The sequence below is a fragment of the Halobacillus yeomjeoni genome (genome assembly GCF_020171525.1).
Lineage (GTDB): Bacteria > Bacillota > Bacilli > Bacillales > Halobacillaceae > Halobacillus > Halobacillus yeomjeoni.
The window spans coordinates 1-230,686 of record NZ_JAIVAI010000001.1 but is presented as its reverse complement, the minus strand read 5'-3'; the positions used below and the strand labels follow the sequence as shown (position 1 = coordinate 230,686).

220 protein-coding genes, 2 tRNA genes, 2 rRNA genes and 6 other annotated features (1 of these 230 cut by a window edge) are annotated in these 230,686 nt (G+C 41.3%); of the genes, 29 read left to right on the top strand and 195 right to left on the bottom strand.

All coding sequences use genetic code 11. From position 1 onward, the window contains the following. The 6 genes from LCL89_RS01115 to LCL89_RS01090 form a co-directional block, all read right to left on the bottom strand. Positions 1–1,981, bottom strand: the 5' portion of a protein-coding gene (locus LCL89_RS01115; protein WP_224807231.1) for a RelA/SpoT family protein. The gene continues 224 nt to the left of window position 1, outside the view; 1,981 of the gene's 2,205 nt are visible here — the first part of the coding sequence; its start codon is at positions 1,979–1,981; its stop codon lies off the left edge, out of view. Positions 1,982–2,122: 141 nt separating this feature from the next. Further along, a complete protein-coding gene (locus tag LCL89_RS01110; protein ID WP_197316559.1) occupies positions 2,123–2,635 on the bottom strand; it encodes an adenine phosphoribosyltransferase in 513 nt (170 codons plus the stop codon). Then, positions 2,625–4,949, bottom strand: coding sequence for a single-stranded-DNA-specific exonuclease RecJ (gene recJ / locus LCL89_RS01105; protein ID WP_224807229.1), 2,325 nt, complete (start codon positions 4,947–4,949; stop codon positions 2,625–2,627). The genes LCL89_RS01110 and recJ overlap by 11 nt, the downstream gene beginning before the upstream one ends. Before the next feature lie 56 nt (positions 4,950–5,005). After that, the gene (locus LCL89_RS01100; RefSeq protein WP_197316561.1) at positions 5,006–5,338 is read right to left on the bottom strand and encodes a LapA family protein; all 333 of its coding nucleotides are present in this window, start codon (positions 5,336–5,338) and stop codon (positions 5,006–5,008) included. A 116-nt stretch (positions 5,339–5,454) separates the two neighbouring features. Beyond that, the gene (secDF, locus tag LCL89_RS01095) at positions 5,455–7,731 is read right to left on the bottom strand and encodes a protein translocase subunit SecDF (RefSeq protein WP_224807228.1); all 2,277 of its coding nucleotides are present in this window, start codon (positions 7,729–7,731) and stop codon (positions 5,455–5,457) included. Between the two features lie 185 nt (positions 7,732–7,916). Next, on the bottom strand, positions 7,917–8,213 hold the full coding sequence (locus tag LCL89_RS01090; protein WP_197316563.1) for a post-transcriptional regulator: 297 nt from the start codon (positions 8,211–8,213) through the stop codon (positions 7,917–7,919). Positions 8,214–8,336: 123 nt separating this feature from the next. On the opposite strand from LCL89_RS01090, the gene spoVB reads away from it, so the two are divergent. Further along, positions 8,337–9,893 (top strand): stage V sporulation protein B, encoded by a 1,557-nt coding sequence (spoVB, locus tag LCL89_RS01085; protein WP_224807227.1) that lies wholly within the window; start codon positions 8,337–8,339, stop codon positions 9,891–9,893. 21 nt (positions 9,894–9,914) lie between these two features. Here spoVB and LCL89_RS01080 read toward each other — a convergent pair whose 3' ends face one another. Next, positions 9,915–10,559 (bottom strand): DUF421 domain-containing protein, encoded by a 645-nt coding sequence (locus LCL89_RS01080; protein WP_404813380.1) that lies wholly within the window; start codon positions 10,557–10,559, stop codon positions 9,915–9,917. A gap of 542 nt (positions 10,560–11,101) precedes the next feature. Then, positions 11,102–12,388 carry an ArsB/NhaD family transporter gene (locus tag LCL89_RS01075; RefSeq protein ID WP_197316565.1) on the bottom strand — a complete coding sequence of 429 codons (1,287 nt, stop codon included), beginning with the start codon at positions 12,386–12,388 and terminating at the stop codon, positions 11,102–11,104. Positions 12,389–12,511: 123 nt separating this feature from the next. On the opposite strand from LCL89_RS01075, the gene LCL89_RS01070 reads away from it, so the two are divergent. Then, positions 12,512–12,895 (top strand): TIGR04086 family membrane protein, encoded by a 384-nt coding sequence (locus LCL89_RS01070; protein ID WP_224807226.1) that lies wholly within the window; start codon positions 12,512–12,514, stop codon positions 12,893–12,895. A 109-nt stretch (positions 12,896–13,004) separates the two neighbouring features. On the opposite strand, the gene yajC is transcribed toward LCL89_RS01070, so the two are convergent. The 54 genes from yajC to hemA all read right to left on the bottom strand — a co-directional run bounded on the left by yajC (position 13,005) and on the right by hemA (position 64,780). Beyond that, a complete protein-coding gene (gene yajC / locus LCL89_RS01065; RefSeq protein ID WP_197316567.1) occupies positions 13,005–13,268 on the bottom strand; it encodes a preprotein translocase subunit YajC in 264 nt (87 codons plus the stop codon). Between the two features lie 15 nt (positions 13,269–13,283). Next, on the bottom strand, positions 13,284–14,423 hold the full coding sequence (tgt, locus tag LCL89_RS01060) for a tRNA guanosine(34) transglycosylase Tgt (protein WP_197316841.1): 1,140 nt from the start codon (positions 14,421–14,423) through the stop codon (positions 13,284–13,286). Between the two features lie 34 nt (positions 14,424–14,457). Then, positions 14,458–15,483: a tRNA preQ1(34) S-adenosylmethionine ribosyltransferase-isomerase QueA gene (queA, locus tag LCL89_RS01055; RefSeq protein WP_224807225.1), complete on the bottom strand. Its 1,026-nt coding sequence runs from the start codon at positions 15,481–15,483 to the stop codon at positions 14,458–14,460. A gap of 20 nt (positions 15,484–15,503) precedes the next feature. Next, the gene (locus LCL89_RS01050) at positions 15,504–15,704 is read right to left on the bottom strand and encodes a DUF2905 domain-containing protein (protein ID WP_197316569.1); all 201 of its coding nucleotides are present in this window, start codon (positions 15,702–15,704) and stop codon (positions 15,504–15,506) included. Further along, positions 15,701–16,702: a Holliday junction branch migration DNA helicase RuvB gene (ruvB, locus tag LCL89_RS01045; protein WP_224807224.1), complete on the bottom strand. Its 1,002-nt coding sequence runs from the start codon at positions 16,700–16,702 to the stop codon at positions 15,701–15,703. The genes LCL89_RS01050 and ruvB overlap by 4 nt, the downstream gene beginning before the upstream one ends. Before the next feature lie 20 nt (positions 16,703–16,722). Further along, complete coding sequence (gene ruvA / locus LCL89_RS01040) at positions 16,723–17,340, bottom strand: Holliday junction branch migration protein RuvA (protein WP_197316571.1); 618 nt, start codon at positions 17,338–17,340, stop codon at positions 16,723–16,725. Positions 17,341–17,528: 188 nt separating this feature from the next. Further along, on the bottom strand, positions 17,529–18,095 hold the full coding sequence (locus LCL89_RS01035; protein WP_224807223.1) for a BofC C-terminal domain-containing protein: 567 nt from the start codon (positions 18,093–18,095) through the stop codon (positions 17,529–17,531). 81 nt (positions 18,096–18,176) lie between these two features. Further along, positions 18,177–18,929 carry a YebC/PmpR family DNA-binding transcriptional regulator gene (locus LCL89_RS01030; protein ID WP_224807222.1) on the bottom strand — a complete coding sequence of 251 codons (753 nt, stop codon included), beginning with the start codon at positions 18,927–18,929 and terminating at the stop codon, positions 18,177–18,179. 170 nt (positions 18,930–19,099) lie between these two features. Continuing rightward, positions 19,100–19,669, bottom strand: coding sequence for a YhcN/YlaJ family sporulation lipoprotein (locus LCL89_RS01025; protein ID WP_224807221.1), 570 nt, complete (start codon positions 19,667–19,669; stop codon positions 19,100–19,102). A 69-nt stretch (positions 19,670–19,738) separates the two neighbouring features. Next, complete coding sequence (gene nadE / locus LCL89_RS01020) at positions 19,739–20,476, bottom strand: NAD(+) synthase (RefSeq protein WP_224809514.1); 738 nt, start codon at positions 20,474–20,476, stop codon at positions 19,739–19,741. A 32-nt stretch (positions 20,477–20,508) separates the two neighbouring features. Further along, a complete protein-coding gene (locus LCL89_RS01015) occupies positions 20,509–21,471 on the bottom strand; it encodes a phosphotransferase (RefSeq protein WP_224807220.1) in 963 nt (320 codons plus the stop codon). Next, positions 21,461–22,534 (bottom strand): SafA/ExsA family spore coat assembly protein, encoded by a 1,074-nt coding sequence (safA, locus tag LCL89_RS16810; protein ID WP_318245592.1) that lies wholly within the window; start codon positions 22,532–22,534, stop codon positions 21,461–21,463. The genes LCL89_RS01015 and safA overlap by 11 nt, the downstream gene beginning before the upstream one ends. Positions 22,535–22,700: 166 nt before the next feature. After that, positions 22,701–23,576 (bottom strand): prephenate dehydratase, encoded by an 876-nt coding sequence (gene pheA / locus LCL89_RS01005; RefSeq protein WP_224807219.1) that lies wholly within the window; start codon positions 23,574–23,576, stop codon positions 22,701–22,703. A gap of 14 nt (positions 23,577–23,590) precedes the next feature. Further along, positions 23,591–24,040, bottom strand: a complete 450-nt coding sequence (locus LCL89_RS01000; RefSeq protein ID WP_197316579.1) for an ACT domain-containing protein — start codon at positions 24,038–24,040, stop codon at positions 23,591–23,593. A gap of 18 nt (positions 24,041–24,058) precedes the next feature. Then, complete coding sequence (obgE, locus tag LCL89_RS00995; protein WP_224807218.1) at positions 24,059–25,339, bottom strand: GTPase ObgE; 1,281 nt, start codon at positions 25,337–25,339, stop codon at positions 24,059–24,061. Between the two features lie 13 nt (positions 25,340–25,352). Beyond that, positions 25,353–25,871: a Spo0B domain-containing protein gene (locus tag LCL89_RS00990; RefSeq protein WP_224807216.1), complete on the bottom strand. Its 519-nt coding sequence runs from the start codon at positions 25,869–25,871 to the stop codon at positions 25,353–25,355. A 224-nt stretch (positions 25,872–26,095) separates the two neighbouring features. Further along, positions 26,096–26,386, bottom strand: a complete 291-nt coding sequence (rpmA, locus tag LCL89_RS00985) for a 50S ribosomal protein L27 (protein WP_035509352.1) — start codon at positions 26,384–26,386, stop codon at positions 26,096–26,098. 14 nt (positions 26,387–26,400) lie between these two features. Beyond that, positions 26,401–26,730 (bottom strand): ribosomal-processing cysteine protease Prp, encoded by a 330-nt coding sequence (locus LCL89_RS00980; protein ID WP_224807215.1) that lies wholly within the window; start codon positions 26,728–26,730, stop codon positions 26,401–26,403. Between the two features lie 11 nt (positions 26,731–26,741). Next, the gene (gene rplU / locus LCL89_RS00975) at positions 26,742–27,050 is read right to left on the bottom strand and encodes a 50S ribosomal protein L21 (RefSeq protein WP_197316583.1); all 309 of its coding nucleotides are present in this window, start codon (positions 27,048–27,050) and stop codon (positions 26,742–26,744) included. Between the two features lie 13 nt (positions 27,051–27,063). Beyond that, positions 27,064–27,134 (bottom strand) — a sequence feature (ribosomal protein L21 leader region). A gap of 36 nt (positions 27,135–27,170) precedes the next feature. Beyond that, complete coding sequence (locus LCL89_RS00970) at positions 27,171–28,592, bottom strand: ribonuclease E/G (RefSeq protein WP_224807214.1); 1,422 nt, start codon at positions 28,590–28,592, stop codon at positions 27,171–27,173. 11 nt (positions 28,593–28,603) lie between these two features. Then, positions 28,604–29,461 carry a site-2 protease family protein gene (locus LCL89_RS00965; RefSeq protein ID WP_224807212.1) on the bottom strand — a complete coding sequence of 286 codons (858 nt, stop codon included), beginning with the start codon at positions 29,459–29,461 and terminating at the stop codon, positions 28,604–28,606. Next, positions 29,448–30,212 (bottom strand): peptidoglycan DD-metalloendopeptidase family protein, encoded by a 765-nt coding sequence (locus LCL89_RS00960; RefSeq protein ID WP_224807210.1) that lies wholly within the window; start codon positions 30,210–30,212, stop codon positions 29,448–29,450. Before LCL89_RS00960 ends, LCL89_RS00965 begins: the two co-directional genes overlap by 14 nt. Before the next feature lie 131 nt (positions 30,213–30,343). Beyond that, entirely contained in the window at positions 30,344–31,141 is a 798-nt protein-coding gene (gene minD, locus LCL89_RS00955; RefSeq protein ID WP_197316587.1) for a septum site-determining protein MinD, read from the bottom strand. Continuing rightward, positions 31,134–31,820: a septum site-determining protein MinC gene (gene minC, locus LCL89_RS00950; protein ID WP_224809512.1), complete on the bottom strand. Its 687-nt coding sequence runs from the start codon at positions 31,818–31,820 to the stop codon at positions 31,134–31,136. The genes minD and minC overlap by 8 nt, the downstream gene beginning before the upstream one ends. A 39-nt stretch (positions 31,821–31,859) precedes the next feature. Then, positions 31,860–32,387, bottom strand: coding sequence for a rod shape-determining protein MreD (gene mreD / locus LCL89_RS00945; RefSeq protein ID WP_224807208.1), 528 nt, complete (start codon positions 32,385–32,387; stop codon positions 31,860–31,862). Then, complete coding sequence (mreC, locus tag LCL89_RS00940; protein WP_224807206.1) at positions 32,384–33,265, bottom strand: rod shape-determining protein MreC; 882 nt, start codon at positions 33,263–33,265, stop codon at positions 32,384–32,386. Before mreC ends, mreD begins: the two co-directional genes overlap by 4 nt. An 11-nt stretch (positions 33,266–33,276) precedes the next feature. Continuing rightward, the gene (locus tag LCL89_RS00935) at positions 33,277–34,317 is read right to left on the bottom strand and encodes a rod shape-determining protein (RefSeq protein ID WP_242057494.1); all 1,041 of its coding nucleotides are present in this window, start codon (positions 34,315–34,317) and stop codon (positions 33,277–33,279) included. A 160-nt stretch (positions 34,318–34,477) separates the two neighbouring features. Beyond that, complete coding sequence (gene radC, locus LCL89_RS00930; RefSeq protein WP_263620628.1) at positions 34,478–35,167, bottom strand: RadC family protein; 690 nt, start codon at positions 35,165–35,167, stop codon at positions 34,478–34,480. A gap of 42 nt (positions 35,168–35,209) precedes the next feature. Beyond that, positions 35,210–35,776 (bottom strand): Maf family protein, encoded by a 567-nt coding sequence (locus LCL89_RS00925; protein WP_224807204.1) that lies wholly within the window; start codon positions 35,774–35,776, stop codon positions 35,210–35,212. Positions 35,777–35,937: 161 nt separating this feature from the next. Next, a complete protein-coding gene (locus LCL89_RS00920) occupies positions 35,938–36,789 on the bottom strand; it encodes an SPOR domain-containing protein (RefSeq protein ID WP_224807203.1) in 852 nt (283 codons plus the stop codon). Between the two features lie 103 nt (positions 36,790–36,892). Further along, the gene (locus LCL89_RS00915) at positions 36,893–37,723 is read right to left on the bottom strand and encodes a hypothetical protein (RefSeq protein ID WP_224807202.1); all 831 of its coding nucleotides are present in this window, start codon (positions 37,721–37,723) and stop codon (positions 36,893–36,895) included. After that, positions 37,720–38,301, bottom strand: a complete 582-nt coding sequence (locus LCL89_RS00910; RefSeq protein ID WP_224807201.1) for a PilN domain-containing protein — start codon at positions 38,299–38,301, stop codon at positions 37,720–37,722. Before LCL89_RS00910 ends, LCL89_RS00915 begins: the two co-directional genes overlap by 4 nt. A 28-nt stretch (positions 38,302–38,329) precedes the next feature. Then, positions 38,330–39,295 (bottom strand): type IV pilus biogenesis protein PilM, encoded by a 966-nt coding sequence (pilM, locus tag LCL89_RS00905; RefSeq protein ID WP_224807200.1) that lies wholly within the window; start codon positions 39,293–39,295, stop codon positions 38,330–38,332. Between the two features lie 15 nt (positions 39,296–39,310). Then, positions 39,311–40,066 (bottom strand): prepilin peptidase, encoded by a 756-nt coding sequence (locus LCL89_RS00900; protein ID WP_224807199.1) that lies wholly within the window; start codon positions 40,064–40,066, stop codon positions 39,311–39,313. Positions 40,067–40,138: 72 nt separating this feature from the next. Then, on the bottom strand, positions 40,139–40,561 hold the full coding sequence (locus LCL89_RS16730) for a prepilin-type N-terminal cleavage/methylation domain-containing protein (protein WP_263620627.1): 423 nt from the start codon (positions 40,559–40,561) through the stop codon (positions 40,139–40,141). A 140-nt stretch (positions 40,562–40,701) separates the two neighbouring features. Beyond that, positions 40,702–41,910 carry a type II secretion system F family protein gene (locus LCL89_RS00890; RefSeq protein ID WP_224807198.1) on the bottom strand — a complete coding sequence of 403 codons (1,209 nt, stop codon included), beginning with the start codon at positions 41,908–41,910 and terminating at the stop codon, positions 40,702–40,704. Between the two features lie 3 nt (positions 41,911–41,913). Continuing rightward, the gene (locus LCL89_RS00885; protein WP_224807197.1) at positions 41,914–42,957 is read right to left on the bottom strand and encodes a type IV pilus twitching motility protein PilT; all 1,044 of its coding nucleotides are present in this window, start codon (positions 42,955–42,957) and stop codon (positions 41,914–41,916) included. A gap of 17 nt (positions 42,958–42,974) precedes the next feature. After that, the gene (locus tag LCL89_RS00880) at positions 42,975–44,600 is read right to left on the bottom strand and encodes a GspE/PulE family protein (RefSeq protein ID WP_224807196.1); all 1,626 of its coding nucleotides are present in this window, start codon (positions 44,598–44,600) and stop codon (positions 42,975–42,977) included. Between the two features lie 26 nt (positions 44,601–44,626). After that, complete coding sequence (locus LCL89_RS00875; protein WP_224807194.1) at positions 44,627–45,976, bottom strand: VanW family protein; 1,350 nt, start codon at positions 45,974–45,976, stop codon at positions 44,627–44,629. 29 nt (positions 45,977–46,005) lie between these two features. Next, a complete protein-coding gene (locus tag LCL89_RS00870; RefSeq protein ID WP_197316601.1) occupies positions 46,006–46,746 on the bottom strand; it encodes a PRC-barrel domain-containing protein in 741 nt (246 codons plus the stop codon). Positions 46,747–46,771: 25 nt separating this feature from the next. Continuing rightward, positions 46,772–48,337, bottom strand: coding sequence for a hypothetical protein (locus LCL89_RS00865; protein WP_224807192.1), 1,566 nt, complete (start codon positions 48,335–48,337; stop codon positions 46,772–46,774). 17 nt (positions 48,338–48,354) lie between these two features. Then, positions 48,355–49,953, bottom strand: a complete 1,599-nt coding sequence (locus tag LCL89_RS00860; RefSeq protein WP_224807191.1) for a hypothetical protein — start codon at positions 49,951–49,953, stop codon at positions 48,355–48,357. Positions 49,954–49,956: 3 nt separating this feature from the next. Further along, positions 49,957–50,451 carry a PulJ/GspJ family protein gene (locus LCL89_RS00855; RefSeq protein WP_224807190.1) on the bottom strand — a complete coding sequence of 165 codons (495 nt, stop codon included), beginning with the start codon at positions 50,449–50,451 and terminating at the stop codon, positions 49,957–49,959. Beyond that, positions 50,448–50,864 carry a type IV pilus modification PilV family protein gene (locus tag LCL89_RS00850; protein WP_224807189.1) on the bottom strand — a complete coding sequence of 139 codons (417 nt, stop codon included), beginning with the start codon at positions 50,862–50,864 and terminating at the stop codon, positions 50,448–50,450. Before LCL89_RS00850 ends, LCL89_RS00855 begins: the two co-directional genes overlap by 4 nt. Before the next feature lie 113 nt (positions 50,865–50,977). Then, entirely contained in the window at positions 50,978–52,705 is a 1,728-nt protein-coding gene (locus tag LCL89_RS00845) for a sensor domain-containing diguanylate cyclase (protein ID WP_224807188.1), read from the bottom strand. Between the two features lie 73 nt (positions 52,706–52,778). After that, entirely contained in the window at positions 52,779–54,068 is a 1,290-nt protein-coding gene (locus LCL89_RS00840; RefSeq protein WP_224807187.1) for a bifunctional folylpolyglutamate synthase/dihydrofolate synthase, read from the bottom strand. 55 nt (positions 54,069–54,123) lie between these two features. Continuing rightward, positions 54,124–56,766, bottom strand: coding sequence for a valine--tRNA ligase (locus LCL89_RS00835; protein ID WP_224807186.1), 2,643 nt, complete (start codon positions 56,764–56,766; stop codon positions 54,124–54,126). A gap of 55 nt (positions 56,767–56,821) precedes the next feature. Beyond that, positions 56,822–57,045: a binding site (T-box leader), on the bottom strand. A 313-nt stretch (positions 57,046–57,358) separates the two neighbouring features. After that, a complete protein-coding gene (gene spoVID / locus LCL89_RS00825) occupies positions 57,359–58,339 on the bottom strand; it encodes a stage VI sporulation protein D (RefSeq protein WP_224807181.1) in 981 nt (326 codons plus the stop codon). 228 nt (positions 58,340–58,567) lie between these two features. Beyond that, a complete protein-coding gene (gene hemL, locus LCL89_RS00820) occupies positions 58,568–59,854 on the bottom strand; it encodes a glutamate-1-semialdehyde 2,1-aminomutase (RefSeq protein ID WP_224807180.1) in 1,287 nt (428 codons plus the stop codon). Positions 59,855–59,881: 27 nt separating this feature from the next. Beyond that, on the bottom strand, positions 59,882–60,859 hold the full coding sequence (gene hemB / locus LCL89_RS00815) for a porphobilinogen synthase (RefSeq protein WP_224807178.1): 978 nt from the start codon (positions 60,857–60,859) through the stop codon (positions 59,882–59,884). 1 nt (position 60,860) lies between these two features. Further along, positions 60,861–61,634: a uroporphyrinogen-III synthase gene (locus LCL89_RS00810; RefSeq protein ID WP_224807177.1), complete on the bottom strand. Its 774-nt coding sequence runs from the start codon at positions 61,632–61,634 to the stop codon at positions 60,861–60,863. Beyond that, positions 61,634–62,563: a hydroxymethylbilane synthase gene (gene hemC / locus LCL89_RS00805; RefSeq protein WP_224807176.1), complete on the bottom strand. Its 930-nt coding sequence runs from the start codon at positions 62,561–62,563 to the stop codon at positions 61,634–61,636. Before hemC ends, LCL89_RS00810 begins: the two co-directional genes overlap by 1 nt. 10 nt (positions 62,564–62,573) lie before the next feature. Next, entirely contained in the window at positions 62,574–63,392 is an 819-nt protein-coding gene (locus LCL89_RS00800; protein ID WP_197316614.1) for a cytochrome c biogenesis protein, read from the bottom strand. Between the two features lie 14 nt (positions 63,393–63,406). Next, positions 63,407–64,780 carry a glutamyl-tRNA reductase gene (gene hemA, locus LCL89_RS00795; protein ID WP_224809508.1) on the bottom strand — a complete coding sequence of 458 codons (1,374 nt, stop codon included), beginning with the start codon at positions 64,778–64,780 and terminating at the stop codon, positions 63,407–63,409. A 249-nt stretch (positions 64,781–65,029) separates the two neighbouring features. On the opposite strand from hemA, the gene LCL89_RS00790 reads away from it, so the two are divergent. Beyond that, complete coding sequence (locus LCL89_RS00790; RefSeq protein ID WP_197316616.1) at positions 65,030–65,509, top strand: LiaI-LiaF-like domain-containing protein; 480 nt, start codon at positions 65,030–65,032, stop codon at positions 65,507–65,509. Positions 65,510–65,558: 49 nt separating this feature from the next. Here the strand turns inward: LCL89_RS00790 and LCL89_RS00785 are convergent, their stop codons facing one another. From LCL89_RS00785 to LCL89_RS00750, 8 genes are all read right to left on the bottom strand, one after another. Beyond that, positions 65,559–66,281, bottom strand: coding sequence for an amino acid ABC transporter ATP-binding protein (locus tag LCL89_RS00785; protein ID WP_197316845.1), 723 nt, complete (start codon positions 66,279–66,281; stop codon positions 65,559–65,561). A gap of 27 nt (positions 66,282–66,308) precedes the next feature. After that, positions 66,309–66,989 (bottom strand): amino acid ABC transporter permease, encoded by a 681-nt coding sequence (locus LCL89_RS00780; RefSeq protein ID WP_197316617.1) that lies wholly within the window; start codon positions 66,987–66,989, stop codon positions 66,309–66,311. Between the two features lie 88 nt (positions 66,990–67,077). Then, positions 67,078–67,893, bottom strand: a complete 816-nt coding sequence (locus LCL89_RS00775; RefSeq protein ID WP_197316618.1) for a transporter substrate-binding domain-containing protein — start codon at positions 67,891–67,893, stop codon at positions 67,078–67,080. Between the two features lie 269 nt (positions 67,894–68,162). Next, positions 68,163–68,750 (bottom strand): ribosome biogenesis GTP-binding protein YihA/YsxC, encoded by a 588-nt coding sequence (yihA, locus tag LCL89_RS00770; protein WP_197316619.1) that lies wholly within the window; start codon positions 68,748–68,750, stop codon positions 68,163–68,165. After that, entirely contained in the window at positions 68,740–71,070 is a 2,331-nt protein-coding gene (gene lon / locus LCL89_RS00765) for an endopeptidase La (protein WP_224807175.1), read from the bottom strand. Before lon ends, yihA begins: the two co-directional genes overlap by 11 nt. Before the next feature lie 297 nt (positions 71,071–71,367). Next, complete coding sequence (clpX, locus tag LCL89_RS00760) at positions 71,368–72,645, bottom strand: ATP-dependent protease ATP-binding subunit ClpX (protein WP_197316621.1); 1,278 nt, start codon at positions 72,643–72,645, stop codon at positions 71,368–71,370. Between the two features lie 326 nt (positions 72,646–72,971). Continuing rightward, on the bottom strand, positions 72,972–74,258 hold the full coding sequence (gene tig / locus LCL89_RS00755; RefSeq protein ID WP_224807174.1) for a trigger factor: 1,287 nt from the start codon (positions 74,256–74,258) through the stop codon (positions 72,972–72,974). Between the two features lie 153 nt (positions 74,259–74,411). Next, on the bottom strand, positions 74,412–75,395 hold the full coding sequence (locus LCL89_RS00750; protein WP_224807173.1) for a tetratricopeptide repeat protein: 984 nt from the start codon (positions 75,393–75,395) through the stop codon (positions 74,412–74,414). A 359-nt stretch (positions 75,396–75,754) separates the two neighbouring features. On the opposite strand from LCL89_RS00750, the gene sda reads away from it, so the two are divergent. Then, positions 75,755–75,880, top strand: coding sequence for a sporulation histidine kinase inhibitor Sda (gene sda, locus LCL89_RS00745; RefSeq protein WP_263620626.1), 126 nt, complete (start codon positions 75,755–75,757; stop codon positions 75,878–75,880). A 104-nt stretch (positions 75,881–75,984) separates the two neighbouring features. Here sda and LCL89_RS00740 read toward each other — a convergent pair whose 3' ends face one another. From LCL89_RS00740 to LCL89_RS00715, 6 genes are all read right to left on the bottom strand, one after another. Next, positions 75,985–76,164: a hypothetical protein gene (locus tag LCL89_RS00740; protein ID WP_197316625.1), complete on the bottom strand. Its 180-nt coding sequence runs from the start codon at positions 76,162–76,164 to the stop codon at positions 75,985–75,987. Between the two features lie 94 nt (positions 76,165–76,258). Beyond that, entirely contained in the window at positions 76,259–76,435 is a 177-nt protein-coding gene (locus tag LCL89_RS00735; RefSeq protein WP_197316626.1) for a hypothetical protein, read from the bottom strand. A 1,068-nt stretch (positions 76,436–77,503) separates the two neighbouring features. After that, on the bottom strand, positions 77,504–77,743 hold the full coding sequence (locus tag LCL89_RS00730) for an HU family DNA-binding protein (protein ID WP_224807171.1): 240 nt from the start codon (positions 77,741–77,743) through the stop codon (positions 77,504–77,506). A 17-nt stretch (positions 77,744–77,760) separates the two neighbouring features. After that, positions 77,761–78,651: a phospholipase D-like domain-containing protein gene (locus LCL89_RS00725; RefSeq protein WP_224807169.1), complete on the bottom strand. Its 891-nt coding sequence runs from the start codon at positions 78,649–78,651 to the stop codon at positions 77,761–77,763. A 56-nt stretch (positions 78,652–78,707) separates the two neighbouring features. Then, complete coding sequence (locus LCL89_RS00720; RefSeq protein ID WP_224807168.1) at positions 78,708–80,543, bottom strand: ATP-binding protein; 1,836 nt, start codon at positions 80,541–80,543, stop codon at positions 78,708–78,710. Continuing rightward, on the bottom strand, positions 80,540–82,156 hold the full coding sequence (locus tag LCL89_RS00715) for a DEAD/DEAH box helicase (protein ID WP_224807166.1): 1,617 nt from the start codon (positions 82,154–82,156) through the stop codon (positions 80,540–80,542). The genes LCL89_RS00720 and LCL89_RS00715 overlap by 4 nt, the downstream gene beginning before the upstream one ends. Positions 82,157–83,538: 1,382 nt before the next feature. Here LCL89_RS00715 and LCL89_RS16860 point away from each other — a divergent pair. Further along, positions 83,539–83,880 (top strand): tyrosine-type recombinase/integrase, encoded by a 342-nt coding sequence (locus LCL89_RS16860; RefSeq protein ID WP_404813379.1) that lies wholly within the window; start codon positions 83,539–83,541, stop codon positions 83,878–83,880. 101 nt (positions 83,881–83,981) lie between these two features. Here LCL89_RS16860 and LCL89_RS00705 read toward each other — a convergent pair whose 3' ends face one another. From LCL89_RS00705 to LCL89_RS00635, 15 genes are all read right to left on the bottom strand, one after another. Next, positions 83,982–85,217 (bottom strand): hypothetical protein, encoded by a 1,236-nt coding sequence (locus LCL89_RS00705; protein ID WP_224807162.1) that lies wholly within the window; start codon positions 85,215–85,217, stop codon positions 83,982–83,984. 253 nt (positions 85,218–85,470) lie between these two features. Further along, positions 85,471–85,544: transfer RNA gene (locus tag LCL89_RS00700), tRNA-Arg, on the bottom strand. Positions 85,545–85,559: 15 nt separating this feature from the next. Continuing rightward, positions 85,560–85,633 (bottom strand) — tRNA-Gly (locus LCL89_RS00695). 92 nt (positions 85,634–85,725) lie between these two features. Further along, the gene (locus LCL89_RS00690; RefSeq protein ID WP_404813378.1) at positions 85,726–86,235 is read right to left on the bottom strand and encodes a metallophosphoesterase; all 510 of its coding nucleotides are present in this window, start codon (positions 86,233–86,235) and stop codon (positions 85,726–85,728) included. A gap of 36 nt (positions 86,236–86,271) precedes the next feature. Next, positions 86,272–86,868: an XTP/dITP diphosphatase gene (locus tag LCL89_RS00685; RefSeq protein WP_224807159.1), complete on the bottom strand. Its 597-nt coding sequence runs from the start codon at positions 86,866–86,868 to the stop codon at positions 86,272–86,274. Continuing rightward, a complete protein-coding gene (gene rph, locus LCL89_RS00680; protein WP_197316640.1) occupies positions 86,865–87,635 on the bottom strand; it encodes a ribonuclease PH in 771 nt (256 codons plus the stop codon). Before rph ends, LCL89_RS00685 begins: the two co-directional genes overlap by 4 nt. A 164-nt stretch (positions 87,636–87,799) precedes the next feature. Continuing rightward, positions 87,800–88,882, bottom strand: a complete 1,083-nt coding sequence (locus tag LCL89_RS00675) for a GerMN domain-containing protein (RefSeq protein ID WP_224807158.1) — start codon at positions 88,880–88,882, stop codon at positions 87,800–87,802. 225 nt (positions 88,883–89,107) lie between these two features. After that, positions 89,108–89,929: a glutamate racemase gene (racE, locus tag LCL89_RS00670; RefSeq protein ID WP_197316642.1), complete on the bottom strand. Its 822-nt coding sequence runs from the start codon at positions 89,927–89,929 to the stop codon at positions 89,108–89,110. A 14-nt stretch (positions 89,930–89,943) separates the two neighbouring features. Further along, positions 89,944–90,435, bottom strand: coding sequence for a MarR family winged helix-turn-helix transcriptional regulator (locus LCL89_RS00665; protein ID WP_224807156.1), 492 nt, complete (start codon positions 90,433–90,435; stop codon positions 89,944–89,946). Between the two features lie 150 nt (positions 90,436–90,585). Then, positions 90,586–90,840, bottom strand: a complete 255-nt coding sequence (locus LCL89_RS00660; RefSeq protein WP_206760640.1) for a helix-turn-helix domain-containing protein — start codon at positions 90,838–90,840, stop codon at positions 90,586–90,588. 63 nt (positions 90,841–90,903) lie between these two features. Next, positions 90,904–91,554: a response regulator transcription factor gene (locus LCL89_RS00655; RefSeq protein WP_224807153.1), complete on the bottom strand. Its 651-nt coding sequence runs from the start codon at positions 91,552–91,554 to the stop codon at positions 90,904–90,906. Beyond that, positions 91,551–93,743, bottom strand: coding sequence for a sensor histidine kinase (locus tag LCL89_RS16805; protein ID WP_224807151.1), 2,193 nt, complete (start codon positions 93,741–93,743; stop codon positions 91,551–91,553). The genes LCL89_RS00655 and LCL89_RS16805 overlap by 4 nt, the downstream gene beginning before the upstream one ends. 306 nt (positions 93,744–94,049) lie before the next feature. Then, positions 94,050–94,814: a succinate dehydrogenase iron-sulfur subunit gene (sdhB, locus tag LCL89_RS00645; RefSeq protein WP_224807149.1), complete on the bottom strand. Its 765-nt coding sequence runs from the start codon at positions 94,812–94,814 to the stop codon at positions 94,050–94,052. Positions 94,815–94,829: 15 nt separating this feature from the next. Continuing rightward, positions 94,830–96,581: a succinate dehydrogenase flavoprotein subunit gene (sdhA, locus tag LCL89_RS00640; RefSeq protein ID WP_197316647.1), complete on the bottom strand. Its 1,752-nt coding sequence runs from the start codon at positions 96,579–96,581 to the stop codon at positions 94,830–94,832. A gap of 50 nt (positions 96,582–96,631) precedes the next feature. Further along, positions 96,632–97,252 (bottom strand): succinate dehydrogenase cytochrome b558 subunit, encoded by a 621-nt coding sequence (locus LCL89_RS00635; RefSeq protein ID WP_197316648.1) that lies wholly within the window; start codon positions 97,250–97,252, stop codon positions 96,632–96,634. Positions 97,253–97,533: 281 nt separating this feature from the next. Between LCL89_RS00635 and LCL89_RS00630 the strand changes: the two genes are divergently transcribed. After that, positions 97,534–97,977, top strand: coding sequence for a DUF2507 domain-containing protein (locus LCL89_RS00630; protein ID WP_197316649.1), 444 nt, complete (start codon positions 97,534–97,536; stop codon positions 97,975–97,977). 16 nt (positions 97,978–97,993) lie between these two features. Here LCL89_RS00630 and uvrC read toward each other — a convergent pair whose 3' ends face one another. The 12 genes from uvrC to zapA form a co-directional block, all read right to left on the bottom strand. Beyond that, a complete protein-coding gene (gene uvrC, locus LCL89_RS00625) occupies positions 97,994–99,790 on the bottom strand; it encodes an excinuclease ABC subunit UvrC (protein ID WP_224807147.1) in 1,797 nt (598 codons plus the stop codon). Between the two features lie 117 nt (positions 99,791–99,907). Beyond that, positions 99,908–100,222 (bottom strand): thioredoxin, encoded by a 315-nt coding sequence (gene trxA / locus LCL89_RS00620; protein ID WP_197316651.1) that lies wholly within the window; start codon positions 100,220–100,222, stop codon positions 99,908–99,910. A 180-nt stretch (positions 100,223–100,402) separates the two neighbouring features. Continuing rightward, positions 100,403–101,383, bottom strand: coding sequence for an electron transfer flavoprotein subunit alpha/FixB family protein (locus tag LCL89_RS00615; RefSeq protein ID WP_197316652.1), 981 nt, complete (start codon positions 101,381–101,383; stop codon positions 100,403–100,405). Between the two features lie 26 nt (positions 101,384–101,409). Next, the gene (locus LCL89_RS00610; protein ID WP_197316653.1) at positions 101,410–102,183 is read right to left on the bottom strand and encodes an electron transfer flavoprotein subunit beta/FixA family protein; all 774 of its coding nucleotides are present in this window, start codon (positions 102,181–102,183) and stop codon (positions 101,410–101,412) included. Positions 102,184–102,200: 17 nt separating this feature from the next. Beyond that, a complete protein-coding gene (locus LCL89_RS00605) occupies positions 102,201–102,974 on the bottom strand; it encodes an enoyl-CoA hydratase (RefSeq protein ID WP_224807145.1) in 774 nt (257 codons plus the stop codon). An 18-nt stretch (positions 102,975–102,992) separates the two neighbouring features. Further along, positions 102,993–103,580, bottom strand: coding sequence for a TetR/AcrR family transcriptional regulator (locus tag LCL89_RS00600; protein WP_197316655.1), 588 nt, complete (start codon positions 103,578–103,580; stop codon positions 102,993–102,995). Between the two features lie 102 nt (positions 103,581–103,682). Further along, on the bottom strand, positions 103,683–105,383 hold the full coding sequence (locus LCL89_RS00595) for a long-chain-fatty-acid--CoA ligase (protein ID WP_197316656.1): 1,701 nt from the start codon (positions 105,381–105,383) through the stop codon (positions 103,683–103,685). A 546-nt stretch (positions 105,384–105,929) separates the two neighbouring features. Beyond that, positions 105,930–106,337, bottom strand: a complete 408-nt coding sequence (locus LCL89_RS00590) for a DUF350 domain-containing protein (protein ID WP_197316657.1) — start codon at positions 106,335–106,337, stop codon at positions 105,930–105,932. Positions 106,338–106,363: 26 nt separating this feature from the next. Further along, positions 106,364–108,715, bottom strand: a complete 2,352-nt coding sequence (locus LCL89_RS00585) for an endonuclease MutS2 (RefSeq protein WP_224807143.1) — start codon at positions 108,713–108,715, stop codon at positions 106,364–106,366. Positions 108,716–108,736: 21 nt separating this feature from the next. Continuing rightward, positions 108,737–110,455, bottom strand: a complete 1,719-nt coding sequence (gene polX, locus LCL89_RS00580) for a DNA polymerase/3'-5' exonuclease PolX (RefSeq protein WP_224807141.1) — start codon at positions 110,453–110,455, stop codon at positions 108,737–108,739. Positions 110,456–110,545: 90 nt separating this feature from the next. Continuing rightward, complete coding sequence (locus LCL89_RS00575; RefSeq protein ID WP_197316660.1) at positions 110,546–111,088, bottom strand: CvpA family protein; 543 nt, start codon at positions 111,086–111,088, stop codon at positions 110,546–110,548. A gap of 4 nt (positions 111,089–111,092) precedes the next feature. Then, positions 111,093–111,374 (bottom strand): cell division protein ZapA, encoded by a 282-nt coding sequence (zapA, locus tag LCL89_RS00570; protein ID WP_197316661.1) that lies wholly within the window; start codon positions 111,372–111,374, stop codon positions 111,093–111,095. Positions 111,375–111,521: 147 nt separating this feature from the next. Between zapA and rnhC the strand changes: the two genes are divergently transcribed. After that, positions 111,522–112,454 carry a ribonuclease HIII gene (gene rnhC / locus LCL89_RS00565; RefSeq protein ID WP_224807139.1) on the top strand — a complete coding sequence of 311 codons (933 nt, stop codon included), beginning with the start codon at positions 111,522–111,524 and terminating at the stop codon, positions 112,452–112,454. A 42-nt stretch (positions 112,455–112,496) separates the two neighbouring features. Here rnhC and pheT read toward each other — a convergent pair whose 3' ends face one another. From pheT to LCL89_RS00550, 3 genes are all read right to left on the bottom strand, one after another. Then, entirely contained in the window at positions 112,497–114,920 is a 2,424-nt protein-coding gene (gene pheT, locus LCL89_RS00560; protein ID WP_224807138.1) for a phenylalanine--tRNA ligase subunit beta, read from the bottom strand. A gap of 12 nt (positions 114,921–114,932) precedes the next feature. After that, positions 114,933–115,967, bottom strand: a complete 1,035-nt coding sequence (gene pheS, locus LCL89_RS00555; protein WP_197316664.1) for a phenylalanine--tRNA ligase subunit alpha — start codon at positions 115,965–115,967, stop codon at positions 114,933–114,935. A 44-nt stretch (positions 115,968–116,011) separates the two neighbouring features. Beyond that, positions 116,012–116,236 (bottom strand) — a binding site (T-box leader). Between the two features lie 60 nt (positions 116,237–116,296). Beyond that, the gene (locus LCL89_RS00550) at positions 116,297–117,034 is read right to left on the bottom strand and encodes a TrmH family RNA methyltransferase (protein WP_224807137.1); all 738 of its coding nucleotides are present in this window, start codon (positions 117,032–117,034) and stop codon (positions 116,297–116,299) included. A 116-nt stretch (positions 117,035–117,150) separates the two neighbouring features. Here LCL89_RS00550 and sspI point away from each other — a divergent pair, with 116 nt between their 5' ends. Continuing rightward, positions 117,151–117,375 carry a small acid-soluble spore protein SspI gene (gene sspI, locus LCL89_RS00545; RefSeq protein WP_197316666.1) on the top strand — a complete coding sequence of 75 codons (225 nt, stop codon included), beginning with the start codon at positions 117,151–117,153 and terminating at the stop codon, positions 117,373–117,375. A 46-nt stretch (positions 117,376–117,421) separates the two neighbouring features. On the opposite strand, the gene LCL89_RS00540 is transcribed toward sspI, so the two are convergent. Next, on the bottom strand, positions 117,422–118,507 hold the full coding sequence (locus LCL89_RS00540) for a M42 family metallopeptidase (RefSeq protein ID WP_197316667.1): 1,086 nt from the start codon (positions 118,505–118,507) through the stop codon (positions 117,422–117,424). A 72-nt stretch (positions 118,508–118,579) separates the two neighbouring features. Then, entirely contained in the window at positions 118,580–119,062 is a 483-nt protein-coding gene (locus LCL89_RS00535; protein WP_224807136.1) for a dUTP diphosphatase, read from the bottom strand. A 109-nt stretch (positions 119,063–119,171) separates the two neighbouring features. On the opposite strand from LCL89_RS00535, the gene LCL89_RS00530 reads away from it, so the two are divergent. Beyond that, positions 119,172–119,567 carry a sigma-w pathway protein ysdB gene (locus LCL89_RS00530; RefSeq protein WP_224807134.1) on the top strand — a complete coding sequence of 132 codons (396 nt, stop codon included), beginning with the start codon at positions 119,172–119,174 and terminating at the stop codon, positions 119,565–119,567. A gap of 534 nt (positions 119,568–120,101) precedes the next feature. On the opposite strand, the gene LCL89_RS00525 is transcribed toward LCL89_RS00530, so the two are convergent. From LCL89_RS00525 to citZ, 25 genes are all read right to left on the bottom strand, one after another. Further along, on the bottom strand, positions 120,102–120,674 hold the full coding sequence (locus LCL89_RS00525) for a TVP38/TMEM64 family protein (protein WP_224807132.1): 573 nt from the start codon (positions 120,672–120,674) through the stop codon (positions 120,102–120,104). 37 nt (positions 120,675–120,711) lie between these two features. Beyond that, entirely contained in the window at positions 120,712–120,996 is a 285-nt protein-coding gene (locus LCL89_RS00520; protein ID WP_224807129.1) for a DUF1294 domain-containing protein, read from the bottom strand. 396 nt (positions 120,997–121,392) lie between these two features. Next, positions 121,393–121,749, bottom strand: a complete 357-nt coding sequence (gene rplT, locus LCL89_RS00515) for a 50S ribosomal protein L20 (protein WP_197316672.1) — start codon at positions 121,747–121,749, stop codon at positions 121,393–121,395. Positions 121,750–121,779: 30 nt separating this feature from the next. Further along, complete coding sequence (rpmI, locus tag LCL89_RS00510; RefSeq protein WP_008635267.1) at positions 121,780–121,977, bottom strand: 50S ribosomal protein L35; 198 nt, start codon at positions 121,975–121,977, stop codon at positions 121,780–121,782. A gap of 32 nt (positions 121,978–122,009) precedes the next feature. Then, the gene (infC, locus tag LCL89_RS00505) at positions 122,010–122,513 is read right to left on the bottom strand and encodes a translation initiation factor IF-3 (protein ID WP_197316673.1); all 504 of its coding nucleotides are present in this window, start codon (positions 122,511–122,513) and stop codon (positions 122,010–122,012) included. 79 nt (positions 122,514–122,592) lie between these two features. After that, positions 122,593–122,717 (bottom strand) — a sequence feature (ribosomal protein L20 leader region). A gap of 248 nt (positions 122,718–122,965) precedes the next feature. Beyond that, a complete protein-coding gene (gene thrS, locus LCL89_RS00500) occupies positions 122,966–124,912 on the bottom strand; it encodes a threonine--tRNA ligase (RefSeq protein WP_224807128.1) in 1,947 nt (648 codons plus the stop codon). A gap of 55 nt (positions 124,913–124,967) precedes the next feature. Beyond that, positions 124,968–125,195 (bottom strand) — a binding site (T-box leader). A gap of 40 nt (positions 125,196–125,235) precedes the next feature. Then, positions 125,236–126,054, bottom strand: coding sequence for a putative sporulation protein YtxC (gene ytxC / locus LCL89_RS00495; RefSeq protein WP_224807126.1), 819 nt, complete (start codon positions 126,052–126,054; stop codon positions 125,236–125,238). Between the two features lie 171 nt (positions 126,055–126,225). Continuing rightward, the gene (gene dnaI / locus LCL89_RS00490; RefSeq protein WP_197316676.1) at positions 126,226–127,158 is read right to left on the bottom strand and encodes a primosomal protein DnaI; all 933 of its coding nucleotides are present in this window, start codon (positions 127,156–127,158) and stop codon (positions 126,226–126,228) included. 17 nt (positions 127,159–127,175) lie between these two features. After that, positions 127,176–128,531, bottom strand: coding sequence for a replication initiation and membrane attachment family protein (locus LCL89_RS00485; protein WP_224807123.1), 1,356 nt, complete (start codon positions 128,529–128,531; stop codon positions 127,176–127,178). 243 nt (positions 128,532–128,774) lie between these two features. After that, positions 128,775–129,239, bottom strand: coding sequence for a transcriptional regulator NrdR (nrdR, locus tag LCL89_RS00480; RefSeq protein ID WP_224807121.1), 465 nt, complete (start codon positions 129,237–129,239; stop codon positions 128,775–128,777). A gap of 37 nt (positions 129,240–129,276) precedes the next feature. Beyond that, positions 129,277–129,651 carry a cytosolic protein gene (locus tag LCL89_RS00475; RefSeq protein ID WP_224807119.1) on the bottom strand — a complete coding sequence of 125 codons (375 nt, stop codon included), beginning with the start codon at positions 129,649–129,651 and terminating at the stop codon, positions 129,277–129,279. A 260-nt stretch (positions 129,652–129,911) separates the two neighbouring features. Beyond that, a complete protein-coding gene (gene speD / locus LCL89_RS00470; RefSeq protein WP_206760641.1) occupies positions 129,912–130,289 on the bottom strand; it encodes an adenosylmethionine decarboxylase in 378 nt (125 codons plus the stop codon). A gap of 250 nt (positions 130,290–130,539) precedes the next feature. Beyond that, positions 130,540–131,574, bottom strand: a complete 1,035-nt coding sequence (locus LCL89_RS00465) for a glyceraldehyde-3-phosphate dehydrogenase (RefSeq protein ID WP_197316680.1) — start codon at positions 131,572–131,574, stop codon at positions 130,540–130,542. Positions 131,575–131,707: 133 nt separating this feature from the next. Then, positions 131,708–132,310, bottom strand: a complete 603-nt coding sequence (gene coaE / locus LCL89_RS00460; protein ID WP_224807117.1) for a dephospho-CoA kinase — start codon at positions 132,308–132,310, stop codon at positions 131,708–131,710. A gap of 12 nt (positions 132,311–132,322) precedes the next feature. Then, entirely contained in the window at positions 132,323–132,925 is a 603-nt protein-coding gene (locus LCL89_RS00455; protein ID WP_224807115.1) for a manganese efflux pump, read from the bottom strand. A 57-nt stretch (positions 132,926–132,982) separates the two neighbouring features. Next, the gene (gene mutM, locus LCL89_RS00450; protein ID WP_224807114.1) at positions 132,983–133,810 is read right to left on the bottom strand and encodes a DNA-formamidopyrimidine glycosylase; all 828 of its coding nucleotides are present in this window, start codon (positions 133,808–133,810) and stop codon (positions 132,983–132,985) included. Positions 133,811–133,827: 17 nt separating this feature from the next. Next, positions 133,828–136,470, bottom strand: coding sequence for a DNA polymerase I (gene polA / locus LCL89_RS00445; RefSeq protein WP_224807113.1), 2,643 nt, complete (start codon positions 136,468–136,470; stop codon positions 133,828–133,830). An 89-nt stretch (positions 136,471–136,559) separates the two neighbouring features. Next, positions 136,560–137,486, bottom strand: a complete 927-nt coding sequence (gene hflC / locus LCL89_RS00440; protein WP_224807112.1) for a protease modulator HflC — start codon at positions 137,484–137,486, stop codon at positions 136,560–136,562. Further along, entirely contained in the window at positions 137,483–138,439 is a 957-nt protein-coding gene (gene hflK, locus LCL89_RS00435; RefSeq protein WP_224807111.1) for an FtsH protease activity modulator HflK, read from the bottom strand. Before hflK ends, hflC begins: the two co-directional genes overlap by 4 nt. A gap of 303 nt (positions 138,440–138,742) precedes the next feature. Continuing rightward, positions 138,743–140,497, bottom strand: a complete 1,755-nt coding sequence (gene pnpS, locus LCL89_RS00430) for a two-component system histidine kinase PnpS (protein WP_224807110.1) — start codon at positions 140,495–140,497, stop codon at positions 138,743–138,745. 1 nt (position 140,498) lies between these two features. Then, positions 140,499–141,194, bottom strand: a complete 696-nt coding sequence (locus LCL89_RS00425) for a response regulator transcription factor (protein ID WP_197316688.1) — start codon at positions 141,192–141,194, stop codon at positions 140,499–140,501. A gap of 237 nt (positions 141,195–141,431) precedes the next feature. After that, positions 141,432–141,908 carry a MaoC family dehydratase gene (locus LCL89_RS00420; RefSeq protein ID WP_224807109.1) on the bottom strand — a complete coding sequence of 159 codons (477 nt, stop codon included), beginning with the start codon at positions 141,906–141,908 and terminating at the stop codon, positions 141,432–141,434. Positions 141,909–141,986: 78 nt separating this feature from the next. Continuing rightward, positions 141,987–142,925, bottom strand: coding sequence for a malate dehydrogenase (gene mdh / locus LCL89_RS00415; RefSeq protein WP_224807108.1), 939 nt, complete (start codon positions 142,923–142,925; stop codon positions 141,987–141,989). A gap of 21 nt (positions 142,926–142,946) precedes the next feature. Then, complete coding sequence (gene icd, locus LCL89_RS00410) at positions 142,947–144,221, bottom strand: NADP-dependent isocitrate dehydrogenase (protein WP_224807107.1); 1,275 nt, start codon at positions 144,219–144,221, stop codon at positions 142,947–142,949. Between the two features lie 124 nt (positions 144,222–144,345). After that, positions 144,346–145,461, bottom strand: a complete 1,116-nt coding sequence (citZ, locus tag LCL89_RS00405; protein ID WP_224807105.1) for a citrate synthase — start codon at positions 145,459–145,461, stop codon at positions 144,346–144,348. A gap of 258 nt (positions 145,462–145,719) precedes the next feature. Here citZ and ytvI point away from each other — a divergent pair, with 258 nt between their 5' ends. Beyond that, on the top strand, positions 145,720–146,832 hold the full coding sequence (gene ytvI, locus LCL89_RS00400) for a sporulation integral membrane protein YtvI (protein ID WP_318245591.1): 1,113 nt from the start codon (positions 145,720–145,722) through the stop codon (positions 146,830–146,832). Between the two features lie 35 nt (positions 146,833–146,867). Here ytvI and LCL89_RS00395 read toward each other — a convergent pair whose 3' ends face one another. The 8 genes from LCL89_RS00395 to dnaE form a co-directional block, all read right to left on the bottom strand. Further along, complete coding sequence (locus LCL89_RS00395) at positions 146,868–147,260, bottom strand: FxsA family protein (protein ID WP_224807101.1); 393 nt, start codon at positions 147,258–147,260, stop codon at positions 146,868–146,870. Positions 147,261–147,363: 103 nt separating this feature from the next. Next, positions 147,364–149,127, bottom strand: coding sequence for a pyruvate kinase (gene pyk / locus LCL89_RS00390; RefSeq protein ID WP_224807098.1), 1,764 nt, complete (start codon positions 149,125–149,127; stop codon positions 147,364–147,366). A 30-nt stretch (positions 149,128–149,157) separates the two neighbouring features. Next, entirely contained in the window at positions 149,158–150,117 is a 960-nt protein-coding gene (gene pfkA, locus LCL89_RS00385; RefSeq protein WP_224807096.1) for a 6-phosphofructokinase, read from the bottom strand. A gap of 242 nt (positions 150,118–150,359) precedes the next feature. Then, entirely contained in the window at positions 150,360–151,322 is a 963-nt protein-coding gene (gene accA / locus LCL89_RS00380; RefSeq protein ID WP_197316697.1) for an acetyl-CoA carboxylase carboxyl transferase subunit alpha, read from the bottom strand. Further along, a complete protein-coding gene (gene accD, locus LCL89_RS00375; protein ID WP_197316698.1) occupies positions 151,319–152,179 on the bottom strand; it encodes an acetyl-CoA carboxylase, carboxyltransferase subunit beta in 861 nt (286 codons plus the stop codon). The genes accA and accD overlap by 4 nt, the downstream gene beginning before the upstream one ends. A gap of 90 nt (positions 152,180–152,269) precedes the next feature. Continuing rightward, on the bottom strand, positions 152,270–152,839 hold the full coding sequence (locus LCL89_RS00370; protein WP_224807094.1) for a FadR/GntR family transcriptional regulator: 570 nt from the start codon (positions 152,837–152,839) through the stop codon (positions 152,270–152,272). 120 nt (positions 152,840–152,959) lie between these two features. Continuing rightward, positions 152,960–154,198: an NAD(P)-dependent malic enzyme gene (locus LCL89_RS00365; protein ID WP_197316699.1), complete on the bottom strand. Its 1,239-nt coding sequence runs from the start codon at positions 154,196–154,198 to the stop codon at positions 152,960–152,962. A 125-nt stretch (positions 154,199–154,323) separates the two neighbouring features. After that, on the bottom strand, positions 154,324–157,689 hold the full coding sequence (dnaE, locus tag LCL89_RS00360) for a DNA polymerase III subunit alpha (RefSeq protein WP_224807085.1): 3,366 nt from the start codon (positions 157,687–157,689) through the stop codon (positions 154,324–154,326). A 139-nt stretch (positions 157,690–157,828) separates the two neighbouring features. On the opposite strand from dnaE, the gene LCL89_RS00355 reads away from it, so the two are divergent. Both LCL89_RS00355 and ytrI read left to right on the top strand, forming a co-directional pair. Continuing rightward, positions 157,829–158,161: a YtrH family sporulation protein gene (locus tag LCL89_RS00355; RefSeq protein WP_197316701.1), complete on the top strand. Its 333-nt coding sequence runs from the start codon at positions 157,829–157,831 to the stop codon at positions 158,159–158,161. Beyond that, entirely contained in the window at positions 158,158–158,658 is a 501-nt protein-coding gene (gene ytrI, locus LCL89_RS00350; RefSeq protein WP_224807083.1) for a sporulation membrane protein YtrI, read from the top strand. The genes LCL89_RS00355 and ytrI overlap by 4 nt, the downstream gene beginning before the upstream one ends. Positions 158,659–158,689: 31 nt before the next feature. Here ytrI and LCL89_RS00345 read toward each other — a convergent pair whose 3' ends face one another. Then, the gene (locus tag LCL89_RS00345; RefSeq protein WP_224807080.1) at positions 158,690–159,637 is read right to left on the bottom strand and encodes a DHH family phosphoesterase; all 948 of its coding nucleotides are present in this window, start codon (positions 159,635–159,637) and stop codon (positions 158,690–158,692) included. Between the two features lie 124 nt (positions 159,638–159,761). On the opposite strand from LCL89_RS00345, the gene LCL89_RS00340 reads away from it, so the two are divergent. Continuing rightward, entirely contained in the window at positions 159,762–160,064 is a 303-nt protein-coding gene (locus LCL89_RS00340; RefSeq protein WP_197316703.1) for a YtpI family protein, read from the top strand. Between the two features lie 36 nt (positions 160,065–160,100). On the opposite strand, the gene LCL89_RS00335 is transcribed toward LCL89_RS00340, so the two are convergent. From LCL89_RS00335 to LCL89_RS00295, 9 genes are all read right to left on the bottom strand, one after another. Next, the gene (locus tag LCL89_RS00335) at positions 160,101–161,414 is read right to left on the bottom strand and encodes a DRTGG domain-containing protein (protein ID WP_224807078.1); all 1,314 of its coding nucleotides are present in this window, start codon (positions 161,412–161,414) and stop codon (positions 160,101–160,103) included. 154 nt (positions 161,415–161,568) lie between these two features. Continuing rightward, positions 161,569–162,249, bottom strand: a complete 681-nt coding sequence (locus tag LCL89_RS00330) for a metal-dependent hydrolase (RefSeq protein WP_224807074.1) — start codon at positions 162,247–162,249, stop codon at positions 161,569–161,571. Between the two features lie 31 nt (positions 162,250–162,280). Continuing rightward, a complete protein-coding gene (locus LCL89_RS00325; protein ID WP_224809497.1) occupies positions 162,281–163,831 on the bottom strand; it encodes a polyamine aminopropyltransferase in 1,551 nt (516 codons plus the stop codon). A gap of 431 nt (positions 163,832–164,262) precedes the next feature. Then, positions 164,263–164,658, bottom strand: a complete 396-nt coding sequence (locus LCL89_RS00320) for a DUF350 domain-containing protein (protein WP_197316707.1) — start codon at positions 164,656–164,658, stop codon at positions 164,263–164,265. Positions 164,659–164,676: 18 nt separating this feature from the next. After that, a complete protein-coding gene (locus LCL89_RS00315; protein WP_224807073.1) occupies positions 164,677–165,351 on the bottom strand; it encodes a DUF4247 domain-containing protein in 675 nt (224 codons plus the stop codon). Between the two features lie 72 nt (positions 165,352–165,423). Further along, positions 165,424–166,092: a PspA/IM30 family protein gene (locus LCL89_RS00310; protein ID WP_197316709.1), complete on the bottom strand. Its 669-nt coding sequence runs from the start codon at positions 166,090–166,092 to the stop codon at positions 165,424–165,426. Positions 166,093–166,105: 13 nt separating this feature from the next. Next, positions 166,106–166,600: a DUF4178 domain-containing protein gene (locus LCL89_RS00305; RefSeq protein WP_449768874.1), complete on the bottom strand. Its 495-nt coding sequence runs from the start codon at positions 166,598–166,600 to the stop codon at positions 166,106–166,108. A gap of 211 nt (positions 166,601–166,811) precedes the next feature. Next, complete coding sequence (gene ald / locus LCL89_RS00300; protein WP_224807070.1) at positions 166,812–167,930, bottom strand: alanine dehydrogenase; 1,119 nt, start codon at positions 167,928–167,930, stop codon at positions 166,812–166,814. 141 nt (positions 167,931–168,071) lie between these two features. Then, positions 168,072–168,830, bottom strand: coding sequence for an SDR family oxidoreductase (locus tag LCL89_RS00295; protein WP_224807067.1), 759 nt, complete (start codon positions 168,828–168,830; stop codon positions 168,072–168,074). A gap of 104 nt (positions 168,831–168,934) precedes the next feature. Here LCL89_RS00295 and LCL89_RS00290 point away from each other — a divergent pair, with 104 nt between their 5' ends. Then, the gene (locus LCL89_RS00290; protein ID WP_224807065.1) at positions 168,935–170,266 is read left to right on the top strand and encodes a purine-cytosine permease family protein; all 1,332 of its coding nucleotides are present in this window, start codon (positions 168,935–168,937) and stop codon (positions 170,264–170,266) included. 39 nt (positions 170,267–170,305) lie between these two features. Here the strand turns inward: LCL89_RS00290 and LCL89_RS16720 are convergent, their stop codons facing one another. Continuing rightward, on the bottom strand, positions 170,306–170,431 hold the full coding sequence (locus tag LCL89_RS16720; RefSeq protein ID WP_263620625.1) for a hypothetical protein: 126 nt from the start codon (positions 170,429–170,431) through the stop codon (positions 170,306–170,308). A 119-nt stretch (positions 170,432–170,550) separates the two neighbouring features. On the opposite strand from LCL89_RS16720, the gene LCL89_RS00285 reads away from it, so the two are divergent. After that, positions 170,551–171,009, top strand: coding sequence for a universal stress protein (locus LCL89_RS00285; protein WP_224807063.1), 459 nt, complete (start codon positions 170,551–170,553; stop codon positions 171,007–171,009). Positions 171,010–171,043: 34 nt separating this feature from the next. Here LCL89_RS00285 and LCL89_RS00280 read toward each other — a convergent pair whose 3' ends face one another. The 5 genes from LCL89_RS00280 to LCL89_RS16715 form a co-directional block, all read right to left on the bottom strand. Continuing rightward, positions 171,044–171,556, bottom strand: a complete 513-nt coding sequence (locus tag LCL89_RS00280) for a MogA/MoaB family molybdenum cofactor biosynthesis protein (RefSeq protein ID WP_224807061.1) — start codon at positions 171,554–171,556, stop codon at positions 171,044–171,046. Between the two features lie 2 nt (positions 171,557–171,558). Next, positions 171,559–172,389, bottom strand: a complete 831-nt coding sequence (locus LCL89_RS00275) for an EcsC family protein (protein ID WP_197316716.1) — start codon at positions 172,387–172,389, stop codon at positions 171,559–171,561. A 106-nt stretch (positions 172,390–172,495) separates the two neighbouring features. After that, a complete protein-coding gene (locus LCL89_RS00270) occupies positions 172,496–173,686 on the bottom strand; it encodes an acetate kinase (RefSeq protein WP_224807059.1) in 1,191 nt (396 codons plus the stop codon). Positions 173,687–173,812: 126 nt separating this feature from the next. Then, positions 173,813–174,802, bottom strand: coding sequence for a class I SAM-dependent methyltransferase (locus LCL89_RS00265; RefSeq protein WP_224807058.1), 990 nt, complete (start codon positions 174,800–174,802; stop codon positions 173,813–173,815). Then, positions 174,799–174,921, bottom strand: coding sequence for a hypothetical protein (locus LCL89_RS16715; protein ID WP_263620624.1), 123 nt, complete (start codon positions 174,919–174,921; stop codon positions 174,799–174,801). Before LCL89_RS16715 ends, LCL89_RS00265 begins: the two co-directional genes overlap by 4 nt. 120 nt (positions 174,922–175,041) lie before the next feature. Between LCL89_RS16715 and LCL89_RS00260 the strand changes: the two genes are divergently transcribed. Next, positions 175,042–175,845 (top strand): NAD kinase, encoded by an 804-nt coding sequence (locus LCL89_RS00260; protein WP_197316719.1) that lies wholly within the window; start codon positions 175,042–175,044, stop codon positions 175,843–175,845. Positions 175,846–175,965: 120 nt separating this feature from the next. On the opposite strand, the gene LCL89_RS00255 is transcribed toward LCL89_RS00260, so the two are convergent. The 5 genes from LCL89_RS00255 to ezrA all read right to left on the bottom strand — a co-directional run bounded on the left by LCL89_RS00255 (position 175,966) and on the right by ezrA (position 182,250). Next, a complete protein-coding gene (locus LCL89_RS00255; RefSeq protein WP_224807057.1) occupies positions 175,966–177,558 on the bottom strand; it encodes an amidohydrolase in 1,593 nt (530 codons plus the stop codon). 185 nt (positions 177,559–177,743) lie between these two features. Beyond that, the gene (gene thiI, locus LCL89_RS00250) at positions 177,744–178,949 is read right to left on the bottom strand and encodes a tRNA uracil 4-sulfurtransferase ThiI (protein WP_224807056.1); all 1,206 of its coding nucleotides are present in this window, start codon (positions 178,947–178,949) and stop codon (positions 177,744–177,746) included. After that, positions 178,946–180,094 (bottom strand): cysteine desulfurase family protein, encoded by a 1,149-nt coding sequence (locus LCL89_RS00245; RefSeq protein ID WP_224807055.1) that lies wholly within the window; start codon positions 180,092–180,094, stop codon positions 178,946–178,948. Before LCL89_RS00245 ends, thiI begins: the two co-directional genes overlap by 4 nt. Positions 180,095–180,217: 123 nt before the next feature. Beyond that, on the bottom strand, positions 180,218–180,547 hold the full coding sequence (locus tag LCL89_RS00240; RefSeq protein ID WP_224807054.1) for a hypothetical protein: 330 nt from the start codon (positions 180,545–180,547) through the stop codon (positions 180,218–180,220). 11 nt (positions 180,548–180,558) lie between these two features. Then, positions 180,559–182,250 (bottom strand): septation ring formation regulator EzrA, encoded by a 1,692-nt coding sequence (gene ezrA, locus LCL89_RS00235; RefSeq protein WP_224807053.1) that lies wholly within the window; start codon positions 182,248–182,250, stop codon positions 180,559–180,561. Positions 182,251–182,411: 161 nt separating this feature from the next. Between ezrA and hisJ the strand changes: the two genes are divergently transcribed. Further along, positions 182,412–183,221 (top strand): histidinol-phosphatase HisJ, encoded by an 810-nt coding sequence (gene hisJ, locus LCL89_RS00230; RefSeq protein ID WP_224807052.1) that lies wholly within the window; start codon positions 182,412–182,414, stop codon positions 183,219–183,221. On the opposite strand, the gene refZ is transcribed toward hisJ, so the two are convergent. Further along, positions 183,204–183,806, bottom strand: a complete 603-nt coding sequence (gene refZ / locus LCL89_RS00225; protein WP_224807051.1) for a forespore capture DNA-binding protein RefZ — start codon at positions 183,804–183,806, stop codon at positions 183,204–183,206. The genes hisJ and refZ overlap by 18 nt on opposite strands. Before the next feature lie 119 nt (positions 183,807–183,925). Here refZ and LCL89_RS00220 point away from each other — a divergent pair, with 119 nt between their 5' ends. Then, the gene (locus tag LCL89_RS00220) at positions 183,926–184,405 is read left to right on the top strand and encodes a GAF domain-containing protein (RefSeq protein ID WP_318245590.1); all 480 of its coding nucleotides are present in this window, start codon (positions 183,926–183,928) and stop codon (positions 184,403–184,405) included. Positions 184,406–184,643: 238 nt separating this feature from the next. On the opposite strand, the gene LCL89_RS16800 is transcribed toward LCL89_RS00220, so the two are convergent. After that, entirely contained in the window at positions 184,644–186,245 is a 1,602-nt protein-coding gene (locus LCL89_RS16800) for a sensor domain-containing diguanylate cyclase (RefSeq protein ID WP_224807050.1), read from the bottom strand. Positions 186,246–186,957: 712 nt separating this feature from the next. On the opposite strand from LCL89_RS16800, the gene rpsD reads away from it, so the two are divergent. After that, on the top strand, positions 186,958–187,560 hold the full coding sequence (rpsD, locus tag LCL89_RS00210; protein ID WP_197316729.1) for a 30S ribosomal protein S4: 603 nt from the start codon (positions 186,958–186,960) through the stop codon (positions 187,558–187,560). Between the two features lie 456 nt (positions 187,561–188,016). On the opposite strand, the gene tyrS is transcribed toward rpsD, so the two are convergent. Continuing rightward, positions 188,017–189,285: a tyrosine--tRNA ligase gene (gene tyrS, locus LCL89_RS00205; RefSeq protein WP_224807048.1), complete on the bottom strand. Its 1,269-nt coding sequence runs from the start codon at positions 189,283–189,285 to the stop codon at positions 188,017–188,019. 84 nt (positions 189,286–189,369) lie between these two features. Further along, positions 189,370–189,580 (bottom strand) — a binding site (T-box leader). 259 nt (positions 189,581–189,839) lie between these two features. On the opposite strand from tyrS, the gene LCL89_RS00200 reads away from it, so the two are divergent. The 4 genes from LCL89_RS00200 to LCL89_RS00185 all read left to right on the top strand — a co-directional run bounded on the left by LCL89_RS00200 (position 189,840) and on the right by LCL89_RS00185 (position 195,692). Beyond that, positions 189,840–193,088 carry a transglycosylase domain-containing protein gene (locus LCL89_RS00200; protein WP_224807046.1) on the top strand — a complete coding sequence of 1,083 codons (3,249 nt, stop codon included), beginning with the start codon at positions 189,840–189,842 and terminating at the stop codon, positions 193,086–193,088. 130 nt (positions 193,089–193,218) lie between these two features. After that, positions 193,219–193,869: a GNAT family N-acetyltransferase gene (locus tag LCL89_RS00195; RefSeq protein ID WP_224807044.1), complete on the top strand. Its 651-nt coding sequence runs from the start codon at positions 193,219–193,221 to the stop codon at positions 193,867–193,869. 6 nt (positions 193,870–193,875) lie between these two features. Further along, complete coding sequence (locus LCL89_RS00190; protein ID WP_197316732.1) at positions 193,876–194,523, top strand: acetoin utilization AcuB family protein; 648 nt, start codon at positions 193,876–193,878, stop codon at positions 194,521–194,523. Continuing rightward, positions 194,520–195,692, top strand: a complete 1,173-nt coding sequence (locus tag LCL89_RS00185; protein ID WP_224809493.1) for an acetoin utilization protein AcuC — start codon at positions 194,520–194,522, stop codon at positions 195,690–195,692. Before LCL89_RS00190 ends, LCL89_RS00185 begins: the two co-directional genes overlap by 4 nt. Positions 195,693–195,720: 28 nt before the next feature. On the opposite strand, the gene motS is transcribed toward LCL89_RS00185, so the two are convergent. The 14 genes from motS to LCL89_RS00115 all read right to left on the bottom strand — a co-directional run bounded on the left by motS (position 195,721) and on the right by LCL89_RS00115 (position 210,653). After that, the gene (motS, locus tag LCL89_RS00180) at positions 195,721–196,512 is read right to left on the bottom strand and encodes a flagellar motor protein MotS (protein WP_224807042.1); all 792 of its coding nucleotides are present in this window, start codon (positions 196,510–196,512) and stop codon (positions 195,721–195,723) included. Next, positions 196,502–197,326, bottom strand: a complete 825-nt coding sequence (gene motP, locus LCL89_RS00175) for a flagellar motor protein MotP (protein WP_224807040.1) — start codon at positions 197,324–197,326, stop codon at positions 196,502–196,504. Before motP ends, motS begins: the two co-directional genes overlap by 11 nt. A 51-nt stretch (positions 197,327–197,377) precedes the next feature. Further along, positions 197,378–198,376, bottom strand: a complete 999-nt coding sequence (gene ccpA / locus LCL89_RS00170) for a catabolite control protein A (RefSeq protein WP_224807038.1) — start codon at positions 198,374–198,376, stop codon at positions 197,378–197,380. A gap of 188 nt (positions 198,377–198,564) precedes the next feature. Then, positions 198,565–199,623: a bifunctional 3-deoxy-7-phosphoheptulonate synthase/chorismate mutase gene (locus tag LCL89_RS00165; protein WP_197316737.1), complete on the bottom strand. Its 1,059-nt coding sequence runs from the start codon at positions 199,621–199,623 to the stop codon at positions 198,565–198,567. Between the two features lie 208 nt (positions 199,624–199,831). Further along, a complete protein-coding gene (ytxJ, locus tag LCL89_RS00160; protein ID WP_224807036.1) occupies positions 199,832–200,158 on the bottom strand; it encodes a bacillithiol system redox-active protein YtxJ in 327 nt (108 codons plus the stop codon). Between the two features lie 106 nt (positions 200,159–200,264). Further along, entirely contained in the window at positions 200,265–200,708 is a 444-nt protein-coding gene (locus LCL89_RS00155) for a YtxH domain-containing protein (protein ID WP_197316739.1), read from the bottom strand. 13 nt (positions 200,709–200,721) lie between these two features. Next, positions 200,722–201,144: a DUF948 domain-containing protein gene (locus tag LCL89_RS00150; RefSeq protein ID WP_197316740.1), complete on the bottom strand. Its 423-nt coding sequence runs from the start codon at positions 201,142–201,144 to the stop codon at positions 200,722–200,724. A gap of 215 nt (positions 201,145–201,359) precedes the next feature. Next, a complete protein-coding gene (gene murC / locus LCL89_RS00145) occupies positions 201,360–202,652 on the bottom strand; it encodes a UDP-N-acetylmuramate--L-alanine ligase (RefSeq protein WP_197316741.1) in 1,293 nt (430 codons plus the stop codon). Positions 202,653–202,994: 342 nt separating this feature from the next. Beyond that, positions 202,995–204,104 carry a nicotinate phosphoribosyltransferase gene (locus tag LCL89_RS00140; RefSeq protein WP_197316742.1) on the bottom strand — a complete coding sequence of 370 codons (1,110 nt, stop codon included), beginning with the start codon at positions 204,102–204,104 and terminating at the stop codon, positions 202,995–202,997. A gap of 96 nt (positions 204,105–204,200) precedes the next feature. Further along, complete coding sequence (locus tag LCL89_RS00135; RefSeq protein ID WP_224807034.1) at positions 204,201–207,137, bottom strand: DNA translocase FtsK; 2,937 nt, start codon at positions 207,135–207,137, stop codon at positions 204,201–204,203. Between the two features lie 570 nt (positions 207,138–207,707). Then, complete coding sequence (ytpR, locus tag LCL89_RS00130; protein WP_224807032.1) at positions 207,708–208,313, bottom strand: YtpR family tRNA-binding protein; 606 nt, start codon at positions 208,311–208,313, stop codon at positions 207,708–207,710. A 3-nt stretch (positions 208,314–208,316) separates the two neighbouring features. Beyond that, positions 208,317–209,135 (bottom strand): DUF1444 domain-containing protein, encoded by an 819-nt coding sequence (locus LCL89_RS00125; RefSeq protein WP_224807031.1) that lies wholly within the window; start codon positions 209,133–209,135, stop codon positions 208,317–208,319. A 139-nt stretch (positions 209,136–209,274) separates the two neighbouring features. Continuing rightward, complete coding sequence (locus LCL89_RS00120) at positions 209,275–209,592, bottom strand: thioredoxin family protein (RefSeq protein WP_197316746.1); 318 nt, start codon at positions 209,590–209,592, stop codon at positions 209,275–209,277. Between the two features lie 32 nt (positions 209,593–209,624). After that, the gene (locus tag LCL89_RS00115) at positions 209,625–210,653 is read right to left on the bottom strand and encodes a PTS transporter subunit IIC (RefSeq protein WP_224807030.1); all 1,029 of its coding nucleotides are present in this window, start codon (positions 210,651–210,653) and stop codon (positions 209,625–209,627) included. A 187-nt stretch (positions 210,654–210,840) separates the two neighbouring features. On the opposite strand from LCL89_RS00115, the gene LCL89_RS00110 reads away from it, so the two are divergent. Next, complete coding sequence (locus tag LCL89_RS00110; protein WP_224807029.1) at positions 210,841–212,889, top strand: methyl-accepting chemotaxis protein; 2,049 nt, start codon at positions 210,841–210,843, stop codon at positions 212,887–212,889. 77 nt (positions 212,890–212,966) lie between these two features. Beyond that, positions 212,967–213,407 carry a YtoQ family protein gene (locus tag LCL89_RS00105; RefSeq protein WP_224807028.1) on the top strand — a complete coding sequence of 147 codons (441 nt, stop codon included), beginning with the start codon at positions 212,967–212,969 and terminating at the stop codon, positions 213,405–213,407. 46 nt (positions 213,408–213,453) lie between these two features. Here LCL89_RS00105 and LCL89_RS00100 read toward each other — a convergent pair whose 3' ends face one another. Together LCL89_RS00100 and LCL89_RS00095 are read right to left on the bottom strand one after the other, a co-directional pair. Further along, positions 213,454–213,954, bottom strand: coding sequence for a DUF84 family protein (locus LCL89_RS00100; RefSeq protein ID WP_224809491.1), 501 nt, complete (start codon positions 213,952–213,954; stop codon positions 213,454–213,456). Between the two features lie 91 nt (positions 213,955–214,045). Then, positions 214,046–215,113 carry a M42 family metallopeptidase gene (locus LCL89_RS00095; RefSeq protein ID WP_224807027.1) on the bottom strand — a complete coding sequence of 356 codons (1,068 nt, stop codon included), beginning with the start codon at positions 215,111–215,113 and terminating at the stop codon, positions 214,046–214,048. A 153-nt stretch (positions 215,114–215,266) separates the two neighbouring features. Between LCL89_RS00095 and LCL89_RS00090 the strand changes: the two genes are divergently transcribed. Further along, positions 215,267–215,584 carry a PepSY domain-containing protein gene (locus LCL89_RS00090; RefSeq protein ID WP_197316751.1) on the top strand — a complete coding sequence of 106 codons (318 nt, stop codon included), beginning with the start codon at positions 215,267–215,269 and terminating at the stop codon, positions 215,582–215,584. Between the two features lie 39 nt (positions 215,585–215,623). Here LCL89_RS00090 and LCL89_RS00085 read toward each other — a convergent pair whose 3' ends face one another. Beyond that, positions 215,624–216,484: a YtnP family quorum-quenching lactonase gene (locus LCL89_RS00085; protein WP_224807026.1), complete on the bottom strand. Its 861-nt coding sequence runs from the start codon at positions 216,482–216,484 to the stop codon at positions 215,624–215,626. Positions 216,485–216,552: 68 nt separating this feature from the next. Further along, positions 216,553–217,197 carry a tRNA (guanosine(46)-N7)-methyltransferase TrmB gene (trmB, locus tag LCL89_RS00080; protein ID WP_224807025.1) on the bottom strand — a complete coding sequence of 215 codons (645 nt, stop codon included), beginning with the start codon at positions 217,195–217,197 and terminating at the stop codon, positions 216,553–216,555. 390 nt (positions 217,198–217,587) lie between these two features. On the opposite strand from trmB, the gene LCL89_RS00075 reads away from it, so the two are divergent. Continuing rightward, on the top strand, positions 217,588–217,740 hold the full coding sequence (locus tag LCL89_RS00075) for a hypothetical protein (RefSeq protein WP_197316754.1): 153 nt from the start codon (positions 217,588–217,590) through the stop codon (positions 217,738–217,740). 46 nt (positions 217,741–217,786) lie between these two features. Here LCL89_RS00075 and LCL89_RS00070 read toward each other — a convergent pair whose 3' ends face one another. The 7 genes from LCL89_RS00070 to LCL89_RS00040 all read right to left on the bottom strand — a co-directional run bounded on the left by LCL89_RS00070 (position 217,787) and on the right by LCL89_RS00040 (position 224,969). Then, complete coding sequence (locus LCL89_RS00070; protein WP_318245606.1) at positions 217,787–218,593, bottom strand: phosphotransferase family protein; 807 nt, start codon at positions 218,591–218,593, stop codon at positions 217,787–217,789. 156 nt (positions 218,594–218,749) lie between these two features. Next, positions 218,750–219,679, bottom strand: a complete 930-nt coding sequence (locus LCL89_RS00065; protein ID WP_224807017.1) for a diacylglycerol/lipid kinase family protein — start codon at positions 219,677–219,679, stop codon at positions 218,750–218,752. A gap of 204 nt (positions 219,680–219,883) precedes the next feature. Further along, positions 219,884–220,810: an NERD domain-containing protein gene (locus LCL89_RS00060; RefSeq protein WP_224807016.1), complete on the bottom strand. Its 927-nt coding sequence runs from the start codon at positions 220,808–220,810 to the stop codon at positions 219,884–219,886. A 2-nt stretch (positions 220,811–220,812) separates the two neighbouring features. Further along, positions 220,813–221,370 (bottom strand): RNA 2',3'-cyclic phosphodiesterase, encoded by a 558-nt coding sequence (gene thpR, locus LCL89_RS00055; RefSeq protein WP_224807012.1) that lies wholly within the window; start codon positions 221,368–221,370, stop codon positions 220,813–220,815. Then, positions 221,367–222,548, bottom strand: a complete 1,182-nt coding sequence (locus LCL89_RS00050; protein WP_224807011.1) for an MFS transporter — start codon at positions 222,546–222,548, stop codon at positions 221,367–221,369. Before LCL89_RS00050 ends, thpR begins: the two co-directional genes overlap by 4 nt. Before the next feature lie 13 nt (positions 222,549–222,561). Next, positions 222,562–223,947, bottom strand: coding sequence for a dipeptidase PepV (gene pepV / locus LCL89_RS00045; RefSeq protein WP_224807010.1), 1,386 nt, complete (start codon positions 223,945–223,947; stop codon positions 222,562–222,564). After that, on the bottom strand, positions 223,944–224,969 hold the full coding sequence (locus LCL89_RS00040) for a potassium channel family protein (RefSeq protein WP_197316760.1): 1,026 nt from the start codon (positions 224,967–224,969) through the stop codon (positions 223,944–223,946). Before LCL89_RS00040 ends, pepV begins: the two co-directional genes overlap by 4 nt. Positions 224,970–225,128: 159 nt before the next feature. On the opposite strand from LCL89_RS00040, the gene LCL89_RS00035 reads away from it, so the two are divergent. Next, complete coding sequence (locus LCL89_RS00035; RefSeq protein ID WP_197316761.1) at positions 225,129–225,347, top strand: DeoR family transcriptional regulator; 219 nt, start codon at positions 225,129–225,131, stop codon at positions 225,345–225,347. Positions 225,348–225,392: 45 nt separating this feature from the next. On the opposite strand, the gene LCL89_RS00030 is transcribed toward LCL89_RS00035, so the two are convergent. Next, complete coding sequence (locus LCL89_RS00030; RefSeq protein ID WP_197316762.1) at positions 225,393–226,115, bottom strand: pseudouridine synthase; 723 nt, start codon at positions 226,113–226,115, stop codon at positions 225,393–225,395. Between the two features lie 15 nt (positions 226,116–226,130). Then, positions 226,131–227,744 carry a putative polysaccharide biosynthesis protein gene (locus LCL89_RS00025; protein ID WP_224807009.1) on the bottom strand — a complete coding sequence of 538 codons (1,614 nt, stop codon included), beginning with the start codon at positions 227,742–227,744 and terminating at the stop codon, positions 226,131–226,133. Positions 227,745–227,851: 107 nt separating this feature from the next. Here LCL89_RS00025 and LCL89_RS00020 point away from each other — a divergent pair, with 107 nt between their 5' ends. Then, the gene (locus LCL89_RS00020; RefSeq protein WP_224809489.1) at positions 227,852–229,111 is read left to right on the top strand and encodes a BaiN/RdsA family NAD(P)/FAD-dependent oxidoreductase; all 1,260 of its coding nucleotides are present in this window, start codon (positions 227,852–227,854) and stop codon (positions 229,109–229,111) included. A gap of 917 nt (positions 229,112–230,028) precedes the next feature. Here the strand turns inward: LCL89_RS00020 and LCL89_RS00015 are convergent. From LCL89_RS00015 to LCL89_RS00005, 3 genes are all read right to left on the bottom strand, one after another. Then, positions 230,029–230,178: a GrpB family protein gene (locus LCL89_RS00015; RefSeq protein WP_197316764.1), complete on the bottom strand. Its 150-nt coding sequence runs from the start codon at positions 230,176–230,178 to the stop codon at positions 230,029–230,031. Between the two features lie 207 nt (positions 230,179–230,385). Further along, positions 230,386–230,499: ribosomal RNA gene (gene rrf / locus LCL89_RS00010) — 5S ribosomal RNA — on the bottom strand. A 93-nt stretch (positions 230,500–230,592) separates the two neighbouring features. Next, positions 230,593–230,686, bottom strand: a 23S ribosomal RNA gene (locus LCL89_RS00005); the annotation flags it as partial.

Here is a 230,686-nt window from a genome sequence, read left to right as displayed (position 1 = left end):
GATCGACATGATATTGCTTGGAATCAGTAGCTGAAGTTTCCCACTCTACTGGTAATAAGCGGGTTTGGGCTTCTTCCGTCTGGACGTTGAGGCAATCCGTACGGTGTACAGAAACTCCTCTCCCCTTCGTTATATATCCAATAATATCATCGCCGGGGACAGGGTTGCAGCACTTGGACAAACGGACGAGCAAGTTGTCGACCCCTTCAACCCTTACACCAGAATCTTTTTTGCTCGGTTTTGGTGAGGTCTTTATTTCTGTAGTGCTGACATCAGCAAGTGTCTGCTCCAAATTCTGCTCTTTTTGTTTCTGTTTTCTTATTTTTTCCGTCAGTCTAGTAGCGATTTGAGCTGCTGTAATCCCCTGATATCCTACTGCCGCAAACATATCTTCATCATTCGTGAAATTGAACTTCTCAGCCACCCTCTTCAAGTTATCACTCGTGTACACTTCCTTAGGCTGTATGTTGAAGTTGCGAATCTCCTTATCCACCAATTCTTTCCCTTTGGTGATATTCTCGTCTTTTCTTTGTTTCTTGAAGAATTGACGAATTTTATTTTTAGCTTGAGAGGTTTGTGCAAGGTTGATCCAATCTTTTGAAGGACCGTATGAATGCTTAGAAGTCATCACTTCAATGATGTCCCCCGTTTTCAACTCATAATCCAGGGGTTCCATTTTGCCATTCACCTTAGCCCCGATTGTCTGATTTCCAACTTCCGTATGAATGCGGTAAGCGAAATCAATCGGTACAGAGCCTGATGGAAGCTCTATGACGTCTCCTTTTGGTGTGAAGACATAAACCATATCAGAAAACAAATCGACTTTCAGCGACTCCATGAATTCTTCTGCATCATGCGTCTCACTCTGCCAGTCAAGAATTTCTCTGAACCATGTCAGCTTTTCCTCAAATGACCGTTCGGTTGATACTGGTTTCCCCTCTTTATAAGCCCAATGCGCAGCAATCCCATACTCTGCTATTTCATGCATTTCGTGTGTACGGATTTGAACCTCCAAAGGATCTCCTTTAGGACCGATTACCGTTGTGTGCAATGATTGGTACAAGTTAGGCTTCGGCATAGCAATATAATCTTTAAAGCGGCCCGGCATCGGCTTCCAGCATGTGTGAATGATACCTAGAACAGCATAGCAGTCTTTTATGCTATTGACCGTGATTCGAACAGCCAATAAATCATATATCTCATTGAATTGTTTATTTTGAATGACCATTTTTCTATAGATGCTGTAAAGGTGTTTCGGTCTGCCATGCAGATCCGCATCAATGTTCACATCTTTCAACTGGCTCCGGATTTCATCTATGACTTCTTCTATATAATGCTCACGTTCATTCCGCTTTTGCTTCATGAGATGCACAATTCGGTAATATTGCTGCGGATTCAAATAGCGGAGTGCCGTATCTTCTAGTTCCCATTTGATTGTAGAGATACCTAAACGGTGAGCTAACGGTGCAAAGATTTCCAGCGTTTCATTGGAAATTCTCCGCTGTTTCTCAGCGGGAAGGTGCTTCAACGTACGCATGTTGTGCAGGCGATCAGCAAGCTTGATCAATATGACCCTGATATCCTTAGCCATAGCTACAAACATTTTTCTATGGTTTTCTGCCTGCTGTTCTTCCTTGGATTTGTATTTGATTTTTCCTAATTTCGTAACTCCATCTACAAGCATGGAAACTTCTGTATTAAACGCTTCTTCAATCTCTTCTAGAGTGATATCTGTGTCCTCTACCACATCATGGAGAAAACCACCGGCAACCGTTTCAGGATCCATTTCCAAGTTCACCAGAATTCCTGCCACTTGAATTGGATGAATGATGTAGGGTTCACCGGACTTACGGTATTGCTCACTATGCGCTTTCTCAGCGAACTGATAAGCACGACGGATGAATTCGAGATCGGAACCGCTCAAATATTTACTCGCTTGTTCTATGACTTCTTCAGCAGTTAACACTGTATCTTTCGCCATTCAATCACCCTAGTTTCTTTTAACTTTCTTTCAAATGTCGGTTTGCTTAACATTATCAAAAAAAGTATAAAAAATGTAAAGCAGCACCTATCCTAATCCCTGTAAAACAAAGAGCGCCTCCTTTGAGGCACTCTTTTTCATTTAATATTGCATTAATGTCAAAACGTCGTTGTCGCCTAGTTTCTTACGACCATCTAAATAGGTTAACTCGATCAGGAATGCACAGCCTGCTACTTCGCCTCCGAGCTGTTCAACTAAATCGATCGTAGCCTCTATCGTTCCTCCTGTGGCAAGAAGGTCATCTACGATCAGCACCCTCTGCCCTGGCTTGATGGCATCTTTGTGGAGGGTCAATACGTCTTTGCCGTATTCCAAACCGTAATCAACCTTTATTGTTTCGCGTGGAAGCTTTCCTTCTTTACGTACAGGCGCAAAACCGATTTCCAGAGCGTAGGAAACCGGACACCCTACGATAAATCCGCGCGCTTCAGGTCCGACGATAATATCGACTTCTTTTTCTTTTGCGTATTCAACGATTTCATCAACGGCCGCTTTAAAAGCAGGACCGTTATCCATTAACGGAGTGATATCCTTGAAAGTGATACCCTCCTTGGGCCAGTCTTGTACAATGGCGATATGTTCTTTATAATCCATTAACTACTTCCTCCTTGACGTGCATTGACTCCTTGTCCATAAGTGGATCGATCCAATTCTTCAATTCTTTATATGTCGAGTAATACAACGTTTGTTCAATATATAGCTGCTGTTCCCTTTCTTGATAAAGGACGGATTCTTTCAAGTCCTTTTTTGAAGATTGGGCATTGATGGTGATAAGTCCATCTTTCATTTTAACAAATTCAAGTTCAAAAAACACCTGTGAAATGAAATCGACCATTGATCGATCCCATCCTTTGCGGCGGGCAAGAAGATCACCTTCTTTATGAAGGTCAAAATTGCCGCGCTTCATCAGCATGCTGTAGAACCATTTGAAGTGATCTCTTGAAGGCCAAGTCTTTAAAAATGTGCTGTCTTCAATTCGATAACATGCATACAATTTGCTTACATTGATCTTATTCAATACTTCTTTCAACTGTGAAATGCTCTTTGGCAGATCCAATAATAGAAGTCCATCGACCTCTTTTTTACCATCTATATCCTTAAAGTCAACGATCGGTACATCGTGCGGGGATTCTTCCATGCCTTGGAAGGAGACAGCTATATACTCTTGCCCTTGAGGAATGACCAGGTTTTTCTCCAGATGCTTGGAACCTCTAAGATCAAAAAGCTGCCACTCACTCACACAAAGATCCTGTATCATGATTTGTAAATTCTTTCTGCCATTCCATTCATTGATGCTCAATTCACCAACGATATCCAGTTGATCTGCAGGAGAAATATGTGGATAAAGATCTCCCAAGCCAAAAGCAATCCCATCTACCCGGGTAGAATTCTCTTGAAATTGCATTTTCAAATGATTCTTTTTGCTTCCGATCAGGCGGATTTCTTTCGGGGTATTTTTCAGGTGAAACAGAGGCTTAGGGTTTCCCATTCCGAATGGACGCAACTGATCGATTTCTTGTATTTGTTGAAGCGATATATCCTCTATAGCGACAGACATTTCAATATCCAGCACTTGTTGGTAATCTTCTTCTGATAATTTTCTTTCAGCAATTTCATTCAAGTCTTTTCTTAAAAGGTCGATTTGTTCAAGGTCCAACGTCATCCCTGCCGCCTGAGCATGACCTCCAAAATGAATGAATCGTTTTCTTACTTCCATACAATTTGTGAACATGTCAAATGCATCAATACTACGGGCGGAACCTTTGGCCTCCCCCTTTTCAGTATCTATTCCAAGTACAATAGCCGGGCGGTCATGTTTACGTACTAATTTGGATGCTACGATACCAAGAACTCCAGGATTCCATCCTTCCTTAGCAACGACGATGACATTACCCTTATCATCGCGTTCTAAAAGCATCTCCTCAGCTTCTTTCGCAATATCTGCTACGATTTTTTGCCGTTCCTGATTCAGCTGATTAATATACTTAGCAATTTCTCTCGCTTCTTCCACATCTGGCGAAAGGAGAAGATCCACTGCTGGAGACGCATCTTGTAAACGACCGACGGCATTGATTCTCGGTCCGATGGTGAATCCGATGGTTTCTTCATTCATTTCTCCTTCAATACCGCACACTTCACGAAGGGCCAGTATTCCAGGTCTTTTGGAATTCGTAATGGCTTGCAGTCCAATCGAAGCCAAAACTCGGTTTTCTCCCTGAAGGGGAACTAAATCGGCGATGGTACCGATTACGACCAAATCTAAGAGGTGTTTTGGAAAATATCCGAGGAGAGCTTGAGCAAATTTGAATGCCACTCCAACTCCAGCTAGTTCCTGAAAAGGATAATCGCTCGATGTCTTAGGATGGATGATTCCATAAGCATCTGGAAGCTTTTCCTGTACCTCGTGGTGATCGGTGATAATCAAATCTATACCAAGTTCTTTGGCTATGTCAGCCTCATGAATTGCAGCGATTCCAGTATCGACTGTAATGATGACAGAATAGCCCGTGTCATAAGCAAAGCGAAAAGCTTCTTCGTTCGGGCCGTACCCTTCAGTAAATCGATTAGGAATATAGAAGTCACATTCGGCTCCTGCTTCTCTTAAGGCTTCAATCATAAGTGTCGTAGAGCTGACTCCATCTGCATCATAATCACCAAAAACGAGTATCGACTCACCATTAGAAATCGCATCCTTCACTCTGTTAATGGAACGCCTCATGCCATCCATGAGGAATGGATCGTGTAAATCTTCTGTAGAAGGATTCAAAAATTGACGGATGGCATCTGGATCGAGGATGTTTCTTTTCTCCAATAATCTCTTCGTCAATGAAGTCAAACCATCAGAGCTGCCTCCAGATTCCACTTCTCCTGTATATGTAAAATTCCATTTCATACTGCTTTGTAACATAAGTTCACCCCTGACCCATCTATTATACAAGAGCGGTCCAGGGGTGGCAAACTTCCTTATACGTTTTCAGATGCAGAATTTTCAGCGTCATCCGTTCGTGTATCTTCCTCAATCGATCCGGATTGAAATTCCTTTTGTTCTTGATCTTTTGCAGATAATTGTTGATGAAGCTTTCGGTTCTCTCTTTTCAACTTGAAGTACCGCACGGCTCCTACAGAAGCTGTTGCTAATCCACCTAATAGAACTGATAAAAGGATCACCAGGATAAGAGGAGCTTCACCTGTGCCGAAAAGAAAGTTCACTTGTACAGGATCCACATTGATGACTGCAAAGATAGCAATAATCAAAGCAAATATAAGAGCGAGTATCAAATAAGATTGTCCCTTCATGAATCATTCCCCCTTTCATACTGAACCATTTTACCATACCTTATTACTACTATACCCGCCTCAATTAAGGCTGAACCAAAAAAAGCTGCCACTCCAACGAGTGACAGCTTTTTGTTTTAGACCTGTGGTCCACCTGTATTCTTTTTCTTCACAAACTGAATAGGATTATCTTTAATGTTTCTACCTCTCCAAATCAACCAAAGCTGAGATGCGATAAACAAGGAAGAATACGTACCTGCCATTAGACCGACAACGAGCGCGAATGAGAAGTTGGTAATGGAAGAGGCTCCAAATAACAACAACATAACCGCTGCAAAAATGACGGTAAGTACCGTATTGATACTTCGAGCCAATGTTTGCATTAAACTGTCATTGACGACCTTCGCAAGTTCTCCAAATGATTTCACTTTCTTCTTCATCTTGAGGTTTTCCCTGATACGGTCGAACGTAACAATCGTATCGTTTACAGAATAACCGACGATAGTCAGTATTGCTGCGATAATAGTAATGTCAAACTCCAACCTTGTAATACTGAACAAGGCAATGATGAAGAAAGCATCGTGCAGCAAAGCGATGATCGCTGTAAGAGCAAAGTAAAATTCAAATCGGATCGTTACATAGATGATGATCCCGATAGAAGCATACAAGACTGCAAGTGCAGCGTTTTTTGCAAGTTCCTGACCGACAACAGGAGATACAGTACTGACATTCGGAGTGTTTCCGAATTTTTCTTCATAGTACGTTTGGATCTCCCCGATTTTGTCTTTACTCAATTCTTTTTCAAAACGAGCGACAGCAATTTCATTATCATCTCCGGAAATGACGACTTTTTTAGGGTTTACATCGAATTCTTCTTTTAGTGTTTTTTCCACTTGAGAGACTTCGATACTGTCATTAGCCAATATGGAGACACGAGAGCCGCTTGTAAAGTCGATACCTAAATTAAGTCTGAAAATAGCCAGGGCCAATATCCCGGCACCGATGAGTATGATGGAAATTGTGAAGAACCTCTTCCTGAGGCCTACGAAATCGAATTTACGCCCCAATACCGTCGGCTCAACTTCTTCTCCCTCTTCAATATCATGGATATCCTCCGGCTTCACACCAAACCATTTCGGTCGCTTATTCAAGAACCGGCTCTTCACCCATAATCCCATGAATAAACGCGTACCATAAACAGCGGTGATGAAACTGACTAAAATACTTACAATCAACATCGTCGCAAAGCCTTTTACCGAGCTCGTACCGAAGATGAAAAGAACGGTAGCAGCAATTAAAGTCGTTATGTTCGCATCCATGATTGTGGCCAGTGAACGTCGGTTACCGGCTTTGAATGCAGACATGACTGATTTACCAGCTTTTAATTCTTCTTTGATACGTTCATAAGTAATGATGTTCGCATCGACAGCCATACCTACACCGAGGATGAGGGCTGCGATTCCAGGAAGTGTAAGCACACCGTTCATCAGTTCAAAGACAAGTAAAATCAAATAAATGTATGCTGTAAGAGTAATTGCAGCGATGACACCCGGGAACCGGTAATACGCTATCATGAATAAAAAGATGGTAGCAATCCCTATGATTCCTGCGATGATCGTTTTATTCATCGCCTGCTCACCAAACTGAGCGCCTACAGAAGTAGAATACGTTTCTTCAAGGTTAACCGGCAGAGAACCGGCATTCAAAATCGCTGCAAGCTGTTTCGCAGACTCTACAGTGAAATTACCTGTAATTTGAACCGTATTGCTTCGAATTGGTTCATCGACTGCAGGAGCCGACACATATTTCGGATCCTCTTTACCAAATTCTTCTGCAAACGAGGTCTTTTCAGTATAATCAAGCCAAATGACTAAAGAGTTCTCTAGATAAGGAGTAGTAGGATCATCCGGTTTATTCGCAATTTCTTTCGTAACATCATAAAATTCTGAGGCGCTCTTCACTTCCAATGTTACGATCGGATTGTTATTTTGCGGATTGAAGCTCTGCTGTGCACTACCTTCCTTCAAGTCCTGTCCATTCATATATTCCTTATCATCCACACCACGGAAAGAAAGTTTAGCTGTGGTGGACAATAAATCACGGGCTTCCTTCTGATCCTCAACACCCGCGAGCTGAACACGGATTCGATTTCCGTCTTCAATGGCTATATTGGTTTCACTGATTCCAAGCGTATTGACACGTCGGTTCAGCGCTTCCACTGTAGCCTCCAGCACTTGTCTATTGACTTCCTGCCCTTCATCGAGTGGTTCGACATCATATAAAATTTCAAAGCCACCCTGGAGGTCAAGACCCAACCTTATATCTTTCGTAATCCCTGTCAATGTCGTCCCTATCGTCCCCGCCAGTAATAGCAGGACAATGAAGAAGGCGACGATTCGACCACGTTTCACCATTCCGTTTTCCTCCTTTAAACCGACACACCCCAATAAACCTATGTACATATATGTCCCGTACAACGTCCATTTCATCTAAAGAGGATGTTCATCGCTGTGTTCTATGCCACTCATTTTACTACCTTACGTTCTAATGACGACTCTTGATTGATTATAGAAGTTTCTGTCAAAAGAAGTCAACATGGTTAAGATTGATCTGGTGCAACATTCAATGCTTCCAAAGATGCCATCAAATCCTCATTTTGAAAGGCTGACATCGTCAAATAACTGACATATGTATGGATGTTCAAGTGGAAAATATCCTGGACCACTTCATGAATTCGTTTCTCTGGATTACCCTTCCAGACTTTTTGGACCAGACATTCCCACACTTCATTTTTCGTCGCACGATTATACCCCAGTAAATGGAGTTCATCCAACTTACTCTCAAGGACCGGGGCTACTTCGTCTTTCCATTGGCTGACCGTCTTTACTACCTCCATTGCCGCACACCTCATATCACTAATTTTTGAATCGGGTACAATCCCTTGTCATGCCTTGTCCATCAATGCGCATATACTTCATTGTAGCTGAATTTCAATTCTTTGAGAAGGCGGATCCTCAATATGTCTAAACAAACCTTTCTCCATGGAGCACTCATCCTTGTATTAGCGGGTCTCATCACCCGGCTGCTGGGATTTATAAACCGTATTGTTGTAGCCCGCGTCATGGGAGCCGAAGGTGTTGGACTCTACATGATGGCTTTACCTACCTTGATTCTTGCTATCACCATTACTCAGTTCGGACTTCCAGTAGCGATTTCAAAACGCGTTTCCGAAGCTGAAGCCGTCGGTGATGAAAAGAAAATCAAACGAATTCTTATCGTGTCGCTTGCAGTCACGGGCTCATTAAGTATCTTATTTACGATAGGGTTATTTGTCCTCTCACCAGTGGTCGCTCATTATTTTCTTACTGACTCAAGAGCCATTTATCCTTTGATGGCTGTCACACCCATCATTCCTATCACGGCTGTTTCAGCGGTTGTAAGAGGATACTTTCAAGGACGACAGAATATGAAGCCACAGGCCATCTCCCAAGTCATTGAACAGGTTGTCCGCATCGGTGGTGTCATCGTTCTGACCAAGCTGCTGTTCCCTTATGGAGTCCAATATGCAGCAGCAGGTGCGATGGCTGCTGTAGTGCTTGGTGAATTTGTATCTCTGATCTATATGGTCAAACAATTCAACACCCATAAACGATTCAACATACGAAAATCATGGAGTCAGCACTGGAATAAAGCTAAAACGACATTGAATGAATTGATGACGATTGCCCTGCCGACGACAGGAAGTCGGTTTATCGGTTCACTTACGTATTTTTTTGAACCGATCCTTGTGGCCCAGAGTTTAGCGATTGCCGGCATAGCAGTTGCAGAATCCACCAAACTATATGGAGAGCTGACCGGCTATATCCTTCCACTATTGTTTTTACCGACATTTTTGACCCACGCCTTATCCATAGCACTTGTACCATCGATCAGTGAAGCAGGAGCAAAAGGGAAAAATGACATCATCCATTATCGGATCATGCAGTCGATCCGCTTATCACTGGCATCAGGGGGAGTCATCACCATCGTTTTTATGATTTTCCCTGCATTGATATTAAAAACAATCTATAACACGGATGATGCAGCGTTCATGTTCCAATTCATGGCTCCTTTTTTCCTGCTGCATTACATCCAAACTCCACTTCAGGCAAGTCTGCAGGCTTTGGATCTTGCAAAACCCGCCATGTGGAACACATTGATAGGAGCTATCATTAAATTCATAGTTCTGTTCAGTTTAAGTTCACAACCTGAATTCGGCATTCACGGTGTTGCCATAGCAATGGTAGTAGGAATCGTTGTAGTGACTTTTCTCCATTTAGGAGTGTTGATCAAACAGAAAGTTATCGTGTTTCCGTTCAGCTTGTTCTTCCGTTTCACCATGATCGTATCGATTACAGGGGTGGTGGGCTTTGCTTGGAAACACCATTGGCTGGATCCCGGTAAACCCCTATCCCAATTGCTCGTCATGGGAAGTACTCTGACAGTCTTATACTTCGGACTGTTGTTCGCATTTAAGTTGTTGAACAAAGATGAGTGGAAAATGATCCCTTGGCATAAAATCCTACCAAAAAAATGACCGCCTCCACAGGCGGTTTTTTCACTCTGTCCTCTCATCCATGAAAAGTTGTCCAGAGGGAGAAATGGTACATAAAGAAACTTGATCTATAGAAGAGTACCCTTGTTTTTTTACTTCATTGAGAAGCCAATTTTTATTTTTTTGAATCGTTTGAAGACCACTATACTGAATTTCTCCATCTGCGATCAATACAACAGCATAATCTGATTCTTCGCCTTCTTTCTTTTCAAAAATAGATAGCTTCCCAGTCGGTTCGAGGATAGCATAGTCGACTTGATTTACTTGTTGGATTCCATGCTCTCTCAATTGCATTAGCAAATCATTGAAATTGTAACGCTGGCGTTTCATTTCCCTCTCATCAATTTTTCCATGCCGGATAATAAGAGATGGCTTTCCATCAAACCAATTTCGAAACTTTTGGCTTTTCAATGAAATCCAGGCACTGACGAGTTGAATTGTAAGAAGTACGGACATCGGTACGATAGCAAACCACAATGGATCTTCTGGTTTCTCTATTAAAAATACGGCGATTTCTGCAAGCATGATAAAAACGACGAGGTCCATGACACTTAACTCACCAATCTCTCTTTTCCCCATTAACCTGAAAACAAGTAAGATCGAGAAATAGGTGATGGCCGTTCGAAAGATAAGCGAAAACAAAAGCACAATCCACCACTACCTTCCTTCTAGGGTCTGGCTTTTTTTAACATCACCTAATTTCGCATTTTTATGAGTACCTGCATGTTCAATACTGCCATTATTTTGCACGGGTCACTAAGTAAGTATTTTGAAGCCGCTGTATTTAGCTGATTTATCTTTAAGAAAATTAAGATCTGTTAAAGATTTATTGTCATTTTTCATGTGATCTTCCTTCAGCTCTTTCATTCGCAGAATTCGTGTGAAGCAGCCTTTGGAATATAGGAGGGTCGAAAAGGCAGTATCAAGTGAAGTCGTTACACCAAATACGAACGGGAAGGAACAGCGTACTGCTCCCCCTCCCCCCCATCTTCTGAAATAGAATCACCGAAACGGCAAGCCGGGAGAACTCTTGTAAGAAATCGATAAGAATAGCAACCCCAGACAAAAAAGTGCCAAATTTAAAGGGAAGGAGAATGTATGGATTCTCCTTCCCTTTGTATTTACCGACATAAATCCTTCAATAGAGGAAAGGTTAGCCCTCCCCCTCCCAAACTTTAAATCCACACACGTTATAAAAATGGTAGTAGATAACGTAACAAAACGTAAATGGAGGATACGACTAGGGATAAAATCAAGACAGGGAATCCATACAGCGTGAATTTGATGAAAGAGATAGGTTGATTATGGCTGGCGGCCAGTCCAGCAACAACAACATTGGCTGATGCCCCGACCAGTGTACCATTGCCACCGAGGCAAGCACCTAAAGCCAAGGACCACCAAACTGGATCAACATTCATCATGCCATATCCTTGTAACTCTTGAACCACCGGAATCATAGCGGCTACGAAAGGAATATTATCGACTACCCCTGATAACAAACCTGAACTCCACAGCATGACCATGGAAGTGATCGGCAAATCGCCTCCTGAAATCCACACCATTCCTCTTGCAAGTTCATCAATGACACCAACCGTTTCCAAACCACCGACGAGCATGAACAACCCCATGAAGAAAAACAATGTCACCCATTCCACCTCTTGGAATACATGCTCCACATCCAATTCACGATCTGTTAAGAATAACAACAATAAAGCACCACTGACAGCAATAGTGGTAATATCCATATGGATGAACGGATGCATCATGAAACCGATAATAGTAAGAACTAAAACGGATAATGACTGGAACAATAGCCGGGAGACTTTCAAGTGTTCCATTGCATCCATATTCATCAATTCGCGTGCTAGTTCGGGGTTATAGTTCAATTTACTTCCGAACCTCATGATGATGAATGTTAAGGTCAATAAAAATATGATTACGACTACGGGACCAAGATGATACATGAACGATAGAAAACTGAAGTGCTCCACTGCTTGTCCGATCATGATATTTGGAGGATCTCCTATCAGCGTTGCAGTTCCTCCGATATTGGAACTGAAGATGGTTGTCAATAGGTAGGGAAAAGCAGGGAGCTGCAGACGTTCAATCAAGGAAAGAAGAACAGGAACAAACAATAGAACTGTAGTTACATTATCTAAAAAAGCTGATCCAACAGCAGTGAAAACCGCTGTCACTGCCAACAATGGCACCGGCCGCCCTTTGACCAGCTGGGCAAGTCTAATTGCCATGAAGGTAAAGATTCCGGTTTTTTTCGTAATGGATACCAGTACCATCATTGAAAATAAGAGAGCAACCGTCTCCCAGTCAATAAACCCGAATGCTTCCTCCCATTTATATACTTTGGTCATAAGTAAGAGGACTCCGCCTGCCAGCGCGACAAGCGCCCGGTTCCACTTTTCAGTCATGATTAAGACATAGCTGGCAACAAATATAAGTAAGGCAAGAACAGTAGTCATAGACCTTCCCCTTTTAACGGACTTTATTAATATCTATTCATGTCCAACAGAAAATATCTACTTCTATCTTTACAATCTGCTTGCATATAGTAAGAATGACAAGCTAATCAAGGGGGCGTTTCTATGAAAAAGATGGTCCAAGGTGTGCTTGGATATGGAGTAGGTTCAATTCTTGTATTGATGATCGTTTTTGCAGCTCTCCTTGCCTTACTTCTCCGATTTACTACTATGGATTATGAGACACTCAACCAAATGGCACTGATCGCAGGTATCAGCATCCTTGCTTTCGGTGGGATGATTGCAGCATACAAAGGTGAACAAAAGGGATGGCTGGCCGGAGCTGGGACCGGACTTATATTTGTCAGTTCCATGGTATTATTTCAACTTATTTTCGAAAACAAATGGGTCTCACTGCCTCAACTCAGTTATTTTGGAGGGCTGATCCTCGCAGCATGGTTAGGAGGCATGATCGGAGTCAACCTGCCCAAAAGGTCGGCGAAAAGATAATGAAAAAATCCCGACACACATGTGTGCATCGGGATTTTTCTTTGACTCATTTATCAATTACATACATTATGGACTCTTTTTTTGGTGTCCTATGTCTGTCTTTGACTAATTAGTCTTGATTCAGCTTTTCACGGACGGAAGAACGGTCGAATTTCATTTGTGTTCCGTCTTGGACAGAAAGCACAAGTGTATTTTCGTCAACGGCATGAATGGTACCGTGTAATCCTCCGATTGTTACGATTCTATCACCTTTTTGCAGCTCCGCCTGCATTTGTTGCACTTTTTTCTGTTTCTTTTGTTGAGGACGGATTAATAGGAAATAGAAAATGACAAACATTAGTATAATCGGTAATAATCCGACTAATGTATCCATTTAACTTCCCCCTTTCTAAAAGTTCTTAGCATTAGGTTTGTTGAAACCATATTGCTCAAAGAATTCTTCTCTAAAGTCACCGAGTCGATCTTCTCTTATGGCTTCACGAACTTGCCCCATTAATTTTAACAGAAAATAAAGATTATGATAAGTCGTTAATCTGAAGCCGAAAGTCTCATTCGCTTTAACCAGGTGACGGATGTAAGCTCTACTGTAATTTCGGCACGTGTGACAGTCACAGTTTTCATCAATCGGTCTGAAATCACGTGCGAATTTTGCGTTTCTTACTACCAGGCGTCCATTGGAAGTCATACATGTACCGTTCCGTGCAATCCTTGTAGGCAGGACGCAGTCGAACATGTCGATACCTCGTATACTCCCGTCAATCAGGGAGTCTGGAGACCCGACACCCATCAAGTAACGCGGCTTCTGGGTTGGAAGCAATGGTGTCGTGAAATCTAAGACGCGATTCATCACATCTTTCGGCTCTCCTACAGATAATCCACCGATGGCATATCCAGGAAAGTCCATAGAAGTCAGATCACGGGCACTCTGACGACGCAGGTCTTCATATTCGCCTCCCTGGACGATACCGAACAGACCTTGGTCATGAGGACGTTTGTGCCCTTCTAAACAACGCTCTGCCCAGCGACTCGTGCGCTCCACCGATTTTTTCATATATTCGTGCTCTGCTGGATAAGGAGGGCATTCATCAAAAGCCATCATGATGTCCGCTCCAAGAGAGTTTTGGATCTGCATCGCTTTTTCAGGGGACAAGAAAAGTTTTTCCCCGCTGATGTGATTCCTGAAATGCACCCCTTCTTCTTCTATCTGCCTCAAATCACTGAGGCTGAACACTTGGAAACCACCTGAATCGGTCAGGATGGAGCCGTTCCAATTCATGAAGGAGTGAAGACCACCCGCTTCTTCCACTATATCTTCTCCAGGGCGCAGCCAAAGGTGGTACGTATTGGAGAGGATGATTTGTGCCCCCATCCGTTCCAATTCCTCTGGACTCATCGTTTTGACTGTCGCAAGTGTTCCGACAGGCATGAACATAGGAGTCTCAAAGGACCCATGAGGGGTATGAACTCTCCCTAAACGTGCACCTGTCTGTTTACATGTTTTAATCAATTCATATGTGATAGCCATGATAATTTTCCTTTCATTCTTAAAACTTGTTGACGGTTCAGACGATCAGCATGGCATCTCCGAAACTGAAGAACCTGTACCTTTCTTCTACTGCTTGATGATACGCTTCTAAAATAAAGTCGCGACCAGCAAAAGCACTGACAAGCATGATCAGTGTAGACTTAGGAAGGTGGAAATTCGTAATCAATCCATCAATCGCCTTCAATTGCTGAGGAGGGTAAATGAAAATATCCGTCCACCCGCTGGCCTCAGTGAATGTTCCATAGTCACGAATAATCGTTTCAAGCGTACGCGTGGATGTCGTACCGACTGAAATGATCCGTCCACCGTTTTCTCTTATCCGGTTCAACTGATCTGCCGTCTCCTTAGAGACTTGATAAAATTCTGCATGCATGTCGTGTTCTTCGATGTTGTCTACACTGACAGGCCGGAATGTCCCAAGACCGACATGCAAAGTCAGATAAGCGATTTCTACTCCATAGGCTTGCAGATCCTCTAAAAGCTCATTAGTGAAGTGCAAACCAGCTGTCGGAGCAGCAGCGGATCCTTCTTCTTTTGCGTAAACGGTTTGATAGCGTTCACGATCGGGCAGCTGCTCTTTAATATATGGAGGAAGCGGCATTTCTCCTAATGACTCCAGTACTTCAAGGAAGATTCCTTCGTATGAAAAACGGACTTTCCTCCCTCCATGGTCCTGGAGTTCTGTACATTCAGCGACAAGCTGTCCGTCACCGAATACGATTTTTGTACCGACTTTCACTTTTTTAGCAGGCTTTACTAGTACTTCCCATTCATCATTTTCAGTTTGATGGAGAAGTAACACTTCAACCTTGCCGCCGGTGCCTTCCTTCGCCCCATAAAGACGGGCAGGCAGCACACGTGTATCATTCAATACTAAGCAGTCCCCCGGATTCAAAAACTGTTTTATATCCGAAAACTGTTTATGTTCAATTGCTTTCTCTTCACGATTCAGTACCATCATCCTTGAAGAAGCACGATCCTGAAGTGGTACTTGTGCGATGAGCTCTTCAGGCAGCTCAAAATCATATTGCTTGATATCCATGAAAAATCCCCTATTCTTCCTTAGCGTATTTTTCCGATAAAATAAAAAATCAATGATAAGACAATGCTGACGACTATGGAAGTCATTACAGGAAAATAAAAGGTGACATTGCCTTTCTTAAAGCTCAAGTCCCCTGGAAGCTTCCCAAACAGACTCCACAATAGTCCGATTACGATAAACACAATCCCTATTACAATAAAGATTTTGCCGAACCCCGTCAAGAGCCTGGCACCTCCCTGTTAAAATGCGTATATGCTTTCGGAGTGACCACCCTGCCTCGTGGAGTGCGTTGAATGAAACCGATTTGTAATAGAAATGGCTCATAAACATCCTCAATGGTCTGCGACTCTTCACCGATTGTCGCTGAAATGGTATCCAGACCCACAGGACCGCCCTGGAATCCGTCCATGATTCCTTTCAGAAGCTTGTGATCGATGAAATCGAGACCCTCTGCATCCACCTGAAGCATTTCAAGAGCATGCTGAGTCGTTTCTTTAGAGACCACATCTTCCCCCTTCACCTGCGCAATATCTCTTACTCTTTTCAGCAGACGATTAGCAATTCTCGGGGTTCCTCTTGAGCGGCGGGCCACTTCTACAGCAGCATCTTTATCAATATCCACTCCAAAAATTTCAGCTGTCCGCTCAACGATGGAGCGGAGCGCGTTCGTATCGTAATAATCCAAACGGCAATGGACACCGAATCGATCCCGTAATGGCGCTGAAAGCAATCCAGCTCTGGTCGTTGCTCCAACCAGGGTAAAGGGTGGAAGATCCAGACGGACTGAACGGGCACTTGGACCATTACCTACCACAATATCGAGGCAGAAGTCTTCCATCGCAGGGTAAAGAACTTCCTCCACTGAGCGAGGGAGCCGATGGATTTCATCAATGAATAAAACATCCCCAGGCTCAAGCGACGATAAAATAGCTGCCAAATCACCTGCCCTCTCTATGGCAGGCCCAGCGGTCGTACGAAATTGAACGCCCATCTCATTAGCTATGATCGAAGCTAACGTCGTTTTCCCTAAACCTGGAGGGCCATAAAGGAGAGCATGGTCCAGCGGTTCATCTCTCATCTTTGCAGCCTCTATAAAGATACGGAGATTGTTTTTCGTCAGATCTTGACCTATATACTGGTTTAACGTCTCCGGCCGCAAACTCAGTTCAATTTCTTGATCTGTTTCTTGCAGATCGCCGGAAATCATCCGTTCATCCATTTCTACTCCTCCTTATGAGATTAAGTCTTCATCAACAACTGAAGACCTTGTCTTACATAATCATCAACTGAGCCTTGTTTCCCTTTTTCTAACTCAGCACGGACCATTTTAACTTCTTTGTCCGTATACCCCAGAGCTTTCAAAGCCTCGATCGCATCATCCATGCGGGCCCGTTTCTCCTTGGACGTCAAATCCTCCTGATAGAAAATTGTATCTTCATTCTGTTCATCCGGCAGCCAGACAACGAGCTTTCCTTTCAAGTCAAGAATCATCTGACGTGCTGTTTTCTTTCCGACCCCGGGGAATTTAGTCAAATATTTGTCGTCTTCCTGCTCAATAGCCGACACGAATTCCGGGACACTCACTGTTCCTAAGATGGCAAGTGCACCTTTTGGTCCTATTCCTGAGACGTTCAACAATTGTGAAAACAGCTGTTTGTCTTCTTTCTTTTTAAAACCATATAAATTCTGTGAATCTTCACGTATATAATGGTATGTATGAACTCGAACTTCTTTATTTAAATCCTCTTGAAAATGGTATGGATTCGCACATAGGATCTCGTAACCGATCCCACCTGTTTCTATGACGACTGAACTTTCTTCCACTGTCGTCAAAAGTCCTTTTACATAAGTAATCATTTAAAGAATCCCTCTCTAATCCTTATTTCTAGCACTCTTTATTGTAACACACAAGCACATGTTCGCCTATGCAGAACCTGCCTCGCTTTTCATACATGGAAGAAGCTTAACGAGAGGAACCGGGCACCATTATTACTGACCGCTTACAGTTCAAACAAGAAAACAGCCACTTGGAGAGTGGCTGTATATCAAACTTCCTTATCTTCGGAATATAACTTCAATACTTGTTCAAAGTGTTGGTAATCCTTTATCTTAATACCATTCTCCAATTCAATTTTCCGCTTCGACTCTAATGCTTTTACAGGAATCGGCTGAAAAGCTTCAATGACGTTCCCTTCTTGCGGGTCCCCGTTATAGACAGCTAATTCGCCATTTTCATTTAATCCGAAATAGCCTTGTTTCTTCGTGAGAGGTGAGATATCTTCCACTTCTTTTTGGAAAACAATTTCATCAAGATCCTGAGATTCTACGGACCATCCTTCATATGCCACCCAAAAGTCCATCATCGACCAGATCGTCTCTTCTTTTTTCACCGTTTCTATAACGCCGTCCATATAGTATTTTTTCAACTGAATCGTGAGTTGTAGAGGCTCGGGCCTTACAAGCGTAGGCTGAACGACTTCGTTTGATTTAGCCCCAACCGTTCTCTGTAACGGTGAATCTGACGCTGAAAGTCCAGGCTTCTCATTGAATGATAAGGTCTGCCAACCAGTAAATACGAATACTATTGTAACAACCCAAACCCATCGTTTCATTGTTCCTTCCCCCTAACTAAAAATAACTTCTGTTCCTAGTGTGTCCAGGAACAGAAGTTATTATTATAGAAAGAGAGAAAGTTAAGATAGCTTCTCCAATACTTCTTCATCAGCATCCAAGTTGTGATACACTTCTTGAACATCATCGTTATCCTCAAGCATGTCGATGAGCTTGAGCATTTTCTCTACTCCTTCTTCATCGAGAGAAGTATAGGTTTCAGGAATCATAGTAACCTCACTCGTTTCAAAAGCATACCCGCTTTCTTCTAGTGATGCTTTCACTTCTGAGAAGGAATCCGGTTCTGTATATATTTCAAACTGCTCTTCACTGGTTTCCATCTCATCTGCACCCGCTTCGATCACTTCAAGCATCAATTCTTCTTCATCCGCTTCTGTAGATGAACGATCGATCACCAGGTATCCCTGGCGGTTGAACATAAATGATACACAGCCATTTTCACCTAAATTTCCATCATTCTTATTGAAAGCGTGACGAACATCTGCGGCCGTTCGATTTTTGTTATCTGTCAACACTTTGACCATGACAGCAACTCCGCCTGGTCCATAACCCTCATACGTATATTCTTCATAATTGACGCCTTCAAGATCACCGGTAGCTTTTTTGACAGCACGATCAATATTATCATTGGGCATGTTATTCGATTTCGCTTTATCAATCGCTAACCGAAGATTAGGATTCATATCCGGGTCCCCACCGCCCTGTTTGGCAGCCATGAAAATTTCCCGGGCAAGTTTCATGAAAAGCTTGCCTCTTTTTGCGTCTTGAGCGCCTTTTCGTCTTTTAATATTACTCCATTTTGAATGACCAGCCATGGACATTCTCCTCTCCAAAGCAAATCTTTTCCTTAACAAATATACCATAGATGAATCTTCTGGTGAAGGAGGATCCCCTCCACAAAAAAACGCCTCTGACCATTGGTCTGAAGCGTTTTTTTATAAGATATGAACAGATGTGTAAACATATGAGCTGATCAATCAGTTTTTCAATTAGAAGCTCCTTGATTGAAAAATTCACGGATACGATTTTTCACTTTTTCAGGAGCTTGAGATGCTTTTAATCGTGCATTCAAATCCTTCATATTATCCCAGTTGTTATTATTGGTCCAAATGATGACCTTCTTATCTGTCAATTCCTCAACCTTGGATTGAATTTTGCCTGGTATGGAGTGATTTCTTCGGTCATATGGGTTGATCATGACAGCTACATAAACTTTATCTTCAGTCGTGAAAACCTGACTCATGGTGACTTCTTTTAATTCATTGATATTATCAAGAATCGCCATGGCATCTTCATTGTTGAAATCATTGTCATGCGACCGGTTCGTTTTATTGTACTTAGCATTACGGTTTTCTTCTTCAGCTGTCCGCTTGAAATAGCTGTCTTTGCCAGTTGGAATCTTCCCTCTTCTCTCAATCGCTTCCCCTTCTGTGTATTCCAGGGGTTGATAAAAAGTCACGTTTTCTTCTTTATTTTCAGCTTCTTCTTGATTTCCCTGATTACACGCAGTCAAAAACAAAGCAGGTATAGTAAGACAAAGTAAAAGTTTCCACATAAAAAACATTCTCCTTTTACCCTTACTATGGTTCAAGGAGAATGTTTTAGTCTGTTAATATTACCCAATCTATTGTGGAGGGGAAGGAGGCAGTTGACGTTTATGAGCCGAACGCTTATGCAAAGCTTCGATAATCTCCTTATCCTCAGTAGGAATTTCTTCTCCTTTGAGGTAACGGTCGATCATGGCATAACTCGTTCCCATTTCATTTTCGTCTGTTTGACCTTCCCATAGACCTGCACTTGGCTGTTTATGAATGACTTCATCAGGCACCCCAAGGTATTCAGCCATCTCACGGACTTCACCTTTAGTCATGTGAACGAGCGGGACTAAATCCACGCCACCGTCACCGAACTTTGTGAAGTAGCCTGTAAACCATTCGGCGGCGTTATCCGTACCGACAACCAAATATTTATGGTTCGTGGCAATCGTGTAAAGTGTGCTCATTCTTAAACGTGCACGTAAGTTTGCGTCTGCAAGTTTGGTCTGTTCTTCATTGATTGAATTCTGCTGTTTTAGTTGTTCTTGAATCGTTTGGAACATGGTTTGATGTGTTTCGGTTAAATCCACTGTCAACGAGTCGATGCCACACGCTTCAATAACTTTTTGAGCATGTTCTTGATCGCTGGATTGGCTTTTACAAGGCATAATGACACCCAGAGAATGGTCTGGACATGCCTTTTTAATCAAATTGGCTACGACAGCCGAGTCAATTCCACCGCTGACACCTACCAGCAACCCGTCAACATTCGCTTGTTCCACTTGATCCTGTAACCAGGAAACGATTTTATTCACTTCTTGTTCCAACGGATTGTTCATCCTTTCACAGATAAGATACTTTATCTTAGCATATTTTCTGTAAAACGGACAAACTTCTGTCTGCCGGCCCATGACTTTTCTGTTCTTCTTAAATAGTAGGCAAATGTCCCTTCTCCTCGAAGACATCTCCGGTACCCATAAAGCCATTCACGTAAAATGTCTGCAGGAACCAGCAAACCTTTCAGCCATATTTTCCGCTCCTCTACGTACTTGAAACCTTTGAATAAATCATCAGGGCGATGTTCTACATGTGGAAGAAACCGCTGCCCCATCTGAATATCATCATATAGGTGAGGACCTCGATGAAGCAGGTCAAAGTCGATCAGTTTGATCCTCCCACTATCATCAATGAGAAAGTTATGGTGGGCAACATCTCCGTGCAGCCACTCTTTTTGTTCCCACGCCTTTTCTTCTACTTCACCCCAGGGATGACGAGAAAAAGATTCCAATCTTTTTTTCATAAAAGTATCCAGTTCCTTATAGAGACGATACTTCCCATAATCAACAAAAACATCCCTGGTCGCAGAAAACTGCTCTAATCGTTTTTCCCATTTTATATATAATGGGTCTTTCGGTACTGAGAGAACATCAATCCCCTTCGTTTGATCATGGAATTCCTTCAACACCTGTATGGCTGATTGACGGTCATTTTTATTTTCAAACCGACCATGCCTGCCATCCACCCATTCGAACAACCCCCACTCGCACCCGAGCTTGCTTTTCGTATAAATATTTTCTTTAAAAGGCAATGGCTGCGCTGCAATAGTGCCCGCATTCTCCCAGCTTTTAAAAAATTCAATTTGGTGGAGGAGAATCTGGCTTCTCGTGTAACCCTTCAATATTTTCGGCATACCATCGACATTCACCTTATAGACTCTCGGTTTGATTTTATGATCTAGAAGGATAGGGAGTTTTTCATCATATTTTAACCATTGAAAAAGGCGATCCGTATATGAATCGCCCTCCCTGTAATTAGCTCTCATCTACTTCATCGTCCCTGCATTCCTGGCCATACCCTTTGCCCATCGGATACTGATTGGATGGGTAACCTCCCATCTGTTGAGGACCACAGCAACCTCCATACCCCATCGGCTGACCACCATGATATGGATATCCACCAACCATAGGATGCTGCATTCCACCATAGTGGTGGTGATAAGGATGGTGATGAGGTGCATAACCATGATGTGGATATCCGCCATAACCCATCATCGGTCCATACCCTTGAGGACCCATACCTCCGTGACCATCACCCCCGTGATGCATACCTTCCATGGAAGATGAGTCACTTTCATCCTGCATTCCCGCTACAGCTTGAGGAGACATCGGCATTTCATTGCAATGCTGCATAGGCATTTGAGCAGGCATCATCACCGGGTAAGGCGGACAGCAATAATAGTCGGTGTTGATCAGCTGAGGCTGTTGGTTCATTGCCGTAGATGGATACTGTCCCATTGGATACCCTCCACCTGGCTGCTGGCCCATCGGGTATCCTCCGCCTGGCTGCTGGCCCATTGGATACCCTCCACCTTGGTAAGGTCCCTGTTGATATTGATCCGATTTCACAGCGGATTCGTCTCCGGAATCTTCCGAGGCATCCTCTTTTTCATGTTGAGCTTTAGGCATAGGCATTTGCGGTAAATGGAAGGTCGTATAATAGTTTTGCATGTGCTGGTCGATGTTCGGCATTTGGAAAGGCATCTGCATCTGCCCAGGCTGCATTGGCATCATAGGCTTATCCATAGCCCCTTTAGTGACAGGTTGTTTCTCATCTTCTTCAATAGCTGGAATCGGTTTTGGTGAAGTATCTTGATAAGGGACATTCGAAGGCTTTTTCTGTTTCGGCATCTCTTTTTTCTGTGTTGTTTTTGGAGCTTCTTTTTTGACCGGCTTTTTCCCTTGCGGTACCTTGATTTTCATTCCCGGCATAATCATATCAGGGTTGGAAAGCTGAGTATTCATCGCCTTCAACTCTTCAAAATCTACCCCGTATTTTTTCGCAATTTTCCACAGTGTATCGTCCTTTTGCACAATGTGAATTCTCACTATGGCAACTCCCTTCCTGTGAATCTCAGAATAAAAAGACAATAATAGCTTCATAACAATCTATGCAGGAAGGGAGACAAATTTGATGATTTTGCCTATAATTCTTTTCAAAAAATATAAACAAACCCCCGAAAACGCTGATATCAAAAGGTTTCCGGGGGTTTGTTTATATTTTCCGAGCAGGTGACGGAACTTCAATTTGATAACTTGGATAAGTTCCGATCACTTTCAATTGACAGCCCAGTGCTTGTAATTCAGCTTGAACACCAGGGAACAATACTTGATCATAAGGTTGATCTACGTCTATTAAGAAGAAATAATTTCCTAGACCTGTTTTCAATGGCCTGGATTCAATCTTCGACAAGTTCATCTTCCGCCATGCAAAAGCAGCTAATACTTGGTGGAGGGCACCTACGTAATCTTTAGGTAACGTGACCATCACTGTAGTTTTATGCTTACTCACAGGATGATCCTTCACCTTCAATGTTTTCGGGGTTTTCTGAACAACAGCGAAGCGGGTATGGTTATTATCATAGTCATGGATATTTTCCTCAACTATCTTCAACCCATACTCTTCTGCAGCGAGTGCGTTGCAGATGGCTGCTGTCCCTTTTCCATCCTCACCGACGATTTCAGCCGCTCTCCCTGTCGATGCGGTATATTCCAGCTTGGCATCGGGGAAGTTCTTATGCAGATACTGATGACATTGAGCGATGGCATGACTATGAGAATAGATTTTTCTCACCTGCTCATCCGCATGATCCGGATGTATACATAAATGCTGTTTGATAGGTACGGTCATCTCAGCAATGATTGATTGATTTACCTGATGAACCAGATAATCGATCGTCAAGTGGACAGAACCTTCAATTGCATTTTCCAAGGGAACGACGCCTGTATCGATTTCCCCTTGTTCTACAGCATCCAAACAAGCCGGGATGCTTTCATAGCTGATGAACGATCCCCCATCGAATAAAGAATCTACAGCCATTTTAGTGAATGTTCCTCTCGGGCCTAAATAACCTATTTTTTGTCCTGTCATGGTTTCCCCTCCCGTCAAGCTCCAGTACTCAAGATCTCTACACGATCCACAAAATCAAGTTTGTGCAGCATTTGTAGTAGTTGTTCAATTGTAAAGACCATTCCGGTGGTATTTAAGGATAGTGTGACATTCGCTTTCCCTTGTAAAGGAATGGTTTGGTGAATCGTCAATACGTTACAGCCTGACTGGGCGACGGTCTGCAATAAGTTCGATAGCGTACCAGTCCGGTCTTCCAGGTGAAAGAACAGTGTGATCATTTGTTCTTTCACCATTGCTTGAAACGGAAAGACCGCATCACGATATTTATAGAACGCACTTCGTGACAAGCCTACTTGTTGAACGGCTTCAAAAATGGATTCCACTTTACCTCTTTCGAGAAGAGCTTTAGCTTCAATTGTCTTTTTCATCGCTTCTGGGAGGATATCACTACGGACTAAATAATATTTCTCGTTATAATCCGCCATCTTATTCTCTCCCCTTCTTTAATCTACAAATTCAAACTCATAATCCATAAGCCTTACTGTGTCTCCATCTTTTGCTCCGCGTTTTCTCAACGCTTCGTCTACCCCCATACTACGCATCTGTCGGGCGAATCGATTGATGGATTGATCTCTGGAAAAATCAGTTCTCTTGAACAAGGACTCGATTTTTTCACCGTATAGTACATAGGCTCCATCATCAGCACGAGTAATCTTAAATGGTGCCTCTTCTTTTTCGAACTTGTATACGACTCTTTCATCAACTTCTTCTACTTCTTCTTCTTGTTTAGGAATTTGGTCCAATTTATCGGCTACGGCGTAAAGAAGTTCATCAATGCCTTCTCTTGTTACTGTTGAAATCGGATAGACCTCCACGTCTTCGCCCACTTGTTCTTTGAACATTTCCAAGTGTGCTTGTGAATCGGGCATATCCATCTTATTCGCAACAATAATTTGTGGACGGTTCTGTAAACGTTCGTCATAAGATGACAGTTCATTATTGATCGTTACATAATCCTCATATGGGTCACGTCCTTCTAAACCTGACATGTCAATGACATGTAATAACAGACGTGTACGTTCAACGTGTCGCAAGAATTGATGTCCGAGACCGACTCCCTCATGGGCACCCTCGATAAGACCTGGCAAATCGGCCATTACAAAACTTCGGTGATCCTGACTTTCAACTACTCCTAAGTTCGGGGACAGTGTAGTAAAATGATAGTCGGCAATTTTCGGTTTGGCAGCTGTTACAACGGATAAGAATGTAGACTTCCCTACACTAGGAAACCCTACCAGGCCTACATCTGCCAAAAGCTTCAATTCAACGACTACGTCAATTTCTTCTCCCGGCTCACCATTTTCAGCGATTTCAGGAGCGGGGTTCCTCGCAGTGGCAAACCTTGCATTCCCTCGGCCTCCGCGGCCTCCTTTAGCAATGACTGCCCGTTGTTTGTGTTCAGTCAAATCCGCGATGACTTTACCAGTCTCAGCGTCTTTGACCGTCGTCCCTGGAGGAACACTGACGACTAATGGCTGAGAATTTTTACCATGCTGCTTCTGATTCATGCCATTTTCGCCCCGTTTAGCTTTGAAGTGGTGCTGGTATCGGAAGTCCATCAACGTGTTTAAACCTTCATCAACTTCGAAGATGACGTCACCACCATCTCCTCCATCACCACCGGCAGGTCCTCCCATCGGGACATACTTTTCTCGGCGGTAAGCGACTAAACCATTTCCTCCGTCGCCACCCTTAACAAAAACTTTTACCTGATCGACAAACATGCTCTTCACCTCTTTATTCAATCATCATTTCAATTGAAAGTTCTTCATTTTCAAAAACTGTCGCAATAAACCCTTCTTCATTCAAGCGCTGCTTAAGTCCCTCTGCATCTTTAAAGAATCCGTTCCACTCCCAACTCAAACTTAACGTTTGAGATTCATACCCTTGATAAATGTGAACAGACCCTTCGTAGAGGGCTTCCTCCGTGATGTGTAAACTCATCAAATCGATCATCCGCCTGCCATAAGCCGTCAGCGTTTCGTCATGACGGGATAAATCAATATCTTCATGGATCGAATACTTAACCCTGAATTGATCGTGTTTCCAGTTGAAAGTGATCAACCAGAGTGAAAAATCGTGGGAATGGCTGTTCAACAATCTTCTTTCCTGCTCTGATTCTTCTCTTAATTGATCGATTTGATCCATTAAACGGTCTTGTCTGCCTAAGGTGGCATACCCATGGATCAATTGAATTTGATTCATCCAGTCATGACGCTTATGTCTTAGTAGCGAAATCATCTCTTTTTCACTCAATCGATTCAACTCCCTCGTTCACCCATAATACTAAAAAGTATAGCAGAGATGTAGAGGAAACTAAATGTTTACATTGCTGATGGATTAACTACTATTCATTCTTCGTTAAAAAGCGCTCTTTATCACTCAATAAATATCAGTTATTGCACAAAAAAGCCACGCTTATGCGAAAGGCATAGCGCGGCTTCTTCTTTCACGTATGAAACCATACTGAAAATATTCGTTTACGCTTCCTGTGCTACAGGATAAACGCTAACTTTTTTGCGGTTGCGTCCGTAACGTTCGAATTTAACGACACCGTCAACCTTAGCGAACAATGTGTCGTCGCCACCACGGCCAACGTTTGCGCCTGGGTAAACCTTGGTACCGCGTTGACGGTAAAGGATTGAACCGGCAGTCGCTTGTTGTCCATCAGCACGCTTAGCTCCAAGACGCTTAGACTCAGAGTCACGGCCGTTCTTTGTACTACCTACACCCTTTTTCTGGGCGAAAAACTGCAAATCAAGACGTAGCATGAGTCTCCACCTCCTTATCGGTGTGAAATTTTTATATATTGGTTATACTCATGTTCAATCGTTTCCATCGATACCAACATGCCTTCAAGTAAGGTTTGAGCTTTAGAGAATTTCTCTTCACTCAAGTTTTCAGGCAAGGTGATCTTCAAATAACCACCTTCTCCTCCTTGTTCCACATGAGGTTCGAATTCACAAAGTTTTTCAATGGCATTGACTGTACCGAATGATACAGCTGAAACTGCAGCACATACCAAGTCTTGTCCATACGGACCACTCTCAGCATGACCTGAGATTTCAAAGCCACTCAAAGTATTTTGTGATCGAAACATTTTAAGATTGATCATCGGAATGACCCTTACGCGTTGATGTCTTCAACGACTAGCTTCGTGTAAGGCTGACGATGACCTTGCTTACGCTTGTAGTTCTTCTTCGGCTTGTATTTGAAGACAGTCAATTTCTTCTGGCGACCTTGTTTTTCAACTTTAGCCGTTACAGAAGCACCATCAACGTATGGAGCGCCCACTTTCGTGTCGTCACCACCGACGAAAAGAACTTTGTCAAACGTTACAGTTTCACCAGCTTCTGCGCTGACTTTCTCAACGTAGATTTCCTGGCCTTTTTCAACTTTAACTTGCTTACCACCAGTTTCAATAATAGCGTACATACTTGCACCTCCTCGATTTACTCAGACTCGCCATTCAGGTACCGGAATCGGTTTAAAACCTGTTCTGTGCGGTTGTAGCATCGGAGTGCTACTAGAATAACAAAACAATGTTACCACAGATCAAAACAAGTTGTCAACATGGTATCCACGACGTTCAATCGCTTCATGCACCATGTCTTCGGACCCTTCAAGCTCAATTTGGAAGGCTGGGATGGAATCATCCTGCCTAACAAACAGCTCCTGTGGAATTTTACTAGAAATTCGTTCAGAAAGCAATCGTTTTTTTAAATCATAAATGTCCGGATTTACTGCAACCAGGATCGCTTCCGCATTATTCCGGTTCTTAGATAACAATTCCCGCTCCAATTGATAGACATGAGATTGCACGTTGAACTCAAGTTTCCGCTCCTTGGCTAAATAGCGGGACGGTTCTGTCCATTCCCTTTTCCTCGTCATTTCTAAAATACCAAGACGGGTCATGCCTAAAACTTTGGATTTCACCGGATCATTTTTCATGAGTTTCCTCATATATTGGACAAGTCTTTCTTGAGATCTTTTATCATTCATACTTATGAAGTCGATCAGGATCATTCCTGACAGGTTCCTCAATCGAATCTGTTTTTGAACAGCTTCAGCTGCACGGCAGTTTATTTCGTAAGCTTGCTGATGGGATAGTGTTTTCCCTTTGTATTTGTAACTATTCACATCAATGATTGTCATGGCCTCGGTGCGGTCGATTACGAGTTGTGCGCCGCCTTCCACCTCAATGATAGGGTGAATCAGCTCTTTTTGGAGTCCATTGATATTTACACGAGGATTTTTTTCCCATACAACTCGTTCAGAGAGCGCAGGAAACGTTTCTTTAATATACCGACTCGTTTCAACTTCATCTACAATGATAGAAGTAATGGATTCCAGAGGATACTTTCTTATCAGTTGATCGGGAATGATCCGGTCTTCCCAAATGATTTTTGGCCTGCCGTTTCTATTTCCCTCAAACATCTGTTTCCATCGCTGCCTCAAATGAGCGATTTCTTCAGCTAATTCATCCATTGAAACAATGGCAGCACTCGTTCTTACAATACACCCATCCTCATCTTCAAGGTGCCTCTGCAGCATGTCACGATATTCTTCTGCACGTGCATCTTCAATTCTTTTTGATACAGACACCCGCTTCCCGAAAGGTTGATAAACGGCAAAGGAACCAGGCAGTGTGAGGTCAGCAGTCACTTGAGGGCCTTTGTTACCTAAAGGTTCTTTGACGACCTGCAAAAAAATAGATTCTCCTTCTTTAACCGATTGCTGGATGCCACCTTCAGACCAAGGAATCGACTCGTTACGAAGGAACGCTGCCTGATCAAGTCCGATATCTATAAACGCAGCTTGGAGCCCGCGATCGACGTTGGTCACTTTTCCTAAAAAAATAGAACCCGTGAGAATAGAATCTCCGGGTCGCTCCATGACATATTCACGTATCTCGCCTTCTTCCATTACAATCCCGGAATGTTCCGTTGTATTTGTATGTATTGAAATTTCTCTCATCGTATCCCTCATCATCCTATGATTTCAGGAACATCTCTCACTTTTAAATCTGCCTTCTTACTATCAAAGAAAGCTCGGAGACATTCTTGTTCATTTACTATATAAAAAGATGGGGATTGTTTCAATACATATAAATGACACCTGTTGCTCCTGATTTTTTTCAACACATCCCTGACGAGCGTCTTGTCATCCACCTTCATATAAATTGGTGGAAGACGTTCCCGCTCACTGGACGTGCAGTACATCCAATACCTCATCAATGTAAAAGACCTTCTTCTCCACTCCAGAATATTTTCTACAATTAAAAATGAAGCGAGCAATAATGCAGCAAGCGTCCATCTGCCTTCGACAGCAAGCCAGAGTGAACAACCACTCAAAATCAAAATAGAACAAACCAACGTCGCATACAGACTCTTTCTAAAGGAAAGAAATTGATTCACGGCATAAAACAACAACTTTCCACCATCAAGCGGCCATATAGGAAGAAGATTAAAAATGAGGATGACTTTATTATATAAATGTGCAAGACCAATCAAAGAGTGAGGGCCGATCCACATTTCCAGGAGCAAAAGGATGCAGAAAATCCAGACGTGTTGAACCGGCCCTGCCAATACGACATGGACTTGCTCCTTGAAAGGACGTGTGTTGTGCTCTTCACTGACCACCGCACCACCAAAGAGCCACAACTCTATTCTCGATACCCGCCATTTATAGCGACGAGCTGTTAAAAAGTGCCCTAATTCATGAATCGTAACGATTGTAATCAATATAACGAACTGAAAGAAGGCTCCGGTTATAAAAGCTGAGAAAGCCAATAAAAAGAAGAGGGGGTGGATGTGTATGAATTGATTCAGCTTAAGAGCTTTCATCCACTTTGATGACCTCTACAGGATCTAAATATTTCTTATCTTTTTCAATAGCAAAGAAGAACTCAGCAGCCTTCCCCTCTTCGGATTGTACAGCCCCCAAATCGGCTTGAGCTTGTACATGCTCGTACAAATGAACATCAATCGTGGATAAGAACCCATAAATACTCTTACTTCCGTCATCATGCTGCAAAATGACCGTGCGCTTCGTTTCCCCATCCTTCCCTGCAAAAATAACGATTCCTTCCTTAACAGCTTTCACCTGAGTATTATGTGCTGTAGACATGACAATTCCCTTTCCATCATTCTGGAAGGAAGTCGTGACCGTGCCATTCACCGGCATCGCTAAATTCTCTTTCGCTTCGCGATCATTCGGCTGCACGACTTGCAGGGGATCTCCGAAACGCTCATTGTACCATGCAGAAACTTTTGCGAACGGAAACTCTTCTTCCATCTGGCTGGTGAGCCATTGTTCAGGCTTATCCAGAAAACTGAATGGAGCGTTTTTTCCGATAGCTACAGTGGCAAAAAGTAAAGCGGATAGGACCAGCTGCAGGCCTAAACGGCTTGTCCGTTCTATTTGAGTTTTGTTATCAAGCTTTTTTGACATTCCCTGAATGAGAGGCGGATAGCCATGCATTTCCTCATCCTGGGGCGGGAGGAAGACTGGAGTTTGAGCAGACCCCGGCTGTTGAACTTTCCTCTTTTTACGCTCCGCAATATTCTTTCTTACATGGCGGATATCTTTTTTCACAAAAAATCCCCTCTCTTTCCCACCTTTTTCTATCATTCTATGGATTTCAAAGTTGGGATATGTGTAAAACATAAAGGAGAGGACATATAAAAAAAACCTGCTGTTTACAACAGCAGGTCATGTAAGGATGATCATGTTCTCATGCCGAAGAAACGTTTCACTTTGGCGAGAACCCCATCATCTTCATCTAATTTTTGAAGAGGGACAGCTTCCCCTAAAATACGTCTCGCAATGTTTCTGTAGGCAATGGATGCTTTCGAATTAGGTTTCATGGCTACCGGCTCTCCACTGTTCGCTCCCTTTATGACGGCGTCGTCGTCAATGACTATGCCGATAAGATCGATGGATAACACGGAAACGATCTCGTCCACATCCAACATTTCACCACTTTTTATCATATGGTTTCTGATACGGTTGATTACAAGCTTGGGAGATTCGATTTCCTCCTGCTCCAATAGACCGATGATGCGGTCAGCATCTCTGACACTGGATTTTTCAGGTGTCGTAACGACTATCGCTTTATCTGCACCCGCAACCGCATTTTTGTATCCCTGTTCAATTCCGGCAGGGCAGTCAATGACAATATAATCGTAATCTTGCTTCAACTCATCAACAATCGCTTTAATTCCTTCAGGGGTAACCTCTGACTTGTCAGAGGTTTGGGCAGCAGGCAACAGGTGAAGACAATCGAAACGCTTGTCTGTAATCAAGGCTTGCTTTGTTTTACACCGCCCCTTTACGACATCCACAATGTCATAAATGATCCGATTTTCAAGCCCCATCACAACATCCAAGTTTCGGAGACCGATATCTGTGTCGATTAAACAGACCTTCTTATTTTGCAAGGCCAAAGCGGTCCCCAGGTTGGCAGTTGTCGTTGTTTTTCCAACCCCTCCCTTTCCGGAAGTTATTACAATCGCTTCACCCATTTGACATTCTCCTTTCAAAACTTGCGAGATCCGGTCTCTTTTTCACAATTTCCTGTAATCGATCAATCAATATATTTTCCTGTGATACTTCGACGTAGGCACACTCCATGTAAACACCTTCAGCTCCGGCATCAGGTGAACGACTGACATGCTCACCAATACGCAGTTGAGTAGGCTGCATGTAAGAAGCAGCTACTACGGCTTGCGTATCCCCGTCATTCCCTGCATGAGCTACACCTCTAAGTTTTCCCATTACGAATACATTCCCACTAGCTACGACTTGTCCTCCAGGGTTTACATCACCAATCACTAATAAATCACCACGAACTTTGATGACTTGACCGGAACGGACTGTCTTTACTATTGGAGTGATAGCAGTATTTTCTTTCCATTCCAAAGCTTCCTGCCTCGTAATGACGTTTGATTCAATATGATCGACAACTAATTGCTGTTTATCACGAATGACAGCAATCAACTGTTCTTTTTGTTCTTCGGTCAAATAACGATTGCCCAGCTGGATTGTTACACGAATCATGGGCTGGTCTTCTTCCGCCACCCCGTTAATCGATAATTTGTGCTCTAATTCTTTTAATATGGAAGGAAACGAGCATTGGTCATCCAAATGCAATGTCAATCCATCCCGCGTCCCTTTTATCATGATCTTTTGAATATTCGTCATCACAAGAAAGTCACCTCAACCTTAGACACTACCAACGTTCTAAGCATTATTGATATCCTCAGACCAGGAAGAAATCTTATCTTTGACTAATGGGTATAAGAGTATGAAAAAGATCATATTCGCTGCCAATGTAGGCAGCAACCGCAGCCATGCGTAATTTCCCCAGGTCATCGAGGTAATTGAAACGAAAGAGTAAATGATATACAAAATGGTATCCGCTAATGCAATCCCGACAATCGTCAAAAGTGAGGCCGATACCAAACCGGCATGGACAGATTGGTTCAGGCGGTGAATGATGTATGTAACGATTCCATAAGTCACCATGTAAACGCCTAATACACCTGTATACACAACATCCACTAATAAGCCGAACAAAAGCGCATGCCATACGGAGTAATACGTATCGTCTCTATCATAAAAAATCGCAATCAAAATCAAAAATCCCAAAATCCAGTGAGGGGTCATCAATAAGTCAGAATAGACAAGGTTTGATGGCAGCAAACTCATTGCCATTCCTTGAAGAACCAGTAAAAACAAGCAGATGAGAGCGATAAAATAGCGCCTCATGAATCATCGTCCTCGCTTGAATTTTTGGGTTCAATCGTTTCAGCAGCTCTATCGACCACGATGACATGATTGATATCAAAAAGATCAGCAAATGGTTCTACATAAGCGGTTTTCGTTAACCCGAACTGGTCATTGACGACTTCCTCCACGGTACCAATCCGCAGGTCACTAGGGAAGACCCCACCTAAACCTGAGGATATGACCGTATCCCCTTTTTCCAATTCTTCATCAAGCTTGATTCCTTCTAACAGCAACCTTCCGCTTTCATCATCGTAACCTTCAATGAGTCCAAAAGCTTCTTCTTTCCCTTCACGTACGACCCATGAAGAAATCTTGTTGGATCGATCGAAACCACTCAACAATTGAACGGTGGAATGGAACGCTCCTGCTGCCTTGATTTTGCCTACCAGCCCATCACTTGTCATGACAGCCATATCTTTCTTGACCCCGTGTTCTTCGCCTTTATTTATGGTCATCTGCTCAAACCAGCGATCTGAACTCCTTGCGATTACAGTTGCCTGAATCGGGGAGTAATCTTTCAGAGCCTCAGATTTGTCGATGGTCTTCCTAAGATCAGCATTGTCGCTTTTGAGCCGCTGATTTTCTCTAATTACACCTTTATACTCTGATAAACGAGCTTTTAACACCTTGTTCTGTTCATATATAGCAAACATATCCTGTATGTTATCGACCGTATGATCGACAACACTTATCGGTTTATGAATGATCGTCTGCATCCATCCTACCGTATCCTGGAGAAATTTCTCCGGCGTACTCAGAGATGCTCTATCTCTTATAGAGAATCCGATCAATGCCACCAATATGATAAACCCAATTAATACAACCATTAGTCTCCGCTTACGGAATAAAGAAGGCATGCAAATCCCGCCTAGTCCATATGTGACCGACTGGCCACGTTAGGCTGTGACCGGAAATGGTGGATGTATTCAAGTGATTTACCAGTTCCTATCGCGACGCAGTCCAATGGTTCATCGGCAATAAATACCGGCATGTGGGTTTCTTCACTAATGACTGTATCCAGGTTTTTAAGTAACGCTCCTCCACCGGTCAGAACGATACCTCGTTCCATAATATCCGCAGAAAGTTCCGGAGGTGTTTTTTCTAAGGTGTTTTTCACGGTTTCTATAATAGCATCCACGGTATCTTTCAAGGCACCTACGATTTCATCAGATTGAATCGTTATCGTTTTCGGCAGACCACTCAATAGATCCCGTCCTCGAATATCCATTTCTTCTTTACTTTCAAATTGACCAGCACCACCGAGTTCCATCTTGACCTCTTCCGCTGTTCTTTCACCTATCATAAGGTTGTACCGTTTACGGACATGTTGGATGATGGCATCATCCATTTCATCTCCTGCGACACGGATCGATTGACTGGTTACGATTCCACCCAATGAAATTATAGCTACTTCTGTGGTTCCACCACCGATGTCTACCACCATGCTTCCCGTCGGCTCCCAAACTGGAAGTCCAGCTCCGATAGCAGCAGCAAAAGGTTCCGCGATCGGATAAGCATCTTTAGCCCCTGCTTGTTTTGTTGCGTCAATGACGGCTCTCTCTTCTACCATTGTGATTCCAGAAGGGACGCAAACCATCACATTAGGCTTGCTGGCAAAAGAAGATCTCGTCTTCAAAGCTTTTTTAATATAATATTTCATCATTTGTGCTGTTGTATCATAATCAGCAATGACACCATCCTTCATCGGACGGATGACGGATATGTATCCAGGTGTACGTCCAATCATGTTGCGGGCATTATTTCCGACCGCTTCAATTTCTCCAGTCTGTGTATTTTTAGCCACGACCGAAGGTTCCCTGACGATGACGCCTTTATTCTTCAGGAACACCAATGTATTTGCAGTACCCAGGTCAATACCCAGGTCTTGAGATAATCCAAATAGACCCAATTCTATCTTCCTTTCCAAGTGCCCGCTCTGTGACAGGCGGGGGTCGTTCCCTTTGTTTGATATAGACAATTACAAGAAGCGCCATTATAAGTGACCCTATAAATGGCGCTTGTCATTCCATATATTCAATTATACGAAAAAACATTCAAAATAGATAGTGTTACAAGTACCCTTTTTCTTTCAATGATATAAATTTCCGATCTCCTATGACAAGATGATCCAACAATTCAATACCGATCATTTTACCGCATTCCTGCAAGCGACGAGTGACCTGAATATCTTCTTGTGAGGGAGTCGGGTCTCCGGAGGGATGATTGTGGGCGCATATTATGGATGCTGCAGACCTTTTAACTGCTTCTTTGAAAACTTCACGAGGGTGGACAATCGAAGCATTCAGACTACCTATGAAAATGGTTTGACGATGAAGGACTTGGTTTTTTGTGTTCAGAAACAGGCAAATGAAGTGCTCTTGTTTTAAGGTTCGCATCTCTTCCATTACAAAATCTGCGCCATCTTCCGGGCTTCGGATGATATATCGGTCGACGGGCTTCATCTGCTGAATCCTTTTTCCCAACTCAATAGCTGCCATAATTAATACCGCCTTCGCAATTCCGATCCCCCGAATAGCCGTCAGTTCCTCAATTGTAGCATCTTTCAATAATCCGATTCCTTCAAAATGGATGAGGAGTCTCTGGGAGAGTTCCATCACTGACTCCTGCTTTGTACCACTTCCAAGCAGGATAGCCAGCAGCTCTTGATTAGACAGGTGAGTGGCACCAAACTCTTTCATCCTCTCCCGAGGCCGATCTTCCTTAGGTACATCTTTAATTAGAATACTGGTTTGATTCAATCCTTTCGCACCCTTCTCTTTCAATTCCTCATGTAAGGAAGGTCAGATTGGATTGATACCGAAACTCTCTAATTCCCTCACAACACGGGAAACCGGCAGACCTACGACGCTGTAATAATCTCCCTCTATTCTTTCTACCAATAAGGCACCTTTGCCTTGAATTCCATAGCCCCCGGCTTTGTCCTTATATTCTCCTGTCGAAATGTAGCGGTGAATTTCTTCATTCCTTAAGTTAAAAAAAGTCACGCTAGTACATACGGAGAATGAGCAAAACCTGCTTTCACTACGGATCGTCACTCCCGTAAACACCTCATGGGTCGATCCACTTAAAAACTGCAGATAATCATGAGCCTCAGCTTCGCCTTGAGGCTTCCCAAGAATCTCACCATTTTTTGAAACAATCGTATCTGCAGTCAGCACAATTTCATTACTTTCAATCGAAATCGCTCGATTTTTCTTTTCAGACAGGTAGGATACGACCTCTTCCGGAGATAGATTGCCGGGGTAGGTTTCGTCAACATCTGATGAGCGGACAATAAAATCATACCCGATATTTTTTAATAATTCTTTTCTGCGAGGGGATTTTGACCCAAGGACCAAATTACACATGTAAAAGCCACCTTTCCCTTACACGAGGTACGTTCAGTTTACAAGAATGTCAGCGAAAAAAAGACTAGCTGAAAATCCTTTTCTTCCACTTTGAATGCCACAAAACAGTGGAAATACATTTATATACTTTCATTTCCCCTATAGATTGACGCTGGATATTTCTATTCTGTCACTTTTTCTATCGCATAAATTAATTGAAGCCGGTTCAAATTATACGTATCTTTTTCATTCCAGTTATTGAGAGACTGTGGAATCGAGGCATCTACTCCGGACCGTTCCAAATCGTTCTTCAGCTTTTCTCGGTCCAGAGAAGAAAGGGAGGTTAAAGTTCCACTTTTAATATGTTTCAGCAGGGTAGGAACTGCACCGCCATCCGAAGATGTCACAAGATTATTGTCTCCACCCCAGTAACTCCAGGATTTCACATAAGTTTCGATTCCTTTGTCATAAAGGTCACTCGCGATCTTGTCTGCCTCTCCCCTATCATAGGAACTTCCCACGAATAAATAAAATTGCTGGTTCCTTTCCCAGACGAAAGATGCAACCGATTGATCGGCAAGCATATCCTTCCATTCGTCAGCTTTATCCCGGGTCGAAAAAACTCCAGCTTGAATGACAAATTGATTCATCTCTTCCAAACCCGAAGTGACGACTGAGGATTGAGGATTTTCTTGATTTACGCCTTGCGATGGGATGGTATTGACAGCCCTGGATCCGTCATCCGTCAAACTCACAAACATTCTTAAAAGTAAAAAACCCAGTCCTAAGCTGATCAATAAGGCAGTTAATGATGTCACCATTAAATGCTTGACAGGGGACTGGGTGTGTTGTTTCACCTTAAAGAAGGACGACCCTTTCTTTTTCTGATTATAAGACTGAAGGGTGGCAGGCTGCTCATATTTTTTCACCTCTTCGGCGGCAGCCTGTTCGTCTTTATAAGGAACTAGTTCGTTTTTTGGGCTTTCTTTATTCTGCTCTCGGAAAGAAATAGAGATTTTGTTTTTAGAATCCATACGCTCATCACTCCTGCAAGGTTTGTCCTAACCTTATCACAGCGATTTTAAAAACCAGCGTAGAATTTGTCGTTACAGTTTCGTCAAATAAAGCTCACATTTGCTATTCATTTTCATTATTCTCTTCAGTTTCTTCACTACTTTCGCTTTCTTCTGTCGAGTCTTCCTCCAAGTTTTCATCTGTATCGTTCACTTGGGTGTCACTATCCCCAACCGCTTCGAAAGATTCATCATTTAATTGTTCTATAGAAAAAGGATTTACTTTTTCATAACTTCCCCCGTAGTGATACTGCGGAGCCTCATTAGCTAAGTGAGAATAAACAGGAAGATAATACGTGCTCAATAATAACGTATACCCTAATTCGTTCTCATTATCAGGAGCGTCGAATTGAATGGATTCAATTTGAGAAACCCTCGGAAGAGATTTGATTTCCTCTAGAAAAGAAATCATTTCTTTATAATTTTTGGAGGTGACTTGAATAGAGAAATCCAATTGATGTAACCCCTCGATAATTTCCAACTCTACCGCTTCTTCATTTTCACCTTCGACATTTTCTCCATCTTCAGGATTTGTTTCTTCTTCTCCTAAAGCAACGAGAGCTTCGCGATCCGAAATTCCGATATTTTGGATGAGGCTTGTCGTGGAATTTTCAGCTCGGTCGAAACCGATCAATAATTGATCCAGCAGTGGAATAACCGGTAACTGCTGTTGGATGGTTCTTGATGTTATTAACTGCTTCCTCAGCTCTTCTTTCTGGCTTTCCTGAATGGCAGAAAGAATCTTCCTTTCAGCTTGCAATGTTTTTTGGTAGCCTTTCACTTCATCTTCCAGGGGATCAATGAAAAATCTGTTTCCTAAGATGATAAACAAGACACTGAACAGGACAGCTCCGATGAACATCATGATACTAAGTTTATTCACTTCGAATTTCATTGCGTCTGCCCTCCTTCATTAAGAAGAACAGCCTTATCTAGTATTAAGAAGTAGTCCGCTATGTACCGAGGTCTATAATCATAGATATCTTCAGTCGTATCAACCGTATTTGTACTAACATTATTTAATTCAACTTTAGTGATGAAATCCTGTTGTTGCAGAGCCTTCGTATATTTTGCTACCTCCTGCATCGTGTCAAACCGGACATCAATACTCACTTCTTCAGATCCAGTCAAAACGAAAGACTCGAAAAAACCACGTTCAGGTAGTAAACTTACCAGTCTCTCTACAATAGGGAGGGAAGGGATGATCGTATCCTCCAAATCATTCAATGAAGCCTGCAATTTTTCACGGCTGGAGGCATCATTTCCTTCTGAAGACTGTTGAATCGTCGCTTGTTGAATTTGAAGCGATTCGATTTCAGATTCTAATTCAACCACTTTAGTTTCTAAAGAGTTTTTTTGCAGACTGATTGTAATCAAAGAAATAATAATGATAAGACCGGTCATAGCTAAAATGAGCAGTGGTAGAACATTCCTTTTCTCTCTTTGTTCTAATAAATTGATTTCCACGGTCATGCCTTCACCCCCCTAAATTAACGAAATACTATGATTTCAGAGCAAGACCTACAGTGTCTACATATTCCGAATTCATCGATCTACCCTCTTCCAGTCTCAAGTCATCGTCTTGAAAGATTTGAACAGGAAGAGAGCGGTTTTCATATTCCTCTTTTACTGTCTGCTTCAAAGGCCAGTCCCCCGTCAACAAAACCTTTGTCACACTTTCTTTTCCATTCATCACTGAAAATCTGTAAAAATCCATAATACGGTCAATTTCAGTCATTTGATCCATGGTAAAATCAAGCGGGTCAGCAGTATCTCCTTTCCAGGTGCTGTTTTCTCCCTCCTGTTTCCATAAGTTCAAGGGAAGAGGACTCTTTGTATGATTGATGAACACTGGCTGAGCCTGGTAAAACACCGTCAACACACATCCATCTAAATTCCAATCCACAAGTAAAAGATGTTCTTCACGATCCGCATAATCTAACGCTTCATAAAGGCGGTAAATGGATAATGCGCTGATATCCACAGCTTTTGGTTTTAATTTAGCTTCTTTGAAAACCCGTTCGAGCATCCGTATTTGATCATCGGGGTAAGAGAATAGAAGGAGATTCGTGTGTTCTTCTTCCCGGCTCATAATACTGTAGTCAAAAGCAGGGTTCTCATAAGGCAGATGGAGCGTTTCGCCTATCTGCATATACAAATATCCTTTGATTTCACCTTCAGCTAAAGAACTTGGGATTTGAAAAGGCCTGATCACAACAGAATGATCCGGAACATTGAAATATAAATCAGCATTTTTCCAATCCTGGACTTCTACGTGATGTTCTATAATTTGTGCGAACTCTACTGCATCGACCACTTTTCCGTCTTCCATAATGTGAGAAGGAAGGGGGATTTCTCCTGCATCTTCAATATCCTCCAAATGATTCGTAGAACTATATACATAACGGATTAAATGGTTTTTTATTGTGAAATTCAACCGGCCTTTCGATTTGCCTAATTTGAACATTGCGATTCACCCTTATCAGTAGAATGATTGTAAGTAATACCTTATGATTTCCTCCCCGTAAAAATAGACCAATAACGCTGCTTTCATTATCGATGGCCCGAACGGGAATGGGTCCTTCCTGCCGATGACCTTCATCATAATCAAGAGTAAACTGATGACAGTCCCAAGCAGGGTGGCGAAAAAGAATGTGAGAAATATATGTTTCGTGCCCAATAATATACCCAGCACAGCTAACAGCTTCATATCCCCAGCTCCCATTCCCCCTTTGCTAACAATTATGATGCAGGCAACAAGAGCATAAGCAGCCAGTGCACCAATGACTGACGCATACCAAGGGTCCAAAGGAATGATGGACCTGTAAATGATAAAAATGATTGCAAAGAAAATCAGTAATTTATTAGGAATCAACATATAATTCAAATCACTTACAGTAACCATCACTGCCAGTGAGGATAATAAACAAGCCCCAAGGAAAGCAGGCGTCCACCCATACATCCAATACGAAAAAAGAAATAATCCACCTGTCAAAAGTTCGACAAGTGGATAGGAAATCGAAATGGTCGTTTGACAGTGACGACATTTCCCTTTTGACAATAGATAGGAGAAAAGAGGAATCAAGTCTCTTGCATTCAACGGGGTGGAACAGTTGGGGCATTGAGAGCGTGAGGATGTAAATGAGATGTTTTTAGGGAGGCGAAGGCCAACGACGTTGTAAAACGAGCCCATAATCAAACCAATCAAAAAGATGTATGTAAGTATAATAATTTCCATTAAAATCTCCCTAAGAGCATAAATTGAAGATTCTGATCGTCAGAACCTTCAATTTATGACATTCATATAGATTTATTCAGTCAAGTCAGATTTAGATTGAGGAGCATCCCACACATCTGTACCGTCACTGTCTACTAACTGTACAGTATAAGTTGAACCATCAATAGCTACGTACCCACTCGTGTACTCACCGTCACCTTCAGGATCCTGTGGAACCTCTTCAAGATATCCATTGTCTACTAGGATTGTCATTGTATATCCTGTATCACCGTCTCCAACAGCTCCGGTAGCTAAATCATTAGCCTGAGCCAACCTAGCTGATTCAATCAATGAAAGTCCATTTTGTTTATGAGCGTCTTCTTTCGTATTTCCAATAATACCACCAATAGCAGGAACAGCAATTGCAGCAATTATTCCAAGAATAACGATTACAGCTAGAAGTTCAATTAAAGTAAAACCTTTCTCATTCCTCAATAAACTCTTGATCTTCCCCATTTCTTCCACTCCTTTAATAGATTGTGAACTTGAAATATTTTCTTCAAATTCCAAATTCAAAGAATTCTATCTCTTAGTGTTCATTATAATCTTTTTATCGACAGATAACTAGTAAATTTCAACTAAATTTTTATAAATATTTAATTGATTTGATCAAAAATAGAGAACATTGGTATAGCGATTGCAGCAACGATTCCACCGACAATGAATGCTAAAAATAAAATCATAATCGGCTCAATCAAAGTCTTCAAACGGTCAGTCGTATACTCCAGCTCTGAATCATAAAACTCTGATACTTTTGCCAGCATATAATCCAACGACCCTGTTTCTTCTCCAATCGCCATCATTTGTATGACAAGAGGAGGAAAGATAGGGAATTCCCGCAACGGCTTCGATAATTGATCGCCCTTTTCAAGAGATTTATAACTCTTCGCTATTGCATCTTCGACCACTCGATTCTCAACAACTTTTTGAGTTACTTGAAGTGATTGAAGGATGGGAACTGAACTTGATATCAATGAACTCAGCGTACTCGTCATCCTTACTAAAGCCGCTTTTTGCAATAATGGGCCGAAAATAGGGATTTTCAGCTTCATTTTATCTACCCAATATTGGAAGTTATCATTTTTAAGCGCTAAACCTTTATAAATGACCACTAGAATGATGGGTACGATCAATGCCACATACCAGAAATTCTGGAAGAAATCACTTAAAGCCAATGTCATGACAGTGATGAGTGGCAGATCCGCCCCTAAATTTGCAAACATGCTGGCAAAACGAGGGACGACGAATGATAAAAGAAAGAATACGATTAAGATAGCAATTCCGCCGACAATAGCAGGGTAGGTTAACGCTGAAATGATTTTTTGTCTTGTATCGTACTGTTTTTCGTAATAGACGGCCAAACGCTCGAGAATCTCATCCAAGTTACCTCCGACTTCTCCAGCTTTCATCATATTGATGAAAAGGTTACTGAAAACTTTCGGATGCATGGCAGCTGCTTCTGAGAAAGGGCGTCCGCTTTCCAATTGTTCACCGATTTCATATAAAGTCGAACTTAAAGATTTACTATTGGATTGTGCTGCAAGAATCTTCGTGGACTGAACCAACGAGATCCCCGCTTTGATCAATGTTGCGAATTGCCTCAAATAAATGACCATATCTTTCGGCTTGACCGGATTACCGAATTGAACATCTTTTAGAAAGATACTGTCCAACTCTTTGATTTCAGAGATCTTGATTCCTTTTTCTTTCAATGTGGAAACGGCGTCTTTTTTAGAAGAAGCCTTCAATCTTCCTTTTTGAAGCTTTCCAACCATATTCCTGCCTTCATAAACGTAATAGGGCATTTCTTATGCGCCTCCTTCCGGAATGTATGGCGCAGCCGCTCGTTTATCGATTGCTTTTTCAGCCAGAAGGTCTTGAATAGACATTTCCAACGTCTGCATATGGTTGGCTTTTGATGTCTGCATAATATTCGTGATCTGATGGATTTTTTCGTTTCGGATCAGGTTTTTGACAGCCGGCGTATTCAATAATATTTCAGTCGCTGCCCTTCGCCCTTTCTTATCCACCTGCTGAAATAAACGCTGAGATATGATCGCCTGCAACACGTTTGCCAGCTGGATTCTAATTTGCCCTTGTTGATTAGGCGGGAAAACATCAATGATCCTATCGATCGTATCGGGGGCATTGGTCGTATGTAAAGTCCCGAATACTAAGTGTCCGGTTTCAGCAGCAGTGAGTGCTGTGGCTATAGTTTCAAAGTCACGCAGTTCACCCACCAGTATGACATCAGGATCCTGCCTTAGACATGCCCTTAAACCGTTGGCAAAGTTCTGGGTATCAAAACCGACCTCTCGCTGGTCAATGATACAATTGTTATGATTATGAATATATTCTATCGGATCTTCCAATGTAATGATGTGTTTCCTTGCGGTCTGATTCATATAGTTGATGATTGAAGCAAGAGTTGTTGATTTGCCTGACCCGGTGGGCCCGGTTACTAAAACCAACCCTTGTGCAAACGTACTGATTTTCTTCAATACTGGAGGCATTTTCAACTCTTCAATAGAAGGAATATGTCCGGGCACGATCCTGATCGCTATAGAAACGGTATTTCTCTGATGATAAATATTGATACGGAACCTTGAAACCCCCGGTATTCCATAGGACATATCGATTTCTCTCGATTCTTGAAGCTTATCGAACAGTTCATCAGATAATATATCTCTTGTCATACCAAACGTATCTTCAGGTTTTAATGACTGTTTTCCGTATTTTTTCAGTTCCCCGTGAATTCTGAACACCGGCGGAACGCCGACTGTCAAATGGATATCAGAAGCCTTATATTCTGTAGCAATTGTCAATAATTTATCAAACTGCTCTTTTTTCATCTAAGGACCCCTCTTTCTTATTCAACTTTTGCAACTCTTAAGACTTCCTCCAAAGTTGTAAGGCCTTTTTTTGCTTTCAGCAAGCCGTCATCCATCAGAAACAGCATCCCTTCTTTCAAACAATACCTTCTCACTTGATCCATCGTTCCGTTATTCATCATTAGATTACGGATTTCATCATCGATGACTAACACTTCTTGAATAGCCATCCTTCCTCGATAGCCCGTATTTTGGCAGCTGTCACAGCCTTGTCCCTTATAAATGACATCCGTTTTTATGCCTCTTCGTTCAAAAACTCTTCTTTCCATTGGAGTGGGGTCATGTGCTTTTTTACAATCACGGCAGATTTTACGTACCAACCGCTGCGATACGACTCCAGTCAAGGAAGATACGACCAAATAAGGTTCAATATCCATATCAAACAACCGCGGAATCGTTGCAATCGCACTGTTTGTATGAATCGTACTTAAAACCAAATGGCCGGTCAGAGAAGCACGGACGGCTATTTCCGCCGTTTCAGAATCCCGGATCTCTCCCACCATTACGATGTTCGGATCTTGGCGGAGGATGGATCTCAAACCATTGGCGAAAGTCAATCCGATAGCAGAGTTGACTTGCACCTGGTTCAATCCCTGGATTTGATACTCAACAGGGTCTTCAACAGTTATAATATTGACATCGTCTGTATTAAGGCGATTCAAAGATGCGTAAAGGGTTGATGACTTTCCTGAGCCTGTCGGGCCGGTAATTAACACTAAACCTGAAGGCTGGTCGATCAAGTTTTTATATTTTTGAGAATTGATTTTGTTGAAGCCCAGATCCTCCATCGTACTCATGGCATTGGAGAGATCCAAGATCCGAATAACCACTTTTTCTCCGTAAACTGTAGGGAGAATGGAAATCCTTAAATCTACCGGAGACTTGTTTATATTCATTTTGATTCGGCCGTCCTGCGGTAATCTGGATTCCGTAATATTCAAGTTGGCTAAAATTTTCACACGTGCAATTAAACTGTTTTGTAAATTTTTCGGCAGTGTCCTCTCTGTTCTAAGCACACCATCTATTCGATAACGAACCAATACTTTTTTCTCTTGAGGGTCAATATGTATATCACTTGCTTTCAATTGGACTCCCGCTTCTAAAAGTTGGTCAACTAGTTTAATAGCGGGTGCTTCCTCCGGATCCTGCTCTTGTTCATCTTCTATGTCACTGTCCGTCAAATTGTAATGGCGGTTAACGGCTTGAAGGATTTCATTCCTCGTCGCTATGACTGGTGAGATCTTGAACCCTGTGGATATACGCAAATCGTCAATTGCAAAATAATCCATCGGGTTATTCATAGCCACTGTCAATTCGTCCCCTTTTCGTTCTATAGGAATGAGGAAGTTCCTTAGGGCAAATTCTTTTGAAACAATACTGATGACATTGGAATCAATAGGATAATGAAAAAGAGAGACGTGAGGAATCCCAAGTTGGAATTCCAAAGCCTCTATCAGTTGTTTCTCTGTTAAATACCCTTTTTCAACAAGCGTGTCTCCGAGTTTCTGGTCTCCTTTTTTACTTGCTAAAGCCTCTGCCACTTGTTCTTCAGTAATCAATCCTGCATCTTTTAATAAATCACCCAGTCGTTTTCGTTTATTCACGTTCGGACCACCCTCTTCAACTGCAGTTACTTCTTATCTTGATCGGGATCACGTTCCCACACATCACCTTTATCATCCTTAGTGTCGGAACTTTCGTCGTCTTCCGGACTATCTTCCTGATCCTGCTCGGAATCAGAGCCACCGGAACCATCTTCATCTTCTTGTTGAGTGCCACTGCTATCCGAATTCTGTCCATCATCTACAAGATTTTCAGAATCTGAACCGTTTGACGAGCCATCAGGATTATCATAATGCTCTTCTATTCTATTAATTGGAGGATAATAGTCTTCTGAGACAAACTCGCTGAAAGAATCCTCAAGTCTTTCGTCCATACGTGTCACAGTAACGACTCTGCCTTTTTTCCCCTGCTGCACCAAATTATAAGAACCAGGTGTTACAAAAGAAGAGTAATGGATAATCGTATTTGGTGATATATCTTCTACGTCACTTATATTCACATTGAAGTCAGATATTGTAGGTAATCCTACGATTTTCGCAGTAAGAGTCTGCCCGCTCACTTCCAGTGAAATGGTATAGGTGCTGATAAAAGGGTTGAATAACTTCAGGTCATGTCCCTGCTCCAAATCCACCTGAGCTTCTAACCCCAACTCTACGTATGAAGGAGGACGATGGCTGATATGCCTCTCTTGTGCAATGAACCCAGCCTTTAAAGCTGCAGCATATAACGCAGAGGAAACGACGTTCAACGAAGTTTCATCGTATACACTTTCTGGAATGAATAAACTATTATAGGACAACGTTGATTCTGGATCCAATGTCACTCCGTTGACGATTTGTACCACCCTCGAGACATCGGTGTCCGTCGGTATGTCAATGTTATACTCGCTAACAGCCTTATTCAGCGCTTCTGAACTCTGGTCCACAAAGTGATACCCGTTATATTCCAGAGCTTGCTCAGGTAACGGCTTCGCATCTTCAGTGACAGCACTTGCAAACTGATCAAACAGAAATTCAGATGCTATTTCACTTTCAAGCTCATTATTGATGTCTTTGAAGTAGGATTGATCAACGGTGACTTCCATTTCAGCTTCTTCTCCTTCAAGGATACGCTGGATGGATCCCTCGACATCAAATTGAATGAAACTTTTATCTAATATCAAAGATTCTTCTTCAAACAAGAGGACTACCGGATTATTTTCCTTCCATGAAGATGTCTTCGCCTCCAGTAATTCAACAGCTTCTTCTTTTGTGAGATTCGAAACATCTACGGATGCTAAGACGGTATGACTAGGAAGAACATTTTCATCTTGGACAACCAAATGGATAGCAGCTGAGCTTGCTTGCGAAAACAAAAACATGGATAATCCTACCAATAGGACTAAAGAAACTAACCGAATATTCAATGATTGACTCATGACTATGCACTTCCTTTACAGCCAGTCCATTACTTTACATTCATACTCAATTCAACCATGACACCTGGACCTTGCTGTTTTAGTTCACTGATTTTCTGCTCAGTCAAGATTGCGCCTTTTTCTGCTACAATATCCCCTCTTGAATTGACGATGTTTTTTGTCAATTCTCTACCTTTAAGCAAGTCATCCTGCTTTCTATCTATATCTTCTAAAGTGGATTTCTGACTTTCAGGTTTTGCTTGAAGATCCTGGGTTTCTTTTTGCATGTTTTCAACAGGCTGCGCATCCTCTTGTTCTTCTTTTTGGAATTCTTCATCCAATATGAGAAGGTTTTCGCCGTAAGTGATAATATAATCTGAAGAAATAGAATCATCAGTTTCTTCCATTGTACGGATGTCAATTGTGACAATTTGACCATTCTTTTCATTCACATGATACTCTTTCACTTCTCCGACTAATTCTCCCACTCTCGTCATTACGCGCGCGCCATTTACGTTGATCTTCTTATTGATTAACTGGTTGGCGATCGGAATTTCGTTCAGATCCAAAATAGAATGGGTGTTTTCGACGGTAATCGCATATTTCCCTATACCAATGATTTTCTTGAAAGGGATTGCTTTTACACTCACCTGCCAATCTTCATGCTCAACTGTAAGGAAGTCGACAGAACCTTTCTCCGGGTTGATTACAATTGATTTCACTTTACCGATTTCTTCCCCAGACGAGATACTGATAATCGGAAATCCTAACATTTCAATACTTTTCTTCATTTATATCACCAAACCTATTGTGTATTTATTGTCTACTCTGTTGTAAAAAGTGGGAAGTATATCCTTTCAGCTCTTCAACCAATAAAGGATAACCAGCCATCTTATCCATTAACTGTCTTGTGAATATATCTAAGACATCAAATTGGCCTTCCTGAATATAATGGTTCATCAAATATTTTGAAATTGTATAATATTCCAAATCAGGAAGGTTTTCTGTCAGATGTTCTTTGATATATACTTCATAGTCTTTTGTTGACATTTCATTCTTCATGAAAATAATTTTTTCAACCATTAAATCCAATAATTGCTTGCGTAATGCCTCGTCCGCAATCGTTTCATGCTTTTCATGTGCTTCAGACAAATAATTGTCATCCACCTCATTTACTTCAGAAGCTGCAAAACCATTTTCACTTGCTTCTTCACTATTTTCGTTCAAACCATCCTTCTCCTCCTGCAGAGAGTGGATATCTAAAGTTGACTGGTCCTCATTTGAAAATCCATAAGATATAGATTCTTCGTCTTCAACGAGAGGAGTCTCTTCTTCAACAGCAAGCGGTTCTGAAACATTCACCTCGTCCTCATTTGTTTCTTCTTCAACTTTCTCTTCTTCAATTTCAGAGCCCCAATCATCTTCATCCTCTTCTTCAAGTATAGAAGGGTTTCTATCATGAACATCTTCTACTGTAGATTCATTATGCAGTTCTTGGAGTTCCTCATTGACCAAAGATAATTCATTCTCCTCAAGTTCTTCGTCCATGTCCTCTAAATCTTCAATATTGCGGTTTGAGAAGAGTTCTTCCTCTGTCAATCCATCGATTTCTTGAAGATTATCCAGTAAGTCACCTTCTTGATAAGAAGATGATGCGTTTTCTTCCATGAACCAGTTTTCCGTATCTTCTTCAAGGGTTGAAGACGGATGAAGCGTATCATCAGCTTCCAATTCTTCATCTATTTCTCTTTCTAAGTCAAAAAGGGTTTCCTTAGTATCCTCTACCGGATTCAATTCATCATTTTCTTCTTCACCCTCGATCAGGTTCATGCCATTTGCTTCATCGAAACGACCTTCCACCAATTCTTCTTCTGATTCTAAGTAAGGAGTTTCTTCCTCTTTCTTAAGGGGATGATCGTCTACATCTGTAGAATAACCACTATCTACTTCTTTTTGATTTTCTTCTAATCCATCATCTTCTGAGAAGAAGTAGTCACCTGCAGCTTCATCTGTATCGGAGTCGTACTCTTGCTCAAAATCCTCATCAGGAACGGTAGTCATGTTATCCATCGAATACCCTGAAAAATCCATGGCGATTGCGGAATCATGATTGACGTTCATTGAAGAGTTATCGGAGTCGTGCTCAAATATTCCTTCTAATCTGTTTTGAGACATATAGGATATGAGCAAACCGATGATGAGGACGGACAACAACCCCGTCCATAATGTGTAAGAAATTGTTGCTAGAATTCCAAGTGAACTTATGATCGCTCCTATGGCGAACAATATGTTTTTCCCCTTAGAAGTAAGATTCATAGGTACATATTTTATAATGAGATAACCAAATGATATAGCGGCCAACCACGATATTAGTTCAATCATTCAATTTCCTCCTTTCATTATCGATCATAAAAATGTGAGTCCATCTCTCGGACTGTTATTTCATCAAATTCAGGCAGCCCTTTAGGGGGATTCAGAATAAGGTCTTCATCATAGAGAATTTTCAAGCGGGACTGATCCATGGTAAGAGCACTTTGGGGAGTCTCAATGTAATAATCCCCTACTTTTTGCTGACTAACATCATCCGCTTTCTCATTTGTAGTTTTTCCCTTAACAGCATTCATCGTTATGTTTTTACCATATACGCCACCATGGATGACCCATTTTGAGACAACGCCATCAAGAATTAACTCTTGGTTGGAATAAAAATATCCTTTGATTGAATAAGTTTTATCTTCCTCTTCATCTTCTTCCTCGGCATCCCCATCATTCCCAATCGTTAATGGTCCTTGACTATAGACGATCACTTTCCCATTGTCATTCTCATATACATTGATGGAACCACCACTTTTCACGTAAATTGCTCCGTTCGTATGCAGCGGTCCATTGATCTGCAGGTCCTGCAACACATACATGTATCCATTGACCGTTAAATTTTCCAGAGTTGCTGTTCCCCCTATATATACATAGCTGTCTGCATCAACTTGAATTTCACCAGACAGCGTTCCACTTTTAAGGACATAAAGCGTACCATCTACTATAAGAGTTCCTTCCAGCTCCAAATCATCTTTGACCAGCATATCCCCTTTTACATGGACCGTCACATCCTCCTCAATGGATACACTTTTGTTGAATTTATAATCACCTTCAAAGGTCGTATCTTCTTCAGGAGCAAATTCAGATTTATGAGTATTGAAGCCTTTCCCTACTTTTTCAGCTACGTTTTTTTGTTTGATAACGATAGCGTCGATATCAAGTGGGTCTGCACCACTTGAGCGTTTACTAATATCCGGGGGAATACTGAAGTATTTTTCCAGGTTTTCAAGTGTGGGATCAAATTTAAAACCATTGCTGTTTCTATCCTTACGGTAATAGTCTCCTAGGACATTCAATTTCCCATCAATTCCCGGAAAAGCCGTCTCCACCCATTTATTTTCTTCAGTCAAATGTGCTTGATCATCTACACTTATATCCTTTCCAACCTGGATATCCCCGGTGAAGTATGTGGAGCCATTCAGAACAAAATTACCTGGGGTGTAGGCATTATAGAACAGATAATCAGCCATGGTCGTAATGATGATCGTTTTTATAAGGTCTCTGTTCAAATCATCTGCCCCTATTTTAATATCGACCTGCTTTAATAAAACTCCATCTGAACCATCTTTAATGGTTTTGGTTTCTAAGGTACCTGCCCCACCTGCGAAACCTTCTGCATCGCTCAGCACCTTTTCAATTCGATTTATCACAGCATTCATATCCAGGGAGTCGATGTTTTTATTCACTTCGTCCACCCCATCAATTATGAAGCTTTTGACTTCCTGCGCTTTCATTTCAGCCTCAGATTTTGTTTGAATGAATTCTTTATTTTTATTTGAGAACTGTACGGAGCCCACGGTATAACTCATAAGACTCAGGCCGAGAATACTTACAATGACAAACATAATGAGTACAGTTAATAAAACATAGCCTTCCTGGTTTTTATTTAGAAACCTATTCATCGGCTACTCATTCCCCAATTTATAGAATTTAGTTAACTTATATTTTTCATCGGAATCCTGCTTCTCGATTTCAAGGGTAACTTTTAATTTAAATAAATCTAAGGAAAAATAAGTATTTGTCACTTTCATATCATCTGCATTCACTTTCGTTCCATCAATGAGTAAATCCCCGTCTTTTATTTCTATCGCCACTTGTTCATTTATGTAAGATAAGTCATTCGATGCATCCAGCTTTTTAATCACTCCAGTAAACTTTGTGAAGCTGTCGGAGCTCTGCCCTGCTGCAACTTCAATTGAATCGACATTGATTAAAGCATCATCTAAATCCATGATCAAGATGTTCGCTTCTTTTCTGATTTCTGTCATAGCAGAGGAGTGATCTATAGAATTCGTGATGAAGTAAAACCCTTGATAAGCGACAATGAATATGATCAGCGACAAGGAAACAGCGGCCAAAACTTCAAATAAACTCATACCCTTTTGATTATTGACCTTCATAATTCCACGTATCCTTCTAATTCAACAGGCTCGTCTTTTAAGTTCTCTGACTCGACAATTATTTCGACTTTTAGCAAATGCTCTTTCAACTCGATGGTGGCAGGTTCTGTAACCGTTACTTGAGCTGAATACTTCGTCAAGCGATCATCCGCATCCAACCCGAGTGTGGAAGCGATATCAATGGACTTTGTCTGATTCAGTCCCTGCTTCACTTCATCGCTTGGCATGGTTTGATAAGCATCTAAAATGCTGTCTGCCAGCTCTACACTGGAAAAGCTTCTGTTGATCTTTGTCGTTTGTGTGACTGTGTTCATTACCAGATGAACGGAGACGATGAAAGTAATCGTAAGGAGTGCCATAGCCACCAAAACTTCTACAAGTGAAAAACCTTCCTCTTCCTTCCACTTAGTCATTAGACCGGCCTCCGTTCACAATAATAGTACTTAAATTATAACAGAAAATTAGGTCTTTGTTCCGAAAGATTCAAAAAACAGAAAAATGTAGAAAAAAATCGCCCAATGACAAATCATTGGACGAATTTTTTTAAATTGTTATAGCTTGCCACTCTATTTCTCCCACGCCTTTTTGCCCCGACATACATCGCACGATCCGCACTTCGGATGAGTTCCATAGGTTCATCGCAATCATCAGGGAAAGTCGCTACACCAATACTTGCTGTAATATCAACTGCCTGAGGAAGTTTACTACTTAAGATGTGTTCATAGGTTTGAAAAGGCTCACTCTTAATCTTCTGCCTTAAACTCTCAGCGAAACTCACCGCTTCATCTGAGTTTTTATCCGGGAGAAGGACAGCAAATTCTTCCCCTCCATATCGTGCAACAATCCCTTCATTCGCAACGAACTTCTGTATCCGTTCAGAAAATTGACAGAGAATTTCATTTCCGCTTTCATGACCAAACGTATCATTCACTTGTTTGAAGTGATCAATATCCAGAAGGATCAGGGATATAGGTGGGCTTTGGGTAGTCCATTTGGAAAACAGTTTGTGCATATAACCCTCTAAAAAGCGATAGTTATATAAATTTGTCAACGGGCACCTTTCACTTTCTGATTTTTTCAGTTCATAATGCCTCGCGTTGTCGATCGCTACTCCTAAGTAACTGCTCAATATATTCAGGATGATAAATTGGAACTGCATAAAAGCACGCTTCTTTTTTGAGTATATCGAAATGATACCGACAATCTCATTGTTCCTCTCTATCGGGATCGACAATACGCTTTCTGCATCTGCAGGCGTATAAATTCCTCTTAAATGCTCCCATTGTTTCCTGTTATGGAAATGAAAACTCTTCCCTTCCCACCATGTATGACCGCTCATACATTCGCCTTTCATCAACTGGACATGCGGGAATGCAAGCTTCTTCGACTTATCAAAAAAGCGGATTAATTTCAAACGATCCTCCGAAACGACATCATAGATATAAACATAATCCAAGGGAAGTAATTCACTGATCCTCTCAACAAAAAGATCCAGAACTTCTCTTACTCCCAATTTACCAGTCAGTTCATGACCAATATTACTGGTCTTCTTTAAATAGGTATTCATTTGATTGCTGTTGTGGTAGAGCATCAACATTCCTGAGATAAAAATGAACGGAATGCCCACAAAGAAGATTGCACTGACCCCGACGATTGAGTAAACAATATAAAGGACTAAACCGATTGGAAGTACCAAACAGCCAGTTAACAAATCCCAAATAAAACCACGGTCCACCCACTTGATTGATTTTCCGTAAAGCCATTTCGCAATTCCTTTGATTGTGAACTGGTTCAGGAGAATTTGAGACAAAGCATAGGCGATAATCGGTAATGCAGATGTACCAGAACTTAACACGGAGGGCCCGTGGGTTCCACCTAAAGCATAATAAATCGTTGCAGAAACTACCGATAAAAATAGAAACATCAAAAAATTGATCGGGACCCGATAGAGGCTGCTCTTATCCACACGAAGTTTAAACATGAGCATAATGAGCGCTGCTTGAGATACCAGTATTTCAGCAAATAAACCAAAATATAAAAAAGCGGCGAGTGCGATACCATGAGTGAAAAAGACTGGATTGTCACCGATTTGCAAAGGGAAAAGGGCAACAATTGCAGCAAGTATTATGAAAGCTGTAACCCCAAGCATGTTTCCTTCTAATGATGAACCGAATGCATCGAATAGAAAAAATAATGACGTCGGCCATAACAGTACCCAAGCGCTCCAAACCACAATCTGTTTACTCTTTGTCATAGCTCACACCCCACTCTTCCTGACCACTCTATTGCCAAGGCAATATTCAGATAATTAAAATGTACCACAACTTTCAGACTAATTCAAAATAATCTCTTACTAATGAAATGAAATAAAGGGACCCCGTTATAAGTAGGACTTCTCCTCGTTCGACTTGAGACGAAGCCTGTTTAATCGCTTCTCTATAATCTGGGTAAACATAACTATTTGTGATGGAAGAATACTCCCGTAATTGTTCAGCCTTCAAAGATCTCGGAAAATCGAAAGTCGTAAAGTAAATGGCATCTGCAATTTGATCAAGCATGCCCAGCATCTTTTCTACCGGTTTGTCTTCGAGAGCAGCATAAACCAACGTGACTCTACGATTCGAATAGTGTCTCCGAACGGTTTCCACGAGTGCCTGTGTTCCTTCTTCATTATGAGCGCCATCAATGATGGTCAATGGGTTGTTCCCAACCGTTTCAAATCTAGCCGGCCAAGATGTTTGATAAAGTGCGGATGCGTATCTTTTTCTTTCCATATAGTATCCTAAATCATTCAGTACTTCACAGGCTTGAACGGCCAGGGCGGCATTCTCTACTTGATGGGCCCCTCTCATTCTGGTTTTTAACTCTCCAGACCGACATGCGCTATTAGTGAAAACGAATATTTCCACCCCTTCCTCTTCCCTGATATGTTCCGCATTGAAGTCATCGCCAAAGCAAAGAAGAGGAGCATCCAACCCTTCAGCTTCATGCGCTATCACTTCTAAAGCATCACGGCGCTTCACCCCTGTAATAACAGGCGTGTCTTTTTTGATAATCCCTGCTTTCTCACCAGCGATTTCAGCATGCGTGGATCCAAGAATGTTGATATGATCCAAACCGACATTCGTAATGATGGACAATAGCGGGGTTATTACATTTGTAGAATCATAACGTCCGCCTAAACCCGTTTCAAAAAGAACGAAATCCAACTCCAATCTGGAGAAATGCAGCATTGCTATTGTCGTAATAATCTCAAATTCTGTCGGATCGCCCAGATGGGTTTTTTTAAGCTCTTCTGCAATAGGTCTTATAACTCCAACCAAATCAGCTAAATCTGCATCGGATATTTCATATCCATCAACACTGATTCGTTCATTGAACCGGGTGATATATGGTGAGGTGAATGCACCTATGCTGTAACCCTGCTCTTGCAGTAAATGCCTCAAAAAAGAAAGGGTGGATCCTTTTCCGTTCGTTCCGGCTATGTGCACGGCATTCAAATCCTTGTGAGGATTCCCTAAACGATCCAACATCCAATCCATCCGTTTCAAACCAGGTTTGACTTTGAACTTTTCTCTGGAATGAATCCAATCTAAAGCTTCTTGATAATTCACCATGTTGCTCCCTCATTTCAAAAAGGGGAGAGTACCCAAACGATACTCTCCCACTTCCTTATGCTTTTAATTCTTCAATACGCGCTTCTACTTTAGAGCGCTTATCTAAATAATCAACTTCTTTTTGACGTTCTTCTTCTACTACATGCTCAGGAGCTTTATTGACAAAGCCTTCGTTTGCCAATTTCTTCTGAACTCTTGTCACTTCCTGATCCCATTTCTTCCATTCATTTTCTAAACGCTTGATTTCATCTTCAATGTTGATCAGACCGGCTAACGGCAGGAACAATTCAGCTCCAGTAATCACAGCAGACATCGCTTTTTCAGGAGCCTGCAGGTCCGTAGCGATTGTCAGTTCACTAGGATTACAGAATTTCTCCAAATAAGATCTGTTTTTCTCAAGTTCTTGAACGACTTCATCATCTTTAGCCTGTATCAGCAATTGAATTTCTTTAGACATCGGTGTGTCTACCTCAGCTCTGATGTTTCGGACAGAACGTATGATGGAAACGAGACGCTCCATTTCAGCCACTGCCTGTTCATTATGGAACTCTTCACGAACAACCGGCCAGGACGCCTGGGTAATGGATTCCCCTTCATGTGGCAGGTGCTGCCAAATTTCCTCTGTTAAGAAAGGCATGAATGGGTGAAGCATACGCATCGTCTGGTCCAGGGTGTACGCAAGAATGGAGCGAGTCGTTTTAATTCTTGCTTCATCTTCGCCATAAAGTGGCAATTTAGCCATTTCGATATACCAATCACAAAAGTCATCCCAAATGAAATTGTAAAGGTGACGACCCGCTTCACCGAATTCATATTTATCGATGTTCTGAGTCACTTGATCGATTGTTTGGTTCAAACGTGTAAGAATCCATTGATCCGCTACGGATTTTTCCCCACTCAAATCGATTTCTTCATATTTCATGCCGCCCATGTTCATCAATGCAAATCGTGAAGCATTCCAAATCTTGTTCGCAAAGTTCCATGTCGACTCGACCTTCTCCCAGTGGAAACGTAAGTCCTGTCCTGGAGAAGAACCAGTAGCCAGGAAGTAACGAAGGGAATCAGCGCCGTATTTGTCGATGACATCCATCGGATCGACACCGTTTCCAAGTGACTTACTCATCTTTCTTCCATCTGCATCTCTGACAAGTCCATGGATGAGTACATCCTTAAACGGACGACGGCCGGTGAATTCAAGAGACTGGAAGATCATACGGCTCACCCAGAAACCGATGATGTCATAACCGGTTACGAGGACATCTGTCGGGAAGAAACGTTTATAATCTGCACTTTCTTCATCCGGCCAGCCCATCGTAGAGAACGGCCATAATGCTGATGAAAACCATGTATCCAGTACATCCTCATCTTGAGTCCAGTTTTCTGGATCTTTCGGTTCTTCTTTGCCTACATGAATTTCTCCTGTTTCCTTGTGGTACCAGGCAGGTATGCGATGCCCCCACCAAAGCTGGCGTGAAATACACCAGTCACGTGTGTTTTCCATCCAATGCAGGTAAGGTTTTTCAAAACGGTCCGGGACGAACTGAACAGCGTCTTCCCCTTTCTGCAAATCAATAGAAGCATCGGCTAGAGGTTTCATATCCACGAACCATTGCGTTGAAAGATAAGGCTCGACTACAGCTCCGCTTCTTTCTGAATGACCGACAGAGTGAAGGTGGTCTTCGATTTCAAATAGAACTCCTTCCTCTTGCAGGTCTTTTACAATTTGCTTTCGGCACTCGAAACGGTCCATGCCTTTGTACTTTCCTGCATTTTCGTTCATTGTGCCGTCTTCATTCATGACTAATACACGTTCCAGATTGTGACGATTTCCGATTTCAAAATCATTCGGGTCGTGGGCAGGTGTGATTTTCACAGCACCGGAACCGAACTCCATATCTACATAGTCATCTGCGACAATTTCGATTTCACGGCCGATGATCGGAAGAACGGCTTTTTTGCCTATCAAGTGTTGATATCGCTCATCATCTGGATGTACAGCAATGGCCGTATCACCAAGCATCGTTTCAGGACGTGTCGTAGCGATTTCAATCGTACCTTCCTCATCTTTTAAAGGGTAACGCATATGATAAAAAGCGCCTTGAACATCCTTGTACTCCACTTCAATATCGGATAGAGCCGTCTTCGTTTGAGGGTCCCAGTTGATAATGTACTCTCCACGATAGATCAAGCCCTTTTCATACAACTTGACGAATACTTCTTTGACCGCTTCCGACAACCCTTCATCTAATGTGAAGCGTTCACGTGAATAATCGAGTCCCAATCCAAGCTTCTCCCACTGGGTACGGATGAACTGTGCATATTCTTTTTTCCACTCCCATGACTTTTCCAGGAATTTTTCCCTTCCAAGATCATGGCGGGAAGTACCTGCTTCACGGAGTTTTGCATCCACTTTTGCTTGAGTCGCAATACCAGCATGGTCCATACCAGGCAGCCACAAAACATCGTATCCCTGCATTCTTTTTACACGAGTCAAAATATCCTGAAGTGTTGTATCCCACGCATGCCCTAAGTGTAGTTTCCCTGTTACGTTGGGAGGTGGAATGACAATTGTGTAAGGCTCCTTATTTTCATCCCCTGCAGCTTCAAAAAACTTACCGTCTACCCAATATTGATAACGGTCTTTTTCGATTGAGGAGGGGTCGTATTTCGTTGGCATTGAAAGATCTTCCTGATTCATTGATCTTCCTCCTTCTTTCTGATTATTGTAAAAATAAAAAATCCCTCTCATCCTAAAAAAGGACGAAAGGGATTGATTTCCGTGGTACCACCTTCATTTACAAGATTACTCTTGTACACTCGATTGAAATAACGGCTTCTAACCGGCTTCTCCTACTAATCGTTCAAAGAAGCTGCATAAGGGATGACTTTCCATAAACAATGATCCTGGAAAACTCTCAGCAAATGTTTTCCTCTCTGAAGGTATTATTCATGTACTCTTCCCTATCTGAGCATTTCACGTATGAAGTATATATTACATATTGTATATAGAATCATCAGTTTTAGTCAACTATTTCTTAAAATTCCGCGATTACACAAAAAAAGCTGCAGCAAAGGCTGCAGCACCTACAAAGGAGGCCGTTCAGGTTGAGCCGTATATACCGTTATCGCTTACCTCCCTGGTGTAGACATTGGTTGTATGTGATTGAAAAATCGCTTCTTCCTATACTGATTTTTCAAACTTTGAGGACCATCATCCTTCCAACGACATTGGATATCTTCATTCTGGGATTTGTTATCGGCCTTTTCCTCGCCTTTCGTTATAAGTGGATTTAATTTGGTATATAGACGATTTGGCCCGGGGAAAGGTCTTCTTGATCGGTATTGTACCTCTCCAGTTGTTTGACAGGCAATTCGTATTTTTCAGCAATGGATTCTAGCGTTTCATTATCTTGGACAATATACATTTTCATTTGAGTGAAGGATTCTTCACGGTTAGGAAAAAGGTGCTTGAATATTTGTTTGATTCCATCCATTCCTCCAGGGGCTTCACCTTTTCCTTCCTGTGACTCCTCTTTTGGTAATTCCTCTTGTTCGTAGCTTTGATAAGCACTTTCTACTTCCATATTCTGAGAGAAGTCCTCCTGCGCTTCTGTGACTTCTTCTTGTTTATGTCCAAAAAACTCAGATAAACTCTGCGATTTTTTACTATTCCAACGCCCAGCGGCATCATCCTGGGGCTCTGGATTCTCATACTTCTTCGCCCCAGTGACCGGGGCTTCTCTTTCAGGAAAACTGAATCTCTCTTCTTTATTCTGCTTGAAGTCTACCGGCCCTGCTGTCTTCGTATCATCAAACCCTTTGAAGTTTGATGACTCAGCCTGCTTCTGCTCCACACCGTTAATATTCATTTGTGCCTGGAGACGCAATTGTTGACTTGAAGGTAGTTCGTAATCGAAGCTGTCTATATCGACCAGCACATCATTCAAATTCGACACACGCTCTAAAGGAACAATGATTTCAACAGGGAAGGAATGTGAAAATTCGCATAGACCATCTTGCTGCCTTTGTACGTCATGGATAAATTTCAGTGCCTGCAATTGAGGATGATCTTCATGCCTATCTTCTGAAGACACAGCGACATACTCTCCAACCAAGGCTACTGATCCCTTCAAACAAACTTCATCGCCACGCTCTTCCAGAGTGATATCAGGCTCTAATGAGATTCCTACGAGCTCCTTGACTCCCTGTCCTTCCTTGAACCATAAGGATTCATCTAAATAAAATGAAAACACATTTTGATTTTTATGCAAAATAGGGTCCCCTCCCATAATAGAGTTAAATTCATTCCACTATTACAACCTTATGCAAGAAGGAGACAGAACATACATATTCATACAAGGTTGATTGTCCCACTTCAGAAAAGAACATCTGTTTTTTATTTTACGTGCCGATCAAACTTACATGACCATCTGATCACAAAAGGCAGGGACAGAGAACAAAAAAAGCAGGAGATTTTCATCCCCTGCTTTTTTTAACGCTTATTTAATTTCTGCAAATACTTTTTCAGCCGCGGCAATTGTTTGATCAATATCTTCATCTGTATGCTTCACAGAAAGGAACAGCCCTTCGAATTGAGAAGGCGGCAAGTAAATCCCTTCTTGAATCATCCCTTGATAATAACGGGTGAATAAATCAAGGTCTGATTGGTTGGCTGTTTCAAAATTAATGACAGGCTCATTTGTGAAGAAGAACCCGACCATGGAACCCGCTCGATTGACGGTTAGAGGGATATTGTGTTTTTCTGCTGCTTTCGTATAACCCTCAATCAATCGGTCGACCTTTTGGTTGATAGATTCATACGCTTCTTTCGTCATGGAGGAAATCGTTTCATATCCAGCCGTCATAGCCAGTGGATTCCCGGACAAAGTACCCGCTTGATAAATATCTCCAACTGGAGCTACACGTTCCATGATTTCACGTTTGCCTCCGTATGCACCTACTGGAAGACCTCCTCCAATTACTTTCCCTAAACAAGTCATGTCAGGGGTGACACCGTAGTGACCTTGTGCACTGTGATAACCAACACGGAAACCAGTCATGACCTCATCGAAGATAAGAACCGTACCGTTGTCTTCAGTCAATGTACGAAGCTCTTTGAGAAAACCTTCATTTGGCGGGACGACTCCCATATTACCTGATACCGGCTCCATGATCACTGCAGCTAAATCATCTCCGTATTGTTCAAACACATAGCGGACACTCTCCATATCATTGTATGGGACTGTAATCGTATTTTGAGCAATAGATTCCGGTACCCCCGGAGAATCCGGCAGACCAAGAGTCGCTACACCTGATCCAGCTTTGATCAACAGAGAGTCTCCATGGCCATGATAGTTCCCTTCGAATTTCAATATCTTATCTCTTCCTGTATAACCTCTGGCTACACGTAGAGCACTCATTGTAGCTTCTGTACCTGAATTGACCATGCGAAGCATCTCAATGGACGGTACTCTTTCAATAACCAGCTCAGCAAGTTTATTTTCTATTTCAGTCGGAGTTCCGAAGCTTGTTCCCCGCTCCGTAACAGACTTCAATGCTTCTGTTACATTTTCATCTGCATGGCCAAGGATCAAAGGGCCGTAACTTAAAACATAGTCGATGAACTCATTTCCATCAACATCATACATTTTGGAACCTTTCCCTTTCTCCATAAAGATAGGATCCATTCCTACAGATTTGAATGCACGCACCGGAGAGTTCACGCCTCCAGGCATCAATTGCACGGCTTTTTTATAAGCTTCTGATGAACGATTGAAATTTTTCATAGTCTCGCACCCTTTCCGACAGTTCTTTTATTGGTTTAACCATTTTGCTGCATCTTTAGCAAAATAGGTGATAATCAAGTCTGCACCCGCCCGTTTCATTGCGGTCAACTTTTCAAGGACGATTTCTTGTTCATTGACCCATCCGTTTTGTGCTGCAGCTTTGATCATTGAGTACTCTCCACTCACATTATAGGCGACCAGCGGCAGGTTGAAGCGGTCTTTCACTTCTCTCATGATATCCAAATAAGCAAGAGCCGGTTTAACGATAAGGAAGTCCGCCCCCTCATTGACATCTGACTCAGCCTCACGAATAGCCTCAAGCCGGTTCGCCGGATCCATTTGATAGGCTCTGCGATCTCCGAATTGCGGAGAACTATGAGCTGCATCACGGAACGGTCCATAAAAGGACGAAGCATATTTCACAGCATAAGACATCACCGGGATGTTACTGAATCCTGCTTCATCCAAACCTTGGCGAATAGCAGCGACGAACCCATCCATCATATTGGAAGGGGCAATAATATCCGCTCCTGCTTCTGCTTGAGTCACGGCCGTTTTCGTAATATATTCCAGTGACTCATCATTTTCAATTTCCCCATCTCTGACTACGCCGCAATGGCCATGGTCCGTGTATTGACATAAGCACGTATCAGCAATGACCGTAAGAGAAGGATGTTCTTCCTTTATTTGACGAACTGCTCGTTGAACAATACCTTCCTCATGGAACGCTTGACTTCCGATTTCATCTTTTTCATTTGGGACACCGAAAACGATGACCGAACGGATATTCAAGTGGACCAGTTCATTCATTTCTTCTGTTAAGTAATCTAAGGAGACTTGATGCACGCCCGGCATGGAAGCAACTGGATTCTTATGCCCTTCCCCTTCGACTACGAAGATCGGATAGATTAAATCATCGGTTCTTAAATGAGTCTCTCTTACAAGTGCTCTCATAGAATCTGTGCGACGCAACCGGCGGTGACGCTTGAATTTTATGTCCTGCATTTTATCGTTCTCCTTCTTCCGTGAAATATTGCCTCATCTGCTCTACCATATTCTCGATGGTGTACTGTTCTGGAATATGAACATGTTCGAACCCTGCTTCTTCCGCTTTTCTGGCAGTCGTCGGCCCGATACAGAAACAAGGAACAGAAAGCCCCCTGTTTTCCATACCCTTCACGATTGCCATATATGCTTGGATGGCGGAAGGGCTCGTAAAGGTAAGAGCATCTAATGAGCCTTTCGTTAATGATCGATTGATTTTTTTATTTGCATCTTTCATAAGTAGCGTATCATAGACGGTTATCGATTGAAAAAATACCCCTCGCTCCCGAAAGGCCTCAGGCAGAAGGTCCCGTGAACGGTTCCCTCTAACGTATAATATCTTTCCGACATTTCGTTCCTTTTCGAAAAACTCTTCAATCATCACCTCAGCATTGTATACTGAAGGAATAAAGTCAGCTTCATAACCATATGATTTCAGCATTCGGTTCGTTTTTGAACCGATTATCGCAAAACGAGTATTTTCCGACAGGTCTGAATTATATTGTTGTACCAACTCGAAAAAAAACTTCACGCCATTGGAGCTTGTTATAAAAACCCACTGATATTCGTGAAGTCGTCCCAGAATCTCTTGATTCTCATCCGTATCATTCAGTTGAAAAGAGAGAAGAGGAGTCTCAACAGCTACTCCTCCCTCTCTTTCTATAATTCTAGATAGCACTCTTGCCTGGGATCTGCCTCTGGTTATGAGTACGTGCTTCCCTGCAAGTGGCTTCATTATTGTTCATACTCCTCAATAGCGCGATCTACGATTTCCTGAGCCCCTTGAGCTTTCAAACGATCAGCAGCCATTTTTCCGACTTCGATTGGATCTTTACCACTTACAGTTTCATGTAAGATGGTTTTACCATCAGGAGTTCCTACCAGTGCAGTAAGAACGATTTCGTCCCCTTTACGGTACGCGTAACCTCCGATAGGAACCTGACAGCCTCCATTCAAGTCATGTAAAAACTTCCGTTCAGCCTTCACCGTAGTTTCCGTATATTCATGATTCAACTTCATAAGGAAATCACGAAGTTCAGAGTCATTTTCACGGCATTGGATAGCTAAAGCCCCCTGGCCTACAGCAGGAACACATACTTCCGGCTCCAAATATTCGGTCACAACATCGTCATCCCAGCCCATTCGCTTCAAACCTGCTGCTGCAAGGACGATCGCATCATAGTTTTCTTCTTTCAGTTTACGAAGACGCGTATCGATATTTCCGCGGATCCATTGAATTTCTAAGTCCGGGCGAACCGCTTTGATTTGTGAGCCTCGACGCAGACTGCTCGTCCCGACTACTGCCCCTTCAGGAAGGTCTTTCAAAGCGACATTTCCATTGGAAACGAATGCGTCACGGTGATCTTCTCTGAGCGGGATGGATGCGACAGTCAAACCTTCGGCAACGACAGCCGGCATATCCTTCATACTGTGAACAGCCATATCGATTTCCCCATCGTACATAGCCTGCTCGATTTCTTTGATGAATAACCCTTTACCACCGACTTTAGAAAGAGTGACATCTAAGATCTGGTCACCTTTAGTGGATATTCTCTTAATCTCAAATTCATAAGATGGATCGATCTCCTTCAATTGTTCGATGACCCACTCCGTTTGAGTAATGGCTAGTTTACTCTTTCTTGAACCGATGATGATTTTTCTCACAATTATCCTCCTAGAAATGGAAATTTGATAAGGAACCGAATAAAAAGAAATTGATTAATAGAAATAAAAAAGCTGCAGAATTAAAAAGGGATATAGTTCGACCTTGATAGCCCTTAACTACTCGTAGTAGTAGATAAATGATATAAACGACTAATACTAAAATGGATCCTAACGTTTTTGAGTCATACCAGTAAAAAAGATCAGGAGATACGTACCCCCATGTAATTCCGAGTATGATTGCAATCAATAATAATGGAACCCCGAGGATGACTGACCTGTAGGACAAAGAATCCAGTTTAGTAAGATCTCCCAACCTGAATAACTTCGTATCCCACTTTTTCTTTTTCAGCAATCGGTATTGCAGTAGATACATAATTGAAAAAATGAAGGACAGTGTAAAAAATCCATAGGATATAATCGCTAAACTGATGTGGACCACCAGCATTTCGTTTACAAGTTGGACTCCTTGGTTTTTCAGATCATTCTGGGCACGCGTTGATATGTGAATCAACATGACGAGGAAACCTAATACGTTTGTAAAAAACACTAAAAAATCGACGCGAAACAGACGGTTGATGATCAAAGAGAAGGTAACCAATATCCACGCATAAAAGTATAGGCCGTCATAGACAGTCATGATAGGGAAGTTATCTTCAATCAATACTTGAGTCAATAAAAAAAACGTCTGTAAACCCCAGACCATACTAAGTAACCAGAAGGCTGTTCGGTTTGCCTTCCGGTTAGTCTGTACAAAATCAATAAAGTATCCGATTAAACTAAGTCCATAAAGCAATAATATGAGTTCGTACACCCATTTGAATTCAAACATATGGACGTCCACCCTTATGAATTGACAATCGGGTCGATGACAGGAATAGAGTCGCTCATTTCTTTTTTATGCTTTTTTGAGGCGCGTTCCTTCTCTTCCTGATCTTTGATTTCCTCTTGCACTTGATCTTCAATCCCGAAAATTTGAGTAAATAAACGAAGTGTTTCTTCTGAATCAGGTTGAGCAGCTAATTCTTTCGCTTGTAAAATTGGATCTTTCAACATTTGATTAATGATACTTTTCGTATGCTTATTCAACACTTTCCGTTCACGATCTGAAAGCTCCGGCATTTTACGTTCAATGCTTTTCATCGTTTCTGCTTGAATGGAAAGAGCCTTAGATCTCAGCGCAGAAATGACAGGGACGACGCCGATGGTCTGTAGCCACTGTTTAAATTCCACGATTTCTGCTTCGATCATAATTTCAATTTGTTCTGCCGCTTGCTTTCGGGCAGCTAAATTCGCATCAACGATTCCCTGCAGATCATCAATATCGTATAAAAACACACTTTCAAGCGTTTCCATCGCCGGGTCCAAATCACGCGGAACGGCGATATCTACGAAGAATAATGGTTTCCCTTTACGTTTGCGATGAATCGGCTCCATTCGTTCACGTGTAATCACATACTCAGATGATCCAGTCGAGCTGATGACAATATCTGCATCGGCAAGGACTTCATCCAAGTTTTCCATCGTCAACGCCTGTCCATTGAATTGTTCTGCGACAGTCTGAGCTTTGGTGAATGTCCGGTTGACAACAGAGACTTTTCGTACGCCGGAACCATGCAGGTTCTTCGCTGCCAACTCACCCATTTTCCCTGCGCCTAAGATGACGATATGCTTGTGAACTAAATCGCCGAATATTTTTCTGGCTAACTCGACTGCAGCATAACTGACAGAAACCGCATTTTCTCCAATTTCTGTCTCCTTGTGTGCTTTCTTTGCCATTGTAATGGCTTGTTTGAACAACTGATTAAAGATCGTTCCTGTAGCACCAGCTTCTTGCGCCTGTAGGAAGGCCTGCTTCATCTGTCCAAGGATCTGCGTTTCCCCAAGAACCATTGAATCCAGCCCGGATGTCACTCGAAGCAAGTGTTCAATCGCCCCATCCGTTTCATAAATGGAAAGGAAAGGTGAAAATTCTTCTTTATCAATATCGAACCACGTTGATAAAAATTGTTTAATATAATAACGACCCGTATGCAGCTGGTCGACCACTGCATAGATCTCTGTACGATTACATGTAGAAATAATCACATTTTCCAATACACTTTTCTGTGCATTCAGCTGCTGCATTGCGTCATTTAAATGAGCTTCTGAAAATGTGAGCTTTTCTCGAATTTCCACAGGGGCTGTTTTATAATTGAGACCGACAGCTAGAATGTGCATTGCATCTACCCCCATTAACGTTCCTGACTTAATCATATATTTGTCATTATAACACGAATCTACACTTATATTTTTACCAAAATATGAACAGATTTTGAAATCGTTATGATACGATAGCGTTACATGACTTAAAAACCGAACCTGTTTTTTAAGAGAAGTTAAAATCTTAATCCGTTTGTAATATACCAAAACATGCTACATAGCGCAAGCGAACGACATTTTTCGTCTACGTATCGGGAGTGATTGATCGTGAAAAAACAAAATTCTTTATTGGGGTACCTGTTGTTAGCATTAGGAATTTATTACCTTCTCCAACAAATTCAACTGCCATTCTTGAGTGAATACAGCTCTTGGCCTACTCTACTTATTATTATCGGCCTTGCATTTCTATTCCATAGTTATGTCACAAAAGACTATTCTTTTCTGTTTACCGGAGTCTTAATTCTAGAATTAGGTATTCACTTTTATGCTCGTAAACAGCTGTCCATTTGGCCGGATCATTGGGGTATGTATCTATTATTACCAGGAATTGCATTCTTGATCAGTCATCAAAAAAATAAATCCGGATTGATACCAGGTCTGATCTTAGTCGGCAGTGGACTGTTCGTCATTATTTCCCCCATGTATCTTCCATGGCTGAATGGGATACAGGAAGTTTTCCACTTCCTTGAGAAGTTTTGGCCGCTCGTTCTAATCGTCTATGGAGTTCTGTTAATTAAGAAAAAGTAAAAGTGAACATACAAAAAAGCCGCCAAATATTTCATGGCGGCTTTTACTATTACAATATTGAACTTAAGAAAGCCTGCGTTCTCTCTTCTTGTGGATTCTCAAAAATATCTTTAGGGGCACCAGTTTCAACGATTTTCCCATCATGCATGTAGACGACACGATCAGCGACTTCTCTGGCAAATCCCATTTCATGAGTCACGACAACCATCGTCATCCCTTCTTGAGCCAAGTCCTTCATCGTCTGAAGTACTTCACCTACAAGCTCTGGATCTAAAGCTGAAGTTGGTTCATCGAACAGCATAATTTCAGGCTTCATAGCCAGAGCACGAGCGATTGCGACCCTCTGCTTCTGGCCTCCCGACAATTTGGAAGGATAGTCGTCCGCCTTGCTTCCAAGTCCTACTTTTTCCAGCAGTTCCTTCCCTTCTTTTTTAGCTTGAGCTTTTGGAACGCGCTTAACTTGAGTAGGTGCTTCTATTACATTTTGCAGTACTGTTTTGTGAGGGAATAGATTGAAATGTTGAAATACCATTCCGACTTTTTGACGAAACTCGTTCAGGTTGTCTTTCTTAGGGTTGACTTCTTTTCCTTGAATGAAGATATCCCCATCATTTTTCATTTCCAAGAAGTTCAGGCAGCGAAGCAGTGTACTTTTACCAGAACCACTGGCCCCGATAAGTACGACCACTTCTTTTTCTTCTACTGTAAAGTCTATCCCTTTCAAGACATGCAAATCTCCGAAATATTTATGCAGTTGATTTACTTGAATCATATTGTTACTCACTCTGTTTATCCTCCTCTATTCATCACCAGCAGCCATTTTCTTCTCTATTAAGCCTACTACCATTGTAAGGATGAACACAAGGATCAGGTAGTATACCGCACTGACTAAAAGCCAAGTCATATAGTCAAAAGTATTGGCGCCTTGGGTGGTTGCTACAGCGAAGATTTCAGAAACTCCGATAAAGGCAGCCAGAGACGAGTCTTTCAGGCCTATGATGAACTGGTTACCGAGCGGCGGCAGCGCTCGCCTGAACGCTTGCGGAAGAATGATTCTCCGCATCGTCAAAGAATGACTCATACCAAGAGATCGACCTGCCTCCATCTGCCCCTTTCCGATGGATTGAATCGATCCACGGAAGATTTCTGCTATGTATGCTCCGTTATGAAATGCAAGACCTAGTGACACGGACCAAAATCCACTGATCATCCAAACCTCTGTCAAACCATAATAGAATACGAAGATTTGTACAATCAGAGGGGTTCCTCGAACGATATAGATATAAGCATTTGCAATCCATTCCAGCGGTTTAATGTTCGATAACTTCATTAATGCAAAAAACAGACCGATAAAAATGGCGATGACTATGGAAACCGCTGTAAGGGCTAAAGTTACTTGTGAAGCTTCAATAAACAGCCCTTTACTACTTACCAGCGCATCCCAGAAGTTCGCCCAAAATGAGATAAAATTCAAATACATGGGTATCCACTCCTACTCCTTATTCATATCAAAAAGAGTACGCAATCAGCGCACTCTTTTTGACTTCAGATCTAGTAAAATTAAGATGTTACTCTGGCTTGGAAGTGATATCGTCACCGAAGTATTCTTTACTAATTTCAGCTAGTTTACCATTCTCTCGAAGTGTCTCTAGAGCTGCATTGATGTCCTCTAACAATTTTTCGTTGTCTTTAGCGACGGCAATTGCCTGTTCACTACGCTCAATCATTGCCTTGGCTTCAATTTCCAAGTCTTGACCCTTAGCCTCTTTCCCTGTCAGGAAATCAGTGATGACAGCATCGTGTCTGCCTTTAGCAAGAGATTGTAGAGCAACGACGTCACTGTCATAGGTTTTAATGTTATCTGTCACTTCTTCAGCAAATTTGCTGTAAGTGGATCCCTTGGATACAGCGATCTCTTTTCCTTCCAAATCTTCTAAAGATTCAATATCACTTCCTGGACGAGTGAAGATTTGTGCTCCGGAATAATAATAAGGGGTTGAAAAATCAACTTGTTCCGCTCGTTTTTCAGTGATTGTATGACTGGCTACAGCAGCATCAAAACGCCCAGTCTTTACACCCTCAACAATGGAGGCGAACTTTTGCTTTTGAGGATTCGGTTCCAGTCCAAGCTCTTCGGCTACAGCATTAGCCACATCAATATCAAAGCCGGACATTTCACCGCTTGCGTCCGTCATACTGAAAGGACGGAACTCTCCAGAAGCCGCGAATGTGAATTTCCCTTCTTCAACCAATCCATACTCATTTGAGGCCCCTTCTGTATTGCTTTCATTTGTTTCTTCTTCTGTTGTTTCTCCCCCGCCACAAGCTGACAATAGAAGTGCAGTCAGCAACGCGAACGTAAGAAGCAAAAATTGTTTTTTCATTCCCAGAATCCTTCCCTTCTCTCAGTTGTAAATCATATGTACTATTCGCATATACCCCATTATATCGACCATTAGAAATTTTCCCAAAATTTAAAAATGTACAAAATCAGCTAAAAACCTCTGTGAATATGGTCTGGTTTGTAAATATGCCCAAATGCTTAAGAATGCATGAAATTGCTCTAATATGATCTGATTTTGTATAATAATACAATAAAACACTCTTATAATGAATAAAAAAACCACTCCTGTATAAAGGAGTGGTTTCCTGGTCATAGATTTAAATGGCTGAGCATCGTTCTCCACGCAACGTCTTTGCCCTCTCCTGTTTCAGAGGAAAATGGGATCAAGGAATCTTCCTCTTCCATTTCCAGCACATCATAAATCATATTCAATTGTTTTTTTCGCTGACCTTTTTTAATTTTGTCCAACTTTGTTGCGATGACCATGACCGGAAGGCCGAAGTGCTTCAAGTAATCATACATCAAGCGGTCATCTTCCGTTGGTTTATGGCGGATATCGATGATAAGAGCAGTCGCGCGCAACTGCTCTCGTTCAGCAAAGTATTCCTCCATCATCTCTCCCCATTTGGCACGCTCTTTTTTGGATACTTTCGCATAGCCATAACCCGGAACATCTACAAAGTGAAATTGATCATTAATGATATAGAAGTTAAGGGTTTGTGTTTTTCCTGGCTTGGAAGATGTCCGTGCCAAGTTCTTCCTTTGGATCATTTTGTTTATAAACGAAGATTTGCCTACATTGGAACGCCCCGCTAGAGCAATTTCCGGAATAGGAGCCTTCGGATATTGTTTTTTACTTGCAGCACTGATCACGATATCTGCTGTATTAACTTTCATGTATATCCTCCATTAATGCATGTTTGAGCACTTCATCTAAATGTTTGACAGGAATGAATGTCAGACCTTTTCGGACGCTGTCCGGGATGTCCTCCAGATCCTTTTCATTATCTGCAGGCATGATGATTTTTGATAGGCCCGCTCTATGAGCACTCAATGATTTTTCCTTCAATCCACCGATAGGTAAGACACGTCCACGGAGAGTGATCTCTCCAGTCATGCCTACTTCCTTTCTTACAGGCCGTCCCGTTAACGCAGAAACCAGAGCAGTCGCCATTGTAATCCCCGCAGAAGGCCCATCCTTAGGTGTAGCCCCTTCCGGAACGTGGATGTGAATATCATTCTTCTCCACAAATTCAGGATCAATATTCAACTCTTCAGCTCGAGATCGAATGTAGCTGAAAGCTGCCTGGGCAGACTCCTTCATTACATCTCCAAGTTTTCCTGTTAAAGTCAAGTTCCCCTTACCTGGGTAAATGGACACTTCTATGGATAAGGTGTCTCCACCTGCAGTCGTATAAGCCAACCCTGTAGCAGCACCTACTTGATCTTCCAGTTCAGCCTGCCCATATCGGAACTTCGGACGTCCGAGCAGCTCTTCTAACTGCTTCTCTGTAATGACTACACGTTGTTTGTCCCCTGAAACGATAATTTTGGCAGCTTTACGGCATAAGCTTGCGAGCTCCCGCTCAAGACCACGGACCCCTGCTTCTCTTGTATACCTGCGAATCAACTTAAGAAGCGCTTCTTCACGAAGCTGAATTTGACCTTTGGTCAGGCCGTTCTGCTTAATTTGCTTCGGAAGCAAATGCTCTTTGGCAATGTGCAGCTTTTCAACTTCTGTATAACCGGCAATCGTTATGACTTCCATACGATCACGCAAAGGACCAGGAATGGCGGCCATATTGTTTGCTGTCGCGACGAACATGACTTTTGATAAATCATAATATTCTTCAATGAAGTGGTCGCTGAATGTCCCATTTTGTTCTGGGTCCAGCACTTCAAGCATCGCTGAGGAAGGGTCTCCTCTGAAATCGCTGGCCATTTTATCGATTTCATCCAATAGGAAGACCGGGTTCATAGTCTCTGCCCGTTTCATACCTTGGATGATCCGCCCTGGCATAGCTCCGATATACGTACGTCGGTGGCCTCTTATTTCAGCTTCATCCCGGACACCACCCAATGAAATACGGACGAATTTCCGATTGATTGCCCTGGCAATCGATTTCGCCAAAGAAGTTTTTCCGACCCCGGGTGGTCCTACTAAACAAAGAATAGGCCCTTTAATGGATTGGGTTAACCTCTGCACAGCTATATATTCTAAAACACGATCCTTGACCTTCTCCAAACCGTAATGATCTTCATCCAAAATCGTCTCAGCATGGTTCACATCCAAGTTATCTTCTGTTTCTTCTGACCAAGGAAGTGCTACCAGCCATTCAATATAATTTCTGATAACAGAACTTTCTGCTGAGCTTTGAGGTACCTTTTCATATCTGCCCAGTTCTTTCAAAGCTATCTTTTCGACACGCTCAGGCATGTTGGATTCCTCAATCTTCTCTTTCAACTGAGCTACTTCTCCAGACTTTCCATCTTTATCGCCCAATTCATTCTGGATAGCTTTCATTTGTTCACGCAAATAATACTCTTTTTGTGTCTTCTCCATTGACTTCTTTACGCGCTGACCGATTTTCTGTTCAATTTGAAGAACTTCACGTTCATTGCCTATCAGTTCAATCAATTTTTGAAGCCGGGCTTTTACGTTTTCTGTTTCTAATATTTTCTGTTTATCCTTCAGCTTTACAGGAAGGTGGGAAGTCACCATATCTGCAAGATGACTTGGATCATCAATATCAGACACTGTATTGAATGTTTCTTGGCTGACTTTTTTGGAGACCTTTACGTATTGTTCGAATTGGCTCATCAAAGTTCTCAACAAAGCTTCTTCTTCATTTTTATCGGCATGTTCATCTTCAAGTTTCTGAATGCTTGCCTGATAAAATTCATCGCCTTCATTTAATTCATTGATTGAAGCCCGATACAATCCTTCAACCAGCACACGATTTGTACCGTTTGGAAGCTTCACCATCTGTTTGACCCTGGCTACTGTCCCTACCGTGTACATATCCTCGGAAGAAGGTTCATCGATGTTCACTTCTTTTTGTGACACTAGAAAAATTTCATTATCGTCCATCATCGCTTGTTCAAGTGCATTGACGGACTTTTCCCGACCAACATCAAGGTGCAGAACCATCGATGGGTACACTAACAAACCTCTTAAAGGCAGCAGTGGAATTTGAGTTCTTGATTTATCTGTCATAATGTGCACCTCCGAATTATACAAATACGTAATCTAATCATATATAAAGATTATTGGAAAGTAAACGTAAGTATGTTGTATTATACCAACGCTGAAATCCCTTCACTCCATGGGGGGTCAAGGGCAGTCCAGCAAATGTTATCCATATTATGAGCCTGCTCGCTCACTTTCATCCTAAGTTCATCGAGATGTTTGGGATACTCTCCTGTTCAAATAAATCCACAATAATATATAAGCCGCGCTACGATTAATTGTAGCGCGGCTTCAAGACAAAAGTTAGGTGGGACCTAAAGAAAATCAAGCACTTTCTTTAGGAGATTCTTTATTCTCATCTTCAACCGTACCATCTGTCAGGATAAGTTTCGGGCGGCCATTTTCCGCAACCACGGTATCCTTCGTAATGATACATTTTTCAATATCATCACGTGATGGAAGTTCATACATGACATCAAGCATGATTCCCTCAATGATTGAACGAAGACCACGAGCTCCTGTCTTACGCTCAATGGCTAAACGCGCAATTTCTCTAAGAGCCTCTTCTTCAATTTCCAGCTCGACGTGATCGATTTGGAATAGTTTTTGATACTGTTTGACTAGAGCATTTTTCGGTTTAGTCAAGATTTCTACAAGTGCTTCTTCATCCAACTGCTCCAGACTTCCGATAACCGGAAGACGACCGATGAATTCTGGAATGAGACCATAACTTAACAAGTCTTCAGGTAGAACTTTTGTAAGCAATTCTTTTTTCTCAGAATCATCCGTTGTTTGTTCAGAGCCAAACCCGATCACTTTTTTACCAAGACGGCGTTTGATGATTTGATCGATTCCGTCGAAGGCACCACCGACGATGAACAGTACGTTGGTCGTATCGATTTGGATGAATTCTTGATGAGGATGTTTCCGTCCTCCTTGAGGTGGAACACTCGCTTGAGTACCTTCAAGGATTTTCAGCAAGGCTTGTTGAACACCTTCGCCGGAAACGTCTCGAGTAATCGAAGGATTTTCAGATTTACGTGCAACTTTGTCTATTTCATCGATGTAGATAATTCCTTTTTCTGCTTTTTCCACATCATAATCAGCTGCTTGAATCAGCTTCAGGAGGATGTTTTCAACATCTTCACCTACATAACCTGCTTCCGTCAGCGATGTAGCGTCTGCAATAGCAAAAGGAACATTGAGGATACGTGCCAGTGTCTGGGCAAGCAACGTCTTACCGCTACCTGTAGGTCCAAGCATCAAGATATTACTTTTAGCAAGTTCCACATCATCATTTTTCACTCCAGCGTTAATACGCTTATAGTGGTTATAGACGGCTACAGAGAGGTTCTTTTTCGCTTGATCCTGTCCAATTACATAATCATTTAAAATTTCACGGATCTCTTGAGGTTTTGGCACCTCTTTGAATTCAACCTCTTCTTCATTACCTAATTCTTCTTCTACTATTTCCGTACATAATTCAATACATTCATCACAAATATATACGCCAGGTCCTGCGACAAGTTTACGAACTTGTTCCTGACTTTTACCGCAGAAAGAACACTTCAGTTGTCCTTTTTCATCGTTAAATTTAAACATACGTTTCACCCCTTAATAAAATGACGCAATAGTTGCGACTGAAGTCTTAAGATATGACTTAAACGATTCAGCTTCTTTTGCCCATCATACCAAAATAACCTCAAACAAAAAAGCAATACCTATTAGAGGTGTGCGAAGTCTATTGCACCACCCTAATTATGTAGATATGTGAAAGATAAGTCAAACAAAAGGATATCTTTACTATTGTATGTAAGTGGGAGGATGTACCATTCATGATATCCACGAATTAAGGTACCTATACTCCTTGTTAAACGAAATATAGGAGAAGACAAGGCAGGGAATCCACGCCTTGTCTTCGTTATAAATTATTCAGCTTTGCAGTTTTCAACTAGAACGTCGATGGCTTTACGCACTTTAAGATCTTCTTTGATCATATCTGTGTTGCCGCCAAGCATTTGAGTCAACTGAGCAACGTCTGTTTGATACATGGAAGCCATGTTCTCAAGCTCGCTGTTCACATCTTCATCTGTGACATTCACGTCTTCTGCTTCAGAGATTGCTTCAAGAGTAAGGTTCGTTTTCACGCGCTTACCTGCATCCTCTTTCATTTGTTCACGCAATGCATCTTCGTCCTGACCAGTGAATTGGAAGTACATATCCTTCGTCATTCCCTGCATTTGTAGACGCTGTTCAAATTCTTGTACCATACGATCCAATTCAGTTTGAACCATTGCGTCAGGAATTTCTACTTCAGCATTTTCAGAAGCTTGTTTTACCAACGTATCACGTTTATGGTTTTCAGCTTCTGTTTTCTTCTGCTCTTCTAGACGTTCACGGGTTTTCTTCGTCAACTCATCTAGAGTTTCTACTTCTTCATCTACATCCTTAGCGAACTCATCATCAAGTTCTGGCAGCTCTTTACCTTTGATTTCATGAATTTTCACTTTGAATGTAGCTTCTTTTCCTGCAAGATCCTCAGCGTGGTATTCTTCTGGGAAAGTAACCTGTACATCTGTTTCTTCTCCAGCTTTCTTACCGACTAACTGCTCTTCAAATCCTGGGATAAAGGAACCGGATCCTACTTCAAGGGAGTAGTTGTCTGCTTGTCCACCTTCGAACGCTTCACCATCAACGAATCCTTCGAAGTCCATAACAACTGTATCGCCGTTTTCAACTTCTCCTTCTTCTTTGACTACTAGTTCAGCCTGCTTTTCTTGAAGCTGCTTCAATTCATTTTGTACATCTTCGTCAGTTACTTCAGTGCTCAGCTCTTCTACTTCAAGACCTTTGTAGTCTCCAAGCTTCACTTCTGGCTTAACAGTAACTTCAGCAGTAAAGACTAGGTTTTCACCTTTTTCAAGCTGTTTAACATCCACTTCTGGACGATCGACTGGCTCAATACCTGTTTCTTCAACAGCTTCTGTGTAAGCTTTTGGAAGAATGATATCAAGAGCGTCTTGATAAAGGGATTCTACTCCGAAACGGCTTTCGAATAGTTTACGAGGTACTTTTCCTTTACGGAATCCAGGTACCTGTACCTGTTTAACTACTTTTTTAAAGGCTTGATCAAGTGCTTGGTCGAACTCACTTGCAGGTACTTCTACAGTCAAAGTACCTTGATTGCCTTCTTGTTTTTCCCATTTTGCTGACATAAAAAATTCCCTCCAACATCTATTGTTTCGATTTCGTCAAAGACGATTGTTCATTGATTCTATGACTCTTTTTACATACGAATCTCTTTTGCAACCACTATATTATAACATAATCCCATATGCTTTCAAGAATTGTACTAAACAGTAAAAAATTTAATCATCCCCTACAATCATCAAGTAATGCTGTTCGCACAATTCTATTTCTTCTTTATATCGTTCCACTTCCTCCAGGGCATCGTTTTCTTTATATGGAAGCTGCAGATATTCATGCCCCAGCCGCTTCAATGCTTCCACAATAGCAGGCACTTCATTTTCGTCCGGATATAAAGGGTATCTCACATAGCAATAGTGAGTAAGCAGGCGATTCAACATTTCATACATAGTCGGATTGCTTTGTTCTATTCCGCTCAGCCTCATTTGAATCTGCTTCAAAATATAATCTGAGTGCATCTGATTCAGTTGATCAGGGTGTATTTTGAAAAACTGTCCGAATTTATGTACTGAAACACTCCCCGTAACTTCATAATCTCTCAGCCATTCAATCAATGCAGTTTTGATAATCGGATGGACGGCTTCGCTCTTTAAAGTTTCTGTACACGTTTCTAAAAAAGGTTCAGGAGATTGAGATTTCAGTCGAAGAACAGTGGCCCACTGCCCATTGATATCCCCGGACTCTAACTTCTCCAGAAAATCATTGATCAGTTTGTTTCCCGTTTCCTTTTGATGTTCATCCAACAATTTCCTGCTTACTTCATACATCTGCCAAAGCTGAGTTCTGCTTTGGTGAGGGATGTCTTCCATTTCAAACACTTCATCCAGCAAATCTACAATTTCTTGATAGCGGTTGGATTGGAATAAGATCGTTATGTATATATGTAAATAATGGTAATATTGTTCGACCTCTTCTTTCATTTTTTGACGGCATAACTCTTCTGCCTCATCAAATTGGCCAAGCTCAATCCAGCTCATCAACAAGCCGGTAACTACATCTTGATTAGCTACACCATACTCCAACAAAGGTTCAAAAGATTTTACAGCATCCTCATACCTTTTTTCTTTCCATGCTTGTAAACCTTTCTTTTCCAGACTTGACTTCAATTTTGGGAACATGACGATGTTCCCTTCATTATTTTCCATAAGACACCCTTCCTAATAACAGATTTTTTCTTTAGTGTATCCTGAGAGGAATAAAACATACTTTTTATTTTAATAACGGCTAATTATTCTTATATTGAAGGATATTGATTCAGTGTAACACGAGAACAAGAATAAATAGTGTATTTTGATTTACTGAATAAATCCAATGACAGAAAACCCGACATCAAGTCAATAGTCGACACCTTCCAGCACTTGATTTATAAACTTTTTTGATGCTTCCACCATAAAATTCAAAGTTAGGTATAAAGACTCATGAAGACCTGGTTTTTTTTGTTAAAATAAGTAAAGTGTATTGAAGAGATATGGAAGAAAATATAAGGAGTTGTGTTACCTTGTCAATGCTTGATGATCAAACATTAGTGGAAACTTACCTTGAGTCATTGAAGCTGCAGTTAGATGATGATTTTGTAAATTTAATCAGCCGTGAAATCGATAAGCGCTCTATCGAAATTCCTGAACATTAATTGCTTTTACATACATGAATCCTACATCAAGTCATGGGCTTAAACGAAAACGTTTAGATAAAGCATGGGAAAAGCAGACTTTCTTTTCGAAAGTCTGCTTTTTTTTATTGATTATTTGTTTGATTAGGATTCTGAGAAAATTGATTTTGACCAGACATATTTGCTATACCCGGCAGCACATTTTGCAGCTGCCCACCTTGACCTGTCATCATACTATAAGTCGCGGCACCAATACCTATGGACGCAATTATTGGAATCCATTGAACATTTCCAGTCTTCATCATCATTCTTCACTCCCTATTCTTTTCGGTCCTAAGACCACTCCTATTTTATGGATGAATGAGGAGTTTATCCTTGTTTACTTTTTCCATTGAAAAATCAGTTATCCTTGGAAGATAATTTGAGAAATATTTTCACCAACAAAACGATTGGCCAGAAGATCAACAGTCCAAGCATATAAAACATATAGACAGCCTGCTCTTCTTTAGTTTCAAGTGAAGGTTCCTTTTTAAACATGATCCAGATAAATCCAACCAACAGATAAAAAAAGACCATTGAAAACACTCCTTATACAATTAACGTATGAATGTTTTCAGGTTTTGGTTGAATGTATTTTGAATTTTGTCGACCACTCACCCATTCGGAAGCTTTCCTAATAGGATGAATAACTTTCTTTACTTTTAACATCAAAACAAAAAACTCTGTTAAAGACTGGTGTTGATATTCTCTGTTTTCTAAAACTGTATGAACAGAAATGAATTCAAACCTCCTATGAAATGCAGGGTGGTCGGGGAAGGGTCCGCTTTCCTGCGGGGGAACCGGCAAGCTTCCTCGGGCTAAAGCCCTGTGGGATCTCGCCTGTTTCCTTCTCCCGCGGGAGTCTCCCCCTTCTCCGACCACCCTTGCGATGATTATCTCTTGAGATCATCTTTTTTACTAAAAGTGTGAAGACCCAAAAAATACGACATTCCATTTAGGTGACTCTCATTTGTAAATTAAACCTTTTAAATGAAATTTAAGTATGGTTAAAGTACCTATACATTTACAAAGGCTCAAAACGAATAAATCAACACTAATCTTTAACAGAGCCAAAAAAAGAGCATTTACAATTGAATGTAAATGCTCTTTCTTCTCAGCGTCCCAGGAGAGATTCGAACTCCCGACCCACAGCTTAGAAGGCTGTTGGAGGTAGTACGATCCCTTATAATTAAATGCGAGGGAAGCCTTATAAATCAACATTGTTTAACGTGCTATGTAATTGTTTAGGATTCAACTGGGGCATAAATAATGAAATCCTGCCCCATATATATTGAAGCAAACAGATGTTTGAAACAGTCTGCTTGCTCCATTCACCATTATTATAGATAGACATGATATTTCTTTCACAAATGAACAACATCAATATCTCCATATTTTCCTTTCTTTTTCATTAGATCAATACTTATACGTTTAACTTCTTCAAATGAAAAACCTAAATCATTCGAGAATTTTATAACGCTATTTGAGTAAGTTCATTTCTTTCTGTTTTTTCAATAACATATTTAAGCACTTTCTCTTCATTCTCACTAAAGTGGTTGTTCTGACTCAGCACTTCAAGCAAGGTGACGTCATTTACTCCCCTCTTTAACACTTCACTGGGGCTGAATTAAGGAATAATTTGTACCTCCCCTGATTAAGGGTTTCTCCCCTTTCTTTCAGCTCTTTTTTAACTTCAAATGTTCCAATATTAGGAAATTGAACTTTATTGCCATTTGAGAGCTCACTAGTCAAAGTATCAGGAATACTATCTAAAGCTTTTTTTGTACTCAGCTTTTGTAATGGTCTTTTACTTGTAACCTGATTTACTATATCTGTTTTATTCATGTTGGATCTTCCTTTGCTTAGAGTTTTGTATGATCATTTAAGTGCGAGGATACTTTTCGAATTCTTGTGGAATAATTAGGTTGATCAATAATAATCCCTTCGATTTGTAAATCACGTATCCAATTTATTAAGTTGGATAAAAACTCCTTTACATCTTTTCTGTACGGGGCAGGATGGTCTATTAGTGCAGAATGTAATTGTTTGGTTAGTCTGCCAAAATATATCTCATCGTCAAATGAGTTGAGGAACCATCTGAAAACTTTTGTTTTTACAAACTGCCTCCTTAGTAAATCTACATCACCAACGTCTCTGCTCGTAATTCCTAGTAATGAGCAGTCACTGCTAAACATATCAAACGGTGTATTGCTAAAAAACATTTCAGAACACCACAACTCCTCAACATTTGTTAGGTTATTATGTTTATCTATGATCTCCTTGTTCCACTTTAAAGGTGCACTTGCTTTGTCTGAATCAATTAATTTTTCAAGTTGGTCTCGCATCTCCGAGGATAATCCACTGTCCATTCTCAAAGAATTATCAAATAACGAATTCACTTTACTGATTTGAGTTTCATCCAAATCACCTAAGACTACACTCTCAATGTTTGGGTTATTGGATAATCCTAGCCCAGACAAGGTTACATTTGCGCTCCCCAACATAAATTGTGACTTATCGAAGATTAGGATCTTGGAGTGAAGATCGAAATTAATGAACAACTCCCAGTTATTTTCCATGCAGTAATTAACCAATTCAAAATCACTACTACCCGAAACAACGTCATCCATTCTAAATCGGACCAATAGTCTCTTTTTTCTTGGGTGATGCACTAAATTTTCATCAATCACCTTTAGCGCATCGACCTTTACATAAGCAGAAACAACAACTAAATCATCTAAAGTATTTTTCAAATTCTTTTTTAATGTGCTTAAGAATTCTTTTGAGTGGAGGATAAAACTCATACCTATTAACCTTCTCTTTCTCTCATGAAGTTCTTAGCTACTATCCCCCATTCTCTTCTAATAGCTTGAATCATATCTTTTCTTTGACCATCTGGAGCTTCATCTTCGTGTCTTGCCCATGCAGCCAATAACAATTTCAAACCTGTCGAAGCTTTCGCTAAACGTTCTCTTAACTTCTCGACACTTTCTGTCTCATCTCCATTATCTAGTAACACTTCCACCAAATTACTATATGCAGGGTGCTCCTTGTTAATTGCAATGTTAATAGCACCACCACATGGGCGGACTGTGAAGAAAGCATCACTCTCAAAAGGAAACTCAGTAAAGGAATACTTAAGATTATGCTTAACAGTAAATTGCGCAACTTCTTTCGCAGTACTTTCATCTAAGCCTTGACTTGTTAAACCTTCTTCAATGTCCTGTTCTCTGCGATCAGGAGGATTTATTTCATCTGCATCACTAGCCCCTGAATATCCATTGTCTTTTCTTTTATTTGTGAAGTCAGTTGCCTTTTTCTCAGGACCATTATCAGGATCTTCATATCTTTTCTTTCTAGTCCCTTTGTTCTGCATGTTAACGTACTTTCTCATCTGTTTTATTTTCTTATTGATAAAATCACAAACTACGATAAGAGGCGCTCTAGGATCCCCTTCTTCTTCGTATTCAGCTTGAATTTCTCTTATGCTCTTATTATTTTTTTGCATTTTTTCGATATCTTCTATGATACTTAAGATATCAGAGAAATTCCTAGCAGTTTGCTTATTGTTGGTTACCCCCATAAGCTCATCTAAAGAAGGCGGAAAATCAACCTCCACCCCCCACCATCTCTCAGTCGGATCATATTTTAAAACCAATGTATTGTCTAATTCTAGTTCTCGACCTGCTCTAACAATGGAAATACCAACATTACTCGCTGCGTGTTTCCCATGGGGCTTATTACCTGCATTCCCAGTTCTAGCCTCATCCTTAGCAAGAGAAAGTCTTATAGTCATCTCATGCTCTTCACCATCCGCTTCTATGGTGAATTTCTTTTCATAATTTTCTATACCGCCATAAGGTAAAAACATTGCATCTTCATTAAAAGGTTCAGAGCAACTAGTGTTTTCCATTAGATAAAGTGGATCATTAGGCAATGTATACTTCTCGAAAGACGACATAGATGGATTGTAATATTCGAAAACCTTGAGGTTTATCTTTACAGAATTATCATAGATAAATTTCCGATACATTCTACCGATAAGTAACTCTGAGTGAGAAACCAATGTTTCTCCTCTAGTCCACATCAAGCGATCTAATTTAGACCAAACAACTAAAGTTCCGGAATCAGCAAAAACGCTACCAGCTTCTAGCCATTCTTCGGGAATCGGTTTATTAACTGGTGAAGGCATATCTCCTACTTTATGCTTTCTTACATCATCAATGTCTAAAGTAACAGCTTGAGCATTTTCAATTCCATTTTGCCAGCTCCATACATCTACTCGCTTTCCTTGAGAAATTGAAGAAGCCGGTAGTCCCATTCCAAATCTACCCATTCCAGTTCTTTCGGATTTCTTAAGCCTTGTGCCGTTACCAAATTGCAACGCTTTAGCTAAGACGTCTGAGTCCATTCCACTTCCATTATCCAGTATTGCAATTTCTTTGAGACGCTTCCCTGTTCGTGTTTTCATTTGAACTTCTTCTTCAGCACAAAGTAACTCTACGTTAGAAGCTCCCGCTTGAATTGAATTGTCTATAAGCTCCGCTACTGCATAAGCAGTATTTCTGTAACCATTATCCCTCATAGCTTCTATAGCTAGATGGGCTGGAACAAAGGAATTGTTTTTTGTAGTTTCAGTGTTCATTGCCATACATCCTCCCAATTAATAAATGATTCAGCAACAGACCTAAACCCAGGAAGTCCTCGGTCGACAACTGTTACGATTTCAGCCTCTTTATTTCCTCCTGCTCTTTCTCCTCTTATCGCCCTTCCTACCATTTGGCTGTATAAAACTAAGGAAAATGTTGGACGTGCAATTATTGCTGCACTTGTTTGAGGGGCATCAAATCCTGTGGTCAAGACTCCATAATTACATAGGATTTTGACCTCATCCTTGTCGTTTCTGAAATCCTCTATAACGGTTTTTCTTTTATGGGGATTCGTACTTCCGGTTAAAGAGTATGAAGTGACCCCCATTCTGCTTAACACAAAGGCAATACTTTCAGAGGATTCCACAGAAGGTGCAAAAAGTATGATTCTTTTATGCCTTTTAGATAATCTAATTGCTTCGTAGATAACTTTAATATTTCTGTCTTCATCATCCCCAAGGTGGTTCAATACACTTTTAGGAAATTCTTTCAAGTTGTCGAAATCAACATCATTGAACGAAGCGCCATCATACATCATTTGAGTATAATTAACACTGGCTAGATAACCTTCATCGATCAGATAGTCGACGGGATTTTCGTAACCATCCACTTCTAATATTACTTTCTTCTTAGAGAAAAAATTCGCCAACTTCTGATCAGCTTCTACGTCATCATAAGTCCTTCCAGGTGTAGCGCTTAAACCTAATAACTTCTTATTGTGATCATGATCAAACATGAAATCTAATACAAATTTATAAGTTGACGCTATAGCTTGGTGGGCTTCGTCTACAACAACGAAAGAAACTCTATTTGCTAATGAAGCCATGAACTGATGGCCATTTTCCTTCTTAGCTGCAGAAGTTAGCTTAGGAAAACCGGCCACTACAAGTCCTTCTTCCAACTTAGAAGGGTTCAAGGACCTATTCCCCCAATATTTATGTACATTAATCTGCCTGTTACCAAGAAAGCTCCAGGCTTTCTCGAATTCTTCAGCCGCCTGCTCACATAACTCTTCAGTAGCTGCGAGCCAAATAACAACGGTCGGTTCATGCTTTCTAAAGTGATCGGCAATGATATTCATAGCTGTTCTTGTTTTTCCAGAACCTGTAGGCATATGAAGCAATGTTTTCTTGGGTGAGACACTCAGTAGATCCTCCACATTTCTTGAAGCAACCCTTTGGTGTTTAAATAAGGGGTAATGACCTTGAGTTTGTAATTTATCCTGATTAACTTCCTTTACTTCTAAGTCAGGTGGTGCCATATCAAAAAACGTGAACAATTCTCTTTCATCATTAGATCCTCTAGCAAACTTCTTCTTCTTTATTTTTTCGTATCCATTAATTAAAGAAGATTCAGACACATTAATACCTAAAACAGTTCCTAAGAATTTAACTTCCTCTGGTTTCAACAGATCAATTATTGTATTACGCAACGATTGATCTAGTAATAACAAATTTTTACCTTCTATCTCTAGAACCATTTTCTTAAGAGCATTATTATACTGGTATTTTTCATCTACTAACCGCAGTATCTTTATCGTTTGAGTACCAATAATCTCTTGAACAGTGATCTCATCAGCTCTAGAAAGGACTTTTTCAATGTTAAGCATCTAACCAACCTCTTCCTACTGTCCCAAACTTTGGGTCTATTGTAACAAAATAGTACTACAATCGTAATAGCTTTTAACATATTTTATTGTTTTTGCTATAATTTGTTTATTAATATTAGACTATTACAATCGATAAGAATAAGAACCCAAGAGTAATTTCGACATGATATTAAAATTATTTAGACTCACATGAAGATATTTGAATGGATTCTCGAAACCTTTGGACTGAAACAATTATTAATGCACTAAAAAAACTTAGTAGTGAAGGAACTCTCAAAGAGATATACAGAGAAATCGAAAATAGCATCTTAGTAAATCTTTGAGGTTACACAGATTGGAAAGCTCAAATAAGAAAAAACATTTATCTACACTCTAGTGATTGCTATATTTTCACTGGTTCTCCAGGCGACAAAAGTGATTTATTCTATGCACTAAATGGTAAAGGCAATGGGAAGTGGGGGTTAAGACCGTATTTAGCACCCAGCTCGATCTATCCTTTAATTTTAGAAGAATCTATAGACGAAAAAATATACTTGACGAATTTGGCGGAAATAGGTAACGAGGGATTTCTGCATCAAAAGATCACCCAATGATTTTCATCTTTACAGGAAGTCAGGAAAAGATTTTGGCTAAGAGGACGGGTGGCAAGATAATATCACTTATTTCTACACCGGTGAAGGAAAGGTCGGAGGCCAAGCATTTAAAGAAGAGAACAAAAGATTAAGAGACCATATTGAAGATGAGAAAGATGTTTTTTTGAGAAAACACTTCCCTCTGGAAAATACGAATTTCTGGGGCACTTAACCTGTATTGGCTACCAAATTAGTCGTAGTCTCGACAAAAAAATGAGAGAGATCATTGTCTTTGAATTCGAAAGAACTCAGAGTGCGACTGTTGATCAACCAAACGATATTTAGTTAGAGCCCACCCTCGAGCTTGATGAGTTATTTAAGATAGCTACTCAAAATAATACGAAAGCAACTACACATCAAGAACGTAAAGTTATCGTAAGGCAAAGGTCAGAAGCTATAAAGACTTATCTATTAGTTCGCTCACAGGGAGTGTGTGAAGCTGGTCTAGAACCTGCACCTTTTCTTACTGTAAATGACAAACCATTTTTAGAGGCTCATCATATCAACAGGTTATCTGATGGTGGGCCAGATCACCCTCATACTGTTGCTCGTATATGCCCCAATTGCATAGGATAGCACATTATGGTAAAGGCCATTTTCTGGATTGCTTTCGTTACAGGGGGCCGAGAAGGTGAGCTTGTAGCGCTGGAAGAAAAACATATATTGGAGGATAAAAGTGACATAAATTTTGAACAATCGCTCTCCTAACTGACAAATGGATTATTGATCACAAAAGAAATCAAAAAAGGCATGGAGGAAACTGCATCTATATCGAAGGAATTGTTGGGCATGGTCACCAAAATTAAAAGTAGAAGGAAGAAAGAGTTCCTTGGAACTCTCGACCGTCAGTATGATTCTAAGCGTATATTTCTATTTGCTGATGAATTAGGTAAGCCAATTAAACCGGATAGTGTAAGCCAGTGGTGGACAAGGTTTAGGGTGCGTCACAAGATTGAAGGCATTAATTTTCATGATTTAAGACATTATTCTGTAACGTACTTAATTCAACAGAATGTTCCCACTAAATCGATTAGTTCCCGAGTGAGTCATAAAAAATTGGTACAATTAAGGATATCTATGAGCATCACATAGAGGAAGTTGATCAATTGGCAGCTAAGTACTTCAGTGTTTTCTTCAAAAATTAATAAGTCCTAAATCGATCCCCCTTGAGTAAAATCAAGGGGGATCGGCATTTATTTAAGCTGCATTTGATATTTCATGAGCTCATGTTCTACAACCATATATAATGTGAACCAATGAGAAAAATCTTTCCCAACCGCACTTGGATTATTTGCAATACTCCTCAACTTTTCTCCAGTAAGGTTAAAGAGCTTATCTATAACACTGTTCATAAAATTATAAGGATTGACCACCCAATAATATTTGCCATTTCTTTCAGCTAAAAGTGCCCTGAAAGAAGCTACTATGGGATAAATTAAGCCATCAGGTACGTCGTAGGAAATGTATTCATCTTCATTAGAGTACTTAACTCGGTGTAGTGTCTTATCATCACTAGATGCAAAACTAAGGTTTAGATAGTTTGCACGTTTTTTTCCTTCACCACCGTACTCGTTATAATACTCTTTAAAATTGGATTCAATTAGAGAGTGAATCTTAAAGAAATCGCTCATTACAGGAATCATTTTATAATATGGGTTTTCGCTTGCATTCTTGCAATGATTATAATTATCGAGGTAGTAGTTGATGGTATTTCCAACTCCAGTATAGGTAGTCGTTGGATGAGTAGTATTGTCATACTTATCAATATTGAACAAGTTTAACATACCTGTAATGTGTCTAACTGGAATATTTTTATCTTTATTTACCTTTTCCTCAAATTGCTTGAATGTTACTCTCTCTAAAAATGATTCATTGTTTAATCCTTCTTTAATAATGTCGAACTTATCTTCTAGCTCTGCAATTGTAAACTGTTCTACCTTAGCAGCAGTATTTCTTGCATGGGTTACTTCCACAAAGTTGTTCTTGTTAAGTCCCGTAATAAGCTCAACTTTTACGAATTTCTCTTTAGCATGTTCGTGGTCCATTTCATTCAAGAGAATCTTTAAAGTATGTCCACCATCAATATTCCCGTGATATTTAGGATCGTCTAAATAGAACGTTACCATTCCGGTTCTATTGTCATAGTTCACTTTAAAAACTGAAACAGTTATTCCTTTGTTGAGGATGTGAAACAAACTATGGTTTGGAGACCTTACCGAATTGCGAATGTCTTGCGAAACAGAACTGCCAAGATGTTGTTCACGTGGGTTCGTATCCATAGGTAAATTTGCAAATTTATGAATATGCTTTACCTGAAGATAAAACTCGTAAACTTGAACATCACTATCAATACCTTGTTCTACAGGGTTAGGCATTCTTCGTAAAGATTCACCTGGAACGCTAAATTCGTCTGCAATTATAACTTCCAAATTTCTCTACACCTTTCAAATTAAATTACAATTGGAATACCACAAGTAGTTCCATTGCAATTTAAAATGATACTGTTATTTCGCTATTCACTCAACGACCAATTTTTTCCCTGACCATATCAACTATTACTGATTAAAATCCTGCCTCATTGCTGCCTCAAACTAGGTATCTAATAGACTGCATACAAAATTCAGGTATTAGAAAAAACGCTGAATCCTATGCTACAGAAAGGATTCAGCGTTTAAATGTTAGCGTCCCAGGAGAGATTCGAACTCCCGACCCACAGCTTAGAAGGCTGTTGCTCTATCCAGCTGAGCTACTGGGACAAAAAGAATTATGTATGGAGCGGGTGAAGGGAATCGAACCCTCGTCATCAGCTTGGAAGGCTGAGGTTTTACCATTAAACTACACCCGCATTTATTCATTTATTTTTTGTGTCCTTTTGAAGCGGACAAGAATTATTATAGTATCATATTCCAAATAAGTCAATAGGTTTGCAGCAAAGAATTATTCCTTTGCTGCAATTGATGTCGTCATCTGCAAATCAGACATCGGTTTCCCGTTGACATGGAAATATTGTAAGTGCATGTCTTGTTCATCGCTCCATTCAAGAATAGCATAAGTGGGCTCTTCTCTATCCCTTGGCAGGCGGGAACTTCCAGGGTTTATGAAAAGTTTTCCACTCACCTTTTCAGCTCCTACGATATGGGAGTGCCCAAAACATGCGATTTGAGCCCCTACTTCCTCCGCTCGATAAGACAGAGGCATTAAAGTGGATTTGACTTGATGAAGGTGCCCGTGAACGACTAAAAACGTGACCCCTCCTACATTGAAGACTTGCTCATTTTCCATACCTGGTTCAAAGTCACAGTTCCCCTTGGCATAATAAAACCCTGCCAACTCCTCTGACTCCAAGGGCAATTCGGAATCACCACAATGGATCATAGCATCCACTTCATGTTCATGCCGCTTTTTAATATCAAGGACTTCCTCTTTCAGTCCATGACTATCACTCATAATTAAAACTTTGGGCAAGATTGTTCACCTCTTTTATTATGATTGATTTTTCAACCACTCTTCCAATTGAAGAATCGCGTGATGGCGATGACTGATTGAGTTTTTCTCTTCTGACGTGTGTTCTGCCATCGTCCGTTCAGAAGATTCAGGAATAAAAATTGGATCATATCCGAATCCGTGTTGACCTTGAGGCTCAACAGCTATGCTGCCTTCACAATAGCCTTCTTTGACAAAAGTTTCAAACCCAGGACGAGCTACTGCTATTGCACAAACGAAACGAGCCGTACGTTCATTGACTGGCACGTCTTCCAGTTTTTTTATCACTTTTTCAAGATTCTTTTGGTCATTCTTTTCTTCTCCGGCATAGCGTGCAGAATAAACTCCCGGCTCTCCTCCTAACGCATCAACGACTAAACCGGAATCGTCAGCAATTACAGGGGTGTTGTAAGCTTCTGAGATCGCTTCTGCTTTAATCGTCGCATTTTCTGCAAAGGTTGTGCCGGTTTCCTCTATATCCTCAATAGGTTCATCAAAGTCCAACAAAGACTTCACGGCTATTCCATACTCAGAAAATAACTGACGGAACTCTCTTACTTTTCCTTCATTCTTTGTAGCAACGATTAATTCCTTCATGACTTATCATTCACTGCGGAAGTTTGTTTTCCTCTAATTACATCCGCCCACTCGCCGATGGCGTTTTCCTGGTGTTGAATCAATTGATCGACACCTTCTTGTGCCAAGCTCAGCATTTTTTGTAATTGAGGCATAGAGAACGTCGCTTCTTCTCCTGTTCCCTGCAACTCAACAAATTCACCCTGACCTGTCATGACCACATTCATATCGACATGAGCTTTGCTGTCTTCTTCATAGCATAAATCCAGGATTTCACTTCCATCCGGTAAAACGCCTACAGATATAGCTGTCAAGAAGTCATTGACGGGCATTTTTTTCAATGTGCCGTTTTTCACCAGCTTACCAAAAGCTAAAACGACTGCTACAAACGCACCTGTAATTGAAGCTGTACGCGTGCCTCCATCAGCCTGGATGACATCACAATCCACCCATAATGTCCGTTCTCCAATTTGGTCGAGGTCTACAACAGCACGAAGTGCACGGCCAATAAGCCTTTGAATCTCCATCGTACGACCTGACACTTTTCCTTTTGAGGATTCTCTAATGTTTCTCTGCTCAGTAGCACGTGGCAGCATGGCATACTCTGCTGTTATCCAGCCTTTCCCCTGCCCTCTCAAGAAAGGAGGTACCCGGTCTTCTACACTTGCGTTACAAATCACTTTTGTATCACCAAAACTGATAAGGACCGATCCTTCAGGATGTTTGACATAATCTGTTTCAATCGTCACTTCTCTTAGTTCGTTTATATTTCTATGATCTTTTCTCAACGAAAACGACCTCCTTCTGCTTCACCATTATCCTAGCCCATCTTAACACAATTTATATATCCTCGGTAGTTGAAACAAAAACCCAGGCACTTCAGATAATGACTTTAACGAACCAAAAAAAGCATTCCTTACATACTTGTAAGGAATGCTTATCTTATTTCATCTTACATACTTTCTGCTGGTGTCAGGTCTCCTCGGCTGACCGGTTCCACGATAGGTTCCCCTGATTCACTCATCACAAGTTCGGAACCGTCCACTTTAACTTCAATAGAATCGACATCTTCAAGCTCTGTAAGGCTCATGACCAAACTTGATAAAGCAGCGTCCGATAATGATGGAAGGTCCTGTCCTGTCAACAACGCCTCGTTAAACGACAGCGATAAAATGCCGTTTTGAACATTCGCGTCCAAAACCTCAGCCCCTTCATTAAAAGGGTGCAAGAGTGCCGATCCAATTTCAGGACCGTTCAACAATGCCTGCACCACTGTGGAGTAAACATCCTCACCTTTTTTCACTCTTGTTGTCACTGGTACATGATAGACCTCTTTTCCATTTTGCGAAGGAAAGTATACAGTAACAGCCTGGCTGTTGATCACATCTGTATGATCACCCACATGGATGTTGATTCCATCTGAACGGGATACACCATTCGTAATCGGCGTTCCACCAACTGGCATCACATCCTGCTCATGTCCATTGATCCACAATTTGATCCTCTTGACATTATCGAATTGAGTCAACGTATAGGTCATGGCTTGAAGGATTTTCTGTTCATCTTTAGCATCGTAATTTTTGAATTCCTGTGATACATCGACCACTAGAGTTCCGTCTGCTTCCGGGTTCAAACCTAAGATTTGAGTTCCAGCTGGTAAAACAGCTTGAAAACCGTTTGGAAGCAATTCAGTGACCGGTCCATCCTTGACCATGTATTCCAACGACTGCTTCGCTACTTCTGCAGACGCCGGAAGCTCTATGGTCCTTGGAACAATCATCCCATGTCGATCCATTAAGTAAATCTCTCTTTGAACCGTTGAAGACTCTTTTGGCTGCTCTGAATCCCCGCTGCTTTCCCCCTCACCTTCAGGAGCTGGTTCATCTTTATTCGGGTCCACTTCTGTGGTCACGTCTTCATGAGGTGTATCCATTTTTTCTAACGCCTGCTCACCTTCAAATAAGCAGCCGGATAATACCATGGCCAAAAAGATGAATAAAGCAAAAACAAAAGGCTTAACCCAGTATTTTTTCATACGATTACCCCCTGACATAGATTGTACTACCATGTATACGAGCTATCAGGAGGAATAGACCAAGGGTTTTTAATCCGCATTCTCGCCGACCTTTTACTGGACGCCTTGTACTCAAAAGATAACTTAGGAAGACTTTCAAGTTGTAAAAGGATTTGAAAAAACGCTCTGATTAAAATCAGAGCGTTTCACCTTGCTTATTCAATTGAGAAGTTCTGTTTATGATAATCAAATAGCAGAGCTTTGAACATGGTCCAATCTGATCCTTTTTAATACTTGCACAGGTTGGTCAAACCAACTGTTTGCTACGCTTCTGAATTTTTCCATGTTACCCGTCGTGTAAAATTCATGAACCGGATCTTCCTCACTTTGATTCAATAAGCCCTGATAGGATAAAATCAAGCTTGCTTCACGTGCAGTTTCTTCACCTGAACTGATGACTTGAATGTGATTCCCCATCTCATTTTGAACCAACCCTTTTATCAAGGGATAGTGGGTGCATCCTAAAATCAATGTATCGATATGATTCATATTTTTGAGGGGCTGTAATGTTCTCGCTACAATCCCTTCTGCTTCAGGCCCGGATAACATTCCATCCTCAACCATCGGAACGAATGGAGGGCATGCCAAATCATTAATGCGGATATTCTCATCTATCGATTGCAAAGCCCTTGGATAAGCTTTACTTTGGATGGTCCCTTCCGTTCCTATGACACCTATCCTCTTATTTTGACTGACTTTGATGGCAGCTCTAGCTCCTGGTTCAATGACGCCTATGACAGGGATATCAAGGTTTTCCTGAAGCTCCTGCAACGTATACGCAGTGGCTGTATTACAAGCGACAATGAGCATTTTGATATTTTTCCTCAATAGATAATTGACCATCTGCCATGTAAAGGCACGCACTTCTTGTTCTGATCTGGGTCCATAAGGGCACCGCTGAGTATCACCCAGATACAAAAAAGCTTCTTTTGGTAATTGACGCATCAATTCTCTTGCAACAGTCAGTCCGCCTACCCCTGAATCTATGACTCCTATCGGTCGTTTCACAATACATCCCTCATTTAATCTCGATTGCTTTCTTCTTGGCCGACATGCATCATTTTCCCATGAAGCTTACGCAGCATAAGTTTTAATGTTTCTACGTCTTCATCAGGAAAGTCTTCCAAAACACCTTCTAAATAATTCTGCCGTTTCTGTATGACTTCGTGTATGATTTCTTCACCCTTGGATAATACATGAATCCGAACTACTCTACGGTCATTTGGATCCCTGACTCTTTCGACGAGTCCGTTGTTTTCCATCCGATCAACTAAATCAGTGGTCGTACTGCAGGCGAGGTGTATACATTTTGATAATTCTCCAATGGTCATATCGCCTTTTTCCAACAACCATTGTAAAGCGACAAACTGCGGTGCGGTAATAGGATAATGATTTAAGATGACTCGTCCTCTTTGTTTAATGATGCCGGATATGTATCTTAATTCTTTTTCCACATCTGCAATCATTGAAGTTTCATTTGCTCCATTCACATCTAGCACTCCTAATGAATCCATACTATGTAAAGCCCATTTTCAACTCTCAACAGAAAAATATCAAGGAAAACGATGTCATTTGAATAAAAACCTTTCAGGTATTGAATCGTACAATACCTGAAAGGAGCTTTCTGATACTAAACGACTCCACCTTAGTAGTAGGTAGGGAGACTATAATTCCAGCTCTCCCATACGCAGCAGTTCTACAACTGCTTGTGAACGTCCTTTCACACCCAGCTTCTGCATGGCGTTTGAAATGTGATTCCTCACCGTTTTCTCAGAAATGAAAAGCTCTTTGGCAATCTCTTTCGTCGTTTTATCCTGCACCAGAAGCTCGAAAACTTCCCGCTCCCGCTTGGTAAGAATCTGTGTAGGCCGATAACCGTCCTCCTTCACAAGCGTACCCCTCCTTGTTATCCTGAGCATGTTTGAGGGGGATTATTTAGTCAATGTATCGTATGAGAAAAGAATCGTGCGTGTGTCATGGATTTATGATTTTGACACGAGCCCGAGTTCCTGCGCTTTGAATAAAGCCTCTGTTCTCGAACGTACATTCAGCTTATTAAAAATACCTGTAAGTGTATATTCCACACTTCTTTGAGACATATGCAGGGTTTGAGCGATCTCACGATTCGTAAACCCGGAGGCCACCTCTTTCAAAATCGATTGTTCTTTTTCGTTCAATGAAATCCCTTCTTTTTCAGGAACATCACTCGTTCTACTGACACTTGCTTCTGTCCGTCGCAACTGTTTGAACAAATGAAGAGGAATGACCACCTCATCACGTAAAGCGCATCGAATAGCCGTCACCAGCTCTTCACTTGTAGCCGTTTTGCTGACAAAGCCGTTTATATCTGCCTCGACGACCATGTTGAAATGGGTGCTCAAATCAAACCCGGTATATATGAGTATAGTTAAATCGGGATCTTTTTTGCGTATATTTTTTGCAAGCTCTATACCATTAATGCCTGGCATGTATAGATCCAACAATAATGCATCATAGTCTTTGTTTTTTAACAAGGACTCTACATTTTCATTGTGATCGACCACATCCACCACCATATCCGTTTCTTGTTCCAGCATCGTTTTCGTGCCGGCACCTACAGCTGGATGATCATCTACTATCAGAACTTTAGTCATACTTTAATCTCCTTTCTCGAATCGACCGGGAATGTAATGATGGTTTTAAATCCTTCTCCTGGCTCCGTTTCAATACTCAAGTTTCCATTCAAACCATTCACCCTCTGCTCAATTCCAGACAGGCCGATATGTGAAAATAAATTGCGTTGATAGGAAAAGTCCATTCCAATTCCATTATCGGAATATAGAAGCATCACCTGCTTATCATCATTAGAAAGAGAAAGCTTGACGATTTTAGCATGAGAATGTTTCATCGCGTTCGTCAATAACTCTTGCACAACTCTGAATATAGCGAGAATATGCTCTTGGTCGAGTTCGGCGTTAAACCTTTCAAAAGTGAAATATACAGTGAAATTAGATCTGAGCTGGTATTGATGAATCAGATTTTTCAATGATTGGACCAAACCTAACTCTTCAATGAAAGCCGGACGTAACTCATTACAGGTTTCCCTGATTAAATGGATGCTGTCCAGCAAAGATTCCTTATAAGTCAACAGCTCTGAATGCAGTGTCGGAGGAAGGTCTTTCCTATATCCGATAAGGTCATCCATCTTTCTGTACAAATACAGTTGTTCTTGTAACACCGTATCATGCAAATCAATGGATAACTGTTTCCGCTGATTTTCAGCAATAGTAAATAGCAAACGGGAAAGCCAAGTCGGGTATTTCTGCGTTTGATCGTTTTTCAACCTTTGAAGTTCTGCTACTAAATCTTCTATTAGATTCATATTTTCAATGGCAATATTGGCATTGTGCGATATTGTCTGCAGATAAGTTTTCTCATCTCTGTTTAAGTTGGTGTAATCGCGTTTCCCTTCACACCACATCATCGTAATTTTTTGTAATGAGAATCCTACAATGACTCCGAACCCTTTCTCAGATTCAATGATAGACCCGACATCCAAATGATCATTGTTGAGCTGTTCCTTGAAATGACACAGGATGTCTTCCGGTATTTCGTCATAAACGCAATACATATTTTTTTGATTGTGTTTGGAGAAAATATAAATCTTTTTCACTCTCATCACATTATTGACTTCTGCCCTCATCACCTTCATCAGGTCCACGGCATTGGATTGGCTTTTCATATTCTTAGACATACGGTGCATACTTTCCTGGTAACTATATCTTGCAGAGAATAAATACTTTTGCAGACGAAAATCAAGCATCTCTTTTATAGATAAAAAAGCAATCAAAGTGAAGTGAAGGAACAAATAGATTTGAACGTATTCAATCATTGATAATGGTTGTGATACGACCCAGGTGGTCGCAGCCGTAAGAAGGAAACTCGGAAGAATCGACAATATGAAGGAATACCTCAGTCGACTCATGACGAAATCAATATCAATTAGACGCTCTCTCGTTATTAGGTACATAAAGGTAATAGGGAGCGCAATTAAAAATACCGCAGCAATTTCCAAAGTTATGATTTTCTTTCCCATCGTCAACATTGGAATCAGATAAAATAAAATGTAAGGAAAGAAAGCTACAGTCATCCCTACAGCCATGTATTTAAATATAGAACCTACCGAAGCTGTTTTATTCTTTAATACCCCCCGGTAAATGATTGAGAATAAAACGATATACAAAACCAGCAGTAAATAAGCAGGTACAGGGTCAAAGAATTCCGGGTAGTCACGGGTGATTAAAAAATAACTTTCTAACAAGGATACAGTAATTGTAAATGAGTAAAGAACGTATACGATCTTTTTAGAAAACCAGTAAATGTCCAATTCTTTAAAATAGTTGTACAGGAAGTGAATCAAGATGACAGGACCTATTAAAAATAACGTCGTATTTAAAAACAAACTGAATAAATCCGCCCTGACAGCACCGCTGTTACTTAAGTATCCGGTAGCAATGGATAAGAAAAAAGCAATCAACTGGTGCGCCGAATAGCGCTCTGGAACTCTTGTATGTACTAAATGAGCGATCCTGAGCATGGTAATGAAAAAAAGCGCAGGGACGATTAAAAACAAGGTCCAATGCATTGGACTGGATTGTTCAATATCCTCATATAGTATTTCTGTTCCTGATGCTTTCAACACAAAGGAGTTAGCCTTTTCAAGCTCCTGAAACATAGAAACCGGGAGATGTTCTTCAGGAGGCTTCCCATTAACAGAAAGGACTTCTGAGTAAAGAGGGATTCCATGCCGGTCAGCCCAGCTATCTTTTTCAATTTCAGCCACCATCCAGCTTCCTTCTTGTTTTTCGAGGTCTACCCCTATATATGGATAGGTTATTGATATCGTAATAAAATATATTGCAGAGATAATAAAAAATATTAAAATCAAAATTTGAGGCCATTTGAAACTTTTCATATACATGCCCACCCTATTAAATTTCAATCATCACTATTATACTACTCATGCATTCTCCGACAACCCTGTATTTAATAATGAACACTAGTCTACCAATTGTTTTAAATAGTTTCATTTAACATGTGATAAAAAAAAGCCACTGTACTTAAAGTACAGTGGCTTTTTGGATTCATTTTATATCTGTTTGTCACTACCGAAGAAGCTCTTGAAGGATTCAATCGCCGTATCACGGTTCAATGCTGCAATTGAAGTAGTAAGCGGAATACCTTTCGGGCATGCTTGCACGCAGTTTTGTGCGTTTCCACAACCCATCAACCCTTCTTCGTCCATGATGGTTTGAAGACGCTCACTCTTGTTCATTTCACCTGTTGGGTGAGAGTTGAACAAGCGGACTTGAGATAGAGCAGCAGGTCCGATGAAGTCTGATTTATCATTCACATTCGGACATGCTTCCAAGCAAACGCCGCAAGTCATACATTTGGAAAGCTCGTAAGCCCATTGACGTTTACTTTCAGCCATTTTAGGACCTGGACCTAGATCGTGAGTTCCATCAATCGGGATCCAAGCTTTGACCTTTTTCAAGGAGTCGAACATACGACTACGGTCAACGGCCAGATCACGCATAACCGGGAACGTTTTCATCGGTTCCAGACGAATCGGCTGTTCCAGCTGGTCGACCAGAGCTGTACAGGATTGACGTGGAGTTCCATTGATTACCATAGAACAAGCTCCACAAACTTCCTCAAGACATCCCATATCCCAGTAAACTGGCGTTGTATCTTTCCCTTCAGCATTGACAGGGTTTCGGCGGACTTCCATCAATGCAGATATGACATTCATGTTTTCACGGTATGGAATTTCGAACTTTTCTTCATAAGAAGGCTCGTCCGGGTGATCTTGACGTGTAATTATAAACGTAATTGTCTTATTTTCGCTCATCATTCAAGACCTCCTTTATTTACTCTTAGAGTAGTCACGTTTACGCGGTTCAATCAGGGAAGTATCTACATCGTCGTAACGGAATACCGGTTTATTATTTTCTTTATCATAACTAGCCACAGTCGTCTTCAACCATTCCTCATCATTACGATCAGGGAAATCAGGTTTATAGTGTGCACCGCGACTTTCATTTCGATTATAAGCCCCTTGAGTGATGACTCGAGCTAATTGAAGCATATTCCACAACTGACGGGTGAACATAGCTCCTTGGTTACTCCAACGGGAAGTATCGTTGATATTGATGCGTTTGTAACGATCCATCAACTCTACAATCTTCTCGTCCGTTTTCAATAATTTCTCATTATCACGGACAACGGTAACGTTATCTGTCATCCACTCGCCAAGCTCCTTGTGGATTTGATAAGCGTTTTCGTCGCCGTCCATGTTCATGATTTCCTCGAATTTTTCTTGTTCCTCTTTTACTTTTGCATCGAACAAGCTTGAAGACATCTCATCAGAAATTTCATCTAAGCCTTCTGTATATTTCACAGCGTTCGGTCCAGCGACCATACCACCGTAAATAGAAGAAAGTAGTGAGTTAGCTCCGAGACGGTTCGCTCCATGCTGAGTATAATCACATTCACCTGCTGCAAATATTCCAGGAATATTCGTCATTTGGTCGTAATCTACCCACATACCACCCATGGAATAGTGTACGGCAGGGAAGATTTTCATAGGAACTTTTTTCGGATCATCACCTACGAATTTCTCGTAGATCTCAATGATACCACCAAGCTTGACATCAAGTTCTTTAGGATCTTTATGGGACAAGTCGAGATAAACCATGTTCTCACCATTAATACCTAACTTTTGGTTTACACACACATCGAATATTTCACGTGTGGCGATATCACGCGGAACCAAGTTACCATAAGCAGGGTATTTTTCTTCAAGGAAGTACCATGGCTCACCATCTTTATAAGTCCATACACGCCCACCTTCTCCACGAGCAGATTCACTCATGAGACGGAGCTTGTCATCTCCCGGGATGGCAGTAGGGTGGATTTGAATGAACTCTCCATTGGCATAATTGACTCCCTGCTGATACAAGGATCCTGCTGCTGAACCTGTATTGATGACGGAGTTTGTAGACTTACCGAAGATGATACCCGGTCCACCAGTCGCCATGATTACAGCATCTGCTGGAAAGGCTTTGATTTCATGGTCACTCAGGTTTTGACCAACCACTCCTCGACCAACTCCATTGTCATCTACGATAGCTGAAAGGAATTCCCAATTTTCGTATTTTGTGACAAGGCCATTTACTTCATGGCGCCGCACTTGTTCATCAAGAGCGTAAAGCAGCTGTTGCCCTGTTGTCGCGCCGGCAAAAGCTGTACGGTGGTGCTGAGTTCCCCCAAATCGGCGGAAATCCAGCAATCCTTCAGGGGTCCGGTTGAACATGACTCCCATACGATCTAACAAGTGAATGATTCCAGGGGCAGCGTCACACATTGCTTTAACCGGTGGCTGGTTGGCTAAGAAATCTCCACCATAGACCGTATCGTCAAAGTGTTCCCAAGGTGAATCTCCTTCACCTTTGGTGTTTACTGCTCCGTTAATACCACCTTGAGCGCAGACAGAGTGAGAGCGTTTAACTGGTACTATAGAAAGCAGATCAACGTGAACCCCTTGTTCTGCTGCTTTTATTGTTGCCATCAAGCCGGCTAAACCACCACCGACGACAACGATGTTTCGATTCGTCATGATTGAAGCTCACTCCCTTAATAACTATATATCAACGTTTAGATTATGTTCTAAATACCGTAGGCAAACTGAATCAGCGTACGCACACCTACGTAAGAAATCGCAACAAAGATTACGATACTTGCATACGTCATCATAAGTTGAGAGCGTGGAGATACAGTGATTCCCCAGCTGACAAAGAATGACCAAAGACCGTTTGAGAAGTGGAAGGTAGTAGAAATCACACCTATTATGTAGAACCAGAAGAAGAATGGCTCTGTTAGGATGCCTTCCATCAATTGATAATTCAGCTCAGCCCAACCAAAACCGATCGCGATTCTGGTCTCCCAAACGTGCCAAGCGATGAAAATTAAAGTGATGATACCGGTAACCCTTTGAATCATGAACATCCAGTTTCTAAAGTAGCTGAAGTTCCCCAAATTGTTTTTGGCTGTAAATGCGATGTACACCCCGTAAATGGAGTGGAACAAAAGTGGTAAAAAGATGATAAAAATCTCCAGAACATAACGATACGGTAAACTCTCCATAAAATGTGCCGCAGCGTTAAATGCTTCTGGACCACGTGTTGCAAAATAGTTTACAGTCAAGTGCTGAATCAAAAAGATCCCGATGGGAATGACTCCCAGTAATGAATGTAGTCTTCGATTAACGTAACCTCGTGTTCCCGCCATATTTACCCCCCTCAAGATGATAACAGATTGAATTTGTCCATTTTTCAGATAGTAAAGCGCTTTAATTTTGGTTGAAAAAAATAGGAAAACCTTATGTTTTTCCTTTTTATCTGACAAATGCACAATTTGTGACATGTTTATTGTACTTCTATCGAGTAGGAGCGTCAAGAAAGGGGCTGTAGAAAATGCTCATAAATACACATTTATTTCCTTTCCGGAAAATGCCACAATTATTATTGCGCCAAATTCCATTTCGGGTGATAATGTAAATATAGAAAGGAATGAGCGTTTTGAAAGATTCGACGAACATAACCACTAGCAACATTTCATCGCTGGTAGGGACTGGAGCCGGATTCGATATGCTCCGCTACTATACCCTTCCTGACTTTCTTGGCAAAGATGCCCCCTATATCCTTTATTTCATGGGAAAGAATATAGCTAGACAATCTGAGATTTACGATTTCGAAGATCTATATGAGTTTTACCAGTATATGGGCTGGGGTGAGCTGGAGCTTGCAACTGAAAAAAAGAAAGAGTTACACTTCAAGCTATCTGGTCATATCATTGAAAAGAGACTCCATCAAAAGTTCTTTAAAGTCGACTTCCGTTTAGAATGCGGCTTTCTGGCTGAAGCCTTACGTAAACTGACGGACCATACATATGAGTGTTTTGAAGAAATCAACAAAAAAGAAAGCATCATAGAAATTAAAGCCATTAAAGGGTAAAAGAAAGAACCAGCTGTCATTCTTCAGCTGGTTCTATTTGTTCTTGATTCAAATGGATGAGAATTGTATTCGCAACAGGTTCGGGAATTCCGAGCTTCGTAATTTCCTCTATTTTGGCATTCTTTATTTCCGGCACAGATTTGAAATGTCTTAACAACAACCTTCTTCTCTTTTGGCCCACCCCTGGAATTTTGTCCAATTCAGACTGAATGGCACCTTTCCCTCTTAATTGGCGGTGGAATGATATAGCGAAGCGGTGGACTTCATCCTGTATTCTTTGAACAAGATAGAAAACTTGCGATTGTCTATCAAGGTCTACGACTTCAGGAGGTTCACCATATAAAAGTTCACTTGTTTTGTGCTTTTCATCTTTAGCCAGTCCACATAGGGGGATGTCCAGCCCTAATTCATTCTCAAGTACATCCATAGCTGCAGACATCTGGCCTTTTCCTCCATCGACAACAATCAAATCAGGTAAAGGAAGATTTTCTTTCAAAACACGTTTATATCTCCTCCGAATCACTTCCCTCATCGTTTCATAATCATCTGGTCCTTCAACGTCACGGACTTTATATTTCCTGTATTCTTTTTTATCCGGTTTACCATCCGTAAAGACGACCATAGCTGACACGGGATCGGCTCCCTGAATATTGGAGTTATCAAAGGCTTCAATGCGATGGGGAGTTTCTATGTTCAAAAAATCTCCTAAAGATTCAACCGCTTTGATTGTTCTTTCTTCATCTCTTTCAATCAACGAGAATTTTTCCTCCAGTGAGATTTCAGCATTTTTCATAGCTAATTCAACAAGCTCTTTTTTCCTGCCTCGCATAGGAATGTGAACTTTCGTATCTAATATTCCGTCCAGTACGTCCACATTCGTCGCCACTGGTACAAGAACCTGTTTCGGGTAAGGATGGTTCTGATGGTGGTAGAATCGCCCGATATAACTTAAGAAAGTTTCTTCAGGATCATCAAAGAACGGGAACAATGCTACATCCCTTTCAATCAGCTTACCTCTACGAACAAAAAAGACTTGTACGCACATCCAACCTTTATCGTACGAATAACCGAAGACATCACGGTCGACTTGATCGTTCATAGTCATCTTCTGCTGCTCCATCACAGATTCAATGTGCTCTATTTGATCTCGGAGTTCCTTCGCTCTTTCAAAATCAAGCTCTTCTGAAGCTTCATACATTTTACTTTTCAAGTCTTTTTTGATCTCGGCATGACCACCATTCAAGAAGGTAGTGATATTCTGCACAATTTCTTGATTGGTTTCCTTGCTTACCGGGTACACGCAAGGCCCCAGACATTGATGCATGTGATAGTAAAGACAGACGCGATCGGGCATGGTGTTACACTTGCGTAAAGGATAAAGCCTGTCTAATAACTTTTTGGTTTCCCTTGCTGCGATGACGTTCGGATAGGGACCGAAGTATTTTCCTTTATCCTTTTTCACATTCCTGGTAACAATCAATCGAGGATGTCTTTCTGCTGTAACTTTCAAATATGGATAGGTTTTATCATCTTTCAAAAGTACGTTGTATTTCGGGTCGTATTTCTTTATTAAATTCATTTCAAGGATTAAAGCTTCGATTTCCGATGTCGTGACGATGTATTCAAAGTCAACGATTTCTTTGACCAGCCGTTGAGTCTTTCCATCATGTGCACCTGTAAAATAGGATCTCACACGGTTCTTTAAAACTTTTGATTTACCCACATATATAATCGTCCCATGCTTATCTTTCATCAAATAGCATCCGGGTTGATCAGGTAATACCGCCAATTTTTCCTTTATATTGGAATTCATCAATTTCACTCCATTATTTAGAAGTATATTATCAAAAGTATCATATAAGGGAGGACATATACAGAAAAAAACCGCGTTGCAAAGGCAACGCGGCATCTTTTAGAGTGTTTACTCCAATTAGGAATGCTTTGTAATCAGTTCTGCTAGTGCTTCTTTAGGCTGGAAACCGATGACTTGGTCAACGACCTTACCATCTTTGAAAAGAAGCAGGGTAGGAATACTCATAACTCCATACTTACCAGCTGTTTCCTGGTTCTCATCTACGTCCAGCTTTACAATTTTAACTTGATCATTCATTTCTTCATCAAGCTCTTCAAGTACAGGAGCGATCATTTTGCAAGGTCCACACCATGGTGCCCAGAAATCTGCTAGAACTAAACCTTCATTTGTTTCTTCTGTAAAGTTTTGATCAGTTGCTTTTACAATTGACATTATATATTCCTCCTCGACCAATGAGTCTGATTAGAGTATATCACTATCTATTTTTAGTGACTAACAATTTGTTTATACCTCATTTAAACATGGAAAGAAGCCAAAGCCAAATAATTCGGCTCAGGCTTCTTTGAATGATTCATACCATACTACCTTATTGCCTAAGGTAAACGAATGAATTTATGCATTCACTTTCATTTGTTTTATTTCTTCTACTAATTTAGGAACCACATCGAATAAGTCTCCGACAATACCATAATCGGCTACGTTGAATATATTCGCCTCTGGATCTTTATTTATCGCAACGATCACTTTAGAATTGGACATCCCTGCCAAGTGTTGGATAGCACCTGAAATTCCACACGCAATGTACAAATCAGGAGTGACCACCTTCCCTGTCTGGCCGATTTGCAATGAGTAATCACAATAACCTGCATCACATGCCCCACGTGACGCACCTACCGTACCGCCGAGTACATCAGCCAGCTGCTCTAATGGTTCAAACCCTTCAGAGCTTTTCACTCCTCGGCCGCCCGCTACGATAACTTTCGCTTCTGATAGATCCACACCTTCGGAAGATTTACGGATGATATCCTTTATGATGGTACGAATGTTTTGAATGTCCACATCTCTGGCAGACACTTCACCTGCAAGTTCCTCGTTCCTTTCTAATGCCGGTATGTTGTTCGGGCGGATTGTAGCAAACACAACTCCATCCGTAATCTCTTTCTTCTCAAATGCTTTTCCGGAGTAGATAGGACGAGTGAACACAATTTTATCACCTTCAGCCACTACTTCTGTAGCATCGGAAATCAACCCGGATTCCAGTTTACTTGCAAGCTTTGGAGTCAAGTCCTTACCGATAGCTGTATGTCCCATAACGATTCCTTCAGGGGATTCATCTTCAATTACTTGGAAGATTGCTTGACTAAACCCATCTGATGTATACGTTTTCAATTCTTCGTTTGCTAAAGTAATGACACGAGTAGCACCATGATAAACCATTTCCTGCCCCATCGCTTCCATATCTCCAGCTCCACAAAGAACTCCGACGACTTCTCCGCCGTCACTTATGATATTAGCAGCTGCAATTGCTTCAAATGTGACATTTCTTAAGGAACCTTCTCTAGATTCACCAATAACCAACACTTTTTTACTCATATCGATTCTCCTTCCCTTCTATCTGTTTACAGTACTTTCGCTTCAGTCTTCAATAGTGACACCAATTCTTTTACTTGGTCATCGACCTCGCCTTCCAGCACTTTGCCAGCCTGCTTCTCAGGAGGTAAGAAAATTTCAGTGGTTCTTGTTTTTGGTTCCACATCATCTTCATCCAAATCTAAATCATCAATTTCCAATTCATCCAAAGGTTTTTTCTTAGCTTTCATAATCCCAGGTAAGGAAGGATATCTAGGCTCATTCAAACCCTGTTGGCAAGTGACTAATAAAGGTAAAGTCGTTTCAACCTTTTCTACATCACCTTCTACATCACGTTCAATTTTCACATTTTTACCTTCTATTTCAATGTTCGTAATTGTAGTCACACAAGGAATATCAAGGCGCTCTGCTAAACGGGGACCGACTTGGCCACTCGCTTCATCAATCGCAACATTTCCGCCCAAAATAATGTCTACATCCCGGTCTTCAAAGAAAGCTTCAAGGATTTTAACTGTTGTGAACTGATCTCCTTCTTCCAAATCATCTTCAGTATTTACCAGGACAGCCTTGTCAGCTCCCATGGCAAGAGCAGTGCGCAATTGTTTCTCACTATCTTCATCCCCGATGGTAACGACAGTGACTTCACCACCATGCTCATCTCTGATGTTGATTGCTTCCTCTACTGCATATTCGTCATAAGGGTTGATGATATATTCTGCTCCATCATCCTCAATCTGTCCATTTTTAATGGAAATTTTTTCTTCTGTGTCAAAAGTTCTTTTCAGCAAAACGTAAATGTTCATCTCTATGCCCTCCTGTACTATTGATCTTTAAACTCTGGTTTTCTCTTTTCAATAAATGCTTGTATGCCTTCTTTCGCATCCTCATTGCCAAACACATCTCCAAACGCTTCACTTTCCGCATCCATTCCCTCATCGAACCTTGAAGAATGGGTATAAGGTATCAAATTCATGATATGGTGGATGGTTGGACCGCTCTTCGACACAATCGATTGAGCCAGCTGTGCAACTTCATTAAATAAATCTTCCTCCGGGAAGCTTCTATTAGCTAACCCCAATTGAACTGCTTCTTCGCCTGAAACCGGTTTTCCTGTCAACAGCATTTCATACGCCTTAGGTGCGCCCACTAATCTTGGCAGGCGCTGGGTACCAGCGAAGCCAGGTACGATTCCTAAGTTCAATTCAGGCAGGCCAAGCTTAGCATTATGAGTGACATACCTGATATGACAAGCCATTGCGAGTTCCAGTCCCCCTCCCAATGCTGCTCCATGGATCGCAGCAATGACAGGGACATGGAAGTGTTCAATTCTGTTGAAAAGATTCAACCCTTTTCGGGCTAATTGTTTGTAATCTGAAGCCTTTTGGAGAGAAGTGAACTCTTTAATATCTGCTCCTGCAGAAAAGAATTTCCCTTCCCCTTTCAAAACCACTGCTTTAATAGCAGGATCCTGCTCGACTTTATCCAGCTCCGAAGATAAATCTTCCAATATCCTGCTGGATAAAGCATTTGCAGGTGGACTTTGAATCAAAATTTCAGCAACATTACTTTTGACCTGTAAGTGAAGTGTCGACAAAGATTCCTCTCTCCTTTTTTACCTGTTATGGGTTAATCCATGGACAATCAAGCTATGGACTTCTTCAGCTTGGTCTTCTATGTTATATCGTTGGTCCTTCATGACCCAGTTGGTCACCGTCTCATCCAGCGTACCAAAAATCATTTGGCGGACGAGACGGAGATCCAGGCCACTCCGGAACAACCCTTCTTCCATACCTTCTTCGATGATGGAGTCGATGACGTTCAAATAACGCTTCAACACGCCATTAATTTTCTGCCGAAGCTCTTTGTTCGATTGACGTAATTCAAGCTGCGTCACGATCGCTAGATGATGGTCGGCAGCCAGCTGTTTGAAATGTGTTTGAATCAGAGTCAACAATTTCTCTTCAGCTGTCTGCCTGGAAGTGGTTTCTTGCTCGATTTTCTCAATGAACTGCCCCATTTTATCTTGGAAAAGTGAAACAAGAATATCTTCCTTATTTTTGAAGTAGAGATATATAGTACCATCCGCCACTCCTGCTTTTTTAGCAATCTTTGAAACCTGCGAGGAGTGATACCCATTTTCAGCAATGACTTCAACTGCAGCTTCAATAATTTGTTTATATTTAGGTTTGCTATTTTTCAATGAAATCTCCTACCTTATCAATTCTGAAAATGAATGAACGGTCATTCATATATTATTCTACAATCAAGGAAATATTCTGTCAACTTTTAAAAAAACTCGTCTTTATACGCTTTCTGTACCTTCTAATTTTCTTTTTTCTTCCTCCACTAAAGTACGGCGAAGGATTTTTCCGACTGCAGTTTTAGGAAGTTCATCGCGGAATTCATAAATGCGAGGGACTTTATAAGAAGCCAGATGTTTTCGACAGAAGGCATCCAGTTCATCCTCTGTAATATCGCTTCCTGCTTTTTTAACTACGAAAGCTTTGACCGTTTCTCCCCTGTAAGCATCAGGTACACCTACAATGACTGCTTCTTGAATTTCAGAATGTTCATAAAGGACTTCTTCTACTTCACGAGGATAAATATTAAATCCACCAGCTATGATCATATCCTTTTTACGATCCACGATATAAAAATACCCTTTTTCATCCATGTAACCTAAATCACCAGTCTTGAACCATCCATCTTCACTGAGAACCTGGGCTGTTTCTTCAGGTTTCTGCCAATACCCTCTCATGACTTGAGGCCCTTTGACGATGATTTCACCAACTTCTCCAAACTCAGCTTCTTCATCGACATCCATCTTATAAATCTTTGCATCAGTATCCGGCCACGGAACCCCTACACTACCGCTGACGCGATTTCCCCAGACGAAATTGGCATGGGTAATAGGAGAAGTCTCCGTCAAACCGTACCCTTCGACAAGTTTACCTCCGGTGATTCTTTCAAACTGCTCCTGGACTTCATGCGGCAGAGGTGCTGATCCACAAATACAAGCTTTTATTGAAGATAAATCATACTTCTTTAATTGAGGATGATTTAATAAAGCGATGTAAATGGTAGGAGCTCCAGGGAAAAGGGTCGGTTTTTGCTTATCGATAACTTTCAATACATCTTCGGGTTCAAATTTTGGCATTAAAATCATTTTATTACCTGTCATGACGGAAAAATTCATGACTGAGGTCATGCCGTAGACATGGAAAAATGGCAGAACTCCCAATACACTTTCACTTCCACCTTCCAAGTTGTATAACCACTTTCTTGACATTTGGGTGTTTACCACCAGGTTATGATGAGTGAGCATTACTCCTTTAGGAAAACCTGTGGTCCCGCCTGTATATTGGAGGAGCGCCAGGTCTTCTTTTGGATCCACTTCTACTGGTGTAACTTCACCATCACTAGTTTCTAAGATATGTGTCCATAAATGTGTATCATAGGATTGTTCTGGTTTGACCAGGACTTGATACTGCCGCTTTTGTATGAAAGGATAAATTTTGTTTTTAGGGAATGGCAGGTAATCCTTAATTCCCGTCACAATAATATGCTCCAAAGACGTCTCTGGTTTGACATTCACAGCTTTTGGATATAGAAGGTCAAGACATATGATCATTTTCGCCCCGGAATCCTTCATTTGATATTCCAGCTCTCTTTCCATATACAAAGGATTAGTCTGGACTACGATTCCACCAGCCATCAAGATTGCGTAGTAAGCAATGACGGATTGAGGGCAGTTTGGTAGCATAATTGAAATCCGGTCCCCTTTTTCAAGACCTAAATCCTGTAAATAACGCGCCAGAGCTTTCGATTGGTGAAACAACTCCTTATAAGTTAACTCCTTCCCTAAAAAATAAAGCGCTTTCTTTTCTCCATAAACTGATGCACTTTCCTCCAAATATTCATGTAAAGGTTTTTCATCATAGTTCATCGTTGCAGGGATCTCGGGTGGATAATGTTCATGCCATGGCCTGTTAAAGGTTGTCATACCAAAACGCCTCCCTTTTTGTCTTAGTTCCATTATAACGAGAGACAAGTCATATTTGAAATATAATTTTTAAATTTTAAGAAAATTACACCGATTAATAGGAAATCCTCTGAAAATAAGAAAAAAACTTTAAACGAAGATGCAAAACACCGTTGCATGATGGTCACTTACCATTTACTTTCTTCACTTAACCAAAATGCTCTGGTATTGCATGGTGTTGTTATTTCAGAAGGAAGTTCGTCTCAGCTCTTCCTGTCCTGGAATTTGTTTGAGGCGTGAATGACTCCATTTCGCAGGGGACCGTAGAAGACCCCGGAGAATGAAGTTCGAGGAGACTCGGCGTTCCCCGCGACAAGCGGACTGTTTTTCCTTCCCTCCCATACTCTAAGCAAGGATCAGACCGAAAACCCAAAAAAGACAAAACAAAAAGCGTTCTTCGATGTGAAGAACGCTTTTTGTCATAAGATAAAGAACAGCACCCCGACAATGAGGAATAATGCTGCCACGACCATTAATATTTTCGCTAATGTTTCCATATCGATCTCCTCAAATGATATTCGCGCCGATGACATAAGATAAACCGACAGAAATGACTAAGGATATGAATCCGACAGCACGGTTGTCTGCTGCAATCTCTTCATCAATCTTAAATGAAGGAGTTAGGAATTCATAGATGAAGTATCCTGACAGTAATAATACAAATCCAAAAATCCCCCATCCCATCGTCTGAAGAAGAGAGTCATTATGTTCTATGGAATAACGGAAGATGTTCGCGATTCCAAAGATTTTTCCTCCTGTAGCCATTGCGACTGCCAAGTTTCCCCCTTTGATTTCTTTCCAATTATTGTAGGAGGTCACGATTTCAAAGATTGCCATAAAGACAATTAAGCAAAGAATGACTACACTGTAACGTGCTGCTGTCTCGATTAATGTGAATTCCCAAAAACCATTCATTTCCGTCCGCTCCCTTGAATCGACATTTAATTAAGTTCGAGAACTGTCACGCCGCTTCCGCCTTCATTCATCCCTCCAGAACGGTGACTGGAGATATTTCTATGATTCTTGGCGTAATTTTGTACGGCTTGTCTCAAAGCACCAGTACCTTTTCCATGGATGATGGAGACTCTTGGATATCCGGCTAATAAAGCATCATCAATATACTTTTCCAACCGGTTCAATGCGTCTTCATAGCGCTCTCCCCGGAGGTCCAATTCCATTTTTACATGGAAATCTTTCCCTTTCACCTTCGCCATAGGTTTTTCTTTGTAGGGTTGAGGTGATTTGATGAATTCCAATTCTTTTCGTTTTGCCTTCACTTTCATGACGCCCACTTGGACCTGGTATTCATTTTTAGAAGTTTGTTCGACAACTGTACCGTTCTGGTTCAAGGTAAGCAGCTTCACTTCGTCCCCTGCTTTTAATTCTTTCGTATCCTGCTTAGGAGATTGTTCTTGTTTTTGATTTGCTTTCTTTTTGGCCAGTTGAGGTTTTGCTTCATCAAACATTTTGCGGGCTTCGATCCACTCATGTTCCTTCAACTCAGCCTGTGATTTCATATTTCTAATTTCATTTACGATATCTTCAGCCTCTTGCCTTGCATTTTGGATCGCCTTTTCAGCTTTTTCTTCAGCGCGGGCATAAAGTTTTTCTCTTTTTTCTTCAAATTGAGACCAGTGATCTTGCAGCTGCTTTTTCAGATCTTCAGCTTCTTTAAGAATTTGTTCTGCTTCCTCATAATCTTTCTCTGCCCCACGTTTGGACTCTTCTAAGGAGGCGATCATATTTTCAACACTTCTGGAGTCTGTACCCACCTGTTGTTTAGCCGAGGTGATAATAGACTCATCAAGTCCTAACCTTCTGGAAATTTCAAAAGCATTACTTCTGCCTGGAACTCCGATGAGCAATCGATAAGTAGGCTTCAGTGTCTGCACATCAAATTCCACTGAAGCGTTGATTACCCCTTCACGATTATAACCATAGGCTTTCAGTTCTGGATAGTGGGTAGTAGCAATGACGCGCGCATTTCTCTGAACTACTTCATCCAGAATCGACATGGCAAGCGCCGCCCCTTCTTGAGGGTCGGTACCTGCTCCCAGCTCATCAAATAAGACGAGTGACCGGTCGTTCACTCGGTCCAATATATCCACTATATTCGTCATGTGGGAGGAGAATGTAGATAAGCTTTGTTCAATCGATTGTTCGTCTCCGATATCTGCATAAACTTCATCAAACACCGCGAGTTCACACCCATCCAAGGCGGGTATTTGTAAACCGGACTGTGCCATTAACGTACAAAGCCCTACAAGTTTGAGGGTGACCGTCTTACCACCTGTATTGGGTCCAGTAATAACGATGGATGTGAAGTCTCTACCGATTTCTATGTCGTTTGGAACCACTTCATCCTCAGCGATCAATGGATGCCTTGCCTGCTGCATTTTAATGTAGCCATCATCATTCATAGTCGGCATGGAAGCATTCATTTGTGAAGCTAATTTTGCCCTTGCGAACATAAAGTCGATATGCCCTAATACCGTAACATTGTGATACAACATTTGATTTTCTTCTGCTATGGCTTCTGATAACTCTTTCAAGATTCTTTCAACTTCATGCTTTTCCTGTACTCTCGCTTCTTGTAATTGGTTATTAACTTCAACCACAGATTGGGGTTCAATGAAAAGCGTTGCACCTGAGGAAGATTGGTCATGAACAATCCCACCGATTGATCCCCGGTATTCTTGCTTTACAGGAAGTACATAACGTTCATTCCTTATCGTTACGATTGCATCAGACAACATCTTCGCTTTGGATTTTGTGTAAGTTTCCATTTTTTCTCGCACACGGCTCTCATACGTACGGATCTTTGAGCGTATTCTGCGTAATTGGTCAGAAGCTCCATCCATGATTCCTCCGTGTTCATCAATGCAGCTTCGAATCTTCTGTTCTAATTGTCTTAAGGGCTCTACCTCTGTGACCTTTTCTCTCAATATCGGCATTTCCGGCTCTTCCATATCTTCTATGAAACGCCTTAACTGCCTGCCCCCGTAGATGGTGCTTGCTACTTCGAGACATTCTGAAGCTGTGAGGATTCCACCAATGGTTGTCCTTTTCAAGCTTGGCTTGATATCAAATATCCCCCCCAAAGGGACATGTCCTTTTAAACGCAAAACATGGGAGGCTTCATCTGTTTCCATCTGCCATTGACGGACTTCAGTTATATCAGACGAAGGTTTCAATGCAAGCACTTTTTCTTTCCCTAACGATGAAGCGGCTTGCTCACTCAATTGCTCAATTATTTTTTTATATTCTAATGTATGAAGGATTCGCTGATTCATCTTCGACCGCCTCCTCTATTCCTACTCCTTGATTCCGAACTTCTTCATCAGCTGTTCTTTGGTCCAGGTGTTAATGACTGTATCTTTCTGAATCCAGCCTTTCCGAGCTGTACCAACACCAATCTCCATATGATCCAACATTGGATAACTGTGCGCATCGGTGTTAATGGCAATTTCAACCCCTTCTTCCTGAGCCTTCATCAGCCATTCCCAATTCAAATCCAGACGATTCGGGTTTGCATTTAGTTCTAAAATGGTCCCCGTCCTTTTTGCTCCTTGAATCAATTCTTCTAAATTCACTGCATACCCTTCACGCCTGCCGATCAGACGCCCGGTTGGGTGGGCAATCATGTGAACATGAGGAGATTCAAGTGCTGCGTTCATCCGTTCCATGATTTTTTCTTCAGACTGTGAAAAACTCGAATGGATGGAAGCTATTACAAAATCCATTTCTTTCAGGAATTCTTCATCAAAATCAAGAGATCCATCTGGCAGGATGTCCATTTCCACTCCTGCGAATATATGAAAGTCCTTCATAGAGTTGTTGACTTCTTGTATTTCTTCCCTCTGTTTTCTCAAGCGCTCTTCATTTAAACCATTAGCTACACGTAAATACTTTGAGTGGTCAGTGATGGCAATAAATTCATAGCCTTTCGCCTTTGCCTGTTCAGCCATTTCCTTAATCGACTGAGCACCATCACTCCACGTAGAGTGCATATGAAGATCGCCCCGGATATCTGATTGTTCCAATAAACGGACAGGTTCTTTGAATTGTTCCACTTCACCTTTGTTTTCTCTAGCTTCCGGTGGAATAAAATGCAGACCGAAATGAGCAAAAAAACTCTCTTCTGATTCGAATGTCTTAATCTCTCCAGTATCTATATCTTCTACGCCATATTCGCTGATTTTTTCATTCTGCTGTTTCGCCAACTGACGCATAGCAACATTATGATCTTTTGACCCTGTAAAATGATGCAGGGTAGTGGCAAACTCTTCAGGAGCTACAATACGGAAGTCAATTCCAATATCATAGCCTTCATGGACAACGATGGAGACTTTTGTTTCTCCTGAAGCGACAACTTCTTTAATTTCAGGGTATTCCAACAGCTCATCCCTCGTCTTGGATGGTTGATCTGAAGCAATGATAAAGTCTAGATCTTTTATCGTTTCCCTCATTCTTCTTAAGCTGCCGGCTCTTGAAAAACGGGAAAAAGTCGAGGCATTTTCTAAGAACTGCTCAATCTTTTCTGCCAATGGCAGCATCATCGCAATCGGCAGTCGCTCAGGTCTTGTATTGGCTTCTTCCAGAGATTTCAACATTTTTTCTGCAGACTTTTTTCCAAATCCCTCCAGCTGTTCAACTTTTCCACTTTCCAAAGCTTCCTTAAGAGATTCTGCATCTATGACCCCAAGCTGCTGATACAGTTTGGCCAGTTTTTTTCCGCCGAGACCTTGTAAATTCAGCAGGGGAACAAGCCCTTCCGGAACTTCTGCCTGCAATTGCCTCAAGGTATCTGACTCACCATTTTGAATGTATTCATCGATTACTGCAGCTGTTCCTTTTCCTATTCCTTTCATTTTCTTGAAGTCTTCGATTTCATTCAAAGAACGATCATCTCTTTCCAACGCTTGAGCAGCTTTTCTGTACGCAGAAATTTTAAAAGGATTTTCTCCTTTAAGTTCTAAATAAACAGCTATCTTTTCTAATAATTTGATCACTTGTTTTTTATCAATTGCCATACGTATCGTCTCCTCTTTCAAGTGTTGTACCGAATAAAAAAACCGCCATGATCAAAATCATAGCGGCTTTCTTCATTATCACATCAACCGTCAGCCAGCTACATGTTCAATCCACAGGGTTTTCAACTTTTCTGAAAACACAGGGGTGTGCTCAATGATAAACTGTGCCAGAATAGATCCATCCAAAGCATTTTGTACCATTTCCAAAGGAACAAGTGCAGCTATGTATAAGAAAACAAACAATAGTACATAGTTTTCCACAAAACCTAGTACACCGCCTAATAATGAATTTACTGAGTTCAATAAAGGCAGTTCTGATACGAAGTCCAACATCGAAGCGATTATATGTAGGATGACTTTTACCGAGAAGAATAATATAGCAAAGGCTACTGCATTATAAAAGGCTTGCTCTAATGGCAAGCTATCTATGAATATTGCCCAGGATGCCCCCTCAGGTAACTCTGGATAAGGAACCCATAATGTCAATTTAGGTGATAGATCATCGTAATACATGACTGCTACAACAAAAGCGATAATAAAGCTGATTAGATGAAATAACTGCAATATGAATCCACGTCTTAAACCAACAAAAACCCCGACTAATAAAATAAACAACAGCAATAAATCAATCATGACCCTACTCGTCCTCTTTCTCTTTCTTTTCAATATAGTTCATTAGTTCCGTACACTCTTCTTTAAGTTTTATATACTCGTTCATTGTATTCACAGCGGTCAGAACAGCGAGTTTTGCCGTATCCAGGCTGGGGTTCGCTTCGTGTATTTCACGCATCTTCTGATCCACAAGACTGGATACCATACGGATGTGATGGGGCTCTTCGTGACCAACTATAGTGTAAGAACGTTTATTGATCTCCACTGTAATTCTTTTTTTCTTTTGGTCTGATTGCGACACGTCCATACCCCCTAGTTTCTCAATCCTAAACTTAATACTAACACGAAGGCATTGAATTAGGAAACCAATATGGATGTATTTCACAAATGTTCTCTTCATTCCGTGATTTTGCTATACTGTGGATATCATTTTTCGTTAAGAAAGGAAATTCACATGCCCCAAGTCGTATTGAAACTCTCCACTTCCAAATTGAATGAAATGAAAGGGTACTACAAAAAACAACTCAAACCGAATACTCCGGCAAATGCGATGTTTGCAGCTAAAACAAGCGCTTGTACGATTACAGCCTACCGCTCCGGAAAGGTGTTATTCCAAGGAAGCCAACCGCAAGTTGAAGCAGACAAATGGGGGAAAGCCCCCGCTTCAGGTACAAAGACCGGAAAAACCTCATCTCCGAATCATGCGTACCATCCAGAGGACACTTTATTTACAAGTTCTCATATCGGATCGGATGAAGCCGGGACAGGAGACTACTTCGGTCCGATTACAGTAGCCGCTGCCTATGTCACCAAAGAACAAATACCTATTCTCAAATCCATAGGCGTCAAAGATTCAAAACACCTGACAGATGCTCAAATCACTGATTTAGCTAAACAAATCGTCGCCATGAAAATACCATACAGTCTCCTCAGGCTTAACAATACCAAGTACAATCAATGGCAGAGAAAAGGATGGTCGCAGGGAAAGATGAAAACGATCCTCCACCATCAAGCCCTCGATCGTCTATTGAAAAAAATTTCACCTGAAACACCTGAAGGTATTTTAGTGGATCAATTTTCACAGCCTGAAGTTTACAAAAAACACTTGAAGAGTGAAGGATTACAGCTTCAGAAAAACGTCTACTTCATGACCAAGGCAGAGAGTCACTCCATTGCTGTAGCCACCGGTTCAATCATTGCACGATCCGCTTTTGTAAAGGCTATGAATCAGCTGGAATTCGACACAGGACTTCCGATACCCAAAGGGGCCTCATCCAAAGTGGATCAAGCGGCAGCGAGCGTTATCCGGCACTACGGCGAAGCAAAGCTGGAAGAAATAGCTAAGGTTCATTTTGCCAACACCCAAAAAGCGAAAAAGATGGTTTAATACAAAAAAAGTGTGTTCCAAATCGGAACACACTTTTTAATATTATCTGACTTCTGCATTATGATTTTCTTGAACTGCACTTAAGATATTATCATGGGCTTCTTCAACCTCTTTGTCTTTCAGCGTACGGTTTGGATCCAGATAAAGAAGATTGAAAGCGAGTGATTTTTTCCCTTCAGGCAGATTTTCTCCCTGATAAACATCAAACACTTGGACGTTCTTCACAAGTGGAGCACCAGCTTCGGAGATTGTTGATACGATATCTCCAGCAGCTTCCTCACGATCCACCACCAACGCGATATCTCTCGAAACAGAAGGATAGCGAGGGATGGTCTGGAAAGCTTCCTCTTTAGAATATTTAGTAAAGAGTTTTTCTGCGTTTAAATCAAAGACATAAGTTTCTTTAAGACCTAATTCTTTTTGAAGCTTTGGATGGACTTGGCCGATGAACCCTACGATTTCGTCCCCAGCCTTCACAACAGCGGTCCGGCCCGGGTGCATATGAGAGAGTTTCGCCTTTTCGTAAGTGAAAGGAATATTCAAGTGCTCACTCAAGCCCTCAACTACTCCTTTGACAACAAAGAAATCAACGTCTTTCTTTTCCTGCTGCCATGGGTTGGTATGCCAAGTACCAGTTAAAGCCCCTGCTGCACGCAGGACTTCATTTGGTTGAGCAGTTACCTGTTCTTCTTCACTTACAAAAACCGTCCCCAATTCATAATAAGCGATATCGTGCTGTTTTCTTGCTACGTTGTAGGATAAGGACTCTAACATTTCTGGTAAGATGCTTAATCGAAGGTGACTGTGATCTTCACTCATCGGCATAGCTAGCCCAACCGGCGCTTTTGCTTCCTGTTCGATTTCAGGACTCATCAACATGGTCGCTTTAGACTCATGCGTCAAGGAGTAAGTAATTGTTTCATTTAGTCCTGCTCCTTCAAAATATGCTTTGGTCTTCCGCTTCAATTGTTGATATAAACTAAGTCCGCCAGCCTGAGAAGATCCTTCCGGCAAAGTAAATGGTAATCGATCATAACCGTATATCCGCGCGACCTCTTCCAGCATATCTTCAAACAACACAACATCTCCACGACGCGTCGGTATTGTGACTTTGAATTCCTCCCCCTCTTGTTCATAACTGAACTGCAGGCGACGAAGAATGTCTTGAATTTCCTCATTGGAAATTTCCGTACCCAAGCGATCATTGATCCTTGAAGTTTGGATCGTCACTTGTTTTTCAGAGCGGTCAAGCTGATCGAAACTTGCTACACCGGATAGGACTTTGCCGTTGGCGTACTTCTCCAGTAATTCACAGGCACGTTTACCCGCCCGTTCAACTCGATTCGGATCCACACCTTTTTCAAAACGGGAGCTTGACTCACTTCGTAAGCCATGATCCTTGGAAGACTCACGTACTACAGAAGGGGCAAAATAGGCAGCCTCAAGAATGATCGCACTTGTATCTTCCTGGACCTCAGACTTTGCTCCGCCCATTACGCCTGCAATGGCATGAGGCTCTTCTCCATTTGTAATAACCAAATGGTTGGAGGAAAGTTTCCGCTCCTGGTCATCCAATGTTTTGATGATCTCCCCATCTTTTGCAAAACGGATAACAATTTCGTTCGACTCGAAACGATTGTAATCAAAAGCATGTAAAGGCTGTCCATACTCAAGCAGGACATAGTTTGTAATGTCGACGACGTTGTTGATCGGGCGGACACCTGAAGCTGTCAAACGGTTCTGCATCCACAAAGGAGATGGTCCTACTTGTACGTCCTTAATCAGGAAAGCTCCATAATAAGGGTTCGCTTCCGGGTCTTCCACTTGAACGGACAAATGATCTTCTGTCTTGTCTTCAACTGGTGTGACTTTTTCGTCCGCTAATTGATACTGTCCGTCAATAGCAGCAGCAACTTCATACGCAACACCTGCCATGCTCATTGCGTCAGAGCGGTTTGGAGTCAACCCAAGCTCAATGATGATGTCATCCAGATTCAATAAAGATATGGCATTGACTCCGGTTTCTGCATCTTCAGGAAATACATAAATGCCTTCAGAAAATTCTGCAGGTACGTCTTTTTCATCAACACCTAACTCCTGTAAGGAGCAGATCATTCCGTTTGAAACCTCTCCGCGAAGCTTCGTCTTCTTGATTTTGAAGTTTCCAGGAAGTACAGCTCCTGGTGTTGCTACAGCGACTTTTTGCCCCTCTGCAATATTCGGTGCACCGCAGACGATCTGAAGGGTTTCTGTCCCTACATCGACTTGACAAAGAGATAACTTATCCGCATTCGGGTGTTGTTCACAAGATACGACACAGCCTACGACCACACCTGTCACATCTTCCGCTACAGGCTCTACGCTTTCCACTTCGATTCCTGTTTTAGTAATGATTTCTGCGAGTTCTTCCGGTTTGTAAGCACTCACATCTATATATTCTTGCAACCAATTCAATGATACGAGCATTTGATCTCCTCCTTACGCCTTATGGTATTGTTCTAAGAATCGGATGTCGTTCGTATAGAAATTACGGATATCATCGACGCCGTATTTCAACATGGCAATACGTTCAGGTCCCATCCCGAATGCAAAACCAGTGTACTCCTTCGGATCATAGCCTGCCATCTCAAGGACGTTCGGATGAACCATACCTGCACCTAATATTTCAATCCAGCCTGTTCGTTTACATACGGAACAGCCTTCTCCCCCACAAACCTTACAAGAAATGTCCATCTCTACAGATGGCTCTGTAAACGGGAAGAAACTCGGACGAAGACGAATGTCACGGTCCTCTCCGAACATTTGTTTAGCGAACGTATTAAGAACACCTTTAAGATCAGTCATACGGACGTTTTTATCTACAAGCAGTCCTTCAATCTGGGTGAATTGATGAGAGTGAGTAGCGTCATCGGTATCACGGCGATAAACTTTTCCAGGACAGATCATTTTTACTGGTTCGCTTCCATTCTTCTTGCCCATCGTCCTAGCCTGGACAGGGGATGTATGAGTTCTTAATAAAAGCTCTTCCGTAATATAAAATGAATCCTGCATATCTCGGGCAGGGTGGCCTTTCGGCAAATTCAAAGCTTCGAAATTGTAGTAGTCCGTTTCAACTTCCGGGCCTTCCTTGATTTCGAACCCCATACCGATGAAAAGATCTTCAATTTCTTCAATAATGCTCGTTAGAAGGTGCGGTCCTCCGACTTGGACCGGACGTCCCGGCAGAGTCACATCTATACTTTCTTCTTCCAACTGTCTTTCCAGGGCTTCATCTTCCAAACGGGATTGCTTTGTTTCGATGGCATTCGCCACTTCTTCACGAACCTCGTTCGCCAACTGACCAATGACCGGACGTTCCTCTTTGGACAGTTTACCCATCCCTTTAAGCACTTCCGTAATCGGTCCTTTTTTCCCTAAGTATTCAACGCGGACATCCTTCAAGCTCTGAATATTCTCAGCTTGAGTGACCTTCTCCAACGCTTCTTGCTTTAATTGCTCCAAACGCTCCTTCATTTTGCTTCCTCCTTTAAATGGAAATAAAAAAAGCCTCATCCCTGGAAAGGGACGAGACTTGTAAAGTCGAATCGCGGTACCACCCTTGTTGACACAATGAATTGTGCCCACTTCGTGTTCAATAACGGGTATACATACCCGGATCAGTTTTCATGATCAGCTCCAGAGTGAAAGTTCAACAATTGCCACGATAGAAGCACTTACAGTCTATGATGCTTCCTCCCTGAATCGATTTACAACCGCCTACTGGGCTCTTTCTTCGCTTTTTATTTATTCACTTCTATACAACTATTTTTAAATTATAGAGAAAGTGATTCCATAATGCAACCCTAGTTCTTCAAGTGATACATCATCACTGCAGCTGCTATCGATACATTCAATGATTCAGCCTGGCCGTAAATCGGAATATATACTTGCTCATCTGCCATCGCTATCCATTCCTCATTGACACCCTGCCCCTCGTTTCCTACGATCAAGGCTGCTTGTTTCGGGGCAGACAATTGATTGTAAGGAGCAGCTTTCTCATTTAACGTACTCGCCCATATTTGCACTCCATTTTCTTTCAACACAGGCAGGAAGTCTTTAAGATCTCCCTGGTGAAATGGAATATGAAACAGGGATCCTTGTGTTGATCTTAAAACTTTATCATTGTATGGATCCACGGTTCCCGAGCCAAAAATGATCTGATCAAAACCTGCTGCATCTGCCGTACGGATCATCGTCCCGAGGTTTCCCGGGTCTTGGACCGCATCCACGACCAATGTCAAAGATGCAGGTTTGAAATCCCACTGCTTTTGCTCTACTACTGCCGCAATGCCCTGTGGTGTCTCCGTCTCGGCAATAGTGTCGAATACTTTGCTGCTTACCATAAAAGGTTCAACACCATTCGGAACCTCATAAGAAATGTCTTCCCTTAAAATCATTTCCACAACGTTCCAATCACTTTTCAATGCTTCTTCAACTAAGTGATAACCTTCAACAAGAAATCGATTTTCGCGATTTCTATATTTACGTTTGTGTAATTTCTTCCATTCTTTCACTTTATAATTTTGCACAGAAGTCAGCATCATTAACCCTCATTTAGCACTTTAATTTCTAACTTATCATACATAGCATAGCCCCGTTCGGTCAAACTAAGATTGAAAAAACTTTATTTTCACTTAGAAAAGGAGGGAATTTAGAGATGAATTTGAACTTGAGACAAGCAATCCTTTCAAACGTAAGCGGACATAATGCAGATCAACTACAAGCGACGATTGATGACGCCCTGCAAAAAGGTGAAGAAAAGATGCTTCCCGGGCTCGGAGTGTTTTTTGAATTATTATGGAAAGAATCAGATCAACAAGAAAAGCAGGAAATGCTGCAAACGCTGGAAGAATGTGTCCAAAAAACAAATCCACAACAGTAATCGATTCTATAAAACGAAAAGCCACCCTCATAGGGTGGCTTATTCATTATTGAAAAGTAATTTCCTGAACTTTATTGTGATCCAACCCTTTGATGACTTCTACGATCAACTGTACGGCATTTTCAAAATCATCCCGGTGCAGCATCGCGGCATGAGAGTGAATGTAACGGGTAGCGATTGTAATGGAAAGTGCAGGAACACCATCATGACTGAGATGGATGGATCCTGAATCTGTTCCACCACCTGCAAGAGAGTCAAACTGGTAAGGAATTTCTTTCTCATCAGCTGTGTCCGTCACAAAATCACGCAAGCCTTTGTGCGAAACCATGGAAGCGTCATAAAGAATGATTTGAGGACCTTTGCCCATTTTGCTGGAAGCATCTTTATCGGATACACCCGGCGTATCACCTGCAATACCTACATCGACACCAAAAGCGATATCAGGATTAATCATGTTGGCAGCTGTTTTCGCTCCACGAAGACCTACTTCTTCCTGGACTGTACCTACACCATAAACGACGTTCGGGTGTTTTTCCCCTTTCAGTCTCTTTAATACTTCAATTGCGATCGCACATCCGATGCGGTTATCCCACGCTTTAGCCAATAGCATTTTTTCATTTTTCATTTGAGTGAACTCAAAGTAAGGTACGACCGAATCACCAGGTTTCACACCGAATTCTTCAGCTTCTTCTCTGCTTGAAGCACCGATATCAATAAACATGTCCTTGATTTCAACAGGTTTTTTACGCTGTTCAGGAGGTAGTATGTGTGGAGGTTTGGACCCGATGACTCCTGTCAGATCCCCTTGACGGGTCATGATCGTAACGCGCTGAGCCAACATAACCTGACTCCACCATCCGCCTACAGGCTGGAAATAAAGGTATCCATTATCATCGATTCGAGTGACCATGAATCCGACTTCGTCCAAATGGCCGGCTACCATGATGCTTGGGCCTTTTTTATTCCCTGTCTTTTTAGCGATCAAGCTCCCTAAATTATCAGTAAACACTTCCTCCGCAAACGGTGATATGTACTTCTTCATTACTTCACGAGCTTCTTTTTCATTACCCGGAACACCTTTTGCATCAGTAAGGTCTTTCAACATTGTCAATGTCTCATCTTTTTTTGCCATATGTATAACTTCCTCCTTTTCGTATCCAAGTGTTATTATATAACTTTTGAAGCGATTTCACAAAAATTCTGTCTAATATCCCTCATCCTGCCTTTGGTAGTTCACTTGGTTTTTTTCGTAGTAGGCATGAAACGATTCCTCTTCATGAAATCCAAGTGTTCTGCCGAGTTGAAGGAAGCTTGAGAACAATTGCTGATAGTTTGCAGCGGTCTTTTTATCCCTGAAAGCTTCTGAAGAACGATAAATGTTCAGAAAAGCCTCTACCTGTGTATCACACTCACCATACTCTGTTTCTGTATAGCGGAAACCACAATCCAGACCTACGGATAATAAGAAGTGGAGCCCATCTACATATTCTTCAAGAATGACATCTTTATTACTTGGTCCTTTAAGACTCCAAAACTTGAAGCAGCGTGTTTCATTCGCCAACTCTCCAACTTCGACTAAGAACGCTAAGATCTTTTCATCGACCTTTGTCCCCTGTTCAATCTGATGCTGATCTTCTATATACTGATCCAAATTCCTTTGCATTTGATAGAGGGTCTCCCAATTCATACCACGCAGCTCCTTCAATTAAAATTCATAAATAATGTATCATTTTTTGAAACGAAACGACACCTTCATTCGTACTTATGCTATAAACCCAGGTAGGGAGAAGGTACTTATGATCATCATTCTTTTCCGTTTATTATTGATTGCCGCTGTGATTTTTATCATTTACACAGCTTATAAATTCATTGTAAACCCCAACAGAAAACTTGAACTGGCCAGAGAAAAGAAAGAGTTTTACTTCCATGACAATAAAGAGGATACGAAAGAAAACTTCTTTATTACTTACAAAGGCGTGGATTTTGAAGGTGAAAAATATTTAGGCACGACTGATGACTCATTTGAAGTAGTCAATATCAGTGTAAGTGCGATAAATCCGGAAAAACTAAGAGGGATTGAAAGAGAAGATTTGTATTTTCTCGAAAAAGAAATACTGATCCGCTACCCATACGCTTCCATTGATTGGAAATACCCGGTAAACCGTTTAATCATCCAACCTTTAAAAGATTAAGGCTCTGTTAAAGTCTGTTGTGGATTTCTTACAATTCCACTCTTCAGGGGTGGCGGTATTGCGGCCCTCACTTTAAATAGAGTGTGGGGGAACAACAGTCCACTTTCCGCGGGGAACGCTGAGCCTCCTCAAACTCCGTTTTCCGGGGTCCCAACTTGTTCCTTTTTCCCGCAGGAGTCTACCTGCTTTCCCTTCCCTCCCATTCCAAGTTGGTGTTACGGACTCCGCTTTACACCGGATTGCGTCAGTAAAGTGCACCACGGAAAGCGAATCATTCTCAAGGCCTTCACACACGAATTTCACGAAGCAAAGAACTGATTCAAACTCTAATGGGAAATAACAACACCAACCACTATTAGAGCCAAGATTAAAAAGCTGCCACAATCAATGATTGTGGCAGCTTTTTTATATGACACGTTTTTTTATAGATCAATATTGGCACGTATCAGTACTCCTCTTCCGTAAAACGTGACATCGAAAACGCTTTTTACAATGGATTCTTAGAAACATCGTCAGATACTTCATGATCTCCAATCAACCGCTGGTTTGAAAGAAATCTCTCCACAAGAACACTTCATATTTTTTACGGACGATGAAACATAAAATGACTAACCCAATAGAGAATAAGACCATCAAAGGAATCGATAATAAGGTGATCCACTGCCCCATAGATGTGTAAACGACAGCGAGCGGAAAGTTAGCAAATAAAGAAGACTTCGTATAATCCTTGAAATCGGAACTTATTTCTATCAGACAGTAGGATAGCAAATGAAAATGTATAAATGGCACTAAACGCAGAATTGCCACCTGCTTAACGGTCAAATGTGAGTTCTTTCTCATCCACTTCTCTTTCAAGGATTTCAACCTTTTTAATCCTGATGGCACAAGACGTATCGTTTTATAAAACAATAAACTGGAGAGCATCGTACCAATGACGGAGTAAGCGGTCCCGGCAATAGGACCGAAGAGAACGCCTCCGGTAATGCAGACAAGCATGACTGGCAAAAATAAGAACGGTCTCAATAAATGAATAGCTATGAATAAGAGCGGTGCCCAGGCTTCCTGATGTTCTAACCATGACATAATGGTCATTGATGTCTCGCCCATCCAATTCCCCCCCTGTCTACATCTTATGACAAAAGAATTAGAGGTAGAACTTCGCCAGTAAATACACGATGCCTGCCAAATAAACAATCGCCAATGCAGGAAAACCGAATCGGAAGGAACGATGACGAGTTTTATGCTTGTATACCTTCATAGCCATCCAGCCTCCTGGTGCTCCGCCCAAAACAGCTGATGTCCACAACGTCTTTTCTTTCACCCGCCAAGATTCCTTCCTCGCCTTCCGCTTGTCGGACCACATAAGGATATATAGAAGGCTGTTGATCACAAAAAAATAACTCAACAAGATGATAAGTACAAATTCCATCGATCGACCTCCATAAGTATAAGGCTCTGTTAAAGTCTGTTGTTGATATTTTAAACGATTACTAAATAGTCCCCGTCTGGAATTTAGGGGTCTAGTCTGTTATTCACTCAGAGCATGGGATGGCCTTTCCGACCCTCCTACTTTGAAGAGGCGGCCTTTTAGAATGGCGAGACTCCTGTGGGATAAAGGTACATCGTGAGACCCCGGAAGGCGTAGCCTGAGGAGGCTCACGGTACCCCACGGAAAGGGAGTCATTCTAAAAGGCCGCCTCACACAAATTCCAGGACAGAAAGAGCTGATATGACCTCACATGTGAAATAACAACACCAAGCTATAACAGACCCAAGTATAAAAAAAAGTCATTTCCTACCGATCGGAAATGACTTTTTCATCTATTTATTTAAGTGCAGATTTTGCTTGCTCTGCAAGACTTGCGAATCCTTGCTCGTCGTTAACAGCAAGATCAGCAAGCATCTTACGGTTCACTTCGATACCTGCAAGCTTAAGACCGTGCATTAGACGGCTGTAAGAAATGTCGTTCATACGTGCCGCAGCGTTGATACGTGCAATCCAAAGTTTACGGAAGTCACGTTTTTTCTGACGGCGGTCACGGTATGCATACTGACCTGATTTCATTACTTGTTGTTTTGCTTGCTTGAATAGCGCGTGTTTTGAACCATAATAACCTTTTGCTAGTTTTAGGACACGGTTACGACGTTGACGTGTCACTGTTCCACCTTTTACTCGTGGCATTGGAATCCCTCCTGTATATTCGTTCTAATATTAGTCTTTCGGAAGCATGTGCTTGATGCGGCGGTAGTCTCCAGCAGATACCAGAGCATCTTTACGCAATTTACGCTTTTGCTTAGTAGATTTGTTAGCGAACAAGTGGCTTGTGTACGCGTGGGAGCGTTTCACCTTACCTGTTCCAGTCTTTTTAAAGCGTTTCTGAGAACCTTTATGGGTTTTCATTTTTGGCATGTGAATTTCCTCCTTTTACTTGATACACTTACTTACTTCTCGTTGAGAGGAGCAAGCATTAAGAACATACTACGACCTTCCATTTTAGGCTTGGTCTCAACTTGGGCAATATCTTTGCACTCTTCTGCTACACGCTCGAGTACATTTTGTCCAAGCTCTTTGTGAGTGATCGCACGGCCGCGGAAACGGACAGATGCTTTCACCTTATCCCCTTTAGACAAGAACTTGCGAGCATTACGGAGCTTCGTGTTGAAGTCATGCTCTTCAATGTTCGGGCTGAGGCGGATTTCCTTCACTTTAATGACCGTTTGTTTTTTACGAGCTTCTTTTTCTTTCTTCTGCTGCTCAAAACGGTATTTTCCGTAGTCCATTACACGGCAAACTGGAGGCTTAGCATTTGGTGCTACCATAACAAGATCCAGATTTGCATTCGCTGCAATATCCAGGGCTTCATTACGTGATTTAATCCCCAATTGCTCCCCATTTACATCGATTAAACGAACTTCACGGGCACGGATTTTTTCATTAACGTTCATATTATCCTTGCTAATATCGAGCCACCTCCGTCATATTTTAGAAAACTATTTGACGATCTGTCATCGACAAGCTTTTGAAGTCATAAAAAAAGTGTCGGTACATAGAAATGCACCCACACGTATCCTAAAGTTCAAAAGGATTCATGACCTGCCAACTGCATAGTGCGTCGATCAGGTGAGAAGCGGGTGCTTCTACTTGTCTCTAGATCCGTTCATTCAGTTACCTAATAAATACTAGCATGCCTTTGGATACTTGTCAATAACCTTTACTCATATCCATGACTACTTGTAAAAGGATAAAGGAATTCAAACCGAAAATCAAGAGGATTTTACTGGGACTCCCAACACCTTTGCCTCTCCTGATCATTTAAAAAGTCCATCAAAATGTAAAAAGACTGCCGAAAAAGTTTCGACAGCCTTTAGAAACCAAGGAAACGACCTTGTTTACACCATTATTTTCTCATTAACTTCTGGTCGATTTCATTTCGGATTTCCTCAATGAACTTTTCAACCGATTTCGTTTCTGAATCCTGCTCCCCATAACGGCGGACATTGACAGCATGGTCTTCAATTTCTTTATCACCAACGACAAGCTGAAATGGAACTTTCTGCATCTGAGCTTCACGGATCTTATAACCTATCTTCTCATTTCTCTCGTCCAGTTCTACACGGACTCCAGCAAACCGAAGTTCATCTTCCAATTTCTTGGCGTAATCAAGGTGAGCATCTGCAGAAACAGGAATGATTTTCGCCTGGACCGGAGCTAACCACGTCGGGAAAGCACCTTTGTATTCTTCGATCAAGAATGCAACGAAACGCTCCATTGTAGAAACCACTCCACGGTGGATGACTACTGGTCTGTGATCATTACCATCTTCACCTACATAAGTCAAGTCGAATCGTTCTGGTAAGTGGAAGTCCAATTGTACAGTGGATAATGTTTCTTCTTTTCCTAGTGCTGTTTTCACTTGAACATCCAGTTTCGGACCGTAGAAAGCGGCTTCTCCTTCAGCTTCTACGTATTCCAAATTCATTTCTTCCATTGTTTCTTTCAGCATAGCCTGCGCCTTATTCCACATTTCATCATTATCCACGTACTTTTCTTTATCCTCAGGATCTCTATAGGAAAGACGGAAATGATAATCATTAAGGCCGAAATCTTTATAAACCTCATGCACCAGGTTAACGACACGCTTGAACTCATCCTTCAGTTGATCCGGGCGTGCAAAGATATGGGCATCATTCAGTGTCATGGCCCTTACACGTTGAAGTCCGGCAAGCGCCCCGGACATTTCGTGACGGTGCATCGTTCCAAGCTCGGCAATACGAACCGGCAGATTCCGATAACTGTGCAGCTGATTCTTATAAACCATCATATGGTGCGGACAGTTCATAGGGCGTAGGACAAGGTCTTCGTTGTCCATTTCCATTGTAGGGAACATGTCATCCTTATAGTGGTCCCAGTGCCCACTTGTTTTGTATAAATCTACGCTTCCGAGTACTGGAGTATAAACGTGATCATACCCTAAACGTTCTTCTGTATCCACGATATACCGCTCGATTGTGCGACGGATTGTAGCACCTTTAGGCAGCCATAGCGGGAGTCCCTGCCCTACTTTTTGATTGACAGTAAAAATCTCTAGTTCTTTACCCAGTTTACGGTGATCTCTTTCCTTGGCTTCTTCAAGAAGATGAAGGTATTCTTCCAGGTCCGCTTTTTTCTCGAAAGCTGTACCATAAATACGCTGAAGCATTTTATTATCACTGTCACCGCGCCAGTATGCTCCTGAAATACTCAACAGTTTAAAGACTTTGATTTTACTTGTCTGTGGAACGTGGACACCGCGGCAAAGGTCGAAGAATTCACCTTGTTGATAAATAGTGACTTGCTCCCCTTCTGGAATATCCTCAATCAATTCAAGCTTAAGATCGTCCCCGATTTCATGATACTTTTCTTTAGCTTCTTCGCGGGAAAGTTCTATACGCTCCACTTCAAGGTTTTCATCTACGATCTTTTGCATCTCTTTTTCGATTTTAGGCAAGTCTTCAGGAGTTAAAGACTCCTCCATATCGATATCATAGTAGAACCCATTTTCAATGACAGGTCCCACTCCGAGTTTCACATTCCCATACAAGCGTTTGATCGCTTGAGCCATCAGGTGGGCTGAAGAATGTCGTAACACTTCTATTCCTTCAGGGTTTTTATATGTGAGAATTTCAATTTCCCCATCATTTTCAATTGGCCGCCTTAAATCATAAGGCTCTCCATCCAATTTGATGGCCAAGGCTTGCTTTTTCAACCCTGGGGAAATCGATTTTGCAATATCTTCACCGGTTACGCCCTGTTCAAATTCTTTCACATTGCCATCAGGGAATTTGATTTGGATTGCATTTGCCATGTTTAACACTCCTTCTCTTAAAATAAATAAAAACGCCCGTCCCTCAGCATAGATGCTAAGGGACGAGCGTTATCACTCGTGGTTCCACCCAAATTTCCCGCAAAAGTTTTGCGGCTTCATTCATCCATAACGCGGATCAGACGCTACTTAATACTAGATGACGTTCATAAGTAGAGCTCCAAGGTGGTAAACAGCTAAGTCGTTCATGAAGGAGCTTTCAGCCGATGACTCCTCTCTCTAAACATGCGCCTCTTAGTGTTCTTGTCCTCTTCAATGCCATTAATAGTAATATGTAGGTATTATATCCGTTTATGAAATTGAAATCAAGATAATTTGAAAGGAAATTCTTCACTGGACTTCCATATCGCTTTTTCTTCAAATATATTGACCAGCAATTGTAGTTGAGGATGATTAGGATTATCAGAATAAATGATCAGCTGATCAGGAGCATGGACTAGTGCTGGAGTGACAGACCATTGCAGTTGTAAATTTTCAATGGAAGTGTCTGGATATTGATTCATATAGACCATCGTTTCGGATTTTCTGATTTTATTTCCTTCATCATGGTAATATTCCAATCCGCCATGATCTAATAAGTGCAGAATACTAACGCCCGTGTCTCTGTAGTGAATTCTGCTTCTCCAAGAATCCACAAGCATCTGATAAGCCTCTTCCTGCTTATAGTCATCGATTAAATAGCCTGTGTACTCAATAAGGACCGGGTGGATTTTCTCCAAACAAGCCACACAAAAATCATCGTAATCAATAAAAGTAGAGCTGCCAAGCGTATACTTGACCACCTTCTCCAACTCTTTGTGCAATGAAGGCAGATTCAACCCTGCTGGCGGTTTAGCTTCGAATTCATGAGCTATTTCTAAAACCCTTTGGATCTCGTGTTGATCTTCATAATAATATCGGTGTCTGAGGACACCTTCAATCCATCCAGGAAGTTTTCTTATGCGTATGCTCGATAATAATGCGTTTCTTATTTCAAATGTAGAAGGCAGGGATTCAGCATTTACTGATAATTGAACTTCAAATTCTTTCTCATACTCTTTCAACAACCAAAGCTTTTCTTCAGTGACGATCAGTTTATAAACGAGCTCAGCTTCTATGCGATTTGAAAATCGAATACAAATCACAAGCACTCCCCCTCATCCCGACTTTCCTCACCTTATTTATCAAAAGATTCTTGTGCGATTTACAAGAATCTATATATGCTTACCAGTCATGGGTAGTCCAAAAAGTAAGGTTATCTTTTCCATCTTATATTTATGAGTGGATAGGGGGAAACATGCTCTACATTAAAAATTTTATCTTCTTCGGTTCTGCCCATTCACTTCAACCGGCTGACTCAATTGGCGTATTCTTTCAGTGATCCGCTCAGCCTTGACTTGCTCTACATTTCCTCGATTACTGGTCATCAAGACTTTTTCCAACTCATCAAGGCTGTAATTTGAAGTGAAGAACACCGGAAGCCTTTCCATCATGCGGTAATGGAGAATCGAACCGAGAATTTCATCTCTGAACCAGGCAGACTGTGATTCCGCTCCAATATCATCCAACATGAGTACAGGGGTTTCTTTGAAAGCTTCCACTTTTTCATTCATAGAATCATCTTTGATGGATGATTTGATTTCTCTGACAAGCTCAGGCATGTAAATGATCATGGAAGGAATGTTTTTAGAGCTTAACGCATTCGCGATCGCTCCGAGGAAATATGTCTTCCCGACACCAAAAGGACCATGGAAGAACAACCCTTTACTTGGAAGCTCATCATCTAAACTTTCAATATACTGAAGCGTCTTCATGACTGCCTCTCCCCGGTCCTGATCTTCATAATCAAGACGTTCTATCGTGGCTTCCAGTATTTCTCTAGGCATATGAAGGCTTTTGACCAGAGACCTTTGGTTCTTTTGATGCTCCAATTTTTTTTGACGACGACATTTGTCGTAAGCAAGCTTAATTTCTTCCCCCTCCACTTCAAGACGGGGAGTATATCCAGGCAGAATATTGATGCACTCTTCTCTGGAAGGACATTTTTCACAATTCTTTGATTGAGTTTGATATTCATAAAGCTTGATCAATTGTTTCTCAACAGCTTTTTCTGTAATAGAAGGGTGATCAGCCATTAAGTTTTGAATCTCTTTGGACTTTAAAACTTCTTGCTTCATTCGTGTCATACGTTCTTGAAATTGTTTATTATTTCGCATCCATTTTTGTAATGATTTTTGGATCGGCTCCATGTTTTCACACCGCCTTATTATGAATTCCCTTTATCTGTTAAGCGTTTGATTCGTTCTGCAATTTCATCAGTATTCACTTTTTCCCCTGATTGCTTCTCTTTATTCGCAGGAGTCTTACGATTCTTATACCAAGATGGAATGACTTCGTCCTGTTTTCCTCTACGCTGTGATTTCTGCCTGCCCCACTGTTGGTACTTTTGGTGCTCTGCTTTAGCTAGGTTCATGGCCTGTCTCACAGTCGTCACATTCTTCCTCGTCCAATGACTTGCGATTTTTTCGAGGTAAGGTTTAGACAACTTCATATCTGTTTTCAATAGTACATAGTGTACCAGAACATTCATGACACCTGGCTGCAACCCTTGTTCTGTCATGACATCACGGATCATCTTTAAATCTTGACTTGATGCACGGTTTCCACCCGATAAATCCTCAAGCAGTTCTTTAGGGGATATCTGCTCAAGCATGGATACAAATTGATCCTCTTTCGTTTGTGGAGAAGAACTTGAATCATCATTCACTTTTTCTCGTTGATTCAAGGATTTATGGTTATTGCTTGAAGGTTTTTCCTGCATAAAGTCATGACAAGCAGCTTTCAATTCATGTTCAATCAGATGATGATTTTCATCAATCGCCCATGTTACAGCCTTTTCCAACTCTAATGTCGTCAAGTTATAAAGAGAAGCAAGCTGTGATATCAAGTGTTTATTTTGACCTGTCAATATTTTTTCGCTCGGATACATTTTCTGCTTCAAGGCTTGGTTGAGCCATTCGAAATCCACTCTGCCACTTTGAATGACAGGTCCCCGACTTTTTAAAGGCTCTGGATTCCGCTTCTCATCTTTATTATTGAATGATGAAGAATGATTTAAAGCCGTATGGAATACCTGATCAAAAGAAGCAGTCACCTCTTCATACGTTTTGTCTTCAGCCCGACCGACAATTAACCGATCTTTAAGTAAGTGGTATTTGTCTTCTCCTAATTCATGATGCAGCAGCAAAGCCAGCATGCTGTCCATGAAAAATTCTTCAGGCGAGAAAGGTGGAAAAACCTTGTACAAGTACTCTACAGGTTGATCCTCTTCTTTGTAACAATACGTTCTAAGCAAACCTATAGCTTCAAGCTTTTGTCTTGCTTCATATATTTTGTCCAGTGGTACAGATAAAAAGGACATCAAGGTGTGGTGTGTTTTTACCTGCCCCTCTTCATTGATCTCATATTCTGATACAAGCAATTGATACAGTGAAATTGCCAACTGCCCCACCACAGGCTGATATAAATGTGAGAGAGAGAGATGAGCATTACGAGTAAGATCTCCCATTTTATCTATCCGAAAACCGTCCACAGGAAGGAGTTTACCTATAGATTGGTTCATATCGTCCATCTCCTTGCCTTGTAATGAAAATTTTGTAAAAGCACCCTACATTTGTAGTGTTAAAAGAAATGATGAGAGGCTGGCAATGGGGAGGAAGCATGTGTATGGGTAAGACCTCTACGATCGTAAAACAAATGAACTCAGCCTCACACTTCCATTGCCACTCCCAAACATTGATATATCACAATGAATAACACTACTCCTGACATAACCGAAGAAAAAAGAAAATGAGCCAAGTCAGGCTCATTCGTCTTCATCGTGTTTAATTAATTCTTTCAGTTCATCTATAAAGACGTTGATATCTTTGAACTGACGATAGACTGAAGCGAATCTGACATAAGCCACTTCATCTATGGAAGAAAGACGTTCCATCACCATTTCTCCTATGTCTTTACTTAAAACTTCAGAAACACCGCGATTTCTCAATTCTTTCTCAATATCCAATGTGAGACCCTCTAAGTCTTCAACAGCCACCGGCCTTTTTTCGCACGCACGAATTAAGCCACGCATCAACTTTTCCCTACTGAACTCTTCTCTCGTGCCTTCTTTTTTTACAACGATCAAAGGAACTTCTTCTATTCTTTCAAAAGTAGTAAAACGGAAGCCACATTGTTCACATTCTCTTCTGCGCCTGATTGCCTGCCCTTCTTCTATAGGACGGGAATCCAGCACTTTTGTGCTTTTATAGTGGCAGTTTGGGCATTTCAAAATCAATCAACTCCGCATCGTGACATTTCATTTACAATTAAGATGGATCTATTCTTGAGAATTCACTATCCAGTTTCCTGTAAAATTGGATGATTAGATTTCGGCTGAACCCAAAATCTACCGGGCCTCCTGAGTCGGTGGTGACTGAAAAATCGACGGCTGTACGGTAAGGTCTGACCATGATTACGGTAGCCACAATAAATGCTCGGCGCTTCCCTTTATATTTTACAGTGATTTCCCCTCGTTCTTTAGAAGTGGCAGCCACTTCAGAAGGGGACGGAAACAGTTCTTCAACCGCTCTGAAAAGGTCATCATGTTTAGCTTTATAATAGTGTGTAACAAGCTGTTCATCTTTATGGTGTTCATTTGTTTCAGAATGATTACTAAAATAACGAGAAATAAAACCCTTCACTTCATTAACCCCTTCAATACATTCGACATATAACTTCCTTTATTTTAACATGAGTAAACAAAATAAGAAAAGATATATTACAAGGATGAGGTCTCAGCAAAGGTTTAAGCAGCAGGTTCATTTTTTTACATGTGAATTCAAAGGGTGCGGACAACTTAAAAGGAAGACCCACCCATGGACAACTAAGATTCACTTCGCTAAAGCACAGCCAAAACAAAAAAGCCACATAGTTCACCTATGTGGCTGACTGTTCTATACAATTAAAGAGCACGGGACTTCGGCACTTCGACAGGGCCCATTCCTCTTGGAACTTCTACGGTCTCATTACGGCCGGCCTCCAGAGCTCCAACGATGTATTCTGCAGCAACGTTCGGATCGATGCGATCCCCGCAGGTATATACATCGATACTTGCATAACCGTGCTCAGGAAAGCTGTGAATAGTCAAGTGTGATTCAGATATGATCACAACACCGCTCACCCCGTGAGGAGCGAATTTGTGGAAAGCTACCTCTCTTACTTCCGCACCAGCTTTCAAAGCAGCATCAACAAAAACCTGTTCTATAAACGACATATCATTCAATTTCGATTCATTACAATCCCAAAGTTCAGCAATAACGTGTCTTCCCATTGTATCCATAATTAGGATCCCCCTTTTGTACATTAACTTCTTTGCCTTCCAAATTACAGTCATGTACTACCACGGGGGAAAGTTAGTCCTGAGAGGTCCTAACCCTTTGAGCAGACATGAAAACTATTCAAATTCAGAAGTTCAAGAAGAAGTATATACGGTTTATCCCCATTTTGCAAGGTTAATTTTACACCCAATCAATTTAGGGATTCCTTGCACTTGATTCCTATTATAGGATACATATGGGTAACATTTCCACCTATGAAACTCGCGCAGTCTTTTCTTGCTTCATCAAATCTCCGACATACTTTGCCAAGTCCACGACACGGCAGGAATATCCCCATTCATTATCGTACCAGGCTAGTATTTTGACTTTACGGTCTTCAATTACCTGTGTCGATAATCCATCAATAATCGCTGAGGAAGGGGAGGTTGTATAATCAATAGATACCAACGGTTCATCGTTATATTCAAGAATTCCCTTCATGCCTTTTTTGGATACATCAGAGAATAATTGATTGACCTCATCAGCCGTGACATCTCTCTTTAAATCTACTACTAAATCTACAAGGGACACATTAGGGGTCGGAACCCTGAGTGCCATGCCATTCAGTTTTCCTTTCATACTCGGAATGACTTCACCGAGGGCGCGCGCAGCACCGGTGGAAGTCGGAATGATGGATTGGGTACACCCTCTTGCCCGACGCAGATCTTTATGAGGGTTATCCAAGTTCTTTTGATCATTTGTGAACGCGTGTACAGTCGTCATCAATCCGTTTTCAATACCAAATTCGTCTTCTAAAACTTTGACGACAGGCGCAAGACAATTCGTCGTACAAGAAGCGTTTGAGATCACATCGTGCTGCTTAGGAGCATAAGTTTCTTCATTTACACCCATAACAATAGTTGCATCCACTTGTTTACCCGGGGCTGTAATGATCACTTTCTTTGCTCCCGCCTCAATGTGTGAGGATGCCTCTTCTTTAGTACGGAATTTCCCTGTAGCTTCAATTACGATATCTATACCCAATTCTTCCCATGGCAGTTCAGAAGGGTTTCGAGTTGCACACAGTTCGACTTTATGACCATTAACTTCCAGGTGATTGCCAACCGCTTCAATCTGCCCGTCAAACCGACCATGAACACTATCATATTTCAACATATGAGCAATGGTCTCAGCTGGATAACAAGCATTTACCGCTACTAATTCTAAGGATTCATCTACTGCTGCCTTTCTAAAAACCATTCTACCTATTCTACCAAGACCATTAATGGCAATCTTTGTTTTCCCCATGATCCATCCCCCTATATGTGATATACTTTTAAACCGTTTTTTCAAAAACAGTATAACATATTGTAAGCGCTTTTTCAGTGGCTTTGTAATATTTCATAAAAAAAACACGATTGGGTTGAGAAACCCTATCGTGTTAATATACGATGTTCCACTTTGCAAGTATGCTCTTTAATTGTTCAAAACTTTCATCGACCGTTCCATTATTATCAATGACCGCATCAGCCATCTCCGCTTTTTCATTCAATGACATTTGAGAGTTTATCCTTTGTTCTGCGTCCTCCCGGCTCGATTGGTCCCTCTCCATCAACCGTTTCAACTGCGTCTCCTCATCTACATAGACAACCAGAGTCCGGTCAACGTAAGAGGTGAGATTGCTTTCAAATAGCAGCGGAATATCCAAAACGACTGCAGGATACTGCTGTGTTTTATAAAAATCACGTCTGTGAACCATTTCTTTCCTTACTTCTGGATGGACGATTTCATTCAGCGCTTTCCGCTTTTCTTCGTCTCCGAAAATGATTTTCCCTAACTTTTTTCGGTTGATCGCTCCATCGTCATGCAAAACTTCTTCACCGAAGAGCCGGACGATTTTTTCGTAGGCGGGTTGTTCAGGTTCTACGACTTCTCTTGAAAGTTGATCGGCATCGATGACGGGGATATTTAAGTTGCGGAACATATTCGAAACAGTGCTTTTTCCACTGGCGATACTTCCTGTCAAACCTACGACGACAGTCATTTTACACATCCTTTATGTTAACTTGATCAATCCTATGATGATTAGTAAGACTCCAGGCAATATGGAAATACTCTCCGCCCTGTGACTTAACTTATTACCACTTTTCATACCGAAGAACAACATTGTAAAGGTAGCTATCGTTATCATCGCTGCAGTGGTCCAGGGGGCTACGCCAATCAGAGCACCACTGATACCAGCTCCGATCGTGTCTAAAGATAAAGCTGTCCCTAACAGCCATACTTCTTTGCCTCGAATCCCCCCTGATCGATCCACATCTGCGGCAACTGGATCACTCAAAACACGAGCCGGCTGAAGCCAGGGTTCTTCTACTGCTTGAGAGCTATCCACTTTTCGGAAGTGCTGCCACAAAAAGTAGCTCCCGATACAGATTAAGGCTACCGCCCCACATCTCTCTGCATATTCTGGAGAAACGAAAGGCAGTAATAGATGGCCTATATAAGAAGAAGTCAGAAAGCCTGTGCCGGACAATAACGCAATAAAAAGGATCCCATGGACAGCTAATCGGATCTGTTTAATTCCAAGCACACATCCAATTCCGAAACTATCAATACTGACAGCCATGACGAATAAAAAAGTAAATGTGACAATTCCCATACCATCCACCTTTGCTTAATCAGCTGTGGAATAGTATATGGGCAAAAACTTTTGGTGTTACTTCGTTTGACAAGTAGGACAAACGTGAGTCCCCCGACCACTGACTTTTATTTTTATAATTGAAGTACTGCAGGTTGAACAAGGCGAATCCTGCTTTCCATAAACGCGCAGCTGCTGTTGGAACATTCCGATTTCCCCTTGGCTGTTAAGATAAGAACGGATTGTTGTTCCTCCTTGTTCTACAGCCTCCATAATTACCTCTATACTGGACTCTCTTAATAGGGCCGCTTCTTCTTTCGTCAGACTCTTCCCTGTTCGTTCAGGATGGACTTTTGCCCGGTGTAAAGCTTCATCCACATAGATATTTCCTAATCCTGCCACCACCGATTGATCTAAAAGGACAGACTTCATATTCCGGGTTGTCCGCTGCAGCTTTTCATAAAAGTAATCGATCGTAAATTCTGGGTCGAATGGATCTGGGCCGAGTTGGTTCAATGGCTTTTCCGCCCATTCTTCTCCTTTTTTGAAAACATGCATCGTTCCAAATTTCCGAACGTCATTGTATCGGAGTTCACTCCCATCCTTGAAATGGAAAATGACGTGCGTATGCCTCTCCTTTTCAATAGAGCTGTCATACACCCCGAATTTCCCTTCCATCCTCAAATGAGAGACCATAACGACATCATCCATATGGAAAATCATAAACTTACCTTTTCGGTCAATATCTCGAATCGTCTGTCCTTGTAAGAGGTTGGTAAAGGCTGCAGGGTCTTTCGGTTTTTTAATAATGTTCCCCCAATGAATGGAAACATCTTCAATCGTTTTGTTTACTACTAAATTCAGTAATGTTTTTCTGACCGTTTCTACTTCTGGTAGTTCCGGCATGGTGTCATTCCCCTCACTTACTTCGCATCATACCATGTAGGTCCGTATGAATAATCCACTTTCAATGGAACATTCAGAGAAACGGTTTCCTCCATGACCGATGCTACAATATCTTTTAATTTTTCTACTTCCTCTTCTGGTGCTTCGAGAATCAATTCATCGTGCACCTGTAAGAGCATAGTCGCCTGCAGATTTTCTTCCTTCAATCGATGGTCGAGGTCGATCATGGCTTTTTTTATGATATCTGCTGCACTTCCTTGAATCGGCGTGTTCATGGCTGTACGCTCAGCGAAACCACGCTTATTGAAGTTACGACTGTTAATATCAGGCAAATAACGACGGCGGTTCATAAAGGTTGTGACATACCCCGTTCGTTTAGCTTCTTGAACGGTCTCATCCATATACTCTTTGACTCCTGGATAACTTTCGAAGTATTTCTCAATGAATGCTTTCGCTTCTTTCCGGGTGATTCCAAGGCTTTGAGAAAGACCATAATCGCTGATGCCATAAACGATACCGAAGTTTACGGCTTTTGCCTGTCTTCTCATTTCACTTGTCACTTCTTCTTTAGTAACGCCAAAAACCTCACTCGCTGTCTGAGTATGAATATCCTGACCTTCTTTAAAAGCCGTTACCAATTTTTCATCATTGGCAATATGGGCAAGTACTCTCAATTCGATTTGTGAATAGTCACTCGCGAAAATCACCCAATTCTCTTTTGAAGAAATGAACGCCTGTCTGATTTTCCTTCCTTCTTCTAATCGAATTGGGATATTTTGCAGGTTAGGATCCGTAGAACTTAAACGCCCTGTCTGCGTTAATGCCTGATTGAATCGAGTATGAATTTTGCCCGTATCTTCGTGGACTACCTTCAGCAGACCTTCAATATACGTGGATTTCAACTTCCCTAATTGGCGGTACAACAAAATCTTCGGAATGATTTCATGTTCATTTTCGAGTTGTTCCAACACATCGGCTGAAGTGGAGTAGCCAGTCTTTGTTTTCTTGATTACCGGAAGTTCCAGCTTTTCAAATAAGATCGGCCCCAACTGCTTAGGAGAATTCATGTTGAACGACTCACCCGCAAGGTCAAAGATTTCCTGTTCAACGACATTCAACCTTCCTTCGAGTTCTTCACCCATTTGTTTCAAGCGATCCACGTCCACCTGCACACCTTCGTGCTCCATTTCCCCGAGAATCAAAGCCAAAGGCATCTCCAACTCATTGTAGAGTTCATCTTGTTCGTTTTGTTTCAATTGATCTTCCACACTATTTTTCAATTCATGAATCATAGAAGCTTTACGGCTGATATGTTCATAAAATACTTTGTCATCGTCCGGACGCTTCATTTTTGCGCCTTTCCCATACACTTCTTCATCGTATTTCACCGCCGTATGCCCCATCCGGTGACTGATCGATGGAATATCGTGGTGATTTTCTGATGGGTTAATCAAGTAAGAAGCGAGCAGCAAGTCGAACGTTATTCCTTTGATGTTTATGCCATGCTTCTTCAATGACACAAGCGTCCTCTTTGCATCGAATACCCATTTTTCCTGTTGAGCATCTTCCGCCCATTCATGAAATGCCTTGGATTCTTTCGCTTGATCAATAGATAAGACATACTTCTTCTCATCGTTAATGATCGAGATTCCTTCGACAGGAGAATGATGGTAATTATCATGAAGCATTTCTACTACCACGGCTTCTTTTCCTGTGAACATATCAGTAGTGACGTTCTCTACGAGCTCAACTTCGATTTCAGGAAACTCTTCTTCAGACTGCTCATCTGCTACGCCACCTTCCTGAATGCGGGAAAGGAGTGATTGAAAGCCTAGTTCTTTAAAGAATTTGCTCACCTGGGGAGTCTGATACCCTGCATAAGCCAAGTCTTCCAGCTTGATTTCTATAGGTGCCTCTCTCTCGATCGTCACCAGCTGTTTACTCATAAATGCATCATCTTTGTGCGTTTCCAGCTTTTCCTTCAGCTTTTTTCCGCTGACTTCATCCAGGTTTTCATATACATTCTCCAACCGATCAAATTGGCTGAGCAGCTTCACTGCTGTTTTCTCACCGACACCCGGGACACCTGGAATATTATCCGAGCTATCTCCCATCAAAGCTTTCAAATCGATGATTTGATCTGGTCGTACACCCATTTTTTCTTTTAAGAAATCAGGATCATATGTATCTACATTCGTAATCCCTTTTTTCGTCAAAGATACTTTGATCTGATCATTCACGAGTTGGAGAAGGTCTTTGTCCCCTGAAATCACTTTGACGTCCAACCCTTTCTCGCCCGCCTGGGTAGCTAACGTTCCGATGATGTCATCAGCTTCATACTGTTCCAATTGATAGTATTTCACATCAAAAGCATCCAAAAGTTCTTTGAGAACAGGAAATTGCTCAGACAACTCAGAAGGAGTTTTCTGTCGTCCGCCTTTGTATTCAGCATACGTTTTATGTCTGAAAGTCGTTTTACCTGCATCAAAAGCCACCAGCAGATGATCCGGTTTGTCCTCCTCTAATATTTTCAGAAGCATCGTTGTAAAACCATACACTGCGTTCGTATAAACGCCTTTATCATTGTTCAATAGCGGCAGTGCAAAAAATGCCCGATACGCTATACTATTTCCATCTATCAATACCACTTTCTCAGCCATGCGCTCACTCCTCAACATATATAAAACGTCTTTTCCTTCATTCTACCATGTTTATAGTAGAGAAGAAAAAGACGCAGTGTTGGTGCTCCTTATTCAAAATACCCTAATAGTAAATTTGCATACGGTGAGTCTTGTGGAAGTATAATCGTCGTCTCTCCATCGATGGTCTTCTTATAGGATTCCAGTGTACGGTACAATTGGTAAAATTCCTCGTCCTTCGAAAAAGCTTCATTGTAGATTTCCGCTGCCTGCTGTTCTCCCTCCGCACGGATTTTTTCAGCTTCTGCCCGTGCAGTAGATAACATTTCTTTCACTTCCCGGTCTGTCTTAGCTCTGATTCTGTTTTTCGCAGCTTCCCCTTGAGACAGGTATTCTTGAGCAATTTTCTCCCGATCGGTGATCATTTGAGTAAAGACAGCTTCCTCGTTGGCTTCTGGTAAATCAGAACGCTTGATGCGTACATCATTGACGACAATCCCGTAATTATCTCTCTTTAGGAACTTATTGACTTTTGCTGTGATTTCCTCATTCAATTTTCCTCTTGAGCTTTCTTCTTCGTTGATGATTTCAGAGAAATCCATTTTTCCTAATTCGGTTCTAACTATAGAAAAGATGAACTCCCCCATCCGCGCTTCAGCGTTCATCATTGTCCTGGCGTTGGAGATCATTTTTTCGGGGTCTGTAATGCTCCAGATTGCATAATTGTCGATAATCATCCGCTTTTTATCTAAAGTAGTAATTTCCTTTTCATCGACATCATAGACCATTTTCTTTTTAGATAAGGTTGATACCTCTTGAATGAGTGGCAGTTTAAATTTCAATCCCGGCTCGTCGTGAATTTTAATGACATCCCCGAACTGCCGGACCACTTTATATTCGCCTTCCTTTACAATAGTTATTGAACTCAACGCTATCAAAACCAAAGAGATGATAATGAGAGATGTGATTCCTAATTTAAGATAGTTCCTGAAGTTTTTAGGCTTTTTTTGATTGAATTCAATGGTTCCATCACTCATTCTTCATCATCCTCCTTTTGACTGGCTTGTCCAGGTGCTAATGTCTGCATATTCCCTTGATTCAATGGGAGATACTTCAGTGTATTTCCATCATCATTCATAATATATACATTTGCGGATGGAAGGACTTCCTCAAGAGTCTCCATTACAAGACGCTCCCTGGTGATTTCTTTATTGTTTTGATATTCCACAAGTAAAGCATTGAACCTGGATACCGCACCACGTGCATCCTGTATACGTTCGACTTTGTCCCCTTCTGCACGCTGGATGATGGCGTCTTTCTCACCAAGGGCTTCTTCACGTTTCTGGTTCTCATATTTTTCAGCTTCATTCACTTTACTCTGCTTCTGCTCTCTTGCATCCGTAACTTTTGTAAATGCTTTTCGAACTGCTTTATTGGGTAAATCCACTTCCTGTAATTTCACATCAATAATGGAAATGCCGATATCATAACTATCGATCAACGACACCAGCATCTCTCTGACTTCATTTTCTATTTCCGCTTTTCCTGAAGTCAGGGCTTCATCTATTTCACTGCTTCCGATTACGCCGCGAAGAGATGATGATGTGGCGTTGAATAGTACTTGCTCCGGATTTTCAGATGCGAATAAATACCCTTCTGGATCAGTGATTTTCCACTGTACAACCAAATCAGCCTGAAGAATTTTGTCGTCCCCGGTAATCATCGTCACTTTGTCTTCTGAATCTTCTCCTTCATTAAAACCAAAGTCCAGGCTGAACGTTTCTTTAGACATCTTTTTCACTTCCTGAATCGGCCATGGCATTTTAAAATGAAGTCCTGGTTCGGTAATGCCATCTTCAGCTTCCCCGAAAGTCAATACTACGGCTTGTTCAGACTCGTCTACTGTATACCATGTCGTTATAAATAAAAATATCAACAACACAGCAGTCATACCTAAGCCAATCCATTTGTAAATCTGCTTAACACTCATACTGGCTTCCCCTTTTCTATGTAGTTAATTAACATTACGATTTTATGTTAAAAAAGTTTCAATTCAATTACACATCACTTTCACTGGAATCATCAAGAGGAAAGATAATCCAAGTATTGTATGTCACCTGCCTGCACCAGCTCTTTACGCATCAGTAGTTTTCGCCATACTTAAGCTTTGATTTGCCCATAAAAAAAAGGCAGAAGCGAGGGAAGCTTCTGCCCAAAAAGAGAAAACACCTTGGATGAAAGGGTTTCAATGGTTATCTTACCAAAAAAGTTTAAAAATAAATTTAATGCAACATTAATTTTTTGTAAATTTCTTAGGGATGGATACTTGGAACGTCGTACCTACATTGACTGTGCTCTCAACATGGATGGTACCCTGATGCGCTTCTACAATATGTTTAACGATCGCAAGCCCGAGTCCAGTACCACCGGAGTTACGGCTTCTTGCTTTATCGACTCTATAAAAACGTTCGAATATCCGCGAGATTTCATCTTCTGGAATTCCTACTCCATTGTCAGATACCGATACCACAATGTGATCTTCAGTTTCAGTGCAGGCTATGGAAACCTCACCTTCTGAAGGGGTATAATTGACCGCATTCGTCAGGAGATTCATAAAGACCTGCTTAAGACGACTTGTGTCCCCCTCGACTTTAGTCGTTCCTTTGATATCCGTATGAATGGTTACACCTTTCTTTTCTGCATGTTGATTGACAATCGGAAGTAAATCGTTCAATAACCGTTGAAAGTCCATTTCTTCTATATTCAAATGAAAATCTTCTTTTTCAAGTTTTGAGAGCTCCAATAAATCCTGAATTAAGGACTGAAGACGACCACTCTCTTTAAGAATGATTTGTAAGAACTGCTCGAGCATAGCTTCGTCTTTCATCGCTCCATCAAGCAGCGTTTCTGAAAATCCACGTATAGACGTAATCGGTGTTTTCAATTCGTGCGACACATTGGCCACAAAGTCTTTCCTCATTTGCTCCAACTGTTTTAATTCAGTAATATCATGAAAGACTAATACAATTCCCTTCCATTTATAGTCTTCACTTAAAATAGGAGCTCCGGTGACCTCTAAGTGTTTACGATCGATTTGAACAGGAAGAAGGAACGTCTCACTGATGGTCTCTTCAAACATGTAGATTTTTTTCACAGTGTCATGAATCGCTTTATGAGGGATGGCATCGTGGTATAGATAGCTGATATACTCACTGGAATCCCCGCCAAATGTATCGACAAAAGCTTTGTTCACTAATAAGATATACCCGCGCTCATCAATCAGGACAAGACCATTTCCCATGTTGTTGATGACCGCCTCTAGTTGATTCTCCTGCATGCCTTTAGTGCTGGTCATTTCTTGTAAATTTCTTGCCAGTATATTGATCGATCGGCTTAACTGCCCTGCCTCTCCGAAATGCCCTTCATAGGTACGTGCTTTATAATTTCCTTTAGCAAGCTCATTGGATACTTTTGCAGCTGCTCGTATCGGTCGTATATATTTTGAAAAAATGTTATGTCCAATCATGAAGATGATCAACAATCCAAGCAGTAAAACCAGACCTATCAAAGTCCATATGTTCTTAGTGATATCAGTCAAAGAACTTGCAGGTGCAAGGAACACCAAGGTGCCATCTTTACCTTGCAATTGAAAGTCCAGAGGAACATAGAAAACATCATTGATAAGTTTCCCTTCACGCAAACTTACATTGTCAGACGAGATTCTATCGATAATTATATGTTTCTCTTCTTCGCTGATATCCCCGAGTGTATCCACTGTATCCAATATAATTCCATCTTCATCTGACTTGAAGATCATTGCCGTTTTCAACTGCTCACTGAGATCTCTTAACTCAGCACGATCGAGGTCTTCGTCCTCAGAATACTCTTTTAGGTAAGTGGCGAAATATTGACTTTCAACTTCTACGCGTTCTTCGAATATGTTTATAAAGTAACTTCTGGTTAGTTGAGCTAATAATATCCCAAGACCTACCATCACGATAATAATTAAAATTGTATAAGTCATCATGGGTCTTGAATTGGATCTCATGCTATTTCGGCTCCTCCATCTTATAACCAAGCCCACGGATGGTCTTTATATAAACAGGCTTTTTAGTTTCAGGTTCAATTTTCTCACGCAGATGACTTACATGTACGTCCACAATTCGCGTATCACCAGCGAAATCATAATTCCAGACAGCACTTAACAATTGGTCACGTGACATGACTCTGCCAATGTTTTGAGCGAGGTATAGGAGTAATTCAAACTCTTTAGGTGTAAAAGTAAGTGGGTCTCCTTTGATTGTGGCCTCATATTGTTCAGGATAAATGGACAAGTCTGCAATTTGTATATGAGTGTTATCCTTCTCAACAGGTTCCCGGACAATACGCCTTAAAATCGCTTTGATTCGTGCAACCACTTCTCTTGGACTGAATGGTTTTGTCAAATAGTCATCAGCCCCAAGCTCCAGGCCGAGCACTTTATCAAATTCATCATCTTTTGCTGTTAACATTAAAATTGGAGTCTCGACTTTCAATTGCCTTAGAGATTTACAAACTTCCATCCCATCCATCTCAGGCAGCATGACATCAAGGACGATCAAGTCGAAATTAGTGTTAGAAGCTTTTTCTAAAGCACTTTTTCCATCGTACGCAACCTCTGTGTCATACCCTGCTTGTTCAATATTATATTTTAGTAATGTTACGATTGATTCTTCATCGTCTACAATTAAAATTTTCTGAGCCAATGCCATCACCTCTACAACAATTTATCTTCATCATACAATGAAGATTAGAGTTTGAACACGGAACTTAACAATTTTTACTTAACTTTAATATTGTCAGAAATCCTCAAATAAAACAAACGGAAGTAGAATGGGGATATTATTTGTTCTTTTGAAGGTCGTATAGAACAGCCGGTTCTATTAGGCTGGAAACCACAAAATGAACCGAAAAAAAAGACCTTTATCAGGTCTTTTTTATGATCAATAAAAATTTTCCAAAGAACTGGCATTCATAGATTTCGGTTCATAAGGAGGTTGAACTTTCAATGTCCCCTGGATCACAACATCTCCTTCTTCGTCATATCCGACTACCTGCATGGATAGGTTGTGCTCCTCCCTGTCTACATCTACCACTTCGACATTGAACCTTATTTCGGCATAGTGATATACAGGTTTAGGGTATGACAAATCTTGATGGGTAATGTGGCTCCCTGGTCCCGGCAAGTGCATCGATATGATAGAAGAAACCATGCCAAAAACCATTACAGTCGGGACTACCGGGCGTTTAAAAGGAGTTTGGGATGCATAATCATGTTGAATATATAGAGGGTTTGAATCATCAGTAAGCCCTAAGTACATAAGTAGATCACGGTCTTCAACACTTGAAGAGGTAGTGAAAGTCTCCCCTACTTTAATATCTTTGATTTTCTTACCTAGTTTACGTTTTTTCCCTAACATAAACCCACCTCCATGAAAGCGTTTTCTGTTTTTTTGTAAAAAAGGATTCGAGGCTGGACCTCGAATCCTTCTCTCTTCTTATTGTAATACATTCAATACGTTTTTAACAGAGTCAGCAGATTGATCCAACTGCTTCTTCTCATCTTCCGTCAATTCGAGCTCGATAACTTCTTCGATACCGTTACCACCTAGAATGGTAGGTACACCAAGATAAATACCCTCGTACCCGTACTCACCTTCCAGATAAGCAATTGCTGGAAGAATTCGACGCTGATCTTTGAGAATTGCTTCTGCCATTTGCACCAGAGATGCTGCAGGTGCATAGTAAGCACTCCCGTTCCCAAGCAGGCCGACGATTTCTCCGCCACCTTTACGGGTGCGTTCAACGATGGCATCAAGACGTTCTTTAGAGATCAACCTCTCGAGAGGTATTCCTCCTGCGAAGGAATACCGGGTCAGAGGTACCATGTCATCCCCGTGTCCACCTAACACAAACCCGGTAACGTCTTTGATTGAGACGTTCAATTCTTCCGCCACGAAAGTACGGAAGCGGGCAGTATCAAGGACACCTGACTGTCCAATGACACGGTTCTTAGGCAGTCCAGCTTCCTGGAAGACTGTATATGTCATCGCATCGACTGGATTAGTTAACACCACAATAAAGCAATCAGGAGAGTATTTGACAATTTCTTTAGTAACGCTTTTCATGATCTTAGCATTCGTATTTACAAGATCATCCCGACTCATTCCTGGCTTTCGAGCAATTCCCGCAGTAATGATCACAAGGTCTGAATCTTTTGTATCCTCATAGTTTGATGTTCCTTTAACATGAGCATCAAAGCCTTGTACGGGACTAGCCTCCAACATATCCAACGCTTTACCTTTGGTTGGGTCCTCCATGTCAGGAACGTCCACTAAGACCACATCGCCTAATTCTTTTTGAGCCGCCATCAGTGCTGTGGTGGCACCGGTAAAGCCAGCTCCTATTACAGAAATTTTATTTCTTCGAATTGCCATGTGAATCCCCTTTCTAATCGCTTAGTCCATGTTCTGGATCAGTGCGTCACCAAACTCAGAACATTTAACTTCTGTAGCGCCTTCCATCATACGAGCAAAGTCATAAGTGACCGTTTTGCTTCCGATTGTCTTATCCATGGATTTTGAAATAAGCTCGGCAGCTTCTCTCCACCCAAGGTGCTCAAGCATCAATACTCCTGAAAGAATAACAGAAGAAGGATTTACTTTGTCCATTCCTGCATATTTAGGAGCAGTGCCGTGAGTAGCCTCGAAAATCGCATGTCCAGTTTCAAAGTTGATATTCGCTCCAGGTGCGATTCCAATACCACCGACTTGTGCAGCTAAGGCATCAGAAACATAATCACCATTCAAATTCATTGTAGCGACTACATCAAATTCTTTAGGACGTGTCAGGATTTGCTGCAGGAAGATATCAGCAATCGCATCTTTAACGATGATTTTACCTTCAGCTTCCGCTGCGTCTTGAGCTTTGTTAGCAGCTTCTTTGCCTTCTTTTTCAACGATGCGGTCGTATTCAGCCCATGTGAATACTTTGTCGCCGTATTCTTCTTCAGCAACTTCATAACCCCATGATTTGAAAGCACCCTCAGTGAATTTCATAATATTTCCTTTGTGTACAAGTGTTACATTTCTGCGGCCTTCGTTCAATGCATAATCGATTGCTGCACGAACCAGACGCTTCGTACCTTCTTCAGAAACCGGCTTAATTCCGATACCAGAAGTTTCAGGGAAGCGGATGTTATGTACACCCATTTGTTCTTGTAGAAACTCAATGACTTTTTTCACTTCCGGAGTTCCTTTTTGCCACTCAATTCCAGCGTAAATATCTTCTGTGTTTTCACGGAAAATGACCATATCCGTGTCTTCAGGACGTTTGACTGGTGAAGGTACACCTTCGAAATAACGGACTGGACGCAGGCATGTGAACAAATCAAGTTCTTGACGAAGTGCGACGTTCAAAGAACGAATTCCACCACCGATTGGAGTAGTCAATGGTCCTTTGATTGCAATTTTATAATCACGAATGGTATCTAGTGTTTCTTCCGGCAACCATTCTCCAGTTTTATCATAGGCTTTCTGACCAGCAAGGACTTCTTTCCATTCGATAGACTTCTCGCTGTTATATGCTTTGTCAACTGCAGCTTCAATCACACGGCTGGCAGCTGCCCAAATATCAGGTCCGATGCCGTCACCTTCGATGAAAGGAATGACAGGGCGGTTAGGTACGTTTAATTCTCCATTTTGTTCTACTGAAATTTTTTGTGCTTGTGTCAAAGTTAACCCTCCTAAAAAATGTATAAAGCATATTTAAGGGATGAAGCATCCTCTTCTATCATACGTTAAACTATAACGAATAAAAAGGCGTCAGAAAAGGATGAATCTTATACATCCTTTTCATTTATCTTTCTTCTATCGGCTTGTACGTCTGACCTTTAGGACCGACATATTCGGCACGTGGACGGATCAAACGATTATTGGAATACTGCTCAAGAATATGAGCTAACCATCCGGACACACGGCTTACTGCAAAAATCGGTGTAAAGATATCGTGATCGATTCCAAGGCTGTGATATACAGATGCAGAATAGAAATCTACGTTCGCAGGGAGCCCTTTGTTTTCTTTGATGTATTCTTCGATTTTAATAGACATTTCATAATACTTGGATTGACCTGTAAGCTCAGTCAATTCACGTGACATTTCTCTTAAATGTTTAGCACGAGGGTCGCCTTGGCGGTATACGCGGTGGCCCATCCCCATGATTTTTTCTTTATTTTCAAGCTTTTTCTCAATTGCAGGGATTGCATTCTCAACAGACCCGATTTCAGTCAGCATTTTCATGACTCGTTCGTTAGCTCCGCCATGTAATGGACCTTTCAAAGCACTGATTGCAGCCGTTACACCTGAATAAACATCAGATAGAGTAGCCACACATACACGTGACGTGAAAGTAGATGCGTTCAACTCATGGTCTGCGTGAAGGACAAGCGCTTTATTGAATGCTTCCACTTCTATGTCTTCCGGATCTTTTCCGTTCAACATATATAGGAAGTTGGCTGCAAAACTCAAATCTTTCTTAGGGGATACAGGCTCTTCTCCATTTCGAATGCGAGAAAATGCGGTGACAACCGTAGGGATCTTCGCTTGCAGACGTAGTGCTTTACGCTTATTCGCTTCCTCTTCCATCACATCTGCTTCCGGGTCAAAAAGCCCAAGCATGGAAACTGTGGTACGTAAAGCTGCCATCGGATGGACAGTTGAAAGATCATATGATTTCAGATGATCGATAACCTCACTAGGGACGTCCATATTTGAGATAAGTTCGGACTTGAATTCATTCAATTCACTTAACGTCGGAAGCTTTTTATTCCAAAGAAGATAAATCACTTCTTCAAAGCTTGAATGGTTGGCTAAATCATCAATATCGTATCCAACATAAGTCAATTTATCATCAATGATTGAACTGATGGATGATTCAGTTGCTGTAATTCCTTCTAGACCTTTAGTTGATGACATACAATCTCTCCTTTTGAAAAAAGTACTGTGAGTTTCTCACCCTGGTGGTGAGAAAACGCTTAACTAACCGTTTTTATTGATTCAGGAAATTAACCCCAAAGACAATTATAAAGTATTCTGAAGAGAATGTGAATTGAAACCGGTTAATTAACCGCGATTTTATCGAAATTTTCAATCGAAAATTACATATTATCGGCAAATACGACAATGCCCCAATGAAAAAATTATGGTCGTCCACCTCTCAATAATGGAGGAATAATGATGGAGAGTCGAATTACATCAATCATTTCCAGGTTATCCATCGTAGTTTTGTCAGGGTTATTTATTATAGCGTTTATTATACTTTCATGGAAATATTTACATCCTTTTATTATCGCTTTCTTTATATCATGGCTCCTGCGGCCATATATTCACATAGTTGAAAAATTTTCAAAGATGCCCAGGTCTATGGCTATATTGACAGTCATGTTGATCTTTGGATCATTAACCTTTGCATTGATTACTTTAGCTATTACTGAACTATTCAAGGGTATCCTTTACTTATCCAAGCTTTTACCGAGCTATTTAGATCAATTCAACCACTCTGTTTTGAACCTCGGTGAAGAAATGCTTACACCTTTGATTATGAAAGGTGAAAAATTTTTACACGGGCTTACGAACCAACAACAACATTCCTTGATGGACTCCTTCACGGTCATGAAAGAGAAGTTAAGCATAGCCGGCGGCGAACTTTTGGCCAAGTTCTTTGAATGGGTGACCACACTATTGTCTATGCTCCCCTCTTCCGTCACTTTTTTTCTTATTTGTTCATTGGCTACATTCTTCTTTTGTAAAGACTGGGAATGGATTATGAAAATGTTAAAAAAGTGGACCCCCGCTTGGAGTTTTCAGACCATCAAAGATATTCCTGTACAGCTTAAAAGGACTCTTTTAGGCTTACTGAAAGCACAGGCGATTCTTGTATTGATATCCACTTGCTTCATTGCAGTGGGTTTACATTTACTAGATGTCCCTCATGCATGGACCATTACATTATTTGCAGCTATCGTGGATATTATCCCTTATATCGGCACGGGAATCATCTTTATTCCATGGATCATATATCAATTTTTCAATGGCGCATACGACCTGACTATAGGTTTATCGATTATTTACATGGTAGTAGTAGTCACCAGGCAATTGCTGGAACCTAAGCTCCTTGCAGTTCATTTCGGAGTCCCACCTATCATTCTTTTAATTTGCTTGTTTGCCGGATATCAATTCTTCGGATTCTATGGTTTTTTTCTAAGTCCGATATTCATCATGTTTGTAAAAGTTCTTCACACCACAGGGGTATGGACTTCATTACGATCTTACATTCTCGGAAAATAAAAACCTCCACATCCCTTTTGAATGTGGAGGTTCAATCATTTTCGATAGATGGTTACTGTGCCTTTATCCATTAACTTCACAATAGCTTTTCTTATGAAGCGTTTCAGAACGGATCTGGAAGGTGGAAGGAGAAGTAAAAAACCAATGGCATCTGTAATGAAGCCAGGGGTAAGTAATACTGCACCGCCTACGAGGATACACGCACCATCGAGCAAAGCATCTTGCGGGACTTGTCCTCGAGCCATGGATTCTTGTACATTCCTGATTGTTTCCAAGCCTTGCTGTTTAGCTAACCAGGCGCCAATGATCCCTGTCATTATTATCAAAAGGATGACCCACCATGGACCGATCCAATTCCCGGCCATAACCAATAGTCCGATTTCAAGTGCTGGTACAATGATGATAAATAGTAACAACCAGCGAAACATAGTATCGTCCCTTTCCATAACATTTCTTTCATTATAACGATAAAAATTAAGCAGAGCTAAACAAAAAGGCGGAAAAGCTTGAACTTTTCCGCCTTTATTTCAATTACAGGACACTCGCATGCCCTTCATAAATGTCTCCACGAGAGCTGTCGATGGTAATGTCTGCACCATCTTTAATGATTTCGAGCGCACCTTCTACTCCAACAATGACAGGGATACCCAGACTTAAGCCTACCACTGCTGCATGAGAAGTTAGACCGCCTTCAATGGTTACAAGACCGGCTGCTTTTTCGATCGCAGGCATCATGTCTTTATCTGTACCATGTGTAACAAGAATGTCACCCTCTTCAACACGGGAAATTGCATCTTCAGCATCTTTCGCTACAATGGCACGTCCATAGGTACTCTTTTGACCTACACCTTGCCCTTTAACCAGCACATCACCGATGACGTGAACTTTCATCAAGTTCGTCGTACCAGATTCTCCGACAGGTACGCCGCCAGTAATGATGATACGATCTCCACCGGAAACCAATCCGGATGCCAGACTGCGTTCCACAGCTACATCCAGCATATCATCTGTAGAGTAAGCACGAGGTCCCATCAATGCATATACGCCCCATACCAACGATAGCTTACGATTCACTTTTTCACTGGAAGTGATCGCAATGATCGGTGATTTCGGTCGATATTTGGAAATCATGCGTGCCGTGTGTCCACTCTCTGTAGGTGTAACAATTGCATTGGCGCTCAAATTAATGGACGTATGAGTGACTGATTGGCTGATTGCATCAGTAATCGTCATATCACTATGCTTGGAACGTTCATCAAGAATCGCCTTGTAATTCAAACCTGTTTCTGTTTTCAGCGCAATGTTGTTCATCGTTGTAACAGCTTCGACCGGATAATCACCGGCAGCAGTTTCACCAGAAAGCATGATCGCATCTGTGCCATCAAAAATCGCATTGGCTACGTCAGAAGCTTCCGCACGCGTCGGGCGAGGGTTGCGCTGCATGGAGTCCAGCATTTGAGTAGCTGTAATGACCGGCTTGCCTGCTTTATTGCACTTGGAAATCAAGTTCTTCTGTACAAGAGGCACATCTTCAGCAGGGATCTCAACACCCAAGTCACCACGGGCAACCATCAGTCCGTCACTGACTTCTAGAATCTCATCAATGTTGTCGACACCTTCCTGGTTTTCAATCTTAGGAATGATTTGAATATCCAGGGCATCATGCTTTTCCAACAACTCTTTGATCTCTAGGACGTCAGAAGCACGACGAACGAATGAAGCAGCGATAAAATCAACGCCCTGCTCAATGCCGAATTCGATATCTTTCGCGTCTTTTTCAGTGATTCCCGGCAAGTTGACACTCACATTCGGAACGTTTACACCTTTTTTATTTTTAAGAGGTCCGTTATTCAATACGGTCGTCTTAATTTCATTGTTTTCTTTATCGATTTCTTCTACCTGCAGCTCAACAAGTCCATCATCAAGGAGGATTTTCGAACCAGGATGAACGTCATTGATCAATCCAGGGTAAGTGACAGAAAAACGCTCAGCATCCCCCTCGATATCTTCCATAGTTACATACGCCGTAGAGCCTTTCTCGAGATAGACTTCTCCTTCTTTCAATGTGCCTGTACGGATTTCAGGTCCTTTGGTATCCAAAAGGATCGCAACAGTTTTACCGGTAGCTTCTGCAGCTTTGCGGATATTTTTGATTCGAGCTCCATGCTCCTCGAAGTCCCCGTGTGAAAAGTTCAGACGAGCGACATTCATACCCGCTTCCACTAACTGAGTCAATTTTTCAACAGACTCGGATGCCGGTCCAATAGTACTAACAATTTTTGTTTTTCTAAACATAGATGATTCCTCCTCTTGTAACGCTAAGTTTTATATAGAAAGCTCTTTGGAAAGGCGATACATATCCATATCAATGCGGTGCTTTGTATTAAGAATTTCAATAATATCATGGTCGACCAGTTTATTCTGTTGTATACCTACCATACGTCCGGCCTTTCCATCAAGAAGCAAGTCAACGGCGTACGCTCCGAGCCGGCTGGCCAGCACACGGTCAGCGGCTGAAGGCGAACCACCACGCTGAGTATGACCTAAAACAGTGACTCTCGTTTCCAGCTCAGCTGCTTCATCAATTCTTCTTGCAAAATCGACTCCACTGCCGACTCCTTCAGCCACGATGATGATGCTGTGTTTTTTACCCCGGTCATGACCACGCTTTAAGCGATCGATAACTTCTTCAAAATCATCTTCCGCTTCCGGAATCATGATCGTCTCAGCACCATCTGCAAGTCCTGCCCACAATGCCAAGTCACCAGCGTCCCGTCCCATGACTTCAATCACATATGTGCGTTCATGGGATGTAGCCGTATCACGTATTTTATCGATGGCATCGATAATCGTGTTCAACGCCGTATCAAAACCGATTGTGAAATCAGTTCCAGGTATATCATTATCAATCGTTCCCGGCACACCAATACAAGGGTAGCCTTTTTCCGTTAATTTCTTGGCACCCATGAATGTACCATCTCCACCGATGGCTATCAATCCTTCAATTCCATGTTTCTTCATTTGTTCAATGCCTTTCAGCTGACCTTCTTCAGTCTTGAACTCTTCGCTTCGCGCAGAATAAAGTTTCGTCCCTCCACGCTGAATAATATCGCCTACGGAACCAAGTTCCATTTTTTCTATATTTCCATCCATAAGTCCTTGGTATCCATATTTGATACCGTATACTTCTAATCCATGATAAATGGCTTTTCGTACGACAGCACGAATAGCAGCATTCATGCCTGGTGCGTCTCCACCACTCGTAAGTACACCAATTTTCTTCATTTTCATCACCTCAAAAAATATACTAGTAATTTTGTGCCCAGTCAAAGATTATTTGAAACCTCAGCATACCAGTAGAAAAGTACTTCTATTCTTAGTCTGTACCTTTAACTGGAATATAAAAGGTGTATTGTAAAATACAAGAAATGATAACGTTACCATCCGCTCAAGATGCGAAAAGTCGCACCTGATATGTGCGACTTCACCTAATTTTCAAAGTTGTATTCTTTTTAAACCGCCTATTATTATAAATCAAGATACGTATAATCGCCAATATTTTTATACTTTTCGAAGCGTTTTTCCAAGAGGTCGTTTTCTTCGAAAGCATCTAATTCTTCTAGTGAGCTAGAAATCACTTGTCTGATTTCACCGGACTGAGCAGCTACGTCCCGATGAGCTCCTCCTCTTATCTCAGGCACGACTCCATCAATCACTTCCAAGGCTTTTAAATCATAAGAGGTAATTTTCATGGACTCTGCTGCTTTTTGAGCCAGCGCGGCATCCTTCCAGAGTATTGAAGATGCACCTTCTGGGGAGATAACAGAGTAAGTGGAATTTTCAAGCATAAAGATGCGGTCTCCGATACCCAATCCTAATGCTCCTCCACTTCCACCTTCTCCTATAACGATACAGATGATCGGGACAGTCAAGCCTGCCATTTCCATCAAGTTTCTTGCGATGGCTTCGCTTTGACCTCTCTCCTCAGCCGCTTTCCCCGGATAAGCTCCTTTTGTGTCAATAAACGTGATGATCGGTCTATTGAATTTTTCCGCCTGCTTCATAAGACGCAAGGCTTTTCTATAGCCTTCTGGATGAGGCATTCCGAAGTTTCTCCGGATATTTTCTTTTGTATCTTTCCCTCGCTGATGCCCGATTACTGTGACAGGTCGCCCATTGAATTTAGCAATACCTGATACAATCGCTTCATCATCTCCATACAGACGGTCGCCATGAAGCTCAAGGAAATCTGTGAATAAATGATCGATGTAATCAAGAGTCGTCGGCCTTTCAGGGTGTCTTGCCATTTGAACACGATCCCAAGGCTGCATACGGTCGTAAACATCGGTTTCCAGCTTTTCTAATCTCTCTTCCAATGTTTTGATTTCCTCAGTGAGATCCATCTCACTGTTTTCAGTCAATCGTTTTAACTCTGCTATTTTTTCGCGCAGTTCAATGACTGGCTTCTCAAAGTCTAGGACATGTTTCATTCTTCTTCACCCCCAGCCACATGGATACTCAACACTGTTTCCAATGTATTTTTCATCTCATGTCTATGGACAACCCGATCCAACTGACCATGTTCTAATAGAAATTCTGCCGTCTGAAAGTCTTCCGGCAGCTTTTCACGGATGGTTTGTTCTATGATACGTCTACCAGCAAACCCGATCAAAGCCCCGGGCTCTGCAAAATTATAATCTCCAAGAGAAGCGAAGCTGGCAGATACCCCGCCAGTAGTAGGGTGTGTCATGACGGAAATGAACAACCCTCCATCAGCATGAAGGCGCTGCAACGCTACTGAAGTTTTACCCATTTGCATTAAGCTGAGTACACCTTCCTGCATTCTGGCTCCTCCAGATGCAGTGAAGATAATGAAAGGCACTTTTTCTTTTCTGGCTTTTTCTATAGCATTGGTAATTTTTTCACCTACAACTGACCCCATGCTTCCCATTCTGAACCGTGCATCCATCACTGCCACAGCCACATCCATACCGGATATTTTAGCTTTACCTGTGACCACAGCTTCATTCAAGTCTGATTTTACACGATCCTTCTCGAGCTTCCCTTCGTACTCCGGGAAGTTCAGAGGGTTGTTTGAAATCATGTGCTTGTCCCATTCCGTGAAGGAACCTTCATCAAATGTGTATTCGATTCTTTCATATGCAGTGATTCGATGATGGTGATCACAATGTGGGCAGACACTCATGTTTCGATTGAGTTCTTTTCTATAAAAAATCTTCTGGCATTTAGGGCATTTTTGCATAAGACCTTCAGGCACATCTTGTTTCGCTTCCTGACTAGGAATTGATGCATACCTTTTTTTCTTGCTGAAAAAATCTCTTAGCAAGGTGATTCCTCCTTTGGGACAAAGCTTCTTTTACTCTTCAATATACAAAAAAACACGTACATAATCTCACTATTATTGTCGAATGTTTCTCTAAGTGTTCGAATTATATAAATCCATCACATCGAGAGAGGTTCCTTCGTCTAATACATGGACTAGCTTTTCGTACCATTGTTCATCATATTCAAGTTCATAGGTGGTGTGAGCGAATCCTGATATGAACTGCCACATAGATAATAATAAATTTTGGTTACATAATTCAAATAAATAATGAAAAACTTCATGGTGTTTCTGCTTCTTCTCATGAATGTTCAGAATTTGAGAAACCCTGCAAAGCTGATTTTCAGATAGTGTGCCTGCCAGAAGGAACAATGCTTCTTTTTCCAGCATATGCTTAGCAGTCAAAAGCTCGGATTTTGTCCTCGATTCATTCAGGAGAAAATTTGATAACAATTCGACCATATAGTATGGACGATATGCCTTCATGAAAGTGCCTTCTCCTCTTCTTGTTTCAATCAGCCCCAACAGCTCCAGTGCACGAAGAGCTTCTCGAATCGAGGATCTTCCTACATTCAACTGCTCACTGAGCTCTCTTTCTGAGGGAAGTTTGTCACCAGCTTTCAATTTATTCTTCTCTATATATGACTTTAACTGATAGAGCACACCTTCATATACTTTTTCATGATGCGAACGGGCAGTGATAGTTCTAACACCCCTTTAGCTCGTTGAACATTTTTCAACGTATGTAATAGGAGAAAAGCTCATGAGCTTTTCTCCTATTCATCATTGTTCATCAATTAAAGTCAACTGCCTTGTTTTCTCCGCCACTTCTTCTGGATCTACGTGATGTCTGGCCACTCCAGATTCCATAGCTGCTTTAGCGACACTCGCAGCTACTGCTGGAGCCACACGTGGGTCGAATGGAGCTGGTATGACGTAATCTTCATTCAACTCATCCTCACTGACTAAAGCTGCGATGGCTTCTGCAGCTGCTATTTTCATCTTTTCGTTAATACGCGTGGCACGAACGTCCAGGGCACCTCGGAAAATCCCCGGGAATGCCAGTACATTATTAACTTGGTTTGGAAAGTCGGAGCGCCCGGTGCCAATGACTCTCGCACCTGCTTCTTTCGCATCTTCAGGCATAATTTCCGGTTCAGGGTTCGCCATAGCAAAAATGATAGAATCATCATTCATACGAGAAACCGTTTCTTTAGATAGAAGACCTCCGACAGAAACCCCGATGAACACATCGGCTCCTTCCATCACTTCTTCCAATTTACCTTCAACACGATCTTTATTCGTAATTTTAGCCACTTCATCTTTAACATCATTCATGCCATATTCACGTCCTTCGAAGATAGCACCTTTAGAATCACACATGATGATGTCACGAACTCCGAAATGATAAAGAAGCTTGATAATTGCTATTCCAGCCGCTCCAGCACCATTGGCTACGACTTTGATGTCAGAGAATGACTTCCCTGTCACCTTCAGCGCATTCATCAAGCCAGCTACTGTTACAATAGCCGTACCATGCTGGTCATCGTGGAAAATCGGAATATTGGTTTCTTTTTTCAAACGGTCTTCAATGATAAAGCAATTGGGAGCAGCGATATCCTCCAAATTGACACCACCGAAAGTCGGTTCCATAAGTTTTACAGTTTGAACAATTTGGTCAATATCCCTCGTTGCCAGGCAGATCGGGAATGCATCGACACCTGCGAAACTCTTGAACAATGCTGCTTTCCCTTCCATGACTGGAAGCGCTGCTTCAGGCCCGATATTCCCAAGCCCCAATACTGCAGAACCGTCACTCACGACTGCAACCATGTTTCCTTTCATCGTGTAATCATATACGGTTTCTTTGTGATCGTAGATTTCTTTGCAGGGTTCAGCTACCCCGGGGGAATAAGCTAAACTCAAGTCTTTAGCATTACGGACTGGAACTTTGGAATGTGTTTCTAGCTTACCCTTATTTATGCGATGTATATGCAGTGCTTCATCTCTCAAATTTGACACGACTACACGCTCCTTTAAACATAAGAATTAACGCCGTTCTGAGTGGTCTGACCACCATTAACTACTTAATTATAACAGATGAAATACGAGTGTAAAGAAATACAAAACAACGGTCTGACCCAGCCTCATCCTTCGCTTTTAACATGGGAACGGACCGCTACAGAATCTTTCCCGAAATAATTGCTTAAAAGGTTAAGAGCCTCTCGGGAAGGATGAATTGAATACTCTTCGTCCAACCGGTAAGCGGTTCTGGTTTCGGCTCGGACGATATAGATAGGTGTATTACCCGGGAAATTTGTAGAAACCTCCCTCACCTTTTCTAAAGAAGCCTCCTCTTCAGACTTGGCTGTTCTAATAAACACACGCTGATTTGTCTGAGGCCGGTCCTCCTCCATTTTGAATGGATGAACTTCATTGATGATCATCTGCTTTTTTCCGTTTCTTTCTTCCGTTTTCCCGTTTAACGAAACCAGCATTTGCTCTTGGATCCACCGCCTTGCACTACGGTAAGTATCCGGAAAGAGTACCGCCTCCATTTCAGATGATTCGTCGCTAATGGTAAGAAAAGCCATGGGGTCTCCTCGTTTAGTACGAATTTCCCTCAATGTTTCCACCACTGCAGCTGTTTTCAAATTTTTATTGTGGGTTGCACGCAAAAGATTTTGCAGTGGTAAAACTCCAGCAGACCTCAACTGTTTCCGATGCATGTGAAGTGGGTGTTCTGATAAGTATGTCCCCAGCACTTCTTTTTCCATAGAGAGTTGTTTCAAAATAGGGAATGGTTCTACTTCTACCAAAGTCAGCCCCATATCCAAACCATCTCCGAACAAGTTGGGCTGGTCTTGGAATTCCTTGAACAATTCACCCTGCTCCAAAGCTTGATCAATACTTGCCAGCAAACTTGCCCGATTGGAATGGAGTTCATCAAAAGCACCTGCCAGAATTAAAGACTCTATGACAGAACGACTTACGGTCTTGGAAACGACTCGGAGACAAAAATCATTCAGATGCTTAAAACGAGATTTTTCTCGTTCTTCGATAATGGCTTGTGCTGCTTGATAGCCTACGCCTTTGATCGCAAGCAGCCCCATCTGAATTTCTCCTCTATCATCTCTCGTAAAAATTCCACTCCTATTGATCGAAGGAGCTTTTACTACTACCCCCAGTTCTTTAGCTTCACGAATATATTGTGCAAGCTTATCCTTGTCTCCTATATGGGAATTAATCAATTCCGCTAAGAAATAAGAGGGGTAGTGGGCCTTAAGATAGGCCAGCCGGTATGAGATCACACTATAAGCTACTGCATGGCTCCTGTTGAATCCATAGTTTGAGAATTTGACGATCCATTGAAATACTTCGCGGGCAACCTCATCGGCATACCCATGGGCATTTGCTCCCCGGATGAATCCTTCTCTTTGTTCTTCTATTACCCGGGCTTGTTTTTTGCTTACAGCCCTTCGTAAGATATCCGCCTGACCCAAAGAATACCCTGCGATGGTTTGAGCCACTTGCATGATTTGCTCTTGATAGACCAATACCCCAAATGTTGGTTGAAGAATCGGCTTGATATCTGGATGAGGATAGTGAATTGACTCGCGTCCGTGCTTTCTGTCGATATAAGTTGAAATATACTCCATCGGACCCGGCCGATATAAAGCATTCACAGCTACGACATCCTCGAAATGGGAAGGCCTCAATCGTTTGAGAACACTTTTCATCCCTTGAGACTCCAATTGGAAAACCCCATTTGTCTTTCCTTGTTTCAGTAAATGAAAAGCCTTCGAATCATTCATGGGGATTGATTGAATAGTGAATGTTTTATCTTCATGTTTTTGAATCTTTTGTTCCATCCGTTCGAGGAAAGTAAGATTTCTCAATCCAAGAAAGTCGATTTTCAATAATCCTATATGTTCAAGTTCCCCCATAGGCAGCTGGGTCAATAGTACATTCCCCTGCCCTTTCATCAGGGCTGTGTGCTGGACGAGAGGATTTTCGGAAATGATTACACCAGCCGCATGCGTGGAAACATGCCTTGGCAGCCCTTCCAGTTTAGTGGCTACTTGAAACAAAGCTTTTAACGTTTCTGAATTTCGAATATAATCTTTCAGCGGTTCAGATCTTTGCACTAGAGCTACTAAAGAGTCTGTCGCACCTTTAGGTATATGTTTAAGTACGAATGCCGCATCGCTGTCATCAATGGCCATCGTTTTAAACAACTCCCGCAGAACACTTCTGGCTGCAAAAGTTCCAAAGGTACAAATTTGAGCAACATGCCGGGATCCGTATTTTTCAGCTACGTATTGGATGACTTCATCTCTTCGATGATCCGGAAAGTCAATATCAATATCAGGCATCGTCACTCTCTCAGGATTGAGGAAGCGCTCGAATAGCAGACGATATTCAATCGGGTCGACTTGGGTGATATTCAGTAAAAAAGCAACGATCGAACCAGCTGCTGATCCTCTTCCAGGACCGGCATGAATTCCTTTATTTCTTGCATATGAAATGAAATCCCATACAATTAAAAAATAATCGCTGAAGTTCATTGATGTGATGACATCCAGTTCATAATCCAGCCTTTTGAAAATCTCAGAGTCAGGAGATGGATACTTTTCCTTTATTGCTTCATAGCATAACTCTCTCAAATAATCATCCGAGTTTTTATCACCTGGAAGTGGATAATTCGGAAGCAATTTCTGATTCAAGGAAAGTTGAAGGTCACAGCTGTCCGCTATCTCCTGGGTAGCTTCTATAGCTTCCGGCCACCAATCCTTGAAGAAAGCTTCCATCTCACCAGGTGGCTTCAAGTATTGGTCTGTTGATAGAGAATCGGTATCACTTGTTAAACGGCGCCCTTCTTTTATTGCTTTAAGAGAGTGAAAAGCCAAAGCATCCTGGCTTTCAACGTACTTCACGTCCCCGAGTGCAACAACTCCCACCTCTTTTTCTTCCGCCCATGCTTTCAAAGGTTTGTGCAGTTGTCTTTCGGATCGCAGATCACTGTCTTGAATACTTAAGTAAAATCTTGATTTAGGGAAAACTTCGAACCATTCCTCAAGATCTCTGTTCAATTCGTTGGTCTGTCCGCTGATGATCTGCTCAGCCCAAGGAGATTGGGCGGTCATGAGTATAGCCGTTAACCCTTCCTGATAGTTGATGATTGTTCTTAAATCTATAGACTGCTGCTTCGTCTGAATCCAGGAACTTATTTTTAATAAGTTGTGATATCCAGTCTCATTTCTGGCGAAAAGTAAGGTGGGGAATGTCCCCTGCCCTTCATTTTGTATATGTACTTTCATGCCGATTAGAGGCTTTATTCCATTCCTCTTACATGCCTCATAAAAAGCTATTGCCCCGCTCATGACTTCATTATCTGTAATAGCCAATGAGCGATATCCCATAACTTTTGCGCGCTCAACCAATGGTTCGATTTTTACTGTGCTATCCATCAAACTGAAACCTGTCTGAACATTTAGATGGGTAAAAGACACCGTTCTCACCTACTTTCTTGTTAATTAAATTATAGCGACTTGAATAAGCACATTAAAGCCTTGCCTTCTGCATAATTGTGCTCATTGTGGAATATTTTCATCGTAAGGACCAAAATCACTTGGCGGAAAGAGGGACAAGATGGAGGATCGTTTAATCGTTTCGATGTTACAGTGTTTCTTTATCGCTTTCGGGGTGATTTTAGGAGGGACGTTGATCGGAAGCATCGGAAGTTTCATGACAGGGGAAGCACCTCTTACAGCCATGTACAGAATTGCCAAGGGCCTGAGAATATGGGCAATTGTCGCAGCTATCGGCGGTACATTTGATGCAATCAGTAATTTTGAAAAGGGAATATTTGATGGTTCGACTTTTGATATTTTTAAACAAGTCATGATTATTATTGCAGCTATGGGAGGAGTTAAAACCGCTTTTCTTTTGTTTCAATGGTTACTTGGGGATGAAGTGACATGATTTACATCCCCCAAGACTTCCGAAAAAAAGAATGGAAAAAATTTTTTGCGGGGTTACTCCTGGGAATCATAGCAGGGTATATGTTTTTTTTATTCATTCACGGCCAATTACAAGAAAAATATGCAGAAGACCACATCGCCCTTACTTCAGAGTTGAATCAACTGGAAGCCAAATATCAAGGGTTACTCAACCAAAAAAGTCAGGAGAAAGGTGTAAAATCCATCAGGGTACTGGAAATTTCTCTGGCATTTGATAATGCTAAGAAACTCGAAGTTGACTTGTTGACTCAGCATCAATTATCTTCCTTGGTCAAAGACCAGCTCAAATCCGTAACAGGGAAGGATTTGAGAGTAGTAGCAGATCAAGTCGACTTGATGATCACGGCCATTGAAAGCAAAAATTATGTAGTGGATGATTTCACTTATCAGTTAAAAGTAAAAAAGCTTATCGTTTCTGAAATCATCCACTTCAATTTAGAGATTAAAATCGTACGATAAAAAGAGTAGAACTGAGTTAAGTAAGTAACTGCTATTTTTTATATTCTTTGCAAACCTGTTTCAGCTTAGCTGCAATCTCTTCCGTTTCTTCCCATGTGGAGGCTTTCGCACCGGCAGCCATAGGGTGACCGCCTCCATTATGTTCCGCTGCGATGCCATTAATGACAGGACCTTTTGAACGGAGACGTACACGTATGGTTTCTTCTTCTTCCACGAAAAACACCCAGGATAAAATCCCCTCAATATCTCCAAGTAATCCTACCAATTGGCTGGTCTCTGAAGCCGTTACACCATAATGCTTCAGCACTTCTTTTGATAGTTTTATCGTAGAATAGCCTTCTTCATTCAGTTCAAAATTCTGGAGAATATATCCTTTCAGCTTTGCTACATGCATCGGCGTCTTATACATCTGGTTATATAAAGCAGGTCGGTCAAATGCATAATTCACCAGTTTTGCTGCAATTGACAATGTTTTTTGAGTTGTACTCGGAAATAAAAAGCGACCTGTGTCCCCAACAATCCCTGCATAGATCAAGCGGGCTGCTTCTTCACTTAATGAAGCTTCTTTTTTCTCGAACTCTTCGAATAAATGAAAGATCATTTCGCAAGTAGAACTCGCTGTCGTATCTACCCATTGTACATCCCCATAAAAATCCACTTCTGGATGATGATCGATTTTTATAAGCTTTTGACCATTCGAATATCTCTGGTCATCTATTCTAGCCTGATTGGCTGTATCACAAACAATGACCAATGCATCTTGATAAGCCTCATCAGGTACTTGATCCATCACAGCGAGAAAACTTAATGATGGATCCTGCTCACCGGTCATCCACACCTCTTTATCTGGGAAGTTGGAACGGATGATTTCAGCTAACCCACCCTGGGAGCCGTATGCGTCCGGATCAGGCCTGACATGACGGTGGATAATGATCGTATTGAATTCTTCAATCAGCTTCACGATTTCTTTTCTACTCATAGGAACCCTTCCTTTTTATCTTAGTCTTTACATTAAATCATAGATTTCACTTTACAGGTAGCCATTTCAAATAAAACAAGCTACAATATAGAAGAGAAAAATCAACTCCGGGAGTCGATCTAGCTTGTTTATTTTACCTTTATTCATTGTCATTTCACTAGTCCTTTATATTTACTATAAGGTCATGATTATCCGTACGAAGGACCCGCTGACTCAAGATTACCTTAACAGCAAATCCAAGGTATTCTTAGGTAGTTTCATTTTCTTCTTCGGCATCAATCAATATGTGTTTTACCAGACGAAACTTTCGTTATTCATCGGTCTTTTGTTTTTGGTTTTAGGAATATTCCAAGCTCAATCAGGTTGGAAGGCCAGCAAACATTACCGGAAAGAGTACCAGAAGTTACAATCTAAAACACAATCCTAATGAAAAGTCGCTGCATAAAAGCAGCGACTTTTTTTATTACCTATCTATCAACTGAGCCATCAAAAGAGCCTTTCCTACGATCGCTCCTTCGTGATGAACCTCCACATCAACCTTGGCAAACTTTCTGCCAACCTCAAGGATCTGGGGTTTTATTTCAATTTCACTTTCGATCTGAACCGGCTTAATAAAGTATACAGAGATGTTTTCCACAACTAAATCTCCCTTTTTATACTTCCTTAACAACCTGCTTGAGGACTCTGTAATCAATGATACGAAAACTCCATAGGACATTGTTCCAAGTTGGTTGGTCATTTGAGGTGTCACTTGAGTTTTCAATAAATGAGAATCTTCTCCAGTCTCAATGATCTCCAGCCGGTTTGTCGCCAAATCATCAATCGTTTCACCAATTTGAGGCTGTCTTTGAATCTGCTGGAGCGCTTTCAGGACATCCTGCCTTGAGATAATACCTTTCAGTTTATGGGAATGATCGACGACAGGCATCAGCTCTATTCCTTCCCATACCATGACGTGCGCTGCGTTCGCCAGCGAGGTTTTCGTATGGACGACCATCGGGTTACGGGTCATCACTTTGTCAATAAGCACGTCTTTGTCTTTTCCGATCACATCTTTAGAAGTGACTATTCCTACTACGCGGTTTTGTTGATCGACGACCGGGTAACGGCTGTGCTCTGTTTCCTGGTTATAATCATGCCACGCTTGTACCGTATCCTTTGATTGTAGGAACTTAGCCCTTTCATAAGGAGTATAGATATCGTCTACTAAAACAATCTCTTTCTTAATCAATTGATCATAAATAGCCCTGTTGATCATGGTAGCTACAGTGAAAGTATCGTAACTCGTCGAAATAACAGGAAGTTTCTTTTCATCGGCCAGTTTCTTGACTGTATCACTGGTATCGAACCCTCCAGTGATTAATACAGCAGCTCCTTCTTGGACGGCAAGCTCATGGGCATTCGTTCGATTTCCGACAATCAACAATGACCCTGCTTCTGTATACCGCATCATCGCTTCCAGCTTCATAGCGCCGATTACGAATTTACCTAATGTCTTATGCAGACCTTCTCGTCCTCCGAGAACTTGTCCATCCACTACATTGACAATTTCAGCAAAAGTTAAGCGTTCAATGTTTTCCTTCTTTTTCTTTTCTATGCGAATTGTTCCGACTCGCTCCATCGTACTTACTAAATCTTGATTTTCAGCTTCTTTTATAGCACGATAAGCTGTACCTTCACTGACATTCAAGGTTTTAGCTATCCGACGCACAGATATTTTACTTCCGACAGAGAGCGATTCAATATGTTGGAGTATTTGTTCGTGTTTTGTAGCCATCTGTCCACCAAACTTTCTGACTGTACTAGTCACTATCCGTATTATTGTTATTATACAATTGATACAGATTCACTGCAATTTCTTCCAATAAATTTCTAAAAAAACCACCCCTCATTGCGTACAAAGGCAATGAGGGGTGGTTTTTTAGTTGATATTAAAGCTCTAAGGAATCACCAGGCTCCATAACTAAACCTTTACCGACATTCACTTTTCCTGCAAAGCTTTCACCATCCTGGCTAATTAAGTCGAAGGTGTTGTAGTGAACCGGAACCGTCTGTTTCGCACCGATCCACTCTGCAGCAGTCAGTGCATCTTCAGGTCCCATCGTGAAATTATCACCAATAGGGAGGAAAGCAAGATCGATATCATTCCGCTCACCAATCAACTTCATGTCAGAGAACAATCCGGTGTCACCGGCATGATAAATCGTTTTTCCATCAATGGTTAAAAGGATCCCTGCCGGCATTCCCGTATAAACAATCGTGCCATCTTCCTCGGTATAAGCTGAACCGTGGAAAGCTTGTGTGAACTTGACATGACCAAAATCGAACTGATGTCCCCCTCCGATGTGCATCGGGTGTGCATTCAATCCTTTGTTACCTAAGTACGTAGCCAATTCAAAAGGAGCGATGATTTGGGCATCATTGCGCTCAGCGATTTTAAAAGTATCACCGACGTGATCATTATGACCATGAGTCAATAAAATCACATCCGCTTGCACTTCATCTGCATTTAAGTCCGTATTGCCATTTTCAGAAATGAATGGATCAATTAAGATGGTCTTTCCATTCGCTTCTACCTTCACAACTGAATGTCCATGATAAGATACTTTCACTCTACCACTCCTTTTCTTTAGTTGACCTCACCTAGTAATGCTGCCATGCTTTTTCATATTTTTGAATAAGATGAGGGTCGATTAAGGTGTTAGGCTCCAATGGAACCACTTCGCCTTCAATGTTTACGATTTCCCTGTCTTCATCTTTTCCAAACACTGTCATCAATTGCAGCAGCTCATCTGTTAAAAATTCAGTCTTTGTTTCTATATTGACTTCCGTCAAATCTATAGGTTCTCTCCCTGCCATTACGAAGCCCCAATTTCCAAAGCTCGGGACATCTACATGAAGATTTTCAACATGTAACCCTGCAGACTTTACCGTCTCACTGATCGTCCAATACACATCTGTTGCAAAGACAGGGCTGGTTGCTTGAACCATTGCAGCCCCCCCAGGCAGAAGGTGGTTTCTTACCAATGAATAAAACTCTCTAGTGTACAATTTATTCAAACTTTCATTATTAGGATCAGGTAAATCTATAATGATGACATTATAAAAATCTTCTGTTTTTTCCAGAAAACGAAAGGCATCTTTATTCAATACCTGAACACGTTCATCTTTCAATGAACCTTCGTTTAACTGTAGAAGGTGGTAATTTGTTTCAGCCAGCCTGGTCACCGCTGGGTCCAGGTCTACCAATGTAATGTTTTCCACCTCATCGTGCTTCAATACTTCTTTCACTGCAATGCCGTCTCCTCCACCAAGAACAAGGACATTCTTTGGATTCTCAACATACGACACAGCAGGATGGACAAGTGTTTCATGATAACGATATTCATCTGACGAACTGAACTGAAGGGAACCATTCAAAAACATTCTTGTGTCCCCTTGCTCTTTAGTAAGAATTATTTTTTGATATTTGCTTTCCTCCATATGAATGATCGGGTCTTTGTATAGCTTCTGCTCAAAAGAAAAAGCCATCTCCTCCCCGAAGAAAAGCCCCGCAACTAACAATACACCGATAATAAGTGCTGCAGTTATATGGATTCCCAGTTTTCTAATTTCATTACGGAAATAGTATAGTATGGCTACAGCCACCGCCAGGTTGATACACGCTACAAAAAATGCACTCTTCACCATGCCCATCTGAGGCCTAAGGTAAAAGGCGAAAAGCAATCCTCCGATCAATCCACCTGCATAATCAGAAAATAATACTCGTGCTGTACTTCGGTTCAACTTCTCACCAATTTCATTCGCTTTCCTTATTAATATAGGAAGCTCAAGCCCTGTAAGAGCTCCGATAGTAAAAGTGATGAGATACAAAAACAAGGCATCCGTGCCATCGGGGGCAAAGGCGGTCATACCAAACATAGTGAAGCTGGAAAAACCACCGATTAAAGCGACCATAAATTCAATCCAAACGAAGGTGAGGATCAAATTTTTCATTACCCGTTCACTTATGCTGGCACCTATCCCCATACCCGTTAAGAATAAACTTATGGTCAACGTATATTGTTTAACACCATCACCTAAAATGTAAGATCCTAGTGCACCGAATAACACCTCAAAAATGATGCCACAGATGGAAACAATACCTGATGCCCAGTAGATGACATGACTTTTCTTTATGTTGACTGCTTCCACGCGTTTCACTCCATTTTGCAAGAATAGCTTTATAAATTCTTTATTGTGTCCGTTTCAAGGATAGATTCACCATCAACTGCCCGCTTACTAATTATAAGGCTCTGTTAAAGTTGATTGTTGATATTTAGTCTTCAAAATAAGGACATAATAGTTGAAGAGTTTATATCGATATGAGCGGAGAGGCTGCGGGGAATCGGGAGACTCCTATGGGACGTGCGGGGCAGTTGAGGCCCCGGAAGGCGTTATTCCTTGAGGAGACTCAGCGCCCGCCCCATGGAAAGCGAACCTTTTCCCAGAGCCCTACACGCATACAAACATTTCGTAATGCTCTTTTTTTGATGGATATATCAACACTAAACTTTAACAGAGCCAATTATAAAAACTTTAACAAAAGCCACTATGAAGATTTCATAGTGGCTCACTCATGTCCATTATGTAATGGAAGCACCGATGACTAAGGCAAGACCGATCGAAACACCCACAGAAATGATACCGACTGCAGTATTGTTCTCTTTCAATTTCGTTTCTACTGAAAACTTCCTCGTAAAGAGTTCAAACAGCATGTAGGCAATCATTTGAAGGAACACGCCATATGCTCCCCAGATTAAAGTGTCCCACACTGTGAACGAATGATAGATGGCAAATGCCAGCACGATACATATACCGATGATCTTTCCTGAAATCGACATCGCTACAGCTTGGTTTCCTTGTTTGACTTCTTCCCAGTCTTTATATTGCCGAGTCATCCACTCAAATATTACAAGCCCTACGATTACTACTACTATAGCTATAGCAAAATACCCCAATGTAGCTAAAAATGGACCCATTATTAGTCCCCTCCTTTATTATTTTCCTGATCCAGGACCTCCACCACGGTTTGATGATCCACGCAGGGATCCGGATCCTCCTGAATTATAACTTCCATACATACCATAACCGCCGTAGCAGTCCCCGGTCTGCCGACATGACCGTTTACGTTTTTTGAACCAATCATCTACATCCAGCACTTCATCTAATATATAATAGGCGAGCATGCCTTCGAAAAAGCCGGGAGAGTAATTGTTTTTTACGAATTGATCACTTGCAAGTTCTATCGTTACAAGACCTGGCTCTTCCTGGCTTTCTTGGATGATTACAAAGTGTTCAGGATAAATCAGCGCTTGTCTGCTTTCTACCTGTTCACTAACTTCTACTGGTTTGATCGCGCCTTTTAGACTTTCTGCAACTTCCGGCAAGGTCAACTCTCTCGTCATGTATATCCGTGAAATGCCCTGATCTGTACGAATGGTATCCAACAGAGGAAAGTTATTTTGGACCAGCTGCTCGATTGAGTTCGCCTTTGATTCTTTAACGTTTTTTAAAATCTCAGCACGGCTTGGCTCATCTGGTAAATCATTGTATGTATCTTCTGTATATGAGCCTGACATCCCTCTCATTTGATCATCATTATTTCCAAACATAGTAAAGAGTAAAATGACTGCAATGACTCCTACGACAATCATACCTCCAAATTCTCTCAAGAAAAATCCCCCTTTCTCACAGAATAAGTCGTGCCTAACCAATGGTCAGGCACGATTCCTCTCGTCACAGGTTTACTTATTCATTTTTTTCTTCAATTCGGCCAGTTCATCATCTACACTATCTTTTTTGTCAAGTTCCTCGAACTCATCATCAAGTGAACGGCTGGCAGAAGACATATCTTCACTTGTTTCTGCTTCTGCTTCGTATTTCATAACTTTTTCTTCCATACGTTCAAATCCTTGACGGGATTCATCTCCACCAATATTGGACATGGTGCGATTCATCTTCGTACGTGTTTTAGCTGACTCGGCTCTTGCTTTTAAAGAGTCTTTCTTCAATTTCATCTCTTGATATTCTTTTTTCATTTCATCCAGTTTCTGACGAAGTTGATCAGAATCCTTTTGTGCACGCTCCCACGATTCTTTCAATTGGGCAGCCTGTTCCTGATGGTTATTCTTATCTTCCAGCGCACGTCTTGCAAGGTCCTCATTATTCGCTTCAATCGCTTTCTCCGCCTGTTGCATTCGTTTATCAGCAAGAGCTTGCGCATCATCGTATTTACGCTTCAACATTTTTTCATTCGCGATTTGAGTTGCGACTGCACTTTCCGCTTCGCGGATATCATTTTCCATGTCACGCATGAATTGATCGAGCATTTTCACTGGATCTTCTGCTTTATCAAGCATGGCATTAAGCTCTGAACCTACGACTGTCTTCACTCTTTTGAAAAATTTAAACATATATTGTTCCTCCTTATTTTGAACCTGCAATAATTTTTATCTCATATGATTCAATGTCATGACCGACACTGACCTCTGTTTCACTGCCCCAGGATTCTACACTTAAATAAGTTTCTTCATCCTCGGAAATATAGTCTGCATAACGAGTCGTACGACCATTGATATTCTTACTTCTACCTTCCCCGGTCACTCTCGCTTCTCCCTCTTCGTCTTTCAAATAAACCGCCCCATCATATTCGACTTTCTCAGGGTAAGGTTGATCAATCGGTAATTTGACGGTTTCATAAATGCCCAATTCCAGTTCATCATCCATTTCAGCTGCCAGCCATTTCGTTTGGTTACCCTCTAACAATTGATACGCGTACCATTCATAGGAACCATCACGGTAAGTGATTTTCCCCACCACTTCGTAATCCACAAGATCAAATGTGACGATATCACCGATTTGAATATTGAGTACAGTGCGTTCTTCGACGTCAGACGTTTGTTTTTTTTGATTTGAAAACAACTTAGAAAAGAAACCCAACTTTTCACCACCCCTTCAGTTATGACCTTGTGTACCTGTATGTACGGTTGAATTTCATTAAGGTTTCATTTTTTTCATTTCATTCATTCCCATTCTATCACATACAGGAGGATATACTCAGGCATATTGGAAAAACAACAGACCTTTGAATAAAAAAACAGCAGATCAGAATCTGCTGTTTTCTTCAATCATTTTACTTGTTGATAAGGTCTCTGGCATCCGCATACTCAAGACCTTGAGCTTCTGCTACTGCTTTATAAGTCACGTAACCGTCCAATGTATTGATACCTTTGAACAACGCTTCATTGTCCTGACAAGCTTTTTTGTACCCTTTATTCGCCAATTGCAACGCATAAGGAACCGTCACGTTAGTCAAGCCGATGGTTGAAGTTCTAGGTACCGCACCAGGCATGTTCGCTACTGCATAGTGTAAAACCCCGTGTTTTTCATATGTAGGGTTGTCATGAGTAGTAATCCTGTCGGTCGTTTCAAAAATTCCACCCTGGTCGATCGCAACATCTACAATTACAGAACCTTCTTTCATAGCCTGTACCGTTTCGTCCTTAACTAATTTAGGAGCTTTTGCACCAGGGATTAGTACCGCCCCGATAACTAAATCTGACTCAGATAATGCTTCATGAATATTCAATGGGTTGGACATTAACGTATTGATATCGGAACCAAAGATATCATCCAATTGACGTAACCGTTCTGGATTCAAATCGATGATTGTTACATCCGCTCCAAGACCCATGGCAATTTTAGCAGCGTTTGTTCCGACGACACCACCACCGATGACGGTTACACGGCCTCTGCGCACGCCCGGAATACCTCCAAGGAGAATCCCTTTTCCACCATGAGACTTTTCTAAGAATTGTGCTCCGATTTGGGAGGCCATTCTTCCAGCCACTTCACTCATCGGAGTCAACAATGGAAGAGACCCGTTAGATGCTTGGACAGTCTCATAAGCGATTGCGACTACATTATTTTCAACCAAAGCTTTTGTCAGTTCTGGTTCTGGTGCCAAGTGAAGGTAAGTGAATAAAATCAGCCCGTTATAAAAATAATCATATTCTTCTTGAAGAGGCTCCTTCACCTTCATGACCATTTCCTGACTCCAAGCTTCTTTAGCTGTAGAGACAATTGTAGCGCCAGCTTCTTTGTACTGTTCATCAGTAAAACTAGAACCGAGACCGGCTTCAGTCTCTACGTACACTTCATGACCGGCATTCTTCAGCGTAATGACACCAGCTGGAGTCATCGCTACTCGATTTTCGTTATTTTTGATCTCTTTAGGTACACCAATTTTCATGATCTTTCAACCTCCCAATTCACTCTTTCTATTGAAATCTCCCACTTCTGCTAAAACTATAACATGGAATAATTACTAAGGGGGAGAAAAAATTATTGAAACCCTTTTCATTGTAACAAATCACACGAAGAAATACACCAGTTAACGGTATCTGTGGATCACATCCAAACCGCCTGTAACCTCATAAACAGTTCCGGTGATCATATCTGAATCTTCATGACACAAAAACTCCACAGTTTTTGCTATATCCTCACCAGTTCCCGGTCTTCCGATCGGTGTCTCCTCATCCCTTATACCTTTGGCATCCGATATATCAGACTCTTTCCATTTTCCAGTGATATTTCCCGGGCAAATCATATTGGACGTAATTCCATGTTCTGCTTCTTCAAAAGCGATCGTTTTCGTCAACGAAACTAAACCGACTTTTGCTGCCGCAAAAGCCGAACGGTAAATCCAGCCCGAGGCTGAGCCTGCCCCCTGAAATCCGTAATTGATAATACGACCGAATTTTTGTTTTCTCATGAGCGGAACAACTTCTTTCAATAAATAGAAAACAGCATCTAAGTTTCCTTTGACCATAGCATCCCACTCATCTGAGGAATAATCCATCAGTTTCTTCCTCTCAAAAATATAGGGACCGGCATTATTTACTAAGTAATCCACCCTTCCGAACCGTTTTACCGTTTCATCAACGATCCTTTTCAAATCTTCTTTCTTAGTAACATCCGCTTGAATAATTTGAATCATATGTTTTTTTGAAGAAAACTCCTCAAAAAGCTTCAAAGCTTTATTTTTATCTGATCTATAAGTGATGGTTACGGACACTCCATTTTTGAGAAAGCGCTCCGTGACCTTTTTCCCCAATCCTTTGGACCCTGCAGTTATAATGGCATGTCTCATTGTTCATTCCTCCTACGACGTTTATGAGTATATAGAGAACCGGATATATTTACATAGTAATGTTCGTTCTGTACAATTAGTTCGGCAGAAAGGACGTGCAAGTCATGATTGACTCAACTTCACCTAAAAAAAGAACCCTTGAAACCTATGGGCTGGAAGCTGTACCCGAGCATATGAGAACAACCGCCTGGTATCAATATGCCTTCATTCAGATCGCTATTGCCGCTAATGCCGGCAACTTTTTGATCCCTGCGCTGGCTGTACTGGAAGGCGGCTTGTCTTTCTGGAGCGCGGTTACAGCCACAAGTATCGGAGCATGTTTCGGTTTCCTTTTCGTTTCTTATTTATCTTTACCTGGGGCACGTTTGGGAATACCGGCCCAGTATGCAATCCGATCGATGCTCGGGGTACAAGGAGCTCGGTTTTTATCTTCTCCAATTCGGAGTATTACCTCTCTTTATTGGTTCAGCGTCCAAACGATAGGAGGGACGTATGTTCTACAGCAATTATTTTTAAGGATGACTGGAAATGAAATTCCATTCATTTTCCTCTCTCTTCCGCTCTCAACCCTTATGGTGCTTCTTGCAGTCATCGGATTTGATGCAGTAAAAAAAGCGACGACATACTTTCTTCCTTTTCTCATTCTTGGAGAAGCGACTATACTTTATATTTACTTTACTACAAACGAAGCCTCCACTTCATGGTACGTGCTTCACAACAGCGCATTCGAAGGTTCAATAATGAGCATGGTGTTTTTTTCAAGTCTGGCCTTCGTTCAATATGTGTCCGGGGTCAGTGCTTCAGCTGATATGACCAGATATGCAAAGTCCCCGAAACATGGTTTTTTTGGATTGTTTATCGGAAACAGTATCGGCTTCTTTATTACAGCAGTGATCGGGTGTGCCTCTGCTTATCTATTTCAAAATATAAACCCTTATGTATCAGCCAGCAATCAAACGGAATCCGTCATTTTGATTTCCATTATTACGCTAACAGCCATTATTTCAATGATATCTATCAATATCAGTAATGCTTACACTGGTGGATATAGTCTGCTGAATACCTTCAGTTCTTTGTCGAGGATCAAAAGCGCAATGATTTTTGGGATTTCAGGAGTCATTCTAAGTGGGTTTCCGGCCCTTGTAAATGAGGCAGAAGCCTTTATATCTTTACTAGGCGGATTGATCATCCCCATTTCAGCCGTTATTGTGAGTGACTATATAATCGTAAAAAGATCAACACTTACTGGAAAATCATTAGAACAATTGACAAGAACCACCGGTATCAACCCGTGGGCATTAGTCACAATAGGAACAGGTTGTATTCTTTACTTCGTGCTGCCTAATGAAGTATCCCCTGGCTTCGTGACCTTTCTATCGATCTTTGTACTGTATCCTCTCATTATGAAACGCTTTGGCTATGTTAACGTTGATTGATTAAAACTCCCCATCACCTTCAAGGTAATGGGGATTCATTTATTTATTTGGTTTTTCTTTTCTTTCCACTTCTTGATCGGAACGATAACTTTCATTCAATGCAGAAAGCAGCTGTTGTTCTCCAGCCAGCTCTTGTTCTATCGGATTTTTAGGTTTCTTTCCCATTTCTTCACCTCCGCTATTAATCTTTACAAAACCAGTCAAAATATGCTGTTAACAGTTGGTCTATGTTGAATTGGAACATGTTATAATAAATGTAAGCGAATAGAAAGGGGACATCCATTATGACATTTGAGTATAAGGATATTGTAGTTGCTGTAGATGGATCAGAAACGGCTGAGGTTGCTTTCAACAAAGCAATTGATATCGCCAATCGTAATGATGCTAAATTGATTCTTGCACACGTTGTCGACACACGTGCCTTCGCAACTGTAGAAGCTTATGATCGTTCCCTGGCTGTGCGTGCAGAGCAATATGCCTCGGACCTCCTCAACGAATACCAGCAGAAAGCTGAAAAAGCAGGAGTGACAAAGGTGGCGATTGACATTGAATATGGATCTCCTAAAGTTAAAATCGCCAAAGATATGGCTCCGAAACATAAAGCAGATTTAATTATTTGTGGAGCTACCGGTCTGAGCGCAATGGAGCGGTTTTTCATCGGTAGTGTGTCAGAGCACATCACTCGTTATGCTACATGTGATGTCCTCGTTGTACGTCCGGACCAAAAACCCCCCGAAGAGTGATATAAAACCGCCTTCTCTTATGATAAGGCGGTTTTTACTGGTCTTTTTTAATTTCATGTATGATGTGGGGCAGTTCCGGAAGAATCAAGCGGTTCATTGCAAGTTTTACTGCACCGCTTGAACCAGGGATGGAAAAAACTGCAGTAGTTTCACAGACCCCGGCTACAGCGCGTGATAAAATAGCGGCAGTGCCGATGTCTTCTTTATAGCTCAGCATTCTGAACAATTCTCCAAACCCTGGAACTTCTTTAGTAAGTACGGATTGAACGGCCTCAACCGATACATCTCTTTTTGAAATGCCGGTCCCTCCATTCAATATCACCGCATCAACTTCTGAATTTTCGACAGCTGATTTCACTGTTTCAACAATATGATCATAATCATCTTTGATTATAGAATATTCAATGACATGGTGATTGTCAGCTTCCAAAAACTCCATCATTAAATGACCGCTTTTGTCTGTATTTAATGTCCTCGTATCACTCACTGTAATAACTGTACATCTCACGCTACCAGGCGCCTGTTTTTTGTGTTCGCTGACAGACATTGTTAAAGCTCTCCTTCTTTCATTTTCAAGTGTCGATATTGATAAAACTTCATAGCAAAGTCAGTTACTTGTTTTGTCAACTGATAATTGGAGTAGGCACCTATAGCAATACTAATGAACGGGACCCCTTGAAATATTTTTTTTCTGAACATCAGTATGAATAAAGACTTGAACCCTTGTTTAATGGGCTGTTCAAGCCAGGCTTCATTGGTCAGCTGGTCATCACCATCAAATATGAAAGGATTCTCTTTACGTTCAACCTCATCCATTAAATCTCTCCAGGCAGCTGCCTGTAATCGTTTTGGTAGAGTGGCTGCATGAAACACTTTCAAGGAAATCATCATTTCATAAGGATGGTTCATTTCATGACCAAAAGTCAGGCCTACCAGTTGAACGGCTCTGATATTCATCAACATCATCAGAGGGTAATCCAGCCCAAGCAAAAGCCATCCTCCTGTTCCGGTCAGCCCCCCTTGAGCAAATGAGTAAAGTCTCCCGCGTGTAATTTGTTGATTGGCTATGTAAGTCAGTTGATCAACCGTCAATTCGGATTGAAGATCTTCAATCGTATCTACATTTTCTGCAAAAACCCTGCCCAGTGTGAGGATGCGTTCCCTAGCATCCATTTGAAAGGACGTCCCTTGTAAAAAAGCATGAGTGTGGAAAAACCATGTATCCAGCTTAGAAAAAAACTTCTCTTTAATACCTGGATCCATATTGTCAAACGTCTGGTGCATCCAATCGTCATAAACTCTTTCAAAATCGTTGGCTTGATAATTTTGATATTGCTTCAACCATTTTTTCACATCAGTATGTACTCTTTGTTGTGACATCATGACCACTCCCCTCATCCGATAAACCGTTTCTTTAATTGTAGCCTGAATCTTCAAAAAAAAGCAATTGCCAACCAGAAAAGGCTGACAATTGCTTTTTTAATTATTATAATCCTTTTTCAACAGTGTCACGAGCAATCATGACTTCTTCGTTTGTCGGAATGATCATGACTTTCACTGGTGAGTGCGGGTAGTTCACAAAGGCTTCTTTCCCGCGGACTTGGTTCAAGGAAGGATCCCAATAAACCCCCATAAACTCAAGACCTTTCAGTACTCGTTCACGAATCGCTGTACTGTTCTCACCTACACCAGCCGTGAAGATGATGCCATCGATTCCGTGCATACGGGCAGCATAAGATCCGATATATTTGTGAATACGGGCAGCAAAGACCTCGAGAGCTAATTCAGCACGCTCGTCTCCTTCTTCTGCACGATCTTCGATATCACGAAGGTCACTGGAGAATCCGGAAAGAGCAAGCATACCACTTTCCTTGTTCAATACATTCATAACTTCATTCGCCGTTTTCCCAGTCTTCTCCATAATAAATGGAATCAAAGCTGGGTCGATATTGCCTGAACGTGTGCCCATCGTCACACCTGCTAAGGGTGTGAATCCCATGGATGTATCAATGGACTTTCCACCCTCAATAGCAGCAATACTTGCGCCATTACCTAAGTGGCAGGAAAGCAGTCGAAGCTGATCTACAGGACGGCCCAGCATTTCTGCCGCTCGTTCAGATACATATTTGTGTGACGTTCCGTGGAAACCGTATTTACGGATGCCATATTTCTCATAGTACTCATAAGGCAGGCTGTAAAGGTAAGACTGTTCCGGCATGGACTGGTGGAAAGCCGTGTCAAAGACTGCTACGTGAGGTACATTTGGCAGTACTTCACGGAAGGAACGGATACCAGTCAAGTTTGCAGGGTTATGCAAAGGTGCCAGATCCGATACTTCTTCAATCTCATTGATGACTTCTTCATTAATCAGAACAGATTCACTGAATCGTTCTCCACCATGTACGACACGGTGCCCGACACCATTGATCTCATCAAGTGAATTGATGATTCCGGTGCTTGTCAGTTTATCAAGCAGCATTTTGACTGCTACTCCATGATCCGGAATATCTGCAATTGTTTTATCCTTCTCACCATCCACCTCGATAGTGAATACTGCATCATCTAAGCCGATGCGCTCGACCAAGCCTTTAGTAATGACCGCTTCTTCAGGCATTTCAATCAATTGGAATTTCAATGATGAACTTCCAGCATTTATAGATAGTATTTTATTACTCAAAGTTGCTCAACCCCTTAAAGATTAGGTTCGTGTGTTTCTACCATTACCATTTAATCACCCGTTCTGGTCATTTTCAAGTTCATCGGGCAATGATAACGTTTACTTCTTATATTCGTTATTTTCTCACTATTGTGTCGCTTTATAATCACTGAACCACTGATTCATCTGAGCCAATATATCCGACATCGCATCAGGGTTTTTAAAGGAAGGCAGTTTGACCAGCAAAGCTTGTTTAGGCTTTTTCGTTTCTGGACCTTTCTTTTGTAAAATCAGGATACTTTTTCCATGCTTTTCATTTTTGAATAATGAATCGGACAATTGCAGCATTCCGACGATATGAGCATGTTCCCGCAAGAAAGCATTCAAACTTTTTGATTGATCGCTATCAAATAAAAAGTTCGGAACGATGAACATGAGATAGCCGCCTTCTTTGACATAATTCAAACCTTGCTCAATGAATAGATGGTGGGCATAGGAATGACCTTCATCCGATTTCAGTTCATACCTCGCTGCCTGTACATCATCAGGATAATATCCGACGGGTAGATCAGCTAAAACAAAATCAACCGGCTCCATCAAGAATGGGCGTAAGCTATCCTGGTGGAAAAACTCTATATTGTTTTTTTGCAGATTCGCATTCGCAACCGCCAGCTGGATAAGCGTAGGGTCCACTTCACTTGCATAGGCTGTCAGCGGCATCTCCAATTGGTTCATGACAGAAGTAAGCAGGTTACCTGAACCAGATGCTAAATCAAATAATTTCAGCTGTTCTTTTCCTTCGAATAATTTCGAAGCCAGATACCCCATAAACATAGCGACCGAATCTGGAGTGATCAGGTGCTGTTGCTGGGTAGCTCCTTTCATCCCTTTCAGGATGGCAAGCTGTACCGCCTTGCGGACTTCTTCTTTTTCAAAGTCATTTTTATTTATTTTGGTCAACTCATTCGTAAGTTTGGTACTGAGCTCTTTATTCATATCCTCGAAAGGTCGGTCATTGAACAATACATCTAAAGTCTCAGCTACCGCTTCTAAGTAAGTTAAGTTCATATCGTGAGAAACTGTAGTAGAGGTCTCATCAATCCATTGAAATAATTTTTCTACATGTTCTTGCTTCATTTGTTATTCTCCTTCACTTCCGTGATCTTGAAAACAAATTGACGCATCCGTTTCATGACAAACAAGAATGCGCCAATTGAATATCCTTCATCACCTGCATACGTTTCTATATTAACCATATCGAAAACTTTCTTCCTATTCAACAATCAAGTATTATACAGATTTTTAGGAAAATTGTGTGCGGTTTCATATTTTAAATGATAAAATGGCAAAATAGCACCTATAAAGGAGGAATAATCGTGTCTGATCAACGTAGAAACTTATTCTTTTATTATCACCCAAACAAAGAACTGGATGAGAAGCTCGAGCCATTATTTCAGTTGGCGAGAGATAATGAATTCCAAATAGTTGAACACTCCAAGGACGCTAATATCATTGTTGCTGTTGGTGGAGATGGTACCTTCTTACAAGCGGTAAGAAAGACTGGCTTCAGACAGGATTGTCTATACGTAGGCGTACGGAGTAAAAATGAAGCCGGTTTGTATTGCGATTTTGACATAGATGATCATGATGAGATGGTTGCATCCATGAGAAACGCTGAAGTAGAAGTACGAAAATTCCCGGTCATTGAAGCCACTGTAAATAATGAATCTACCTACCACTGTCTGAATGAATGCAGTGTCCGTTCTACTCTGATCAAATCGATTGATATCGACGTTTACATCGATGATCTTCATTTTGAGACGTTCCGTGGGGATGGGTTGATTGTGGCAACTCCTACAGGAAGCACCGGTTACAACAAATCCGTCCAAGGAGCGGTTGTCGATCCAAAACTTCCCTGCTTCCAGGTAAGTGAGCTGGCTTCACTAAACAACAACCGCTTCCGGACATTAGGATCGTCCTTTATACTGAGCGGAGAGAGAGCATTAACCCTCAATGTCCGACAAGATGGTAACGATCATCCGATTATCGGATTGGATAATGAAGCATATTCCATACGTAACATTAAAGAGTTGACGATCAAACTTAGTGATCATGTCATTAGAACAGTAAAACTTAAAAACAATACCTACTGGGATCGAGTCAAACGAACTTTCCTATAAGATAAAAAAGCCGGGCTTTATACAAGCCCGGCTTTTATTTTTGGTCTATTATTCAATCATGAATTCGTGCCGCAAGCTTCTTTTGTGGCGATGTTGAACCCTCAAGAGAGCTCGAAACTTTTACCTTTGATACACGATATCGCCATCAACAACCGTCATCGTCACATTAGCATCAGCCAGCTCATGTGATTTCAATGCAAATAAATCCCTATCGAGTACCGTAAAGTCTGCACTGAATCCTTCTTCGATGATCCCTTGAGAATCTTCACGTGAAATGGCTTGTGCACTACCTTTAGTATAGAGAGAAATGGCTTCAAATACGGATAACCTTTCTTCTGTCTGATACACTTGATTATCATACGTAGCTCTACGATCGACTGCTGCTCTGATTCCTAACAGAGGGTTGATTTCTTCAATCGGTGCATCCGAACCACCCGCACACCTGATACCTGCATCCAGAAGCGTTTTCCATGAGTAGGAATTTTTCAAGCGGACATTCCCTATCCTCTCGATGACCCACGGAAAATCCGAGGCTACAAAAGTCGGTTGTATATCAAGAACGATGTCCATTTTTCTTAATTTCTCTATAAGCTCTGGTCTCAGGATTTGCGCATGAATAATACGGTCCCTTTCCCCGTTTTTCAACGGGTGAGCAGCAATCGCATCTGCTACAGCTTCTACCGCCCCATCCCCTATTGCATGGACGGCTACGGGCATATCCCTTTTTCTTGCTTCCAACACAAGCGCTTCCAGTTCCTCATTTGTGTGGATCGCCACACCGTATTTATCAGGAGCATCCGAATAACTCTCTGTAAGCCAAGCGGTCCTTCCCCCTAAAGCTCCATCCGAGAAAATTTTCAAAGGACCAAGCTCTACAAATTCTGTCCCTTGTTTATAACCAAGTTCTTCAGCATCGACATCCTCGATTACTTTGTGATGGACAAGTAGATGAGCTCTGAATTTCAGACCACTTCTTTGGATGACATCCGTAAAGGCATCGTACGTCTTTTTGAAACCTCCATAGTAATTCAAATCTTCACTGTGGCCGCCGACCAGTCCATACGTATGCATATCATGGACAGCTAACTTGATGGCTTTTCGTAAATAGTCAGGAGTGACTTCAGGCATAGCATCTTTGATCATTTCTTGAGCCTGATCATGGAAATAACCAGTCGCCTCTCCTTGATCATCACGTTCAATTACACCACCTTGTGGATCTGCTGTATCTTTTGTGATTCCTGCAAGGTTCATGGCTTTTGTATTTGCAAGCACTGCGTGTCGACAAACCCTTGTGAGCATCATAGGATGATCGGATGAAATGGCATCCAATTCATCTTTATGTATAATTCTCTTTTCCTCCCACTGATTTTCGTTCCAGCCATCACCGATGATCCATTCCCCGGGGTTCAACTGCTCGGTATGTTGTTTCAAAGCCTGCTTCACTTCTTCGGCTGACTTCATGAAAGATAAATCCAGACGCATCAACCGCTCACCGTGTCCAATTATATGAAGATGACTATCTGTAAAACCAGGGTACATGACCGCGCCTTTTAAATCATATTCTGTTTCGATTTTATCTTTATATTTATCATATAGTTCCTGGGTTTGTCCCACTCCAACAATCGTACCCCGATCAGTCACCACAGATTCCACCCATTCACCTTCTGTTTTCATCGTGTATATTTTCCCACCATACCATAGTTTCACATCCATCCACCCTTTCTTTAATTTAGTTCTACATATATCACACTTTCCACATAAAGGCTACGTGAACACCTTGAGTAATTCAATCAGTAATGTGTTAAAGCTTTATGAGCAGGGAATCGTTGAAACCGAGAATAGAAAAAGAGCACCTCTAATAAAAAATCCCCTGCCACTAGTAAGTGACAGGGAAGAAATTATAATAAGTCATCAAATTGATCTTTTGTTTTATTTTCAGCCTCATTAACTTGTATGACATAAGTTTCTTCAAGGGCTTTTTCAATATCCTCATTAAAATCTACTTTTTCTTCATAGTAGTTGGCATTTTTACGCGTCGGTTTTGTTTTCGGTGCTTTCGGAACGAATACTGTACAGCAATCCTCATAAGGTCGGATGGAAATATCATAGGTTCCTATTTTTCTGGCGATATCGATGATTTCCAACTTATCCATGGAAACGAGTGGACGGATGATCGGATAGTTAGTCACTTCATTTATAGTGTTCATGCTTTCCATCGTTTGACTGGCGACCTGTCCGAGGCTCTCTCCCGTTGTAATAGATAGAATATCCTGTTTATGGGCTAGTTTTTCACTAATGCGCATCATCATCCGTCGCATGATTGTCATACTGTATCCTTCCGGCATTTCGCGTTGGATTTTCTGCTGGATAGCTGTGAAAGGTACAACATGCACGTTAATCTTCTTTCCATACTTCGACAATTCATTAGCCAGGTCCAAGACTTTCTGCTTCGCTCTATCACTTGTGTAAGGAGGGGAGTGGAAATGAATGGCTTCAATGGCTACCCCGCGTTTCATAGTCAAATACCCTGAGACAGGGCTGTCTATACCTCCTGATAACATGAGCAGTGATTTTCCTGTGGTCCCGACGGGCAGCCCGCCTGCACCGGGGTAATCTTGTGCTGTAATATAAGCGGCATCATGACGTACTTCCACTTTAATTTCTACATCAGGGTCGTGAACATCCACTGTGACCCCTTCCGTGTTACGCAATATATATCCGCCTAACATAGGGTTGAGTTCGGCGGATTTAATCGGAAATTCTTTATCTGTGCGCTTAGATGATATTTTGAATGTCTTTGCATTCTGAGCATCATTGAAAGCCAGCATAACCGCTTCTTTCAATTGTTCCTCTTCTTTTTCTACTTGAACAGCAAAGCTCAAACTATGGATGCCGAACACCTGCTGACAATGCTCCATGACATCATGAGGGTCTTCACCATTCAGTAGAACATACATACGCCCACGAGTTTTTTTAATTCTCGCAGCTGGGAAAGGCTTCAACTTCGATGCCAAATTGCTTTGTAGCTTTTGTTCAAAAAGATGACGGTTCTTTCCTTTCAAAGCCATTTCTCCGTATCTGATTAATATATGATTGAAATTCATCTCGATCTCTCCATTGTGGGTTGTAGTCTTTCAATAACTTTTTTCAATGTATCTATAAAAACGTCGATTTCTTCTTCAGTATTTTGGTAAGACAAGCTTACTCTCAACGCAGACGTGGTCAAGTCATGATCTAAACGACAAGCCTTCAGGACTGAACTGACGTCTGGTTGTTTTGAAGAACAGGCGGACTTTGTAGAAATGAATATATCTTTCTCTCCCAAGGCATGAATAACCACTTCCGGTTTATAACCTGGAAGGGAAAAATTCACGATATGTGGAGCTCCTTGTTTGGGTGAATTGATGACTACCTGTTCAATCCGCTCCACTTCATTCCATAAGTGTTGCCTTAAGGACTTCAGTTTATTTATTTTCTGTTTCCGATTTTCTTCTATTAACCTCAGCGCCTTGACGAAAGCTACTGTGCCAGGTAAATTTTCAGTACCTGCCCGTTGTTCATGTTCTTGGCTTCCCCCGTGTAACAAAGGAAAAAGCGAAACATGATTTTGAGCAATAAGTGCCCCTGTACCTTTCAGTCCATGTATCTTATGACCTGAAAGTGTGCATAAATCAACTCCAGCTTCTTTCAGTGGGAGATCAATTTTCCCAAGTCCTTGGACATGATCGACATGGAAAAAGGCTTTAGGATAATCTTTCAGTATACTTCCAATAGCTTCTATCGGTTGAACCGTTCCTAGTTCATTATTAACGGACATGATACTTACAAGAATCGTATCTTTTCTAATTACTGATTCAACTTGTTGTGGATTTACTCTTCCTTCAGCATCTACATCTAAATAATCGACCTCAAAACCCAGAGATTCCAACGCTCGAAAAGCTTCCATTACAGAAGGATGTTCAACTTTAGAGGTAATCATATGCTTCCCTCTTGATTGATGCTGCAATGCAATTCCTTTGATTGCCATATTATTACCTTCTGTACCACCTGATGTGAAAATGACCTCAGATACATCCACATTCAGTAATTGAGCCGCCTGTTTCCTTGATTGTTGTAATAAATACTCCGCTTCACTGCCAAAACGATGGACAGAAGACGGATTAGCATAATACCTGTCCGCTACTTTATGAAAACTTTCAAGTACTTCAGGCAAAGGGTGGGTGGTAGCGCTGTTATCTAAATAGATCATGGGTTTCGATCTCCTTTTCTACAAATTGCAGTCCATAATTTTATCATAACATGTCGATAAAAGAAATACCTCTCACCATAAAAAAGAACAACCCGAGGGTTGCTCTTTTTTCGTGCAATTCATTTACGAATCTTTCAACTGAAGGGAGTCCAGTAGTGTATCTATACTCAATCTCCCATCTTCAGTTACATCCTTGATCCAGTTTTCGGTGATTATTCGTTCTCCGATAACAGTAGGTACTTCCTGTTCCGGCGCCTGTTCTTTATCAAGAGAGTCATATCGAGAACTCATGATCTTTCCTGCATCTTTTTCGTGAACGGTTAAAGACACTTCTGAGTAGCTGTGCAGGGAAGCAAGTGTAGAAGGTTCCAATGGTCTAAACAACACGAACAGAACAAGTACCCAAACCACCATGGTAGAAAATCCCATCCCTATTATGACCCATTTTTTCATCTTACCACTTCCTACACAAGTACTTTTTCATCTTGTTCAATGCGTTCCACAGCTCCGGGATCCACTTCCTTCAGAGCTTCAACAGTCAATTCGTAGGCCGAATCATATTCATAGGATCGAAACTCTTTTTCCGCCTCCAGAAGCTTAGCAGCCAACAATGGATATCTGCTTTTATATCTGTTTCCATGTTGGATCATACGCTCAGTAATATAGGCTTTTTCCAATACTGCCTCTGCGTTGGCGTGCAGGTGATCAGAAAGAAGCGCTGCTTCTTCTAGATTCTTACTCACTTCAGTCATATCCAGCGGTTGTTTTTCTAAACTCTGAAAGACTATATCAATTCTATCGCTTGTCTCTTTCATATCTTCATAAATGCTGGAAGGAATTCCTGGGATGTTGCTGCGTTTCAAACGGCGGTGCGTCTCCAATAAGTCTTTTTCCATTTTGGAGAGTGTTTTTTTCGCATCCACCTCATCTTTACGAAGGTTTTGAACGCGTTCATTGAATTGTTGATGTTTATCCTGAAGTTCACTCAATTGTAATTGAGTATTCTCCAGTTGTTCTCTAATTTCTGTGAAAGCAGTAGTACCATCTTCTCTTTTATGATCAAGACTGTACATTTTATTTTTCATTTGATTGAACCACGATTTCAACCCACGATAAGACTCTAAGTCTTCATCTCCCAGTTGGTAAGCATATTGAATTTCTTCCAATTCTCTTTCCGTCTCACCTATGACATACTCCAACGTTTCCAATTGGGACAAAAGTGGAGCGTACTGCTTCTCGACATAATTGTGAGCAATCGCTTCCTTCTCCAACATTTGATAGATTTCCTGTATTCTGGATTCGATTTCAGCAAGCAGGTCTTCCACATCTGTTTGGTCTCCCTGCTCTAACCTTGTCACACAGGATTTCAATGATGCTTCGTACTTATGTATTTCAGGCATCAGTTTCAAATGAGAAATTCTATATCCTTCCTCTTCCATCTCATCTAATCCGTTCTTAAGTTCTTTAAGGAGGTCAGGGTATTCAGATCTAGCTTTTTTATAACGATCTGGGAATTGTTCAACATCTTCCTGAAGGGCAAGCAATTTTGTGCGGATGGACTGGACTAATTCATTCGCCTCTATATAATTGCCCTCTTCTGTTAATTCATCGTAATGTTTTAATTCCTTCTGCAATGAGGTGACCCGTTCTTCAAAAATTTGCACCGCATTCCCGTATTGGTGTCGATTTTGTATAAGGCTTCTAGCTATATCTTTCAATTCAGGTTCAATCGACTCAATTTCAATTCTACTGTTCTTTTCAGAATCCAATAAGTCTTCGAGCTCTTCAAACATGCTTTGAATGTCGGCTTCCACGAGTTGAAGTTTCTGCTCCGTCTCAGCCAAAACTTTTTTAACTCGTTTCCATTGGTATTTATCAGCCGCTTCTTCAGCATCAAACAGATCCTCTTCTAACCCCGGTAACTCCTTCGTTAAAATCGCATCCCAACGTTCACGCCAAGCTTCAAACTTTTCTTGTGTTTCACCAGACAAGTTTAAATTCTTGACCTTTGAAAGCTCTTCTGTAACCCTCCTGTTCATGATGTCCATCTTCCATCCCTCGAGACGATCGACTTCATCATAGATTTTTTTACGCCAGATTAATCCTACGATAATGAGTGCTATCAGCAGCACTATAGCCCCAACGACGTACTTCATAAACAGCCTCCTTACAAAATACATAACCAACGGATGTATTACGTTTCGAAATATTAGTTAATTGTCTATTATGATACCATGTAAATAACGTTTTTGGCTAAAATATTTCAAATTTATTAGTATGTTGACAAAAAATTCTAACGAAAAGGAAGATCTGCTCTATGAAAGATGGTCACATCCATACTCCCTTTTGCCCTCATGGAAGTAAAGACAGCTTTAAAGACTATATCGAAAAGGCTATTCAGCTCGGCTATCAGTCCATGACATTCACAGAGCATGCGCCGCTGCCAGAATCCTTCTCGGATCCTGTTCCTGATAAAGACAGCGGAATGTCCCGCCATGATGTACCCGATTATTTAAAGGAAATCAAGCAGCTGAAATATGAATACAGGAAAGATATTGAAATTAATGCGGGATTTGAAGTGGATTACATTGAAGGGTATGAAAAAGAAACCGAGAAATTCCTGAATGAGTATGGCCCGGAATTAGATGCCAGTATATTATCGGTCCATTTTCTAAAAGGAGCTGAACAATGGTACTGCATTGACTTCAGCCCATCCATGTTTCAAGCAGCACTGAACGATTTCGGTTCCATTCATTCACTATATGAAAGGTATTTCCAAACCTTATATAAATCAATGGAAGCAGAACTGGGGAATTATAAACCAACTCGCATTGGTCACATGACTCTCATACGTAAATTCCAATTGCTTTACCCAAGCCCGGACGGGTGGGAAACAATGGCCGGCGATTTCATGAAATACGTTAAGGAGATGAATTATTCTCTCGACTATAACGGGGCAGGAACACAAAAGCCCCATTGTCTGGAAACCTACCCTCCCGTTCACCTTGCAAGGGAAGCTTCATCAATGGGGATTCCGTTAGTTTATGGATCTGACGCACACACCGCGTCTGGTTTGAAACAAGGTTATGAACAAATAGATGTGGACCTGCTACACTCTAGCCGCTAATTTTTGGACTGATTTATAGTTTGACATCAACTCGCTGTACACCTTAACAAAGTGATTAATGGAGGCTTCCGTAAAATAAGGGTCCATAAAATCATTAGGCATCATGAAAGGCGCGTTAAGCAGACCTTTGAATTGTAGTAAACATAGTTTTTCCTTGTAATTGATTTCACGATGTGACGATTTTTGAAAAAGCAGCTGGGAGAATAGATGATTCTCTTTTGCTAAATAAGTCACAAGCATTTCTTTGGCGAATATCGTGTTCAAAGATAATTCTCTATATAATAAACAAGATAGTTGATAATTGGTTTGTTTATAATGTAGTATTTTTCTAACTAAAGAATCTATTGTGAAATCTACTTCCGATAGTTGCTCATTTTCTAAGATTTCAAGGTAAGGTTCAAAATAACTGACAGCCAAGGATTCGAACAATCCCTGTTTGCTATTGAAGTAATAGGAAATCAAAGAAACATTCACATTTGCTTCTTTAGCAATATCTCTGACGGATGTACCTTTAAAACCATTGCTGTAAAACAAGCGGCAAGCTACATCTAAAACTTTATCGCGTGTTACATTCTGTCGGTTCATTATTTTTCCCCCTTAGAAACAAATTCTGTGTTTCTGTGGGTTTTCCTGCTATAAACGTACACCAAATACCGACACTTCCTGCAAAGTATTTGTCGAATAATAGATAAAGGAGTGCAATTATGTTCCAACAAATGCAATACTCAGGTACGAAACAAGAAGGTTATGACTTATTATTAAAGCAATTGAAGGCTCTCATTGAGGATGAAAGCGATGGAATTGCTAATTTATCAAATGCTTCAGCATTACTAAATCAATTTTTAGAAGATGTGAATTGGGTAGGTTTTTATTTATGGAAAGAAGATCAGCTGGTTTTAGGGCCTTTTCAAGGTCTTCCTGCCTGCGTAAGAATCCCATCCGGCAAAGGTGTGTGCGGGACAGCCGTTGCTGAGAAGGCAGTCCAGCGTGTTGCAGACGTTCATGCATTCCCGGGGCACATCGCTTGTGATGCAGCCACCCAGTCCGAAATTGTCGTACCGATCATCAAAAATGGCAAGATCCATGGTGTCCTTGATATCGACAGTCCGTCCAAAGACCGCTTCGATGAAACAGACGAAATCAATTTGAAAGCGTTCGTCGATACTCTCATACCACACTTATAAGCAACCAATATTAACAATGATTCATAATAATCTGCCGGGATGTTTCCCGGCAGATTATTTACTCTCCATAAGTTAATAAAAAAAGGTCTCCTAGATTAAAGGAAATTCCTCATAATCTAGAAGACCATTAAATCATCTAACATTTCAGTATTTCTTGCAGGGTCTGCAGAAGACATCGATATCTCTTTTGAATAAACATTAGGAAGCGGCCACTCCACCACTTAGACCATACAAAAATTCAAGAGAATACGATTACATTCTTTCCGGTTTTTTTCGCTTCATATAGCGCTGTGTCAGCTTCTTGGAATATTTCTTTAGCATCAGCCTTACTCTCTCTAGACCAGGAAACCATCCCTCCAGATACAGTGACACGAGGACTGCTATGTTCAGAAACTTCCTTACGGATACTTTCAGCTAAGGCTTCTGCCTCCTCAGAAGGCATATGAGGCAAATAAATAGCAAGCTCTTCTCCACCCCATCTTGCAGCCAGCCCTTCGGACCCCAATTTTCTTGTAATGGCATCTGCTACCTGCCTGAGGACTTCATCGCCCGTTTGGTGGCCGTAGCAATCATTGACTTGTTTGAAATTATCGATATCAAACAACAAGAAATGACCTCGGTCATCCTCTGACAAATGTTTTTCGATGCATTGGTCTAAGTGATACCTCGAATGCAATTGAGTCAAATAATCCGTAATGATATTCTTTTCAAGCTTTTCTCTAAGTAAAGAATTTGCGAAAGCCAGAGTAGAATGTTGAACGAGAGATTGTAACAATTTGAAGTCATCGAACGTGAAAAAGTAAGGCTTTTTTCGAATAACAAGGGCCAAACCTTCAAATTGTTCATAATCTGTCATAGGAACAGCCATGACAGACCATTTGTTTATAAATTTAAGGCTTGTACTTTCCGATAAATCTCCAATAAATAAAGGCTCTTTCTGTGCTTTTACGAGAGAATTTATGCTTGTAACGAATCTCTTCGCTTCAACGGAGGAAAAGTAGCTTGTGCTACCTTCCAGCACTTTGTAATTGGATCCTCCACTTTCTTCTTCGAAACAGAAGAAGGATACTTCATCCGCTTGAAATGAATCCTTTATTTTTTTTGACATAAATTCGATTTTATCATTCAAACACATATTCGAATTCAAGTGGTGCGAAGTAGAGTTGATCAATTGCAAATCGTCATTCAATTTCCTTGACTGCTGGTACAAATGGGCATTTTCTAACGCATCCCCTGCTGTCTTGGCTAAAGAAACGAAGAAATCTATGACCTTATCAGGAAAATTCAAATACCGTTTGGCATCGACTTGCAGCACTCCATATACACCTTGTCTTCCTCTTATAGGTGCAAATAAGTATGACTTCCCTTCACTTGTGCGGTCTTCTATCTGAAAGTCACCACTTAAATAAGCTTTCATGCTCGCACTGGTTTTCGAGCCGTTATCATAAGCCAGTTGTTTTACAGGTAATCCTTCGTCTAATGTGTAATCTTGTGAAACCAGCAGACAATAATGGAACTCTGGATATATGCGTTGTAAAGTGATTATGATTTCGTGCAAAATCTCATTTGTATCAATGAACGAATGGAATTTAGAAGCGGTCGTATATAAAAGCTCGTTTTTCCTGGTTTCTTCCATTGAAGCAGAAAAACGAATCATTTTGTTTACGAATTTTGTAATTTCATCAATGGAAAGATTCAAAAGTGACGCCTGTCGTTGATTGGCTTCATCAAACCCGACTACAATAAATCCTGTGTATTTGCCATCTGAACCCAGCGGAAAAGCCACCATGTGTAAATCCGTCGCTCCGACGACGATTCTTTTTTCCCATTCCTTAACCACGTTCATATCTTTTTCAGTAAACGCTACACGGTCACACAATAAACCGGAAAATCTGTCATCAATTTTATGAAGATGATAATCCCCAGTCCATTCGTTAAAAAAATAAAATGAACAAAATTCTGCCTGAAAAGTGTTCTTCACATGCCTGGAAAGGTCTGAAACACATCGATCAAAAGAAAAATCAGTCTTGCTGAGAAACATATTGAATAGGTTCTGTTTAAATAAAGGTAGGATTTGATTGTCATAGGGTTGCATAGTCATCTTCATTCACCCGTCTCTCTAATCGTTATGTATATTGTACCATTACTAACTTCCTTTTACTGGTATAAAGATCACTTTTTCAACATATATAGAGATTTTGTTCCATATTTCAATCATGAAGCTGCCAAAAGACTTCAACAGATCTGGATATCTTCTTGTTTCATTTTTTTTGAAAATGTACAATAAATGAACAGAGTCTTTTCAAAAGAAAGTAAAAACATCGGAATGACTCCCTTGACTTATTGCACCAGAAAAATTATAATGGTCGTTGTGTAAAATAAATGGCAGCCTATGTGATCCAACGTTGTTATCATTTTGTTCCTCTTTGTATGAGGTGCATCGCGTAACTCTCTGCTGCTGGGGCGAAGGTGCATGAAAACATAATGAGCAACGGCAGAAGGACACACGGTTCTTATTTTATGCAAAATAAAATATAAAGGAGGAAATTCCTATGGCACGCTATACAGGTCCAACCTGGAAAAAATCACGTCGCTACGGTATTTCTTTAAGCGGAACTGGTAAGGAGCTAGAAAAACGCCCTTACGCACCTGGACAACATGGTCCAAACCAACGTAAAAAACTATCTGAATTCGGTCTTCAGCTTCAAGAGAAGCAGAAGCTTCGTTTCATGTACGGTCTGACTGAACGTCAATTCCGTCGTCTATTCGAAGAGGCTGGAAACATGAAAGGTATCCACGGTGAGAACTTCATGATCCTTCTTGAATCTCGTCTGGATAACCTAGTGTACCGTCTAGGCCTGGCACGTACGCGCAGTCAAGCTCGTCAGCTGGTCACTCACGGTCACGTAACTGTAGATGGCGGTCGCGTTGACATCCCATCTTACCGCGTAGCTCCTGGTCAAGAGATCAGCCTGCGTGAAAAATCTCAAAAACTTAACGTCGTTGAAGAAGCGATTGAAGTCAACAACTTCGTTCCAGAATACCTTACATTCGACGAAGACAAGCGTGAAGGTACGTATTCTCGTTACCCTGAGCGTTCTGAGCTTCCTTCTGAAATCAACGAAGCTCTTATCGTTGAATTCTACTCTCGTTAATAACGAGCTGAAAACCACCGTTTTTACGGTGGTTTTTTTTATGGTTAGTGAACAACATCTCTAATTACTTCTTCCCTTGTAAAACACTATAGACTCCTTTTATTTATTGATAAGGCTCTGTTAATGCTTAGTTATTTCACATGTAAGCTTACTTCAACTAGTTCCGTAAAAGGGTTAGTGTGAGTAAGAATAGAGAAAACAGGGAGACTCATAACGGTAATAAAGAACAAGGTGAGACCCCGGAGAACAAAAAGTTCGAGGAGGCTCAGCGTCCCCCGCGGAAAAATTGTTTCCCTTCCTCCCACACTCTGATACCAAAACGGACTGAAAAAACCCCCAAGCCTAGTCCTGTATGAAATCATTCAAAATATCAACAACAGACTATAACAGAGCCATTGTTAAAAAAAGAAGCTGTCGAAGATTTTTCGACAGCTTCTTCATACAGATTTTACCGGCTTACTGGTAACGAACTAAGAAATATTTCTTTTTCCCTCGGCGAATAATCGTAAATTTATCTTCAATGCGATCTTGTTCATTGATCATATGCTTCATATCCTGATTACGCTCTCCGTTGATGTAAATAGCTCCATTGGAAATATCTTCTCTAGCTTGTCGCTTGGAAGATGAGATTCCTGCATCAACGAGTAGTTGTAGCAATTGCGGGTTTTTATCTTCTGAAGTGTAAGCAGGTACATCTTTAAAACCTTGTTCTATCTCTTGGCCGGACAATGATTTGATGTCTCCGCTGAATAGAGCTTCTGTGATCTTTTCTGCCTGTTTAAGGGCTTCCTCATCGTGGACAAGTTTCGTCATTTCCTCAGCCAGCCTGCGTTGAGCGACCCTTTTCTCCGGCTGCTCTTCCACTTCTTTTTCAAGCTCTGCGATTTCATCCATACTCAGGAAAGTGAAGAACTTAAGGAATTTAATGACGTCACGGTCATCTGCATTAATCCAAAATTGGTAAAACTCATATGGCGTCGTTTTTTCTGGGTCAAGCCAAATCGCACCGCCGGCTGTTTTTCCGAATTTAGAACCATCTGCCTTCGTAATCAACGGCATCGTCAAACCATAAGCTTCGACTTCTTCTTCCCCTGCTGCAGAACGACGCAGCAACTCCAGTCCTGCTGTAATATTTCCCCATTGGTCACTGCCACCAATCTGAAGGGTACAGTTTTCTTTCTCATGCAGCTGTTGAAAGTCGAGAGACTGCAAAATCATGTAGCTGAATTCCGTAAAGCTGATCCCGTGTTCTATTCTTGATTCCACGGAATCTTTTGCAAGCATGTAGTTGATGCCAAAATGCTTTCCGGTGTCACGAAGGAAATCAATAATCGTCATTTCAGATAACCATTCATAGTTGTTGCGCGCAACCGCGGCATTTTCACCTTCATCAAAATTCAATATTTTAGCCAATTGATCTTTGATTTTTTCACTATACTCTTTAACCACATCAGCATCGTTCAGTTGGCGTTCTGTGGACCGTCCACTAGGGTCACCGATCATCCCTGTGCCTCCACCGACTAATGCGATCGGACGGTGGCCCGCTTTCTGGAATCGTTTAAGCATCAATACTGGAAGCAAATGACCGATATGCAGACTATCTGCAGTGGGATCGAATCCACAATATAATGTCACCTGATTTGAATCCAAATGAGATGCTAAACCTTCTTCATCCGTAATCTGGTTGATCAGACCTCTCTGATGTAAATCTTTCAATAAGTCCATTTGACCACTCCTCTTTTTTACTACATATTCATGTTGATTTGCCGTTCCAGTGGTTTTACCCACAAAAATAGACCTCTTCCCTGGGAAAGGGACGAGGTCTTATCGCGGTACCACCCTTGTTGCACAAATTTGTGCCACTTCATTAGATAACGGCTTTTTTATATACCGTCTTCTGATTCATACCAGAAGATAGCTCCAGGTCGTAATTCAAAAACAAATATAGTCTGACTTCCAGCAACCGTCAGCTTTCTGAACCATGGATTTGTTTTCTACTGCAATCCTTCTTTGCTCTGATTATTCAACTATGTAATATTATATTTATCATAAGTTTTACTAAAAAGCAAAGACTGTTTAATCATTGCGTCATTTGGTGGATGTATTGCGACATTTAAAGCGGGGATTGAAGCTTTCGTATCGCCTATTGCGTATTTTGAAAGCATTATTGCGGTATTTCACCCATTTATTGCATAAATCTATGAGACGTTTTCCTTTCTTATGTCCGAACAGTACCGGGTGTGTTATAATATTGAGTGGATTTTTTAGGAGGTATTATTATGTCTGATAACCCGAAGAACGGTCAGAATAAATGGGATTTTACATCCTTATGGCAGAAAGAGAAGATCCAGAAAGGAAGTCGGATCACCTTTGATGTAGTCTGGAATATTTTATTGTTTTTCATTATTATCGGAGTCATCGGTTTATTTTTCGCAGGAGGAGTCGGCGCTGGATACTTCGCTTCTCTAGTGAAGGATGAAACCGTGCGAAGTGAAGAAGAAATGAAGGACAATATATATAATTATGCGGAAACATCCGTCATGTACTTCAACGATGAAAAAACGAAATTAGGGAAAGTGCGATCGGACCTCTACCGTGAAGAGGTCAAACTTAATGAAGTGAGTGATCACTTAAAAAATGCCGTGATTGCTACAGAGGACGAATACTTTAATGAACATAAAGGCGTCGTTCCTAAAGCAGTCATGAGAGCAATCGTTCAAGAAGTGACCAATTCCTCCGTAAAAACCGGTGGAAGTACGTTGACTCAACAGCTTGTTAAAAACCAGATTCTGACGAACGAAGTATCTTTTGAGAGAAAAGCAAAAGAAATGCTGCTCGCTCTCCGTATAGAGCGATTCTTTGAAAAAGATGAAATTTTAGAAGCCTATTTGAATATTGTTCCGTTCGGACGTAATGCAAACGGTCAAAACGTAGCGGGAATTCAAACCGCTGCACAAGGAATCTTCGGTGTGAATGCAGACGAGCTTTCTATCGCTCAGTCAGCCTTCATCGCCGGCCTGCCTCAAGCTCCATTCGCTTACACTCCGTTCCTCAATGATGGCACGGTGAAATCTGAAGAAGGCTTAGAGCCGGGTATCGACCGCATGCATGAGGTATTAGAACGTATGCATGAAGCAGGGTATATTACAGAAGAAGAATACCAAGAAGCGAAAAAATACAAGATTACTAAAAAGAACTTGGCAAAACCTACGAAAACTGCAAACAGTACTTATCCTTTCTTGACTCCTGAAGTGCAGGAACGTGCTGAAGAAGCTATTAAAAAGAAATTGATGAAGGAAAATGGACATACCGAGGAAGATTTGAAAGAAGATGAAGCCCTGGCTGAAGAATATAGGACTCTTGCATCTCGCAGACTAAGCTCAGGTGGTTATAAGATTCATACCACCATAGATAAAGAAGTTTACGACGTCATGCAGAAGGTGAAGGATGACTATGGAAACCGATTCGGCAGGGAGAAGACAGTCTCTTATAAAGTAGATTCAGGCGAAACGGTATCAGAAACGCTTCCGGTTGAAGTCGGCAGCATGGTCATTGAAAATGCGACTGGTAAAATTCTAGGTTTCATCGGTGGTCGGGATTTCGACCGCCAGCAATTGAACCACGCTACGGACGCCTACCGGTCTATTGGAAGTACGATGAAGCCACTATTGGTCTATGGACCTAGCATGGATATGGGGGCGGCTCAACCGGGCACAGTTATAGCCGATGTTCCATATAAATATCCTGGGCTTGATGATTATGTTGATAACTACTCTAAAACTTATCATGGGTTTGTATCGGCTCGTTATGCTTTAGCTCAATCTTATAATGTGCCCGCTGTGAAACAATATGCCAAAATAAAAAACAGAAATCCGGTTAAAAATTACTTGGAAAAAATGGGTGTTTCTAGCCTTCGTAAACATGATTATACTAACTACTCTACTGCACTAGGTGCCCTTGAATACGGTATGACTGTTGAAGAGAACACGAACGCCTATGCAACCTTTGGTAATATGGGTGATTTCGTCGATGCCTATATGATTGAAAAGATCGAAACGAAAGACGGCGAAGTCATCTATGAAAATAAACCAGAAAAAACAAAAGTATTCAGTCCGCAAACAGCTTTTTTAACCCTCGATATGATGAGAGATGTTTTGGAGTACGGGACAGCGCAAAGAGTTAAGAGTCAACTGTCTTATCCTGGCGTAGACTGGTCAGGTAAAACAGGAACTTCCCAAAACTTCAAAGATTCCTGGTTTGTAGCCACAAACCCGAATGTCACGGTAAGTATGTGGACCGGTTATGATAAAATCGCTAAACTGGATTCCGGCTACAGCAGTCGTACTCAAGGTGCATGGGCAGATGTTGTTAATGCTGTATCAAAAATCAGACCTGAATTAATGGTTCCTAAATCGGACTTCAAGAGTCCAGGAGGCATTGTGAGAAGATCGTACTGTGCTACATCCGGACTTCTGGTTTCTGATTTATGTTCATCTGTCGGTTTAGCTAAATCGGATATTTACAACGCTAAATATGTTCCTTCCAAAGTCGATGACAGTCTCATGAGTGGAGACTTTGTAAAAGTGAAAGACCAGCTCGTTGTGGCAGGTCCGAATACACCTAGAGAATTCATCATCGATGGCGGCGGAGTGACACTCAGTCCAGAATTCCTAAAGGAAAACGGGTATACGAGTCCAGCTGTATTAAGAGAATTACTGCCGAACACAAGTAAATGGAAAAATGTAGCGCTCCCTTCTACAGAATCAATCGGGTCTTCCGTATCTACGATTGAAAATGACGGAAAAGCTCCTTCTGCTCCAGGTACAGTGAATGCAAGTGGTTCTACACTGACGTGGAAAGCATCTGCTAGTAACGATGTAGTCGGATACCGTATTTTCCGCGCATCAAAACCTGGTGGGTCCTTCTCATTGTTAGGCAGTACTGTTAAAACATCATTCAGCTTTTCTGGTGGCGAAGGCATTTATGCAGTAAGAGCTGTGGACTACTTCGGCGCTTCTTCAGGTCTTTCTGGTCAAGCTAAGGTCGGAAACCCTGGTGCGCCAGAACCGAAACCAAAAGAGAAGAATGATGACAATTCCGGCAACGGAAGTTCAGGCAATGATAATGGTTCCAGCGGCGGCAATGGCTCCGGTAACGGTAATGGTTCCGGTGGTGGGAACGGCTCCGATGACGGCAGCGGTTCCGGCGACGGCAGCGGCTCCGGTGACGGCAGCGGTTCCGGCGACGGCAATGGCTCTGGTGACGGCAGTGGCTCCGGCGACGGCAGTGGCTCCGGTGACGGCAGTGGCTCCGGTGACGGCAGCGGCTCCGGCGACGGCAGCGGCTCCGGCGACGGCAGCGGCTCCGGCGACGGCAGTGGCTCCGGCGACGGCAGCGGCTCCGGTGACGGCAGTGGCTCCGGCGACGGCAGCGGCTCCGGTGACGGCAGTGGCTCCGGCGACGGCAGCGGCTCCGGCGACGGCAGCGGCTCCGGTGACGGCAGCGGCTCCGGCAACGGAGGCGACTAATTTATAGTAGATGAGCTCGGCCTTTCCAGGGCCGGGCTTTTTTTAATCACTAGAATTTAAAAAATCCAGATATCATGTATAATTGGAAATAGCCATAATTTTCAATCAATCTTTACCAGGTGGTGACTGAATGAAACATGAAAAAAAGTATCATTTTGAGGCGTTCGACTCAAAACAAGGACCAGTAGTAGTCGAAGGCCCTCTTACTTCTGAAGAACTCAGCCAATACACATTTGACAAAAAGCTAACTTCGTTCAGACCCTCAGAAAAGCAATTTGAAGCAATAAAAAGTATCGCTGATTTTGAAGAAGGCAGGATTATCATTGCACGAAACAATGAAAATATTGTCGGTTACGTTACATTCCTTCACCCTGACCCTTTGGAGCGTTGGTCGGAAGGAAACATGGACAATTTGATCGAGCTTGGAGCGATTGAAGTCATTCCTGATTTTAGAGGAGAAAGAATAGGCTCACGTTTATTGAAAATCTCCATGATGGATGAATTCATGGAAAACTATATCATTATTTCTACTGAATACTACTGGCACTGGGATTTGAAAGGAACAGGACTCAACATATGGGACTATAGAAAAGTGATGGAGAAGATGATGGCATCCGGAGGTCTAACCCCTTCACCTACGGACGATCCTGAAATTATCTCCCATCCTGCCAACTGCTTAATGGTTAAAATCGGTAGAAATGTTTCCGAGGAGTCCATAGAAGAATTTGATACACTTCGCTTTTTAACCCGCCATCGATACCGCAAACAGTCAAGGAGGTAGAAAGGCATGTTAGTTGAGGAAATCATGAATAGAGAGGTAATCACCCTCTCCCCTGATGAAACCATTGAGACGGCTTTAAAGCTTTTACACAAACACCATATCCGCCATATCCCCATCGTTGATGAGGAAAACAGAGTCATAGGCATTGTTTCAGATCGTGATGTCAGGGATGCAAGCCCATCAATCTTCGAAAAAGATAACGAACCAGATGAGCTCCAAAACCCTATTCGAAGCATTATGACTACGCCTGTGACAACTGTCCATCCTCTGGACTTTGTTGAAGAACTGGCCTCCATTTTCTATGAACAGGAAATCGCTTGTGTTCCGGTGACTCGGAATGAAGTACTGCAAGGAATTATCACTGAAAAAGACATGTTATACACATTAATTCAATTGACCGGGACCAATGTTCAAAGTTCTCAAATTGAAGTAAAAGTCATTAACAAACCGGGTATTCTCCCGCAGGTAACTCAAGTGTTCGGAAAAAGAAAAGTTAACATCAGCTCGGTTTTAATCTACCCTTACAAACCTGATCCTGATTACAAAATCATTGTTATAAGAATACAAACGATGAATCCGCTGCCGACTATAAGAGACTTGGAAGAGGAAGGCTATGAAGTCCTTTGGCCGAAAGACCCAGGGATGTCATCATGAACTGTAAAGCAGGTTTTGTATACTCAGATGAATTTGTCAATTATCGTTTTACAGATGACCACCCATTCAACCAAATGCGCGTGCTCCTTACAAAAGAGCTCCTAGAGGCTTCACACGCATTGGAGGATAAACTCATTATTCCACCTAGATATGCGACCGAAGAAGAATTGGCACTCGCTCACAGCAAAGCATATATTTCTGCGGTGGACAAAGCAGGAAGAGGATTACTTACAGAAGAAGAAGGGTTGGAATATGGGATCGGCACTGAGGATACCCCTATGTTCAAGGGAATGCATGAAGCTTCTAAGTTACTCGTCGGAAGCACCTTGACTGCAATAGATGCCGTCCTGCAAGGAAAAGTCCAGCATGCGTTGAATTTAGGTGGTGGATTACACCATGGATTTGAACGGAAAGCTTCGGGCTTCTGCATATATAACGATGGTGCAGTCGGTATAAAGTACATACGTAAAAATTACAATTACAAAGTTCTCTACGTGGATACGGATGCACATCATGGAGATGGTGTCCAATGGGCTTTTTATGATGATCCAAATGTATGTACATTATCCATCCATGAAACCGGACGCTACCTCTTCCCTGGAACTGGAAATGTAAACGAACGGGGCTTGAAGGAAGGGTATGGGTACTCATTCAACGTGCCTATCGATGCATTTACGGAAGATGAATCATTTTTAAAAGTTTACGAGACCGCCATGAAAGAGATCGTAGATTATTTCAAACCGGACGTAATTGTGACTCAGAATGGTGCAGACGCTCACTTTCTGGACCCCCTTACCCACCTGAGTTCAACTATGAAAATATATGAAAGAATTCCAAAGATCGCCCATGAACTCGCCCATGAATATTGTGAAGGCAGATGGATTGCACTTGGAGGCGGGGGCTATGACATTTGGAGAGTGGTCCCGAGAGCGTGGTCGCAAATATGGAAAGTGATGCAGGATGACCAACCTTTTGAAGGAATGCTGCCTGAACAATGGGTTCAAAAATGGCAGGACCATTCCCCTGTTCCCCTCCCAAAATACTGGTATGATCCGGAAGGAAGTTATAAGGAGATTCCGAGAAGGAAAGAAATTACGGAAAAGAACGATCAATTACTCGAAAAATCCCTGCAGATCATAACGAATCAAAAGAAATATAATTCCAATTAAAAACTCAGCCACGATTGTGGCTGAGTTTTTAATTACGATTACTATATTCAGGATTCAGTATGACGATTTCAACTCTACGGTTCTTACTCCAATTTTCCTCTGAATTATTCGGAGCCACAGGTCGTGTTTCACCATAAGCTACAGCAGTAAAGCGCTTAGGGTCTAACCCATCTGTATTAGATAGAATATACCGAATCACACTACTTGCCCTGGCACCAGATAATTCCCAATTCGACGGGTACCGATACGTGGAGATTTGACGATTGTCTGTATGGCCTTCAACTTTGACAAAGTTGGGTATGTTGGACAACAAGGTCCCAACTTTACTTAAAAATGGTTTAGCTCCATCAAGGATTGTCGCTTCACTCGTTTCAAATAGAAGCTTCTCTTCTAAAATCAACACGATCCCACGCTCTGTTTGATTTGCAGTAATAATATCGTTCAACTGGTTTTTCTCTAAGTATTCGTCGATCGCCTGCTTCAGTTTTTCCAGGTTCTTCATTTTTTCTTCTTCTATGATTTGTTTCTTTTCAGCGTCTTCCAGTATTTCTGCAGGTGTTTCATATTGATTTTTTTCTTCATCATTTTTATCAATGGTGTCGCTCTCTGCAGGTTGTTTTTGTTCAATTGGTGAAGGATAAAAATCGAAAATCACACGATCACGGAAAGACTCCGCAATGGCTTCAAATTTGACGATATTTATTTGCGACATAGCGAATAAGAGAATAAAGAATACTAGAATCAATGTAATCATGTCTGCGAATGTAGTCATCCATTTAGGAGAGCCTTCGCTCTTTTTTTTCTTTTTCCTAGGCTTCATTGGCCGCTTCCCCTAGAGTTTCTCCTTCATCATCTTCTATAGGTCGGCTTTTATCTTCTTCAGATAAAAATGCACTCAATTTCTCTTCCAAGACTTTAGGGTTTTGACCGGATTGAACACCGATGACCCCTTCAATGATCACTTGTTTCATGAAAATCTCCTGATCTGTTTTGTTCTCCAACTTACCTGCCATCGGAATGAAAAATAAGTTCGCTAACAATGTGCCATAAAAAGTCGTCAATAAAGCTACGGCCATTTTAGGACCTAAAGTTTCAGGAGTAGACAAACTTTGGAGCATGAGAACCAATCCTATGAGAGTTCCAATCATTCCCCATGCTGGAGCATACTCGCCGGCCTTTTCAATGATTGCTCTTCCCCGCTGATGCCTTTCTTCTACTGCCAATATTTCGGCATTCATAATGTCTGTTATCACTTCAGGTTCTATGCCATCGACAGCTAAAAGAATCCCTTTTTTTATAAAGGGGTCGTCAACGCCTTCAATCTCAGACTCAAGGGCGAGCAATCCCTCTCTTCTCGCCCTCTCTGATAACTTGACGAACAGCGCGATTAATTCTCTTAGATTCATATCATTTTGCTTAAAAGCTTCTTTCGTTACTTTAAAAGTAAGCTTGACTTCACTGATATTGAAGTTAACTAAAATAGCTGCAATCAATCCACCTATAACAATGGCGATGGATGACGCCTGAATGAAGGACACAATCCCCCCAAAACCTGCACTGGACATAATCCCGAACATGACCATTGCAAATCCTACTGTCAAACCTATAGGAGTCATTAAGTCTGTCTTTTTCATTGTACTCTCTCCTCAGTTACGTACAGATACATGCTACTTCCTATATCGGTACTATTTCTGCTGAGTTGAGTTTCTTTCAATAATTCGGTGAGGCAAAATTACATTTTGTTCAGTTACCTCTTCTTTATTCATGAATTTCGTCAAGAGACGCATAGCTACGGCGCCGATATCATACATCGGTTGAACGACAGTAGATAGAGTCGGACGTACCATCGTCGCTAAACGTGTATTATCGAATCCGAAGACTTCAAGATCTTCTGGCACTTTCAACCCTTGGTCTTGAGCACCGTGAATGACGCCTAGCGCCATTTCATCAGATGACACAAATACAGCAGTGGCTTTTTCCTGCATCTCGTTCAATTGATCAAATGCTTCGATTCCGGAATCATAAGAATAGTCTCCATTTACAATCCATTTATCGGCATCCTTAATTCCTTTATCTTCCATCGCCCGTTTGTATCCAGCTAATTTCTCATTATTGATAACCGTATCTTCCGGTCCTGATACGAACGCCACGTGCTTGTTGTTGGAAAGCAGCAATTCTGTCGCTTCGTAAGCAGCTTGTTCATAATTGATGTTTACCGCCGGGGTTTCACCTGTTTCATCTACAGTCGCTGCCAATGCTACAGGAACGGAGGCGGATTTAAACGCCTGGATATGTTCATCCGTAATCTTACCACCCATGAAAACAAGTCCGTCCACTTGTTTTCCAAGCATCGCGTTAATCAAATGCAATTCCTTATCTTTATTCTGATCTGAGTTACTCAAAATAATATTGTAATTATACATAGTGGCAATATCTTCGATCCCACGTGCCAATTCAGCAAAAAAGATACTGGAAATATCAGGGATGATCACCCCGACAGTTGTAGTCTTTTTACTTGCCAGGCCTCTGGCAACAGCATTGGGCCGGTAGCCCAGACGTTCTATGGCATCGTGTACCTTCTTTCTAGTTGCAGGTTTTACATTAGGGTTTCCATTTACTACTCTTGATACGGTAGCCATTGAAACATTCGCTTCTCGTGCTACGTCATATATTGTTACATTCATACTATATCCTCCTTTGTCGAATCCTGTAGGACGACTACTTAATAAAATAATCATACGATAGATAGCCTTGTTCCGCAATGCTCGTGCCTATTCTTTGCTAATAGGATACCCATAACATTATAACGAATTACAATTACACAAAAAATAAGTTAGGCTGAATAATTCCAGCCTAACTTATCATACAACGGTTATTTTGTTAATTCATCCATAAAAGTTCGGAATGTCGGGATATCCATCTGCTGCGCAGAATCGGAAAGAGCTACTGCAGGATCCGGGTGAACTTCTGCCATCACTCCATCTGCTCCTATCGCCAAGGCAGCTTTAGCTGCTGGTAATAAAAGATCTCGTCTACCTGTGGAATGGGTGACATCGACCATTACTGGTAAGTGTGTTTCTTTTTTCAATATCGGTACAGAGGATATGTCGAGCGTATTTCTTGTCGCTTTTTCATAAGTTCTAATTCCGCGTTCACAGAGAATTATGTTTTCGTTGCCTCTTGAAATGATGTATTCAGCTGCATTTATGAATTCTGATATTGTTGCGGACATTCCCCGCTTCAATAAAACGGGTTTATTCACGGAACCAGCTGCTTTAAGCAGTTCAAAGTTCTGCATGTTTCGTGCTCCGATTTGAATAACATCCAAGTAATCCAGAGCTTCTTCCAAGTCAGCAGGGTTTACGATTTCACTGACTACAGCCAGGTCGTTTTCGTCTGCCGCCTGTTTTAACATCTTAAGCCCTTCGATTCCGAGACCTTGGAAGTCATATGGCGAGGTACGGGGTTTGAAAGCACCTCCACGGAGAAGCTTCAAGCCTTGGTCTTTTACAGCTTCAGCTACAGTAGAAACCTGCTCGTAGCTCTCGACTGCACATGGCCCCATAATGAAAGTCGGCTTACCATCTCCAACTTTTTCTCCTTTGATTTCTACAATCGTATCCTCAGGTTTTTTCTTTCTGGAAACAAGAAGTGCTTTCCGGTGATCATCTTCTTGTAATTCAAGCGCAGCCTTAAAGATTTCTTTGAATAAATGAACGATGGTCGAGTCTTCAAACGGACCATTATTATGCTGGGATAAGTCATCAAGCATGGCTCTTTCCCTGACAGGGTCAAATCGATTCATCCCTTGCTGTTCTTTGATCTTCCCGATTTCCTTTACTAGATCACCGCGTTTATTGATTAAATTCAATAACTGCAAATTTACCTCATCTAGCTGACTACGTAAATGATCGAGCTGCTGATTACTCATCTTCCTCGTCCCCCTGTGCTTGAATTTGTTTTGAATTTTATCCACTATCTTACGATAATTAGGGACAATTATAGCTAATATTTTACTGCTTGTCATCCCATGAAAGGGCTTACACGAAAAAAGAATAGAAAAATTCACAATATACAAGAAACAGAAGAATTGAGCGAAAAAATAAAGAAGCAGTCTCCCTATAGACTGCTTCTTGTTTTTATTGGGTGGTTACCTTCTTTAAATTACGCTCTGTGATGGACCCATGACTCGCGTTCCACACAGGCTCCTTGCTATTGAATAATAGAACTTGAGGCGACTCATGCCTGATTCCATACTCTCTTGCTATGAAATCAGATAATGGCCGGGATTCCTGCACGTGAAGAATATAACAAGGGATGGAAGAATCTTCGTTGTACTTCACATATTGATTTTTAGCAGAAGCACTGATCGGGCAGGTCAAGCTGTGCTTGAGTAAGAAAAAATCCGTCTCCTTCTCTAACACTTCGTTAAATTGTTCAGTTGTTTCAATTTTTCCTATTTCCATGTTACTCGATCCTCCTATCTCGAAATACACGATTGAATATCTAAACCAAAATGAATGTTAAATGAAAATGGCGGAAGCTGTTAAGCCTCCACCACCTCAGGATTTATTATAGGTTGGATGTTGTTGTTGAACTTTGTTGCTTTTCTAATTCTTGAGCTGCTTCTTCAATAGCTTCCGCTACTTCTTGAGCAGCTTTTTCCGCTTCGTCATCCTCGTTCGTACGGATGTTTTTCACGCGGTCTTGGAAGTATTTTGTTTTATCTTTCACTTTAGCAGTCAAATCTTGAGAGCGCTCAGAGACGTTCTTGGAAAATTGATTAGAAGACTCCACAGCCTTATCTTTCCATTCTCCACTCTTCTCATAAGCAACATCTTTCCACTCTCCAGCACGTTCTCTTAAATCGCCAGAGCTCTTGTTGATATTCTCTCTTAGTTCACGGCCTGATTTTGGAGCGAATAGTAAGGCTACTGCCGCTCCTACCAATCCACCGATTACAGATCCAAGTACAAAATCTCTACCATTGTTTTGATTGTTTTGTTGTTCACTCATTATTTATTCCTCCTTAAGATGATTTAGCTTCTTCTTTTTTTGCTTTCTTCCATAAGTTGATGGCGACCTGCCCCCATTTAATTGCTTGAACGGCAGGATCTGATGGATCTTTTGTGGACTGGGTTAAGCCATTGGAAAGTGACTTAATCGAGTGATTGAAATGTTGCACAGAGTCTCCAATCCCTTTCACCCCATCCACTAAAGTGTTGAGTTTTTGAGATTTTTCGCCTACGTCTTCTGCCAGCTTGTTGGTCTTGTTGAGTAAGGCAGTGGTCTCCAATGTGAGCCCCTCCATCTGTTTCTCAACACCTTCAAGTGTGTCAGCTACATTATTCATCGTACGACGAACTGCTGTAAGTGTCCTTGCCAAAAATATGACCAGGACTGCAAATGCTACTGCTGCGATTAATGCTGCGATATAAAGAAGATCGACCATTCTTCCTGTACACTCCTTCAGTTATGTAATTTCACATCTTAGTAAGTTCCCATTAATGTTTAAAGTTAAACATAATGGTCTTGTTTAATTGGTTATATTCGATACAAAGATTGAAATTTCCTTTAAATTTTTCATATTTTATAGAGCTTATGTGAAAAAAACGTACGGATCGTTTTTAATCCGTACGTTCTTGTTCCCACGTTCAACTTGTGGTTTTACGTAAGCTTTTCATAAGCTTGTTGAAACTTCTGAATGTCCCCTGCCCCCATGAACAAGAGTACACCGTCATTGAATTCTTTGAGCTGTTCGGTATCATCCAAGTGGAGAATATCCGAATCTGGTATCAATTCTTGAAGGTTCTCGATCGTCAGCTTACCTTCGTTCTCTCTGGCCGATCCGAATATGTCACATAAATACACATGATCAGCCAATTTCAAACTCTCCGCGAATTCATTCAAGAATGTTTTTGTTCTTGTATAAGTGTGAGGCTGGAAAATAGCAACGACTGGCCGGTTGGAATATTTTTTGCGGGCCGTGTCGATCGTCGCGGTTATTTCGATTGGATGATGAGCATAATCGTCAACGAGAATCTGCTCATTCCATTCCTTTTCTGTAAAGCGTCTCTTCACACCTTTAAAAGTAGCAAGTTTACGTATTTGTTCAGTGGACATATTTTCATAATGACAAATAGCTATTACGCTTAATGCATTCAAGACGTGATGGTTTCCATATTGAGGAATTAAGAACCTGTCATAAAATGTCCCTCTTACAAATACGTCAAATTCCGTTCCTTCAGAGGTTTCCTGTATATTTTTCGCTTGAAAATCATTGGTGTCTGCCAAACCGTAGTATAATACAGGGACGTTGGCTTGGATATGCTGCAGGTGCTCATCGTCTCCACAAGCGATGATGCCTTTCTTCACCTGCTTAGCCATTTCCTGAAACGCCTGGAAAACGTCTTCTACACTACTGAAATAATCTGGATGATCAAAATCAATGTTTGTCATGATGGCATAATCGGGATGATAGGCAAGGAAGTGTCTCCGATATTCGCATGCCTCAAAAGCAAAGTATTGACTGTTTTCATGCCCTTTTCCAGTTCCATCTCCAATCAAATAGGAAGTAGGATAATTTTCGGAAAGAACATGTGCTAAGAGACCGGTAGTCGAAGTTTTTCCATGTGCTCCTGTTACGGCAATACTTGTGTACTGCTGCAGCCATTCACCTAAAAACTCATGATAGCGATAAAACGGCAATCCGAGCCTGTGGGCTTCCTGAATTTCCTCATGATCATCACTGAAGGCATTCCCTGCAATAACAGTAAGTCCCTCCTGGATATTTTCTTTAGAAAATGGGAGAACATCAATATTCTTTGACTCCAATACTTCTTGGGTGAAAAAGCGCTTTTCTACATCCGATCCTTGTACTTTCTTACCAGAATCGTGCAAGATTTGAGCTAGTGAACTCATTCCTGTTCCCTTGATACCAATGAAGTGGTAAATTGTCATAAACAAGAACCTCCAAAATAAAGTGGGTCACTTTAAGTATAGTATATGTAACAAACGTTGAGATGCGATTTGAATGTCTCCATCATAACAAGATGATGGGACTACAAAAGTTATTTTACCACGGAAAAGAAAAGAGAAAAAGAAATCCTCCTTCCTAAATCGAAAAAGAGGAATTTCAACATGAGGAATACGTTGGATAGGATCCGGAGAAAAAACAATCGTAAACCCATAGGGTCTTGTTCAAGTTTAGAGAGAAAATCGACATAAGCCTTTAAAAGAGCCGACAAAAAAAGAAAAGGCACGAACGAAAAGCTTCGTATGTGCCTCTTATAACAGAAGAACTTAATCTATTTGATATTCCACATATTCTAAGCGAGGATTCGGCTTATATCTGCGGCCTTCTTTAGCTTCTGGTTCACCATCAATAAAAACGTTATCTCCCGTGAAACCAATTCCGATTTTCAATAAGCTTCCTCCGACACCATATAAGTCCACCGGAACTTTGTTTTGTTCAAAAGAGCGGATCCGATCCTCAGTGAACCCACCGCTTACTACTATCTTCACATGTTTAAATCCTTCTTCATCCAGTGCTCGGCGAAGTGCAAAAATCAGTTCAGGGTTTACACCACGAGGGTCGAATGTTCCCATAAGGTGTTGATTTCTCAGGAAATATTTATCCACTAAGTTTCTTGAAGTATCAACACGGACCCCTTTAAGTTGATCACCAAACTCCCGGGCCACTTTCAAGGAATCTGTGATGACATCATTGTTATAATCAACTAACGCAATCAATTGATCTTTAGGGAATTGATCTTGATAAGCTTTTGTAGCCGCAACAACATCTCCCTTGAACATTTGAATGAGTGCATGAGGCATCGTTCCCATTCCTTCTTTACCCCACCATTCATTCATGGCATGAGTGGCTTGAGCTGTCGAACCACCTATGAACGCAGCATATCCGTCTCCGGATTGTTGAGTAAAGTGATCATCACGATCTCCCATAAAAATAATCGGTTTCTGCCTGCCGGAAGAACGTGCAGCTTTCACGACGTTGTAAACGTTTGTTGCTACAGATGTTCTTCTCGCTAATATCCCATCAATTATTCCTTCCAGGAAACCGAAGTATTGATATGGACCGGTAATCGTCAGAACAGTTTCATATGGATTAATTTTATCTCCGTCTTTAAGAGAATGGATTTCAAGTTCTTCCGGATGATCGGCGAAGGTATGGATCAAAGCGATCGCTTCATCGGTTCCACACAACACCGCTTCACTTTTTTGAAAGAATTGCATCGTAACCTTGTTATCAGGAAGGTGTTTCTCGACAATATCCCTGGTTTTCAGAAAATAAACCGCAGAAAACCAACCTTCGGCTACACGTTCGTCAAATTTAAATGTCTTATTAGTCAAACGGCTGATTTCTCCGTTTAATTTACGTTCTATTTCCTTCATGACTTTACTCCTTAAACAATTGAGGTCAATATAAAATTCATTCATCTTCAATCATATAAAATTGAGAGTCAATACACAAGTTTATCTAGTAAATTCCTACCGTCCGTCCATCATATCTTCAATTTGCTGGGCAGATAATAAGATATCCCTTGGCTTACTCCCCTTTTGCTCAGAGATGATGCCATAGTCCTCCATTTGATCAATCAAACGCGCAGCACGATTATAACCTACTTTGAAACGTCGTTGCAGTAAAGAAGCACTGGCACCGTTTTGATTGACGACAAATTGGACTGCTTCATCAAAAAGCTCATCCGTCTCTTCTTCAGAAGATACTTGTCTCATCAATTCTTCTTGATGGAACAAATATTGCGGAGGTGCCATTTTCTTCACATAATTTGTCACTCTTTCAATTTCATCATCAGAAACGAAGGCCCCTTGAATTCTATGAGGCTGTCCTGAACCATTCTCCACAAAAAGCATATCACCTTTGCCAAGCAGCTTCTCAGCCCCGCCTGAATCAATGATTGTACGAGAATCTACTTGAGAAGAAACGCTGAATGCAATCCGGGTCGGTATATTGGCTTTGATAAGACCTGTAATGACATCGACTGAAGGCCGCTGTGTAGCAAGCAATAAATGGATCCCACATGCCCGTGCTTTCTGGGCAATACGGCAAATGGAATCTTCCACATCTTGAGGCGATACCATCATCAAGTCTGCTAATTCATCAATGACGATGACAAGATAAGGGAGTTTTTCGTCCTTCCTACCTTGTTTCATCATCTTCTCATTGTACCGCTCAACATCCCTCGCTCCTTCGTCAACGAACTTTTCGTACCTTTCCTCCATTTCTTTTACAGCCCATTTCAAGGCTGTGGTAGCAGCTTTCACATCTGTAATCACTGGAGAAACAAGGTGTGGCAAGTCATTATAAGGAGCTAATTCAACCATTTTAGGATCGATTAAAAGGAATTTCACATCTTCGTGATGAGCCTTATAAAGCAGACTGACTAAAATCGTGTTGATGCATACACTCTTCCCAGATCCTGTCGCACCTGCAATCAAGCCATGCGGCATTTTCTTCAAATTTGTAACGACGGAGTCTCCGCCAATATCCAGCCCTAAACCAACAGAGAGCGGGGATGAATCATTTTGAAATGCATTCGATTCAAAAATTTCCTGCAGCCCGACCATCTGAGGTTTTAAATTCGGGAGTTCAATACCGACCGCCTGCTTCCCAGGGATAGGAGCTTCGATACGAATATCCTTTGCCGCCATGCTCAGCTTAATATCATCAGCTAGATTGGTAATTTTACTTACTTTGACTCCTGGTTCGGGTTGAACTTCATACCTTGTGACCGTCGGACCTTTCATAGCATTGACTACATTGGCCCTGACATGAAAATGCCTTAAAGTCGTTTCAAGCAACTCCATCTGCTCTTGAATCCAGCTGTCATCTTCGTTTGTCCTCCTGATTGGATCCTCTAAGAGATGAAGGGGTGTTTTGTAGTTTACCCTCTCTTGTGTGCGACGACCTTTTTCGTTCACTAAATCGGTGGGACGATCTTTATTATGTGCCGTTTTTTTTTCTACTGCTTCTTTATTTTTGTTAATATCATTTTGCTGCATATCCCGTGTACGCTTATCACGAGGTGTCATGATGACATTGAAGGGAACGGTTCTTTTCTTTTCTTTAGCTGGTGATTTCTCATCTGATCTTTCTTTTTTCTTATTACTTTGGTCAGATTTAAAGTCTTTGGGATGTGTTTCTTCAGATGTTTCTTCAGATGTTTCTTCAGATGTTTCTTCAGATGTTTCTTCAGATGTTTCCTTATAAACTTCTTCTGTTTCTTCCAGGTGAGTTGAATGATCAAATACCGTATCATCCTTTAACGCAGAATCATCTTTGATTTCAGGGCTGATACCTGATTCTAATTCAGAGCTTTCAGTCCTCCGCTTTGTTGAGTGATGCCTGTCACCAGAGGAAGGAGTTTCTTCGTTATTTTCCTCACTAATTTTTTCCGATTGAAGAGATATTTCTTCTGAGGTCAGGTCCTCAGTATCTTCATTGATTTCGGTTAAGCCCTCTTCAACGATAGACTCAGATTCTTCTTTTACTTCTTCTTCATATGAGTTTTCTTCTTCATGTGGGTCAAGACTTTCAACATTATAGTCCGTTTCATCTAAATATTGAGTTTGTGAAAGATCACCTTCGTCCTCAACTTCATCAGGGAAAGACGACTCTTCCTCGACCTCTGACTCTTCATGAATCTGATGGCTGAATTGATTAAAACTATTATCTATTTCATCATTAACCTGTGTTTCTTCATAACCAAGAGTTTCATTTTCTTCTTGGGAAGACCGGATATTTTTTTCAAGTAAAGAAGAAGTCTCTACTGTTGCTGCTTCTTCGCTTACCAATTGAGTATGCTCGGAACTTTCATCTTTCGTCTGCTCGTCACCAACATTCGGATTATCCGAAGGTTTATGAATATTATTCCCTTCGCTGACTCGACTCCGGAGCCTTCTCCTCATTTCTTCCCACTCTTCATCATTCATACCATAAACTTCTGTTTCCTCATCATTGTCTTCTTCTAAGTTTGAAGAGCCCACAGTACTCTCCAGCTTTTCCAAGCCTACTTTAAGCTGCCTGCTGTGATAACCGTAAATTGGTGAAGGGACATCTGTTGGAGTAAAAGGAACAGAAGAAGTTTCTGGAAGCTCCCTTTTATCCTTGGTTGATTCTCGTTTTGGATTGTTTTTCTTTTCTGTATAATTGTTTACTTCCGGTTGTTGTTTTCTCCTTCTCGGACGCTGCTCTAATTCTCTTTTCGGAGGTTCAGAAGTTTCCTCACTCTTCTGCCTGTCCGGAATTACAGGAAAACGAAATTCTCCTTGTTTCGGATAGCGATATGTCATTTTTGTTTTAGCGTTCATTTCTCTTCTTTCAAGTTCATTCTCAGTTTTTTGGTTTGATTCGTTCTCATTTGAATCAAACCATTGCTTCAATTTATTCTTAAAGTCATTCCACATTACCGTTCACTCTCTTTTCCTATGTAAGTCTTATTGTGGTTACTCTTATTTTAACAGTTTTTTTCATTCCTTTGGTTTACAATCTTTTTAAAAGTGACTTTAGGATTAGTTAGTAATTTTCAACTATGATTAGATGACTTATCACAGAAAATAGATATCTCTCCTCCCCCGCCCTATTTACACAATCATTTAGTAAAAGGCTCTGTTAATGCTTAGTGTTGTTATTTAACATGTGAACTTACATCAACTAGTGCCGTAAAAGGAGTAGTGTGAGGCGGACTAGGGAATGGTGAGACTCCTGCGGGAATAAAGAACAAGGGGAGACCCCGGAGAACGAAAAGTTCGAGGAGTCTAAAGCGTCCCCCCACGGAAAGTGGACTGTCTTCCCTTCCCTCCCACACTCTGATATCAAAACTGACTGAAAAAACCCCCACGCCAAGTCTTGTATGAAATCATTTGAAATATCAACAACAGACTTTAACAGAGACTGGTAAAATAAACAGCAGCCTTTAAGAAGACCGGACAAAAAAAAGCAAAGCAGTTTCCACTGCTTTGCTTCGAATATGAATCTTATACTTCAAACTCCTGGCCGACTTTATAATCATCTTCAAGAACTAAGATTCCTTTTTCTTTAGGAGCATCAGGAAGATTCAATTCTTTTGCTGAGCAAATCATACCGCTGGAAGGGACACCACGAAGTTCAGCGTCTTTGATTTTCATTCCGCCAGGCATGGTAGCCCCAACTTTAGCAACCACGACTTTTTGACCTTGATCTATGTTAGGTGCGCCACAAACGATCTGCAATGTTTCATCACCCACGTCCACTTGGCAGACACTCAATTTATCAGCGTTCTCATGAGCACCTTTTTCTGTCACATAGCCAACGACGAATTTAGGACTCAAATCGAAATCCAGCACATCATTCAAACCATTTTCAGAAAACAAGTCTTTGATTGGTGCAAGCATTTCTTCAGTCAATCTCATTTTTCCTTGACCATCGATATTAAAATACTTGGACGCGTTGAAAATGTTATACCCAAGAAGAGAACCATCGTTCACATCTGTGATTTTCACTACGTCTCCATATGATTCGTGACTTATGGAGTTCTTTTCTCCCTCTTTGATAGGAATAATCAAAACGTCTCCAATGCCTTGTTTATTGTAAAACACATCCATAGCTTAATCGTCCTTTCGGTTTTGTTTTGGTTTTTTCTGTGCAAGGATAAAAATCGGCTCCAACTGCTTATCTTCATATAGGAAAGATAAGGAAGTAATTGGAATTGTTCCTTCTGCAAAGAATTTCATTGCCATTTGAGCTAAAATATCATATCCTTCCGGGTTCTGGACATCCGCAAATATAATAACGTCCTGGTGAGGGATGCTGATTGCCAGTTCTCCTTTGCATTCCGCTTTCAGCTCTTCTAAAACAACTTCATTCAGGATCCGACTTGCATCGTACCCATCTTGAGTGGAATGGAAATAAAAGTCGTTTCCGTAAACGGTGTCTTTTTTCATTTCCACTGGAAGAGAACGTACGTTGAAGCTTGCCACTTCTTTCATGCGTTCAATGGTCCAATTTTCCTTCTCAAGCATCCCTTCATCGATCAATTGATACGACTTCCCAAGGTCCAAGGCATAATAAATCCTTGTTTCTGCGGTATGGTCGGTATAAACCAGTTTCTTTCCACTTTCGGTCTCAGTAGGAAAGGAAGCAGCACGAATGACAGGGAAGATATGTTGTTCTTTCCCGCTCAAGTGATGGGTCTGGTTCATCACCCTGAGTGCCTCTTGAACATGATCCTCAAGCTCGTCCAAGGCTTCATCCCCACGTGCTTCGTACTTTGATATCACGTTCGGGAGTGTGATGGTGATTCCTTCTCCAGAATCACGCCACTCAATTCTGAATGTATCTTTGTCACGATTGTAATGAGTTTTCCATTCATCGTTTTTCAACCGCTCTTCTAATTTTTTCTTCATTTTGATACTTGTCATTTTCATTGTTTTTCCTCCTTAAACAGTTGGAAGAAATTTAGTTCTTAATTCCATCAGCTTTTTAGTTTCCACGTTTACCCTACCTCATTATACACATTGATTCGTCTATAAAAAAGTAAACAAGCTGTGCAGTCGCACAGCTCGTTCATTTGCTTACTTTCGTTAAGAATTCTTCAATTTGTTCAGGCGTTTTTCTCTCCTTACCAACGTATCTGCCAACTTCCTCACCTTCATTAAAAGCGATGAAACTTGGTATTCCAAATACATCATACTCTGAGCAAATATGGATGAATTGATCCCGATCGACATAGACAAACGTCCATCCGTCAAATTTTCTTTCTAACTCTGGAAGCACTGGATCGATGACCCGGCAATCAGGGCACCAATCTGCTGAAAATAATAAAATGGTGGGTTGTTCCTGTATCAGTTCCTCTAACTGTTTATCAGATTCTAAAGTAATCATGAGGTCACCTCCACAATCATTTTAGCACAGGCTCACTCATAATCAATCTTCATGTCTCCTGGTTGAATCAACCCTTTTTTCAAAAGTCCCAAATAGACTATATAACTGATGACTGCAGGGGCAAGGATGTGTAATACCAAAATGGTACCAGCAATCTGCCATGAAAAGCCCATCGACTCAAAGGTCATGATTTGCCCGACGAACCCACTCGTACCCATTCCTGCTCCCGGTGCATTATTTTCCATAGCCAGCCATACAGACGCAAATGGTGCCAAAACTGCTCCAGCTATGGTAGGAGGCAGCAGAATAATCGGCTTTTTCACGATGTTAGCCACCTGAAGCATAGAGGTTCCGATTCCTTGTGCAATAAAGCCTCCAAATCCATTATCCCTGTAGCTGATCGTAGCGAACCCAATCATTTGGGCCGCACAACCGACAGTAGCAGCTCCAGCAGCAATTCCTTCAAGTGATAACATTAAAGCGATGGCTAAACTTGAAATGGGAGCTGTCAATGCCAGCCCCATCAATACAGCAACTACAATCCCCATAATCAGCGGCTGCTGCAGGGTCGCCCAATTAATAATCGTTCCTAGCCCGGTCATGAACCCACCAATAGGTGCTCCAATAAACGACCCTATGAAGAATCCAACCATAATAGTGGCAAAAGGCGTCAAAATGATATCAATCTTGGTTTCCTTACTTACCAGTTTACCAAATTCAGTGGCAATCAATGCTGCTATGTAACTACCGGCAGGCCCTCCTGCCTCAGCTCCAAACGCACCACTGAACAACGAAGCGAATATGACGAGGGGTGGCGCTTTTAAACCATATGCAATTGCAGCACCTATAGCCCCTCCCCAAATTTTCGTATCCATGGCGAACGTTCCCATTTCAATAAGGGATCCCGACAACATCCCAAGTTGAACCTGCTCACCAATCGTTTTCATGATCAATCCGATAATTAAAGAAGAAAATAATCCTAATGCCATATAACTTAAAGCGGTGATCAAATATGCTTGTACAGTAATATGTACTCCTTTTTTCTCTAAAAAGGCCTTCACGCAAATGTCCCCCTTTTCATCTACTTAATTTTATACATAATGGTTACAGCTGTAAACACACTGAAAATATATTTGTTCATAAATTCACAGGTTCAGTTATCGTTTTCATTCTATTGTGTTCTAAAACAGAAAGTTCTATAATTGTGGAATGCAAGCGAAATTTCTGAAAATTTAAAGGGGGAATTATATGCATTCAATAAAAAGCAGGGTGCGCTTTATCCTTTACCTATCCATGGTAGGTATACTGGTTTTGATCGGCTTTTCTACATTCTTCATTAATAAACAAGCCCATTTATCAGAAAAGAGCCACACACTGCAAAGCGCTTTTACAGATAGTCAGGAAATAATGCAGTTGATGACAAGCACCATGCAGCTTCAAAACCAGTTCTTCAGCCAACCAAACCAGGACAACGCTGAAGGTGTTAAAGAAGCGATTCAAACGGTAAACAAGGCTTCTTCCATTTACGCCGAGAAATATGAGACTCATCCTGAAATCGCAGGCCAGTTCTCAAACATAAATGAAAGTACAAAGAATTACATAAATGAATTAGGCCCATTAGTCAATATGTATAAGCTCGTTGGATTTTCAAACGATGAAGGGATGTATAAGTTCATAAATCAATCTTACCAAGAATTCAATTCTCTTATCACAACGGTCGGGGACTCCGGTCTGAAAAGTAAGTTACTTGAATTAAAAATCAATGAGCAAGCCTTTTTGAACGCCCCTTCTGAAGGAAACTTAAATGAATTCAAACAAAGTGCAGACGAATTCAAGACATCGGTTCAATCACTCGCTTTAAGTACAGAAGAATCTCAAGCTCTTGACCGCACCCTGCTTAAATACGGACAGACGTTGACTTCAATGAATAATACATACAACCAGGCAGAAAATATCCGCACTTCTTTCGAAGGTATTGCCTCTAACGTAACTGAACAAGTGAATCTTGTTAAAACTACTTCTGAAGACCTCCTTGCTCAAAACACAGAATCACAGGATAATTTGAAGCAGGGAATTTTCATCCTTCTTGCAATCTTAGGAGTAATAATCTTATTAACCTTATACATTACAGGCACATTGCTTACTCGTTCGATTTCTAAGTCTATCATGACTTTAAAAGAAGGGGCGTCTACTATAGGGGACGGTAACCTTTCACACCGGATCCACACCCATTCTAAAGATGAAATGGCAGAATTGGCAGAGCATTTCAATGATATGGCAGAACGAATGGAAAACTCAGTAAAAAAAGTTTTAAGAGCGACTGGTATCTTGAATACCTCTTCTGAACAATTAACCGAAGTATCAGATCAAACAACAGAGCAGGCAGAAGAAGTGAATGAGGCAATCAATCAGGTTGCCATCGGCTCACAGGATCAAGCTCATAAAATAGAAGAGAGCCATTCATTTATGAGTCAAGTGGCAGAAGCAATAGATAATACGAAGTCGGCTGCAATGGATATCGGCAAGAAGCTGGATGAAGCTGAAAAGGTTAGTCATGATGGCTTGAACACCGTCAATCGTCTTGAGCATACTTCCAGTTCCTTTATTCAATTAGCTACACATATGTCGTCAGAAGTGAGTATGGCTGCTCAACAATCTAAAGAAGTCCGAAAGATTGTAGAAACGATAGAAAGCATAGCGGATAATACTGACCTTCTTGCCTTGAACGCAGCTATTGAATCAGCGAGAGCGGGGGATGCCGGACGTGGTTTCGCTGTAGTAGCTGACGAAGTAAGAAAACTTGCAGAACGGTCAAAAAATGAAGCGCAAAGCATTCAAATATTGGTTGAGAACATGTCTTCACAAATGGAACAATTGAATAAAGAAGCAGAAGAATTCAATGTTTTCAAAGAAACCCAGAATGACGCAGTCACACAAACGAAATCTTCTTTCCACAAAATCACTGAACATGTCAAAGATATCAATAAAGAAATTGTTCAAGTGACCGAGGCAGTCTACAACGCTGAGGAACTGAATGATGAGGTAAAACAACGTTTACAAGAAATCAGCATCATTTCTGAACAGGCAGTAGCGACAGCTGAGGAAGTAGCTGCTTCCAGTGAGAACCAAGTCCATTCCATTGAACAAGTGAATCAATCATCTATGAATTTACAAGCATTGTCCCAGGAACTTTCTTCAGAAGTAAGTCAATTCAATATCAAAGAATCAGATGATGCTGATACTCAGATAGACGAAGAGCCCTCCAGGTACTTTGAAAACACAGAACGCGTTTCTTGACTACGCCCACTTAAGACTGGACAGAAACCTGGCAAAATACCATACTGGAATTATCCGGATTTTTAGGAGGTTTATTAATGGAGTTAACTGTATACTTAGCTGGTCAAATTCATGATGACTGGAGAAATGAATTGAAAGAAAAAGCAAGGCAGAAGGATTTACCTCTTCATTTCGTAGGACCTCAAGAAAATCATGAACGCTCGGACAATATCGGAGAAGACATCCTTGGTGAACAACCGAACTCCATCCACCGCGATGATGCTGCTTCAAGCATCAACAACTTCAGGACAGAAGTCCTTTTACAGAAGTCTGACGCAGTAATTGCATTGTTTGGAGAGAAATATAAGCAGTGGAATACAGCAATGGATGCGAGTGCAGCGATTCAACTAAAAAAACCTTTGATTTTAATTAGACCAGAATCTCTCGTACATCCTTTGAAAGAACTATCAAATCAGGCAAATGTAACCGTGGAGACGATTGATCAAGCCTTAGAAGTACTAGCGTACATCTTTGAGTAAAAAAAGGTGCAGCCCTTCTTAAAAAGGGGCTGCACCTTTTTCAATATTACTGTTGTAATTCCCATTGGCCGCGAAGCAGCTTTACTACATGTGCAAACATTTCTTCACGTTGGATACTTCCATTAGTAAAGATACCGATCGCACCTTCATTTTTCCGCACATCGTTTTTGTTGGCAAATTCATCCATGACTTCACCAAGCTCTTTACCTTTTTCTAAATCCGCTTTTATTTCATCTGGTAAAGGGATGCGGGCACCACTTGCGGTATAGACATTTTCTTTACTATCTACTAATGCACCCCAATTGCATAGGTAAAGGTCACCTTCAATTTCCATGACCCCGCCTTCCAACCCTATGCCTAAATCACATTTATCAAAAAAGGCACATTCACGAGCTCGGTTGATTGCACCCTCCAAAGTCTCATCGTCTGAGAAAGGCTGTGCAGCTACCTTGGACTCGACGTCCATACCAATGACTTCATATTCAGAAAATACCCGCTTTACAGAGTCAATCTTAGTAGGGTTTTGAGAACCTACATAAATTTTCACCATACTATGCACCTTTCTCCTATATTCATTAATGATAATCATAGCATAAAGTCACGTGTGCTGACACCAGCTACACGTGACTTTCAAAATATTATACGTTTTGTCTGATCAGGTCAACCGTATTTTGATCTGTTGTTTTGACAAGATGGACAAGAAGCTCTTTAGCTGCCGCATAATCATCGACATGGATGATCGAAGAAGATGTGTGGATATATCGGGAGCAAATGCCGACTACAGCTGATGGAACCCCATTATTTGCTGTATGGACACGTCCTGCATCCGTACCACCTTGAGAGATGAAATATTGATATGGAATGTTGTGTGTTTCAGCCGTATCTAAAATAAAATCTCTGATTCCATTGTGAGTGACCATAGATTTATCTAATATACGTAAAAGCGCTCCTTTGCCTAATTGGCCAAACTCTTTTTTATCTCCACTCATATCGTTGGCCGGTGAAGCGTCCAATGCGTAGAAAATGTCTGGGTCAATCATGTTTGCTGCTACTTGAGCTCCACGTAGCCCCACTTCTTCCTGGACAGTGGCACCGGAATACAGTTTATTCGGCGTCTTTGTTCCTTGAAGCTCTTTCAGTAATTCGATCGCCAATCCACACCCATAACGGTTGTCCCACGCTTTTGCTAAAATTTTCTTCTCATTGGACATTGGAGTGAACGGACAAATCGGAACGATCGGCTGGCCAGGTTTGATGCCGATTGATTCAGCATCCGATTTATCATCAGCACCGATATCTATCATCATATTTTTGATTTCCATCGGTTTCTTTCTTTGTTCCGGTGTCAAATTGTGAGGAGGGATTGAACCGATCACACCAACGATCGGACCTTGATCTGTGATCACCTGCACCCGCTGAGCGAGCATGACCTGGTTCCACCACCCTCCCAATGGTTGGAAGCGAAGCATACCATTTTCAGTGATTTGAGTCACCATGAATCCCACTTCGTCCATGTGCCCTGCAACCATGACTGTCGGCCCTTTTCCATTACGTACACCAAACACTCCGCCAAGGCGGTCCTGGACGACTTCTTCTGAGTATTTCTCAAGCTCCTGCTTCATAAACTGACGGACCAAATGTTCATTAGCAGGTGCGCCTGGCAGTTCTGTTAACGTCTTAAAAAGATTTTTTGTTTCTGTATTCATTTTATGTACATCTCCTTTTTATGCGTCTTCTTCTATTTTAACGGACTTTTGAAACCGTTTCTACTTATCTGATAGTTATGTTTTACATTTCCTTTTATCGGGAATTTTTAGTATACTGAATATTAGAAATAAATGTTTTGAGGTGATGGTTTGATGAATTGGAAAAAAGTAGCGATCGCCGCTGGTGTAGGAGCATTGGCAGGCTATGTAGTCAAAGAGCAAATCAGCAACAAGCAAGGGGTTACACCCGAAAAGGCTTTGAAAATCGCTAAAGAAGCATTTAAGAAGCAGGGACCTATCAGTGGTTCATGGATTTACATGAAACCAGAAGAGTTGAACAAAAACGGAATAAACTACGATGTTTATCGTGGAGGAATTTCCAAAAATCAAGATGGTGAGACATCACAATTTGAATTTTACATCGATACAGAAACAGGAACAATCGTCGATGTAGCAGAAACAACTGCATAAACTTGAAACTCCCTGTCCTTCCTAGGACAGGGAGTTTTTTTATCCTTGATTGTATGAGTAGGTTTCCCGCTCAACTTTCTCAAGGATTTCGCCATTGGTATCGAATTTTAATGCTCGGTAGTAAGCATCATGATAAAACGTATACCAGGCTTTTCTTTCATATCCATAATTCATCCATTTTTGTTTCTCATGTACAGACGTGACTGGAAAATCATCATAAGCGAGCGCCCAAAGGACATTTTGGTGCGCATGAGTCGGCATAATATCTGCCATATGGATAAAAAGTTTTTCCTCATCCTCAAATACGATGATGGAATGACCATCGCTGTGACCACTTGTGTGAATCATTTGAAGTCCGGGTAGAATTTCTTTTGAATCTTCATAGGTATGTACTTGATGTTCAATCGGTTTCCAATTCGATTCCCAATAGGTGTTCTTGGAACGTATATTCGGATTTCTCATCTCCTGCCACTCCGTCGAACTGGTGTAGATCTCAGCATTAGGAAAAGCAGGAACAAGATCCTCCCCCTGCCACATAGTAAGCCCACAGGCATGGTCGAAGTGGAGGTGAGTCATGAGCACAAGATCAATGTCATCACGAGAAAGCTCTAATTTTGTCAAAGAAAGATCAATGGACGATTCTTCCTTTACTCCGAAATTTCTTTTCTGTTTCTCGTTCACTTTCCCATTTCCCATACCGGAATCTATCAATATTTTTTTGCCATCCAACTCCAATAATATCGGGTCGGTTCTCAATTCAATTTGATTCTTCTCATTGACGGGATATTTTTTACTCCATAAAGGCTTCGGTACGACTCCAAACATAGCTCCCCCATCCATATGGGTAACTCCACCATTCAGCCAAGTTAATTTCGCGCGGCCAATTTCCATCATTTCCACAGTCAACACTCCTCCGTTACAAATATAGCTCTAGTCTACCATACAGACCAGAGCTATTGTAAACGCTATCATGTTGTGAATTTTACTTTACATCTGTAAATCGGCTGTCCTTTGGCAGAAAACTTCTCTTCATACTCAGTAGGTACGTTCAGAGGATCTTCATCTGCATGCAAATCGACGGAAACGTCTTCTAAAATCATTCCATATTGTGAAAAACTGACTATTGAATATTCAAAGAACCCTTTATTATCTGTCTTAAGCGTGATTTCTCCGCCTGGTTTTAGAACTTCTTTGTATTGGTCAAGGAAAGTGTGATAAGTCAACCTTCTTTTTTCGTGTCTATTTTTGGGCCATGGATCTGAGAAGTTCAAATAAATGTGATCCACTTCATTCGTCTCAAACATTTCTCTGAGATCTTCAGCATTTTCATTCACCAACCGGACATTATCCGTCTCAGCCTGTTTCACTTTTTTCAAGGCACCGACAATCACACTTTTGACAATCTCGATTCCGATGAAATTTATTTCCGGATGCTGCTTTCCCATCCCAGCAATGAACTGGCCTTTGCCTGAGCCTATTTCCAGGTGAAGCGGCTGCTCTGGTTTATTGAACTGATTATTCCACTTCCCTTTCCATTCAAACGGCTCTTGAACGACGATATGATCGTTCTCACGCATAAAATCGTCTGCCCAAGGTTTATTTCGTAAACGCATGTTCCTAATTCCTCCTTCATATCGTTCAGCTATGTTAAATGACGCAAATGGCTTTTATTCCCCATCTATACGAAGTCAGGGTCCTATCACTCGTCTGACCAGCTGACTTTCCTTGCTCATATCACTTCAACACTTGATTCAGAAAACTTATCGTTAAAATGTTACCATGAAGTCGATTGTAATTAAAACTTTTTATAAAAATCTATGCATCCACGCGCATACAGACATAAATCCACCTTAAGGTAATGATATGGAAGTTATTTCTTTTACAACGTATATATCTGTCTTCTACCTACAAATATAAGATAATTGAAGGGTTGGGTTGTAAGCGTTTTCCGAGATAAGATAGTATACGTGCATTGATATTGAAACGGAGGGATTTTTAAATCCATGAAAATGATTCTTGAAACATTGATTCTTGCTACGTTCTCCTTGCTATTTGCCGGTTATGCGATGTTCATTTACCCGTTTGAGAAGTTGAATGAAAAAATGAGTTCAGAAGTCAGAGAGAAAAAACTTAAATATACACCTACAATCTCATAATAATAAAGAAACAACCATCGGCTGACCGATGGTTGTTTTTTTAAGCTCATATGATTCCATGTTCCGTCATCATTTTTTTAAGCTTTTCTGTGCGGACGTCAGCTTCTTCATATTCGCCCCTCATTTGATGCCATTGAATGAAAGATAAAGCTTGAGAGGTTGCATACCAGATCATCCGTTCATATAAGTGAGAATTTGGCTCAATTCCGTATTCCATCAACCACTTCTCCCAATCTTCTTCAGGAATATAAGAATAAAGCAGCATTCCTAAATCAAGAGCAGGATCTGCAACCATGGCATTATCCCAATCGATCAAGTAAAGTTGATTATATGACGATAATAACCAGTTGTTGTGATTGGTATCACAGTGACATACGACATGTTTATCATGGTGGATATTATCAACCTTGTTCTCAAGGAACTTGATTGCTTTATGAATTTCTATTCTAGAATCCACACGATCAATATATTTCTGATTTTCAATCAGGTCTTTCAACACTTCATCAGGTGATAAGGGATGCTTCCCAAGCCTCATCAACATATCCAGCAGTTCTGAGGAATGATGGATTTTACTCAATAGAGCGGCCACACGTGGATGCTTCATTTCTTCAGGCTTCAATTCTCTGCCTTCAAGCCACTCTTGAGCTGTAATCACATCTCCATTTTCTAAACGTTTGGTCCAAACAAGCTTGGGCACAATTCCTTCGGCTGAGAGCACAGCAAGAAATGGAGACGAATTTCTTTTTAGAAATAAACGTTTCCCCTCTGTCTGAGCATAATATGCTTCTCCTGTAGAGCCGCCTGCTGGTGTAACCGTCCAATCATTTCCAAGTATATGTTCCAACCAATTCACCTTCAATTCCTCAAATCTTCCTGTGATTTCTTCATGTCGTTTATCTAAATACTATTATATACTACTTTGGTCATGTTCCAAAGCGCATTTCCCGTACAATTCACTCACCTTAAATTAGATTAACTTATTTTTCTACTAACTTTCAAGAAATAACTTTTATCCGATCAAAATCGCTCTTTGATGCTCCCCTGTTTGTATGGTGCATTCAGAGCAGCTTCCTACCTGCCCATCCACCTGATACACCAACGGATGAGGTGAAGATATTTTTACACTTTTCGCCTTAATTTGAGTGACTTCCTTGAAGATCGTGTGTTTTCCAAAAAACACGGTTACAAATAATAATAGCAGCTTCCATTTTGAAATCGGTCCGACAATGAGTACATGGAAATAAGGTTTACTGATATCTGCCCCGGGTGCAATGTTCATCCCTCCACCATAATAAGGAGAATTAGAAATAGTGACCATCATAGATTTCTTAATCGACCTTTTAACACCATCTATTTCCATATCCATTTCAATCGGTTTATAGTTCATCAAGCTTACTACCAATGCGATCGGGTAGGTGAATGGTCTTACACGAAACCGTTTGATCCATCTCCGGAATGAAGGACGGTTGGCATACGAAGCTACATACCCGTCAAGCCCAAAGCCTATACAATTCATAAATAAACGAGTTCTCTGTTGGCTGCTTTGCCTGTTGGAAAACTTTCCAGTATAAATCATCTTTTTCTCTGAGGATGTAATCAACTTCCTGAAAAGATCCACCCCTTTGTCGGACTGACCAATCCCTCGTGCGAAATCATTACCGGTACCGACAGGGATGAACCCAATAGTAATATTGGAATGCTTTCTTAAGCCGTTTAAAACTTCATATAAAGTTCCGTCTCCTCCGATAACAATGACACATTTGATAACATCATGGTGAATGGCAGCAACTTGCTCTGCAACACGCTCCGCATGCCCTTCGTATTCAGTCAGGAACGTCCGGCAATTCTTCTTTTTGAATAATTCATCTTCTTTTAACTGCTCGAATAATTGCTTCCCTTTCCCCGAACCTGCATTTGGATTGATGATGACGATGTACAATAAGCATTACTCCTAACGAAAGTCCATTATTATTCTATTATACTGGTAAAACATACGTTTGTCTTTCTCTTTTCCATACATCCACCGTGAATAGAGGAGACAGTAAAGTTAGCAATTTTGTAAGAAAAAAACAGAGAAGAGGCAGAGGCAGCGGTGCGAAACGGGAAAAAGCTCAGAGTAAACTCCGAGCTTTAGCTATAAATCTTACCACTCTTCATATGTACTTTCTTCTTCAATATCCCATTCTGGTCTTTTGATGGCGGACGTGTGACAATGCTTCAATAAAGACTCTGCTGTTTTCAGCTGAAGATGTTTTAAAGGAGACCCGTCTTTCCGTTTCTTTTGAAACCATGTGTCATACTGCTCTCGTCCAATAAATTCTGTCATATAAGGTGTTTGCACTTCTTTAAAGGAAAGCTCTGGTGCTAACACAACTTTTTTATAAGGAAAATCCAGGTCATAGGTTTGAAGTACACTTTTCACATAGGTCTCCGTCCGCCTCAGCGCAAGAAGAGGATTCAGGATTTTCGACCCAATGCCGTTCTGTTCAATATGCCAACTATGATTATTTGAAGGATGGACGATTGTCCCCATCGGCATGTCTAAATAGTGAATGATTTCAATTCCTAAAGGACCGATCAATATGGTGTTTGCTTCCAACTTCGCTTTCTTGATTTCAACGGTAGGTTCGTACATGACAAAATATGTATCAGGGAACCTTTGAAGGTAATACATCAGGCGTTCATCGCTATAATAGACACGGTCTACAAAAGACTTCTTTCTTAATGTTGTAGATGCCCATTTCAATTGAAAAGGGTACAATCCATTTAAAAAGTACTGTTTCAATTCATGGATGTCTTGAGGCTGGGCTCGTTCTCTTTGGTGTGAGGCTTGTCGGTTTCCGGACTCCTCTTCCTTTTGCCTTTGAAACAATTTTTTAAGCTTTTTTTTCTCAAGCGGGCCTTCCTCAGCAGCAGCTTCTCCATAGGATTGTTCCAAGGCCCCCTGCATAAATAAGTGATGGATTTTTTTCCAGTTTTGTTTCTTCAATCGAATATACTGCGAAGGATACTGATAGATATTCGATTCATACCTGGAAATGTAATCGCTCAGTTTTATCAATTGAGCCAATATTACCTTTCTCCTTTCAAAGGAATATCAGAGACAACCTCATATTTATTGAAACGCTTTGGATGTATTTGGAATATCGAAAAAGAAGAGACTTTGAGTTCAAAAGTATCCTGAAAAATGGATGGTTCTCCTGTGGCCACAAGTGGAGACTCTCCCCCCAGGTTCTTTTTAGCTATGGTGACATGAGGGTGGTAGTTTCGTTTTTCCTTTTGAAACCCTAATGCTTCCCCAATCTCTTCAACTTTTTCTTTGATTTCCATCAATGGAGCTTCTTTTGTTACATCAGCATAAAAAACACGTGGCTGTTCTTTATTCCCAAAGTAGCCAGCCGGACCGATCTGGAGGCAGAATGGGTGAGGCCAATGTTGTTCTTCCAACTTCTTTTTATAGGTTTCCACGTCTTTTTCTGAAGCAGAACCTAAAAATTTCAACGTGATATGAAAGTCTTCTGGTGATGTCCATACCTTATATTCCAACGATTCTGCCAATTTTTTCTGCCATTGAATCAGACTATCTTTAATTTGTTCGCTGACACGTATTCCAATAAAGTAATGACTCATGCTGTCAACTCCTTCCTGGAAGAATTTGTCCACCTATTGACTTTAAAAACAAGTAAAATTCCTAAGAAAGTCATTCCTGAGAAAAATCCATACATCCCATTTACACCCCAGAAGTCAATGACGACTCCCCCAAGAAAAGTAAATACAGCATTCCCAAGTCCATTGCCCACAGCCGAATAGATACCGACAGCTGTCGCACGGACGTCATCAGGGGCGAGCTCACGTATAAGGAGTAAAGCGGCAGGAATATACAAACCCACCGATATACCCTGGACAATGGTAGTTGCATAGACTACTTCGGATGAGGGTTCGAAATAATAGAGCAGCCAACGTCCGCAGGAAACAGATGCACTGAAAATAATGACGAATATGATTCCGAAACGATTGATGATTTGTTGAGAAAACTTCATGAAAGGGGCTTCACTTCCAGCCGCCAGCAAAAATGCCAGACCGACTCCTGATAACGTTCCCCCGACCGATAGTATGAACGTTCCAAAATAATAGTTATTTGCCAATACCGGTCCAAAAATTAAAAAGGTCGACACTAAGAAAAGTAAAAAAGGCTTTTGTTTGATTAAAATCTTCAACCCTGTTCGAAAGGAAACTGAAACCTCATCCGCTCTTTTAGGAAATTGAAGCAATGAGATTATGGAAAGAAATAAAGCAAGTGAGAAAAAGTAAAAAATCCAGCTTAAAGAGCCGGTGTGATCGGTTACACGTCCAACGACAAAAACCGCAACTGCAAATCCGATTGCGCCCCATAAGCGGATGTTTCCATACTCTTTATTGTTTTTCTGCACAAAACTCAATGACAAGCTATCTGATAAAGGAACGATTCCCGATTGGAACATAGCAAGACAGATGATACCGATTAAAAGGGTGGGGAATATCTGCATCCATGGGTAGATGAGCCCAAACATTGATGCAGCAAGCGCAGCAATTATCAGAAGAAGTTTAGGCCGTCTTGTATAATCACTGATCATTCCCCATATAGGCTGCATAAATATGGTCAATAAAGGAAGAGCTGATAATACGATTCCGATTTGAGTGTGATTCAGGCCTTTTTCCTGTTCCAAATATACGGACAACAGTGGAAAGAGAGCACCGAATCCAAAAAATGCGAATAAATAAAACATCTGAATGAAGCGGTATGTTTTTTCTGTCGTTGATTTAGCCATATTGTCGACCTCTCTATTTCGTTAATTCGTACAAAGAAGTAGCGTATATTTGGATTGCCGTCATCATATCAGAAAGTCTCACATGCTCGTCCTTTTGATGAGCTGTGTCAGGGCTGTCATTGAACAGGGCACCGAATGCCACCCCTGATTTTAGAGAACGGGCGTACGTTGCTCCTCCGATTGCTATGGCTTCTTCATTTTTATTAGTCACATCATTATAAACTTTTAATAGTGTCTGCAGGAACGGATGATCTTTTTCCATATAAATAGGCTTCAAATGATCATAAACAGAAAACTCTCCTCCCAGATTTTCAGTGAATTCCTTAAGAGTAGAAACGATTCTTTCTCCCTCAGACGTAACTGGGTAACGCAAGTTCAAACCTACCTTACATTCCTGGTCATCCATGGATACTGACCCTAAATTCAAAGTAAGCGCACCGGAGGCTTCGTCGGACATTTTCAAATCAAGTCCGCTTCCCGCTGAATCTGTGAACGCTTCATGCAGCTTATGAATCAGCTCACTTTGTCCACGGCTCAAACGTACCTTCTTCAAAAATTTCAACAACCCTACAACTGCATTCACTCCATTCTCCGGCTTACTTGCATGAACCGATTCCCCGTATAGAGTAAGTTTGTAGATTCCTGATTCATTTCCTTCTTCTGCCGTTCCTTCAAACTTATCCTCTTCCAAAAAACTATGAAAATCACTTCTTATATCCGTATTGGACTTCACGATTGCTACAGCTGCATCCGGAACCATATTCAAACGATCCCCACCATTGAAAGTGAGCACCTTTACAAGGTCCTCATTCTCTTCTGATGAGAATGGGAACGTCATATAGCTGTCAAGCAGTCCTTTTTCAGCATGAATGACAGGAAACGATGCATCAGGAGAAAAGCCATACGAAGGCATTTCTTCTTTATTAAAATAATACTCCATTCCTTTCCAGTCCCGTTCTTCATCTGTTCCAACGATAAGACGAATCCTCTTCTTAGGTTGAAAACCTTGATCTTTCAATAATTTCATAGCAATGTAAGCTGCCATGACCGGCCCTTTGTCGTCTTGCGCTCCTCTGGCATATAACTTCCCATCTCTGATTGTTGGTTTGAAAGGAGGAGTGGTCCAGCCGTCTCCAGCCGGAACGACATCAAGGTGACCGAGAACCCCTATTAACTCTTCTCCATCTCCATACTCGATGTGACCCGCCTGTCCATCAATATTTTTGGTAACAAATCCATCTGCCTCTGCAATGGAAAGCATTTCATTTAATACATCATCGATGTGTCTGCCATATGGAAAGACGTCACTCTCTTCATAGACACTTGGTATAGATAAAAGTTGACTCACCTTTTCTATAAACTCACTTTCATAATTCAGAGAAAGATCTTTGATATTCATGAAGACGCTCCCTTTCCTACAATTTTTTCAAATGTTGGTCTATCACAAACCGCATAAAGTTCTGCTTCTTTTGGAATCGGTTCGTCTAACTTCCGATTGATTGCTAAATCATTGCGGTCTGAAATCAAAGTAGCCCCTTCGTCCAACAACTCTTGAAAAGCATCCCGATATATAGTCCAGTGATTTCTCAAGGGGATATGATATAAGTCCTCTCCGACCGACCTTCTCAACAGCTGACCGTATATCTTTGAAACACCCTTCCGAAAAGCGGAACGAACTGCCAGCGAAGAAATCGTCTCGTTTGAAACGATAAATTCATCAATCTTAGCATGCATGAAGTTCTTGATATGTTTTTCTTCCATTATTTCTACAACCGTATGCACTTCAGGAGCAAGTGCCTCTATAGAAGAGGAAATCAATAACGTTTTTCCATCTACCATCTGATCAAAGCTTAACCGCTCATCGGCGAAGATAAGTACAGATCGTGCCTCTTTGACATTCGCTTTTTCCAACGTATTTAGATCTGATCCATCCCCTTTTATGTAATGGATATTATCTTTGAGAATCGGCGCTTCCTTTAATTGATCAATAATGACGATGTCACAAGAAGAATCTGTCTCTAACATTTCCTGTACAGCAAATTCAGCCTTTTGTGACCAGCCAATTATGATGAAATGTCCACTATCTTTGTACACAATATCACCCTCCAGACGTTTTTTTCTAAATACAGCCATACCATCTATGATTTTCCCAATCAATACACCGACCAATCCTATCCCGACAATATACAAGAAAATGGCTATGAGTCTACCGCCCATGGTCTGAGGATAATAATCCCCATACCCAACGGTCGTCACCGTGGTCATGACCCACCAGAACCCATCAAATACGGTTGGAAATGTATCATTTTCCACAAGAACGATTAAAATAGAACTGAGTAAAACAAGTACTGCACTTGAAATGAAAAGGACGGTGTTGTTAAGCCTTACCATTTTAAAGAAAAACCTTCTTAAAACTGTCATTTGCACGCCTCCTTCATTTGATTTTATGTAAATTCGGTGAATTATCTGTAAAATCTGAACATAAGTATAGATTACCTATCGACAGTATTGTAAAATGAAATCAACTTCATAGAGTCACTTGCCCACAATTTCCAAACACTGATATTAAGGAGTGGTTTTTTGAATCATCCATCTTCCCGCATGCTCAATCGTATCAAAGCTGTGTACCTGTATATAAGAGATACAGGGCCGGTAACGACAAATGAGCTCGCTGATCAATTCGGAATCACGGATCGAACTATGCAGAGGGATTTGAGCATTTTGGAATACAACGGTCTGGTCTCGAGCCCGCACCGTGGAAAGTGGACTGCTACTGAAAAAAAAGTTAAAATATCATAAATAATAATACATCACCCGGAATCATAGATCCGGGTGATTTTTTGTCTATTCTAAGTTTGTTATGGACAATAAGTAGTCAATTTCTTCATCCGTCAATTCTCGATATTCCCCTAAATCCAAGTCAGGATCCAACTCAAGATCCCCCATCCGGATACGCTGCAGATAGAGGACTTTTTTTCCAACAGCTTCGAACATACGTTTAACTTGATGGAATTTCCCTTCTGTAATCGTCAACTCGATTTCAGATTGTTCATCAGATGAAAGAATTTCAAGTTCAGCAGGCTTAGTTTTATACCCGTCATCCAAGGTGACTCCCTTGGTGAACAAGCTTACATCCTCTTCGGTTACCTTCCCTTGAATAACTGCATAATACGTTTTCCCGACATCCTTCTTCGGAGAGGTCAACTTATGAGCAAGTTTTCCATCATTCGTAATCAGAAGGAGCCCTTCAGTATCTTTATCCAATCTTCCTACAGGAAACGGCTCAAAGACCAAATCCTCAGGCTGCAGTATATCGATCACTGTTGTATCATGTGCGTCTTCAGTAGCCGAAATCAAATCTCCCGGTTTATTCATCATCAAGTATATGAACTCGCGGTAATCGACTTCCTCTCCCATAACAGTAACCGAATCTTTCTCTGGGTCAATGTGAGTTTTAGGACTCTTTTCAGGTTGTCCATTCACTCTGACGTTTCCGCCTTTCAACAACCCTTTCACTTCTTTTCTCGTTCCGTAACCCATATTTGCCAGTAATTTATCAATTCTCATATAAGTCCCCTCCTTTTACGTTCGTTTTAAAAATTTATCCAAAACCCTTATGCGTCCACCCAACAGACGTTCGAGCAATGTTGTTTTATAGATTAGGACTAAATACACAATTCCACCTGTGCCAATGCTGAAAATCAGTACAACCAAGGCATCCAGACGATTCTCTATCGGATTAAGGAACAGCATCATCAGCCATTTCACTAAGAACACACACAAAGCCATGATGGCAGTAAGGATCATTACAAGTAATGTCCGTTTATATAATTGTTTATAAGAAAATTCAATGGCACTGAAAATTCTCCACAAGTTCAATATGACGGCAGCCGCCACTCCGACTCCCGTTGCAATAATGGCTCCTTTTGCTCCAAACATCATTATGAACCAAGTATTTAAGGAAATTTTCAATAAAATACCTGTTCCCAAGCTGATGACCGCAAAATTCTGTCGGTTGATTCCCTGAAGAATCGAAGACGTAACAGTGTATAAAGCCAGGAAAAGACCTACTGGGGCATACCAACGCAGGAGGTTCCCTTTAAACTCTACTTTGTCTACACCATAGAATGTTCCATACGCTTCAATAGCGACGACAGATAATCCTACCACAGCAGGAATAATCAACAAAGCGACAATCTGCAGTGCTTGGTTCACCTGGTTATTCAATTGTTTCATATTATTTTTCGTGAACGATTGAGTAATTGCTGGTAAAAGGGCAAGAGAGAGTCCGATGCCTAATGTTACAGGTATCATCACTAACTTGTGACTCAAGAAATTAATGGCAGAAAAGGCCCCTTTAGCCTCTTCACTTAAACCAGCCGCCTGCATCGCTTTATAGAAAGTAAATTGATCCACCACTTGATAAAGAGGAGTGGCAATCCCTACTAATATGAATGGTCCAGCGTAACTGAACAATTCTTTGAACATTTCTTTTGTTGTAAGGCCGTACGTATATTCCTGCTCTTCCAATTGGCGGTCCAGGTATGGCTTTCTTTTTCGCCAATACCTATACAAGACGACACATGAAGCAATACCACCAATAAAAGCGGCGAATGTAGCGAACCCGATCGCTTGAGGAAGAGGTCCTTCCAACATCTGATAGATGACAAATACTGAGGCAAGCAAGAAGATGATTCTTACGATCTGTTCAACAACTTGAGATACCGCAGTAGGAGCCATAGACTCGTACCCCTGGAAAAAGCCTCGTGTGATACTCATTGGTGGAATGACCAGTAATGCAAAGCTGACCATTCGAATAACCATGGCTCCATCTTTTACTAACTCTTCGTTACTGCCAAACGTCTGCATAGCGATTCGTTCAGCAGAAAAGAATAGGAATAGAAAAGCAAGGACGCCCATGATTGCCATCAGCTTTATACCTGCACTCAACATCCTCCGACCTGTTTCGTAATCTCCTAAGGAATTATACTTTGAAACAAACTTAGAGACCGCCACAGGAACCCCCATGCTTGATAAACTCAATAAAATAGTATAGGGAATGTAAGCGATAGAAAACAAGTCTGTTCCTTCCTCTCCCACCATATTTTCAAATGGGACAGTATAGATCATACCAAGAAATTTGGACAGGAAAGTTCCTGCAGTCAATAGTAGTGTACCTTTTAAAATCTTCGACATATTTATTTCTTCACCTTCATAATCATTGTAGAATCGACCCCATCTATTTTATCATAGATAGGGGTAGAACAATGAATCGAACGGTAGAAAAAGAAAGGAAGAACCTCATGACGTATCAAGTAACCATCATAGGTGGAGGCCCCTCAGGGCTGATGGCTGCCATTGCAGCAGCAGAACAAGGGGTTAAAACCCTCCTTATAGATAAAGGAAACAAATTAGGAACTAAATTAGCCATATCCGGTGGAGGAAGGTGCAATGTAACGAACCGACTGCCGGAAGAAGAAGTGATTAAGCATATTCCAGGAAACGGAAAGTTTTTGTACAGTCCTTTTTCTGTGTTCAATAATTATGACATCATCGACTTTTTCGAGAGCTTGGGTGTGGCGTTGAAAGAAGAAGACCACGGCCGCATGTTCCCTGTGAGTAACAAAGCCAAAGACGTGGTACAAGCTTTACTCAACCGAATGGATGAGTTAAATGTAGAAATCAGAAAAAAGACCCCTGTAGAAGCGATTCATTATGGGGATGAAGGACATCAAATCATATTACAATCGAACGAAAAGATTACTACGAAATCCGTCATTATCGCAGTGGGTGGGAAAGCAGTCCCCCACACAGGAAGCACAGGCGATGGCTATGCATGGGCTAAAAAAGCAGGGCACACGATAACAGAATTATTCCCTACGGAAGTACCGCTCATTTCCAACGATCGATTTATCAAGAATAAGACACTCCAAGGGTTGTCTTTACGGGACGTAGATGTTTCTGTCATGAACCCAAAAAACAAACGAATCGTCACTCACAGAATGGATATGTTATTTACTCACTTCGGCTTATCAGGTCCAGCGATACTCAGGTGCTCTCAATACGTCGTGAAGGAATTTATGAAGGGGCATAAGCCTGTAATCATTGAAATTGACGCTATGCCTGACAAGAAAGAAAATGAGTTATTACAAGAAATCATAGAGTCTACAAACGATCAATCGAAAAAAACCTTCAGAAATGTAATGAAGGGTATCGTTCCTGAACGTTTTCTGGATCACTTACTGGAACTGATTGAAGTCAGTCATGAAGAAAAAGCTGCCAATATTTCCAATCAAAAGATACAATCGCTTGTAACCCACCTGAAACACTTCCGCATTCATGTTGTAGATACACAGCCCATTGAAAAAGCGTTCGTAACAGGTGGAGGAGTTTCAATCAAAGAGATCATACCGAACACCATGCAGTCTAAATTAATGCACGGCCTTTACTTCTGTGGTGAAATCCTTGATATCCATGGCTATACAGGTGGATACAATATCACATCTGCTATGGTTACCGGACGTGTGGCAGGGATGCACGCAGCGTGGGAATCCATGGGTTAAAATAAAATGAACGACGAAATAAAAAATCGAGAAGCATTATAGGCTTCTCGATTTTCTTTGTTGATATTCTCTTTCTCTTCCCAACTCCCGGTTAATCAGTTCCTGCATTTTTTCTCTATCCTCTTTTTGAACCATAGGATCATCTGCATGCCAATCCAGCGTGTACACGATATAAAAACGCCTTATTCTCCTGAAATAAATCGTAGAGTTAGGGAATTTGTCAAAATAGCCCCGCACCATTTTCCTTCTTGAATAACTCCATCTTACAAGTTCGATTTGAAACCCCTCCGAACATATATTCGCATCAATTATAACGAGAAAATGAAGGGATCACAAGCTTTACTTACTCAATAACTTTATTATCGGTTTTTGCTTATGCTTCAAGCTGTGTGTATATTGTTCCTTCATTCGTCCCGAACTTTATGTGAGTGAATAGCGGCCGATCCAGCATAAAAGATATCTCTGTTTATTAAGAAAAAACAATACCACCCTCTAACCGAACACGGCTTACCAAATAAACACGAGTCCCATAAATGCAAATAATAGACTGCAGCTAATGTATAAATACCCGTATACTCTTAAGGCTTGATAAGAATTTGTCAGCCCAAAGATTCCTACAAATGCCAGCCAAAGGATAATAGATATATAGAGAATATGTTGAAATAGAGAGATGCTTTCCCCTAAAGATGCCAAATAAAACCCTATCGGAATCCATACGAGCATAATCGCATACTTCCAATTTAAATATGTATTTCTTTTTCGTTCCAACTGCACCATGTATAACACCTCTTTGAATAAGATAGGAATTCCACAGCATGTTCAATGTGTCTATGTTTATTCATAGAGATTTTCTTTTTTTTGCTTTCTCTATGATTTCTTTAATAAAGGGTCCTTTTTTCTTCGTATATGTAGATCGTTCAAATGCATAGGAAGATGCGAGCCTTTCTTTTATGTTCGATCCCTGAAATTTCATTTCCGACCTTGTTTTTAATCGCTGTTTTTTCTTTCTCAAATAATTCAGGCCACTCATCTTGGTAGTCCATCAGTTGCACTTTATGGTTCGACATCGACTCCCACCTTTAATTTTTTGGCTTTGTTAAAATCTATTGTTGATATACCTTCATAACAACAACAAGCATGAACAGAAACTTTTTTTTAAAATGGAGATAGCTACTATCTTCAATATAAAGGAGTAGGATATGTTTTCCAAATGAAAAGATTAGTATCTTTCAAATATAAAAAAGCCTTTGGAAATATTTCCAAAGGCTTCTGTGATGTGGCAGCGTCCTACTCTCACGGGGATCGACCCGACTACCATCGGCGCTGAAGAGCTTAACTTCTGTGTTCGGCATGGGAACAGGTGTGACCTCTTCGCCTTCACCACCACATCGTATTTTATTCTGAGGTAAACCCTCAAAACCGGATAAGGAAAACATTTCAACGGTTGAACCAATTACGCTTTTCACGAACGATTAAATCAGATAGATAAGTCGTCGATCTATTAGTATCCGTCAGCTCCACGTGTCACCACGCTTCCACCTCGGACCTATCAACCTCATCGTCTCTGAGGGATCT

Coding starts and splice junctions, on each gene's coding strand:
- spoVB (WP_224807227.1), top strand. CDS start 8,337: ATGTCTAAACAAACCTTTCTCCATGGAGCACTCATCCTTGTATTAGCG.
- LCL89_RS00190 (WP_197316732.1), top strand. CDS start 193,876: ATGTTAGTTGAGGAAATCATGAATAGAGAGGTAATCACCCTCTCCCCT.
- pfkA (WP_224807096.1), bottom strand. CDS start 150,117: ATGAAGAAAATTGGTGTACTTACGAGTGGTGGAGACGCACCAGGCATG.
- LCL89_RS00885 (WP_224807197.1), bottom strand. CDS start 42,957: ATGAAAAAAGAGCAGTTTGATAAATTATTGACAATTGCTACAGAATAT.
- LCL89_RS00775 (WP_197316618.1), bottom strand. CDS start 67,893: ATGAAAAAACAATTTTTGCTTCTTACGTTCGCGTTGCTGACTGCACTT.
- motS (WP_224807042.1), bottom strand. CDS start 196,512: ATGAAGCCTAGGAAAAAGAAAAAAAAGAGCGAAGGCTCTCCTAAATGG.
- LCL89_RS00535 (WP_224807136.1), bottom strand. CDS start 119,062: ATGAATTGGGAGACCCTCTATCAAATGCAAAGGAATTTGGATCAGTAT.
- LCL89_RS00800 (WP_197316614.1), bottom strand. CDS start 63,392: ATGTTTGAATTCAAATGGGTGTACGAACTCATATTATTGCTTTATGGA.
- rpmI (WP_008635267.1), bottom strand. CDS start 121,977: ATGCCAAAAATGAAAACCCATAAAGGTTCTCAGAAACGCTTTAAAAAG.
- hemB (WP_224807178.1), bottom strand. CDS start 60,859: ATGCAGGACATAAAATTCAAGCGTCACCGCCGGTTGCGTCGCACAGAT.
- obgE (WP_224807218.1), bottom strand. CDS start 25,339: ATGTTTGTCGATCAGGTAAAAGTTTTTGTTAAGGGTGGCGACGGAGGA.
- sspI (WP_197316666.1), top strand. CDS start 117,151: ATGAATTTGAACTTGAGACAAGCAATCCTTTCAAACGTAAGCGGACAT.
- LCL89_RS01025 (WP_224807221.1), bottom strand. CDS start 19,669: ATGTGGAAACTTTTACTTTGTCTTACTATACCTGCTTTGTTTTTGACT.
- LCL89_RS00345 (WP_224807080.1), bottom strand. CDS start 159,637: ATGAGTAGAAAAGAAATCGTGAAGCTGATTGAAGAATTCAATACGATC.
- LCL89_RS00465 (WP_197316680.1), bottom strand. CDS start 131,574: ATGGGGAAAACAAAGATTGCCATTAATGGTCTTGGTAGAATAGGTAGA.
- minC (WP_224809512.1), bottom strand. CDS start 31,820: ATGACGAATATTCAAAAGATCATGATAAAAGGGACGCGGGATGGATTG.
- LCL89_RS00355 (WP_197316701.1), top strand. CDS start 157,829: ATGGAGGATCGTTTAATCGTTTCGATGTTACAGTGTTTCTTTATCGCT.
- LCL89_RS00280 (WP_224807061.1), bottom strand. CDS start 171,556: ATGTCTGTCAGCGAACACAAAAAACAGGCGCCTGGTAGCGTGAGATGT.
- LCL89_RS00485 (WP_224807123.1), bottom strand. CDS start 128,531: ATGAACCAATCTATAGGTAAACTCCTTCCTGTGGACGGTTTTCGGATA.
- LCL89_RS00780 (WP_197316617.1), bottom strand. CDS start 66,989: ATGTATTTGAATTTTATCTCATTTTGGGCGAACTTCTGGGATGCGCTG.
- minD (WP_197316587.1), bottom strand. CDS start 31,141: ATGGGTGAAGCGATTGTAATAACTTCCGGAAAGGGAGGGGTTGGAAAA.
- ytvI (WP_318245591.1), top strand. CDS start 145,720: ATGATGGAGAGTCGAATTACATCAATCATTTCCAGGTTATCCATCGTA.
- LCL89_RS00810 (WP_224807177.1), bottom strand. CDS start 61,634: ATGAAGCCACTTGCAGGGAAGCACGTACTCATAACCAGAGGCAGATCC.
- LCL89_RS00530 (WP_224807134.1), top strand. CDS start 119,172: ATGATCATCATTCTTTTCCGTTTATTATTGATTGCCGCTGTGATTTTT.
- LCL89_RS00095 (WP_224807027.1), bottom strand. CDS start 215,113: ATGAATACAGAAACAAAAAATCTTTTTAAGACGTTAACAGAACTGCCA.
- tig (WP_224807174.1), bottom strand. CDS start 74,258: ATGTCAGCAAAATGGGAAAAACAAGAAGGCAATCAAGGTACTTTGACT.
- LCL89_RS00135 (WP_224807034.1), bottom strand. CDS start 207,137: ATGTGGAATGACTTTAAGAATAAATTGAAGCAATGGTTTGATTCAAAT.
- LCL89_RS00240 (WP_224807054.1), bottom strand. CDS start 180,547: ATGAAAAAATGGGTCATAATAGGGATGGGATTTTCTACCATGGTGGTT.
- hisJ (WP_224807052.1), top strand. CDS start 182,412: ATGAAAGATGGTCACATCCATACTCCCTTTTGCCCTCATGGAAGTAAA.
- LCL89_RS01035 (WP_224807223.1), bottom strand. CDS start 18,095: ATGAAACGATGGGTTTGGGTTGTTACAATAGTATTCGTATTTACTGGT.
- lon (WP_224807175.1), bottom strand. CDS start 71,070: ATGACAGATAAATCAAGAACTCAAATTCCACTGCTGCCTTTAAGAGGT.
- LCL89_RS00195 (WP_224807044.1), top strand. CDS start 193,219: ATGAAACATGAAAAAAAGTATCATTTTGAGGCGTTCGACTCAAAACAA.
- pheA (WP_224807219.1), bottom strand. CDS start 23,576: ATGACAGGACAAAAAATAGGTTATTTAGGCCCGAGAGGAACATTCACT.
- pyk (WP_224807098.1), bottom strand. CDS start 149,127: ATGTTTAGAAAAACAAAAATTGTTAGTACTATTGGACCGGCATCCGAG.
- LCL89_RS00520 (WP_224807129.1), bottom strand. CDS start 120,996: ATGGAATTTGTACTTATCATCTTGTTGAGTTATTTTTTTGTGATCAAC.
- coaE (WP_224807117.1), bottom strand. CDS start 132,310: ATGACTGTCGTCGTAGGTTTGACAGGAAGTATCGCCAGTGGAAAAAGC.
- LCL89_RS00540 (WP_197316667.1), bottom strand. CDS start 118,507: ATGGCAAAAAAAGATGAGACATTGACAATGTTGAAAGACCTTACTGAT.
- LCL89_RS00185 (WP_224809493.1), top strand. CDS start 194,520: ATGAACTGTAAAGCAGGTTTTGTATACTCAGATGAATTTGTCAATTAT.
- LCL89_RS00585 (WP_224807143.1), bottom strand. CDS start 108,715: ATGAATCAGCGAATCCTTCATACATTAGAATATAAAAAAATAATTGAG.
- LCL89_RS00040 (WP_197316760.1), bottom strand. CDS start 224,969: ATGACAGTTTTAAGAAGGTTTTTCTTTAAAATGGTAAGGCTTAACAAC.
- clpX (WP_197316621.1), bottom strand. CDS start 72,645: ATGTTTAAATTTAACGATGAAAAAGGACAACTGAAGTGTTCTTTCTGC.
- LCL89_RS00575 (WP_197316660.1), bottom strand. CDS start 111,088: ATGATTGATTTATTGCTGTTGTTTATTTTATTAGTCGGGGTTTTTGTT.
- LCL89_RS00285 (WP_224807063.1), top strand. CDS start 170,551: ATGACATTTGAGTATAAGGATATTGTAGTTGCTGTAGATGGATCAGAA.
- mreC (WP_224807206.1), bottom strand. CDS start 33,265: ATGCCTTCTTTATTCCGTAAGCGGAGACTAATGGTTGTATTAATTGGG.
- rplU (WP_197316583.1), bottom strand. CDS start 27,050: ATGTACGCTATTATTGAAACTGGTGGTAAGCAAGTTAAAGTTGAAAAA.
- refZ (WP_224807051.1), bottom strand. CDS start 183,806: ATGAACCGACAGAATGTAACACGCGATAAAGTTTTAGATGTAGCTTGC.
- LCL89_RS00615 (WP_197316652.1), bottom strand. CDS start 101,383: ATGAGTAAAAAAGTGTTGGTTATTGGTGAATCTAGAGAAGGTTCCTTA.
- hflK (WP_224807111.1), bottom strand. CDS start 138,439: ATGAGTGTTAAGCAGATTTACAAATGGATTGGCTTAGGTATGACTGCT.
- sda (WP_263620626.1), top strand. CDS start 75,755: ATGCTTGATGATCAAACATTAGTGGAAACTTACCTTGAGTCATTGAAG.
- ccpA (WP_224807038.1), bottom strand. CDS start 198,376: ATGAATGTAACAATATATGACGTAGCACGAGAAGCGAATGTTTCAATG.
- LCL89_RS00715 (WP_224807166.1), bottom strand. CDS start 82,156: ATGCTTAACATTGAAAAAGTCCTTTCTAGAGCTGATGAGATCACTGTT.
- LCL89_RS00220 (WP_318245590.1), top strand. CDS start 183,926: ATGTTCCAACAAATGCAATACTCAGGTACGAAACAAGAAGGTTATGAC.
- ald (WP_224807070.1), bottom strand. CDS start 167,930: ATGAAAATTGGTGTACCTAAAGAGATCAAAAATAACGAAAATCGAGTA.
- LCL89_RS00980 (WP_224807215.1), bottom strand. CDS start 26,730: ATGATCAATCTTAAAATGTTTCGATCACAAAATACTTTGAGTGGCTTT.
- LCL89_RS16720 (WP_263620625.1), bottom strand. CDS start 170,431: ATGGGAAAGAAACCTAAAAATCCGATAGAACAAGAGCTGGCTGGAGAA.
- LCL89_RS00015 (WP_197316764.1), bottom strand. CDS start 230,178: ATGTCGAACCATAAAGTGCAACTGATGGACTACCAAGATGAGTGGCCT.
- pheT (WP_224807138.1), bottom strand. CDS start 114,920: ATGCTCGTATCATTGAATTGGTTGCAAGAATATATAGATGTGAGTGCT.
- LCL89_RS00855 (WP_224807190.1), bottom strand. CDS start 50,451: ATGAAGGTCAATAATCAAAAGGGTATGAGTTTATTTGAAGTTTTGGCC.
- rplT (WP_197316672.1), bottom strand. CDS start 121,749: ATGCCACGAGTAAAAGGTGGAACAGTGACACGTCAACGTCGTAACCGT.
- LCL89_RS00890 (WP_224807198.1), bottom strand. CDS start 41,910: ATGCCCTATTACGTTTATGAAGGCAGGAATATGGTTGGAAAGCTTCAA.
- LCL89_RS00635 (WP_197316648.1), bottom strand. CDS start 97,252: ATGGCGGGAACACGAGGTTACGTTAATCGAAGACTACATTCATTACTG.
- LCL89_RS00395 (WP_224807101.1), bottom strand. CDS start 147,260: ATGTTTCGCTGGTTGTTACTATTTATCATCATTGTACCAGCACTTGAA.
- LCL89_RS16715 (WP_263620624.1), bottom strand. CDS start 174,921: ATGGTTAATATAGAAACGTATGCAGGTGATGAAGGATATTCAATTGGC.
- LCL89_RS16860 (WP_404813379.1), top strand. CDS start 83,539: ATGGAGGAAACTGCATCTATATCGAAGGAATTGTTGGGCATGGTCACC.
- LCL89_RS00910 (WP_224807201.1), bottom strand. CDS start 38,301: ATGACCGTGGAAATCAATTTATTAGAACAAAGAGAGAAAAGGAATGTT.
- LCL89_RS00290 (WP_224807065.1), top strand. CDS start 168,935: ATGATTGACTCAACTTCACCTAAAAAAAGAACCCTTGAAACCTATGGG.
- mutM (WP_224807114.1), bottom strand. CDS start 133,810: ATGCCGGAACTACCAGAAGTAGAAACGGTCAGAAAAACATTACTGAAT.
- LCL89_RS00720 (WP_224807168.1), bottom strand. CDS start 80,543: ATGAACACTGAAACTACAAAAAACAATTCCTTTGTTCCAGCCCATCTA.
- LCL89_RS00120 (WP_197316746.1), bottom strand. CDS start 209,592: ATGATTACTTTAGAATCTGATAAACAGTTAGAGGAACTGATACAGGAA.
- LCL89_RS01090 (WP_197316563.1), bottom strand. CDS start 8,213: ATGGAGGTAGTAAAGACGGTCAGCCAATGGAAAGACGAAGTAGCCCCG.
- LCL89_RS00245 (WP_224807055.1), bottom strand. CDS start 180,094: ATGATCTATTTAGATAACAGCGCTACCACCCACCCTTTGCCTGAAGTA.
- LCL89_RS00020 (WP_224809489.1), top strand. CDS start 227,852: ATGACGTATCAAGTAACCATCATAGGTGGAGGCCCCTCAGGGCTGATG.
- pnpS (WP_224807110.1), bottom strand. CDS start 140,497: ATGAGATCCAATTCAAGACCCATGATGACTTATACAATTTTAATTATT.
- motP (WP_224807040.1), bottom strand. CDS start 197,326: ATGAAAAAGACAGACTTAATGACTCCTATAGGTTTGACAGTAGGATTT.
- sdhB (WP_224807149.1), bottom strand. CDS start 94,814: ATGAGCGAAAATAAGACAATTACGTTTATAATTACACGTCAAGATCAC.
- LCL89_RS00150 (WP_197316740.1), bottom strand. CDS start 201,144: ATGGTCGATCTTCTTTATATCGCAGCATTAATCGCAGCAGTAGCATTT.
- hemL (WP_224807180.1), bottom strand. CDS start 59,854: ATGAAAAATTTCAATCGTTCATCAGAAGCTTATAAAAAAGCCGTGCAA.
- LCL89_RS00630 (WP_197316649.1), top strand. CDS start 97,534: ATGAGCGTTTTGAAAGATTCGACGAACATAACCACTAGCAACATTTCA.
- LCL89_RS00320 (WP_197316707.1), bottom strand. CDS start 164,658: ATGGGTCCATTTTTAGCTACATTGGGGTATTTTGCTATAGCTATAGTA.
- thpR (WP_224807012.1), bottom strand. CDS start 221,370: ATGAGTCATTACTTTATTGGAATACGTGTCAGCGAACAAATTAAAGAT.
- LCL89_RS00835 (WP_224807186.1), bottom strand. CDS start 56,766: ATGAATCAGGAAGATCTTTCAATGCCAACGAAATACGACCCCTCCTCA.
- polA (WP_224807113.1), bottom strand. CDS start 136,470: ATGGCTGAGAAAGTGGTATTGATAGATGGAAATAGTATAGCGTATCGG.
- LCL89_RS00875 (WP_224807194.1), bottom strand. CDS start 45,976: ATGAGTCAATCATTGAATATTCGGTTAGTTTCTTTAGTCCTATTGGTA.
- mreD (WP_224807208.1), bottom strand. CDS start 32,387: ATGAGGCGCTATTTTATCGCTCTCATCTGCTTGTTTTTACTGGTTCTT.
- citZ (WP_224807105.1), bottom strand. CDS start 145,461: ATGTCATCAACTAAAGGTCTAGAAGGAATTACAGCAACTGAATCATCC.
- LCL89_RS00125 (WP_224807031.1), bottom strand. CDS start 209,135: ATGAAAATGACAAGTATCAAAATGAAGAAAAAATTAGAAGAGCGGTTG.
- LCL89_RS16730 (WP_263620627.1), bottom strand. CDS start 40,561: ATGGGGAAGATCAAGAGTTTATTGAGGAATGAGAAAGGTTTTACTTTA.
- sdhA (WP_197316647.1), bottom strand. CDS start 96,581: ATGACGAATCGAAACATCGTTGTCGTCGGTGGTGGTTTAGCCGGCTTG.
- hemA (WP_224809508.1), bottom strand. CDS start 64,780: ATGCACATTCTAGCTGTCGGTCTCAATTATAAAACAGCCCCTGTGGAA.
- rpsD (WP_197316729.1), top strand. CDS start 186,958: ATGGCACGCTATACAGGTCCAACCTGGAAAAAATCACGTCGCTACGGT.
- pilM (WP_224807200.1), bottom strand. CDS start 39,295: ATGTTCAAATTAGGCAAATCGAAAGGCCGGTTGAATTTCACAATAAAA.
- LCL89_RS00850 (WP_224807189.1), bottom strand. CDS start 50,864: ATGACTAAGTGGAAGGAAGAGGAAGGTTTTTCACTTGTAGAAGTTTTG.
- LCL89_RS00455 (WP_224807115.1), bottom strand. CDS start 132,925: ATGGGAATTGTCACATTTACTTTTTTATTCGTCATGGCTGTCAGTATT.
- LCL89_RS00105 (WP_224807028.1), top strand. CDS start 212,967: ATGGAGTTAACTGTATACTTAGCTGGTCAAATTCATGATGACTGGAGA.
- LCL89_RS00865 (WP_224807192.1), bottom strand. CDS start 48,337: ATGATTGAACTAATATCGTGGTTGGCCGCTATATCATTTGGTTATCTC.
- speD (WP_206760641.1), bottom strand. CDS start 130,289: ATGGATACAATGGGAAGACACGTTATTGCTGAACTTTGGGATTGTAAT.
- LCL89_RS01070 (WP_224807226.1), top strand. CDS start 12,512: ATGAAAAAGATGGTCCAAGGTGTGCTTGGATATGGAGTAGGTTCAATT.
- LCL89_RS00050 (WP_224807011.1), bottom strand. CDS start 222,548: ATGGCTAAATCAACGACAGAAAAAACATACCGCTTCATTCAGATGTTT.
- LCL89_RS01100 (WP_197316561.1), bottom strand. CDS start 5,338: ATGAAGGGACAATCTTATTTGATACTCGCTCTTATATTTGCTTTGATT.
- LCL89_RS00550 (WP_224807137.1), bottom strand. CDS start 117,034: ATGCTGACTTCTGTGCAAAATTATAAAGTGAAAGAATGGAAGAAATTA.
- trxA (WP_197316651.1), bottom strand. CDS start 100,222: ATGTCAATTGTAAAAGCAACTGATCAAAACTTTACAGAAGAAACAAAT.
- LCL89_RS00870 (WP_197316601.1), bottom strand. CDS start 46,746: ATGAAGAAAAGTATTGAAATGTTAGGATTTCCGATTATCAGTATCTCG.
- LCL89_RS00685 (WP_224807159.1), bottom strand. CDS start 86,868: ATGAAGGAATTAATCGTTGCTACAAAGAATGAAGGAAAAGTAAGAGAG.
- LCL89_RS00735 (WP_197316626.1), bottom strand. CDS start 76,435: ATGGTCTTTTTTTATCTGTTGGTTGGATTTATCTGGATCATGTTTAAA.
- LCL89_RS00860 (WP_224807191.1), bottom strand. CDS start 49,953: ATGAATAGGTTTCTAAATAAAAACCAGGAAGGCTATGTTTTATTAACT.
- recJ (WP_224807229.1), bottom strand. CDS start 4,949: ATGTTACAAAGCAGTATGAAATGGAATTTTACATATACAGGAGAAGTG.
- LCL89_RS00840 (WP_224807187.1), bottom strand. CDS start 54,068: ATGGTGAATTATCAAGAAGCTTTAGATTGGATTCATTCCAGAGAAAAG.
- LCL89_RS00090 (WP_197316751.1), top strand. CDS start 215,267: ATGAATTGGAAAAAAGTAGCGATCGCCGCTGGTGTAGGAGCATTGGCA.
- LCL89_RS00025 (WP_224807009.1), bottom strand. CDS start 227,744: ATGTCGAAGATTTTAAAAGGTACACTACTATTGACTGCAGGAACTTTC.
- LCL89_RS00750 (WP_224807173.1), bottom strand. CDS start 75,395: ATGGAAAATAATGAAGGGAACATCGTCATGTTCCCAAAATTGAAGTCA.
- LCL89_RS00665 (WP_224807156.1), bottom strand. CDS start 90,435: ATGGATTCATTAGGAGTGCTAGATGTGAATGGAGCAAATGAAACTTCA.
- LCL89_RS00595 (WP_197316656.1), bottom strand. CDS start 105,383: ATGACAACCTTTAACAGGCCATGGCATGAACATTATCCACCCGAGATC.
- LCL89_RS00675 (WP_224807158.1), bottom strand. CDS start 88,882: ATGAAAAAATACTGGGTTAAGCCTTTTGTTTTTGCTTTATTCATCTTT.
- LCL89_RS00900 (WP_224807199.1), bottom strand. CDS start 40,066: ATGGAAATTATTATACTTACATACATCTTTTTGATTGGTTTGATTATG.
- LCL89_RS00690 (WP_404813378.1), bottom strand. CDS start 86,235: ATGAGTGATAGTCATGGACTGAAAGAGGAAGTCCTTGATATTAAAAAG.
- LCL89_RS00970 (WP_224807214.1), bottom strand. CDS start 28,592: ATGAGAGAAATTTCAATACATACAAATACAACGGAACATTCCGGGATT.
- thiI (WP_224807056.1), bottom strand. CDS start 178,949: ATGAATTTCAATCATATATTAATCAGATACGGAGAAATGGCTTTGAAA.
- rpmA (WP_035509352.1), bottom strand. CDS start 26,386: ATGCTACGTCTTGATTTGCAGTTTTTCGCCCAGAAAAAGGGTGTAGGT.
- LCL89_RS00655 (WP_224807153.1), bottom strand. CDS start 91,554: ATGACTAAAGTTCTGATAGTAGATGATCATCCAGCTGTAGGTGCCGGC.
- LCL89_RS01030 (WP_224807222.1), bottom strand. CDS start 18,929: ATGGCTGGTCATTCAAAATGGAGTAATATTAAAAGACGAAAAGGCGCT.
- ytrI (WP_224807083.1), top strand. CDS start 158,158: ATGATTTACATCCCCCAAGACTTCCGAAAAAAAGAATGGAAAAAATTT.
- zapA (WP_197316661.1), bottom strand. CDS start 111,374: ATGGACGTGTCGCAATCAGACCAAAAGAAAAAAAGAATTACAGTGGAG.
- LCL89_RS00075 (WP_197316754.1), top strand. CDS start 217,588: ATGAAAATGATTCTTGAAACATTGATTCTTGCTACGTTCTCCTTGCTA.
- LCL89_RS00140 (WP_197316742.1), bottom strand. CDS start 204,104: ATGAAGGAAATAGAACGTAAATTAAACGGAGAAATCAGCCGTTTGACT.
- ezrA (WP_224807053.1), bottom strand. CDS start 182,250: ATGAAGTACGTCGTTGGGGCTATAGTGCTGCTGATAGCACTCATTATC.
- infC (WP_197316673.1), bottom strand. CDS start 122,513: ATGAACGTTAATGAAAAAATCCGTGCCCGTGAAGTTCGTTTAATCGAT.
- LCL89_RS00030 (WP_197316762.1), bottom strand. CDS start 226,115: ATGAGAATTGATAAATTACTGGCAAATATGGGTTACGGAACGAGAAAA.
- LCL89_RS01000 (WP_197316579.1), bottom strand. CDS start 24,040: ATGGCGGATTATAACGAGAAATATTATTTAGTCCGTAGTGATATCCTC.
- LCL89_RS00110 (WP_224807029.1), top strand. CDS start 210,841: ATGCATTCAATAAAAAGCAGGGTGCGCTTTATCCTTTACCTATCCATG.
- ytpR (WP_224807032.1), bottom strand. CDS start 208,313: ATGGATGTGTTTTACAATAAACAAGGCATTGGAGACGTTTTGATTATT.
- hflC (WP_224807112.1), bottom strand. CDS start 137,486: ATGAGTGATGGAACCATTGAATTCAATCAAAAAAAGCCTAAAAACTTC.
- LCL89_RS00965 (WP_224807212.1), bottom strand. CDS start 29,461: ATGAAAGCTCTTAAGCTGAATCAATTCATACACATCCACCCCCTCTTC.
- LCL89_RS00265 (WP_224807058.1), bottom strand. CDS start 174,802: ATGAAGCAAGAACATGTAGAAAAATTATTTCAATGGATTGATGAGACC.
- ytxJ (WP_224807036.1), bottom strand. CDS start 200,158: ATGGAAATAGGAAAAATTGAAACAACTGAACAATTTAACGAAGTGTTA.
- dnaI (WP_197316676.1), bottom strand. CDS start 127,158: ATGGAGCCGATCCAAAAATCATTACAAAAATGGATGCGAAATAATAAA.
- uvrC (WP_224807147.1), bottom strand. CDS start 99,790: ATGAATTCCAATATAAAGGAAAAATTGGCGGTATTACCTGATCAACCC.
- LCL89_RS00420 (WP_224807109.1), bottom strand. CDS start 141,908: ATGTTAGGGAAAAAACGTAAACTAGGTAAGAAAATCAAAGATATTAAA.
- LCL89_RS00165 (WP_197316737.1), bottom strand. CDS start 199,623: ATGAGTAATCAGCAGCTCGATCATTTACGTAGTCAGCTAGATGAGGTA.
- LCL89_RS00660 (WP_206760640.1), bottom strand. CDS start 90,840: ATGCTCAGGATAACAAGGAGGGGTACGCTTGTGAAGGAGGACGGTTAT.
- LCL89_RS00525 (WP_224807132.1), bottom strand. CDS start 120,674: ATGGGCGAGACATCAATGACCATTATGTCATGGTTAGAACATCAGGAA.
- LCL89_RS01075 (WP_197316565.1), bottom strand. CDS start 12,388: ATGACTACTGTTCTTGCCTTACTTATATTTGTTGCCAGCTATGTCTTA.
- thrS (WP_224807128.1), bottom strand. CDS start 124,912: ATGGCAAATGCAATCCAAATCAAATTCCCTGATGGCAATGTGAAAGAA.
- secDF (WP_224807228.1), bottom strand. CDS start 7,731: ATGGTGAAACGTGGTCGAATCGTCGCCTTCTTCATTGTCCTGCTATTA.
- tyrS (WP_224807048.1), bottom strand. CDS start 189,285: ATGGACTTATTGAAAGATTTACATCAGAGAGGTCTGATCAACCAGATT.
- LCL89_RS00740 (WP_197316625.1), bottom strand. CDS start 76,164: ATGATGAAGACTGGAAATGTTCAATGGATTCCAATAATTGCGTCCATA.
- LCL89_RS01015 (WP_224807220.1), bottom strand. CDS start 21,471: ATGAGAGCTAATTACAGGGAGGGCGATTCATATACGGATCGCCTTTTT.
- pheS (WP_197316664.1), bottom strand. CDS start 115,967: ATGAAGGAGCGTTTGGAGCAATTAAAGCAAGAAGCGTTGGAGAAGGTC.
- LCL89_RS00200 (WP_224807046.1), top strand. CDS start 189,840: ATGTCTGATAACCCGAAGAACGGTCAGAATAAATGGGATTTTACATCC.
- pepV (WP_224807010.1), bottom strand. CDS start 223,947: ATGAATATCAAAGATCTTTCTCTGAATTATGAAAGTGAGTTTATAGAA.
- LCL89_RS00785 (WP_197316845.1), bottom strand. CDS start 66,281: ATGATTCAAGTAAATCAACTGCATAAATATTTCGGAGATTTGCATGTC.
- LCL89_RS00915 (WP_224807202.1), bottom strand. CDS start 37,723: ATGAAATTCGAAGTGAATAAACTTAGTATCATGATGTTCATCGGAGCT.
- LCL89_RS00155 (WP_197316739.1), bottom strand. CDS start 200,708: ATGAGTGAACAACAAAACAATCAAAACAATGGTAGAGATTTTGTACTT.
- rnhC (WP_224807139.1), top strand. CDS start 111,522: ATGCCCCAAGTCGTATTGAAACTCTCCACTTCCAAATTGAATGAAATG.
- LCL89_RS00925 (WP_224807204.1), bottom strand. CDS start 35,776: ATGTGTAATTTGGTCCTTGGGTCAAAATCCCCTCGCAGAAAAGAATTA.
- yajC (WP_197316567.1), bottom strand. CDS start 13,268: ATGGATACATTAGTCGGATTATTACCGATTATACTAATGTTTGTCATT.
- polX (WP_224807141.1), bottom strand. CDS start 110,455: ATGGCAATTGATAAAAAACAAGTGATCAAATTATTAGAAAAGATAGCT.
- LCL89_RS00590 (WP_197316657.1), bottom strand. CDS start 106,337: ATGAATGGTTTTTGGGAATTCACATTAATCGAGACAGCAGCACGTTAC.
- ruvA (WP_197316571.1), bottom strand. CDS start 17,340: ATGATTACTTATGTAAAAGGACTTTTGACGACAGTGGAAGAAAGTTCA.
- LCL89_RS00275 (WP_197316716.1), bottom strand. CDS start 172,389: ATGTCACAACAAAGAGTACATACTGATGTGAAAAAATGGTTGAAGCAA.
- LCL89_RS00610 (WP_197316653.1), bottom strand. CDS start 102,183: ATGAACATTTACGTTTTGCTGAAAAGAACTTTTGACACAGAAGAAAAA.
- LCL89_RS00335 (WP_224807078.1), bottom strand. CDS start 161,414: ATGGCTACAAAACACGAACAAATACTCCAACATATTGAATCGCTCTCT.
- queA (WP_224807225.1), bottom strand. CDS start 15,483: ATGGATATCAAGCAATATGATTTTGAGCTGCCTGAAGAGCTCATCGCA.
- murC (WP_197316741.1), bottom strand. CDS start 202,652: ATGACAATTTACCACTTCATTGGTATCAAGGGAACAGGAATGAGTTCA.
- ruvB (WP_224807224.1), bottom strand. CDS start 16,702: ATGGATGAACGGATGATTTCCGGCGATCTGCAAGAAACAGATCAAGAA.
- LCL89_RS00310 (WP_197316709.1), bottom strand. CDS start 166,092: ATGTTTAAATTTTTCAAAAGAGTGAAGACAGTCGTAGGTTCAGAGCTT.
- LCL89_RS00845 (WP_224807188.1), bottom strand. CDS start 52,705: ATGACAAAGAGTAAACAGATTGTGGTTTGGAGCGCTTGGGTACTGTTA.
- LCL89_RS01110 (WP_197316559.1), bottom strand. CDS start 2,635: ATGGATTATAAAGAACATATCGCCATTGTACAAGACTGGCCCAAGGAG.
- LCL89_RS00255 (WP_224807057.1), bottom strand. CDS start 177,558: ATGGATGTGAAACTATGGTATGGTGGGAAAATATACACGATGAAAACA.
- mdh (WP_224807108.1), bottom strand. CDS start 142,925: ATGGCAATTCGAAGAAATAAAATTTCTGTAATAGGAGCTGGCTTTACC.
- yihA (WP_197316619.1), bottom strand. CDS start 68,750: ATGAAAGTTAATACAGCAGATATCGTGATCAGTGCTGCAAGTAAAAAA.
- LCL89_RS00295 (WP_224807067.1), bottom strand. CDS start 168,830: ATGAGACATGCCATTATAACTGCAGGGTCCAAAGGATTGGGGAAAAAG.
- accA (WP_197316697.1), bottom strand. CDS start 151,322: ATGAAACATGTCCTAGACTTTGAGAAGCCAGTCATTGAACTGCGCGAA.
- LCL89_RS00730 (WP_224807171.1), bottom strand. CDS start 77,743: ATGAATAAAACAGATATAGTAAATCAGGTTACAAGTAAAAGACCATTA.
- LCL89_RS00920 (WP_224807203.1), bottom strand. CDS start 36,789: ATGGATTCTAAAAACAAAATCTCTATTTCTTTCCGAGAGCAGAATAAA.
- trmB (WP_224807025.1), bottom strand. CDS start 217,197: ATGCGTTTACGAAATAAACCTTGGGCAGACGATTTTATGCGTGAGAAC.